The organism is Pseudomonas sp. J380 (assembly GCF_009827115.1).
GTDB lineage: Bacteria > Pseudomonadota > Gammaproteobacteria > Pseudomonadales > Pseudomonadaceae > Aquipseudomonas > Aquipseudomonas paracarnis.
Window position 1 is genome coordinate 1,141,531 of the sequence record NZ_CP043060.1, and the last position, 230,686, is coordinate 1,372,216.

The window sequence follows — 230,686 nt, forward strand, 5'->3', positions numbered from 1 at the left end:
AAACTTGCTGGTAAACATAGCTCATGGCTTGTTCGTGAATAGTGCTCATCGTTCTACTACCTGAGTTGAAATATTAGTTTCGAGCAACTACCACACAGGAGCGCTCGACCTATTACACTTGTAGGCTTGTCATCCGTTGCGCAGCACGACATGGATTCAACATTAGCACTCTGCAACAAAAGTGCAGGTACAACCAAAAGAACAGTCGATGACTATCCCAGGACGTGAACCACGTAGCTGCGCGCCTTACAGCGCCAAAGACCGCCAGCCTTAGGAAGGCTCTGACAACGTCCTACACTGCTTTAACTAAGAAATTAGAGAAGCATCCGACAAATATTAATCATCCACTCATCCTGGCTTCTTGCAAAACGACGGGGTGCACACTTTGTACTTTTCGAAAAAAAAATCAGACCATCGTTAGTTCCGCAAGCGCGAGATGTTAATGCCCGGCATTCAATCATGGCTCAATCCTTGAGATGACAAAGAAGGCTCAATTATCGGCACTCAAACAATGATTAACAGATACAGAACAGCGTCGAAAAGCAGTTCAGATGGCCTGCCAACCCAACTTAAATGACGCCCACACAACAGCGCCGCACTGGATTTCAGGGCGGCGTAGGGCAATAACGGTATTGTTTACGGGGCGCAGCGCCCGTGCGGCGGCTCAACCCCGGTGCGGGTTAAGCCCTGTCAAATGGCGCATTTGCCTCATCAGCTCAGGCGCCGGAGTATTCATTTGCGAATACTCCTACAGCTCAAACAGCTTCAACCTGCAACGCCACCCGTTCGCGGCAAGGGCATTCATCCATGTATCGGTGCGCTTCGACGAACTGACTGAACGGAAATACCGTGGTTTTCAGTGGGACAAGCACACGGTCGGCTGTCAGTTGGTTGATATCGCGCAACGCACGCTGCAACGCCACCTGGTCCTGGATAATGCCCAGCTCCGGCTTGCCGGTGAAGTTGCCGATACAGTGCACAAAGAACTGAATGTTCTTCTGGAACGCCGCACAGGCCGGGAACGGCGTCTGGTTGCCACCTTGCAGGCCATACAGCACCAGGCTGCCACGCGGCGCCAGGACGTCACCGAGCAGCGACATCTGCGGGCCACCCAGGCCATCGAACACCACGTCGACGCCACGGTTGTCCGTGAACTTGTTGATCTGCATCAGCAGGTCCTGTTCTTCGGTAACGATGACCTTTTCCGCCCCGAGGGACAGCAGGTATTCACGTTCAGCACTGTCTTTGGTGGCAGCAATCACCCGCACACCCAGGGCCTTGCCCAGCTGCACAAACGAAGGGCCGGCACAGTGGCTGGCGTCGGTCACCAGTGCAAACTGGCCGGGTTTGACCCGCGCCAGGTCCATATACGCAAAGTACGCGATGAGCAACGGCGTGTAATGCACGCTGGCTTCAATCGGGCTCAAGACATCCGGGTACCGGGTCAGGGCCGAACGGGGCAAGACGATCTGCTCGCCATACACCGGGTAATCATTGGGGCTCTCGGCCGGAAAACTGGCGACTTTATCGCCCACCGCCAAGTCATCCACGCCGTCGCCGAGGGCAACCACAACCCCGGCCATCTCATGGCCCAGGCCAGAAGGCAGGCGTGCATGAGAAGACGCCAGGTTCTGGCGCCACAGAATGTCGTACCAACTGATGCCGATCGCGTCGACACGCACCTGCACTTCGCCCGGTGCGGGCTGCGCGGCCGCATGCTCTTCGCATTTGAGCACCTCGGCCGGACCAAACTTGTGAAAACGGATCGTGCGGGACATCGCAAACCTCGTCAAAGTAACCTCTAATGCCATGAACTTTATCTGGGCTTTGGGGGTAAGACCACCGGTCACCATTAATAGTCGACATGCCTGTCATTGATTCCGCGAGCGAGGAACACACCTCAACTATCGTAGGAAAAATCAATTAGCCGGTGCAGAGTACCAGCCTTTCCCCGTAAGATTCATGCCGGTCATCCTTCTGAAGCGAACCTCAGGGGGTTGGTACGTGACCGCTCACATCAAGTTTGCTGACTCTTCCAGGACACAAGATGAACCGTAACGACCTGCGTCGTGTCGACCTTAACCTCTTGATCGTATTCGAAACCTTGATGCATGAGCGCAGTGTGACCCGCGCCGCCGAGAAATTGTTCCTCGGCCAGCCGGCCATCAGCGCAGCGTTGTCACGCCTGCGCGGGTTGTTCGATGACCCCCTGTTCGTGCGCACCGGGCGCAGCATGGAACCCTCGGCTCGCGCCGTGGAAATCTTCGCCCTGCTCTCCCCGGCCCTGGACTCGATCTCCACCGCCGTCAGCCGCGCCGCCGAATTCGACCCGGCCACCAGCACCGCCGTGTTTCGCATTGGCCTGTCCGACGACGTGGAGTTCGCCTTGCTCCCGCAGTTGCTCAAACGCCTGCGTTCCGAAGCCCCCGGCATCGTGCTGGTAGTACGCCGCGTCAACTACATCCTGATGCCCGGCCTGCTCGCCTCCGGCGAAATCTCCATCGGCGTCAGCTACACCGCCGACCTGCCCGCCAACGCCAAGCGCAAGGTACTGCGCCGCAGCCTGCCCAAACTGCTGCGCGCCGACAGCGTACCGGGCTCGCTGAGCCTGGACGACTTCTGCTCACGGCCCCACGCGCTTGTGTCCTTTGCCGGCGACTTGAGCGGGTTTATCGATGAAGAGCTGGAAAAACTCGGCCGCAAGCGCCACGTTGTGCTCGCGGTGCCACAGTTCAATGGCCTGGGCACGTTGCTGGCGGGTACGGACATTCTGGCCACCGTGCCGGATTATGCGGCGGAAGCGCTGACCTCGGCGGGTGGTTTGCGTGCCGAGGACCCGCCGTTGCCGGTGCGCTCGTTTGAGCTGCATATGGCGTGGCGGGGGTCGCAGGATAATGATCCGGGGGAGCGGTGGTTGAGGTCGCGGATTCAGATGTTTTTTGGGGACCCCGAAAGTTTATAGGGACCATGTGGCAGGCTGTTTAGCTGATCATTTCTGCCCCTTCTCATCCCTGGGAAACTCATCCACTCCATTCGACGACGCGGTGCACCGAGACCTCTTGGAAGCAGTTGACCGCACCCTGGCCTTCTCCATGTTGGACTCTCAGCGTGCAGATATTCATGAGCGCTACAAATCGCGAGAAACCCGTCAACCGCAGGGCTTTCTCCCGCAGAACCCCATCATGCGCTGGGTGTCTTGAGGCACGAAGACCAGCGGCGCCACGATCTCCCGCACGCCCGAACTGTCGGTCAGCGGCGCGGCGTTGCCCATTGTGATTTGCGACGCGGCCTTCATGACCCATGCGTCGACATTCGCGTCGCCCGAACCTGTGAGCATCGTTACTTTCGGCGTACCGCTGTCTGACGTGAAGCGATAGGACAGCCGCACGCTCTTCTTCTCGCCCGTGGCATTGACCGCTTCAAACACTTCCCGGACAGCCAGCCGCCGAGTCTGCAGCTTGAGAAAACTCGTCAGCCAGATTTGCTGATAACGTTTCATTTGGTCTTCAGTCAGCGGTTGTCCTGCCAGACGCAGACGATTCATGGCTTGCCACTCTTCGTCGCCACAGTAACGGATTGCGCCCAGATAGAGTGCCAAGGCGCCAGGCAAATCCTGCGGGCCACCCTTGCCTTCCTCCATTAAACGCCCCAGCGCCAGCACGGCATTGTTGCCAGACAGGCGATAGAACTGGCGCGCCTTGGCATAGTCCACGGGTTCACCCTCGCCGCGTTCGGCCATCTGACCCAGCAGCACATTGGTGGCCGGTTTAATCTTGGCGGACTCTACGAACAAGGCACGGGCCTTGCGAAAATCCTGATCGACGCCGTGCCCGCCTTCCTGATACAGCTTGCCCAGCATGGCCATGCAGGTGGCGTTGCCGTAACCGGCGAAGCGTTCGATATAACGCAAGTTGTCTCGGTTGAAGGGCTCTATACCAGCAAGGCCCATGCAGCGAAAGCCAACGTGGAGGGAATCGTAATCAGCAGGTCGAAGCAGGCTTTGACAGCCGGCGAGGGTGAAGAAAAACAAAAGAAGGTAGGCTGGTTTTAACATGGCGTCCGTGCGTCCTTGCGGTAAAAGCAAGGCATTATGCCAGCCTTTGAGCAGAGAATATCGCCCAAATAGTGGCTTTTGCTGGAGGAAAGACACCCGTGCAACCACCCACTGGCACTCAGGCGCACGCGGTTACAGCTGCCGTAGAAGGGGCGCTCACGGTGGCGATCACGCCGAAGCAACCTCGTCCCGCTATATCGAATCGCAATGCCGTAGCGCTGGCTGCACTCGGTGCTGCACTGAACGAATGATGCTGACCGATAAGCTCAAGACTCTCGGCCAAACCACAAAAACGATCCCTGCGAGAGAAAAACACTGAGTACCAGCCCCTGCCAGACTGGAGTCCTTCGGAAATCGCCATTGGCGATCAATCGCACACTCGATGCGAATGAGGGCAAACAAAAGCGTTATCGACCTGAAAACATTGTCCTGGAGCCCAATCAAAATGCTTTGTGGGGATCCGGATAGCCTCTTTCATTCCTGACTTTTCAGAGGCTCGCTACCCGGCACAAGCGCTCCTTCTTGCAATTCAATCGCGGCGTAAAAGCGTATTCGGTGCCACGCCAAACGCCTTGCGAAACGCATGGCTGAAATGCGAGAAATCAGAAAACCCAAAGTCCAGCGCCGCTTCGGACACACTGCGTACCTGGCCACGCTCGATTGCTTCTCGGCTGGCATTCAAGCGCTCTTTCCAGATCTCTGCAACGGGGGTTTTCTGGTAGCGTGCGAAGGCCCGAGTAACGGTGCGGGTGGACACATTGTGGGCTTTGGCGATGGCTTCAATCGACAGGTCCGGCTCGGTCAGGTGGCGTTGGATGTACTGCATGATGCGGCCGTAGAGGTCCATTTCCTGATGGCTGGTTTTCAGGTCCTGGAGTTCCAGGCTGATTACAAGCAGATCAAGCACAGCACTTGAGTAACGATTCGAGATGCGCTCATCCTGCAGCGACGCAGGCGTGCTCGCGGCCTGGTGCAGCATTTCACGCAAGGGCACGACGCCTGGGCGCCGGTCGTCGAGGACCATCGCGGTGTACTCGGCAATACGCGGCAGGCGTTCGGTGAGCAACGCTCTGGGAATACGGATCAAGTGGTTTTCGGTACCACCCAGGCTGAAGCGAAACGCCTGGGTTGCGTCATAAAGAAACAAGTTGCCCGTCGCCAGGTTGGCTTTTCTTGAGCCTTGTTCGATTTGCCAATGGCCCTTTCGAGCGAAACCCAACCATAAATCTTCGGCCGGACCGCTGCGCAGGTGCTGCTCGGAACGCTCCCAGTAATGCAGCGGCGAAGACAGCGTACAGATGTCCAGCGCGCCGACTGTATTAAGGGTGAGCGAGCCATCAAAGCGGCTCTGGGACAAGGGTTTGCTATCGGCCGCCAGGCAATGACGACAGACCACTTCTTTCCAATAATCAAACCGACGTGTTGCAGGGACGGCAAGGGTCGAATACTGAGTGTTCGGGTTCATGACGCTGACCTCGACAACGATGCAATAGGCGCTCGAGAAGTTGTAACGTGCGGCCGATTGTCAGCCATCGAAGCAATTAACACGCCAAATGCATTGGCAAGCCAGCTTCCACATTTGCACCGACGGCTGTCAGATAGAGGGAGGCGGCTGTCAGGCCGTCACGGGAGCAAGCTCCCTCGCCACAGGTCTCGCGCCTATGCCCGTTTAAGCGCACATCACATCACGCCATCAGCACGTGTGCACCAGCGCAGACCACAGGTGAACCTCCGTAGCAGGACTGTCTTTGCCAACCAAGCGGTTGTCTCGCCTAACAAAGCGCGGCCTTCTCTGCCGGCATAATTTCCACCTCGCAGCAGCTCATACCCCGCTGATGAGGCACGCCATGCATCGACACTCTGCACCACGACTGGCTGATTCCTCCTGGCTTCTGCAACGGCGCGACCTCGCGCCTGAGGAGTCGGCTTATTGGTTGATTGAATGGGGGGCCATGCAGCTACTGCACCGACGGCAGGTCGCCAAGCGCCCCCTGCCGCCGACGCGATGACGCCCACCCGTAGGCCTGAACGAAAATAACGAGGAGCTCAAGATGGAATCTGCAATCGACACACATCTGAAATGCCCACGCACCCTGTCCCGCCGTGTACCCGAAGAGTACCAACCGCCGTTCCCGATGTGGGTGGCGCGCGCCGATGAGCAACTGCAACAAGTGGTGATGGCTTATCTGGGCGTGCAATATCAAGGAGATGCCCAGCGCGAGGCGGCCTTGCAGGCTATGCGCCACATCGTCGGCAGTTTCAGCCTGGCAGAGGGCCCGCAGAACTACGATTTGACCCAGCACACCGACAGCAGCGGCTTTGATAATCTGATTGTGGTCGGGTACTGGAAAGACCCTGCCGCCCATTGCCGCTGGTTGCGCTCACCCCAGGTGAATGACTGGTGGAGTTCACCGGATCGCCTGGGTGAAGGCCTGGGTTACTTCCGCGAAATCACCGCGCCACGCGCCGAGCAGTTCGAGACGCTATACGCCTTCCAGGAAAACCTGCCCGGTGTCGGCGCAGTCATGGATGCCACCAGTGGCGAGATCGAAGAGCACGGCTATTGGGGCTCGATGCGCGACCGTTTCCCGATCTCCCAGACCGACTGGATGAAGCCCACGAGCGAGCTGCAAGTGGTCGCGGGCGACCCCGCCAAGGGCGGACGCGTCGTGGTGCTGGGGCACGACAACCTCACACTGATTCGTTCAGGCCAGGACTGGGCGGATGCCCAGGCAGAGGAGCGCTCCCTCTACCTCGACGAAATTTTACCGACGTTGCAGGACGGCATGGACTTCCTGCGTGACAACGGTCAGCCGCTGGGCTGCTACAGCAACAGGTTCGTGCGCAATATCGACCTGGACGGCAACGTTCTCGACCTGAGCTACAACATCGGTCACTGGCGCTCGGTGGAGAAACTCGAACGCTGGGCTGAATCCCACCCTACCCACCTGCGTATTTTCGTGACGTTCTTTCGCGTGGCCGCGGGTTTGAAGAAGTTGAGGCTGTACCACGAGGTGTCCGTGTCCGACGCCAAGAGCCAGGTCTTCGAGTACATCAACTGTCACTCGCAAACCGGCATGTTACGCGACGCCTTGCCGCCCACAGCCTGAGCGCCCGCGGCGTTTAACAACCCGGCTTCTACCGCCTGCCACCCTTCACGGGTGGCCCGGTCCCCTGTGCGAGGAATAAACAATGAACAAGATCCACCTGCTGACTCTCTCAACCCTGTTGCCCGCCCTCCACGCCAACGCGGGTGAAGTCGCGCCTGGCGATTACGAGCAATATCCAGTCGGCGCCACTATCGGTGCGATTTATTATCAGCACGCCACTACGGACTCGGCTTACGCCAACGGACACAAGGTCAGCTCTGACTTCAGGGTGACCTCCGACGTTGGCATCCTGCGTCTGCTCCATGTGTATGCGCTCAGCGACACAGTCACTATCGACCCGCAATTCCTCTTGCCTTTCGGGCACGTCTCCGGCGCAGGTGACGCCTCAGCACTGGGCAGTACTCGAGGCGTGGGCGACTTGATCCTCACCGCGCCGGTGAAATGGCGGTTCAACGAAGCCCGCGACACCCTCAGTATCGCCCCCTATGTGTATGTGCCTTCGGGGACGTATGACAAGGACGACGCGCTTAACCTAGGGGAGAACCGCTGGAAATTCGAACTGCAGAGCGCCTACGTCAAGCACTTCACAGAGAAATGGGCGATGGACCTGGTCGGCGGCGCGACCTGGTATGGCGACAACACCGATTACGGTGCCAATGCCGACCGCCTGAAGCAGGACGTGTCCTACGCAGCGCAGATCATGGGGCGTTACATGCCGGACGCCACCACCACCTTTGGTATTGGCTTGGGGCGTACCTGGGGTGGCGAGACAAACGTCGAGCATGTCAATCAGGACAACGAACTAGGCACCACCAACTTGCGTCTCACCGCCACCAAGTTCGTCAGCCCCACCGACCAGGTGCAACTGCAATTGGGCAAAGACCTCTCGGTGGACAACGGCACCCGCGAAGACTTCCGCATGAACCTGCGCTACGCGCACATTTTTTAACGCCAGAAACTGCGACCGCGCGCCCTTGGCGCCTGGGTGTCCGGCTCAACCAAGTCGATGTCTTTCTCAACCAAGCCGCCGGCTGGATGCGCGGACTATCTTGAGCCCCAGGCTCGCTGATATTGAGCACGCAGTGCTTTTCGGCCACTTACGATAAGGACAGCCCAACCATGGCAATCGCTCGCCCCACCCTTGAACAGCTATTGGCTATTTCGAGCAGCCTGCACATGCAACTCAGTGCAAAGCAAGCCGATGAATACCTGGCGCTTATGCAGGCAAGCTTCGACGCATATGACCTGGTTGACGAGCTGCCGGACTTCATCCCGCCGGTCCGTTATGAACGCAGCTCGGGCTATCGTCCCTCGGCCGCACACAACCCGCTCAACGCCTGGTACTTCCGCACCGAAGTCAACGGTGCGCGCGAAGGCAAGCTGGCGGGTAAAACGGTCGCCCTCAAGGACAATATTTCACTGGCTGGCGTCCCCATGATGAATGGTGCCAAGCCGCTTGAAGGCTTCGTTCCCGCCTTCGATGCCACGGTTGTCACGCGCTTGCTGGATGCCGGCGCGACCATCCTCGGCAAGGCAACGTGCGAACACTACTGCCTGTCCGGCGGCAGCCACACCTCCGATCCTGCACCGGTGCACAACCCCTTTCGCCAGGGCTTTGCCTCGGGAGGCTCGTCTTCCGGCAGCGCAGCACTGGTTGCCGCCGGCGAGGTCGACCTGGCAGTCGGCGGTGACCAGGGCGGGTCAATCCGCATCCCTTCCGCCTTCTGCGGCACTTACGGCATGAAGCCGACCCACGGACTGGTGCCCTACACCGGCATCATGGCCATCGAAGCGACTATCGATCACGCCGGCCCCATTACCGCAAACGTGCGCGACAACGCCTTGATGCTGGAAGTCATGGCCGGCGCCGATGGGCTCGATCCGCGACAAGCCGCGCCGCAGGTCGACGCTTACAGCGATTACCTGGAACGCGGTGTCAGCGGGCTGAGGATCGGCATCCTGCGCGAAGGTTTTGAACTGGCCAACCAGGACCCACGTGTGGCCTCTTGCGTACGTCAAGCCATTGCAGCGTTTTCGCGGCTGGGCGCGCAGGTCGAGGAGGTGTCGGTGCCTGAGCACAGCATTGCCGGTTCGCTATGGCACCCCATCGGCTGTGAAGGCTTGATGATGCAGATGATGCACGGCAATGGGGCCGGTTTTAACTGGCAAGGGCTGTATGACCTCGGGTTGCTGGACCAGCAAGCCGGATGGCGCGATCAGGCCAATGACCTGTCCGCCTCTCTCAAGCTGTGCATGTTCGTCGGGCAATACGGTCTGGAACGCTACAACGGACGTTTCTACGCCAAGGCACAAAACCTCAGGCGCGTGGCACGTGCCGGGTATGACGCCGCGTTGGCGCGGTATGACCTGCTGGTGATGCCCACCGTCCCGATCATCGCCCAACCCCACCCGCAGCCGGGTTGCTCGATTACCGAGTACGTGGCCCGTGCACTGGAAATGATCGGCAATGCCTCTGCCCAGGACATCACCGGGCATCCGGCCATGTCGATTCCCTGTGGTCTGGTAGACGGTTTACCTGTCGGGATGATGCTGGTCAGCAAGCACTATGCCGAAGGCACGATTTACCAGGCTGGCGCAGCGTTCGAGGCGTCGGTTGACTGGAAAAACTGTTAGCCGGTAATCCCGCGCAGCGCAAAAAGAACAAGCCGCCAGGCGCTGCCCAGAAGCTCAACGATGAGGAGTCAACTTATGAGCGCACATGAAGCAACCACATCAACACCGGGAGAACGCGCGCAAGCGCTACTGCAAGTGCTCAAACAGAAGGATCTGATCCCCGACGGTTACATCGACCACATGACACAGCTGATGGCACACCAATGGAGCCCGGAGAACGGGGCTCAAGTGGTCGCCAAAGCCTGGGTGGACCCGCAGTTTCGCGAACTGCTGCTCAAAGACGGCACCGCGGCGTGCGCCCAATTTGGCTATACCGGCCCGCAGGGTGAATACATTGTTGCGCTGCCAGACACGCCCAGCGTGAAAAACGTGATTGTGTGCAGCCTTTGCTCCTGCACCAACTGGCCTGTCCTGGGTTTGCCGCCGGAGTGGTACAAGGGCTTCGAGTTCCGCGCCCGACTGGTGCGCGAAGGGCGCACCGTCCTGCGGGAGCTGGGCACCGAGCTGCCGGCCGACGTCATCGTCAAGGTGTGGGACACGAGCGCCGAAACCCGCTATCTGGTGCTGCCAGTACGGCCCAAGGGCAGCGAATACATGGATGAAGAAGCCCTGCGAAAACTGATCACCAAGGATGTCCTTATCGGCGTGGCGCTGCCTTACGTGGCGTAAACGGTGCCCTTTGTTTTTTGCATTTTTCAGAGGTATTCACAATGGATGGCTTTCACGATCTCGGTGGGTTTCAAGGCTTTGGCAAAATCCCTCACACCATCAACAGCCTGAGCTACCAACCCGTGTTCAAGCAGGACTGGGAACACCTGGCCTACAGCCTGATGTTTGTCGGTGCCGATCACTTGAAAAAGTTCAGCGTGGACGAAGTTCGCCATGCCGTGGAGCGCCTCGACGTGCGCCAACATGTCGGCACCCAATACTACGAACGCTATGTCATCGCGACCGCCACCCTGTTGGTCGAAACCGGTGTGATCACCCAGGCGGAACTCGACCAGGCCCTGGGTTCGCACTTCAAGCTGGCGAACCCCGCGCGTGCCAGCGGGCGCCCGGCGATCAGCGGCCGCCCGCCCTTTGAAGTGGGCGACCGGGTGGTGGTGCGCAACGAGTATGTGGCCGGGCATACCCGCATGCCGGCCTACGTGCGCGGCAAAGAAGGCGTGGTTGTGCACCGCACCGCGCAAAAGTGGCCCTTCCCTGACGCTATCGGCCACGGCGATCTGAGCGCGGCGCATCAGCCGACCTACCACGTCGAGTTTCGCGTGAAAGATCTCTGGGGCGATGCAGCAGATGAGGGGTTCGTGGTGGTCGACCTGTTCGAAAGCTACCTGGACCACGCCGATGGCACGGTGAACGCATGATGGACGGTGCCTTGGCAGGCCGACTGCCGGTGGCGGTGCTTTCCGGCTTCCTCGGCGCCGGCAAAACCACCCTCCTCAACCATATCCTGCGCAATCGCGACGGCCTGCGCGTTGCGGTCATCGTCAATGATATGAGCGAGGTCAACATCGATGCCGAGCAGGTGCGGCGCGACGTAGCGCTGCACCGGGGCCGCGATGAGTTGATCGAGATGAGCAATGGCTGCATCTGCTGCACGCTGCGCGCCGATTTGCTCGAGCAGATCAGCGCCCTGGCACGCCAGCAACGTTTCGACTACTTGTTGATCGAGTCCACGGGGATTTCCGAGCCGATGCCGGTTGCCGAGACGTTCGCCTTCCTCGACGCGCAGGGCTTCAGCCTAAGCGAACTGGCGCGGCTCGATACTTTGGTGACGGTGGTCGATGGCAGTCGCTTTGAGGCATTGCTCGAATCGCCGGACATCGTGGACCGCGACGACGCACCCACGCGCCACCTGACCGACCTGCTGATCGAGCAAGTGGAATACGCCAACGTCATTCTCGTCAACAAACTGGACCTGATCGACGAGCCCGGCTACCAGGCCGTGCACGCGATCCTCGCCGGCCTTAACCCGAGCGCGCGGATCATACCGATGACTCAGGGTAACGTGGAGTTATCCGCCGTCCTCGGTACTCACCTGTTTGATTTGCCCAGCCTTGTGGCCTCGCCCGGCTGGATGAAAAAAATGCAGGCCGACGACGCACCGGCCTCTGAATCGGACACCTATGGCGTGACCTCCTGGGTGTACCGCGAGCGTGCCCCCTTTCACCCACAGCGATTACTCGATTTTCTCCAGCAGCCCTGGCGAAACGGGCGACTGTTGCGCAGCAAAGGTTACTTCTGGCTCGCCAGCAGGCACTTGGAAACCGGCCTGCTGGTGCAAAGCGGCAGGCAATTCCAATGGGACTACGTCGGGCACTGGTGGAACTTCATCGAGCAGGCGCAATGGCCGCTGGATGAATATCGGTTGCAGAACATCATGGCCAAGTGGGACAGCATTGTCGGCGATTGCCGGCAAGAGCTGGTCTTTATCGGCCAGGGCCTGGACACCCAGGCACTGCAGCACGCACTCGACAATTGCCTGCTGAGCGCTCAGGAAATCGCCGCTGGCCCCTCGGCCTGGCAAGCCCTGCCGGGGGCGACAACCTTTGACTCCCTGGCCTTATCGGCGCCGACGCCGTCCTTGTAGGCTGACCCCATTTGACCGAGGTAGAGGTGGCCGCGCAGCCCGCGTGGGCAAAGCACATATTCCAACAATAATAACCAGGTACGTTATGCGCGATTACGACTCAGCAGTCTCATCCTTCGATTATCTACAGCTGGCTGCCCGGGACTTGCACGGCGAACCCGGCGCCTTGAATGCCTGCATTGAATGCTGCGACCGGCATGCCCATGGCAATGGCGTGGCGTTGTATTGTGAAACGCGCGATGGCCACGCCACGCAGCACACCTTCAGCGAACTGCAGGCGCACGCGGCGCGCTTCGGCAACTTCCTGCGAGCCCATGGCGTGCAGCCGGGGGATCGGGTTGCCGGCCTGATGCCACGCACGGTTGAACTGGTGATTGCCATCTTGGGAACCTGGCGCATCGGGGCGGTCTACCAACCACTCTTTACCGCGTTCGGCCCCAAGGCCATTGAACAGCGACTGGACTGTTCCAACGCGCGCTGGATCGTGACCGACGCCCACAATCGTCCCAAGCTGGACGAGCTCTTCGACTGCCCCCACGTCATCGTGACCGACGCCACCTCACGGCGTCCCAGCGACTACGCGTTTTGGGATGTGCTGGAACATCAACAACCCGACTGCACACCTGAGCTGCTGGACGCCCGTGCGCCGTTCCTGCTGATGTGCACCTCGGGCACCACAGGGCCGGCCAAGCCGCTGGAGGTGCCTTTGAGCGCCATCCTTGCCTTCAAAAGTTATATGCGCGATTCAATCGACCTGCGCGAAGACGACCGTTTCTGGAACCTCGCCGACCCCGGCTGGGCCTATGGCTTGTATTACGCAGTGACCGGGCCACTGGCGTGCGGCCGGGCCACGCTGTTCCATGACGGCCCTTTCACCACGCAAAGCACCAGCCGGATTATCGCCAAGTACGGGATCAGCAACCTGGCCGGCTCGCCTACGGCCTTTCGCCTGCTGATTGACGCCGGGGCCGAGTTCGCCGACGCCGTACGTGGCCAACTGCGTGTCGTCAGCAGCGCCGGCGAACCGCTCAACCCACAAGTCATCCGTTGGTTCGCCGAACAGCTAGGCGTGGTCATTCACGATCATTACGGCCAAACCGAAATCGGCATGGTGCTGTGCAATCACCATGGGTTACGCCATCGGGTCCGCGAGGGTTCTGCCGGTTATGCGGTGCCGGGGTACCGGATTGTCGTGCTGGACGATGCGCACAGGGAGTTGCCGACAGGCCAGCCGGGCGTACTGGCGGTGGATCGCGAGCGCTCGCCCCTGTGCTGGTTCAATGGCTACCTTCACATGCCCACCAAGGCGTTTGTGGGCCGTTACTACTTGAGCGGCGATATCGTGGAGCTCAATGAAGACGCCAGTATCAGCTTTGTCGGCCGTAACGACGATGTGATCACCACGTCCGGCTACCGCGTGGGGCCTTTCGATGTGGAGAGCGCGCTCGTCGAACATCCGGCAGTCGTCGAAACCGCGGTGATCGGCAAGCCCGACCCGCAACGCACCGAACTGATCAAGGCGTTTGTCGTGCTCAATCGTGAGTACCTGCCCAGTGTCGAGTTGGCAGAAGTCTTGCGCCTGCATGTCCGACAGCGCCTGGCTGCGCATGCGTACCCACGGGAAATCGAGTTCGTCGAGCAACTGCCCAAGACCCCCAGTGGTAAGTTGCAGCGGTTCATTCTGCGCAACCAGGAAATTGCCAAGCAGCAGGCACTCGACACATGAGGACGGCTCTCGCGCTCAGCCGCTCGGAGTTTCAGCGCAGAGCCCTGGAGCTGTTCAAGGAGCGTAGTTTCAGCCAGGTCAGCATGCGCGAATTGGCAGCGCATGTTGGCATCAGCCCGGGAGCGATTTATCACCATGTAGAGAGCAAGGAAGCCATGTTGTATGAGTGGCTGATAGAGCTGTATCAGGCGCTCTTGTCGCACGTCGACCGGATCAACACCCGTAGATTGACGCCGGCACAACGTCTGACAACACTGATCGAAGGCCATCTTCAATTGCATGAACAGATGACCGGGCACTTCAAGTTAGCGGTCATGGACGCCAATTGCCTGGGCGCTCCGATGCAGGCGAGCGTTGAGCGATTGAGGCGAGCCTATGAGTCGCAACTCATGAAGGTGATCGGCCAGCAGGGCCATCAGCCCGGCGGGCCGTTGCGTGAGGGGGCGCTCACGGCGATTTTGCCCGTACTGAACAGCCTGCCCACATGGCTGAGCCCGACGATTGATAACTGTCAGCGTCGGCTTATTACAAAGACCATCGCCGATGCGGTCATAAAGGCCATTAATTCCCTACCTTGAGTGCCGCTGCCCAGCTCTGAAATGGCAACAGCAATGCAAAGCCAGGTATTTTGGGGATCCATATAGCCTCTAAACGGCCCTTGCAGGCCCAGTAGCCTCCTACACGCCTATCGCCTTGGCCAAGGCGCTTAGTCGCTCCTTCTCATGCTGCAGTGTCAGTGTTGCATGCGCGCGTGTGACGAGTTGGTCCGCCTGCCTAAGGCACGCCGTTTTGAACAGAACAGGGTTTATTTCGGCAAGGCTGATAAGGGCTTTCAACAGGCGAGCATCCACTTCGAACACACCTGCACCGTCTCTGCTGATCGGGGCGAAGAAATCCTCAAACAGATCATCGACGTTCAGCCCTCGAACAAATACCTGCTCACATTGCTGATCTGTCTGCCGGCCAGACCCGCCGGGCTTACCCCAGCATGTCAACGTTCTCACTCCCCGGCCAATCACATCAATAGCGGTACCTGGATCGTTGACGGCAGGTGACAACGCGCGCGAAGCGATTTCAGAGAGGACGCAGAGCCCGAAACGGGGATCGTGTTCGAATGTGCGACGGTTACCGATGGTCAGCGTAGACAGGATCTTTTCCCTGGTGGCCTGTGTGCCATCGTCTTGCCTGGTGCCCAGGCTGACCACGTGCAACAGTGGCATGCCTTCGTGTACGAAGGTACCCGGCACCACCTCCAGGTAAATATGCGTGCAGTCATGCTGCGCGATAGCGCCCAAGGCCAACACGTCGATATGCTGCACATAGCCCGTCTGCTCACTTTCGATGGTCATTGCGCCGGGGGCCAGAGCGTGATCGGTCGGGTAGGCTGCAGCGCCGAGGCAGGGCCATTGGGCGCGTTGGCTGATGGCCGCCCTGGCCGCTTTTTCGACGCGGTCGATGGTTTCTCCTACCCTGCCGAGCTTGGACAAATGGTCGATCCACCGCAGCAGGGTGTAGACCACCAGTACAACCACGGCGATGGTCACCGCGAACAGCAGCACGCGACCCTGCGCGCCGTAGGCGCCGGTGCTCAGGGCAATGATGCCTACCAGGCTGAAAAGAAATGAGCCAATAAACGTAGCGAGGGCGTTTTGCGTCGTAGTGTCTTCCATCACCAAAGTGGTGGCTCGCGGGGTCACACCACTACTTGCGGCACCGTACGCGGTGACCATCGTGCTCAAAGAAAAGGTCGTGACGGCCAGCATGCTGGACGCAATGATGCCCAGAATCTTGTCCACCGCATCTGCACCGATGCGCGTGGGCAGGGACTCGGGAACGAAGTCTTTGAACACAACGGCAAGCAGTGCCGTAGCGACCCCTAGAAGCGAGAACAAGGAGGCTCTGAACCACAATCGCTTGGTGAGACGATGGGTTGCCCAGCGCAAACGGTCGATCATGTGGTGCCCTCGGTGACTGCGTCGATTTGAACGGAGTGTACATGGCTGTCGATACTGGCTAAGTTGAATTAATCTTGGTCATCTCAAAAATGGAACACTGCCCATGTTCGACCTCAACGAACTCTTCCTCTACGCCAAGGTGGTCGAGTACGGCGGCTTTGCGGCGGCGGGCCGTGCGCTGAACCTGCCCAAATCGACCTTGAGCCGCAGAGTCAGCCAGCTTGAAGCCAGGCTGGGGGCGCGGCTGATACAGCGTTCGACGCGCCAGTTCCAGGTCACCGATATCGGCCAGGCCTATTACCGCCATTGCGTGGCGATGATTGCCGAAGCCGAGTCGGCCGAAGATGTGATTGCCTTCAACAAATCAGAGCCGCGGGGCGTGATCCGCTTGAGTTGCACCACTGCGCTGCTCAACTACTGGGTGGCGCCGATGCTCGCCCAATTCATGGCGCAATGCGCCAGCGTCGAACTGAACGTGAAAAGCTTCAACCGCAAGGTCGACATCATCAGCGAAGGCTATGACATGGCCTTGAACCTGTGTTTCCCGCCGCTGGAAAGCAGTGAGCTGGTCATGAAGGTACTGGCTAAAAGTCCTCAGGTACTGGTGGCGAGCGCGACTTTTTTGCAGGACGCTCCCCTGCCCTCGCTACCGGCTGACCTTGCCGGGCTGGCGACGATCCATTGGGGCAACCCGTTGCTTGCGTACCTGTGGGACCTGACCGGGCCGGACGGCGCGACGGCCCAGGTCGCGCACACGCCACGCCTGGTCAGCGATGATATGTCGACCCTGAAAAACGCAGCACTGGCGGGCGTGGGCATCGCCAACCTGCCGCAGGTAGTCGTGAAAGACGAACTGGCCGATGGCCGTTTGATTGCCGTATTGCCTGAATGGCAACCCGCTGAAGGCGTGATCACCGCCGTGTTCCCCTCCAGGCGTGGGCTGATGCCGTCGGTGCGGTCCTTGATCGACTTTCTGGGCGACGCGTTTGAGGCGCGGTGATGGTCCCACGGATTGCTGGGAAAGTTCCTTGCACCCTCAGCAACAGTCTTTTGTCATCAATCACATTGATAGCTCCCTAACAAAACCCCCATGCTAGAGGGCTGACTCCGCGCTTATATCATTCCGAATGATAGTTACCTTTGCTTCATTCGATTCGTGACCTAGCACCTCCCCGCGCATGATCCGCCCATCTCAAATACATTGGCGGATGCACCTCATGGAACAGTCACTCAAACATTTGCGCTTCCCTCTGGCGATATTGGCCGTGGTGGTGATGAGCGCGTGCGGCAAGTCCCCGGAACAAGCGGCCGCCATGCCTCCTGCCAAAGTCAGCGTGGCCAAGGTGCTGGAACAACCGGTCAACGAGTGGGACGAGTTCACCGGGCGCCTTGAAGCGCCGGAAACCGTGCAGATTCGTCCTCGGGTGTCCGGCCAGATTGACCAAGTCGCTTTTACTGAAGGCGCTTTGGTCAAGAAAGGCGACCTGTTGTTCCAGATCGACCCGCGCCCGTTCCAGGCCGAAGTACGCCGTCTGGAGGCCCAACTGGCTCAGACCAAAGCCGCCGCCACCCGCAGCGAAAACGAAGCACAACGCGGCGAACGCCTGCGCCAGAGCAATGCGATCTCCGCCGAGCTGGCCGACTCACGCACCACCGCCGCCCAGGAAGCCCGCGCCGCCATGGCCGGGATCCAGGCGCAGTTGGACCTGGCCAAGCTGAACCTGAGCTTCACCCGCGTGACCTCGCCCATCAGTGGCCGCGTCAGCCGTGCCGAAATCACCGCCGGCAATCTGGTGACCGCCGATACCACTGCGCTCACCAGCGTGGTCTCCACCGACAAGGTCTATGCCTACTTCGATGCCGATGAGCGCGTGTTCCTCAAGTACACCGAACTGGCCCGTGAAGGCCGGCGTGGCGCAACCACCCCTGTGTACCTGGGCCTGTCCAACGAAACCGGTAACCCGCACCTGGGCCAGATGAACTTCGTCGACAACCAGGTCAACCCGGCTACCGGCACCATCCGTGGCCGTGCGGTGTTCGACAACAGCAAGGGCGAATACACCCCTGGCCTGTATGCGCGCTTGAAACTGGTCGGCAGCGGCACCTATTCGGCGGTGTTGATCAACGACGAAGCCGTCGGCACTGACCTGGGCAAGAAATTCGTGCTGGTGATGGACGGCGACAAGCCGGCTTATCGCGCGGTGGAACTGGGGCCAAAAATCGAAGGCTTGCGCATCGTGCGCAGCGGCCTGACCAAGGACGACACCGTGATCGTCAAGGGCCTGCAGCGTGTACGCCCAGGCTCGCCGGTCGCACCGGAAACCATCCCGATGGCCAGCAAGGAAACCCTCGCCGCCTTGGCCCAACAACGACAAGCGCTTGAAGCCAGCAACCTGGAGCAAGTGGCGCCGGAAAAACCCGCGCCCAAGCTCGCAAGCGTCGCGACTCCACGCGGTTAAGGGATACGACTCAAGATGAATTTTTCCAAGTTCTTCATTTCACGGCCGATCTTCGCAGCGGTGCTGTCGCTGTTGATCCTGATCGCCGGCGCAATCTCGCTGTTCCAACTGCCGATCAGCGAATACCCGGAGGTGGTGCCGCCGACCGTGGTAGTGCGCGCCAACTTCCCGGGTGCCAACCCTAAAGTCATCGGTGAAACCGTGGCCGCGCCGTTGGAGCAAGCCATCACTGGTGTCGAGAACATGCTGTACATGTCCTCGCAGTCCACCGCCGACGGCAAGCTGACCCTGACCATCACCTTCGCCCTGGGCACCGACCTGGACAACGCGCAGGTGCAGGTGCAAAACCGTGTGACGCGCACCCAGCCCAAGCTGCCGGAGGAAGTGACGCGCATCGGTATTACCGTGGACAAGGCCTCCCCCGACCTGACCATGGTGGTGCACTTGACCTCCCCGGATCAGCGTTATGACATGTTGTACCTGTCCAACTACGCGATCCTCAATATCAAGGACGAACTGGCCCGCCTGGGCGGCGTCGGTGACGTGCAGTTGTTCGGCATGGGCGACTACTCCCTGCGCGTGTGGCTGGACCCGAACAAAACCGCTTCGCGCAACCTGACCGCCACCGATGTGGTCACGGCGATCCGCGAGCAGAACCGCCAGGTGGCAGCCGGTGCCCTGGGCGCCCAACCTGCGCCGAGTGACACCAGCTTCCAGTTGTCGGTCAACACCCAGGGCCGCCTGGTCACTGAGGAAGAGTTCGAGAACATTGTGATTCGTGCCGGCGCCAACGGTGAAATCACGCGCCTCAAGGACATCGCCAGGGTCGAACTGGGCTCCAGCCAATACGCGCTGCGCTCGTTGATCGATAACCAGCCGGCCGTTGCGATTCCGATTTTCCAGCGTCCCGGCTCCAATGCCATCGACATCTCCAACGATGTGCGCAGCAAGATGGCCGAGCTGAAAAAGAGCTTCCCGGCGGGCATGGATTATCGCATCGCCTATGACCCGACCATCTTTGTACGCGGCTCCATCGAAGCGGTGGTGCATACCCTGTTTGAAGCACTGATCCTCGTGGTGCTGGTGGTGATTCTGTTCCTGCAGACCTGGCGCGCCTCGATCATTCCATTGGTGGCGGTGCCGGTATCCTTGATCGGTACCTTTGCGGTGATGCACCTGTTCGGGTTCTCGCTCAACGCCCTGTCATTGTTCGGCCTGGTGCTGGCCATCGGTATCGTGGTGGACGACGCCATCGTGGTGGTGGAGAACGTCGAGCGTAATATCGAACTGGGCCTGGAGCCGTTCCCGGCGACCGAAAAAGCCATGAGCGAGGTTACCGGCCCGATCATCGCCACGGCGCTGGTGCTGTGTGCGGTGTTCATTCCAGCCGCCTTTATCAGTGGCTTGACCGGGCAGTTCTACAAGCAGTTCGCTTTGACCATCGCGATCTCAACCGTGATCTCGGCGTTCAACTCCCTGACCCTGTCCCCTGCCCTGGCCGCTGTGCTGCTGCGCGGTCACGACGCGCCGAAGGACCGTTTCTCCAAGTTCCTCGACAAGGTCTTCGGTGGCTGGCTGTTCCGTCCCTTCAACCGCTTTTTCGAAAAGGCCAGCCATGGCTATGTAGGCACCGTGCGCCGTGTGATTCGCGGCAGCGGTATTGCCTTGTTCGTCTACGCGGGTTTGATGGTGCTGACGTTCTTCGGCTTTGCCCACACGCCGACCGGTTTCGTACCGGCCCAGGACAAGCAATACCTGGTGGCCTTCGCCCAACTGCCCGACGCCGCGAGCCTGGACCGCACCGAAAACGTGATGAAGCGCATGTCGGAGATCGCCCTTAAACAACCCGGCGTGGAAGCCGCAATTGCCTTCCCGGGCCTGTCGATCAACGGGTTCACCAACAGCCCGAACAGCGGCATTGTGTTCGTGACCTTGAAGCCCTTTGATGAGCGCAAAGACCCGAGCATGTCTGCCGGTGCGATTGCCGGTGCACTGAACGGCCAATACGCCAATATCGAAGAAGCCTACATGGCGATCTTCCCGCCGCCGCCGGTACAAGGCCTGGGCACCATCGGCGGGTTCCGCCTGCAGATCGAAGACCGTGGCAACCTCGGCTATGACGAGCTGTACAAAGAAGTGCAGAACGTGATTGCCAAGAGCCACGGCGTGCCTGAACTGTTCGGCCTGTTCACCAGCTACACCGTAAACGTGCCGCAAGTCGACGCCGCCATCGACCGCGAAAAGGCCAAGACCCACGGCGTGGCGATCAGCGACATCTTCGACACGCTGCAGGTCTACCTGGGTTCGCTGTATGCCAACGACTTCAACCGCTTTGGGCGTACCTACCAGGTCAACGTGCAGGCCGAGCAACAGTTCCGTCAGGACTCCGACCAGATCGGCCAACTGAAAGTGCGTAACAACAAAGGCGAGATGATCCCGCTGGCGACCTTTATCAAGGTCAGCGACACCTCGGGCCCGGACCGCGTCATGCACTACAACGGCTTCATCACCGCAGAAATCAACGGCAACGCCGCGCCGGGCTACAGCTCCGGCCAGGCCCAGGCCGCGATTGAAAAACTGCTCAAAGATGAACTGCCCAACGGCATGACCTACGAGTGGACCGACCTGACCTATCAGCAAATCCTCTCGGGCAATACTGCGCTGTTCGTGTTCCCGCTCTGCGTACTGCTGGCGTTCCTGGTGCTCGCCGCCCAATACGAAAGCTGGAGCCTGCCGCTGGCGGTGATCCTGATCGTACCTATGACGCTGCTGTCGGCCATTACCGGGGTAATCATCTCGGGCGGCGACAACAACATCTTCACCCAGATCGGCCTGATCGTACTGGTGGGCCTGGCGTGCAAGAACGCGATTCTGATCGTCGAATTTGCCAAGGATAAACAGCAGGAAGGCCTCGATCCGCTCGCCGCGGTACTGGAAGCCTGCCGCCTGCGTCTGCGGCCGATCCTGATGACCTCGTTCGCGTTCATCATGGGTGTGGTGCCGTTGGTGCTCTCCAGCGGTGCCGGCGCCGAGATGCGCCATGCCATGGGCGTGGCGGTGTTCTCCGGGATGATCGGTGTGACCTTCTTCGGTCTGTTGCTGACACCAGTGTTCTACGTACTGATCCGTCGCTATGTCGAGCGCAGTGAAGCGCGCAAAGCGGCCAAGGCCTTGAAGCTGGAGACACAGCAATGAGTGTGAAAGTATTCCTGCCGAGCCTGTTGGTGCTGGCGCTCGCCGCCTGTGCCGTAGGCCCGGACTACAAGACCCAGCAACTGGAGGCGGCCAATATTACGGCCGCCGCCGACACCAAGAGCTACGACCACGCCAAATACGAAGGCATCTGGTGGCAGCAGTTCGACGACCCGACCCTCAACCAGCTGGTGACCCAGTCCCTGAGCGGCAACCGCGACCTGCGCGTGGCCTTCGCCCGTCTGCGGGCGGCACGGGCCATCCGTGATGATGCGGCCAACGACATCATGCCGGTGGTCACCTCCCGCGCCAGCAGCGATGTGGGCAAGGGCCAGATTCCCGGCCAGACCACCAAACGCGTCAACAGCGAGCGCTACGACCTGGGCCTGGACATGGCCTGGGAAGTGGATTTGTTCGGACGTATCCGCCGCAACCTGGAAGCCAGTGACGCCGACCAACAGGTGGCCGAAGCCGACCTGTACCAGCTGCAAGTCACCATGATTGCCGAGCTGGTGGATGCCTACGGCCAACTGCGCGGTGCGCAACTGCGCGAACGTATTGCCCTGGACAACCTGAAGAACCAGCAGGAGTCGCGTGCCATCACCGTCAGCCTGCGTGATGCTGGCGTCGGTGATCAGCTCGACGTGGAACGTGCCGATGCGCGCCTGGCAGCGGTGGAAGCCAGCGTGCCGCAACTGCAGGCCGAACAAGTGCGCGAACGCAACCGCATCGCCACCCTCCTCGGCCAGCGCCCCGACAAGCTGAGCGTGGACCTGAGCCCGAAAGACCTGCCAGCGATTGCCAAGGCGTTGCCGATTGGCGACCCAGGGCAACTGCTGCAACGGCGCCCGGACATCCTCAGCGCCGAACGCAAACTGGCCGCCGCCACCGCACGTATCGGCGTGGCCAAGGCCGACCTGTTCCCACGGGTGAGCCTCAGCGGTTTCCTCGGCTTCACCGCCGGGCGCGGTTCGCAGATCGGCTCGGCCGCCGCGAATGCCTGGTCTCTAGGGCCGAGCATCACTTGGGCCGCGTTTGACCTGGGCAGCGTACGCGCGCGTTTGCGTGGCGCGAATGCCGAAGCCGATGGCGCGCTGGCCACCTATGAACAGCAAGTGTTGCTGGCATTGGAAGAGTCTGAAAACGCCTTCAGCGACTACGGCAAGCGCCAGCAACGTTTGGTCTCGCTGATCCGCCAAAGCGAATCCAGCCGCGCCGCCGCCGACCTTGCGGCGATCCGCTACCGCGAAGGCACCGTGGACTTCCTGGTCCTGCTCGACGCCCAGCGCGAACGCCTGGCCGCCGAAGACGCCCAGGCCCAGGCCGAAGTCGACCTGTATCGCGGCATCGTTGCAATCTACAAGGCCCTTGGGGGTGGTTGGCAGCCGGATACAGTGGTGGCTAGCAGCAAGTAATGTAAAGAGCTCCTTTGGTTGGTCGCATCCAGCCAATTTTTAGCCCTGCGGTCCATTCGGTCGCGGGGCTTTTTTTTAGCCTGGCATTAGCGGATCAATCAATTTGGCCTACGTGTAATACTTATCTGAAAGAAGTTTCCCAAATATTCAAACAGGTTAAATATCTGTCGCAAGGGGTCGATAGCAGGGTGAACCTTTCATCCTATAAGGAGACGAGCATGGATATGAGAGTGGTAATGCCCAATGCGCTTTCTAAGCAGGCAGATGCTTTTGTCATCAAAAACCCAGAGAAAACGACGAACACGTTTACTTTTACTGAAGAGTCCAAAGCCGTTGATGAACTGCGAGTGTGGCAGCAAACGCATCTTGCTGACCTGAAGCAGTTTTTAAAGAGCTATGACCTGACATCTATCAGCACTGACGAGCTAAAAGTAGTCGGAAGGCGGTTGTACGAGAGCAATATCATTGATGCAAATGCTTTCGGCATATTCACATTTGGAGATGGTGCATTTGATGCCAACGGAAAACAAACAAACACACAGGTAAAATTCAACGCAATCGCCCTATTCAACGAAAAGCTGGATGATTACCTTGACTTTGTTAAAAGCAACCCAAGCGTGGGGCGCTCGCAAGGCATTCCTGAATACATAAAAGGGATGGTGGATGCTAATCGCGCTATTAATGCGTTGGCGTACTTCTCGAACTCTTCGAAAAATGATCTGTCAGTCGAAGAGCATGCTTGATCCCGACGCAGAAACCCAAATCGAAGTGTGCCAGAACCTCTGGCACACCCTATTTATCTATGGGTCAGCGGCCGTATCTAACGGTACCCGAATAGGACTTTGATTCCCCATCCGGGTTGTGAAGCCTCACTCGATAGGTACCTAAGGTTCCTACCCAGGAAGTATTGGCTGAAAGCGCGTTACCGGCGACGGCTTTCCAGGAACTGCCGACCTCTTGATCAATATAAATCTGAGGACTTCTCCCTGCACCGCCAGCGGAAACCATGGCATTTATATTTGCGCCGGAGCAACCGTTCGCACCAGTTATCGTGAAGGGACCATGGGCGACACTATCACCTCCAGGCCCGATTATCCCGGTGAAGCTCTCTGAAATATTCAAGCAAAGCGCAGACACCTGAACAGACACCACCATCAACGCACTAAAGGGTAACGCAATTAAACGCTTCATAAGTTCACCATCACATTATGGATTGAAAACTTAACGCATGAAGGTCATCACACCACGTGCTCATTCAGCTATAGCAACGCCCTAACAGTTAAGTACTGTGACCCCTCTACCCAAAAGCCTCTGTAGCGGCCGCGTAGGATCACCATTAAAACTGTGCACGATTTTTTGCTTCGGATATGCCAGCCACTTCCTAAAAACAATAAGGCAGGGTCTGTCATACTCAAGCGAAGGGCGCTGTCAGTTATTTCCTGATCCCGCCTGTAACGCCACTTTCAAGCAAGTCAGGTGCCGTCCTGGCGGCCCATTCTAAAAAGAACCTTTTTTAAAATACCAAGTGCTCTTGCACATAGGCCTTGAACGCCTGGTCACGTGCCGGCTGATGCGTGAGCGGGCGCTCGGGAAGCACTGTACCGGGAGGCTGCTGCATTAATCGGTAAACTCCGATCAGCTTCCTGGAGCCCTGGTCCATCGCGTAGATCAACCCTGGCGCGGGGGCGCGCGCAGAGCGTTTGCTGACGATTCTTATGGGTACCTGATCGGTGATCGGTAATTCCCCAAAAGCCGCCTGCGCGGCTTCAATTATCGCGCGGTTCTGCTTGAACAAGTTGGGGTCTGTCTTGAGCTGAGACAGCAGGGCAACACTGGTCATCGTGGACTCCGCGTTGAGATTGCCGGCGCGGGAGCCATACATGTTGACGCCCGTCTTGCCCACAAGGACTGGTGCATCTTCACCTGGCAGGACCAACACTGCAGGGTCGGTATGCCCGTTGGCCAGGTTGAGCAAACCTGCCGCATTTTCTTCATCTGTTCTCAACCGCGTGAGGTAGGCGAGATCAAGCGTACCTCGGCTCACAGGGCCTGGCAGGTGGTCCAATTCATGAATCAACGCGTTGCTCATAGCGCCTTCGTGGGAGCCGAAATGCTGGTAATAGCGCTTGGCACCATCGATGTTGACCTCCATGAATTTCCCCGTCTTATCGACCTTGAAATCTTCCGGGATGACCTGCGCCACCCATCGTTGGTCCCGGGAGCGCATGAACTTTATGTTTCTGGTGGTCAGCGCTTGAGCGTTGGTCTTGAGCCGTGTAAGGCGAGAGGTCATCAGTTTTCGTGCGTGATCAGGTCTAATGCCCTGGAAGCTCTTGAGCACAAAGTCCACGTCTTCAGTCAGCGCAGGGTCTGCTAGCGCTTTAAGTGCATCGTCCACCTTGGACACCATCAGCGGCTGCGAACGCTCGATGAGTTCCTTGACCTCCGCGCGTGTGGCTCTCGGCCCTGGCTTGACCTTGCCTTCGTTCGGTTGCGTCTCCACCGGGCGCTCTTCCTGCGGCTTTTCTGTGCTTTTTAGCGAGTCGCGGCGCATTTGCCGAACGCGCCCGACCCGTTGTTCTTCGAGTTGCGCTTTCCAAGCGGCGCGCACCACGCTCTGGGACTTCTCTCCAAGCCGATACAGGCGGCTTCCTACCCACTTGGCGGCTTTGAGCAGAGGTTCAGAGAGGCCGGCGAATGGATTGAGCAAACCGTTGGTGACTGTCCCCACCGCCCGGGTAGCCGCCGCCAGCCTGGAAAAGCCGGTTTGCGCCTTATCGAACGCTGCAGCCCCCTCCGCTGCACCTCCTGCGACGACAGTAATGGCTACCGCAACGTCGGTGGCGCACCCTGTCAACGCTCTCAGATCTTTTTTGACGTGCCCGGAGACAATGTCGTCGTAGCAAGCCTTGAAGGGAATCAATGTATTTACAAGTGTTTTACTGACCCGTTTGACCCGATCCTGGAAACGCTCCGAGGCCGTTTGCCCCATTGCGGTAGTGAGGAGTTGTTCGGGATCCAGCACCAGATTGCGTTGGGCTACGTAGTCAGCAATCGCATTGGCCCGCTCCGAAAAAAAACCAAGCGGTGCCAGCGTTTGTGAAGATGTCGCCGCCGGCAGTGTTTCGCGCAATGCCCTGATCTGCACCTCGGATGCCCCCGCCCGTGGACCGTCCACGTGGGACTTCATACGGGTCACCCACAACCGCGGGACTATTGCCTCGCCTTTGTCCAACATCGCCTTGAAGTCGTGCCGTTCGACATAGGTCCCGCTCATGGGAAAAAACTCATAACACTTGGCATCTTTGCCCTGCCCGACGCCGATCAGGAAGCCATAGCGCCCCCTCACCGCCTGGAGTTGCTCATCGGCATCTGTTATGGAAGTACCTGCGCCATTAATGGACTCGGCCTCGACTCGATAAAAGGTCAGTTCCTGAGTGGCCAGTGCCTGCCGGTCCGCGTAGGGCATTTTGCTGAGAATGTCTTTCAGGCCCGTGGAGACGGCCTTTTGAAAACGCTCGGTATCACCCTTGACAGCCTCGGCAAGGGACTGCCCGGAATGTTTCAACCTCGTGAAGTGCACCCGCAGGGAAGCCAGCCTGGGGTCATATTCATCTTTGAACAACGTGGCGCCAGTCATATCCACAAGCTTGGTCGAGGCAAATTCACCGTACTTGAGATTGCCGCTCATGTGCAGGTCAACCAGGCTTTCCTTAAAGCCGAGACTGCGCTGCAACCAGGGTAACCCGGGCACCATATTAGACAGCAACTGGGGAAACCGGTACGCCACGGTATGCATCGGTTCGTTCAGATCGTGCCCCGGAAGCACGCGTTCGAGGTCAGCCTGCGCTCGCGCTCGCCGGTCTTTTATCGGGGTGCTCAGTGTTATAAGCGCCTGATGAGAGCTCTCGATATAGTCGTTGTATTTTGTCGCCGCGACTTGCAGGTCTTGGGCGGTGTACTGATCGTCCGCTCGCCGAGCAATGACCCCGTGCATCGTTGCCCAATCAAGCAGCGGTTCTGTTTCGATGGCATGAAACAACACCACTTGCTCCGGCGTCAGGGCCTGGAGGATGGCGCGCTCCAGCACCTGATCATAGGTGAGGGTGCGGCTGGAGCCCTCTGCTGACTCCTCCAGCAACGCGACAGTTTTCCTGAGTACCACCCAGGCAGGAGAGCCGATGCGCAACGTATCCGGCGTGTCTGGCAGCACAAACTCTGGAGCGACACTGGCCAGCATGATATGCACAGTGGCATCCACCGCCTCGGGCCGCACGCGCCCATTGCGCACCAGATGCGCCTTCAAGTCGCCCTTGACTTCTGCCAGGGTACGCCCGGCGTTAGCCGGTGAGTACAGGTCATAACCTGCGATATGGTTTCTACGCTGCCCCAGCTCGGGGTCAATGCTCAACATCAGGGCAGTCAGCAGCAGTTGGTTGCGCTGGTCGTTTGAAAACCCGGCAGGATCACGCCCAATCGCAGCCAGCAATGTGTTCTGCCGATAGCGATTGAGCGGTGCATGGCTACTCAGATGCCGAGTGATCTGATCATCCAGGTTTTGCGTGGTCACGTTCATGCTGGTGAGGATGCCGTCGCCGACATAGGTTCTTAACGCCTCGACCAAGCGTTGGCGTTCGTCAAGGCTCAGGCTTGGGTGGCCTGGCTCGGGTGCCTGCGCAGATGCCCAGGTGTAGTTGCCCAAGGCAGGGCTCGATGGTAGCCCAAGACGCTGCCAATTGATCAGGTTACCCACCTGCGCGGCCGTTCGCGGCAGGTTTTCACCACTCAGCCCTGGAAAACGTTGTTGCAGAAACGCCAGCGCGGTGGTGTCTTTGTCGACGGCGCCAGGACGGGGTGCCAGGTTAAACCGCAGGTTCGCCAGGTCGACGAAGGCATAGTCAGCCTTATCGAGCACACTGCGCTCCAACACGGTCAACCAGGCTTGCCGGTCAATCGCGTCCGCCTCGGCTTGAGTGAATCTGTGTTGCGCGGGATCCGACCCGGCAACCCACGATGACGAGACCTCAGGGGGGGTAACAAAAGGTGGGGGACCGAAACGCGCTGAAGAGAGAAGAGGTATTGCTGCAGGAACTTTTGATAACACGTCCATGACCCAGCGTTCAATAAGGGTTTCCAGACTGAGAGAAGGTCTGCGCTGGCTCCATAGGAAAAAGACGAGGCGCAAGCCAGACCTTTCGCTACGCTAATTGCCGCCGATTCAACTCGCGTCGCGCAGAATCAGGCTGCGCAAGTGCCCCGGATTGGACCCGGACCACTTGCGGAACGCCTTGTAGAACGAACTGGTATCGGCAAACCCCAACCGCGACGCAATCTCGGCAAAACTGATCTGCGGTTCAGCCAGCCACACAATCGCCAGCTCCTTGCGTACACCGTCTTTGAGGCCCTGATAAGTCTGCCCCTCCTCTGCCAGGCGGCGGCGCAGTGTGGAAGCGGAAATGCACAAGCTGGCCGCAAGGCCCTCGGTTTCAGGCCAGGTATGGGGCGGCATCTGGCGCAGGTCGTGCTTGATACGGGTGGCGAGGCTTTCGGGATCGCGGTATTTGACCAGGATGTTGGCCGGCGCACGGGCAAGGAAGCGCTTGAGTTCTTCCGGACTGCGCTTGATCGGCAGGTCGAGACAATCGGCTGAAAAAATCATGCGTGTGCGTGGTCGGTCAAAGCGCAGGTTGTCAGAAAACATCACCCGGTAATCGTCACAGAAGTCCGGCTGCGCGCAACGCAGTTCAATGGCGAGGATCGGGATGCGCCGCCCCGCCAGCCAGCAGGCGACGCCGTGGACGATCATCCAATAGGTGAAATAGGTAAAAGCGCGTTTTGGCTCATCAGGTTCCAGCAGGACGATCTCCGCCAGACTCTGTTGGCGAACCAGTTGGGCCGGCAGATGCTCAAGCATCAACGAGAGAAACCCCAAGCCGGTTTCCAGGCCGGCCGCCAGGCTGGGTTGCGCCATGGAGGCGCGACACAGGAACGCCAGGCTACCGGACTTGAGTGTGCGTGGGTCCATGCCAAAAAACTCATCGTCCCTGCGCCGCGCCAGCAAGCGCCACAGACGTGCATAGGCCGTGGCCGCCACGCGAGCGTCGGGCCGCTCAAGCAACGCCGGGTCAATCCCGACTTTGCTCAATGCCTCAACGGTGGCCGCTCCCGGCGCGCAACTGTGCAACAGCGCTTCGCGCACAAGGTGGATGGAGATAGTGTCTTTTTCCGACATGGGGCGTTGAACTGTCCGGCTGCAGTCTGGGTGGTCTGCATCATAAAGGCGGTTGCGCTTCGCCACCACCGTTCAGCCCACGTTCAGCAAAGGTCAATATTTCTTGTTTAGCAATGAGTATCATTATGTTACAACTTAGCTCCCTAACTAGTTGTGCCCGGGTGCCCGATGCTCGTTCCTTTTTTAATCATGCTGCGCGAAGGCATTGAAGCGGCATTAATCGTTGGCATTATCGCCAGTTACCTGCAACAGACCGGGCGTGGCCAGTGGATGCCTGCAGTGTGGATCGGCGTGTTACTGGCGGCAGCGCTGGCGCTGCTGGTGGGCGGCGGCCTGGAGTTGGTCAGTGCGGAATTCCCGCAAAAGCAGCAGGAATTGTTTGAAGGTGTCGTCGGTCTGGTGGCCGTGGGCATCCTCAGTTCCATGGTGTTCTGGATGCGCAAAGTGGCGCGCTCGATTAAACACTCGCTGCATGAATCCCTCGATCATGCGCTGGCCGGCTCCAGGCATCAGGTGTTCGCCTTGATCGCCATGGTGTTCTTCGCCGTGGCCCGCGAAGGGCTGGAGACGGTGTTCTTCCTGTTGGCCGTGTTCCAGCAAAGCGAAGGTCCGGGCGCTCCGGTGGGCGCCCTGCTTGGCCTGGCGCTGGCCATTGTTGTGGGTTTACTGATTTATTCCGGCAGCATGCGCCTGAACCTCAGTGCGTTTTTCCGCTGGACCGGCCTGTTCATCCTGGTGGTCGCGGCCGGCATTCTCGCCAATTCGGTGCAAGCCCTGCATGAAGCCGGCGTGTGGAATCACTGGCAGACCGTGCTATTCGACTTCAGCGCTGCGTTGCCCATGGACAGCCCGCTCGGTTCGGTACTGGCCGGTATGTTCGGTTACCAGGAGGCGCCGACCGTGAGCACCCTGGGCGCCTATCTGATTTACCTGGTGGTGGCCCTGGTGATGTTCTTCCTGCCCGCGGCCCCTACCCAGCCCGTTGCCAATACCTCTTCAGTTTCCAGCCAGTAAGGACCGTCTCTTGTCCAACCCAACCCCTCAATCGGCCCCGCCGTCCCGCGCCCTGCGCTGGGGCGTGGCCGGCTCGGTGGTGGTGATGATCGCCGCCGGAGGCCTGTTCTACTACGCCTCGCAATTGGCCGCCGGCAAGCGCCAGACCAACCACAATGAAATCGCGGTGACCATCCACGGCCACGCCTGCGAACCCAACGCCCTGACGGTACCAGCAGGACATGCCAGCTTTCGCATCATCAACCGCTCCGACCGTGCGGTGGAGTGGGAAATCCTCGACGGCGTGCTGGTGGTCGAAGAGCGGGAAAACATCGCCCCAGGCCTGAGCCAAGTGATCAACGCCAACCTGCTGCCCGGCGACTACGCCATTACCTGTGGCCTGCTGAGCAACCCTCGCGGCACCTTGCATGTCACGCCCACGGCAGAGTCTGACGCCCAGGCCAAGGCCAAGCCGTCGATGGTGGCCTTTATCGGCCCGTTGTCGGAGTTTCGCGTGTACCTGAGCAGCCAAGGCGGTGCGCTGGTCAAGGCCGTAACGGTCCTGCAACAGGCCATCGCCGCCGGCGACCTGGCCCAGGCCCAGGCGCTGTATGTACCGGCGCGCGAGGCGTATCAGCGCCTGGCGCCGGCGTCTCAGCGTCTGGCCGAATTGGATAACGCGATCAATGCCCGCGCAGATTATTTTGAACAGCGCGAGCAGGACCCTGCCTTCAGCGGCTTCCACCGCCTCGAATACAGCCTGTTCCAGCAACACAGCCTTGATGGCCTCGCGCCGGTCGCCCAACGCCTGGTTACCGACGTCACCACGCTCAAGCAGCAATTACTGGCCCAGTCCCTGCCCCCGGAGCAACTGGTGAGCATCGTGGTCCGCAACCTCAACAGCCTGGCGGACGTGCGGGCGGCGAGCGGTGAAGAGGAACGCTACAGCCACATCGACTTGAACGGCTTTGCCGCCAATCTGCAGGTCGCGCGCAAGGTGGTCGACCTGATGCGCCCGTTGCTGGTCAAGTCCGCCGCCGACCTGTTGCCCGCTATCGACAGCGCGCTCAACGCCTTCGACAGCGAACTCGACGGGCTCAAGGTGAATGACCGCTACCCCAGCTACGACAAGGTTACAGCCGATCAGCGCAAGCAGATCGGCGACAAGGCCAAGGCACTGGCCGTTGCACTCGATGGAATCGACCCCGCCCTTGGCCTTTCCGGCCTGCAGTGAAGACGACCGCATACATGAGTGATACAGAACAGTTTGACCTCCAACGTCGCCGCGTCCTGTTGGGCATGGCGGCCACCGGCGCTGCGATTGCCGGCAGCAGCCTGACCTGCCCGGCGATGGCGGCTGAGCAAGTCACCACCGCACCACGCAGTGACAAGACCCAGGACCACCAGGCGTTTTTCGGCAAGCACCAAAGCGGCATCGTCACCCCGCGCCCGGCCTGCGGCATGGTCGTGGCGTTCGATGTACTGGCCAGCGACCGCCAAGACCTGGAACGTCTGTTCCGCACCCTCAACGAGCGCATCGCATTTCTGATGACCGGCGGCACCGTGCCCCAGGTCGACCCGAAATTGCCGCCCACCGATTCCGGCATCCTTGGCCCTGTGGTCACACCGGATAACCTGACCATTACAGTATCGGTCGGTGAGTCGTTGTTCGACGAACGCTTCGGCCTTGCCGCCGCCAAGCCCAAGCGCCTGAGTCGCATGGTCGGCTTTCCCAACGATGCACTGGAACCGGCGCAGTGTCACGGCGACCTGAGCCTGCAGTTCAGCTCCAACACGCCGGACACCAATATCCACGCGCTGCGTGACATCGTCAAAAACCTGCCCGACCTGCTGCTGGTGCGCTGGAAGCAAGAAGGCAGCGTGCCGCCCCAGGCACCGGCCAAGCCCGGCGAACCGGCACAGAGTGCGCGCAACTTCCTGGGCTTTCGCGATGGCTCGGCCAACCCCAACTCCAACGATGACAAGGCCATGGACCAGATCGTCTGGGTACAGCCCACCAGCGACGAGCCGGCCTGGGCCGCCCATGGCAGTTACCAGGCCGTGCGCATCATCCGTAACTTTGTCGAGCGCTGGGATCGCACCCCGCTGCAAGAACAGGAAAGCATCATCGGCCGTATCAAACCCACGGGCGCGCCCATGGACGGCCAGCACGAAACCCAGGTCCCGGACTACCGCAAGGACCCGCAAGGCAAGTTGACCAAGCTTGATGCTCACATCCGCCTGGCCAACCCGCGCACCCCGCAGACCCAGGCCAACCTGATCCTGCGGCGGCCGTTCAACTACTCCAACGGCGTCAACAAAAACGGTCAACTGGACATGGGCTTGTTGTTCATCTGCTACCAGGCTGACCTGGAGAAAGGCTTTATCAGCGTGCAAACCCGGCTCAACGGCGAACCGCTGGAGGAGTACCTCAAGCCAGTGGGTGGCGGGTATTTCTTTACCTTGCCGGGTGTCACCGGGCCCAAGGATTTCATCGGACGCACGCTGCTCGCCGCAACGCACCCTCACCCCCCTGCCAAGACCTAAAACACCCCACAGCGGAATGCATCCCATGAAGAAGTCGTCTATCGCGTTGTTGTTACTCAGCCTTTCGCCACTGGCAAGCTTCGCCGCTACTGCGCCGTTGGACCTGGTGGGCCCGGTGTCGGATTACAAAATCTACGTCACCGAAGAAATCGCTGAGCTGGTCACCCAGACCCAGGCGTTTACTGACGCCATCAATAAAGGCGACCTGGCCACCGCCAAGAAGCTCTACGCGCCGACTCGCGTGCACTATGAGTCCATCGAGCCGATCGCCGAGCTGTTCAGCGACCTCGACGCGTCCATCGACTCACGCGTCGACGATCACGAGAAAGGCGTCAAGGCCGAAGACTTCACCGGTTTCCACCGCATCGAGTACAGCCTGTTCTCCGAGAACACCACCCAGGGTCTCGCCGCCCTGGCCGATAAACTCAACAAGGACGTGCTGGACCTGAAAACCCGGGTTGACGGCCTGACCTTCCCGCCGGAAAAAGTCGTCGGCGGCGCCGCAGCGCTGCTTGAGGAAGTCGCCGCCACCAAGATTTCCGGTGAGGAAGACCGCTACAGCCATACCGACCTGTACGACTTTCAAGGCAACATCGACGGTGCAAAGAAAATCGTCGACCTGTTCCGTGGCCAGATCGACCACCAAGACAAGGCATTTTTGGCCAAGGTCGATAAAAACTTCGCCGCCGTGGACAAGATCCTGGCCAAATACAAGACCTCGGATGGCGGCTTCGAGACCTACGACAAAGTCAAGGAAAACGACCGTAAGGCTTTAGTGGGCCCGGTCAATACACTGGCGGAAGATTTGTCCACTTTGCGTGGGAAGTTGGGACTCAACTGATCGAAAGCGCCCCCCGTACGTCACGGCGAGGGCGCTGCCTGAAGTGTTTCAGGTCGTCATGCGGGCAGTGCTTCAAACCCATCCAGCGGCGTGCCGGTCGGCAACCCGGTCGTTGGATGGGTCGCGTACCAACGTCCATCGGTCTGTACCGCGTACACCGGTATCGAATGATTGTGTCCGTTATGAGCACCAGGCTGAACCGCCTGCTCCTGGACATTGTGCGGCGCCTGCAACTGGTTTGATACACCCAGGCAAGTGCGCAGTTTTTCTTCCACCACGCCAAGCTTTAAAAGCACTGAGGGGTTCGATGCCCTGCCTAACGCTTTAGGCAGCGCGACGAGCCCTTTCCCTCCAGCGGCCATCAAATCTGCCGCGCCATCCAATGGGTTCAAGAAGCCACTGACCACCTCAACCCCCTTTTCCAGTACGCGAAACGCCTTGACGCCGAAGGGAGCCACAGCTTTTGTGGACTTGACGAGCGGTTTCAAGGTTCCAAATGCCCCACCTGCGAATGCCCCGGCGGTGTCGATGATCAGCCCGCGCATCCCTTCAACGATGTTGCCTTTGGTCAGGTCAATGACGGCCCCGACAAACGGGATCATGCTCAACAAAATACTGTCGTTGCGTCGCAATATTTCGCGCTTTTGTTCCAGCGGCAACATGCCATGCGCGACCTTCAGCACGCTGGCACGATGATGGATAAAATTGCCCTGCATGATCCGATCGACAATTGACTGGGTGCGGGGCGACGAAAAACTGTTAGGCACCTGGTTGGATGCCTCGCCCTGTACAGAGACCGGCGTAGCGTGCAGGGTCTCGCCCAGCTTATCAATAATGACACCTGGCGAGGTCACACCGGGCCTGGGCAAGGCATTGGAGCTGTAAGCGGCAAAATCAAATGGTTCCACCGCGCCCAGCCGCACGGGGAGCTCTGACACCGCCCAAGGCCCATACGTCTTCGGCACCGTTTGAAAGGTCCCTCCGAGGGCCAAATCACGCGGCAGGTCTTCGCGCTTGACGATCAACAGCTTGTCCGGGAACACCTCGAAGTAGCTGATTACCCCGTTGTAATTACAGCGTATCAGCGTGCCCTTTCGCCCTCTGCGCTCCTCCACCTGCTCCGGTGTTACATCTATCTCAGGCACGCTATCGGTTGCCTCGCGCAAGGCAAACAGGTCCACGTCCCCCCACTCCAAGGCTTGGCGATCAGCCAACGGCAGTTGGGCGATCATGCGTCTTGTGGCGATGCTCAAACCCTGCTTGAGTTTGTCCAGGTAGGCATCGACTTCACCAGGCAATTGGGCCTGCACATCCGGTAAATGGGCGATCCTGGCGTTCAACGCTTGCACGTTGGCATCAACGGCTGCCTGGTCGGATGCGCTCAGCCGCGGTATGACAAATGGAGAGTTGCGCCGGGCTGGTTGTGGCGGCTGCTCCCCGGGCGCCAGCAGCATCCACCGGTCCCTTGTAAGGTCGCCGGTCATGTACGTCTCGATCAGCGTACGCGTTCTCGGCTCGGACAGCTTCATGTTGCGGCGTTCATCCGGGTCTGCGATGTATACCCGCATGGCTTTCAACTGTTCCGCGCTCAGGCCTGGAAATACTGTCTGCAAGTTCCTGATCGCCGAGTCTTCTCGTATAGGCAGCGGCAGGTTGAACTGCTCCAACGCATAAACGAGTTGCTCGCACTCCTCATTGAAAGCCGTGATGGCCTGCAGATGGTGCTGCTGTGTGTAGCGGCCATCCACTGGCTTTTCATAAAGCCCGCGCATCAAGCCCCAATCGAGTAACACGTCGATCCCATAATTATCCAATACCGCCGCTTCGCCCGGCGTACTGGTGCTCAGCCGGCTGAGCCCCATAATTTCGGTGTAGCTCATGCGCCGCGAGCAACCAGGCCCACCTTGCCGCTCGGCAAACGTGACCCCCAGGCGAAAGTCGGCCCATTCCACCGAGCCTATCCGCATCGTGGAAGGGATATCCCGGACCAGAAACTCGGGCGCGCTACTGGCCAACAACAGATGCGCGGCCAGCGGTACCGTCTTTGGATCGAGCAAGGTGTTCTGAGCCAGTTGGGTCTCGATTTCAGCGCGTACCGATGCCATCGTCCGTCCACTGTTGGCGGGCTGATAGATGTCATAACCGGCAACGTTTCCAGGGCGCCGAGGCATCTCGGGGTCGATCTGCAGCAGAACCGCCGTGAGTTCCCACTGCTTGGCTTCGAGGGTTGATAAGTCATAAGTACCGGACGTGCCCTGAAAATACAGACTGCGAGCAGCGGCCTTGCCCCATTCCAGAGCTAACGGTTGGTCAAGTATCCGCTCCAGTATCTTGTCGGCGTTGGCACGCACCTCCTGCGGGGTGTGCTCATCGAGTACGCCTTGAAAATCCAAGGCGCGCAATAGACTCGGTTCGCTGCGACCGATGGCATCGTCGCTCAAGAGTTGCGCTATCAAGCGTTTGTCATTTTCAGACAACATGCCCGGTACCCATGGTCGTGCAAGCAATTGCGCGTAATTACCCAGCGCGGGGGCAGGCGCCACCGCAGCTTGCAACCAGCGAATGACATTGCGCACTTCCTTCGCGGTCTTGGGTACGAGGAAGCCGTGAGAAATCAGTACATCACGCACGGCAGCCTTGTCGGCACCGTCTGTGGCAAGCACCGACGTGGCGCCGATCGGCGTCTGCGCATCGGCCAGCGACACCTCTTCGTCGTCGGGTCGATTGCGAACCAGATCAGCCAGGCAACCTGCCAGGTATTGACGCTCGTCCAGCCGGTCGATGGTTTTTCTTGCCGCAAGGCTGCTGCCCTGCAGCCGGCCTTTTGTCTCGGTTGACCAACCGGACCATTCCTCCGCCAACAGATGTCCACGCACCAACGCCAACTCATCGGTATTCGTTGGCGGGGTGATGTCATGCCACTGCAAGACAGCATTGCGAGAAAACCGGTCGGACTGCTCCGGCACATAAGCCACCCCATTACCCGCCCTATCCAGCGCCGTGGCAGCGGCGCGCAATCGGGCCCCGACCTGCCACCAGCCAGAATCGTCGTTCAGAGTGAACGTCTTTCGCGTTCCCACGCGACCGCTTAAGACCAGCCCTGTGATCGAATCCGGTTTTACCACCACGGTGTCCAGGGCCATGCCTTTGCTCATAATCCACGCCTTGACTTCATCAGTATTGAACGCACTGCGCAAAGCGGCAAAGCCTGCGTAGAAAGTGCTGTCGGTGGGGATCTGGACGAGGGAATCCCACGCGTGGCGCGTGGCTGATGTCGCCAGCTCGTTACGCAGGCGGTGATCACCCTCGCTCGACGCCAAGGGCACAGGTTGCAGCGTCCATCGTCGGGGACTATCTACAGCAGGATTTGAGGCTGCTTCGCGCTTGCTGCGAACAACGGGGTCGGGGAAGGCGTTTGCCGCCGGGCTCACAGAATGTAGCGGCGGCGTAAACGCAAGGGTGTCGCGACTAGGGCTGATACTCGACATGTCTGTTTCCTCTGAACCAATCAAGGGCAGAGTTCTCGTCCCTAAGAACCGTCGAGAAACAACGTAGCAACCAACACAAGCTATGCGAGTAGGTAAACTCCCAAGACGGTGAAAACAGTCCTACAGAATACGGTACAGCAACCGCTCGATGCGCACTCGACTGACCCGGCGCAGGAACTTGCCCACCGCGGGTGGATAATCCACCAGCGTTTGCAACTGTTGGTAGCCCTCGATACGGGTTACGTGCTGGAAGATCTGGGCCAACTCGGTACGCCGCGGCGCTAGCCACTGCCCTTGTGGATCGTCGATCAGCAAGCCGTTTTCCAAATCGAGGCGAAACGCCCGAGGGTTGAGGTTGTTGCCGGTGAGCAAGGTGTAGCGCTCATCCACCCACATGCCCTTTAGATGGTAGGTGTTATCGCCGTCGCGCCATAAGTGCAGGTTCAACTGGCCGCTGTTGATCATCGGCTGATGCCGCTTGGCAAAGCGTCGCAGGCTGATCTCGTACAGGTACGGCAACGCCGCAATCACCTTGAAAGGTTCGGTGGGCGGAATGTAGAAATCGTTGGCGGTCTTGTCGCCCACCACGATGTCGATCTTTACACCGCGTGCCAGAGCGCGGTTGATCTCACGGGTCACCGGCAATGGGAGGTTGAAATACGGCGTGCAAATAGTCAGCTGCTGCTGGGCGCTGGCGATTAATTCGAGGATCACCCGGCTCAACGGGTTGTTCTTGCCGACGCCCAGCAATGGGCTGAGCGACAGATGGCCGTTGGGCAACTGCCCGGCCGTAGTGTCGTAGGCCGCATGCTTGAGACGGCTGCGCAGGTCGCCGATATCGTTGCGCAGGCTGCGAGTGGTGGGCGGGTTCGGCAGGTCCAGGCGATGCACGGCCTTGGACGCCACCAGGCCGTGTTCCACCAGGTGCTGCATCGAATCGGCCAGGGGTTGGCTATGGATCAGATGGTAACGGTCGAAGCGGTATTTATCGAACTTGTGCAGGTACACATTGTTCAGGCTGGCGCCGCTGTACAGCACGCTGTCATCGATCACGAAACCCTTGAGGTGCAACACGCCGAACAGCTCGCGGGTTTGCACCGGCACGCCGTACACCGGTACTTCGGTGGCGTGGCGCTGAGTCATCGCCTGGTACCAGGCGCTGTTGCCCGGTTGCTTGCCCGCGCCGATCAACCCGCGCTGGGCGCGCAGCCAATCAACCATCACCACGATGTCCAGTTCGGGCCGTGCGGCCTTGGCGGCATGCAGCGCGTCGTAGATTTCCTGCCCCGCCTCATCCTGCTGCAAGTACAAGGCAACGATGTATATACGCCGCGTGGCCTGGGCGATTTTCTCCAACAAGCAGCGACGGTAGGCGTCGGCGCTGGGCAGCACTTCAATGGCCTCGTTGGACAACGGGAAACCGCGCAGCTTGGGCAACAGGGAGCGTTTGAAGAACGACGGCATAGGGCTCGCAATGGGTCGAATCCGAAGAGGCCCAAAGCTTACACCATGAGGCTGCTCAGGTCTCGCAGTGGGCAATTCAAAAACCGGTTGACCATGAAGAACGATCGTTCTACTGTGCGAAACATGAACGATATCACTCAGAATGAAACCCGCGACATCATCCTCGACGTCACCGAAAAATTGATCTATCGCCACGGCATTGCTGCCACCGGCATGGACTTACTGGTGAAAACCGCCGGGGTGTCGAGAAAGAGTATCTACCGCTACTTCGCCAAGAAGGATGAGTTGGTGATTGCTGCCCTTCAACGCCGCGACGAGCGCTGGATGCAGTGGCTGCGCAGCGAAGTGGAACACAGCGACGACAGCGGCCAGCGCCTGCTGGAGCTGTTCAGCGCGCTCAAGCGCTGGTTCGGCTCGGCGGACTTTCGCGGCTGCGCCTTTATCAACACCAGCGGTGAAACCGGCGACGCCCAGGACCCGGTGCGCCTGTTGGCCAAGGCCCATAAACGCAAACTGTTCGAGTACGCACTCGAACTGTGCCAAGCACATGGCACTCCCGCCCCGGAGCAGCAGGCCGCGCAACTGCTGATCCTGATCGATGGTGCCATTACCGTCGCCCTGGTCATGGGTGATTCAACAGCTGCCGATAATGCGCAATGCATGGCGCGGACCTTACTGCAACTTTGAACTCACAGACCAGGCAACTTTCGACCCAACCTTAATTACTTTGAGGAGCCGCCCATGCCAGCCCAAGAAGACGTCCGTCCACCCCTGCCGCCGTTTACCCGCGATTCGGCCATCGAAAAAGTCCGCCTGGCGGAAGACGGCTGGAACTCCCGCGACCCACAACGCGTGTCTATGGCCTACACCCTGGATACGAACTGGCGCAACCGCGCCGAATTTGCCCATAACCGCGAAGAAGCCAAGCAGTTCCTGAGCCGCAAATGGGCCAAGGAGCTGGATTATCGACTGATCAAGGAATTGTGGGCCTTCACCGATAACCGCATCGCCGTGCGCTATGCCTATGAATGGCACGATGATTCGGGTAACTGGTTTCGCTCGTACGGCAATGAGAACTGGGAGTTCGATGAGAACGGCTTGATGGCCAACCGCTTTGCCTGCATCAACGATATGCCGATCAAAGAGAGCGAGCGCAAGTTCCATTGGCCGCTGGGGCGGCGCCCGGATGAGCATCCGGGCCTGTCAGAACTGGGGCTATAACCCCGATTCTGCAGACCGAATGAGATCCAATGTGGGAGCTGGCTTGCCTGCGAAAGCGGTCGTGCAGTAACAGATTCAGCGCCTGACACACCGCCTTCGCAGGCAAGCCAGCTCCCACACTTGGATCGCAGGGCATCAATTGGATCAACGTCTGCTGTCAACGCCCTCCCACACGTTTAGTCCTGATTCAGCCAGACCTACGGCAACGAAAACTGGGAGTCCGACGAGAACGGCTTGATGGCCAACCGCTTTGCCTGCATCAACGATATGCCGATCAAAGAGAACGAGCGCCAGTTCCATTGGCCGCTGGGGCGGCGCCCGGATGAGCATCCCGGCCTGTCAGAGCTGGGGCTATAACCCCGACTCTGCAGACCGAATGAGATCCAATGTGGGAGCTGGCTTGCCTAAGAAAGCGGTGGTGCAGTAATAGATTCAGCGCCTGACACACCGCCTTCGCAGGCAAGCCAACTCCCACATTTGGATCGCGGGGCATCAATTGGATCTGCCTCTGCTGTCAGCCCCACGTACGTTTAGTCCTGATTCAGCCCAACCCGATACAACACGCCGTCATCCTCATCAGTCAGCACATACAGAAAGCCATCCGGCCCCTGCCGCACATCGCGAATTCGCGCTTTCAATTCGCCCAACAAGCGTTCTTCGTGGATCACCTTGTCCCCCTCGAACTGCAACCGAATCAGCTCTTGGCTGGCCAGCGCGCCGATAAACAGGTTGTGCTGCCATGCCTTGAATCGGTCGGCGTCGTAGAACGCCATGCCACTGATGCCCGGCGATTTCTCCCAGACATGATGGGGCGCTACTGTGCCCTCTGCCGTTTTGCCCTTGGCTTCCGGAATCGGCAGCAGGGAATAGTTGATGCCATGGGTTGCCAACGGCCAACCGTAGTTCTTGCCGCGCTCGATGATATTGACTTCGTCGCCGCCACGGGGCCCGTGTTCATGTTCCCAGATCGTGCCGCTCCAGGGGTTCAGGGCCAGCCCCTGAGGGTTACGCTGCCCGTAGGACCAGATTTCCGGACGCACGCCGGGTTGACCGACAAAAGGGTTGTCGTCCGGCACGCGCCCATCCGGGTAGATGCGCACCACTTTACCTTGCAGCTTGTCCAAGTCTTGGGCCGTGGGGCGGTCGTTGTTCTCCCCGAGAGTCACGAACAGGTAGCCATCACGGTCGAAGGCCAGGCGCGAGCCGAAGTGGTTGCCAGTAGACAGCTTGGGCTCCTGGCGCAGTATCACCTTGAAGTCTTCCAAGCCGCTCAAGTCGGCCGCCAAACGCCCGCGCCCTACGGCTGTACCGGCCTTGCCGCCCTCGCCACCGCCTTCGGCGTACGACAGGTAAACCAGGCGGTCTTGCTTGAAGTCTGGCGACAGCACCACATCCAGCAACCCACCCTGCCCTTTGGCCCATACCTGCGGCACGCCCTTCAAGGGCGCAGACAGCTTGCCGTCCGGGCTCACAAAACGCAGGTTTCCAGGCAGTTCGGTCACCAGGAAACCTTGCTGGTCCGGCAAAAACGCCAGTGCCCACGGATGGTCAAGGCCCTTGGCAACCGGCGTGGCGGTGATGCTGCCTTGCTCGCTGGGGAACTGTTGGCTATCGGCGGCATACGCCGCGCTCAACGGCAGTAACGCGCTGGCGCACAGGGCGGCTAGCAGGGTTTTACTTACAAACATAAGGCGAAATCCTTAGCGGCGATTGCCGTTGGCATCATAGGTGGGCGCTTTGGGTACGGTGGCTGGTCGGCTGAGGGCCGCCTCCTGCTTGGGGTAGCGGTTGCCGATGCCGCCGTTTTCCAGCGTCGGCCGCGGGTTTGCCGGGACAGGCTGGATACTGCGAACTGCCGGTGCATTGGGCTGGGTGCCCTGCATGCTATTGGGGTTGGCCCGGTGAATAGGGCCGTAGTCGCTACGCCCTGGCAGGTTTTGCGCCTGGGCCAATGGCGCAAGGGCCAGGCCCAGCGCCAATGCTGAAAGATGACGTACACAACGGTTCATGGCCAAACCTCTCTATGCCAAGTACTACGTGCTTTCGATAACACGCTACGCCGTGGGTTCGCGTTGCGACACTAAATAGTTTCTCATCAGGTGTAACACGATCTGTCCGAGCATCTATCCGCCGAAACTTTTGCCGTGCTCTGCGAGTCACCAGCACACAGGCTCTTCGTTGAGGAATAACACCTATGCCACGGGCAATCTGGAAAGGCGCCATCAGTTTCGGCTTGGTTCACATCCCGGTATCGCTGGTCTCGGCGACCTCTTCACAAGGCGTCGACTTCGACTGGCTGGACAAGCGCAGCATGGACCCGGTGGGCTATAAGCGCATCAACAAAACCACCGGCAAGGAAGTCACCAAGGACAATATCGTCAAGGGCGTGGCCTTTGAAAAAGGACGCTACGTGGTGCTCAGCGAAGACGAAATTCGCTCGGCCCACCCCAAGTCCACCCAGACCATCGAAATCATCGCCTTCGTCGCCAGCGACCAGATCCCCCTGCAAAACATCGACACGCCCTACTTTCTCGCCCCGGATAAACGCGGCGGCAAGGTCTATGCACTGCTGCGCGAAGCGCTGAAAAAAACCGGCAAGGTCGCCCTGGCCAATGTGGTGCTGCACACCAAGCAGCATCTGGCTGCGTTGATGCCGCTGGAGTCGGCGCTGGTGCTGGTCATGCTGCGCTGGCCCGCCGAAGTGCGCAGCCTGGATGAGTTGGAGTTGGGCAGCGATGTGACAAAGCCGACCCTGGCCAAAGGTGAATTGGACATGGCCAAGCGCCTGGTGGAAGACATGAGCGCCGATTGGCAGCCCGATGAATACCGTGACAGCTTCCAGGACAAGATCAGGGCGTTGGTGGCGAAGAAGGCCAAGGCCGGCAAGATCGAAGATGTGGAAACGGCCGAAGGCGGCGAAGAGCGAAAATCCGCGGATGTCATCGACCTGACGGAACTGCTCAAACGCAGCCTGGCGGGTAAACCTGCGGCGAAAAAGAGCGTCGCGAAAAAGTCCAATAACAAGGCCTCTTGAGCCTGCCATAGACGGGAGAACGACATGGCAAAGCCCCTGAGCGAGTACAACCGCAAGCGCGATTTCAAGATCACCGCCGAACCCGCCGGCAGCTCACCCGCCAGCAAACGTAACGCTTCGGCCCTGAGCTTTGTGATTCAAAAGCATGATGCGCGCAACCTGCACTATGACTTTCGCCTGGAACTGGATGGCGTGCTGCTGAGCTGGGCGGTGCCCAAGGGCCCAAGCCTGGACCCGAGCCAGAAACGCCTGGCGGTGCATGTTGAAGACCACCCACTGAGCTATGGCAGTTTCGAGGGCAGTATTCCCGCCGGCCAATACGGTGCGGGGGATGTAATCGTATGGGACCGAGGCATCTGGCAACCCCACGATGACCCGCGCAAAGCCTACGCGGCGGGTAAACTCAAATTCACCCTGGTGGGTGAGAAACTCTCCGGTGACTGGGCGCTGGTACGTACCCGCCTCAAGGGCAGCGGTGACAAGGAGCAGTGGCTGTTGATCAAGGAAAACGATCAGCAGGCGCGCCCGGCCTCTGAGTTCGATATTGTCGAGGCCGAGCCCGCCAGCGTGCTCAGCGATGCGGTCGTGGGCAAGCCAAAAGCCAAGGCCAAGGCCAAACCCAAGGCCGCGCCAAAAGCCAAAGCGCCCAAGCGCAACGCTGCGCTGCCTGACGAGTTTGCCCCCCAACTGGCAACCTTGGTCGACCGCGCCCCCGAGGGTGATTGGCGCTACGAAATCAAGTTCGACGGCTACCGCATCATGGCGCGCATTCGCGACGGTGAAGTGCGCCTGTTCACCCGCAACGGCCACGACTGGACCGAGCGCCTGCCGCGTCAGTGCAAAGCCTTGCAAGCGCTCAAGCTCAAAGACAGTTGGCTGGATGGCGAAGTGGTCAGCCTGAATGGCGACGGGCTGCCGGATTTCCAGGCGCTGCAAAACGCATTCGATATCGGCCGCAGCCTGGACATCGTCTATTACCTGTTCGATGCACCCTTTTTGAATGGCCGCGACCAGCGCGAAGACCCGGTCGAGGAGCGTCGGGCTGCGCTTAAATCCGCACTGTCCGCCAGCCGAAGCAAACTGCTGCGCTTCTCCGAAGCCTTTGCCGCCAGCCAGCGCGATATTTTCGAGAGCGCCTGTGACCTGTCGCTCGAAGGCGTGATCGGCAAGCGCGCCGGCAGCCCCTACGTGTCGCGGCGCAGTGCCGACTGGATCAAGCTCAAATGCCGCCTGCGCCAGGAGTTCGTGATTGTCGGCTACACCCGCCCCCAAGGTTCGCGCAGCGGCTTTGGGGCGCTGCTGCTGGCGGTCAACGATGACACCGGCCTGGTATATGCCGGGCGCGTGGGCACGGGCTTTGATCAGGCGGCGCTGAAAACCATCTATGCCAAGCTCACGCCGCTCGAGCGCAAGGACTCGCCACTGCAAAAGCCATTGACCAGTGCCCAGGCCCGCGGCGTGCATTGGGTTGAGCCGAGCCTGGTAGGCGAAGTGCAATTTGCCGAATGGACCCGTGAAGGCGTGGTGCGCCAGGCCGCGTTTGTGAGCCTGCGCACCGACAAGCCAGCCTCGCAGATCATTCATGAACAGCCGCGCGCGGCCAAGTCGGTCAAGGCACCGCAGGCATCGAAAGCCGGTAAAGCGCAGGCAACGGTGAAGAACGTGAAAATCACTCACCCCGAGCGCATTATCGACAAGCACAGCGGCACGCAAAAACAGCAATTGGCACAGTTCTACACCGATATCAGCGAATGGATCCTGCCCTTTCTGCGCGCACGTGCCGTGTCCCTGCTGCGCGCGCCGGAAGGGATCGAAGGTGAGCAGTTCTTCCAGAAACACTCAGAGCGCATGGCAATACCCCACATCAAGCAATTGGACCCGGCGCTGGATCCAGGCCATGCGCGCCTGATGGAAATAGACAGCGTGGAAGCCCTGGTCGGCGCGGTGCAAATGGGTACGGTCGAGTTTCACACCTGGGGCGCTACCGCAGACAAGATTGAAACGCCCGACCTGTTCGTGCTCGATCTCGATCCGGACCCGGCCTTGCCCTGGAAAGCCATGCTGGAAGCGGCCCAACTGACTCTGTCGGTACTTGATGAGCTGGGCTTGCAGGCTTTCGTCAAAACCAGCGGCGGCAAGGGCCTGCACTTGATCGTGCCATTGGCCCGGCGCGATAACTGGGACACCGTCAAGGCATTCGCCAAAGCCATTGCCCAATTCATGACCCGCCAACTGCCCGAACGCTTTACCGCCACCAGTGGCCCCAAGAACCGCGTGGGCAAGATCTTTATCGATTACCTGCGTAACGCCCGCGGCGCCAGTACCGTGACGGCGTATTCAGTGCGGGCACGCCCGGGCTTGCCAGTGTCGGTGCCGGTGAGTCGAGAGGAGTTGAAAGGATTGCGCGGCGCCCAACAGTGGACAGTGGCGAACCTGCACCAACGGTTGCAGGCCTTGAAGGACGACCCGTGGGTGGGGTATGCCAATCGGCAGAAGATCAGCAAAAAAATGTGGGACAAGTTGGGCGCGCAACCCCCTGGGTGATCCGCGCCCTGAGCCAAGTCAGATAAGAATGAAGATCAGCGCCAGACCGGCAAAGATCGCCCACTTTTCCAGGTAGTAGCGCGTGCGGTTGCGCTTTTTGAGCTCCTTGCCACGCAGGCGAATCTTGTACAGCCGGGTGAAGGCACGGTTGAGGCCGCCGGTCTTGTCACCCTCATCGTTGGGCGAACCTGCGGCCGCCATCACATTGCGGCTGAACCAGCGATTGAACGCAGCCGCCCAGCGGTACTTCATCGGCCGTTCGATATCACAGAACAGTATGATGCGGTTCTGTTGGGTGGTGTTTTCCGCGTAGTGAATGTAGGTCTCGTCGAACATCACCGGCTCGCCGTCGCGCCAGTAATAGCTTTCGCCGTCCACGTTGATGTAGCAGCCTGGATCGTTAGGCGTATCCAGCCCCAGGTGATAGCGGTACGAGCCCGCATACGGGTCGCGGTGACGCACCAGCTTGGAGCCCGGAGGCAGTTCGGCGAACATCGCGGCCTTGATCGAGCCGATGCTTTGCACCAGCTCGGTGGTGCGTGGGCACAGCTTCATCGCCGAGGGGTGACTGTCGCCGTACCACTTGAGGTAGAAACGCTTCCAGCCGGTCTTGAAAAACGAGTTGAACCCTACGTCGTTGTATTGCTCCGAGCGTTTGATCTCACCCGCCCGCATCAGATTCTGGCCTTCTTCGCGGATCTCTTCCCAGTGCTCCTGCAATGGGCTCAGGTCTGGAAAGTCGCTGGGCGAAAGGTAGGGACGGCTGGGCTGCTTGGAGAACAGGTACAGGAAACAGTTGATCGGCGCCAGGAACGTCGAGTGATCACTAAGCTGGCGACCCAGCTTGTGTCGCACCCGACCACGCAGGTGTACATACGCAATGGAAGCAACGTAGAGAGCAACAATGATGAGTTTCAAGGGATTCGTCACACGTCAGGGAGAGAACAGGCTGCTCCTGCGGGCCCACAACGGCCGAGGATGGATAAGCAGCACCTGAAATCACAATTCACATACAGGTGACACGGCCGGCGGGATAACCGCCTGCGTGCGACCATTGGCAGTTATTTAGCCACACTTTGTAACCAAAGGTTAACTAAGAATTGTGAAAAGCTGTCTATTGAGTGTGCTGGGGGTAGGAGCAGGCAGGCCCTTGAGCCTGCCTGTTTGAGGGCGTTTGAAGGGTTAAAGCGGCGAATCTTTACCCTCGCGGCGATCCCCTAATGCCGTATAGGGCACGGCCTGAGTGCGGCTGCGAACGAAGTAGCGGATCAGCGCAATCATCAGGCCCAGCAGCAGACCTCCGACAAGGCTCAACGCGATAACCAGCGGCTTTTTCGGCTTGATCGGCGACAGAGGCTCCTGGGCTCGACGGTCAATGGTCACCAGCTTGAGGTTGCTCATATCGATATTCAAACCACGCAACCTGGCGACTTCAGCGCGAAGCGGCTCGACGTCCTGCAAGAAGATGTCTTCATTGCCACGCTTGCGCAGTACCTCAACCTCGCGGTTGCTTTCCAACAGTTGCAAGTCTTTGCCGATCTCGGCAATGCGCGGGTTGGTGAAATCGTCGCTGGTACGCTGCTGCAATGCAGCGCGTTCGGCTTCCAGCGCCTCGGTCCCCATGAAATACAGCGGAATCTTCTGGTTGTTCACCTCGGTCCGCATGACCTGGCTCGAACCTGTGCGGGTGGAGTCGGCCATAGAGGACGGCGTTGTTGGTGTACGAATGCCCATGGACTTGGCGATGCTGATAGCTTCGGCCAACTCGGCGAGGCGGTTGGTGCGTTCCATCTTCATCTGCAGGCGCAGGGCGCTGAGTTCATCCTGCAGTTGGGCACGCTTGAGCCGGTCAGCTTCCAGCAGCTTGGCGATTTTCGATTCTTTATCGGTATCGTAATTGGCGCGGGCAGCGTCGATCTTGCCCTTGAGCTCGCTCAAGCGGTTATTGACGATAACCTTCAGGTCGGCACCCACCTGCTGACGCTCGGCGGCGATGGCGTAATCCACAAAACCGTTGAGGATCGCCACACCATCGACGTCGGTCGGGTATTGCAGCTCCAGACGGATATAACTGCTCAACGAATCGGACTTCTTGGGGTCAGGCAAAATCAGATTGACGGAATTGCGGTTGAACGCCTCAAAGCTCTGCTCAAGGGTTTGCCCCGGTTTCTTGAACGCCTTGAACAACTCCTCATGATCCTTGAAGAACCCCAGGCGCGCATCATAGGAATCCAACTGCGCGCCCACCTTGAGCAGCGCATCGGCAGGCGGCAACTTATATACTTCCGAACGGTTCAAGGCGTCCAACTCGTTGATAGCCGCAGGCCGTAACACACTGCTGACCTCATAGGTCTTGGGTGCCAGGAAGGCATAACCTGCGCCTAATACCCCGGCCAGAAGCGTACACCCGACCACCAGCTTTTTTTGTCGCCAGATGGCGTGAAACAATTCAAATAAATCAATTTCATCAGACGCTGCGGAAGGCGGAAGCGGGGAAGTACGATTCAAAATAAGAACACCTTAAAATAATACTAAAAGGCCATCATTCTCAGAAGTCTGAATGACTTCAAAAATCAGGGACAACGCCCTGGATACGGCAGACCAGTGGCGATGTGACCACTCAGTCCCCTGAAATATCCCACAAACTTAGGGATTATTTCGGTTTCATTTCGGTGAGTAAGCCAAATCACACAGCCATGTCAGACTGATCTGTCTGCAAGCGTAGTCAATCCAACATGAAAAAGCTTTCAAATACCTGTCTTATAAAGAAAAAAATTTCGCCTACAGGTGGAACAGTGTCAGCCTCACTACAATTGAACATTTTTTTGAACAGCAATAAGGAGTTTGCATGTCACCCCTTTCCGCTTCGGACTTTCGCGCACTGCAAGGCACTTGGGAACAAACAGCCCTTGAAGACAGTGGCGTGCTCAACCCCGTGGATGCCCACAGCGCGCCGGGAGCAACGACGACAATTGCGGGGGATCGATTCGAAGTGACCACGGTCAGTGGCGAAATATTGCTGGCGGGTCGGTTCGAGCTGGACGCCAGTACCACGCCCAAAAGCATCACCTGGACGGACGCCATCGGCGAAGATGCAGGCAAGCAACTCCCCGCCAGTTACCGGCTCGACGGCGATGATTTCGTGTTTATCGCAGCGCATGAGGGCATGCCCAGGCCCACCGTGTTCAGCACCGGCCCGGGGCAAACCATGCGCACCTTTGTGCGGCGGTCTTGATCAAATGTGGGAGCTGGCTTGCCTGCGATAGCAGTGGGTCAGTCAACTAATCTGTCACTGATACACCGCTATCGCAGGCAAGCCAGCTCCCACAGGTTGGAACGCGGGGCGTCAGGCAGATAGGCGGTGGCTGGCAGGCCGTTACGGGAGCAAGCTCCCTCGCCACAGGTGGACATATAAGACGTGGCTATCCGATTTGATCACGGCATTTTCACAAGGCCTTCACTTTTCGACCTATAAGGTCAGGCCTACCTACTCCAGTGAATCACTTGGCCCGCCCTCTCCTCGCGGGCCTTTTTTTGCGTGCGCAAACCTTGATTAGCCATTACGCCTGATCGCTGTCATGGTAAAGCACAGGGGCAGTTGCGCGGCCTGATGCTCATATTGATCGTAGAGTTCTTCCCGGTTGGAATGCGGGTATTCCTGCAAATGAGCGATCTGCATCTGCGCTGCGATAGCCCCGCTGACCACACTGCCCAGGGTATGTACATACCAATAGGAGGTCGGCCCGGGCCGCTCATCCTTCCCTTCATAGACAATTGCCTCCTGCAGCACAAAGGGTTCACGCTGGAAGTAAGAACTGGCAGGCAGCATAGGTTTGGCCCCACAGGGGTCAAACATCTCAAGAAAGGGATGGGTTTCGTACATGACCAACGTACCGCCGGGCTTCAGCACACTGGCAACCTGGCGCATGAACAACGCTACATCCGGCATCCAGCCCAGCACGCCGATGGTCACCAGGGCAATATCGAACCGTGCCTGCAAACGCTCGGGCAAATGGTGGATATCGGTCTCAATGAACTCAGGGCTGTGTGGCGAGGCCTCGGCCAACTCCCGCGCCTGTTCAAGAAACGCCCGGGATTGATCAACCCCCACCACCGAACGGGCGCCCAAGCCATACAACGAAAGGCTTTCGCGCCCGTTGTTGCAGCACAATTGCACCACGTCCTTGCCCACCACGCCGACCTCTTGCAGCAAGGTGGTGATGGTCGGGTCAAGGCAGGAAAAATCAGGCTCGGCTACCGAGTCCAGCAGTGCCGCCCAGGTCGCGGTGTCTTTATGCAACCCGGCGGATTCGTCCCAGGCATTTCTATTGCTGGCGATCGCCTCTTGCGCTGAGGGCATGTCCATTGCTTCTCCAGAAATTCATTCCAGTGGGCTTCGGAAAGTAAATTAAATGCGCGCAGGAGGAAACCCTGGCCCACCGCGAAACTTATCGCCCAGCCCACCGGTCATTATCCCAACGCGCGCTCAGCCCCTGAACGCCGCTCTTGAAGGTCGCACCGTGGCCCGTCATTCAGACCTGCGCATCGCTTTATCCCTGGACAGCCTGAACTTCTTTCTTGCCGATGTGCGCGACGGTCTCGGACCGTACCTGGCGATCTATCTGTTGGCCGTCCATCAATGGGAGCCGGCCAGCATTGGCGTGGTCATGACCCTCGCAGGCATCGCTGCCTTGCTGACCCAAGGCCCCGCGGGTGCGCTGATCGACCGCACTCGCAGCAAACGCGCGGTGGTTGCCATTGCCGCGCTATTGGTGACGGGCAGTTGCCTGATGCTGCCTTTCGTCAGTTCATTTGGCTGGGTGGCGCTGACCCAAGCTGCCAGCGCCGTAGCTGCCTCTGTCTTTGCTCCGGCAATTTCCGCCATTTCGCTGGGGATCACCGGGCCGCGTGCCTTCACCCGGCGTACCGGGCGCAACGAGACTTTCAACCATGCCGGCAATGCCGTGGCCGCATTGCTGGCCGGCGGGCTGGCCTACCTGTTCGGGCCGGTGGTGGTGTTCTACCTGATGGCGTTTATGGCCGTCGCCAGTGTCATTGCGGTCAGTTGCGTGCCGGCCGAGGCGATTGACCATGAGGTCGCCCGTGGTTTTGATCCGGCCCATCACACCGACCACGAACAGCCCTCGGGGCTTAACGCGCTGCTCACCAACCAACCGCTGCTACTGTTCGCCATCTGCTGCGCACTGTTTCACCTGGCCAATGCCGCGATGCTGCCGTTGGTCAGTCAGAAACTGGCGCAGATCAATCTGCAGATGGCTACCCCGCTGACTTCAGCCTGCATTGTCGCCGCACAGTTGGTGATGGTGCCGATGGCCTGGCTGGTCGGGCTCAAGGCCGATATCTGGGGGCGCAAGCCACTGCTGCTTGCCGGTTTCCTGATACTGCCGTTGCGTGGCGTGCTCTATACCCTATCCAGCGACCCATATTGGTTGGTAGCCGTGCAGATGCTCGACGGTATCGGCGCTGGTATTTTCGGCGCCCTGTTCCCGGTAATCGTCAAGGACCTTACCCAAGGCACTGGCCGCTTCAACGTCAGCCTGGGCGCCCTCTCCACCGTATTCGGCCTGGGCGCGGCACTCAGTAACAGCCTGGCCGGCTTCGTGGTGCAGCAGGCTGGCTACAACGCGGCCTTCCTGACGTTGGCAGCGGTTGCAGCCGCTGCCTTGATGCTGTTGTGGCTGGCTATGCCTGAGACATTGGCAAAACCATCCTTCGCTCGCCATACAACTGTCGCCTGACATATGCGACAATGCGCGCCAAATTCCAACACACATCCCCAATTTTGTGTTCAGCGACCGGGTTTCGCGCCTTGATGTCGCTGTTGACGCATGCCTGAAGGCACCTGCCGTCACGCTCGCAACCCATTGATAGGTAAAGTAATTGATCTCCACAGCTAACATCACCATGCAGTTCGGCGCCAAGCCGCTCTTCGAGAACGTCTCGGTCAAGTTCGGCGCCGGCAACCGCTATGGTCTGATCGGTGCCAACGGTTGCGGCAAGTCGACCTTCATGAAAATCCTCGGTGGCGACCTCGACCCGTCCGGCGGCCAGGTCATGCTGGAGCCGAATGTGCGCTTGGGTAAACTGCGCCAGGACCAGTTCGCCTACGAAGAATTCACCGTGCTCGACACCGTGATCATGGGCCACGAGGAGCTGTGGAAGGTCAAGGCCGAACGCGACCGCATCTACTCGCTGCCGGAAATGAGCGAAGAAGACGGCATGGCCGTGGCCGAGCTGGAAACCGAGTTCGCCGAGATGGACGGCTACACCGCCGAATCCCGCGCCGGCGAGCTGCTGCTGGGCCTGGGTATTCCCCTGGAACAGCATTTCGGCCCGATGAGCGAAGTGTCCCCAGGCTGGAAGCTGCGCGTACTGCTGGCCCAGGCGCTGTTCTCCGACCCGGAAGTGCTGTTGCTCGACGAACCGACCAACCACTTGGACATCAACACCATCCGCTGGCTGGAAAACATCCTGACCCAGCGCTCCAGCCTGATGATCATCATCTCTCACGACCGTCACTTCCTGAACAGCGTGTGCACCCACATGGCTGACCTGGACTACGGCGAGCTGCGCCTGTTCCCGGGCAACTACGACGAGTACATGACCGTGGCGACCCAGTCCCGCGAGCAATTGCTGTCGGACAACGCCAAGAAGAAAGCGCAGATCTCCGAACTGCAATCCTTCGTCAGCCGCTTCTCGGCCAACGCCTCGAAAGCCAAGCAGGCGACCTCCCGTGCCAAGGCGATCGACAAGATCCAGCTGGCCGAAGTCAAGCCGTCGAGCCGTGTGAGCCCGTTCATCCGTTTCGAGCAGAACAAAAAGTTGCACCGCCAGGCGGTCATGGTCGAAAAGATGGCCAAAGGTTTTGACGGCAAGCCACTGTTCAAGGATTTCAGCTTCCAGGTTGAAGCCGGCGAGCGCGTGGCGATCATCGGCCCCAACGGTATCGGCAAGACCACCCTGCTGCGTACCCTGGTCAACGAACTGACCCCGGACGCCGGCAGCATCAAGTGGACCGACGCCGCCGAACTGGGCTACTACGCCCAGGACCACGCCCACGACTTCGAAGACGACGTGAGCCTGTTCGACTGGATGGGCCAGTGGACCCAAGGCGAGCAAATGATTCGTGGCACCCTGGGCCGCATGTTGTTCTCCAACGACGAAATCCAGAAGTCGGTCAAAGTGATCTCCGGTGGTGAACAAGGTCGCATGCTGTTCGGCAAGCTGATTCTGCAAAAGCCCAACGTGCTGATCATGGACGAACCAACCAACCACTTGGACATGGAATCCATCGAGGCGCTCAACCTGGCGCTGGAGAACTACCCGGGCACGCTGATCTTCGTCAGCCACGACCGCGAGTTCGTATCGTCCCTGGCCACCCGCATCATCGAGTTGAGCCCAAGCGGCGTGATCGACTTCAGCGGCACCTATGACGACTACCTGCGTAGCCAGGGTGTGGTGTTCTAAGAACAGCACTTAGCTGCAAGCAAAAGCCCTGTCCCTGTGACAGGGCTTTTTGCATACGCTCTACTACTGTAGGAGCGAGCTTGCTCGCGAAAAACCTGAGGACGCCGCGCAGAATCAGGCAACCCGCGTTATCGTTGACGTTCTTCGCGAGCAAGCTCGCTCCTACAGTAATGCGGGATATGCCATGATGCTTTACCGCCCGCCAGCGATTGAGTATTCATGCCTGCCGCCCCCTCCTCCCTGTCGATCACCCTGCAGATCGTTTCCATCGTTTTCTACACCTTCATTGCCTTTATCTGCATCGGCCTGCCGATAGCGGTGATTCCAGGCTATGTGCACGAGCAACTGGGTTTCAGCGCCGTGGTGGCCGGGGTGACCATCGGTTCGCAGTACCTTGCCACACTGCTCAGCCGTCCGATGGCCGGGCGGATGTCGGATAACGTCGGTACCAAACGCGCGATCGTGCTAGGCCTGGCCGGCATTCTGATCAGCGGTGTACTGACCTTTATCGCCACGCTGCTGGAAAGTCTGCCGAGCTTGAGCCTGGGTATTCTGATCGCCGGTCGCCTGTTACTCGGCGTGGCCCAGGGCCTGATTGGCGTGGGGACCATCAGTTGGTGCATGGGCGCGGTGGGCGCCGAGCACACCGCACGCTCGATTTCCTGGAATGGCATCGCCTCCTACGGCGCGATTGCGATTGGTGCGCCACTTGGCGTGGTGATGGTGGCTGATTACGGCTACACCAGCCTCGGTCTTGCCCTGGCGGTGTTGGCGTCGTTGGGACTGGTGCTGATCCGCAATAAACCGTCGGTGCCGGTGGTACGTGGCGAGCGGCTGCCGTTCTGGGCGGTGTTCGGGCGTATCTCACCGTTCGGCGCCAGCCTGTGCCTGGCTTCGATTGGCTACGGCACGTTGACGACCTTTATCACCCTGTATTACCTGAATCGTGGCTGGGCCGGTGCGGCGTATTGCCTGACGGTATTTGGTGTGTGCTTTATTCTCTCGCGCCTGGTGTTTATCTCCGCCATCAGCCGGTTTGGCGGGTTCACCGCCGCCATCGCCTGCATGATCATCGAAACCCTGGGCCTGACGCTGCTGTGGCTGGCACCGTCTACCAGCGTGGCCTTGATCGGCGCAGGGTTGACCGGTTTTGGTTTGTCACTGGTTTACCCGGCGCTCGGCGTGGAAGCTATCAAGCAAGTGCCGGACAGCAGCCGCGGCGCGGGGCTGAGTGCGTATGCGGTATTTTTCGACCTGGCCCTGGCGATTGCCGGGCCGTTGATGGGCGCCGTGGCGTTGAATCTTGGCTACGGCTGGATATTCTTCTGCGCCGCGTTGCTGTCGGTCAGCGCGCTCGCGCTGACCGTACTGCTCAGGCGCCGCGCCTACTGATCAGCCGTCTGCAGGCCGGCACGCGTTGCCTCACCGAGGGTGCGACTGAAAAAGCGCCCGGCCTCGGAGACCATATCGCGGTGAATCCCTTCGCGGTCGATACCATCGGCATCGGTGCAGATGCCTGGCATTGTCGCCAGTTGATCACTGTCGCACGGGGCCATGAATACAAAGTGCCCTGCCCCGGCCAACAGCTTGAAGTCCGGCGGCTCTGGCAGTTTGCGCGCCAGGGCGGCGGCGTTTTTGTCCACTGCCACCAACTGGTCGCCATCGCCACTGTAGAGCAGCACTGGCACATGCACGTCCGCCAGGGTATGGCGGCCAAACATCAAGCTCAGCGGCGCCATCAGCATCAACGCATGGATGCGCGGGTCAGCCTGGGGTTGCAAGTCGTCGCGATCAACCACCAACTCGCCCTTGGTGGTGCACGCGTCGCGGTCTTCGGGGCGTTCCTGGCAGTAGCGGCGCAGACGTTCGAAATCCGGTTTGGCGCCCGCCAGGATCAATGCCGTTTCGCCACCGGCGGAATAACCGATGACGCCGATCTGATCGACATCGACAAAGGGCGACAGCATCGGATCGGCCAGGGTGGCGGTGATCGCCTGGGATATCTGGATCGGCCGGCCATACAGATTACTTACGGTGCCCAGGCGGCTGTGGTCCTTATAGTTGTCGCCGGGATGCAGGACCGCCACCACTACGAATCCCTTACGCACCAGTGACGTAGCCAGATCGTGCAGGGCCAGGGGCGTGCCGGTGTTGCCGTGGGACAGCATCAGCATCGGAAAACGGCCGATAGCAACCTTGGCATCTTCACTGGCCGCGACCTGATAGGCGCCCAGCGGCGTGGTGCGTTCGGTATCGGTGGAAGGGTAAAACGCGATGGCCTTCATCGGCTGCGAATCCAGCGGGTCGAGCACACTCATGCGATGAAACCCCACACTCCAATGGGGGTGCGGTGCCGGCGCGGCGAGCACTGAAACCAGGCCGCCCAACAGCGAAAGTACCAAAACAGCACAAAGACGCATCATGGGGACGTCCACCTTTGCTGCACAAGAACCGGCCTGTCGAATAAAAAGTCCAGGGTATCGAAGGGATGTGTGCATAACCTGGGCCACAACGAAAAAACTCCGTACTCCGCTCGCGTTCAGGCGATCAGAATACAGAGTTTAGGCGCTCGGTTTCAGAATGAAACCGAGGACAGGGCAAATTTACATAAGCCTTACGCAGCGGCGAACAGTTGCTCGTTGATGCGCACGTTGGCGTCGCTCATGGCTTTGCTGCGCACTTCATCACCGTAGGCCAGGCCTTCAGCGCGCACGATCTCAATGTCGGTGATGCCCAGGAAGCCGAACAGCAGCTTCAAGTAGCCTTCGTGGGCAGCGCCCGAAGCCTGGTCGGCATGCAGGCCGCCGGCGGTGGAGACAATAATGACTTTTTTGTTGCCGCACAGGCCTTCAGGGCCGGCTTCGGAGTAACGGAAGGTCTGGCCGGCCACTGCGATGCGGTCGATCCAGGCTTTCAATTGGGTTGGGATGGTGAAGTTGTACATCGGCGCACCGACTACCACCGCATCGGCGGCGAGAAACTCAGCCAGCGACGATGCACTCAGTTCAGCCTCGTGCTTTTGCGCCGCATCGCGCAGTTCCGCAGCAGTGCCCAATGCGCCCAAGGTAGCGCCGGAGAAATGGTTGATGCCTTCGCTGGCGAGGTCGCGGTAGGTCACTTCCACACCCGGCTGCGCGGCTTGCCATGCCTTGACCACACCGGCGCTGAGCTGACGGGAGGCCGAGTTGTCGCCGAGGATGCTGGAATCGATGTGCAACAGTTTCATGATGGATCTCCGAGGTGGGATCGACAGTGGCGATCAGATGGTGGTGATGCTACGCATGAAACCAATGGTCGATAAGCCAGCTGAAATGCGATAGTTTGTCCCACTGACAGGACAATAGGCCCACCATGCAAGACCTCAACGACCTCTACTATTTCGCCAAAGTCGTCGAAGCCGGCGGTTTTGCTGCGGCTGGCCGGCTGCTCGGCATTCCCAAATCCAGGCTTTCACGGCGCATTGCCGAACTGGAAGACCGCCTGGGTGCACGCTTGCTGCAACGCACCACCCGGCAACTGACGCTCACCGCCGTCGGCGAACGCTACCTGCGCCACTGCCAGGCCATGCTGCTTGAAGCGGAAATGGCCGACGAGGCCGTGGCCAGTATGTCCAGCGAACCACGGGGGCGCTTGCGGGTCAGTTGCCCGGTGGGCCTGGCCCAGCAGATCCTGCCGGAGCTGGTAGCCGGTTTTTTGGCCGCGCACCCGTTGGTGCAGTTGGACATGACCCTGGTGAATCGCCGCGTCGACCTGGTGGCCGAAGGCATTGATGTAGCGCTGCGCGTACGCGAACTGGGCGACGAAGACCCGTTGCTGGTCACCAAACGCCTGCGCCAGGCGCATACCGTGCTGGTGGCCAGCCCCGTTTTCATGCGTGAGCGGCGGGTCGAAACCCTGGAAGACCTCAAGCAGTTGCCAATCCTTGGCGCACTCGAGGCGGACCGAATGGTGCACCAACGCATCATCGACCCCCAGGGCAATATGCACGAGCTAGTGATGGAGGCGCGCCTGGGCATCGAAGACTTTATCGTGCGCAAGGCCAGCGCAATGATGGGTGTGGGCTTTACGGTGCTGCCAATGATGTACTGCGAAGAAGAACTGGCCAGCGGCCGGCTGGTGCAACTGCTGCCGCAATGGTCATTGCCAGGCGGCTGGCTGCAGGCGGTCTACCCGCACCGGCGCGGCGTGCTGCCGGCCATCCGGGCCTGGATCGACTATCTGGAAGAAGGCTTCAAAGGCTGTGGAGATCGGCTGTTATGAGCATGACGGAAGAACAAGTCGCACGTTTCTGCCTGAGCCTGCCAGGCGCACGGGAAGACTATAAATGGGGTGGCGTGCGGGTGTTCTCGGTTGCTGGCAACAAGATGTTCGCCTTGCAGAACCTGCGCGGTGAGTCGCTGGCCTTCAAGGTCGACAAAGAACTGTTCCTGGGTCACGTCGACCGCCCGGGCATTCACCCGGCGCCTTACCTGGCGAGGGCGCAGTGGGTCATCATGAACACGCCCTACCCTTTGGGCGCAGAGGAACTGCGTGGCCTGTTGCAGCGCTCCCACCAGTTGGTGGTGAGCAAGCTGCCCAAGCGCACACAGATTGGCTTGCGGCTAGAGGATTGACAGCAAGGTGCCGTCGAGGAACAGCTGGTCCAGCCAGAACACCTGGTGCAACAGCACAATCACCCAGAACAACACCTGGTAAGACACCTTGCGCGTCTTGTGCCGGAACACCTGTTGGGCGATCAACGCCCCTGGCCAACCGCCCGCCAACTCCACCGCATGCAGGATGTTTTCCGGGGTGCGCCAGCCTTCGGTCTGCGCCTTGCGCTTATCGCTCCAGTACAAGAAGAACGCCACCACGCTGACCACGCCATAGGCCATCAACGGAATTACCGTTTCGCCGCGGTACCACAGCAACGCAGAGCCCAGCAGCGGCGCGGCACACAGCAGTACAAAGATCAGCGCCTTCAGGCGTGGGTGCTGGATAGTCATGGCTTGACCGCAGTCCAGTCGATCCAGCCGAACTGCCAGGTCGCCAGGATCACCAGGCCGAACGCAATGCGGTACCAGGCAAACGCCGCGTAGCTGTGGCTGGCGATGAACTTGAGCAGGGCCTTGACCGCAATCATGGCGAAGATGAACGAGGTGACAAAGCCAATGGCGAACACCGGCAGGTCCGCGGGCTGGAACAGGTCACGGTATTTATAGCCCGAGTACACCGCCGCACCGACCATGGTCGGCATCGCCAGGAAGAACGAGAACTCGGTAGCTGTCTTGCGCGACAGGCCGAACAACAGGCCGCCGATGATCGTTGCACCGGAGCGCGAAGTGCCCGGGATCATCGCCAGACACTGGGCCAGGCCGACCTTGAGGGCGTCTTTCCAGGTGATGTCGTCGACGGTTTCAGCCCGCACTGCATGTTGGCGGCGCTCGGCCCACAACATGATCACGCCACCCACTACCAGGGCAGTCGCTACAGTGATCGGGTTAAACAGGTAGTGCTTGATCAGGTCGGCAAAAATCACCCCCAATACCACCGCCGGCAACACGGCGATGATCAGGTTGACGGTAAAGCGCCGGGCCTTGGGCTGGGTCGGCAGGCCAATGACCACGTCAAAGATCTTGCGTCGAAACTCCCAGACTACCGCCAGGATCGCGCCCAGCTGGATGATGATATTGAAGGCTTCGAAACGCTCGCCGCCAAAATTGATCAGGTCGGCGACGATGATCTGGTGGCCAGTGCTGGAGATCGGCAAGAACTCCGTAAGCCCCTCGACGATGCCGAGAATCAATGCCTGTATGGCGGTCCAAAAATCCATGCTGTCTCCAAAGGTCATGCGCGTGGCATGCCTCATAGTCTTTTTTAAGTTCACTGACGACGAGCGCACACAAGCGCCCGCGGTTGATTCTCAACGCCGGTCTGCAAAAATTCCGTGAAAAATCAGGCAGTACTCAGGTTTTTCGATTCCGGGCCGAAAGCCTATCAGACACGCCGGAAATCTCGAAGCAGCACCACAATTATAAAGAGCAGGGAGTGACAGGACGATGAACAGTTTGCGCAGCATGTCGATCAGCCGCCGCCTTTGGCTGATCCTGATAGTCGCCGTGTTGATGCTGCTGGCCTTGGGGCTGTTGATGCTCAACCAGATCCACGGCGACCTCTACCAGGCCAAGCGCCAGCAGACCCAGCACGTGGTACAGACCGCCAGTGGCGTACTCAGCTATTACCAGAACCTGGAGAAAACCGGCGTACTGACCCGTGACGCCGCGCAACAACAGGCCCTGAGCGCGGTGCGCGGCCTGCGTTATGACCACGATGATTACTTCTGGATCAACGACCTCACCCCCGTGATGATCATGCACGCGGCCAACCCCAAGCTCGACGGCCAGAACCTCTCGGCGATTCGCGACCCGGACGGTTTCGCCGTGTTCAACGAATTCGTGAGCCTGGCCAAGGCCAAGGGAGCCGGCATCGTCAACTACCGCTGGCCGAAGCCCGGCGCCGAAGCGCCGGTAGAGAAAACCTCGTACATCCAACTGTTCGAGCCCTGGGGCTGGATTATCGGCTCCGGGGTCTACGTGGACGATGTGCAGGCTGAATTCAGGGGCCAGGTGTGGAAAGCCTCGGCCATTGGCCTGGGCATTGCGTTGATGATGGCCGTGCTGGTGGTGTTGATCGCTCGCAGCATCGTGCAGCCGTTGCAGGCGGCGGTGAATGCCATGGGTAATATCGCCAGCGGCGAAAGCGACCTGACCCACAGCCTCGACACCCACGGTCGTGACGAACTGACCGCACTGGCCCAGCACTTCAATAGCTTCACCGCCAAGCTGCGCCAGGTTGTCGGCCAGTTGCAGGTGTGCGCGAACGCCCTGGGCCAGTCGTCCACCGAGCTGGGCCACAACGCCAGCCAGGCCCATGACCGCAGCCAGCAGCAATCGCAGCAGATGGAACTGGTGGCCACCGCCATCAATGAAGTCACTTACGGCGTGCAGGACGTAGCGAAGAATGCCGAACACGCCGCCAGCGAAATGCGCGATGCCCAGGCTCAGGCACAACAGGGCCAGGTCAACATCGACGGCAGCTTGCAGCAGATCGACCAGCTCTCCACCACCATCAACCAGGCTGTAGAGGTGATCCGCACACTCTCCAGCGAAAGCACGCAGATCGGCGGGGTACTGGAGGTGATCCGCTCCATCGCCGACCAGACCAACCTGCTCGCCCTCAACGCCGCCATCGAAGCCGCCCGCGCCGGGGAGCAAGGCCGTGGGTTTGCGGTGGTCGCCGATGAGGTGCGGCTGCTGGCCCAGCGCACGCAGAAATCCACCGCCGAGATCCAGGTAATGATCGAGCGCCTGCAAGGTCACTCGGAAGCGGCGGTCAAGGTCATCAGCGACAGCCACAGCGCCTCGCAACTGACCATCGAGCAAGCCGGCCAGGCCGGTGCAAGCCTCACCGCCATCGGCCAGGCACTGCACAACCTCAACGGTCTGAACGCCTCGATTGCCAGCGCCACCCTGCAGCAGGCCCATGTGGTGGAAGACATCAACCAGAACGTCACCCAAGCGGCCGGGCTGTCCCACAGCACGGCGCTGGCGGCGGAGCAATCGAGCGTGGCGAGTGCGCAGTTGCGTGGTTTGAGTGAGCAGCTTGATGGGTTGCTGCGCCAATTCCGAATCTAGCGCTGATTGGCCTTTTGTAGGAGCGAGCTTGCTCGCGAAAAACCCATAGGCACCGCGGTTATTCAGACAATACGCGGTAACCTTGACGATCTTCGCGAGCAAGCTCGCTCCTACAAAGGGCAATGACGCATTGCTGTGTTTGATGATCGGTGAGCTCTGGGTACAATCACCGCCCTCTCCCACTCTCCCAAGGATCCACCATGTCCGGGCTTGAACTGTTCGCCGCCGCCCTGGGGGTGATCGCTGTCTGGCTGACGGTCAAACAAAACCCCTGGTGCTGGCCCATCGGCCTGGTGATGGTGTTGCTCTACACCTGGGTGTTTTTCGAGGTCAAGCTCTACTCGGACATGCTGCTGCAAGTGGTCTACGCGGCGCTGCAAGTTTACGGTTGGTGGCAGTGGACCCGCGCTGGCGAGGTCAAGCAAGGCCGCCAGGTCACCAGCCTGAAAGCGCCGGCAATCATGGCCAGCCTGGCTGTGGGCGCCGTCGGCAGTCTGCTGCTGGGCGCCGCCATGGCCCACTGGACTGACGCCGCCCAGCCCTGGCTCGACGCCGCCCTCACCGGCTTCAGCCTGGTCGCGCAGATGTGGATGGCGCAAAAACGCGTGCAGTGCTGGCCGTTGTGGATTGTGGTGGATGTGATCTTCGTCGGTCTGTTCCTCTACAAAGGCCTCTATCTCACGGCTGCACTCTATGCATTGTTTACCGTGATTGCCGTGCAAGGCTGGCGCGAGTGGCGCGCCGACCCGGCGTTACGCGCATGAAAGTGGTGGTATTGGCGGGCCCCGAATCCAGCGGCAAGAGCTGGCTGGCGGCGCAGTTGCACGCGCGCTTCGGCGGGTTGATGGTGGGGGAATATGTGCGGTACTTCATCGATCAGCATCAGCGCGACACCACCCTGGCGGATATCCCGGCCATTGCCCAGGGCCAGTTGGCCTGGGAGGATGCCGCCCGCGCCAAACGCCCCGCCTTGCTGATCCTCGACACCCACCTGCTGACCAACAAGCTCTGGAGCCAGACCCTGTTCGGCGACTATCCCGGCTGGCTTGATGACGAACTTCTGGCGCGGCATTACGACCTGCACCTGCTGCTCTCACCCGAGGATGTGGAATGGAGTGCCGACGGCCAGCGCTGCCAGCCGGAACTGGCGGATCGCCGGGCGTTTTTTCAGGCCAGCCTGGAGTGGATGCAGGAGCATCGACAGCCGCTGGTGGTGATTGGCGGGGATTGGGAACAAAGGCGCCAGGCGGCATTTGCCGCAGTAACCCAGCTGCTCAAGCCCTGACACTCTTCCCTGTGGGAGCGGGCTTGCTCGCGAATGCTCTGTATCAGCTAGCACAGGCATAGACTGACCCACCGCTTTCGCGGGCAAGCCCGCTCCCACATTTCTTACCGTACCAGGCGTTAGTAGCCCAACGACAACCCCGTATTGCGTCGCGGGTCATTGGCCCCATAGAAGCGGTTGTTACCCACCGGCTTGCCATCCAAAGAAGGCGCACCGACCAGGATCGCCGCCAAATGGTTGGCATCTTGCGGACCTGCAAACTTATGGCCCCAGCTCTCGAGAATCTTCTGGGTATCCGGGCTCACGGCAAACGTCTCAAGGTTGGTGGTCTCAGGCATCCACTGCTGGTGGAAGCGCGGCGCGTCCACGGCTTCCTGGATATTCATCTTGTAGTCGATGACATTCAGGATGGTCAGCAAGGTGGCGGTGATGATGCGGCTGCCCCCCGGTGTACCGACCACCATCACCGCCTTGCCGTCCTTGGTGACGATGGTCGGGCTCATCGACGACAGCGGCGCCTTGCCCGGTGCGATGGCGTTGGCTTCGCCCTGTACCAGCCCGTACATGTTCGGCACGCCGACCTTGACGGTGAAGTCGTCCATTTCATCGTTGAGAATCACCCCGGTCTTGCTCGCCATCACCCCGGCACCAAACCAGTCGTTGAGGGTATAGGTCACCGAGACCGCGTTGCCCCATTTGTCGACGATGGAATAGTGGGTGGTGTTATTGCCTTCATGGGGCGATACACCCGGTTTGATTGCCTGGGAATCACCGGCCTTTTGCGGTTCGATCGCCGCACGTAGCTTGGCCGCGTAGTTCTTGTCCAGCAGATGCTCGATGGGGTTCTTCACGAAGTCCGGGTCACCGAGATAGCTGTTGCGGTCCACGTAGGCGTGGCGCATCGCTTCGATCTGGTAGTGCAGGCCCTGGGCCGAGTGATAGCCCAGATCGGCCATCGGGTAGCCTTCGAGGATATTCATGATCTGGCAGATCACCACCCCGCCGGAGCTGGGTGGCGGCGCCGAGACCACATGGTAGCCACGGTAGTCGCACTCGATGGGGGCCAGTTCGCGGGTTTTGTAGGCGTCGAGGTCGGCCTGGGTGATGATGCCTTTGCCGGCCTGGCTGGAATCCACTACAGCCTTGGCGACCCAGCCTTTATAGAAACCGTCGGTGCCCTTGGCCGAGATTTCCTTGAGGGTCTTGGCCAGGTCCTTCTGCACCAGCTTCTGGCCTACCTGCATCGGCTCGCCGTTATGCAGGAAGATGCCACGCATATCCTGGTCTTTTTCGAACTCACCGGTGGCGGTGTGCAACAGGTCGATATCGCCCTGCTCCAGCTCAAATCCGTTTTCCGCCAGCTGGATCGCCGGGGCAATCACTTGGGCGCGCTTGAGGGTGCCGTATTTGCTCAGGGCCAGCTCCATGCCGGACACCGTGCCCGGTACGCCGACCGCCAAATGGCCTTTGGCGCTGAGGCCCTCGACCACATTGCCGGCCTTGTCGAGGTACATATCGGCCGTCGCCGCCAACGGGGCTTTTTCGCGGAAGTCGAGGAAGGTCTTGCGCCCGTCCGCCAGTTGCACCGTCATGAAACCGCCACCGCCCAGGTTGCCCGCCGCCGGGTACACCACCGCCAGTGCGTAACCCACTGCCACCGCCGCATCGACCGCGTTGCCGCCGGCCTTGAGCACATCGACCCCCACATGGGTTGCCAGGTGCTGGGCCGTGACCACCATGCCATTTTCACCCGCAACCGGGGCTTGGGAAGCTGCATGCACCCCGTTGACCGTTAATACCAGCGCGGTAGCAATCAAGGTGTGACTCAAGGGTTGGTATTTCATCCATGGCTACTCTGATTATTGAGATGCACCAAAATAGCCCCTCGCTGATTCAATCCCCAGCGCAATGGCGTTTTTATTACAGAACTTGTCGGTCATGGAACGCACACCGCTGTGCAAGGCGGCAATCAGCTCTGGCCTATAAAATTAATGGCGCTAGAATCGGCGCCATTCTTTCGCCGCCGCCCTGATACGAGCCTGTCCATGAGCTTTGATTTCGACACGATCCACCCACGCTTCGATACCGGCAGTACCAAGTGGAGCCGTTACCCGCAAGATGTTCTGCCGATGTGGATCGCCGACATGGACATCGCCGCGCCGCCCGCCATTTTGCGCGCCCTGCACGCGCGCCTGGACCAGCAGATTCTCGGCTACAGCGTGGCCGGCCCGGACGTGCGCGACGCCATCGTCGCTGACCTGTGGGCCAAGTACGCCTGGCGCGTGCAGCCCGAAGAACTGTTGTTCCTGCCCGGCGTCGAGCCTGGCTTCAATATGGCCCTGCACGCATTCGTCCAGCCCGGCCAGGCGGTGGTGCTGCAAACCCCCAACTACCGGCCGATTCGCCTGGCGCCGGGCAACTGGAATCTGCCACGCATCGAAATGCCGTTCGAGTTGATCAACGGCGAATACGTCACGCCTATGCCTGCGATGCGCCAGGCATTGAGCGGTGCCGGTGCGTTGCTGCTGAGTAATCCGCACAACCCCATCGGCAAGGTATTTCCCCGGGAGGAACTGACGGCGGTAGCCAATGCCTGCCTGGAAGCTGGCGCGCTGATCATCAGCGACGAGATCCACGCCGAGCTGTGCTTCGACGGCCGTCGCCACATCCCCACCGCCAGCCTCAGCCCCGAGATTGCCCAGCGCACCATCACCCTGATGTCGGCGAGCAAGGCTTATAACGTGGCCGGCTTGAAGACCTGCTTTGCGGTGGTCCAGAACGCGGCAGTGCGCGAGCGTTTCAATAACGCGCGCTGCGGCATGGTCGACAGCGTCAGCCCCCTGGGCCTGGAAGCCACCCGTGCCGCCTACAGCGAATGCGCCGACTGGCTCAGCGCGCTGGTGCCGTACCTGCAAGCCAACCGCGACTACCTGCTCGATGCCGTAAAGACCCGCTTGCCTGGTGTGGTGATGCATGCACCACAGGGCACCTTCCTGGCGTGGCTCGATTGCAGCGCTCTTGGCCTGGATGACCCGCAGCAGTTTTTCCTTGAGCAGGCCAAGGTCGGCATGAGCGCGGGGATCGAATTCGGTGATGACAGCCAACAGTTCGTGCGCCTGAATTTCGGTTGCCCACGGGCGATGCTGGAGGAAGGGATACAGCGCATGGAACGAGCCTTGCGCCAGCGCTAACCTCCCGGTGGAGCATTCGTGGGAGGGCAGGCAATCCCCTCCCACATTATTCATTCACAACTTGGCGATGGACACTTCAGTCGATTTCACGAAGGCAATCACTTCACTGCCCACCTTCAATTCCAGATCACGCACCGAACGTGTGGTAATCACCGACGTCACAATGCCAGACGCGGTTTGTACGTCGATTTCCGACACCACTTCCCCCAATAGAATCTCCTTGATCACGCCTTTGAACTGGTTGCGCACGTTGATCGCTTTGATGGTCATGTCGGCTTTCCTTTTGGCTGTTGGGTCAATCCGCACGAATGCGCAGGCCCTCAAATTGCGCCTCGATAGAAAAGATTAAAAGGAATAAATATCTATTTATCTATTCCATAAAGACATATGAAGTAAATATTCTTCGTCCCCCATCTGCCCGGCGCCCAACGTTCGGCAGCGACTTATAACCGCACATCTTGTGCGTTGACCAACCTTGTTACACACCATATAGTGTGCCCACAAACAAAACAGACCACTACATAGTGTGCAGAATCGGTATTTACCGACCACACTCAGCGCAGTATTTCAATGCCTGGTAGCCTGCAAATCGCACATTTTTTGGACGGGTTGAACACCGTCAGAACGGATCAGAAGGGAGTATTTCAATGCTGAGTTGGGATGAAGTCGATAACGAAGACACCGGTGCAGCGGTGATCAAAGGCGCCAACGCCGGCCACGCCACCGAAGCCAACATGGACCGCCTCGACGGTGCCGGCGCCGCTGCCGCCGTGGAAGCCCGCGCCGTCACCGCCAACGACTCCGCCGCCATCGTGCGCGCAAAGGCCGCCCTGGACAAACTCGACGTCGCCGAAGGCCTCGCCGAACTCGAAGGCGCCTCCGCCCGCGTCGCCGTTGACGAAAAGCGCATGATCAACTGCCGCGCCGACCTCAACCAACTCGTGCCATTCAAGTACGACTGGGCCTGGCAGAAGTACCTCGACGGCTGCGCCAACCACTGGATGCCGCAAGAGGTCAACATGACCGCCGACATCGCCCTGTGGAAAAACCCCGAAGGCCTGACCGACGACGAACGCCGTATCGTCATGCGCAACCTGGGCTTCTTCTCCACCGCCGACTCCCTGGTGGCCAACAACCTGGTGCTGGCCGTGTACCGCCTGATCACCAACCCGGAGTGCCGCCAGTACATCCTGCGCCAGGCCTTCGAAGAAGCGATCCACACCCACGCCTACCAGTACTGCATCGAATCGCTGGCCATGGATGAAGGCGAGATCTTCAACATGTACCACGAGATTCCATCGGTCGCCAAAAAGGCCGCCTGGGGCCTGAAGTACACCCGCTCGATCTCCGATCCGAAGTTCGAAACCGGCACCGTCGACACCGACAAAGAACTGCTGCGCAACCTGGTCGCCTACTACTGCGTGCTGGAAGGCATCTTCTTCTACTGCGGCTTCACCCAGATCCTGTCCATGGGCCGCCGCAACAAAATGACCGGCGTGGCCGAGCAGTTCCAGTACATCCTGCGCGATGAGTCGATGCACCTGAACTTCGGTATCGACGTGATCAACCAAATCAAAATCGAAAACCCACACCTGTGGGATGCCGAGATGAAAGAAGAAGCGACCCAGATGATCCTGCAAGGTACGCAGCTGGAGATCGAATATGCGCGGGATACCATGCCGCGTGGGGTGTTGGGCATGAATGCGGCGATGATGGAAGACTATCTGAAGTTCATCGCAAACCGTCGCCTGTCGCAGATCGGCTTGAAGGAAGAGTACCCAGGCACGACTAACCCGTTCCCGTGGATGAGCGAGATCATGGACTTGAAGAAAGAGAAGAACTTCTTCGAGACCCGTGTGATCGAGTATCAGACCGGCGGCGCGTTGAGCTGGGACTGAATCAACACGAACCAATAAATGTGGGAGCGGGCTTGCCCGCGATAGCGCTGTATCAGTCACGGATGTACCCACTGACACACAGCTATCGCGGGCAAGCCCGCTCCCACATTGGCTATTGATGATCCATAGACTTTGCAAGCAAGCCTTTATGCCCAACCAAACCATCAAAACCCCTTGCGTCGGCCTGTGCTCCACCGTCTACGGTGACTTGGTCTGTCGGGGCTGCAAGCGCTATCACCACGAGGTGATCCAGTGGAATGGCTATAACGCCGAGGAAAAACAGGCGGTGTGGCTGCGTCTGGAACAACTGCTGGTACAGGTAATGGCCAGCAAGCTGGAAGTGTTCGACCCGCACTGCCTGCGACAGCAGTTGGAAGCGCGCAAGATTCGTTTTATGCCGCACCAGTCGCCGTATTGCTGGGCATACCAGTTGATTGCACGGGGTGCGCGGGTGATTTCCAGGCTGGATGCCTATGGTTTGACGCTGTTACCGGAGTTTCGTGAACGCCACCTGGCGGATTTGCGCGATGCGATAGATCGAGAGTTCTTTTTGCTGTCCGAGGCACATTACGAACGCTATATCGCCCCGGTTTTTTTGAAAGAGTCATTCGGGCCGGCGCTGATTGCCACGCGCTGACCCAAATCGCAAACACTGCGGGAACGCGGTACAACGCTGGACCTGTGGCGAGGGAGCTTGCTCCCGTGACGGCCCTGACAGCCGACGATGATCCAACTCACGCTCCGCGATCCAAAGTAGATAAGCGTCGACTATCAGCCCGTCATCGCAGGCAAGCCAGCTCCCACAGTTGGATGCCGGGGCTTCAGGTATATATGGGTCGGCTGTCAGGCCGCCATCACGGGCAAGCCAGTTCCCACCCAATTGTGTTTAAAATGCCGCCCGCCCGATGACTGACGCTTAACGATGAACCCAGACGCACTCGCTACCCTGCACGCCCACTTGCTCACTGCCCTGGCTGACCCGCCTGCGGAAACCCGGCGCCTGTTCCATGGCCGTGGCCGTTGCTGGCCGGGCTTGGAACAACTGACGGTGGACTGGCTGCAAGGGGTGGTGCTGGTTGCTTTGTTCAAAGAAACCGAGCACCTGGATGCCCTGAAGCACACGCTGTTGCAGATCGAGTGGAGCCGTTTCGGCGTGCATACCGTGGCCCTGCAACACCGCTACTTGCCGCAAAGCACCACCGAATGGCTGGTGGGCGACGCCATCGACGAGCTGACCATCACCGAGGGCGGCCTGCGCTACCTGATCGACCTGGGTAAAAAACAGAACAGCGGGCTGTTCCTCGACATGCGTTACGGGCGCAACTGGGTGCGCGAACAAGCCCAGGGCCAGCGTGTGCTGAATTTGTTTGCCTATACCTGCGGTTTTTCCGTAGCCGCCATCGAAGGCGGCGCCGACCATGTGGTGAACCTGGACATGGCCCGTGGGGCCCTAAGCCGTGGCCGCGACAACCATCGCCTGAATGGGCACGACCTGAGCCGGGTGAGCTTCCTGGGCCACGATCTGTTCAAGTCCTGGGCCAAGGTGACGAACAACGGCCCTTACGACCTGGTGATCATCGACCCGCCCTCCTTCCAGAAAGGCAGTTTCCTGCTGACCAAGGATTACCAGCGCGTGCTGCGCCGCCTGCCGGACTTGCTCAGTGCCCACGGCACCGTGCTGGCATGCATGAACGATCCGGCCTTCGGCGAGGACTTCCTGATCGACGGCGTGACCCGCGAAGCACCGGGCCTGCGGTTTGTACAGCGGCTGGAAAACCCACCGGAATTTCCCGACATTGACCCGCAGAGTGGGCTGAAGGCCCTGGTGTTCCGTCAGGGTTGATGCCGAAACATCCTACGCTTGCTACGCTAACGGATACGCCGGGCGGTGAACCTTATCCTCCCCTTCCCGGTCGATACCTGATTCCCTGGCCAGACTCGACGGCGCTACGTTGTCGGCTGCCCCGTTTGACCTTTTGGAGAACCGCCCGTGATATCGACCCTGCATGTAGCCAGACTCAAAGCCTGGGGCGCCCACGGCTTTACCGCCACCGGTGTGGTACTGGCCTTTTTGGCCACCCTGGCGCTGCTGGAAAACTCCCCCAAGGCGTGCCTGTTGTGGCTGGGCCTGGCATTGGTGGTGGATGGCGTCGACGGCTCGCTGGCGCGACGGGTGAATGTCAGCACGGTGCTGCCCAGCTTTGACGGTTCGGTGCTGGACCTGGTGATCGACTACCTCACCTACGTGTTCATTCCTGCCCTGTTTATCTACCGCTACATCGACCTGCCTGATTTCACCCACCTGTTTGCGGTGTCGGTGATCCTGGTGTCGTCGCTGTTCTGCTTTTGCAACGTGAACATGAAGAGCAAGGACAACTACTTCGTCGGCTTCCCTGCCGCCTGGAACGTCGTTGCCCTGTGCGTCTATATCATCCAGCCGGATGCGTGGGTCACCTTGCTGACCGTGATCGGCCTGGCGCTGTTGACCGTCACGCCGATGAAGTTCCTGCACCCGTTCCGGGTCAAGCGCTTCATGCCGATCAACATCGCCGTGACCACCATCTGGCTGCTGTGCAGCTTCCTGATGGTGGTGGATTACCCGAACACCAACCCTTGGACATTTGGCTTATGGTCGCTGATGTCGGCGTACTTCCTGGGTATCTGCATCTGGCGCACGGCCGTGGAATGGCTGGGCGCGCACAAATAACCAGGCGGGCCCGGTAAAAAATGCGGGAGAGGCCTGCCCCCTCCCACATTTGAGTCACATCGCAGTAAGATGCTGGCCTTCTGCGGCCCTCCAACAATAAGCCCTGCCCATGCCTTTCGAACTCAGCGTTGACCTCACCACTCTGGCCATCCTGGCCGTTGTCGCTTTTATCGCCGGTTTTATCGACGCCATCGCCGGCGGTGGCGGTTTGTTGACCACGCCCGCCCTGCTCACCGCTGGTATGCCGCCGCACCTGGTGCTGGGCACCAACAAGCTCAGCTCCACCTTCGGCTCGGCCACCGCCAGTTTTACCTTCTACCGGCGCAAGCTGTTCCACCCACGCCAATGGGTGCACGCCATCGTCGGTACCTTGATCGGCGCACTGACCGGCGCGGTCGTCGCGCATTACTTGCCTGCCGAAACCCTGAACAAGATGCTCCCGGTGATCGTCTTCGCCTGCGGTGTGTACCTGCTGTTCGGTGGCACGCCCAAGGCGCCACTGGACGCGGAGGCACCGATCAAAAAGAAATGGCAAGCCACCCAGGGCTTTGGCCTGGGTTTCTACGACGGCGTGGCCGGGCCCGGCACGGGGGCGTTCTGGACGGTCAGCACGATGCTGCTGCACCCCATCGACCTGGTGAAGGCCAGCGGCGTGGCGCGCAGCATGAACTTCGTCAGCAACGCGGCGGCGCTGACGGTGTTTATCATCAATGGTTCGGTGGACTGGATTGTCGGCCTGGCGATGGGGGTATCGGTGATGTGTGGCGCGTTCTTTGGCGCACGCAGCGCGATCAGCGGCGGCGCCAAATTCATTCGCCCGGTGTTTATCACCGTGGTCCTGGGCCTGACCGTGCGTCTAGCCTGGCAGCACTGGTTCAGCGTGGCCTAAACGGCGGGCCACGTAGAGGTCGATGAGGTAACGCGCAATCGAGCGTGACGCCGGTAACGGCGGCAGCTCGTGGATATTGAACCACTGCGCGTCCTCGATCTCGTCGGCCTGGGGCACGATATCGCCACCGGCGTATTCGGCGTGAAAGCCCAGCATCATCGAGTGAGGGAACGGCCAGCATTGGCTGCCCATGTACTGGATGTTCTTGACCTCCAGCTGCACCTCTTCACGCACTTCACGGATCAGGCAGTCTTCGGCGGACTCACCCGGCTCGGCAAAACCGGCCAGGGTGCTGTAGACCCCCGTCACAAAACGCGGAGAGCGCGCCAGCAGGATCTCATCGCCACGGGTCACCAGCACAATCATGCTCGGCGAGATGCGTGGGTAGCTGCGCAGGTCGCAGGCCTGGCAATACATCGCCCGCTCCCTCGGCACCTGCACCATCGCCTGGCCACAACTGCCACAAAAACGGTGCTCCCGCGCCCAGGTACCGATCTGCGCGGCGTAGCCCAGCACCTTGTACAGGGTGTGATCACCTTGCAGCATAAAGCCACGCAAGCCCTGCCAACTGCACCCTGGCACATCAGCCGGCGAGTCGAGTTCCAACAGGTACATCGGCTCGCCGTCGAGGTGGCCGATGCCGTGTTCGGCAAACACCGGCAGGTCCTGGCGCTTGAGCCATTCGCGCGGGAACAGCGGGCCGTTGGTGTCGTGTAAGAAGCCTTCGCGGCTGCGGGCGACGGCCCAGCCGCCGGGGGCGTCGTTGTCCAGCAGCGTTGTGGTAATCCAGCCTGGGGTCATGTCGGTCAATCCACGAATTCGGGTTTCTGCTTACTCATGTGGGCCGCGATGGCCACGCGCAGGTCGTTGGATTGCAACATAGCCGAGTTCCAGGTGGCAACGTATTCCAGGCCGTCATTGACTGTGTGGTCACGCATGTAGCTGATCATGGCCTTGGTGCCGGTCACGGCAATCGGCGACTTGGCGGCGATTTGATGGGCCAGGTCCATGACACCCGCCAGCAGGCTTTCATGATCGGCAAACACGCGATTGACCAGGCCGATGCTGCGCGCTTCTTCGGCACCGAATTGACGACCGGTGTAGGCCAGCTCACGCAGCATGCCATCGCCGATAATGCGCGGCAGGCGTTGCAAGGTGCCGACGTCAGCGGCCATGCCGATGTCGATTTCCTTGATCGAGAATTGCGCGTCCTCGGCTGCATAGCGCATGTCGCACGCGCTGATCAGGTCGATGGCGCCGCCAATGCAGTAGCCCTGGATCGCCGCCAGCACGGGCTTGCGGCAAGTGTCCACGGCGTTGAACGAAGCTTGCAGCTCGAGAATCTTGCGGCGCAGCAGGCGCGCATTGCGACCCACGTCCTTGCCAAAATCATTGGCGATCGAGGCCAGCATCATCAGGTCGATGCCCGAGGAAAAATGCTTGCCCGCGCCGCTGAGCACCACGGCACGCACGGCGTCGGTCTCGTCGACCCATTGGAAGATGTCGATGATTTCGGTCCAGAACGCCGCGTTCATGGCGTTGATCTTTTCCGGGCGATTGATCTGCACATGGGCAACGTTGCCGCTGAGTTCGACAACGAAGGCTTGGTATTCGGACATGGCAGTGATCCCTGACTGGCGATTGAGAAAGGCCAGACTATATCAAGGGTGCGCCACGGCGCATCGGCCAAAAACGGGACTGACCACGGTGAGGGAAAAGACGCTGGATAAAACCCGATGCACAGGCCATCCTTTGCGCTTTAAGCCGCGCTGTGCGCGGCGCTCGACGTTTTAAGGAAATGCCATGCACGCCCAACCTCTCGCTCCCGCCGATTTCGAATTCATTGACGCCACCTTGCTCAAATACGGCGAAGACCACTCGGTGCTGAACATGGCCGAACTCGACGGTTATTTCACCGCCCTGGTTTCCAGCCCGGCCAAGGTGGATGTGGCCGAGTGGTTCCCGGCGATCTGGGGCGGGCAAAACCCTGAATGGGACAACATGGACGAGGCCCAGGCTTTTCTCGAGCTGTGTGTACGCCATATGAATACGCTGGCCGCGCAATTGGCCACTGACTCCCAGGCATTCAAAGCCCGTTTCGATGAAACCGAACATCAAGGCCAGGCGGTGACCCTTGCCGAGGAATGGTGCTTTGGTTATGTGCGCGGTGTGGCGATAGCCAACTGGCCGCCATTGCCCGCTGTACAAGCCGGGCAACTGGAGCGGATTTCCTGCTGCGCCGAACAGGACAATTTCGAACTGCCGGCAGATCTGGATGTAAACGCCCATCAACTGCAGGTCAGCGAAATCGAACCGGCTGCGCGGGCGCTGCATGACTACTGGCTGAGCCAGCGCTAAGGCAGTAGGAGCGAGCTTGCTCGCGAAAAACTTCCAGGCGCCGCGTTCATTCAGGAAGCACGCTTATCGTTGACGTTTTCGCGAGCAAGCTCGCTCCTACATTAGGGACGCAGCGCATGCCAATAAATCACGCAGATCACCCACTCACTCGACAAGCATGGCGTGTTTGCCTGATGATTCGGGTCCGCACGTCGGCCACTCCACGCCACCTTGCCTTGACCAGGAGCCTTGTACCTTGAGTTCGCAGAAAACCGTGACCGTTACACCGCCCAACTTTCCCCTCACTGGCAAGGTCGCGCCCCCCGGCTCCAAATCCATTACCAACCGTGCGCTGTTGCTCGCGGCACTGGCCAAGGGCACCAGCCGTTTGAGCGGTGCGCTCAAAAGCGATGACACGCGCCACATGTCGGTCGCCCTGCGGCAGATGGGCGTCACCATCGACGAGCCGGACGACACCACCTTTGTCGTCACCAGCCAAGGCTCGCTGCAATTGCCGGCCCAGCCGTTGTTCCTCGGCAACGCCGGCACCGCCATGCGCTTTCTCACGGCTGCCGTCGCCACCGTGCAAGGCACCGTGGTACTGGACGGTGACGAGTACATGCAAAAACGCCCGATCGGCCCGCTGCTGGCCACCCTGGGCCAGAACGGCATCCAGGTCGACAGCCCCACCGGTTGCCCACCGGTAACGGTGCATGGCGCGGGCAAGGTCCAGGCCAGGCGTTTTGAGATTGACGGAGGCTTGTCCAGCCAGTACGTATCGGCCCTGCTGATGCTGGCGGCGTGCGGCGAAGCGCCGATTGAAGTGGCGCTGACCGGCAAGGACATCGGCGCCCGTGGCTATGTGGACCTGACCCTCGATTGCATGCGTGCGTTCGGGGCCCAAGTAGACATCGTGGACGACACCACCTGGCGCGTGGCCCCCACGGGCTATACCGCCCATGATTACCTGATCGAACCCGACGCTTCCGCCGCCACTTACCTGTGGGCCGCAGAAGTACTGACCGGTGGCCGTATCGATATTGGTGTAGCCGCGCACGACTTCACCCAGCCCGACGCCAAGGCACAGGCCGTGATCGCGCAATTCCCGAACATGCAGGCCACGGTGGTGGGTTCACAAATGCAGGATGCGATCCCGACCCTGGCGGTGCTCGCCGCATTCAACAATACCCCGGTGCGCTTTACTGAACTGGCGAACCTGCGCGTCAAGGAATGTGACCGCGTGCAGGCGCTGCACGATGGCCTCAACGAAATTCGTCCGGGCCTGGCGACCATCGAGGGTGATGACCTGCTGGTCGCCAGCGACCCCGCTTTGGCTGGTATCACCTGCACCGCACTGATCGACACCCACGCCGACCATCGCATCGCCATGTGCTTTGCCCTGGCCGGGCTGAAAGTCTCGGGCATTCGCATCCAAGACCCTGATTGCGTAGCCAAGACCTACCCTGACTACTGGAAAGCGCTGGCCAGCCTGGGCGTTCACTTAAGCTACTGACACACAAACCTGTAGGAGCGAGCTTGCTCGCGAAAAACGTTAACCAAAACGCGTGTTTGCTGAATGAATGCGGCGCCTGTGAGTTTTTCGCGAGCAAGCTCGCTCCTACAACTGAACCTTGCCGGGAGCGTCAATGACCCTTCGCCAACCCTGCCCACCCGGCGCCTGTGTCTGCAACCGTGAACAACTGCTGGAAGCTCCCGGCGCTGATCTGCGCATTCTGCAACTGACGCGACAGCAGGAAAAAATCCTGCTGGAGCGCCTGGAAAACCTCAAGAGCCTGCAAGACCTCGAACACCTGCAACAGCGGATGTACGACCAACTCGGCATCCGCGTACACATCGCGCCCGGGCATACCGAGGTCAAGAGCATGCGCGGGATCCAGATCGTCATCGACGAACTGCCGGGCATGTGCCGCAAGACCCGCCAGTCGATCCCCGCCTCCATTCGCCGTGGCCTGGAGAAAAACCCAGAGATTGCCTACCGCTTGCTCGACGCCCACGACCTGTTTCGCGACGCTTGAATTATCCCGCGATGGCCTCACGCTCAAACAACCCCTGCCCCACGGTCCGGGCCTTGTGCAAATGCGCCTGGGCCGTGCCACTTTCCGAGTCCAACAATAACTCGGAAGTGAGTACCCGCGCCCCGCAATAATCAAAGATGCCGTAGTCGATCTGGGTATTCATGGCCTTGGCATAACCGTGTCGATCGAAGGCGCTTCCGTCAGCCGCCCCCAGGGCCAGCACATGCACGTGCAAATGCCTGAGTTTCTTCTGCACCGGTGTATCGGGGCCGTAATCAATCGCCCAGCCATTGACGAATACGCGGTCGACCCAACCCTTGAGCAACGCTGGCATTGACCACCAGTAGATGGGGAACGCCAGCACCAGCGCGTCGGCGCGGTCTATGCGGGCCTGTTCGGCCTGCACGTCGGCTGGCGGCGTCGCCCGAGTACGGTGCACCCGATGGTCGGCGACGGTGTAGCGTGGATCGAACCCTTCAGCGGCAAGGTCGGCTATTTCAAAGGTGTGGCCAGAGGCGCTCAAGCCCGCGCCCACCTCGGCGGCCACACTGTGGGTGAGAGATTGCGGGTCGTGATGAGCAACTACGATCAGTGCGTGCATGACTTTGACTCCATTTGAGCTTAATCTACTTTTAGTAAGTTACGTCGAATAAGTTACTTTTGGTATATAAGCATGTCAAGCAGTGAATCCCCTGCCCCACGTCGTCGTTTGTCCCGTGAAGATCGCCTGCGCCAGTTACTCGACGTGGCCTGGCAATTAGTGCGTGACGAAGGCACCGACGCCCTGACTCTGGGCCGCCTGGCCGAGCTGGCGGGCGTCACCAAACCAGTGGTGTACGACCACTTCGCTACACGCGCGGGGTTGCTGGCCGCGCTGTATGCAGACTTCGACGAACGCCAGGACCAGGTGTTTGCCAATGCCATCGCCACCAGCAACGCGACCCTTGAGGAGCGTGCGTGGGTCATCGCGTCGTCGTATGTCGATTGTGTGTTGTTGCAAGGTCGGGAAATACCCGGGGTGATTGCCGCCTTGAGCGGTTCGCCGGAGTTGGAAGCATCCAAGCGCGAATACGAGGCGATCTTTCTCGATAAATGCCGAGATGCGCTGTCGCCCTTCACCCACGGCGGCAGCATCTCCCAGGCCGGGTTGCGCGCCATGCTCGGCGCGGCGGAAGCCCTGTCCCATGCGGCGGCCAATGGCGAGATCAGCCGCGAGGAAGCTCAGCAGGAACTGCTGGAGACTATCCTCGCGATGGTCATGCGCGTCAGGCCGTAGGCAGACGGCCCTGGACGAACAGTTGCGCCTTGCGCGTCAACTGGTCCAGGTGCCGATCACGCTGTTTCTCTGCATCGACCATGGCGCGCTTGCCGTGTTTTTGCAGCAGGTAGGTGTGGATCTGCCGCACTTCCAGCGAGCTGTAGATTGAAGCCACATCCAACACGCCCATCAGCCCATCGGTGCCGTAGTTGCGGGTGTTCATCACGACCTGGGTGCCACGCGCACCGCGTACCTGGAAACCCATGGCTTCGAACACCGCAACCTTCTCTACCGCACAGGCCAGTTCGGCGTGGGGATAACGCGCCAACACCTCGTCCATCAGGCTGCGTGCCACACCCTGGCGACGAAAGCGGGCGTGTACCGCCATAAACGCGATGCCACACGCGTGCGGATCATCCTTCACCAGCAGGTACAGGCAAAAGCCCACCACCGTCTCGTCTTCCATTGCCACGACCAACTCGACGGCGATGCCCTTTTCGCCATTCAACGCCTCAAGGTACAGGTGTACCTCAAACCCGATGGCGTACTGGTAGATGTTGTAGAGCAGGTTGCTCGGTGCCAGCGCTACGCTGCTGATATCGGTGAGGTTGTCCACCACCATCTGCAGGATCTGGCTGTTGACCGGTTCGGGGCACGGCGTGGTGTAGCGGGTAAGGCTGAACATGCAAATTCCTGGGGTTTCGCGTCAAGGCAGCGGCGATTGTACCTGTTGCGCGCCGCTCATGGCCCGCACACCTCGCGCAAACATGCGCGCAGCCAGCGATGGGCCAGGTCGGCGTCCTGTCGCGGGTGCCACAGCATCGCCACGGTAAATGGCGGCAATGTCACCGGTAGCTCAAAGCAATACAAGCCTCGAGGCGGCACTGTGATATAGCGCTCAGGCACGCTGGCGATCAGGTCGGTATCACGCGCCAGGGCGATGGCCGTGTTGAAACCGGCGACCACGATGCTGACCTGCCGGACCAGACCTTGCGCCTCAAGGGCCTCATCGATCTGGCCACGGTCCTGGCCGCGCCGCGACACGTAGACATGTTGTCCCTGGGCGAAACGCGCTGCGCTAAGAGGGTCGCGGCTCAGAGCATGGCCCTCACGCACCACGCCCACCAAGCGATCACGGAACAGCGCCTGGGTCAGCACCTCCGGGCTGGCGCCCACGTCGACCACACCGGTTTCCAGATCAACGCCACCGTCGCGCAACAACGTACTGTGCTTGTCGCTCTTGTGCACAAAACGCAAGCGCACACCGGGCGCCTCCTGGGCGATACGAGCCAGCAAGGCGGGGCCGAAGCGTTCGACGAACTCCTCGCTGGTGCGCAGGGTGAAGGTGCGCACCACCTCACCCACGTCCAAGGTGTGCGCCGGGCGTAATACGGCGTGGGCGTCCTGCACCAGTTGGCTGACCTGTTCACGCAATTGCAACGCCCGGGGCGTCGGCACCAGGCCGCGCCCGGCACGTACCAGCAGCGGATCGCCAGTGGCTGCACGCAAACGCGCCAGGGCCCGGCTCATGGCCGAAGGGCTCAGGCGCAGGCGCTGGGCGGCGCGAGCGACGCTGCCTTCGGCAAGCAACACGTCCAGGGTGATGAGTAAATTGAGGTCGGGCATGGGGACTCCTTATCAGGCGTTGGACGCAGCTATAACCTGCAACCCCTGCGTCTTCCGCCATCTTAGGCGACGCCGTAGATTTGCGACAGGTGCATTCACTCAAGGAAACACGCATGCAAACCTCCACACGCGGCGGCCTGGTGGCCTTGTCGCTGTCCATGTTGCTGGCCGCCCTGGGCACCAGCATCGCGAATGTCGGCCTGCCCAGCCTGGCGCACGCCTTCGGTGCCTCGTTTCATGCCGTGCAGTGGGTGGTGCTCGCCTACCTGCTGGCCATCACCGCCGTGATTGTCAGCGCCGGGCGCCTGGGTGACCGTCTGGGGCGCCGGCGCTTGCTGCTGGCCGGGTTGCTGGTGTTTGCCCTGGCCTGCGCCGGGTGTGCCGCCGCGCCAACCCTGCCCTGGCTGATCGGCGCACGGGCATTCCAGGGCCTGGGCGCGGCGATCATGATGGCGATGACCCTGGGCATGGTCGGTGACACGGTCACGAAAGCGAATACCGGCCGAGTCATGGGCCTGCTCGGCACTATGTCGGCACTCGGCACGGCCATGGGGCCGAGTGTCGGCGGAGTATTGCTCAGCCTGTGGAGCTGGCGCGCGCTGTTTCTGATCGGCCTCCCCTTGGCGGGTGTGGCTGCCGCCCTCGCCTACCGTTATTTGCCGGCGGATGCTAACGCCCGCGAAGCTTCGCCAGGCGATACACTCTGGGCGCCCCTGCGCGATGCGCCGTTGCGCGCCGGCCTGGTCATGAGTGTTCTGGTGTCGGCGGTGATCATGGCGACGTTTGTGGTGGGCCCGTTCTACCTGTCCCGTGGCCTGGGCCTCGATCCCGCCTGGATGGGCTTGGCCATGGCCGTCGGGCCAACGGTCGCGGCGGTTACCGGTGTACCGGCGGGTTACCTGACCGATCGCCTCGGCAGCCAACGCCTGACCCTCGTGGGGCTGAGCGTGATGCTGTGCGGGGCCCTGTTGCTGTCGCAGGCGTCCGGGCTTGGTGTTTATCTCGCGGCGCTGATCGTGTTGACAGCCGGCTACAGCCTGTTCCAGGCGGCCAACAACACGGCGGTAATGAGCGATATACAGGCGACACGCCGAGGCACAGTGTCCGGCCTGCTGAATCTGTCGCGCAACCTGGGCCTGATTTTCGGCGCCTCAGCCCTCGGCGCGGTGTTCGCCCGCGCCACCCCGGATGTCAGCCATGCAGCGCCCCAGGCGGTGGAAGTCGGCTTGCACGCGACCTTCGCCATGGCGGTAGGTTTGCTGTTACTGGCTGTGCTGATCGCCTGGAGACGCGCACATTCCCTGGCCAGCGCGAAGCAGACAAACGTTGACAAGCTAAAATCGTAACGACTATTGTCTGACAACCTGATCACCAAGGTTTTCCCATGCTTGAGCTCCAGCGCCCCGATTCGCTTGTCGTACGGGTTGTCAGCGCCATTCGCGCAGAAATCGAATCCGGCCAACTGGCCCCGGAGTCGCGCCTGCCGACCGAACAGCAACTGGCCGAACAACTCAACGTCAGCCGCTCCGTGGTGCGTGAAGCCATTGCCCAGCTCAAGGCCGACGGTGTGCTCACCGCCCGCCGTGGCCTGGGCTCGTTTATTTCGCAGACCCCTGCAGGCACGGTGTTTCGGTTTCCACAGCCCAATGGTCGGCGACCTGACCTGGCGCAAATGTTCGAAGTGCGCTTGTGGATCGAAACCCAGGCCGCTTCGATTGCCGCCCAGCGCCGCGACACCGCCGACCTGCAGCGCATGAAAAGCGCGTTGCAGGCCATGCAGGACAACCGCGACGACTTTGAAGCCGCAGCCCTGGCCGATGTGGAATTCCACCGTGCCATTGCCGACGCCAGCAAGAATGACTACTTCGTGGCCTTCCATGACTTCCTCAGGAGCCAGTTGGCCAGTGCGCGTAAAACCGCGTGGGAAAACTCGGCCTCGCGCTTTGCCACCGGTTCGGCCGACGCGACCCTGGAACATCAACAGCTCTACCAGGCCATTGCCGACGGCGACGCCCAGCGCGCCGCTGCCAGTGCCGAGGCGCACCTGCGTGCCGCGGCGCGACGCCTGCAACTGGAATTACCCACCACGAATTGATCCACCTTGTTTGCAGCGTGTCCGTGGACACGCCATTTTTTTAACAAAAACATTAGTCTGACAACCTGATAAGCAGACTGAAATGTACAGCCTAGGTACCCAGCAATGATTCATGACTTTTGCATTATCGGCGGCGGCATTGTCGGCCTGGCCACCGCCATGGAGCTGCTCAAGCGCCAACCCGGCGCGTCGCTGGTGATCCTGGAAAAAGAGTCGGTACTGGCCAGGCACCAGACCGGCCACAACAGCGGCGTGATCCATGCCGGCATCTACTACGCACCCGGCAGCCTCAAGGCCGATTTGTGCAAGCGCGGCGCCGAAGCCACCAAGCAGTTCTGCCGCGAACACGGGATCAAATTCGAGGTGTGCGGCAAGCTGCTGGTGGCCTCAAGCCCGCTGGAAATGCAACGCATGGAAGCGCTGTACGCCCGTGCCCAGCTCAATGGCATGCAGGTCGAGCGCCTGAATGCCGAACAACTGCGCCAGCGTGAACCGAACATCGTCGGCCTCGGCGGCTTGTTTCTCGATGCCACCGGGATTGTGGATTACCGCCAGGTGTGCGAGACCATGGCCCAGGTGATTCGTCGCAACGGTGGGCAGATCTGCCTGGAACGCACCGTCACTGCCATCCACGAAAACACCGATACGGTCACCGTCAACACCGAGGGCGAGACCTGGCAGGCCCGCCACCTGGTGGTGTGCGCCGGCTTGCAGTCGGACCGCCTGGCCCGGCTGGCCGGCATCCGCATCGACCATCAGATCATCCCGTTTCGGGGCGAGTACTTCCGCCTGCCCGCCGCCAAGAACAACATCGTCAACCATCTGATCTACCCGATCCCTGACCCGGAGCTGCCCTTCCTCGGCGTGCACCTGACCCGCATGATCGACGGCAGCGTCACCGTCGGCCCGAATGCCGTGCTGGGCCTGGGCCGCGAGAACTACCGCAAGTTTTCGGTGAACTGGCGCGACGTGGCGCAGTACGCCAGCTTCCCGGGTTTCTGGAAAACCCTCTGGCAAAACCTCGGTTCGGGCACCACCGAGATGAAGAACTCCTTGTTCAAGTCCGGCTACCTGGAGCAGTGCCGCAAGTACTGTCCGTCCCTGACCCTCGATGACCTGCTGCCCTACGAGGCCGGTATCCGTGCCCAGGCAGTGATGCGCGACGGCAGCCTGGTGCACGACTTTCTGTTCGCCCAAACCTCACGAATGCTGCATGTGTGCAATGCGCCCTCGCCGGCCGCCACCTCGGCCATGCCCATCGGCGCGATGATCGCCGACCGCCTGTTCCACCCCCAGTAACACCGCACCGCCCGCTCACCCAACAATAACTACAAAGACCCAGAAGGAAGTCCAGCATGTCGGCATCCGCCTCCATCCCCGGTACCGAAACGCCCGAACAAACCCGCAAGCGCCTGCGCAAAGTCGCCGCGGCCACCATCTTCGGCTCGATGCTGGAGTGGTACGACTTTTACCTGTACGCCACCATGGCGGCGATTGTGTTTTCGAAGATCTTCTTCGATAACAGCGACCCGAAGACTGCCACGCTGATGGCCTTTTCGACCTTTGCCATCGGCTTTATCGCCCGCCCTTTCGGCGGCATCCTGTTTGGCTACCTGGGCGACAAGTTCGGGCGCAAGCAAGTGCTGGTGCTGACCTTCTGCCTGATGGGCGTGTGCACCACCTTGATCGGCTTGATCCCCAGCTACGCCTCCATCGGCATCTGGGCCCCGATCCTGCTGGTGTTTATCCGCATCATCCAGGGCCTGGGCGCGGGTGCCGAGTTGTCGGGGGCGGCGGTCACGTCCTACGAGCATGCCTCCCAAGGCAAGCGTGGCAGCCAGGGCGCCTGGCCGGCACTGGGCCTGAACCTGGGCCTGTTGCTGTCCTCGCTGACCATTTACCTGCTGACCATCAACGGCAACGAGTTCCTGTTGGCCGGCGGCTGGCGCATTCCGTTTATCTGCAGCATCGTGCTGGTGGGCGTCGGCCTGTGGGTGCGCAACAGCATTCCGGAAACCCCACAGTTCGAAGCGCTGAGCAAGGAAAAAGCCAGAGCCAAGCCATCGCCCCTCAAGGCCTTGTTCAAGAACGACCTCAAGGGCCTCGCCGTGGTGTTTTTTGTCGCGATTGGCTACAACGCCCTGAGCTACATCTTCAAGACCTTCTCCCTGGCGTACCTGACCCAATTCAAAGGCGTGGACGTGCATGTCACCTCGCTGTCGGTGACCATCGCCAGCCTGGTAGCCATCGTCGCCGTGCCCTGCTTCGGCTGGCTGTGTGACAAGTGGAGCAGCAAGGCCGTGTTGATGCTCGGCGGGCTGTGCTCGCTGTTGTTCGCCTACCCGTTCCTGGCCCTGCTCAACAGTGGTGAAAGCCTGATGATTTACCTCGCAATCGGTGTGGGCACCGGTATCCTCGCGCCGATGATGTTTGCGCCCCAGGGCTCGTTCCTGAGCCGGCAGTTCCCGACGCAAACGCGCTCTTCGGGTTTTGGCACCGGGCGGGAAATCGGCACCGCCATTGCCGGTGGCCTGGCACCGCTGGGCGCGCTATCTATGGTAGCGGCCTCGGCCACCCACTCCACCGATGGCGTGGTGGTGATCCTTGCGATTTCTGCCTTGTTGGTGGTGGTGTTTGCCCTTTGCGATCAGGGCGCGAAACACTCGGCATTCAAGAACTGAGCAAAAAAGTTCGGACCAACGGGTGCATGGATGCACCTGGATCGCGCATCATGGGCACTTTCAAGCTCAAGGGTAACGTCCATGCGCGTTCTGTCATTGATGATGGGTCTTACGACGCTGGCCGCCACTACGGTGTTCTGCGCCAGCGCGATGGCGAATGAAGAAAGTCAGTTAGTCCAACAGATCAACCAATACCGCAGCCAGGTGCAACGCTGCGGTGACCAGGGTTCCCAGGAGCTGCCGCCGCTGACCAGCGATACACGGCTGGTGTTGCCGGCCTCCAATGTCGGCGATTTGCAGCAGTCGCTGGCGCGGGCTGCGTACCCGATGGTGAACGTGCAGGCCATCAGTCTGTCCGGTCCCAAGGATGCCGAGGCTGCGATGAAAGCGGTGCGCGAGAGCTTTTGCCGCGTAGTGCTCGATCCGCAATTTGTCGACATCGGGGTCAGCAACAGCGGCCAGGACTGGCGCATCGTGCTGGCTCGCCCGTTGGTGACCAGCGGCCTGGGCGATTGGCAGACCGAAGGCAGAAAACTGCTCGACCTGATCAACACCGCCCGTGCCGAGCCGCGCCAGTGTGGCACCCAGGCGTTCACCGCCACGGCGCCCCTGTCGTGGAACGACACCCTGGCCGGCGCAGCCAACAGCCATACCCGCAACATGGCCAACGGCAATTTCTTCGACCACCTGGACCCCGACGGCCGTACGCCCGGCGACCGCGCCGAGTTGGCGGGGTATATCGCGAAGAATATTGGTGAAAACATCGCCGCCGGCCTCGACACGCCGCGCAAGGTCGTAGACGGTTGGCTCGCCAGCCCCGGCCACTGCGCCAACCTGATGAACCCGCAATTTCGCGAATTGGGTGCCGCCTACGCCATGGACCCCAAGAGTGACGCGGGCATCTATTGGACGGGCTTATTCGGCACGCAATAAGGTTGAGCGCCGGCCCAACCCGGCCAATAATGACGGCGTGCAAATAGACAATGAAATCAAAGTGCTATCAGGGAGATAATTGCGCTGAACTGAATGCGGTCATTCCGGTCTGTTGCTAGTCGGCCTGACTCTTCAAAGCTAAACAATACGTAGCAAGCAAGGTGTGAACCCCATGATGAATTGGCTGCAAGGCAGCAGCGAAATGGCAGAGCGGGTTCGTCAGCACGATTGGGCCAATACGCCCCTGGGGCCACTTGAACACTGGCCCGATGTGTTGAAGACAACCGTTGCGCTGTGCTTCGCGTCGAGTTTCCCCCAGGCCATCGTCTGGGGGCCTCAGTTGATTACTCTCTACAACGACGCGTTCACGCCGATCCTGGGTAGCAAACCCGACGCCTTGGGCCGCCCGTTCAACGAGATCTGGCACGAGGTGTGGGACGATATCAGCCCTATCGCCGACGCCGCGTTCGATGGGCACGCCACCTATATCGAAAACTTCCCGCTGTTGATCCAACGCAACGAAGCGCCGGAACAAGCCTATTTCACCTTTTGCTACAGCCCGATTCGCAATGCCCAAGGCGTGGTGGTCGGTTTGCTCGACACGGTGACCGAAACAACCGCCACGGTATTCCTGGCCCGTCGCCTGGCAGTGCTGGACGCCATCGGCAACAGCGTGGTCAATGCCACCGACGCCGAAACCATCCTGACGTCTACGACCCGCCTGCTGGCCGAACATCTGCAGGTATCCATCTGTGCCTACGCCGACATGGACGAGGATGAAGATGGCTTTACCATTCGCGGCGACTGGTCGGCGCATGGCTCGCCGAGCATCATCGGGCATTACAGCCTCGCGGCGTTCGGGGAATGCGCGGTCAACTGCCTGCGTGCCGGCGAGCCACTGGTGATACGCAATAATCTGATCGAGTTGCCGCCCCATGACGCCGCGAGCTTCCAGGCACTGGGGGTGACAGCCACTATTTGCATGCCGTTGATCAAAGACGGGCGGCTCACCGCGCTGATGGCCGTGCACGACAAACTGCCGCGCTTTTGGTCATCCTATGACATGGCGCTGGTGGGCGAAGTCACCGAGCGTTCCTGGGCGCATATCGAGCGCGTACGCGCCGATGCCGCCGTGCGCGAGGGCCTGGCCGCCTATACAGAGCTCAATGCCAGCCTGGAACAGCGCGTGAATGAGCGTACCCATGCGCTGGCCGAGGCCGAAGCCGCACTGCGCCAGTCACAGAAGCTGGAGGCCATCGGCCAACTGACCGGCGGCGTCGCCCATGACTTCAACAACCTGCTGACCATTATTCGCTCGTCGGTGGACTTCCTGCGCCAGCCCGGCCTGTCCGAGGAGCGTCGGCAACGCTACATGTGCGCGGTGTCCGACACCGTCGAGCGGGCCAGCAAGCTCACCAGCCAACTGCTCGCCTTTGCCCGGCGCCAACCACTGAACCCGCAGGTGTTCGATGTCGGCCAGCGCGTGCAAAATATCGGCGAGATGCTCGAGAGCGTTACCGGTGCACGCATTCATGTGCAGGTTAAATTGCCCGATCAGCCCTGCTATGCGCGCATCGACCCCAGCCAGTTCGAAACCGCACTGATCAACATCGCCCTCAACGCCCGCGATGCGATGGACGGCCAGGGTACCCTGACCCTCAAAGTCGCCAGCGAGCAAACGCTGCCACGTATTCGTGGGGATGCCGAGTCGTGCATGCCCTACATCACCATTTCCCTGGCCGACACCGGCAGCGGGATTCCCAGCGACACCTTCGAGCGCATCTTCGAGCCGTTCTTCACCACCAAGGCCGTGGGCAAAGGCACCGGCCTGGGCCTGTCGCAGGTATTCGGCTTTGCCAAGCAGTCAGGCGGCAATATCGATGTGGCCAGCACCCTCGGCCAAGGCACGGTGTTTACCTTGTATCTGCCGCAAGTCGAAGGCGAAGCGGCGCCGGATCAACACACCCCTGCAGATCTGCCAGCGCCGCAGGAGGCTGCTCATCAACATGTGCTGATCGTTGAGGACAACTTAGAGGTGGGACGCTTCGCCAGCCAGATCCTCAAGGACCTGGGTTACCAGACCACCTGGGCGACCAATGCCGAACAGGCGCTGAACCTCGCTGGCAATGACGTCCAGGGGTTCGACGCGATTTTCTCCGACGTGGTGATGCCCGGCATGACCGGCGTGGCCATGGCCAGGTTGCTGCGCCAGCGCCGCCCCGACCTGCCCGTGGTACTCGTCTCTGGCTACAGTGAGGAACTGGCAGACAGCGGCTACGAAGGCTTTGAGTTCCTCGCCAAGCCCTACTCCGCCGACCAAGTTGCGCGGGTGCTGGCAAAGGCGATGTGCAAGGATCAGTCGACGACCGCTACCTGATTGCGACCCGATGCCTTGGCCTGGTACAGGGCCTTGTCGGCGCTGTTCATCAAGGCGTTCAAATCCAGAGGCTGAGTGCAGGTCGATGCTACGCCCAGGCTTGCGCTCACCCCTTGTACCGGGTCGGCGGGCAAATCATGAATCGTCTGGATCAACTCCTCGGCGATGCTGCGTGCGGTCTCCAACGAGGTATTGGGCAGCAATACCGCAAACTCTTCGCCCCCCAGGCGACCGTAGATATCGGTCTGGCGAAAGGACGCACTGATCACCGCGCCAATCTGGCGCAACACCTGGTCGCCGGCCTGGTGGCCGTAGGTGTCATTGATGGCTTTGAAGTGGTCCATGTCCATCATCAATGCACACAGCGGCTGCTGCTCGCGAAGGCACTGGGCATACAGCAATTGGGCCTGTTCGTAGAACGCCCGACGGTTCATCAGCCCGGTTAACTCATCGGTCTGGGCGGCACGGGTGGAAATATGATGAGCGCGCTCCATTTGCCTCGTCAGACGGAAGGCTTTTTCCAGGGCATCGGACAGCTTGCGCGTCGCACCGACCACAAACGAAGCAAACACCAGCACCGCCAGCGCCACGCCAACCTGCATCGGCGAAGGCTGAAACAGCATCCATACCGTACAGGGAAGCAACACCAGCGCCATCGAGCCCAGCGTCATGTAGCGATAGGCTGAATAACAGGACACCGCGCTGACCGACATGCCCACGGTAAACAGCATCACCAGCACCTGGGACAAGCGGTCATCGACCGGCATCACCGCCAGCGCCCCGCCGCCCCAGATACCCGCCGACAGCATCAGCGTGACCCAGTAGTGGCGCTCCCAACGTGCGGGTGTGCGCCCCGCGTCAGGGCAGCGAAACCATTGCACAAACAGATGCAGGCGCACCAATGACGAGCCCGCCAGCAGTACCAACCACACCAGAATGACCTGCTGATCGAATCGATCCCAGCACAGCCAGCAGAGCATGACGGCGCCCAGGTAGCTGCCGAAGATCGCCGAGAATGATTGACGAAAGAGCTGGTGCAAACGGTCGGTTCGCACCTGCTCTTCGATGGAGTGACCCTGATCTTGCCCGAGGCTATGCATGGGGTTGGCCTGTTTGACCGGCGACGGCAAAGGCGCCATTGTGGCACCTTGCCAGCAAGCCGAACAGCGGCATACGCTGCGCTAGAGCGTTTCAGGCTCTTGAGGTCGCAAAATGAGCACGCCCAGGGGCGGCAGGTTCAACGACAGCGACACCGGTTGCCCATGGCGCGGCTCATCCTGGGTAAACACGGCCCCGCCATTCCCGTAATTGGAGCCCGCGTAGGTATCGGCATCACTGTTGATCACCTCACTCCACCGCCCGCCAAACGGCACACCGACTGCGTAGCCTTCACGGGGCACCGGGGTGAAGTTGGCAACCACCAACACCGGCTTGCCATCCTTGCTCCAGCGCAGCCAGGCGTAGACGCTATTGATCGCGTCATCACCGATCAGCCATTGGAAGCCCTGGGGCGCATCGTCCTGTTCGTGCAGCGCCGGCTCTTCGCGGTACAGGCGGTTCAAATCGCCTACCAGCTTCTGCACCCCACGGTGCTCGGGGTACTGCAGCAAATACCAATCCAGTTGCTGATCGTGGTTCCACTCGCGCCATTGGCCAAATTCGCAGCCCATGAACAGCAACTTCTTGCCGGGGTGCATCCACATGAAACTGAGGTAGGCGCGCAGGTTGGCAAATTTCTGCCAGCGGTCGCCGGGCATCTTGTCGATCAGCGAGTGCTTGCCGTGCACCACCTCATCATGGGAAATCGGCAGGATAAAGCGCTCCGACCAGGCGTACACCAGCCCGAAACTCAGCTCGTTGTGATGATGGGCGCGATACACCGGGTCTTGCTGGATGTAATGCAGGGAGTCGTGCATCCAGCCCATGTTCCATTTGTAATTGAACCCCAGGCCACCCTGTTGGGTAGGCTGGCTGACGCCAGGCCAGGCCGTGGACTCTTCGGCAATCACCAAGGCGCCCGGGGCTTCAAGGGCAACCACGTCGTTCAGGTGCCGCAAGAAGTCGATGGCTTCCAGGTTCTCGCGACCGCCATGGCGGTTGGGCACCCATTCACCGGCCTTGCGCGAATAATCGCGATACAGCATGGAGGCCACTGCGTCCACGCGCAGGCCATCGACGTGGAAATGCTTGAGCCAGTGCAAGGCCGACGCGAGCATGAAACCGTGGACCTCGGTGCGGCCCAGGTTGTAGATCAGCGTGTCCCAGTCCTGGTGAAAGCCTTCCAGGGGGTTGGCGTATTCGTACAGAGCGGTACCGTCAAATTGCGCCAGGCCGTGGGTATCGGTGGGGAAATGCGCGGGTACCCAATCAAGGATCACGCCGATATCGGCCTGATGGCAGGCATTGACGAACCAGGCAAAGTCTTCCGGCGAGCCAAAGCGAGCACTGGGGGCAAACTGGGATAACGCCTGATAGCCCCAGGAGCCACCAAAGGGGTGTTCCATGATCGGCATCAGCTCGATATGGGTGAAGCCCAATTGTTGAACGTAAGGAATCAGCCGCTCAGCCAGTTCGCGCCAGCCATATTGACGGGCAACTTCACCGGCCTCGTCCAGCTCGCACTGCCAGGACCCCACATGCAGCTCGTAGATCGACAACGGCGCAGTGGTTTTCTGCTTGTCTCCCCGCGATTGCATCCACTCATGGTCCTGCCAATCCACTTGCAAAGGTGCGGCGACCTTCGAGGCGGTGTCCGGCGGCAGTTGGGTGGCCAACGCCACAGGGTCGGCCTTGAGCGGCAAAATGCCGTGGGCACCGAGAATTTCATACTTGTAGGCCGCGCCCGGCTGCAAGCGTGGGATGAAGATTTCCCACACGCCCGATGGATGGCGCAGGCGCATCGGGTGGCGGCGCCCGTCCCAGATATTGAAGTCGCCCACCACCGAAACCCGCCGTGCGTTCGGCGCCCAGACGGCAAAGCGCACGCCTTGCACGCCGTCGACGCTGACCACCTGAGCCCCCAGGCAGTTGCCCAGGTCACGGTGATTGCCTTCGGCAAACAGGTACAGGTCCATTTCCCCCAGCAGCAATTGGCTGAAGCTGTAGGGATCTTCGGTGATCTGCTCACCGCCGGCCCACTGGATTTTCAGCAGGTAGGGCTGGCGAGTGCTGAAGTGCCCAATAAACAGGCCTGGCACCTGGGTGGCATCGAGGCTGCCAAACGGCTCACCTGTGTCACGCGCCAGTACCTGGACACTCAGGGCCTCGGGCAGGAACGCACGGATAAACTGGCCGCCCTGCTCGTCATCATGGGGCCCCAGGATCGAAAAAGGATCGGGGTGCTCGGCGCGCACCAGCGCATCGACGTCCTTGGACGCCGGCATTGCAGTCAACTTGGGCTGCAGCGGTTCTCTCTGTGTAAAACTCATGACGTCTCCCCACCGCGTACAGGTTTAGATATAGGTGTCAGCCCGCTCAGCAAGCCGTGCAGCCCTTGCAGGGGCACCGGCAGCCAGGTCGGGCGGTTTTCTGCTTCGTAGGCCACTTCGTACGCGGCCTTTTCCAGGCTGAACAAGGTCAGCGCTGCGTCTTGGCCGTTGGCATCCTGCCAGTCATGCGCCAGTGTAGACGCAGCGGCCTGGTAAGCCTGGGTAAATGCTACGCGGGCTTCATTCAGGTAGCGGTCGGTCACGCGTTTACGCGCAGCGTTCGCTTCTGGCGTGTGATCCACCCCCTGCACATTCAGCGCCATCGCCGCGGCATAATCGAAGGAACGCAGCACACCGCTCACATCTTTATAAGGGCTGTGTTTGCCGCGCCGCTCATGCAGCTGTCGCGCCGGTTCGCCCTCGAAGTCGATCAAGTAGGCATCACCCTTGACCACCAATACCTGGCCCAGGTGCAAGTCACCGTGGACGCGAATGCGCAACCCGCCCGCCGTGGCTTTGGCCAACGCCTGGACATGCGCCGCGATGGCTTTTTTCTGCGCCAGTAATTCACTGACCAACGCCTGGTCGGCGGGGTTCAACTGGCTTTGATTAAGCTTGAGCAACTGCAAGGCGCGGTCGATCTGGGCGCCGACATCCTGGGCCCAGGCTTGGGTGTCTTTGGCTGTGGTGGGTTCGGGTTTGAAAGCCTTGTCGGCGGTTGGCGCACCCAACACCAGGTGCATTTCACCCAGGCGCTGACCGAGCAAACCGGCAAAATCCGCCAGTTCGCCGAGGGCGTTGTAATGCTGTTCCTGTTCAGAGATCGCGTCGGCCAGCTCATCGCGGATCGCCCGCTCCAGGTTGTTCTGGGTCCAGCTCCAGGCATCGCCCTGATTGCTCAGGTAACCCTGGGCAATCATCAGCAGGTTGTCCTGCCCCTGCCCGTCGCGGCGGCTCATAAAGCCCAACAGCGGCGAGATATTCGGGTAGCCGGCGGCGGTCAGGTAGGCACTCATTTCCAGCTCCGGGTGCACACCGGCGCTGACTTTACGAATCAGCTTGAGCACCAGGCTGTCACCGACCACCACCGAGCTGTTGGACTGCTCGGCAGACAAATAACGCACCGGCGATTCACGGGTCAGTTGCAGTGCAGCCAAGTGCTCAGTCGCCTCGAACCGCAGATCGCCGTCAGGGGTATTGAGCACGGTGCCGGCCTGCATGGCCTGGATCACCTCAAGGATAAAATGCTCAAGGCTGAAGGCATCGGTCACCAAACCTACCTGACGGGTACGTCTCACTCGGGCCAAAGCCAATTGCTGGGGCAAGGCGCTGGAGAACTGGTCTTCGCCAAGGAAGCCCAAGGGCAGTTGGTAGCGGCTGACCTGGCCAGCACTGGTCACTTCGATCTCACTGAGCAACACCGGATGCTGCGGGTCGCCAAAACGCACGCCATAAGCGATGTGCACCGTGTCGATTGCCGTATCTTTGCCGGCAAACCAGCGACGCTTGGGCAGCCAGGCGGGCAGTGAAGTCTGTTCCAGGCTGGTGCGGCAAGGTTCTTCCAGTAACTCTTCCATGCGTTTTTTCAGTACCAAAGTGGTGAAGTCGGGCATGCTTTGCGCCGGTTCCACATGCCAGCTGGGCATCTGGTTTTCCGCTGCCAGCACGAACCAATAGAAACCATAGGGCGCCAGGGTCAGCAGGAAATTCAGCTGACCGATCGGCGGGAAGGCATTACCGCCGAGCATCTCCACCGGCAACATGCCGGCAAAGGCCGACAGGTCCAGCTCCGCCGCCTGGGCGCTGCGCGACACATTGGCTACGCACAGGATGATCTCGGTGTGGCCGTCTTCGCCGGTGTATTCACGGGTGTAAGCCAGGATGCGCCGGTTAGTCGGCGAGAGCATCTTCAGGCTGCCACGGCCAAACGCCTTGGACTGCTTGCGCACTGCGAGCATGCGCCGGGTCCAGTTGAGCAATGAATGCGGGTCCTGGGCCTGGGTCTCGACGTTGACCGACTGGTAGCCGTATTGCGGGTCCATGATCGGCGGCAACACCAGGCTGGCCGGGTCGGCACGGGAAAACCCGCCATTGCGGTCGATAGACCATTGCATGGGCGTGCGCACGCCGTCACGGTCGCCCAGGTAGATGTTGTCGCCCATGCCGATTTCATCGCCGTAGTACAAGGTTGGCGTGCCCGGCATCGACAGCAACAGGCTGTTGAGCAATTCCACCCGCCGACGATCACGCTCCACCAGCGGCGCCAGGCGTCGCCGAATGCCCAGGTTGATACGGGCGCGGCGGTCTGCGGCGTAGTAGTTCCAAAGGTAGTCGCGCTCTTTGTCGGTGACCATTTCCAGGGTCAGCTCATCATGATTGCGCAGGAAAATTGCCCACTGGCAATTGGCGGGAATCTCCGGGGTCTGGCGCAGAATGTCGGTAATGGGGAAGCGATCTTCCTGGGCCAACGCCATGTACATGCGCGGCATCAGCGGGAAGTGGAACGCCATGTGGCATTCATCGCCGTCATCACCCTTTCTGTCACCAAAGTACAGCTGCGTGTCTTCGGGCCACTGGTTGGCTTCGGCCAGCAGCATGCGGTCGGGGTAATGGGCGTCGATCTCGGCGCGGATCTGCTTGAGGACGTCGTGGGTTTCCGCCAGGTTTTCGTTGTTGGTGCCGTCCCGTTCGATCAGGTAGGGAATGGCGTCCAGGCGCAGGCCGTCGATGCCCAGGTCGAGCCAATAGCGCATCACCGACAGCACCGCTTTCATGACCTGCGGGTTATCAAAGTTGAGGTCGGGTTGGTGCGAGTAAAAGCGGTGCCAGAAGTACTGGCCGGCCACCGGGTCCCAGGTCCAGTTGGACTTTTCGGTGTCGAGGAAAATAATGCGTGTGCCGTCGTATTTCTGGTCATCATCCGACCACACGTAGAAGTCCCGTGCGGCCGAGCCTGGCTTGGCCTTGCGCGCGCGCTGGAACCAGGGGTGCTGGTCGGAGGTGTGGTTGATCACCAGTTCAGTGATCACGCGCAGCCCGCGTTGGTGGGCTTGGGCAATAAAGCGCTTGGCGTCGGCCATCGTCCCGTAGTCGCTGTGCACGCCGCGGTATTCGGCAATGTCGTAGCCGTCATCACGGCGGGGAGACGGGTAGAACGGCAGCAGCCAGATGGTGTTCACGCCGAGGTCGGCGATGTAGTCGAGCTTGGCGATCAGCCCGGCAAAGTCACCAATGCCGTCGTTGTTGGAGTCGAAATAGGATTTGACGTGAACCTGGTAGATCACCGCGTCTTTGTACCAGAGCGGGTCTTTGATAAAGGTGGCTGCCTTGGGTTTCTTGGCCATTGCAAACTCCTGAAAATACAAAGTTCTCGAGGATCGTTCCCACGCAGAGCGTCAAGTGAGACGTTCCCACGCAGAGCGTCAAGTGAGACGTTCCCACGCAGAGCGTCAAGTGAGGCGTTCCCACGCAGAGCGTGGGAACGAGCACTCAGGATGTGCTGATGCGCCAGATCCCGAACGGCATCTGCGGCTCCAACCGGGTCCATTGGGTCTTGCCGTACCAGGTCCAGCGGTGGCCGTTCATCAAGTCTTCGCCCTGGGTCTGGGCATCGTCGGGCAAGCCCATCTCCCACAGCGGCAATTCAAAGTGGGCTTCCTGGACGTTGTGCGGGTCGAGATTGACGGCGACCAGAATGAAATTGCTGCCGTCTTCGCTGCGCTTGCCGAAATACAGAATGTTGTCGTTCCAGGCGTTGTAGAGCTTGAGCCCCAGGTGCGTGTGCAACGCCGGGTTCTGGCGGCGGATGCGGTTGAGCTGGGCGATCTCGGCGATGATGTTGCCCGGCGCGGTGAAGTCCCGAGGTCGGATTTCGTACTTCTCCGAGTCCAGGTATTCCTCTTTGCCCGGCACCGGCGCGGCTTCGCATAACTCAAAACCCGAATACATTCCCCACAGGCCCGAGCCCATCGTGGCCAGCGCAGCGCGGATCAGGAAGCCTGCGCGCCCGGACTCATGCAGGAAACCCGGGTTGATGTCCGGCGTATTGACGAAGAAGTTCGGGCGGTAGCACTCACGCCAGGGCGACTGGTTCAGTTGGGCAAGGTACTCGCTCAGCTCAGCCTTGGTGTTGCGCCAGGTGAAGTAGGTATAGCTCTGGGAATAGCCGACCTTGCCCAGGCGCGCCATCATCGCCGGGGTGGTGAAAGCTTCGGCGAGAAAGATCACCTCCGGGGACTTGGCACGCACGTCGCTGATCAGCCATTGCCAGAACGGCAACGGCTTGGTGTGCGGGTTGTCGACGCGAAAAGTCTTCACGCCCTCTTCCACCCAGCCCACCACGATGTCACGCAGCTCGGTCCACAGGCTGGGGATGGCATCGGCCGCATAGAAATCGACGTTGACGATGTCCTGGTACTTTTTCGGCGGATTTTCCGCGTATTTGATCGTGCCGTCCGGGCGCCAGTTGAACCAACCCGGATGCTGTTTGAGCCACGGGTGGTCCTGGGAGCACTGGATGGCGAAATCCAGGGCGATTTCCAGGCCGTGGTCGGCAGCAGCCTTGACCAACCGGCGGAAATCATCGCGAGTGCCCAACTGAGGGTGAATAGCCTCGTGACCGCCCTCCTCACTGCCAATGGCGTAGGGGCTGCCCGGATCATCAGGGCCGGCGGTGAGCGAGTTGTTCTTGCCCTTGCGGTGGCTACGGCCGATGGGGTGGATCGGCGGGAAGTACAGCACGTCGAAGCCCATGTCGTGGATCATCGGCAAGCGTGCATGCACGTCATTAAAGGTGCCGTGCCGCGCCGGATCGTCGGTGATCGAGCGGGGAAACAGCTCGTACCAGCTGGCAAATTGTGCGGTTTCACGTTCCACGTCAATCGGGTACGCGGGGCTGACGCTCAAATAGGCGCGATGGTCGGCCTGGGTCATCAGGTGTGCACTGTCTTCGTGCAGGAACAACGCCACCTGCTCGGTTTCCAACAGGCCGGAAAGCTCATGGTGCAACAGCATCAAGCGGCCACGCAGTTCGTTGTCACTGCGTTCGGCGGCCTGCAGCACCAGGCTACGGCCCTCCTGCAACTCCAGGCTGACGGGCACGCCAGCTTCATGCTTCTTGCGCAGTTCGTAACAGAAGCTGGCAAAGGTATCGATCCAGGCTTCGATGCAGTACTCATGGCGGCCTTGGTGGGCCACGGTAAACGCGCCCTCCCAACCGTTGTTGCCGATATCAAGCATGACTACGCTGTGCCAGCTTTCGTCTCCCAGGGCGCGCCAGCGGATCAACACCGCCAGTTTATCGTGGCCATCGGCGAACACTTTGCTGGTGACATGAACCCGCTGGCCCACCACCGCCTTGACGGCAAACTCCCCGTTGTCGATGACCGGCATGGTGCTTTCGATCGCGATCCTGGGTAGCAGCAGCGCCTGCGACAACGGCAGCACGGAGTCTTCTGGAACCAGTGTTTCGGCAGTCATCGAGCAGCTTCCCCTTACGCCCTTTGGACGCTCTTTGCTTGATACGAATTCAGGTACGGCGACGCTATCCTTGAGCTGGGCCGTTTAAAGTCCGAGCCTGGGCGCTGCCCAAAAGTTCAGGTGGATATACCACCCTTGGGCGGGAATCATTTCCAGCAGGCAATGGTCCACCGATAGAGCAAAGCACAAACGAGGCCATACCCATGAGCATCCCGACACCTCCTGAAACCGAAGATCCGAATATCGACGCCCCCCCATTGCCTCCGCCCGAACCGGAACGCGATCCTGAACAGGAGCCGCCTGAAAACCAGCCGCCACCGGTGCAGGAACCGCCCACGACGATGCCGCCGGTTATTGCCTGACTCACAGACACGCAAGCACTTGCCCGTGAAAGTATCGCGGGCAAGCGCTACTGAGCTTTCCTACTTCAATCACCGACAATACCGAGATCCCGCTCTTGATGAACAAGATAGATTCAGTCTCCCGTACGCTGCCTCGCCCCCTTGCCGGCCGCAGACTATCTTGTCCGTTAAGCGAGTACCTTCTATGCGCACCTCACTACTGCCCCCGTTCTCGGATGTTCACGGCATCCAACAACCGCCAGTCAACGATCATCGGGAAAAACTGAACGATCTGTTCAGGGCCGGCCCAAGCGCAATCATGCGCAGGAAAGAGCCTGACACGCCCGCCTCCGCCCCTTCCAGGGCGCCGCAAACCTTTATCTTGCCCAACCCTGCCCACCCCGCGAACGTAGAGCCGAAGACGGCCGGTGCCGACGCCACCCAGCTTGCCCAACTTCGTGCGCTGACCAGCCAGCAGAACATTACCAATATGCTGCGCGCGCCCAACTCACACGAGACCTCCGGGCAGGTGACCACGATCCGAAGCCTGTTAAGCAGGGAAAACGTCAAATCCTTGCTGCACGGCCCGGATGCAGACGAAGCGCGCAAACTGATTACCGATGTGAAGGAGCGTTTAGGTCAATCAAGCCTGCAGATGATTCATGACCGATCCTCACATATCGAGGACCCGGGCTTGAGCCTTGAAGAAATTCGCGAGCGCACCTCCACTCTTGATCCCGAGGCAGGTTTCAACTGCGCTATGCAAATCGAGCGTGATCTACGCATTGAGAAGCTGTCTGCCATACAGCGAATGCGGCAAAGTACACCTCTGGCTTCAGCCCTCTTCGATATCGGCAAAGAGGCGGACCTCGGCAACCCGCCCCCTCAACCGGATAATCCACCGCCCCCGGCAGAAAGCCTCACACACAACAACAATGCCAGGAATGACAATGGTCAGACCTTCACCTTCCATAATACCCGTGAATCAAGTTTCGACGCACCTGAGCAAGTGATGGATTTTGACCACCACAGAGACAAACTCGATGTATCGGCAATTAGAAATCAACTCGGCAACACGCCATTGAAATTGGTAGGAGACTTCTCGGGAGCCAGTAGCGAGGTACAGATTCACTATAGCCCGGCTCACAATACGAGCGTGGTGATGATTTCCGGCAATCCGGGAGAGTCGCCCTTTGTGGTGAAAGCCTTAGGTGAGGTGAGATACGGCAACCTCATCACGTAACCCGCGTCACTCATCCTTCTCCAGCAGCTTGACGATCCGCGGCATCACACTGAATACCGCCAGGGCCAGCAGCGTACTGAGCACCGCCGTCGATTCACGCCCCATTCCCGCCGCAACCCCAATGGCGGCGGTCATCCACAACCCGGCCGCGGTGGTCAGGCCCTTTACATGCTGGCCCTCTTCGTCTTCCTTGCCCTTGAGGATGGTGCCAGCGCCGAGGAAGCCAATGCCCGCGATGACCCCTTGAACCACACGGCTCATGGCATCCGCCTGGCTGCCGGACATCTGCGGCACCAGCACAAATAGCGCGGCGCCCAGCGCCACCAGCATATGGGTGCGCACTCCGGCCGCCTTGCCCTTGTGTTCACGCTCAAACCCCAGGATGCCGCCGAGGATCGCCGCGATCAGCAGGCGCACGGTCACTTGGGTAAGTTGCCGGGCATCGCCAATGTCTGCGAATTCGGCTTGCAGGGTTTGCCACGCCAGATGCCACCAGGCCTCCATGGATGCGCTCCTTTTTATTATGGATAGATAAAGGATGGACAGCGCAGACCGCCAGTCAGTTGCCTGGAACCCGTGCGCATGGCGGCCGCCTAACGCTGCATAGCCCACAAAACGGAGATTGTCATGACCGTACGCATCGAAAATCATCTGTGCTACTTCACGCTCGACGACAATGGCCAGGAACAAAGCCTGCCAGCCACCCGGGTGACCATCCTGACCGATCACGCCAAAGCCATGTCTTATCTGGAACTGGCAGGTTCGCGCATCTACATCACCGAAGCCGAGGCGGACGCGCTGACGGTTGAAGGCGCAACCGATGGCCGTGAGCATGTAAAGGCGGACCAAACTGGTTCGGTGATTTGATTGATCTGCATCATCAGACCCGCTCAACCCCTGCACCCCTATGCCCACGGGGTGCAGCAGATTGACGCACAAGAACGCTTCAAGCTGATCTGATCCGCTTTTTATCACGCCACCTGAGTCTGTTATGCAAACAGTCTGTCGCCCATAGTTCGTCGGCCTGATGGAGGCTGATGAGCGAATGACCATGAGCGAACGAATCCCAACCGTGGAAACCTTTGAGCCCATTCACCCCAAGAAAGTGAAGGCCAAATCCAGCGACAACCTGATCCATACCCGCAGCTTTACCGGCTTGTTTCGCACCCTGCGAGTGGGCGGTGCCGGCCTGCTGTTCCTGGCTTTTTTCGGCACCGTGTGGCTGAACTGGGGTGGGCGCCAAGCCGTACTGTGGGACCTGGCCGAGAGCAAGTTCCACATTTTTGGTGCGACGTTCTGGCCCCAGGACTTCATCCTGCTCTCGGCGCTGTTGATCATCTGCGCCTTCGGCCTCTTCGCGATCACGGTGTTTGCCGGCCGCGTATGGTGCGGCTACACCTGCCCGCAAAGCTCGTTCACCTGGCTGTTCATGTGGTGCGAGAAGGTGACCGAAGGTGAGCGCAACCAGCGCATCAAACTTCAGGCCGCCCCCTGGAGCCTGAATAAGCTGGCGAGGCGCTCGGCCAAGCACACATTGTGGCTGGGTATCAGTGTGTTGACCGGGCTGACGTTTGTGGGCTACTTCACCCCGATCCGCCCCTTGGCCGCCGAACTGTTAACGTGGCAGATCGGTGGGGTGAGCCTGTTCTGGGTGCTGTTTTTCACGGGCGCCACCTACATCAATGCCGGCTGGCTACGCGAAGCGGTGTGCATGCACATGTGCCCCTATGCACGGTTCCAGAGCGTAATGTTTGATAAGGACACCCTGACCATTTCCTACGACACCACCCGCGGCGAGCATCGGGGCCCGCGTAAACGTGACGTGCAGCCAGCCGAGGTTGGCCTTGGCGATTGCATCGATTGCCAGCTGTGCGTTCAGGTTTGCCCCACGGGCATCGACATCCGCGACGGCCTGCAAATGGAATGCATTGGTTGTGCGGCCTGCATCGACGCCTGTGATTCGATCATGGACAAAATGGGCTATGCCCGTGGCTTGGTCAGTTACACCAGTGAGCATCAACTGCAAGGTGGCAAGACCCACCTGCTCAGGCCGCGCCTGATCGGCTACAGTGCCGTGCTGCTGGTGATGATCGCGGCGTTGGTGGTGGCGCTGATTGAACGGCCGATGGTGTCGCTGGATGTGACCAAAGACCGAGGCATGTTCCGTGAAAACAGCCAGGGCTTGATCGAAAACATCTACAGCCTCAAGGTGATCAACAAGACCCAGCAGCGCCAGGACTACCGCCTGGAACTGGTGGATGCCGAGGGGTTCCAGCTGCAAGGCAAGACCCATGTCAGTCTGGCTGCCGGGGAAATTGTCGATATACCGGTGTCGGTAGCGTTGCTGGCGGACACACCGGCCAGCAGCTCTCAAACCCTGCGTTTTAAAGTCACTGATGTGGATGAGCCTTGGATTTATACCGCTGCTGACAGCCGCTTCGTTGCGCCCTTGAATCGCTGAACAACGATAGAGATCAACTGTAGGAGCGAGCTTGCTCGCGAAAAACTCACCGTCGCCGCGTTCATTCAGGAAACACACGTTATCGTTGACGTTTTTCGCGAGCAAGCTCGCTCCTACAGTTCGCCCTGCGTACACATTCAAAAAGCTAATCAGGCCGCCATGAAACGCTACGAAAAATTTGCCGACGACATCGCAGAACTGATCCGCTCCGGCGTCCTCGGCCCCGGCCAGCGCGTGCCATCGGTACGCTATGCCAGCCAGGCCTACGGCGTCAGCCCGTCCACGGTGTTCCAGGCTTATTACTTGCTGGAGCGTCGTGGCCTGATCAGGGCGCGCCCGCGTTCTGGCTACTTCGTCAACACCCACGCGCCGAGCCCGTTTTCCGAGCCGGTGGTGAGTGAGCAGGTGCATGAGTCCACCGATGTGGGCGTCAGTGAGCTGGTGTTCTCGGTACTGGACTCGATCAAAGACCCCAACACCGTTCCCTTCGGCTCGGCCTTCCCCAGCCCCATGCTGTTCCCGCTGCCGCGCCTGGCGCGCTCCCTGGCCAGTGCCAGCCGCGACATGGACCCACGCCTGGTGGTCACCGACATGTCGCCAGGCAACCCGCAACTGCGCCGCCAGATTGCCCTGCGCTATATGGTCGGCGGCCTGATGCTGCCGATGGAGGAGTTGCTGATCACCAACGGCGCCCTGGAAGCACTCAACCTGTGCCTGCAGGCCGTGACCGAACCGGGCGACCTGGTCGCCATCGAAGCGCCGGCGTTCTACGCCTGTTTGCAAGTGCTTGAACGCCTGAAGCTCAAGGCTGTGGAGATCCCGGTGCACCCGCGCGACGGTATTGACCTGAACGCCCTGGCCCAAAGCCTTGAGCGCTATCCGATCAAGGCCTGCTGGACGATGACCAGCTTCCAGAACCCCATGGGCGCCACGTTGCCTGAAGAGAAAAAACAGGCGCTGGTGGAACTGCTGCGCAGCCATCAAGTGCCGCTGATCGAAGATGACGTCTACGCCGAATTGTATTACGGACAACAGGCCCCGAAACCGGCCAAGGCCTTCGACACCGAAGGGCTGGTGATGCACTGTGGCTCCTTTGCCAAGAGCCTGGCACCGGGTTACCGCGTGGGCTGGGTCGCCGCCGGGCGCTTCGCACAGAAGGTCGAGCGGCTGAAACTGATGACCTCACTGTGCCCGTCGATGCCGGCGCAGGCGGCGATTGCCGACTACCTGCAACACGGCGGCTATGACCGGCACCTGCGCAAACTGCGCTACGCCCTGGAAGAACAGCAAAGCGCCATGCTGGCGGCCATCGCTCGTTATTTTCCGGCGCAAACACGGGTCAGCCAGCCGGCGGGAGGCTATTTTTTGTGGTTGGAACTGCCGGAGCAGACCGACTCGCTGAAATTGTTCCAGATGGCTCTGGCCCAGGGCATCAGCACTGCGCCGGGGCCGATCTTTTCCGCCACTCAGCGGTTCAGAAACTGCATTCGCCTGAATTACGGAAGCCCTTGGAACGAGGCGTCGGAAAAGGCCATGGAGACACTAGGGCGGATCGTGCGCTCGTTTTAACGGCCGCCGCCCAAGTCGATAAACGTTCCGGTGGAATACGATGCCTTGTCCGACAGTAACCAGATAATCGCCTCTGCCACTTCATCCGGGCGCCCGCCACGCGCCATCGGGATACCGGATTCCAGCTTGCTGACCCGGTCCGGGTCGCCGCTCAGGGCATGGAAATCGGTAAAGATATAGCCAGGGCGCACGGCGTTGACGCGAATGCCCTCGCCCGCCACCTCCTTGGACAGCCCCAGGGTAAAGGTGTCCAGCGCCCCCTTGGAGGCCGCGTAGTCGACATACTCTCCCGGCGAGCCCAGCCGCGCCGCCACCGACGACACGTTGACGATACTGCCTCCCTGCCCTCCATGCCGGGGCGACATGCGCAATACCGCGTGTTTGGCACACAGGATCGGGCCCAGCACATTGGTCTTGAGGATTTTGAGGATACGAAACTCGGACATCTCATCGACCCGCGACTTATGCCCCACGGTGCCGGCGTTATTCACCAGCGCGGTGACCCGGCCCAGTTCCGTATCAACGCGATTGAACAGAGCGATCACTTCATCCTCGCTGCTGACATCGGCCCGCACGGCAATCGCCTGGGCACCCAGCGCGCGAACCTGATCCAGTACACCCAGGGCAGCGTCTTCATCAGACTGGTAGTTGATGCAGATGCGATAGCCTTGGCGAGCGGCGAGCAATGCCGTTTGGGCGCCAATGCCACGACTGCCCCCCGTGATGATGACGACTTTGTCCATGGCTGCGGCCTCCCGATTCAACCGGATGTTTAGGGTTGGATCCAAGAATACCCGTCACTGACTGCTTTTGTCAGGCGCCGGCTGTTCGGCGCCCCGGATATTCGCCATGAAGCTATCGGCCGGCAATGGATGCCCCAATAAGTAGCCTTGCAAGGAGTCACACCCCAGGCGGGTGAGGAAGTGCTGCTGCACATCGGTTTCCACCCCCTCGGCGACGATCCGCAGGCCCAGGGCCTGGCCGAGGGCCACGATGGCCGAGACGATGGCCGCGTCATCGCTGTCGTGTTCCAGGTCACGCACAAAACCGCGATCGATCTTCAGCTCGTTGGCCGGCAGGCGCTTGAGGTACATCAGGCTGGAGTAACCGGTGCCAAAGTCATCGATGGACAGGTCAACCCCCATGTCCGACAGTTGCTGCAATACCGTCATGCTCGCATCGGCATCGCTCATGGCGGTGGTCTCGGTGATTTCCAGCGTGAGGCTGTTGGCCGGCAATTGGTACCGTTCCAGTGCAGCCGCTACGCTGTTGACCAACCCGGCGTGGCAGAACTGCAACGCCGAGAGGTTCACGGCAATGCGCCAGTGCTCATAACCCTGTGCGTACCACTGACTCATCTGGCGACAAGCTTCATCGAGCACCCATTCGCCGATGGGAATGATCAGCCCGGTTTTCTCCGCCAGTGCAATAAACGTAGCGGGCATCAGCAAGCCCTGATGCGGATGCTCCCAGCGCAACAGCGCCTCGGCCCCCACGGCAAGACCACTGACGGCGTCGAACTTGGGTTGGTAATGCAAACGAAATTGCCCCTGCTCAAGGGCAATGCGCAGGTCCTGCAGCAATTGCAGTTGTTTGCGCGCATTGGTGTTCATCGACACATCGAAGAAGCTGTAGCCATTCTTGCCCATGCCCTTGGCGTGATACATCGCCGCGTCGGCGTTCATCAGCAGTTCCTGGGGGTTGCTACCGTTGCCCGGGAACATGGCGATGCCGATGCTGGCCGAGATCTGCAACTCATGCTCGGCCACCGTGAACGTGCGGTTGATCAGGCCCACCTGGCGCTCGGCCAAGCCCATCGCATCATCGGGCTGGGTGAGTTGCACCAGCAACACGAACTCATCGCCGCCGATGCGGGCCAAGGTATCCTGGCTGCGCAAGTCCTCGCGCAGGCGCAAGCCAACTTCGCGCAGCAACTGGTCGCCCAGGTGATGACCAAAGGCATCGTTGACCGGTTTGAAACCATCCAGGTCGATAAACATCAAGGCAAAGCAACCGCCCCGCTCGTGCACCGCCTGGATGCCTTGTTGTATGCGATCTGCCAGCAAGGTGCGATTGGGCAGGCCGGTGAGCATGTCATGCAGGGCCAGGTGGGTGAGTTCCTGGTTGGCCAGGGTCAGGGAATCGGCGAGTACGGCGGTGCGCGCTTCCAGGCGCGCATCCAGCACCGACGTCAACAGCGCAATGACCAATACCGCCAGCGAAGTGACCAAGACCAGGTTATCCAGGCCCTTGCCGCTCAGGCCCGTCAGTGCGGCACCGCAGAAGCTGTCATCGGCAAAGCGCGCCGCAGCCATCCCGGTGTAGTGCATCCCAACGATGGCCACGCCCATCACCACGGCTGCGCCGCCCCGAGCCAGACGCACATAAGGTGTGTTGCGCCGCAGGTTGAAGGCGATCCACAGCGCGGCGCCGGAAGCCACCACCGCGATCAACAACGAAGCGCCGAACAAGGCCGGGTCGTAGTCGATGCCCGGCGTCATGCGCATCGCGGCCATGCCGGTGTAATGCATGCTGGCGATACCGGCCCCCATCACCAGTGCGCCAAACGCCAGTTGCCAGGCCGGCAAGCGTGGCTGGCTGACCAGCCATAACGCGAAGCCACTGGATAGCACGGCGATCAACAGCGACAACAGGGTAATGCCTACCTCAAACCCAAGGGCAAACGGCAGGCGCAGGGCCAACATCCCGATAAAGTGCATGGACCAGATGCCGACGCCCATCGCCACTGCGCCACCCGTGATCCACAGGTAAACGGCACGCCCCTTGGCGGTCGCGATACGCCCGGCCAGGTCCAAGGCGGTGTAGGACGCCAGGATGGCCACGCACAGGGAAATCACGACAAGGGAGGTTGAATAGCTACCGATCAGCATGGGACGTCTCGCAGGCGACCGGCGCAAAAGCCCGTGCCGGGTGGCAAATCGGGCGATTGTAGCGAGTATGAATACAGGACAGGTGATTAATTAATCCATTGGCCATCACGCAATTTCTGGCGTCAATCGGCTGGCTTTATCTGGCTGTTTTCAACCACATCATGGACATCAAAATGTGCGGGGCTTGCGCAGATTTCCTGTGGGAGCGGGCTTGCCCGCGAAGGCGGTGTGTCAGTCACCGCATATGCTACTGCACTAACGCTTTCGCAGGCAGGCCAGCTCCCCACAGGGTGCTGTGCTTGACTGACTGGCATTGGGGCAAGCCCACACATTTGATCTTGCTCCCACAGGATGCGCGGCGTATCCGGTTACTCCTTTTCGGCCAGGGAGGTCTGGCCATCCCAGCCTCCGCCCAATGCTGCGATCAACTGCACACTGGCCACCAGCCGCGACTGCAGCAAGGTCAATACCGTGCGCTCGTTGCTCAATGCCGTCGCCTGCACCGTGACCACATCCAGATAGGCAATCAACCCGGCCTTGTACTGGTTTTCGGTCAAGCGCAAGGATTCACGCGCGGCTTCCAGTGCTTCATTGCTGACCACCGCCTCATCGGCGAGCACCTTGAGCTGGACCATGTAGTTTTCCACCTCACGGAAACCGTCCAGTACGGTCTGGCGGTATTTGGCCACGGTCTCGTCATAGCTGGCCACGGTGCGGTCGACTTCCGCCGAGCGTTGGCCGCCATCGAACAGGGTCATCGCCAGTTTCGGCCCTACCGACCAGAAGCGGTTTGGCAGGCTGATCCAATCTTCATAGGTGCTGCTGGAGTAGCCCCCCGCCAAGCTCAAGGTCAGGTCGGGGTAATAGGCAGCCTTGGCCACGCCAATATTGGCGTTGGCGGCGATGACCGAGCGCTCGGCCGAGGCGATATCGGGGCGACGCTCCAGCATCTGGGACGGCAGGCTCACCGGTATCTGCGGCAGGGCCGGGATGTCTTTACTCACCGCCAAGTTGAAGTTGGCTGGCGCCTCACCGATCAGTACGGCGATGGCGTTTTCCAATTGGGCACGCTGCCAGATCAGATCGATCAGGCTGGCCTGAGTGGTCTTGAGCTGGGTTTGCGCCTGGGCGATGGCATCCTTGCCAGCCACACCGGCACGGTATTGGTTTTCGGTCATTTTCAATGAGCGCTGGTACGTGTCCAGCGTGGCTTGCAGCAAACGCGTCTGCTCGTCCATGACCCGCAGTTGCAGGTAGCTTTGCACCAGTTCGGACTGTTGGCTCAGGCGCATCGCGGCCAGGTCGGCCGAGCTCGCCTCGGCGCTGGCTTCGTTGGCCTCCAGGCCTCGGCGCAACTTGCCCCAGATATCGGCTTCCCAACTCACGCCCAACTGGGCGTTGAGGGTGTCGCGGATACCACTGCTGGAACTACTGAGGCTGGCACTGCTGCTGCCGGTGCCCTGGCTGGCGCGGGTCTTGCCGACGCTCAGGTCAACGCTGGGGTAAAAGCCCCCCCGTGAGCTGCGTACCAGCGCCTGTGCCTGGCGAAAACGCGCCTCGGCCTGGGCGACGGTCTGGTTGGACGTGTTAAGGCGCACCACCAGGTCATTGAGTTGTCGGTCACCGTACAGCTCCCACCAGGCGCCACGCGCCAGGGAGTCGCTCGGGTTAGCCTGGCGCCAGCCTTGGGCCTCCTTGAACTGCACCGGCTCGATGACGTCCGGGCGTTTGTAGTCAGGGCCGATGGCGCAGGCGCTGAGCAACACACCACACATCATCACGGCCAATAACTTCATGCCATTTCCGGCAGCTTTATTGTGGCGAGGGAGCTTGCTCCCGCTGGAGGGCGAAGCACTCCCAGGCTTTTTGGGGGCCGCTTCGCAGCCCAGCGCGAGCAAGCTCCCTCGCCACAGCAGGCCCGCAGCTACGAGGGATTGGGTTGAGTCGGTCATAGCGCAGTGTCCAGGGCAGCATCGGTACGCACGCCGCGCCAGGCGTTGAAGCGATGGCGCGCGCGGTCCAGGTAAAGGTAAACCACCGGGGTGGTGTAAAGGGTCAGAACCTGGCTGAACACCAGGCCGCCAATAATGGTCAGGCCCAACGGGTGGCGCATCTCCGCACCATCACCACTGCCGAGCAGCAACGGCAAGGCACCGAGGATCGCGGCCAGGGTGGTCATCAGAATCGGCCGCAGGCGCAACAGACAGGCGCTGCGGATCGACTCCAGCGGGCTCATGCCATCGTTGCGCTCCAATTGCAGCGCCAGGTCGATCATCAGGATCGCGTTCTTCTTCACCACGCCGATCAACAGGAACAAACCCAGCAGCGAGATCAGGCTGAACTCGCCCCCGAGCAGGTAGATCGCCAACAACGCACCGACACCGGCCGACGGCAGCGTAGACAGGATGGTCAGCGGGTGGATGTAGCTTTCATACAAGATACCCAGCACCAGGTACACCGCCACCAGCGCGCCGAGAATCATGAACGGCTGGCCTTTCTGGGTCGCGGCGAACGCATCGGCAGTGCCGGCCATCTTGGCGATCACATCCTCGGGCAACCCGACTTTGGCAATCGCACGCTCGATAGCCGCCGTGCCCTGCTCCACCGTGACCCCGGGCGCCATGTCGAAGGCGATATTCTCCGAAGCGAACTGGCCTTCATGGCTGACGCGGTCGTCGGCCAGGCTGTTCTCATAGTGGGCAATGGTCGACAACGGCACCCGTGCGCCGTCGGCCGTGATCACCTGCACCTGGTTGAGGGTGATCGGGTCTTGGGCGTATTTTGGGTTGACCTCCATCACCACCTGGTACTGGTTGAGGCTGTCGTAAATGGTGGAAATCTGCCGTTGGCTGTAGGCGTTGTTGAGCACCGCCGTGACCATGTCCATGTCGATGCCCAGGCGCTTGGCCTGGTCGCGGTCGACAATCAACGTCACTTGGGCCGCACCGCGGCCTTCGCGGGCGTCGATGGCGGTCAGCTCCGGCAACTCACGCATCGCCGCCACCACTTTCGGGTACCACAGGCGCAACGCGGCCAGGTCGCCGCTTTGCAGGATGTAGGAATATTGCGCGCTGGTCTGGTCGCGGCCGCCCCCGAACTGCAGGTCCTGGTCGGCCATGAGGAACAAGCGCCCGCCCGGCACCAGCGGCACCTCCTTGCGCAGGCGCTCGATCACCGCCTGGGCGGAGATCTTGCGTTCGCCAAGCGGCTTGAGGCGCACCAGCATCACTGCGTTGTTAGTGCCTTGGTTGCCACCGATAAAGCCGGCCACACTGAGCACCGCCGGGTCCTTGAGCACCGCCTGGCGAAAGATCTCCATCTTCGGCTGCATGACGCTGAACGACAGGCCATCGTCACCGCGCACAAAGCCGATCAACTGGCCGGTGTCCTGCTGGGGCATGAAGGTTTTGGGCACCACCACGTACAGCGCGATATTCACGCCCACGGTGACGAACAGGCTGAGCAAGGTCAGGCGCCGATGGCGCAGCACCCAATCCAGGCTGGTGGCGTAGCCGGCGACCATGCGGTCGTTGACCTTCTGGCTCCAGCGTTGCAAACCGGTCTGCCGGTCCTTCGCATGCGGCTTGAGCCAGCGGGCGCACAGCATGGGCGTCAAGGTCAGCGAGACAATCAGCGAAACGATGATCGCCGCCGACAAGGTGATCGAAAACTCACGGAACAGGTTAGTGACGATCCCGCCCATGAACAGGATGGACAGGAACACCGCCACCAGCGACACGTTCATCGAGAGCAAGGTAAAACCGACTTCCTGAGCGCCCAGGTACGCGGCTTTCATCGGTGGCACGCCGTCGTCGATGTGCCGGGAAATGTTCTCCAGCACCACGATGGCATCGTCCACGACCAAACCGGTGGCGAGGATCAGCGCCATCAGCGAAAAGTTATTCAGCGAAAAGCCATACAGGTACATCACCGCAAAGGTGCCCACCAGCGACACCGGCACCGCCAGGGTCGGGATCAGCGAAGCACGGAAGTTACCCAAGAACAGGTACACCACCAGGATCACCAGCCCCACGGCAATCAGCAGGGTCATTTCCGCCTCATGCAGGGTGGCAGTGATCACTGGCGAGCGGTCCATGGCCAGGCTGAGCTTGACGCTGGACGGCAACACCGCCTGCAACGCCGGCAACTGCGCCTTGATCTGCCGCACGGTTTCGATGATGTTGGCGCCGGACTGGCGGTTGATCACCAGCAACACCGCCGAATCATTGTTGAAGAAACCGCTGTTGTAGCGGTCTTCCACCCCATCGGTGATCTTCGCCACGTCCTTGAGACGCAGGGCTGCGCCATCCTGATAGCGAATCAGCAGGGGCTCATAATCCTTGGCTTTCTCCAGCTGATCGTTGGCCTGGATCTGCCAATTGCGCTCGCTGTCTTCCAGCGAGCCTTTGGGCCGGCGCTGGTTGGCATTGGCGATGGTGTTGCGCACATCGTCCAGGGCGACGCCGTACTGATCGAGGGCCTTGGGTTCCAGTTCGATGCGCACCGCCGGCAGCGAACTGCCGCCGATCTGCACTTCGCCCACACCCGGCACCTGGGACAGGCTCTGGGACAGAATGGTCGAGGCCAGGTCGTACAACTGGCCTTTCTGCAACACGTCGGAGGTCAGCGACAGCACCATGATCGGCGCCTGGGACGGGTTGATCTTCTTGTAGGTGGGCATGCTGCGCATGCCACTGGGCAGCAGGTTGCGCGACGCGTTGATGGCCGCCTGCACTTCCCGCGCCGCCCCGTTGATGTCGCGGTCGGAATCGAACGCCAGAATCACCCGGGTAGAGCCCTGGCTCGACGAGCTGCTCATGGTGGTGATACCGGCAATCGCGCCGAATGAGCGCTCCAGCGGCGTGGCCACCGTAGACGCCATCACCTCGGGGCTGGCGCCGGGCAAGCTGGCCGACACCACGATCACCGGAAAGTCGATCTGCGGCAATGGCGACACCGGCAACAAATTGAAGCTGACGCCACCGAGCAACATGATCGCCAGGCTCAGCAGCATGGTCGCGACCGGCCGGCGGATGAAAGGTCCGGACAGATTCATGGCTCAACCGGCTCCAGGCGTTGTGGCTCTTTGCGCCAGCGCCGGCCAAGACGATCGAAGTACAGGTAGATCACCGGCGTGGTGAACAGCGTCAACACCTGGCTCACCAGCAACCCGCCGACCATCACCAGGCCCAGGGGCTGGCGCAGTTCGGCGCCGGAGCCGCTCGCTAGCATCAAAGGCACCGCGCCGAACAAGGCAGCCAGGGTGGTCATCAGGATTGGCCGGAAGCGCAACAGCGCGGCCTGGTAGATCGCGGTCTGCGGGTCCAGGCCCTGGTTGCGTTCGGCGTCGAGGGCGAAGTCGATCATCATGATCGCGTTCTTTTTCACGATACCGATCAGCAGGATGATGCCGATGATCGCGATCATGCCCAGGTCATTGCCACTGAGCAGCAACGCCAGCAAGGCCCCCACCGCCGCCGACGGCAAGGTCGATAGGATAGTGATCGGGTGGATGTAGCTCTCATAGAGCACACCGAGCACGATGTACATGGTGACCACCGCCGCCAGGATCAACAGCAAGGTGCTCGACAACGAGGCTTCGAACGCCTGGGCCGCGCCCTGGAACTGGGTTTGCACGCCCACCGGCATGCCGATGTCCTTCTGGGTCTGGTTGATCAGTTCCACGCCTTTGCCCAACGCTACGCCGGGCGCCAGGTTGAACGACATCATCACCGCCGGGAACTGGCCGATATGGGCAATTGCCAATTGCGCCTGGCGCTGTTCCACATGGGCCAGGCTCGACAGCCGTACCTGACCACCGTCAGTGGTTTTCACATGGATCTGGTTGAGGGCCGCCGGGCCGAGGGTTTCGCCGGACTGGGCCTGCAACACCACTCGATACTGGCTGGCCTGGGTGTAGATGGTGGAGATCTGGCGCTGGCCGAAGGCGTCATACAGCGCATCGGTGATGGTCGAGACACTTACGCCCAGGCGCGAGGCCGCGTCGCGGTCGATCACCAGGTACACCTGCAAGCCTTTGTCCTGCAGGTCACTGGCCACGTCGGTGAGTTCCGGCAACTGGCTGAGGGCGTGTACCAGCTTGCCGCTCCATAACGCCAACAACTCGGCGTCCGGGGAGGACATGCTGAACTGGTACTGGGTACGGCTGACCCTGTCCTCGATGGTGAGGTCCTGCACCGGTTGCATGAACAGGCGGATACCCACCAGCTTGTCAATCTGCGGTTGCAGGCGGGTGATGACCTCGGCTGCGCTCAAGTCGCGCTGGCCGTGAGCCTTGAGGTTGATGAGCAAGCGGCCGCTGTTGAGGGTGGCGTTATCGCCATCCACGCCAATGTAGGACGACAGGCTCTCGACCGCAGGGTCGGCGAGAATGATCTTCGCCAGTTCCTGCTGGCGCTGGCTCATGGCCGCAAAGGAAATCGACTGCGGCGCCTCGGAAATACCCTGGATCACCCCGGTGTCCTGCACCGGGAAAAAACCCTTGGGCACCACCAGGTACAGCACCACCGTAAGCCCCAGGGTGGCGATCGCCACCAGCAACGTCAGCGGCTGGTGCTTGAGCACCCACTGCAACTTGCGGCCGTAGGCTTCGATCAGCCAATCAATCCAGGCGCCGCTGGCTTTGTAGAAGCGGCCCTGCTCTTCTTCCTTGGGTTCGCGCTTGAGCAGGCGCGCGCACATCATGGGCGTGAGGGTCAGGGACACTACCAGGGAAATCAGGATCGCCACTGCCAGGGTGATGGCGAACTCACGGAACAGCCGCCCGACCACGTCGGCCATGAACAGCAACGGGATCAATACCGCGATCAACGACAGCGTCAGGGACACCAGGGTGAAACCGATCTGCTTGGCGCCCTTGAGCGCGGCCGCCATCGGCGTCTCGCCTTCCTCGATATAGCGCGAAATGTTCTCCAGCATCACGATGGCGTCGTCCACCACAAACCCGGTGGCGATGGTCAAGGCCATCAGCGTCAGGTTATTGATGGAGAATCCGGCCAGGTACATCACACCAAAGGTGCCCACCAGGGACAGCGGCACGGCGATGGACGGAATGATCGTGGCGCTGACCCGGCGCAGGAACAGGAACGTCACCATGACCACCAGGGCAATGGCGATCAGAAGCTCGTGCTGTACGTCTTTGACCGAGGCGCGGATGGTCTGGGTGCGGTCGGTGAGCACCGTCACGTCCAGGCCGGCCGGCAGGTTGTCGGTGATGCTCGGCAGCAGGGCCTTGATACGGTCTACCACCTCGATCACGTTGGCGCCCGGCTGGCGCTGGATATTGAGCAACACGGCCTGGTTCTCGTTGGCCCAGGCGGCAAGGCGCTCGTTTTCGGCGCCGTCGACGATCTGCGCGACATCCTTGAGCCGCAGCGGAGCGCCATTGTTGTAGGCCAGGATCAGTTCGGCGTATTGCTCGGGCGAGACCAGTTGGTCGTTGGCGTCGAGCATCGAAACGCGGGTGGGGCCGTCAAAGTTACCTTTGGGCTGGTTGACGTTGGAGGCGGCGATCAGGGCGCGTACGTCCGAGAGGTTCAAGCCATTGGCCGCCAGGGCCTCGGGGTTGACCTTGATACGCACGGCCTGGCGCTGGCCACCGGCGATGCTGACCATGCCGACACCGCTGATCTGCGCGATTTTCTGCGCCATGCGTGTGTCGACCAAATCATTGAGCTTGGGCAGCAACATGGTCTTGGAGGTGATTGCCAGGGTCAGCACCGGGGTATCCGCCGGGTTGACCTTGTTGTACACCGGCGGCGCCGGCAGATCCTTGGGCAACAGGTTGGTGGCGGCGTTGATCGCGGCCTGCACCTGTTGCTCGGCCACATCCATATTGATGTCGAGGTTGAAACGCAGGGTCAGCACCGAGGCGCCGCCGGAACTGGTAGAGGCCATCTGGGTCAGCCCGGGCATCTGCCCGAACTGGCGCTCCAGCGGTGCGGTGACCGCGCTGGTCATCACATCGGGGCTGGCGCCGGGGTACAGGGTCATCACCCGGATAGTCGGGTAATCCACCTGGGGCAACGCCGACACCGGCAGCAGGCGGTACGAAATGATGCCGGCCAGGACAATGGCCAGCATGCTCAGCGTGGTGGCGACCGGGCGAAGGATGAACAGGCGCGACAGGTTCATGAACCGACCTTTTGCGCCTTGCCGGCGTCAGCCCCGGTCTCCCCTTTCGCTGCGGGCTTGCCTTGCAGGTGCTCGGTCGGCGTGGTCGGCACCTCGCTGCTGGCGTTGACCACTTCGATCTCGCTGCCGTCCTTGAGGCGGTCGGTGCCTTCCAGCACCACGCGGTCGCCAGCGACCAGGCCTTCCTTGATCACGGTGTTTTCGCCATCGGTGTCACCTACCACCAAGGGCTGGACCTTGACCTTCTTGTCGCCGTCGAGCTTGTAGACAAAGGTGCCATTGTTGCCGAACTGGATCGCCGCAGATGGCGCCAGCACCACGTTCTTCAAGGTATCAGCCAGCAGGTGCACATTGACGAACTGGTTGGGGAACAGCGCCTGGTCCTTGTTATCGAAACGCGCCTTGAACTTCAGCGTGCCGGTGGTGACGTCAATCTGGTTGTCCAGGCTTTGCAGTACACCGACCGCCTGCTTTTTCACGTCGCCACGGTCCCAGGCTTCCACGGGCAACTTGTTACCGGCGTGGTAACGAGCCAGCACGGTTTCCAGGGTATTTTCCGGCAGGGTGAAGGCCACGCTGATTGGCTGGGTCTGGGTGATTACCGCCAGGGCGGTGGTGTCGTTGGCGGCGACGAGGTTGCCGACGTCAAGCTGGCGCAAACCGACCCGGCCGCTGATGGGCGCGCGGATTTTGGTGAATTCCAGGTTGAGCTTTGCGTCGTCCACCGCGCCCTGGTTGGTCTTGACCGTGCCCTGGTACTGCAACACCAGCGCTTCGGCGGTGTCCAGGGTTTGCTTGGCGATACTGTCCTGGGCGTACAGGTCGCGATAACGCTGTACATCGACCTGGGCGTTCTTCAACTGGGCCTGGTTCTGCAGCAAGGTGCCCTGGGCCTGGAGCAAGGCGTTCTGGTAGCTGCGCGGGTCGATTTCTGCCAGCAGGTCACCGGCCTTGACCATTTGCCCTTCCTCGAAGGCGATCTTGACCAGCTCGCCGCCCACCCGGCTGCGCACATTAATGGTGTTCAGCGCCGTGACCGTACCCAGCGCCTTGTAGTACACCGGGAACTCACCCAGCACTGCAGGGGCCACGCGCACCGGCACTGGGCCAGTGGACCCGCCGAAGCCCGGGCGTGCCATGCCGGTTTTACCCGTGTGCCCGGCCGGAGCGTCTTTATGGGCCGCGCCGCTGGGCCAGAATTTCCAGCACAGGCCGGCGATAACCAGCAGCACGAGCAGGCCAAACAGCCAGCGGCGGGAGTTGCGGGGGGAGGATTGCATGGAGTGATCAACCATTGGGCGCGAGAGCTTCTACTTTGGGAGGCTGAAAGATAAGCACTGGGGGGGCCTTAAGAAAAGCACCTTTACCGGCTATTTACTTTGGGCTTACAACGTTTAACTTCTGATCTTAGTCCACCGGCTATTTCGCTAAACCGCTGACGCTCAAATAAAAACGGCCTGGACTAGGCCAGGCCGCAATCATGCATCATACGTGTTACTGCCAAACGACAGTCATACGTAGAAACAGTTACTTCAACACAGCCAGGGCGGCGTCGTAGTTTGGCTCTTCAGCAATTTCCTTGACCAACTCGCTGTGCAGCACGTTGTCGTTTTCATCCAGCACCACGACAGCGCGAGCGGTCAGGCCCTGCAGCGGGCCGTCAGCGATGGAAACACCATAGTCAACGGCGAAGTCGGCATTGCGGAAATCCGACAGGTTCTTAACGTTTTCCAGGCCTTCGGAGCCACAGAAACGCGCTTGGGCGAATGGCAGGTCGGAGGAGATGCACAGGACCACGGTGTTGGCCACATCGTTGGCCTGGGCATTGAACTTGCGCACGGAAGTGGCGCAGGTTGGGGTATCAACGCTTGGGAAGATGTTCAGCACTTTGCGCTTGCCGGCAAAGGTAGCCAGGGTGGCGTTGGACAGGTCGCCGGCGGTCAGGGTGAAGCCTGCAGCTTTGGCGCCGACTTTCGGCAGTTCGCCTTCAACCTGGACCGGGTTGCCTTTAAGGGTGACTTGAGCCATGAACGGAATCCTTATGCTGGTTTTTGGTTAAACAAATTCGAGAGGCGGAAGTTAACCACAAAGTGCCGACGCTACCTACCGCCAGACACAAATTGTCATGTCGTCAGGTTGTGGTTTAATTGCGCGCTTTTCGCCCGCCCTTCAAGGAAACCGTCGTCGATGAATCAGCCCGTCACCAAAGTCCTGGTCATTGGTTACGTCTGGCCGGAGCCCCGCTCCTCGGCCGCGGGCGGGCATATGATGCAAATCCTTGAGAGTTTTCTTACGCAAGGTTGGGACATTACCTTCAGCAGCCCGGCCACCATTGGCGAGCACAAGGCCGACTTGCCGGCACTCGGGATCGCCGAACGCACCATCGAACTGAATAACAGCAGTTTCGACGACTTTATTCGCGAACTGGCCCCGGATATCGTGCTGTTCGACCGTTTCATGATGGAGGAGCAATTCGGCTGGCGCGTAGAACAATGCTGCCCCGACGCCCTGCGCGTGCTGGAAACCTCCGACCTGCAAAGCCTGCGCGACGCCCGTCACCAGCGGCTCAAAGAGCAGGTGAAAGCCCAACCCGACAGCGACGACTTCAGCGCCCTGTTCGCGCCGGCGCTGGAAGACGAGTTCCAACGCATGGCCGACACCGACCTGGCCAAACGCGAAATCGCCGCCATTTACCGCTGTGACATCAGCTTGATGATCTCCGACGTGGAAATCCGCCTGCTCACCGAACAGTTCAAGGTGCCTGCCGCCCTGCTCCACTGGTGCCCCTTGATGCTGCAACCGCCCACCGACGCATTTGCGCCCTTTGAAGACCGTGCGCATTTCCTCAGCATCGGTAACTTCCGCCACGCGCCCAATTGGGATGCGGTGCTGTGGATGAAGCACCGCCTGTGGCCACTGATCCGCCAACAACTGCCAGGCGCCCAATTGCATATCTACGGCGCCTACACCCCGCCCAAGGCCACCGCCCTGCACAATCAGGCCCAGGGCTTCCATGTAATGAACTGGGCCGAAGATGCGCTGCAAGTCATGACCGCCGCGCGCATCTGCCTGGCACCGTTGCGCTTTGGCGCGGGCATCAAGGGCAAGTTGGTCGACGCCATGCTGTGCGGCACGCCCAGTGTCACGACCCCAATCGGCGCCGAGGCCATGGGCGATGACCAGCCCTGGCCCGGCGTGATTGCACAGGATGCGCCGGCCCTGGCTGCCGCTGCCGTGGCCCTTTATCAGGACCGTGAGCGCTGGACCCGGGCCCAGGAACACGGGCGCCAACTGCTGGCCCGGCGCTATGACCAGGACATCCACGGGGCCGCCTTGGTGGAATGCCTGGAACGCTGTCGCCGCGACCTCGCTACCCATCGCCGGGACAACTTCACCGGCAGCATGCTGCGCCACCACGCGCATAAAAGTACCCAATACATGTCCCAGTGGATCGAGGCGAAAAACCGCACCCTGTAAACACTGCTGCTGGCGAGGACGTGCGTGACGGGGCATTATCCTACGCAGCGATCACAATAAAGCGACGGCAGCATGACCCGAGCAACGCGCATTACTGACCCTTCCTACGAGTTGATGGACGACCACAACGGCCTGTCCATCATCTATCGCCAACACGGCTTCCCCTGCCCGCTGGTGCGCTGGCACTTCCACAAGGAATATGAGCTGCACCTGATCGTCGCCAGCTCCGGCAAGGTGTTTATCGGTGACTACATCGGCAACTTCTACCCCGAAAGCCTGTTCCTCACCGGCCCCAACCTGCCCCATAACTGGATCAGCCAGGTGGAAGAAGACGAAGTGGTGCCCAAGCGTGACATGCTGGTGAACTTCACCGATGACCTGTTCGAGAGCGGCAGCCATATTTTTGCTGAACTCAAGAACCTCGCACCGCTGCTGGAGCGCGCGCAGTACGGCATCGAATTTCGCTGCAAAAAAACCATCACCCAGGCCATGACCTTGATGCAATACATCGAGGACGCCAAGGGCATGGCGCGCCTGGGGCAGTTTTTTATCTTGCTGGACGTGTTGAGCGTGTGCGAGGACTACCAATTGCTCTCCGGCGTAACCACGCCGCAATTGGCCGACGAGCACAGCATAGACCGCACCAACCGGGCAGTGGATTACATCTTTGCACATTACGCCCGCGAGCTACCGCTGGAAGAAGTGGCGCAATACCTGGGGATGAAGCCGACCTACTTCTCGCGGGTGTTCAAGCAGGCGACCGGTCGCACCTTTATCGAATTCGTCAACCGGCTGCGCATCAGCAAGTCCTGTGAATTACTCGCGGACGGTGACAAGGCCGTCACGGATGTGTGCTTTGAGTCAGGCTTCAACAATATTTCCAACTTCAACCGACGCTTTCAGCAACTCAAGGGCATGACCCCTTCCCACTACCGACGGTTGGCGATGCAGCGGTTGACGGAGCAGAACCTGATGCCGGTAGACGCCTCGCACTTCAGTTAAAAACCGCAAGCTGGCCATCTGGCGAACGCTCTCACGCCTGTCCCGATCACATCCCGTAATAGCTGGGGCGGAACGCCTCCCTGTGTATGACCAAAAAGTGACAAGTCAGTTGCTGACCACGCGCTTTCTTATCGTACCCATGAGGCCCCCATGAGCATTATTGCAACGTACTCGCCCTTACCCACCCCGCCCCGAAATTTGCCTCCATCCCCTGCAACAGTGGACGCGCAAACCAGCTTGATTCGGACCCCACGCAGCCCATCGGCCGGTGTAGTGACCCTGGAAGGCCGAAACACAGCCGAGCCGTTGGTGAGTCAGGCTGACGCGGACATGGCAGATAAACTCGCCACCGCCCTGATGGAGGAGGTCAATGTACACGCTACCAGCCGTTACATGCCGTCTTCCTTCGGCACAGTCCATGACATTCCAACTCACTCAACATTCGGGCAGCTTTGGTCACAGCTGACGCACGCACTCAAAAACGAGCCGTTCGCGACGTTTGCGAAGAATAACAACATCAACATTTCAAACCTGAAACTAACGCCTTCCGGATTTCTGGATGGCACCATTAACGGCAAACGCAGCAGTTTTTCCAAATACGACGATGGCTTCGAGGAAGCCGCTGTCAACGTCTTCGAGGTTGTGCGCAAACTCTCTACGAACAACGTCCCGATTGTGTATATCGGCGAACACACCGCCACCACCCATGCCGTCGGTGCTTTTTACGCCATGAGGGTTCCGACGACGAAGGCCGAGGCACTCGAGCAAATCCGGGTGTTGCAGGATATCAAGACATTCCCATCGCTACTTGCTCCTGAAGGCAATGCTGCGCGGCCCCACCGACAGGACGTTCAGCACGTCAGGCATATGCGGGATGAAGCCATACAGAACCTTGCGCTGCAGGTCATGCTTGAGCCTGGCAAGTTCCCCCAGGCACAACGCCCGGACGTCGTGCAGCCGCCGGCGCCGCCCGGCAGCGCAGAACCGGCCACCACACCGATCGGAACCTCGAGCGCCACCACTGACCCCGTCGCAGATATTGCCCGTCGCCAGTTTGCCGGTGAGCCCAACGTTTACTCGGTGGTCGCTCGAGTGCTCAGCGACAGGCTGAAGGAAGCCTCTCCAGGGCTGGATTTCGACATCAACCAGATTGCCATTGAAACGCCCGATCCGGACAATCCCTCCAAACCCAAGCGCACACAATTGATGGCACTTGCCTTCGACTACCTGACTGGCGGTGACGCCCCAGACTTCCTCGATTCCGCCAGGGCGTTTGACACGCGTCCCGATCGACTGGCACGCACGGGCACCGCTGCCGACACTCCGCTAGACCTCGACTTTTCAGCTCTGAGCGGCGTCATGGGTGCGCTGCCGGACCGACTGAACCAGGCCTATGAGGCAAATTTGCGTGAGTACTGGGCCAAACCTGCGTTCAACACGGGCATTGATACCGGTGCCGTTTTCAGCGGCAGTCACCGGACGTTGGTAAGCCGCATTCTGAAAAGCAACCTGCAGCTGGCCAGCCTTAAACAATCCGGCCTGGATGATGAACAGCGCAAGACCATCGACATGGTCGTGAGGCATCCCGAAGGCGCCACGCGCCCCGCCCCACTTGACCCCAACTCATCGGGCGCCACCGTCTACAGCCTGGCCGACTCCGCACCGAACATGGTGGTTCATCGCTACCTGGCGCAAGCCAATCGCGACATCCTGCTGCTGGTGGAGCCCAACGGCAAAATCACTCCCTTCAACAGTTGGGATGAGCTCGAAAGCCTGGGCGGTTCAAAGGAAGAGATGACCGGCAATCTGTTCGATGGCCAGGCCGACGTCCTCATCAATCGGCATCTCGGCAGCAGTCTGATTTCCCCTGCCTCCCCACGTGGCCCGGACAGTTCGGTGCAGGAGCCGCCCACACTGCCCGACTGGATGAGCAACGCAGGCGAGGCCGAGCGTTTCATCATGCATGAACTCAGCCTGGGACTGGCCAGCTTCAACCAACTGAACGAAGGCCGCAGCTACAACAGCGATATCAAGGACATCCACACGTTCGCCCAGCAGCAATTCGACTTTTTGCCCAGAAGCAAAAAACTCACGGCGCACCCCGCGGCTAAACTCGAGGTGGTCTTCAAAGTCGCTTATGGGGCACAGGGTACCGCCGGGGAAATCGTCCGCCAGACCATGAGCCTGACAGACATGCTCCTCAATAACTTGTCAGGATTACCCAGCGGCCAGATTGAGGTCTTTTACAATACAGGGCTCAAGTATAAAGGCTCTGACTTCAAAGTCAGGGTGCCGGAGCTGGAGAAAGAAGGCGTACTCAAGCAGTTGGTCGACGACCTTGATATCGGCAAAACCTACCCTGACTTGCTGAGGAAAAAACTGCTTGACGACCCAACCGAAAAAGCCCGGCGCCAGGCACTGTTCGCTCAGCAAGTACCGCTGGAGCTGCAGTTCAAGGCGCTGGAACTGAGCATCAAGGCAGAGTCCGGTTTCAACACCACGGGTTTTCGCTACGTTCAGGAGCTATTCAAGCCAGGCCCTGGCCCCAGGATCGTTGATGGCCAGGAAATCGTGATCCGACCGCTGGCGTTCGATAACCGGGCCAATGGGAAAACCGATGTGGTCGAAGGCGCCTATCTGATCAAACCCAAGGACAGCACGAACGGCCCGCACATCCTGTACCGCCCCCTGATGGGCGATGCGTCGTTGATGCAGTTTCCAACCCGCCAGGCGCTGCTGGAAGCCATACAGAACAAAGGCAAGCTGCAAAACGACATCCTCGCCTGGTTGCCTGACGAACAGACCCGCAACACCTACAGTGGCAACGGTTTCAAACATCCAAACCTGGTGATATTCGGTTTAAACCTGGGCTCTGTCCCGATGAACAAAACTATTCCCTTGGCCATGGATACCCGCCTGCAACAGACGCTGCAGGCGGGAACATTGATGAACCACCTGTACGAAGCCAACGCCCGCAGCTTGATCACCTTGGCCGGACAGCAATCGACATCCGACGCACAAAGCCGCTGGGCGAGCCTCAAGGAAGGTGGCTTCCTGTTGCTCAATTCTGTCCTGCCAGTATTGCGCGGGCCCGGTGCCATGCTCGGCTTGATGATGCAGTCCCAGGGCATAATCAATGACCTGGGCGTCCTGCTCGATGATGACGCGCAAAATAAAGAGGCGGCCCTGACGGACCTGCTGGTCAACCTGACGACGTTGCTCGCCCAGTTCAAGGAGCGCTCATTGTCGGAGCCTTCAGCCGTCACCTCAAACAGGCCGGCAACCAACACCAGCGTATTGATCGACGGCGATGCACGCCTTACCCCGCCGCCACAACGCTTTCGAATGGGAGGCCCGCTGGAAAAGATCACACCTGTGGACGGTGAGATCCAGACCAATGTAGATACTTACAATCGTAAAGGTGAGGAAGTTAAACGCTTGAATATCGTCGGTCACGCGGCCAAGCCTGAAGGCGAGCAAGGAGCGATGATTGTCGGGGAGGATGAAAAACTCCTTACTGCTGAAGACGTTTATAATGAACTTGTCGCCCGTGGCATTGATATCAGGGACTATCCGGAAGTGCGTTTGCTGGTCTGTTACTCCGCCAAGGGCGGTGATAACTCACTGGCATCACAACTGCACGCGCTTACTGGCGTGCCGGTCAAGGGTTATGAAGGCTCGGTAGTCGTGGGCTACAAATCCAATGCGGACATAGATCCTGAGGATATCTACAAAACTGCCCTTGCAAAATACAAGGCAAAGTACCCAAGATTTTCTAAAGCCGACATTATCGAATTGGCAGAGATGGAGTTAAACAAACAACTGAAAGACGTTGATATATTTACCCACGTGGAAAAACAGAGTGGCAAAAAAGTAAATGTTAACTGGGGCACTATTAAAAAACCTCTTTGGGAGGAGATCGAAGTCGATTACCGGCCCAAGCGCTTCGGCTCGTCCAAGAAACGAACAAGTGCGGCCCCTGCCGAAATTCAAAGCCCCTCGAAAGAACTCAACGCCCTGGGTGAGTACAAGGATTTCAAGGATCTACCCGAGCCTGAAAAAATCAAAAACAGTATTGCCTTTACCCCCTCTGAAGACGGCCAGTATGAGTACTTCCTGGATCGACCAGCGGGCAGTAATGAAATCCGATTAAACATCATTGGGCATGGCGACAAAGGTGGAGTGACCTTCAAAAGCGAATTGAAAAATGCGCAGTCTTATTCACCCGAAGCGTTCGTTGGACTGATCGCGCCCATGCTGGAAAAAACCAGCGCTACCCAAATCAGAATGATCAGTAGTAAATCCGGCAGTACAGGTTTCGCTGAAGAGTTATCCAAACGCTTGAACGTTCCCGTGAAGGCCCCCGTCGGTACTGTCACACAGTTCGAAGTCATGAAGGACAGGTATTGGATTTTGGAAAAGCTCCCCAACCCACGTCGACCCCATGACCATGAGTGGAAAATCTTTACTCCCCCCGCCTCCGCCAGCTCGCGAGCTTTGAGGTTATGAGCCCGCGCGCAGGGCGGCGCACCCGTTGACTGAGCAGAGCCTGGCTTGAGCAAGCGCCCACCCGTCTGAACTGGTAGATGTGACAGTTCCCTGGATCACGGCGATTGTGAACTCTGGCTCTGTGAATAGTCCATTGGAGCCCCGTCATGAAGAAAACAGCCACCCCTCGTGCAATCAATGAGTTCAGCCGCTTTGAAATACCCGGAGAGACCTTCGGCTGGACCGGCGAAGGCCAGATACATATCGACAATTACGACAAACAAAGTCGCTGGTTCTCGACATCGGTCAATAGAGACTGGGGCAAAGCGCTGACCGGGGCCGCCGACGTTGAAGTGGTCATCAGGCTGCGCGGCGAACAAGCCGGTGAAACACTCATCGCCGCTCATCCGGAAGGAACAGGACGGCTCAACGACATATCAGTCGAAAAGCCAAGCCTTTATCGGTTCTACATCAGGTCCACGGCGACTGGCGAGGTGTGGGTAAGCTTCAAATTTGACTCCAACCGGAAAATGGTGATCGAGAGCATCAGCGTGCTGGGGCCCGTTCGAAAAAAAACCACTAAAGCACCCATACACCCCTGACGGTCTGTTCACCACGCAAACTGGGCGAGCAATTTGCTCAGCAGGCCAATATGGCGCAAGGCATTCTGCGCTCCGGAGCCAACGAGCCGGTCGAACTCAATGCGGTATGCCAGAACGGTAGCTGGTATGCCTATGACGCGAAAGCACAGGCAGGTTATGGGCCTGTGCTGGAAGGCTTTGTATCGGATACATCGTCAGCCGTTTGGCTGGGGAGTGCCTATAAATAGCAAATAGGCATTACCCCTCTTCGGGTGCCTGATCCGCGCTCGAAGATTCTCAGTGCAAAAAAGTATCAGTCCCAGTGCTCCCAAGGATTTGTCACCGCCGCTTTTGAAGGCTGTAATCAACGCACACTCTTCCTGACTCCTTGTAGGAAGACACAACAACAATAACCGTCCTTCTGTAGCCCCCTGGGCGCGGAAATGGAGTGCGCGATGAAGTTCACAGTAAAAACCCTGCTTGCCTGTTCTTGCATGACTGCATGCATGACCCTCAGCGCCGTCAGCCTTGGCGCGCAAACCCTGACCATTGCCACCGTCAACAACAGCGACATGATCCGCATGCAGAAGCTCTCGAAAACCTTCGAGGCCGAGCACCCGGAGATCAAGCTGAACTGGGTGGTGCTCGAAGAAAACGTGTTGCGCCAACGGCTGACTACCGACATCGCTACCCAGGGCGGGCAGTTCGATGTATTGACCATCGGCATGTACGAAGCCGCACTGTGGGGCGCCAAGGGTTGGCTGGAGCCGATGAAAGACCTGCCGGCTTCCTATGACCTTGATGACGTGTTCCCTTCGGTGCGTGACGGTTTGTCCGTCAAAGGCTCCTTGTATGCCCTGCCGTTCTACGCCGAAAGCTCGATCACCTATTACCGCACCGACCTGTTCAAGGACGCCGGGCTGAGCATGCCTGAGCACCCGACCTGGAGCCAGATCGGCGAATTCGCCGCCAAGCTCACCGACAAGTCCAAAGAACAATATGGCCTGTGCCTGCGCGGCAAAGCCGGTTGGGGTGAGAACATGGCGCTGATCACCACACTGGCCAACGGCTTCGGCGCGCGCTGGTTCGATGAGAAGTGGCAGCCGGAATTCAACGGCCCCGAGTGGAAGAACGCGCTGAATTTCTACGTCGACAACATGAAGAAATCCGGCCCGCCGGGTGCTTCCAGCAACGGCTTCAACGAGAACCTGGCACTGTTCAACAGCGGCAAGTGCGCGATCTGGGTGGATGCCAGCGTGGCGGGCTCGTTTGTTACCGACAAGAGCCAGAGCAAGGTCGCCGAGCATGTCGGCTTCACGTTTGCGCCCCACGAGAAGACCGACAAGGGCACGTCATGGCTGTATTCCTGGAGCCTGGCGATCCCGACCAGCTCCAAAGCCAAGGATGCCGCCAAGGTATTCACCAGTTGGGCCACCTCCAAGGAATACGGCCAACTTGTGGCCAAGACCGATGGCATCGCCAACGTACCACCGGGCACACGCACCTCGACCTACAGCGAGGAGTACATGAAGGCCGCGCCGTTCGCCAAGGTGACGCTGGAATCGCTGAAAGTGGCCGACCCCACCAAGCCGACCGAGAAACCGGTGCCGTATATCGGTATCCAGTTGGTGACCATTCCGGAATTCCAGGCGATTGGTACCCAGGTGGGCAAGTTCTTCTCGGGTGCGCTGACCGGTCAGCAGACCGTCGAGGCTGCATTGACCGCCGCGCAGACCACCACCGAGCGGGAAATGAAGCGGGCTGGTTACCCCAAGTAACCCCATAGCCTGTAGGAGCGAGCTTGCTCGCGAAGGTATTCCAAGCACATCGCGGTGTCGGATGTACCTTTTTCGCGAGCAAGCTCGCTCCTACAGGGCTTTTGCGCACCTGTCTCTATCTGGCCTTGATTATCATGAATACACCCACCAAAAACCGCCTGGCCAACCCCGGCTGGTTTCTCGTCAGCCCCTCGGTGGCCTTGCTGCTGCTGTGGATGATCGTGCCGCTGGGCATGACCCTGTACTTTTCGCTGATCCGCTACAACCTGCTCTACCCCGGCGAAAACCAGTTCGTGGGGCTGGAAAACTTCAGCTACTTCATCACCGACTCGGGGTTCCTGCCTGGCGCCACCAATACCCTATTGCTGGTAGGCAGCGTATTGCTGATCAGCGTGGTGTTCGGCGTGTTGATCAGTGCGTTGCTGGAGGCCAGTGAGTTCCTGGGGCGCGGCATCGTGAGGGTGATGCTGATTTCGCCGTTCTTCATCATGCCCACCGTCGGCGCGTTGATTTGGAAGAACCTGATTTTCCACCCGGTGTCGGGGATTCTCGCCGCCGTGTGGAAGTTCTTCGGCGCCGAACCGGTGGACTGGCTGGCGCATTACCCGCTGCTGTCGATCATCATCATTGTGTCGTGGCAATGGCTGCCCTTTGCGATCCTGCTGCTGATGACCGCGATGCAGTCGCTAGACCAAGAGCAAAAGGAAGCGGCACGCCTGGACGGTGCCGGCGCCATTGCGATTTTCTGGCACCTGACCCTGCCCCACCTGGCCCGCCCGATTGCCGTGGTGGTGATGATCGAAACCATCTTCCTGCTCTCGGTGTTCGCCGAAATCTTCACCACCACCAACGGTGGCCCCGGCTACGCCTCGACCAACCTCGCCTACCTGATCTACAACCAGGCGCTGGTGCAGTTCGACGTGGGCATGGCCTCCGCCGGCGGCTTGATTGCCGTGGTCATCGCCAATATCGCGGCGATCATCCTGGTGCGGATGATCGGCAAAAACCTGACTGACAAGCCTTGAGGGCCGCGCCATGACGCTTCAACAATCCCGCCGCCTGCAAAGCCTGTTGCTCGGCACGCTGGCCTGGGCCATTGCGATCCTGATTTTCTTCCCGATCTTCTGGATGGTGCTGACCAGTTTCAAGACCGAAATCGACGCCTTCGCCACGCCGCCGCAGTTCATCTTCACGCCGACGCTGGAGAACTACCTGCACATCAACGAGCGCAGCAACTACTTTGCCTACGCCTGGAACTCGGTGGTGATTTCGTTCAGCGCCACCGCCCTGTGCCTGCTGATTTCGGTACCGGCCGCCTACTCTATGGCGTTCTACGAAACCCAGCGCACCAAGGGCACGCTGCTGTGGATGCTGTCCACCAAGATGCTGCCGCCGGTGGGCGTACTGATGCCGATCTACCTGCTGGCCAAGAGCTTTGGCCTGTTGGATACGCGCATTGCGCTGATCATCATCTACACCCTGATCAACCTGCCGATTGTGGTGTGGATGGTGTACACCTACTTCAAGGACATCCCCAAGGACATCCTCGAAGCCGCCCGCCTGGACGGCGCCACCCTGTGGCAGGAAATGGTGCGCGTGCTGCTGCCAATCGCCAAGGGTGGCCTGGCGTCCACGGTACTGCTGTCGTTGATCCTGTGTTGGAACGAGGCGTTCTGGTCGCTGAACCTGACCTCCTCCAGCGCCGCGCCGTTGACCGCCTTGATCGCCTCCTACTCCAGCCCCGAAGGCTTGTTCTGGGCCAAGCTGTCCGCCGTCTCGACCCTGGCCTGCGCGCCGATCCTGATCTTTGGCTGGATCAGCCAGAAGCAGTTGGTACGCGGTTTGTCCTTTGGCGCCGTCAAATAATAATTCGAAAAGGAGGCCCATCATGGCCAACCTGAAAATCAAGAATCTGCAAAAAGGCTTCGAAGGTTTTTCCATCATCAAGGGCATCGACCTGGAAGTGAACGACAAGGAATTCGTGGTGTTCGTCGGCCCGTCGGGCTGTGGCAAATCCACCCTGCTGCGCCTGATCGCCGGCCTGGAAGAGGTCAGCGACGGCACCATCGAACTCGATGGCCGCGACATCACCGAAGTCACCCCGGCCAAGCGCGACCTGGCCATGGTGTTCCAGACCTACGCGCTGTACCCGCACATGAGCGTGCGCAAGAACATGTCGTTTGCCCTGGACCTGGCGGGTGTCGACAAGAAGCTGGTCGAGAGCAAAGTCAGCGAAGCTGCACGCATCCTTGAGCTGGGGCCTTTGCTGGAGCGCAAGCCCAAGCAACTCTCGGGTGGCCAGCGCCAGCGCGTGGCGATTGGCCGAGCGATTGTGCGTAACCCGAAGATCTTCCTGTTCGACGAACCGCTGTCCAACCTCGACGCGGCGCTGCGCGTGCAGATGCGCCTGGAGCTGGCGCGCCTGCATAAAGAACTGCAAGCGACCATGATCTACGTGACCCACGACCAGGTCGAAGCCATGACCCTGGCCGACAAGGTGGTGGTGCTCAACAGTGGGCGCATCGAACAGGTCGGCTCGCCGCTGGAGCTGTACCACCAGCCAGCCAACCTGTTTGTGGCCGGTTTTCTCGGCACGCCGAAGATGGGTTTCCTCAAGGGCCAGGTCACCCGCGTCGACAGCCAAGGCTGCGAGGTGCAACTGGACGCCGGCACCCTGATCAGCCTGCCGTTGAGCGGCGCCACCCTGAGCGTGGGCAGCGCGGTAACCCTGGGCATTCGCCCGGAACATCTGGAAATCGCCGCGCCAGGGCAAACCACCCTGACCGTGACCGCTGACGTTGGCGAGCGCCTGGGCAGCGACACCTTCTGCCACGTCATCACCCGCAACGGCGAACCGCTGACCATGCGTATCCGTGGCGACATGGCCAGCCAATACGGCGAAACGCTGCAGTTGCACCTGGACCCGGCGCACTGCCATCTGTTCGACACCGATGGCGTAGCCGTGGCCCGTCCACTGCGCGCTGCCGCCTGATTCCGTGAGTATTTCCAGATGAAATTGAATAAAACCAACCTTACCCAACTGGCGCCCGAAGTGCAGGTGCCGACCTACGCGCTTGCCGACACCCGCCAGGGCATCGCGCACATCGGCGTCGGCGGTTTCCACCGTGCGCACCAGGCGTTCTACACCGATGCCCTGATGAACACCGGCGAGGGCCTGGGCTGGGGCATCTGCGGCGTCGGCCTGCGCAGTGAAGACCGCAAGGCCCGCGATGACCTGGCCGGCCAGGATTATTTGTTCACCCTGTATGAACTGGGCGACACCGACGACACGCAAGTGCGCGTGATCGGCTCGATCAGCGACATGCTGCTGGCCGAAGACGGCGCCCAGGCGCTGATCGATAAACTTGCCAGCCCCCAGATCCGCATCGTCTCGCTGACCATCACCGAAGGCGGTTACTGCATCGACGACAGCAACGGCGAGTTCATGGCCCACCTGCCGCAGATCCAGCATGACCTGGCGCACCCGAGGGCACCGAAAACCGTGTTCGGCTTTATCTGCGCTGCGCTCACCCAGCGCCGCGCCGCTGGCACCCCGGCCTTTACGGTGATGTCCTGCGATAACCTGCCTCACAACGGCGCCGTCACCCGCAACGCCTTGCTGGCCTTCGCCGCCCTGCACGACGCGGCCCTGCATGACTGGATCAAGGCCAACGTGAGCTTCCCGAATGCCATGGTTGACCGCATCACGCCAATGACCAGCACCGCCCACCGCCTGCAACTGCATGACCAGCACGGGATCGACGATGCCTGGCCGGTGGTGTGCGAGCCGTTTGTGCAGTGGGTGCTGGAAGACAAATTCGTCAACGGCCGCCCGGCCTGGGAAAAGGTCGGCGTGCAGTTCACCGATGACGTCACGCCTTATGAAGAAATGAAGATCGGCCTGCTCAACGGCAGCCACCTGGCCCTCACGTACCTGGGGTTCCTCAAGGGCTACCGGTTCGTTCACGAGACCATGAACGACCCCCTGTTCGTGGCGTATATGCGCGCCTACATGGACTTGGACGTCACGCCGAACCTGGCGCCGGTACCTGGTATCGACCTGACCGAATACAAGCAGACCCTGGTGGATCGCTTTTCCAACCAGGCGATTGCCGACCAGTTGGAGCGCGTATGCTCCGATGGTTCATCGAAGTTTCCCAAGTTCACCGTGCCGACCATAAACCGCCTGATTGCCGACGGCCGCGACACGGACCGTGCCGCCCTGGTGGTGGCGGCCTGGGCGCTGTATTTGAAAGGCGTGGATGAAAATGGCGCGCGCTACAGCATCCCGGACCCACGGGCAGCGTTCTGCCAGGAGCTGGTGAGCGATGACGCGCTGATCAGCCAGCGGTTGCTGGGGGTGGAAGAGATTTTTGGCACGGCTATTCCCAAGTCGGCGGCGTTTGTGGCAGCGTTCCAGCGTTGCTACGAAAGCCTGCGCGACAAAGGCGTCACAGCCACACTGCAAAACCTCCTGAACGAAGCGGATTAAACATGTGGGAGCTGGCTTGCCTGCGATAGCGGTGGTCCAGTCAACCCTGCGGTGACTGCCAGACCGCTATCGCAGGCAAGCCAGCTCCCACATTGACCGTATTTTCAATCCAACAATAAGACTGCTGAGCACTCCATCATGACCCAGCAAAACCTCTACCTCGGCATCGACTGCGGCACCCAGGGCACCAAGGCCATCGTCCTCGATGCGTCCAGCGGCAAGGTGCTGGGCCTGGGCGCCGCGGCGCACACCTTGATCAGCGGCGCCAATGGCCGTCGTGAACAACACACCCAGGAATGGCTGGACGCCCTCACCGCTGCCACCCATCGCGCCCTGCAACAGGCCGGCGTGGATGGCCAGGACATCCTCGGCATCGGCGTATCCGGCCAGCAACACGGCCTGGTGTTGCTGGATGATCATGGCCAAGTGCTGCGCCCGGCCAAGCTGTGGTGCGACACCGAAACCACGCCGGAGAACGACCGGCTGCTGCAGCATCTGGGTGGCGAACGCGGCTCTCTGGAGCGCCTGGGCGTGGCCATCGCACCAGGCTACACGGTGTCCAAGCTGCTCTGGACCCGTGAACAGCACCCGGAAGTCTTCGCGCGCATTGCCCATATCCTGCTGCCCCACGACTACCTCAACTACTGGCTCACCGGCCGCGCCTGCGCCGAGTATGGCGATGCGTCGGGTACCGGTTACTTCAACGTGCGCCGCCGGGAATGGGATGTGGCGTTGCTCCAGCACATCGACCCCAGTGGCCGCCTGCAAGCCGCTTTGCCGACACTGATCGAGGCCGACCAAGCGGTGGGCACGATCCTGCCGGCCATTGCCGAGCGCCTGGGCATCAACCCCGACGCGGTGGTGTCCAGTGGTGGCGGCGACAATATGATGGGCGCCATTGGCACCGGCAATATCGCCCCCGGCGTGATCACCATGAGCCTGGGCTCGTCGGGCACCGTGTATGCCTTTGCCGACCAGCCAAACATCAGCCCCCAAGCCTCGGTGGCGACCTTCTGCTCCTCCAGCGGCGGTTGGCTGCCGCTGATCTGCACCATGAACCTGACTAACGCCACCGGGGTGATTCGCGAGCTGTTCGAACTGGACCTCGACACCTTCAACGCCCTGGTCGAACAGGCACCCATCGGCGCCGATGGCGTGAGCATGCTGCCGTTTCTCAACGGCGAACGCGTACCCGCCCTGCCCCACGCCACCGGCAGCCTGCAGGGCCTGACCATGACCAACCTGACCCGCGCCAACCTGTGCCGCGCGGTGGTCGAAGGCACCACCTTCGGCCTGCGTTATGGCCTGGACCTGCTGCGCCAGACCGGCCTGCAAAGCCAGAGCATCCGCCTGATCGGTGGCGGCTCGAAAAGCCCGCTGTGGCGGCAGATGGTCGCCGATATCATGCACACCGAAGTGGTGTGTACCGAACAGAGCGAGGCCGCCGCCCTGGGCGCGGCGATCCAGGCGGCGTGGTGCCAGAGCGGCGAACCGCTGGCCAGCCTGTGCGACAAATGCGTGAGCGTTGACCCGTCCAGCCGCACCTTACCCGTGGCCGCCAATGTCAGTGCCTATCAACAGGCGTATCAGCGTTATCAACAGCACGTGGCAACCCTTTAAGAGCGAGCAACTATGTATCTGGTGTGTGGTGAAGCGCTGTTTGATTTCTTCAGCGAGGAGGATGCCAGCGGGCAGGCCGCCAAGCTCAATTACAAGGCGATTGCCGGTGGCTCGCCGTTCAACGTCGCGGTGGGTTTGCGCCGCCTGGGGATCGAGTCGGGGTTCTTCGCCGGCCTGTCCACCGATTACCTTGGACGGCGCTTGCAGCAAGTACTGAAAGACGAAGGTATCAGCGAACGCTTTCTGGTTGAGTTCGACGCGCCGACCACCCTGGCGATGGTAGCCGTGGGCGCCAATGGCTCGCCGCAGTACAGCTTTCGCGGCGAAGGGTGCGCCGACCGGCAATTGCAACTGACCCACTTGCCACCTTTGGGCGACGAGATTCGCGGGCTGCATGTGGGCTCGTTTTCGCTGGTGGTGCAACCGATTGGTGACACACTGCTCAGCCTGGTCAAGCGTGAAAGCGGCAAGCGCTTGATCAGCCTCGACCCCAACGTGCGCCTTAACCCGCAGCCCGATATTCACCTGTGGCGCGCACGCGTCGCAGAGCTGGTGCAACACGCCGACCTGATCAAGGTCAGCGACGAAGACCTTCACCTGCTCTACCCCGACCAGACACCGGAAAGCGTGCTGCAAGGTTGGCTACACCACCGCTGCCAACTGGTGTTCCTCACCCGTGGTGGCGACGGTGCATCGGTGTTCAGCCGCCAACATGGCACCTGGTCGCAACCTGCGGTCAAGGTGGTGATGGCCGATACGGTGGGCGCTGGTGATACCTTCCAGGCGGCGCTGATTGCGTGGCTCACGGAACAGCAGTTGGATTCGGTTGAGGGGCTGCAAAGCCTCAGTCGCGAGCAGATCGACGCCATGCTGGGCTTCGCGATTCGGGCTGCCGCACTGACCTGCGGCAAGACCGGCCCAGACCTGCCCTATCGTCAACAACTGGCTTGAGCTGAGCGGCCAAAACTCAAAGTGCCATCACGCAGGCCACGTATTCCGTGGCCTGCGCGCCATGCATAAAAAATTGCGCTACTGGAAAACTGTGCTAAACCCAAAAACAGGAGCAGTTATTACAACAAACCCAGGACACACCCATGCAAAAGCCCAGTGGTTTCTCGACCCGGGCCGTTTTAGCTGTCGGCCTCATCTCACTGCAGTACATGATCCCTCAACCCTCTCATGCCGCCTGCGTTCTCACCCCGGGAACCGGTAACGATACCTATACGTGCGACAGCGGCAGCAGTCCCGGCCTTACCGACCTTTCCGGGGATAACCATCTGACCCTCCCCGCAGGCGGCACCGGCACCATCAACGGTAATGTCACCTTTGGCCCTGGCGTGGATACGGTGCGCATAGAGTCCGGGCAGATCACCGGCGCGGTGCAACAAGGGGCTGGCATCGATGACTTCGTCATGCTCGGAGGGCAAATACAGGCGCTGTTCCAGGGCGATGGGCTCGACACCTTCAGGATGGAGGGAGGCACCATCGTCGATGCCTTTGAGGACGGCGATGTGGCCTACCAGAGCGGTGGCACGATTGGCCGAGTGAATATGAAGCTGGACAAGAACCTCTATGACATGTCCGGAGGCGCCATCCTGGGCAACCTGGTCACCGGTTTTGATACTGACACCATCATCATTTCCGCTGGCAGCATCGGCGGCAATATCAGCACCAGCGGTGGTGACGATAGCATTACCGTGAGTGGCGGCGTGATCAGTGGTGAGATCCGTGCCAGCGTCGGCAACGACACTTTCCGGTGGCTTGACGGTGGGCAGATCAAGTCCTCGGTGTTGATGGGCGATGGTGACGACACCGCCCTGCTGCGCGGCTTGAATGAAAGCCTGCTGGCCACCACACCCTCCGTCGATGGTGGCCTGGGCAACGATCAATTGACCTTCGACACAACGACATCCAGCACTGCGGCCCGCTATATCGGCTGGGAGACCGTCAACCTCACCAACCACTCACGCCTGAATCTGGCCGGGGATTTTTTCCTCGGTGACAGTGGCAGCAATACCGGCACGTTCAACATCGACGGCAGCAGTGCCCTGGCCGTGACCCAAGGCAGCATCCGCCCCTACACCGCCGGGCAACTGGCGACGCTCAACAACGCCGGCACTGTCGACATGACCACCGACAACAGCGCGACCAGCGTATTGACGGTGCATGGCAACTACATGGGCAACAACGGCCAGTTGCACCTGCAGACCGTACTGGGCGACGAAAACTCTGCCACCGACAAGCTGTTAGTGTCCGACGGCAACATCAGCGGTCACACCCAATTGAGCGTCAGCAACCTCGGCGGTATCGGCGGGCTGACCCAGAACAACGGTATTGAAGTGGTCCAGGCACTCAACGGCGCCGTCAGCACCAACGATGCGTTCGCCTTGAAGGGCTCGGTCTCCGCCGGAGCTTATGAATACCTGCTGTTCAAGGGCGGCACCACCGCCAATACAGAAAACAGCTGGTTCCTTCGTTCCTCGGTGGTGGCCGTGCAACCGCCCGCGGTCCCACCCGTACCGCCGACACCGCCCGTGGTGGTGCCGGTGCCGCCGGTCCCCGCCACTCCCCCTGTAGTGGATTCGGATGAACCCTCCGTGGAACCGCCCACTGCGCAACCGAAGCCCCCGATCGAGCCTGCCGCGCCACCGCCCAGCCAAGTCGCCGCGGCCACGTCGCCGCAATCGGCGGCGAGTAACCCTGTGCTTCCTACCGCCGTGGCAGGTGCCGCGCCGATTCCACTGTATCGCCTGGAAGTTCCGGTCTACTCCGTAGACATCCCCGCTGCGCAACTGATGACGTTGCAGGCTCTGGGCACCTTCCATGAACGCCAGGGCGAGCAAAGCCTGCTGACCGAGACCGGTGCAGTGCCGGCAGGTTGGGTCCGCGCCTATGGCAGTGATTTCAACAAAAGCTGGTCGGGCACCGTGGCGCCAAGTTTTGACGGCACGGTCAAGGGCTATCAGGTTGGCCATGACCTTTACGCCGCCGAAACCAGCGGCGGGCAGACGCAACGCCTTGGCCTCTTTATCGGCCAGAGCCGCCTGCGCGGCGACGTGAAGGGCTTTGCAATGGGCTGGCAGAACCATCGCTCCGGGCGGGTCAAACTCGACGGCGACAACTTCGGCGCTTACTGGACACTCACCGATCCGACCGGCTGGTACGTCGACCTGGTGGCCATGGGTACCCGCCTGGATGGCGACAACAAGTCCGACCGAGGGGTGAAGATGGATACCAAGGGCCACGCCTTGGCGTTATCCGCCGAGGCCGGCTACCCGTTCAGGCTGTCCGAGCATTGGGAGATGGAACCTCAGGCCCAAGTCATCGGCCAGAAGATCGATCTGGACAGTCAGCACGATGGCATTTCCAAGGTCTCTTTCGACTCCCAGGAGTATTGGACCGGCCGCATCGGCGCACGCCTCAAGGGCCGCTATCTGGTCAGCAACACACCCGTGGAGCCGTACCTACGGGCGAATGTCTGGCACACCTTCGGCGGTAGCGACACGGTGACGTTCGACAAGGTGGACCGGATCAAGAGCGATCACAAGTCCTCCACGGCTGATATTGGTGTCGGTGTTGTAGCTCAATTGTCATCCGCGTTCAGCGTTTATATGGAGGGTAACTATGGCACCCAACTGGACGACAACAACTTTGAGGGTGTCAGTGGCAATCTCGGCGTAAGAGTGCGCTGGTAAACAGGAAGGACGTCAACATTGGGCCTGGCAACTACCAGGCCCATGGGGTCAACTTACACTCAAGCATCCGCTAGTAATAACCGCGCGCGCCGGCTCGTTGCAGTACCGGTGCGTGGCTTTGCTTGAGGTCCTCACGCAACCCGGTGATCAGGTTGCAAATCGCTCGACTGCTGTCGAGCTTGTCAGGGTGTATACCTTTGACTTCCAAATCCACCCGGTCCCGGTCGCGGTCGTCGTAGACCTTGATCGTCAACGAGGCATCTTCGGCTTTGGTGCATTCGCACCGTTTAGGCAGGAAACTTCCTTCAATGATGCTGCGAAGCTCTAGTTCTGAAAGCATGGCTAACCTCTCCTTTTTTGAGACTGCCAACAGTTATATGTATCCGACAGGCACTTGCCTGCCACGTCTTGCCAACCCTGGAAGACGCTTTCAATCAGTAAGCCTACTCGGCAAAAACTGTGGTGGTTGTAACCTTTCCTCATAAGCAAGCCGCTTGCTCATATTAAAGAAAACAACCTGTTTTGCATCATCGTCGAACTACATCGATTAAACGTTTAACCCGCAGCGTGGCGACCGGCGTTTATGTGGAAATCCTTTTTTCGGCAACATATCGCAACCAATCAACCATCACCGTTCCGCCGAAGGCGGTTTGCGATAAACATACGAAACATATACGATTCGTATATCAATTAAACACAGTGAACCTTATGGGCATCGTCAAGATCACCGATCAGCTGCACGAACAACTGCGCCTGGCCAGCGCCGCCATGGACCGCTCCATCAACGCCCAGGCCGAGTTCTGGATCAAGATCGGCCTGCTCGCCGAACTCAACCCGCACCTGCCCTACAACGAGCTGATCAACAAGCTGTTGCTGGACAAACCCGACCTGATCCGAGGGCGCAGCTGATGATCAAGACTCCCGCACAGTTGGTCGTAATGCGTGAAGCCGGGCGCCTGTTGGCGCAAGTCTTCGACATGCTCGACGGTTTCGTCGCCGCCGGCCGCTCTACCCTGGAGCTGGACAGCGCCGTCGAAGCCTTCATCCGCAATGACCTCAAGGCCCGCCCTGCCAGCCTTGGGCAGTACGACTACCCCTTCTGCATCAACACCTCGATCAACGAAGTGGTGTGCCACGGCATGCCCAGCGCCAAGCAATTGCTCAAGGACGGCTACATCATCAACATCGACATCACCCTGGAAAAAGGCGGCTTCATTGCCGACTCCAGCAAGATGTACATGATCGGCAACGTGACGCCCAAGGCCAGGCGCCTGGTGGACATGACCTTCGAGGCGATGTGGGCCGGTATACGCCAGGTCAAGCCCGGGGCGCGCCTGGGCGATATCGGCCATGCTATCCAGAGCCATGCGCAAGCCAACGGCTACAGCGTGGTGCGCGAATACTGCGGCCACGGCATCGGCCGACAAATGCACGAAGAACCGCAAATTCTGCACTTCGGCCGGCCTGGCACCGGCCTGGAACTGCGCGAAGGCATGGTGTTTACCATCGAACCGATGCTTAACCAGGGCAGCGCCAAAACCCGCAGCCTGAAAGACGGCTGGACGGTGGTCACCAAGGACAACAGCCTCTCGGCGCAATGGGAACATACCGTGGCGGTGACGGCGGACGGGTTTGAGGTGTTGACCTTGCAAGCCACTCAAAACCTTCACACCCTGTAGGAGCGAGCTTGCTCGCGAAGGCCTCAAGGACTGCGCGTTAAACCAGGCTACCCACTTCTTCGTTGACGTTTTTCGCGAGCAAGCTCGCTCCTACAGTGGCCTTGGCTTCAAGCTCGCGCACCAGCGGCAATACGCGTTTGCCGAAATATTCCACTTCTTCCTGGAAGTGCAGAAAGCCTGCAAGCACCAAGTCCACACCCACGGCCTTGAGTGCCACGATGCGCTCGGCGATCTGCTGCGGGGTGCCAATCAGGTTGGTCTTGAAGCCATCGTTGTATTGCACCAGGTCCTCAAAGCTGGACTTGGCCCAGTTCCCCTCGCCCTCCGGCGACGCCTTGCCCGCTTGCCTGGCCGCGTCACCAAAGGCGTTGACCGCCTCCGGGTCGGCTTGGTCGATAATCTGCGCCAGCACCGCCCGTGCCTCCTCCTCCGTGTCGCGGGCGATCACGAAGGCGTTCACGCCCACCTTCACCGAATGCTGGTTGGCAGCGGCCTTGGCGCGGATATCATCGACCTGGGCCTTGACCCCTTCAGGCGTGTTGCCATTGGTGAAATACCAATCCGACACCCGCGCCGCCATGTCCCGAGCCGCCCGCGAACTGCCACCCTGGAAGATTTCCGGCTGGCCCAGGGGTTTGGGCTTGAGGGTGTATTGGTTGAACCGATAGAAATCGCCCTTGAAGATGAAATCGTCCTGGGTCCAGATGCCTTTGAGAGCACGGATAAACTCTTCGGAACGCCGATAGCGCTCATCATGCTCCAACCAATGCTCGCCAATGGCCTGGAACTCGCCCTTGAACCAGCCACTGACGATATTCACCGCAATACGGCCATTGGTCAGTTGGTCGATGGTCGCCAATTGCTTGGCCGCCAACGCCGGTTGCCACGGCCCGGGCAGGATCGCCGCGATGACCTTGAGGGTGGTGGTCGCCGCCAGCAACGCATGGCTGAACGCCACAGACTCATGCTGGTTCTCGGCGCCGTAGCCTGCGGTGAAGCGAATTTGCGTCAAGCCATATTCAAAGCCCGCCGCCTCCGCCAGTTGCGCCAGTTTGCGGTTGTAATCAATACCCCAGTGGGTGCGTTGTTCAATCTTGCTGACGACCAACCCACCGCTGACGTTGGGCACCCAATAGGCAAATTTCACGGCTTGCTGACTCATCGGACGGTACCTCGTACAGGGGATTTACAAGGGCTTACGCAGCAAGCGTGCCAGGGGCAGGCAAATGCCCGTAGCCTGGGGGTTGCGGAAAAAAGGGGGATTGAAGCGATGGCTTGCCAGTGTCTGGGATCGCAGCAGTTTGTGGATCTGCTGTTGCTGGAGCAACAGTGGCGACCGGCGCCGTCAAACGTATCCACGATGCGAAGCGAGTCGCTCTTGCTCTTGCTCTTGCTCTGCTTTTGATCTTGATCTTAGGCGCCCCATCAAACCACGCTGGCCGGAATTCGACAGGGATTTGGGGGGTAAACCGGCAGGGATGCCGGTTTAGCCGCCCCGCGCCATGGATGGCGCGTGGCGGCGGCCCCCCAAATCACTGGCGGATTACGGGCACACCGAGCCTAGGCGAGGTGCCGAGTGGTGGGGCAAGAGCCCTTTGGTTACTTTGGGGCTTTTCCAAAGTGACCCGCCGTCAGGGCGGAACCCTAAGTGGCCGTTACCGCAGGAATGGATATGTACACAATCCAGCTGCGTTGACTGTGAGGCCGCCTTCGCAGGCAAGCCAGCTCCCACAGTTGGAGCGTGGGGTGTCAGGTTAGCAGGCGTTGACTGTGAGGCCGTCATCGCAGGCAAGGCAGCTTCCACAGTTGGAGCGTGGGGTGTCAGGCCACGTGCTCAGAACGCCAACTTATAACCCACCGCCATCAACATCACCGCCAGGCACGGCCGCAGTACCCCGTCGGGAATCTTGCCAGTCATGTGGCTGCCCACATAGATCCCCGGCAGCGACCCCATCAGCAAAAAGCCCAGCAGATGCCAGTCCATGTTCCCCATGCTGGCATGGCCCAGGCCCGCCACCAAGGTCAGGGGCACGGCATGGGCGATCTCGGTGCCAACCAGGCGCCGCGTGGCCAGGAACGGGTACAGGATAAACAGCGCCACCGTGCCGAGGGCGCCGGCGCCGATCGAGGTCAGGGCCACCATGGTGCCAAGGATCGCACCTGTCACAACAGTGAGCGCATTCAGATTGCGCGGGCGCAGATGGTAGGAGTCGCCAGCATGACGCTGGGCAAAGGCCAACAGGCTTTTCTTGAACAGGATCGCCAGGGCCGTCAGCAGCAATACCACGCCAAGGGCCTGCTTGATCACCGCGTTCATCGCGCTGGGGTCGGTGTGCAGGCTGGCCAGGAACCATAACGTCAGCAACACCGCCGGCACGCTGCCCAGGGTGAGCCAGCCGGTGATGGTCCAGTCGATGTTCTTGTTCTTGCTGTGTACCAGCACACCACCGGACTTGGTGATCGCGGCGTACAGCAGGTCGGTGCCCACCGCAGTGGCTGGGTTGATGCCAAACCACAGCAGGATCGGGGTCATCAGCGAACCGCCGCCCACCCCCGTCATGCCCACGATAAAACCCACGATCAGGCCGGCAACCACGAAACCAATATTACCTACATCCATTCCAGCTACCCGAGGCCTTATAAATTTCTGGCCGCAGGATAGCGATTTTTCTTATAACCACTTATACCGATGCGATCTGAGTTTATGCTTTTTTGGAAATCTTCACTTTTTTCGCAAAGCCCTGCATCCAATGGGCGGGCCTGGGCCGTAGTCATCAACGTAACCCTGCTGTTCTACCCAATGGAGAAACACCATGAACGCTAAAACACTGCTGTGCCTGTCCAGCTTGCTCCTCGCCGCACCGTCGGCGTTTGCCCAGGCGGGCCTGCCGGACAGCATCAAGGTGCCGGATGGCCACAAGGTGGCGATGCAAACCACCGGGGTCGGCGAAATCACCTATGAATGCCGCGACAAGGCCAGCGCTGCCGGCCAGACCGAGTGGACCTTCGTCGGCCCCAAAGCCGTGTTGAACGACCGTAATGGCCAGCAGGTCGGCACCTACTTCGGCCCACCTGCCACGTGGCAGGCCAAGGACGGCTCGACCATCACCGGCACGCAATTGGCCGTGGCGCCGTCGAGCCCCGGTAACCTGCCCTATCAACTGGTCAAGGCCAACCCGGCCGAGGGCAAAGGTGCGATGAGTGGCGTGGCGTATATCCAGCGGGTTGCGCTCAAGGGCGGAGTCGCTCCCGCTACGCCATGCACCACGGCGAACAAAGGCGCCAAGGAAGTGGTGAAATACCAGGCGGACTACATCTTCTGGGCCGCCAACTGAGCAAACTCAGCTACGCTGGCCAGGTAGGCGCGAGCAACCTCGCGCCTACCACGCGTAGACGTCTCCTCAGTGGCAGGAATTCTGGTTTGGCTGAAATCATCTTTGATTATGAAGTGTGCCTGTTAGCCTGCGCCCGCGGCGATCATCGCGCCCTGCACCAACTCTATGAGCAGGACAGCAGCCGCTTGCTCGGTGTGGCGCTGCGCATTACCCGCAACAAGGCACTGGCCGAGGACATCGTGCATGACGCCTTTATCAAGATCTGGCACGGCGCGCGCAGTTTCGACCCCTTGCGAGGTTCCGCACGGGGTTGGGTGTTCAGCGTGACTCGCCACCTGGCCCTGGACGTTGTACGCAGCGCCGGGCGTGACGTGCCACTGGACGACCAGTATGAACCGATGGCAGAGCCTGCCCAGACCGTTGAGTTTGCGGCACGCTCCGGGCAGATCCACCAGTGCCTGGAGCAGCTCGACCCGACACGCCGCACCTGCATCCTGCACGCCTATGTGGACGGTTACTCCCACAGCGAAATTGCGCAAAAACTCAGTACCCCTCTGGGTACCGTCAAAGCCTGGATCAAACGCAGCCTCGCCGCCTTGCGGGAGTGCATGGCATGAACGACAGCCTGGATGAACTGGCCAGTGAATACGTGCTGGGGACACTGCCCGCCGAACAGCGCGCAGAGGTGCAACAACGCCTGGCCCATGATGCGGCACTGCGTGCAGCGGTGGATGCCTGGGAGCAGCGTCTGTTGCCTCTGGTCGCGCTGGCACAACCGGTGCCGCCTTCGGCACAGCTGTGGCGGCGCATTGAACGCGGAATCAAAGCCCCCGAAACGAGCGTGGCGTGGTGGAACCTGCTGGCGTTCTGGCGCGGGCTTTCTGCCGCGGGCCTGATGGCAAGCGTGGTGCTGGCGGCTTTATTACTGACGCGCCCGCCCATCACCACACCCAGCTTCGTGGTGGTGCTGATGGCGCCGCAAAGCCAGGCACCGGGCTGGGTGGTGCAGGCCAGTGATAATCAGCAGATCCAGTTGATTCCACTGGGGGTGATCGAGATTCCTGCCGACAAAGCCCTGGAGTTCTGGACCAAGGGCGATGGCTGGCAGGGGCCCGTATCCCTGGGGCTGGTCAAACCGGGGCAGACCTTGTCGGTGCCGCTGGACAAGCTGCCGCCACTGGCGCCGAACCAGTTGTTTGAACTGACGCTGGAAGGGCCCAATGGCTCGCCCACCGGCAAACCCACCGGGCCGATTCACGGGATCGGCCGCGCAGTCAAAGTGCTTTGATCACGAAAGGTTAGGTAGCCACACACGAAACCGCGCCCCGCCCAAGGGAGACGCCAAGGCCGTCAAAGTGCCGCCCTGGGCCTCCAGGGCGCGCCGGCTGATCGCCAGGCCCAGGCCAAAGCCACCGGTTGCGCGATCGCGGCTACGGTCCAGGCGGTAGAACGGCTCGAAGATGCGCTCGCGCTGCTCCGCCGGTATGCCGATGCCATCGTCGTCCACCCAGATTTCACAGCCTTTGGGGCATACCCGCACGCCCACCTGGATGCGTTTGTCGCAGTAGCGCGTCGCATTGCGCAGCAGGTTCTGCAAGGCCCTGGCAGTCAGGCGCGGGTCGAGGCTGAAGCGCTCCACGGCACAATCGAGGACCACATCGATGACGATATCGGGGTTCTCCAGCTCATCGTCGACGCTGCCCAACACGCTGTCGATAAACTCGTCGAGCGCCACCTCTACCCGCTCGGGCAATTGCGCCGGGTTTTGCAGGCGGCTGTAAGACAGCAATTCCAGCACCAGCTCATCCAGCTCCCGAATATGCGCCACCAGGCTTTGCAGGCGCTCGCGGCTGGCCGGGGGCAAGTCTTCGGAAAGCGCCAGGGCCAGCCCGAAATCCAGGCGGGTGAGCGGTGTGCGCAGTTCATGGGAGACCGCATTGAGCAAATCGCGCTGCTGGTTCAAGAGGCGCTCGATATCGTCGGCCATGGTGTCGAATACCGCCGCCAGGCCGCCGATGCTGGAGCTGGGTGCGAGCCCCGTACGCGCCTCCAGATGGCCCTTGCCCAATAACGCGGCGGTACTTTTCAAACGCTCCAGGTCACGCCAGTGCGGACGCAGCCACACCAGCAGGCACGCCAGCAAGGCGGCACCGACCAGCACGTTCATCGACCAGTACAGCAGGTTCATGTCCAACGGGTCTGGTGGTACGGTCAGCTTGACCGCGAACTGCTGGTTGATCGGCGAACTGATTTCCTCCATCCAGCCCCATTCGCCCAGGCGGATCACTGGCTTGCCTTGCTCCAGCAGCTGTTCTTCCTCAGGGGTGTAGCGGGCGTCCTGGCGAAGCAACAGTTGCACTTTCAAGGGTGCAAAATCGTGGCTCAACTGGTCGGTCACCTGGGACCAGCGCTCCACCGGTGCGCGCTGGTACTGCTTGACCATGAGTTTTTGCAGGCCGCGGGACTGTTCGATGTTGTAGTCCATGTAGCGGTGTTCGAACAACTGGATCACCAGCTTGGGAATCAGGTAAATCGCCGCACTGTAGGTGACGATGGTGATCAGGTAGAGGCGCAGCAGTACGCGAAACATGATTCAGCATTCCCACTCGGAACGGCTGAACAGATACCCCTTGCCCCACACTGTCTTGATCTTGCGCGCCTCGCCCGCATGGTCGTCGAACTTGCGTCGCAGCTTGGAGATGGCCACGTCCACCGAACGGTCGGTACCGTTGAACTCGATACCGCGCAGGCGTTGCAGGATCTGATCGCGGCTGAGCACTTCGCCGGCATGCCGGGCCAGCACCACCAGCAGGTTGTATTCACCACTGGACAGCTCGACCGCCTGTTCGCGCCAGGTCACGGTGCGTTCGGACAGATCAATGCAGAGGTTGCCCATGACGATCTGGTCGCTGGCCACCTGGGGTTCGGACAGGCTGCTGCGACGCAGCAATGTGCGCACCCGGGCCAGTAATACGCGCGGCTCGCAGGGTTTGGTCACGTAGTCGTCGGCGCCCATCTCAAGCCCCAGAACCTGATCGTGGCTGTCATCGCGGGCGGTCAGCATCAGGATCGGCAGCCCCGCCGAGTCGGCGCGCAGCAAACGGCACACCTGCAGGCCGTCGAGGCCCGGCAGCATCAGGTCGAGGATCACCAGGTCCGGCGGGCTAAGGCGTGCACGTTCGCGTACATGATCGCCGCGGCTGAGCACGCTGACGTGGTAGCCATTGCGTTCCAGGTAGCTGGCAATCAGCTCGGAGAGTGCGGCGTCGTCTTCCACCAGGAGGATGTTGGGCATGGTGTTTCCAAATAATGCTGTTTGTTGGTGTGTTGCAGGATTGTGCAAGGATATACGCCCCCGACGCCCTGCGCGCCGTACCTTACACTTCTTCACAGACCCGCTACACAGCTTCACAGCACCACGGCGCAGGTGCCCCTAGGATGCGCCAGTCAATATTGGGATAAGAGCATGTCGAAGAATCTGTTTGCGCCGTTTTGCCTGTTGGCCCTCACACTGGCGCTGAGCGCGTGTGGTCAGTCGGCAGACGAGGCGCCACAAATGCCCCTGGCCAAAGTGCGGATCGAAACCCTGCAGGCCAAGCCCCTCTCAATTACCAGCGAACTGAGCGGGCGCATCGCCGCACCGCGTATCGCCGAAGTACGCGCCCGGGTCGCCGGGGTGGTGATGCAGCGGGTGTTCAACGAAGGCCACGACGTCAAGCAAGGCGACGTGTTGTTCCGTATTGACCCGGCGCCGTTCAAGGCCGACCTGGACAGTGCCCAGGCCAACCTGAGCAAGGCCGAGGCCAATGCGTTCCAGTCGCGCCTGCAAGAACAGCGCTACAGCCAACTGGTCGAAGGCAACGCCATCAGCGGCCAGGAGTACGACAACGCCCGCGCCGCCCTGCGCCAAACCAACGCCGAAGTGGCCGCCAACAAGGCCGCCGTCGAGCGTGCCAGGCTGAACCTGGGCTATGCCACCGTGACCGCACCGATTTCCGGGCGCATTGGCCGCGCCCTGGTGACCGAAGGCGCGCTGGTCGGCCAGAACGAAGCCACGCCGCTGGCGATTATCCAGCAACTGGACCCGATCCACGCCGACCTCACCCAGTCCACCCGTGAGCTGAACGACCTGCGCCGCGCCTTTCGTGCCGGCAGCTTGAAGCAGGTCGGCCAGGACCAGGCCAAGGCCACCTTGATCCAGGACGACGGCAGCCTCTACCCGTTGCCAGGCAAATTGCTCTTCGCTGACATCAGCGTCGACCCGGGCACCGGGCAGATCATCCTGCGCAGCGAGTTCCCCAACCCGGACCTCGACCTGTTGCCCGGCAGCTTTGTGCGGGTGCGCGTGGAACAGGCCGTGGACAAACAAGGTATCAGCGTGCCGCAACGCGCAATCACCCGTGACAGCGCTGGTATCCCGATGGTGTTGCTGCTGGACGCCGAACAGACCGTCAGCCAGCAACCGGTGGAGTTGGGTGCGGTGATCGACAACCGCTGGATCGTCACCAGCGGCCTCAAGCCCGGCGACCGCATTATCGTCGAGGGCGTGCAACACGCACGCCCCGGTGAAAAAGTTGAAGTGGACGACAGCCCGCTCGTAAAGGAATAACCCGTCATGCCGCAGTTCTTTATTGACCGCCCGATCTTCGCCTGGGTGGTGGCCCTTTTTATCCTGCTGGCGGGCTTCCTGGCGATCCCGCAATTGCCGGTGGCGCAGTACCCCAACGTCGCGCCACCCAAGGTGGAAATCTACGCGGTGTACCCCGGTGCCTCGGCCCAGACCCTGGATGAGAGCGTGGTCAGCCTGATCGAGCAAGAGCTCAACGGCGCCGACCACCTGCTGTATTTCGAATCCCAGAGCAGCCTGGGCTCGGCGACCATTACCGCCACGTTCCAGCCGGGCACCGACCCGGAAATGGCCCAGGTGGATGTGCAGAACCGCCTCAAGGTCGTCGAGCCGCGCCTGCCCCAGGCCGTGACTCAGCAAGGCTTGCAGGTGGAAAAAGTCTCCGCCGGTTTCCTGCTGTTGGTCACATTGACGTCCAACGACGGCAAGCTTGACGACGTGGCGCTCAGTGATTACCTGGCGCGCAACGTGATGAACGAGCTCAAGCGCCTGGACGGGGTCGGCAAGGCCCAGTTGTATGGCGCCGAGCGAGCGATGCGTATTTGGATCGACCCGCAGAAGCTGATCGGTTTCAACCTCACGCCGGCCGACGTCAACGCCGCGATCAGCGCCCAGAACGCCCAGGTCTCAGCGGGCAGCATCGGTGACTTGCCGGGCACCCACACCCAGGAGATCACCGCGGCGGTGCTGGTCAAGGGGCAACTGTCCACTCCGGCGGAGTTTGCCGACATCGTGCTCAAGGCCAACCCCGACGGCTCCACCGTGCGCATCGGCGATGTGGCACGGGTGGAAGTCGGCAGCCAGGAATACCAGTTCTCCACCCGCCTGAACGGCAAGCCGTCCACCGCCGTCAGCGTGCAACTGTCGCCCGGCGCTAATGCATTGAGTACCGCAACGCTGGTGCGGGCGAAAATGGACGAGTTGTCGCGCTACTTCCCTGCCAATGTGGAATACAAGATTCCCTACGACACTTCGCCCTTTGTCAAAGTCTCGATCACCAAGGTGGTCTACACCTTGCTGGAGGCGATGGCGCTGGTATTCGCGGTGATGTTCCTGTTCCTGCAGAACGTGCGCTACACCTTGATTCCCACGCTGGTGGTGCCGATCGCGCTGATGGGCACCTTCGCCACCATGTTGCTGCTGGGCTTCTCGATCAACGTGCTGACCATGTTCGGCATGGTATTGGCTATCGGCATCCTGGTAGACGATGCCATCGTGGTGGTGGAAAACGTCGAGCGCATCATGGCCACCGAAGGCCTGTCGCCCAAAGAGGCGACGAAGAAAGCCATGGGCCAGATCACCGGGGCCATCATCGGTATCACCCTGGTGCTGGTGGCGGTGTTCCTGCCGATGGCCTTCATGCCGGGTTCGGTGGGCGTGATCTACCAGCAGTTCTCACTGTCGATGGCCACCTCGATCCTGTTCTCCGCTTTCCTGGCCCTGACCTTGACCCCGGCACTGTGCGCCACCTTGCTCAAGCCGATTGCCAAGGGCGAGCACCATGCCAAGGGTGGTTTCTTCGGCTGGTTCAACCAGCGCTTTGACCAACTCACCAACCGTTACGAAGGTTGGGTGGCCTATGCCCTCAAGCGCAGCGGCCGCTACCTGCTGATCTACCTGGTATTACTGGTGGGCATGGGCCTGTTGTTCAGCCGCCTGCCCTCCTCGTTCCTGCCGGTGGAAGACCAGGGCTACACCATCACTGATATCCAGTTGCCGCCGGGCGCCAGCAAGAACCGTACGGTGCAGGTGGCCGAACAGATCGAGGCGCATAACGCCGGCGAGCCTGGGGTGGGTGATACCACCATGATCATGGGCTTCAGCTTCTCCGGTTCCGGGCAAAACGCCGCGCTGGCGTTTACCACGCTAAAGGACTGGTCAGAACGTGGCAGCGATGACTCCGCTTCCTCGATTGCCGATCGCGCGAACATAGCCTTCAGCGAGCTCAAGGACGCGATTGCCTATGCAATCCTGCCGCCACCGGTAGACGGCCTGGGCACTTCCAGTGGTTTCGAGTTCCGTTTGCAGGACCGCGGTGGCGTCGGCCACGCCGGTTTGATGGCCGCACGTACCGAATTGCTGGACGCTGCAGCGAAAAGCCCGATCCTGGCCAACGTGCGTGAAAGCGCCTTGGCTGAAGCACCACAAGTGCAGCTGGAAGTGGACCGCAAGCAAGCCAACGCCCTGGGTGTGTCGTTTGCCGACGTAGGCAACGTGCTGTCGTCGGCGATAGGCTCGGCGTATATCAACGACTTCCCCAACCAGGGCCGTATGCAGCGCGTGGTGGTGCAAGCCGAAGGCGACCAGCGCAGCCAGGTGGCCGACCTGATGAAAATCCACGTGCGCAACAACGCCGGGAAGATGGTGCCGCTGTCAGCCTTCGTCGAAGCCAAGTGGACCCAGGGCCCCACGCAGTTGACCCGTTACAACGGCTACCCGGCCATCGCCATCAGCGGCGAAGCGGCGCCGGGGCACAGCACTGGCGAGGCCATGAACGAAATCCAGCGTCTGGTCAGCCAACTGCCCGCCGGGCTGGGCCAGGAATGGACGGGCTTGTCGTTGCAGGAGCGCTTGTCCGGTTCCCAGGCCCCGCTGCTGTTGGGCCTGTCGCTGCTGATCGTGTTCCTGTGTCTGGCCGCGCTGTATGAAAGCTGGTCGATTCCCACCTCGGTGTTGCTGGTGGTGCCGCTGGGGGTACTGGGTGCGGTGTTGGCCGTGTCGCTACGCGGGATGCCCAACGACGTATTTTTCAAAGTCGGCTTGATCACCATCATCGGCCTGTCGGCGAAGAACGCGATCCTGATCATCGAGTTCGCCAAGGACCTGTATGACCAGGGCGAGGATTTGATCGACGCCACCTTGAAAGCGGCACGGTTGCGACTGCGGCCGATCATCATGACGTCCCTGGCATTCATCCTCGGCGTGGTGCCATTGGCGATTGCTACGGGGGCCAGCTCGGCCAGCCAGCAGGCGATTGGCACCGGTGTGATTGGCGGAATGATCACGGCGACATTGGCGGTGGTGTTTGTGCCGGTATTCTTCGTGGTGGTGATGAAGCTGGTGCGCAAGCGCCATAAACCAGACTGATCAGTGGGCGCTGGCTTGCCTGCCATGACCGCGGCACAGGCGACATAAGTGTTGCCTGAACCAACGTTATCGCAGGCAAGCCAGCTCCCACAGGGTTATTGATTGCATTCATGATCAGGTACACCCGAATAAGCTATGGTGCTCACAAATAGTTATCTGTGAGCCACCATGCCCTTCCTCGCCCGCACCCACCCTCGCCTCTCATCCGCCGCCGTACTGGGCCTTGCAGTCGGCCTCCTGGTGCCGGCCGACACCCTTGCCAGCAAAATCCTGATCGGCTGGAACGCCGGGGTCTGGACCTACCTGATACTGATGCTCTGGTTGACCATTCGCGCCAAGGCCGAAGACGTCAAGCGCATCGCCGAAGTCGAAGACGAGAACGCCGGCCTGGTGCTCTTCATGGTGTGCATCGCCGCCATCGCCAGCCTGGCCACCATCACCTTCGAACTGGTGGGCAGCAAGGACCTGGCCACTTCCGAACGTCTGCTGCATTACGCTTTTACCGGGCTGACAGTGATCGGCTCCTGGCTGCTGATCGGGGTGATTTTCAGCGTGCACTACGCCAGGCTCTATTACACCTGGCAAGGCAAGGAGCCGGCGCTGCGCTTTGCCGAGGGCTTGCTCACCCCCAATTATTGGGACTTCCTGTATTTCTCCTTCACCATCGGCGTGGCCGTGCAGACATCGGACGTGGGTGTTGCCACCCGTAGCTTGCGTAAAGTGGTGCTGGGGCAATCGTTGATCGGGTTTCTGTTCAATACCGCGATCCTGGGGTTCTCAATCAATATTGCGGCAGGGTTGTTTGGCTAGGCCTGGCTAAGCGTATGGGTAAAGAAAACCGACGAATGGACCGGCAAACCTGTTAGTTCTGACAGTTGTGCAGCGCGTGCTTATGGCGCTGAATTGAATCGCTCACAACCAACCCATCCAAGGGCACGGGGCTGATCCATGTCAACACAACCAATGAACAGTAACTTGGTGCTCAATGGCAACTTCGCCCATCGTGAACGCTATTGGAACGTTACTGCCACCGCTCCAGGCCGAGTTGATTTTTCCCGCCAGCATTGCGTGATCACGGGGCGAGGCCGGGCGGAACAAGACATATCGGTTTCCGATACCGCCTCCTACTCCTTCAGCCTGTACACGTTGATTACCTATAACGGCGCCGGGTCAGCCCGACTGGTATGGCAGCCCTCGGGGGCGACTGAAACAATCACGCTAACAGGGAACCATGGCTGGACCCATCATGTGAGCACCTTTCGCCCACCTACCGGCACCACCGGCCTGACGCTACAACTGATGGGTAATGCTGGCGACGTCTGGTTCGATAGCCTCCAACTGGTGGAAGACGGCGGCGTGGTCATCCCTGTCGAGTTGATCCGTAACGGTGATTTCGCCGACAACAGCGATCATTGGATAGCCAACCGGCCAGTGGGCTCCTCCGTGACATTTTCCGACAACGAGTGCCAGGCAAACCTCGGGGGGTCCATCGAACAAGAGATCGCGGTCACACCCGGCCAGACCTATGATTTTTCCATCGATGCCATGACGCCAACCGAAGGGCACGGTTTCGCGATGTTCCATATTGCACCCGGTAACACGCCACAGATAGAACTTCGGGGGGGTGGCGGCTGGGATAATTACACGTCGTCGCTGACCATCCCTGCAGGCGTGACTGAGATCACCTTAGAAGTGATAGGCACCACCTTCCTCGTGGTTGACAACCTGTCCCTGAAATCAGCCCCCGTGCCAACGATTAATCAAAACCGCCCTCATCGCACACACACGTACCGCCCATCGCAGGAGAACCGTACCATGAGCAATGCCAATGCCCGAAAAGCTGCCCGCCAGGAATCCGCAGAACGTTTTTTTCAAGGTTCGATCGGAAGCGAGAACTTCAAGGCGGACTTTCGCAAACATGAATTGAAAAACAACTTCTGGCTGGCGGAAGGCGCCATGAAGATACCGCCCACAGAAACGTCAAGACAGGTGGTCATTTTCAAGTACCCCACTACCACGGACTCCGGCCGTTATCAGTTGGAGAAAGACAGTGACGAACATCAGTTAGCCGTCATCCTGATGACCATTAATGAAACGCCCCTCCCGGCTTATCAAGCACATCGAGGCACCGTCGAATTCTTTCATAATTCCGACGACCATACGGTCACAGGCGCACTCGACGTCTATCTTATGGACGTCAACAACCAAGAACTGCGTGTGCAAATGCTGTTCAGCCTCGATAGAACCACGCGGCGCAGACCTACCCGTGTCAATACCGTTCAACCTCGATAAACCCCGGCATGAAAGTCAACGCCCCGAACCTCGGGGCGTTTTCAAGCATCGTTGAAATCCAGTGGCACTGCCTGATTACCAGCTATATCGCACGCCGAAATTTGCCCCCCATGGCTGATCCACGTGCTTGCCTTGGCCGTAGTCAAAATCTGCATGCAATTGCATATTTTGGGACAGGGTCAGGGCGACACCCACGCCGACCTCGACACGAGACCCCGACAGATTATTGTCAAATGTCTGGTTATTGACCGACACCTTGTTGCTCTTGGCAAATTCGTGGGCAACGCCACCACGCAAGTAAGGCTGAAGCATACTGCCGTCATCCAACATAAAGTCGCGGCCTACTGTCACCCCCAACTTGCCCTGCACGGAGTCGGTGTGGCTACCCTTGGCTTTGAGACCATTGTCCAGGCTATAGCTCTTGCCTTGTACTGTAACCACGGACGCTTGGGCGAAAGGCTCGATAAAGAAATCATTATCCAGCTTGATATGACGGCCCGCTTCCACAGACGCACCCAAGGCATTTGTACTGTATTTGCCCTTCGCTTGCCTGCCGTCGCTCAAACCGACAGTGGAATCATTGTTCAAGCGGTTGGCTTTGATGACGCCGTCAAAATAGTAACCACTCTCCTCATCCAACCAAGTGGCATACAGACCTGCGTAGTAACTCTGCACACTACCCGAAGTACCCCGACTGAGATCCAGATCAGAAGTACTATGGCCCGCCATTACCCCCAGCAGCCATTGGCCTTCTCCCAAGGGGGTATCCGCCCCCAAGGAGAACCCGCGCTGGCTTTGTTCATAGGCACCCGCATCACCACCACTGACCTCATATTTATTGCCATAGGCACGCAACCAACCACCGGCTGCGGCGCCGTTATGCCGAATCTCTCCCATGCGGCTACGCAAAGATGTCATCTCGCCATACCACACGGTTGGTGCCGTGTTGAACAAGGCCAATACCGACCGGGTGCCTGGGCTGACAGTGCGATTATTCGGGTCAAGGAACCAATCATTACCGTCTTGCCGGAGGCCATAGGACCAGGCCCCAACATCCACATTACCGCCTACCAGCGCAAACTGTGCGTCACCGCCACCCGTGTGAACGATATGCACATCACCTGGGTTTACCGGTTCTGTACCGCTGCTGGTAAGCAACAGGTCGTGATGGCCGGTTGCGTCACCCGTAATATTCAGGAAGTCCGTCAGGCCCTGAGCGAAATCAGTGCCCATGACAAAAGTGCCTTGGCCCGACAAGCTCTTGAGGTCAAGTTGATAGAACGCATCGCTATCCCCAAACTTGACCGTGCTATCGGCAAGGCGCAAATCACCCACCTGGCTATTGCCGGTCATGACCCACATGGATTGCTCGCCAAGACTCAACGACGAAACGTTTTCCAGGCGGCCAGTCAATGAGGCGAGATCAGTGAGCTGAAGGTGAGCCTGGCTACCACTGCTGACAACGACATCGCCCTTGAGCTGGCTATTGGCGATATTCATATTCGCCGTCGAGCCGCCTTTGACTTCCAGCAAGTTGCCATTACCACCGGTGAGCGTCGAACCGTTGCGTACCTCGATATTCGCCACCGCACCCTGGCCCCGAGCACCGTCTACGAGCAACGCAGCACCTGTGGTACCGGTGACATGAGAATCGTCCAGGATAAGGGTATTAGGCCCGGGCGCATGCCGGTCAAACGACATTTCAATACCGTTACGTCCGCCTGAAATATTGCTCCCAGACGCCCGTGCCGCCGAGCTCTCCAACCTCAACCCAAAGCTGTCGGCGCCCGTGCCGATTGACTGACTGCGCACCAACTCCAACGCACTGCCACCAGTAACAACTGCACCACCGGTTGCTCCCACCAGGACACTGCCATTGACCGTCGCGGTGGAAATGTCGGTTGAGTTTGTAAATTTGCTCACCAGTAAACCATGGTAATCGGCACTGGAAATCATACTGTCGTTGATCTGCGCAGTGCTGCTGAGCAGCGTTACGCCAGTTTCGTAAGCCCCGGAAGCAGTGATACGACTGTTATCGACAGCCACATTAGAGCCGTTCTGAGCGACAACCGTCCCCAGGATCGTACTGTCCGCGCTGACATTCAGGTTCGAGGCATTAGCATAAATGGCCTGCGTCCAGCCCCGTATGACGTTAAGCGTGGCATTTTGCAATTCAAAGGTATCGATATAATCATCGTGCCGGATGGTTTCGGTGCCATTTTCGATCAACCGAGCATGAGCATTTGGCGCCAGAAGCAACAAGGTCACAACAGATGGCACCTGCATCATTGCAACCAAGGGTTTTAATTTAAAGTACGAATTGATCTTCACAAGACACCACTCATTTAACAGGCATTCCAGAACGGAACTGTTCGGCCTATTTCCAGAGGGGTGGAGCCAGGCCATTCAAGGCCGCAAAGTTACAGATCAGGCTTACCCTAATATGTAGGATTAATCCGAACATAAGGGTAGAGATGGGGAGATTAGCTGTGTGAAAGTGCAAAGCGCGTGCAGTGCAACCGAAGGGTGCCGAAGGGTGCCGAAGCACCCCGCAGTCCGCAGTCCGCAGTCTATTGTTCTACCAGGCCGTCTTCCAATGCAGTGGGTGGTTGCTCCTCGCAAAAAAACCCGTTCAAGTCGGTGAACCGTGTACGGGTCCAGGCTCTTACCGAAGGCTGCTCTCCTTCTCCCGGGATCGGCACAAAATAGTGAAAGTCCACCGAATTGCGCGCCGCTGGCCGAAGGGCCGTATAGGGGATCTTTATGTCGAAACCGTTGGAAACCATATCGGGCGTCAGCGGCAACGAGCTTAGGGCCAGTGTATTGCCCAACTGAGTGTCTCCGGTAATGTCACTGAATACGCGGAATTCGCATCGAACGACCATGTGCTCTTGGAAATACACTGTATTACCAGGAACCCTGACCGTCGCCTCGCGAGTCGCTCGATTGAGGTCGGTACACGCCAAAAATGCGGTCGCCTTGACGAACCTTGGCTCTTCCAATACGACTTTGTTGGCCGCCACAACTACATTCTGCGCAAGTGAGCGCTGGGTATTGTCATTAGTCGGCCATCCCAGCGTATAGAACACTGGGAGCGTTCTATTGCCGACTTCACGAATGATTGACCAAGGCACCGTTCGCGTAAGAGTGTCACCGCCCCCTTCGTTCGTCAGTGTCAACTCATCAAACTGGTGGGCCAGATCCCCCCAATACCATTTGATTATCGTACCCGGCGCGGGAAGAGGGGTGCTCCAAAGCACGGTCTCGATAGTCGCGTCCCTATTGAAGTCAGCGTCTGTGAGCTCATTTTCCTTAGTCGGGTCAACGCCGAAGACCCGCACGCGCGCGAGCAAACTGTTTTCCGGATCTTCACCCGGAGCAGGGCCAGGCGCAGAAAAATCGACATCAATAGTGTGAGTAGGCGCATCGGTTGATGTCCCATTGCGATCAACAAAATAGTCGATGGTCATGGGAATCTCGCCAGCACCTCCACCATAATGGGCCAAAAGAGTATCACTGCCGACAGGCAGCATTAACGGAAAAGGCAGATAAAGCTTAACGTCAAAACGTTCCGGAGCCTGCGTGCCGATGGTCAATTCGATCACGTCAATGTCGGTTAAATTATTTTCATATTCTGGAATAGCAATGAAAACCCCGTTCGGCTCATAAAGGTCTTGTAAATCAAGCAGCCCGTCACCAGGAAGAAGCGCCAACGGCACATAGGCTTCCTGCGGATCAGGGGCTGGTGTCAGGTTCAACTCAATTCGCGCAGGTACCGAGTCTTTGCTGACATTCCCTGCAAGATCCCACAGGCGGTAGAACAAGTAGTTCTGCCCTCCTTTATTACCAGTAATCAGGTTCCACGGCAGCGTAAAACTCAACGAGTCGTCCACAGGAAAGGTGTCAATAGGCTCAGACAGCTGTGAAGAAAATTCCGATGAAAAAAAGACTTCGATATCATCACCGGCGCGCCGAGAGATGGGATAGTCGCGAAATGTACATTCCATCCCGGCTGGGTGATCCTCCACATCCTGCTCAGTAATTTCACCTTTCGACTCCAAATAAGCAGGGAACAAGGGCGCTGCCGGGTGCCTGGGGTCTTCTGGCGGGGTAAGGTCGACCTCCAGGGGAGCACCTCTTAACAATCCCGTCTGCGAGTTACCTTCATGAATGACATAGCCGACCTCATGCTCCCCTTCCACCAAACGGGCCGCCGGAATATCACGGGTGAACGGTTGATCAATAGGCTCGTGGACAGGAGAAGCTGTATTGAAGTCTACCATGTGCATCGGCGCACCCCAGTTCGTTGCGCCTTTACCGCGCATATGCACTGCGAGTCTGGTGATTGCCGGGTCAATGCCTTCGTCATCTGCAAACTGCCCAATATCGAAGGTTACAGTAAGCGGTTTCTTCGACGCCTCCTTGGTAATCAACCCATCATTATTCAACGCATCAAACGTGGGCAGGGGCATCGCCAGCACACCCGCCCTGCGCTGGCACAGCAGTTCTTTATTGGCCTTGCGCGATGCAATGGCGGCCTTTTGTTTCTTACTCAACGTTGCCATCTGTATTCTCCTTTTGCACTGAGTAACACCAAGACAATCGAACAAACACATGCCTTCGAAAAAAGACACGTTTCAAATAGAACAACTGTTGCGCTGCCACTGCCAAACGCTGCAACTTACATCGACGACCAACTACTCAAGTCGGCTTATACCTCTAGTCTTCAGGGCCATCACCATTCGGCCCGCAATAGATATTGCCCACTCTTTTACGATCAATTTTTGCATAGCGTAATCTTGAGGAACCTATCACTCTGTTTTTGCGCCACAACGTATAGATAACCGACACCGAACTTCCCGGGCTCTGGGGATCTGGTGACTTGATGGGTTTAATCTTCTCGTCATAGTTGCGTTGTTCGAAGGTATAACCTTTTTTCGCCTCTTCTTCAGTCAGCCGATGCGTCAGGGTATCCGCAGTTGATGTAATCGCCTGTCCCCCTCCCGCAAACTCTTCATAGCCCTGCCACTCCACGACAAGATCGTCATCTTTGCGAAAGACCGTTTCCGGAAGAATCTGGACAGGTATGTGATCCCACATAGCCGGGTTAGCGTCACAGCCTATAAACATATTGCTATTGGCACTTGGAAACTCAACACGCCTTAATACCTGTGGAGGTACAACATCGACCATGACTTCAGTAAAATTGGAAAGCTGCTCATTAACGCCGTTGAATGTCGAGTAGTACACTCGTAGTTTTTCATCATTCCCTGCATCGACAATCACCTGCCAGGGAATATCACTGAACGTCACGCGTACGCCTTCAGCATCGCCACTACCGGTATCCACAATATAACTTGCCACCGGCTTATCCATACTGGGGAAGCCCCCCCAGAACAACTCCAACACCTCACCATCACGAGGCTGGTGATAAAGCAGGACGCTGGCATATACGCGCTGATCCTTATCACGTATATCAATATGGTTGTCCGTCTTCGAGCCCTCGCCAAACACAGTCACTGTTGGCAAGTCGAGGTTAAGCAACGCGGGGGCGTTGATATGGTCTTGCCCTGCCACCCTGAAGTCCCAACGGATTAACGTAGGGGGGCTGGGCAACGTCGGCGTATTGCTGCCGTACCGTGTAATGGTGTAGGTGGCCGAACCTTCTGCAAACCCCATGCCCATCGATATCAACTTCGACCACGGGATACCGGCGCCGAACGGCATCTCGGTAACCTCCTGCGCATCAAGCAGGGTACTGCCCCACCGAATGGTGACAAGATCGCGAGCATTCCAGTTGTCATACTGAACGTTGGCCACCACACCAATCCGTGCATCGTGCCGATTGATCAAGCCACTTGCCATGGCAGGGATGACAAGAGGTTTGAGGTCTGAGGGTGCTTCCTTTAATCGGACTTCAACGGGCGACTGGTCGGACCTGGGGCCTCGATTACCGGAGCGATCTTGAAGGCGCAGGTGAACGTATTGAGTTCCGTTGTGGTACAGGCGAAACAAATCCACAAGAATGGGAATAACAAGTGGGCTATTTTCGTCGGGAAACTCTACATAGCCACTCGGAGCACTATCAGGTGGAGGACTTTGGTCCGAAATATAATAATAAACCCTGTCATAAGCCCGCCGGCCGAGGTAAGCAGACAATACCAAATCGACTGTGCGATGCCGGGCCGCGTAGTCCTCATCTATCGTACCCACCGGGAAGGCAGGCGTTGGCGGCGTAACGTTATTGTTTGGCGGCGTCCGGTCAATTACCAGGGTACGGAAGTCCGAGGTTGTGGGTATACCGGTTTCGTCGGTGATCCGATAAGCCAGCCGGACGGTACCGTCATTTTCCAGATAGTCGCGCGGCACGGTGACGGAAAAAGGGAAAGGCTTGGTAATGGGGCCATCCCACCGCTCCTTGAAAGGAGGGACACCTTCGCCTCCGCTGCGTGACCAAACGATTTCGACAATATTGAATTCACCGGCCTGCGCAGCGTCATCCCACAGTTGCGGAATGCGCACAACAAGATCGGTATCAAGATATTGATGAGGTATATAACCCTCAGGAATCGGCGGATTAGCATCATCCAGGATGGGCACCTCTATATCGACCAATCGGAAAATGCCGTTGCGTGAAAGTCTACTTCCAGTGGTTTTTTGAGCGCTCATCAGACTCTCCCGTCAGACCGCTTGTACCTACACCCCAAAGGCGTGCCTGTGACCAATTAAACGCGCAATCTGCGGTATCGAATACTGTCAGAACTAACAGGTAGGCACTGCCATTCGTCGCTTGGTAGCTGATTCCACCCACATCGGATGCTTGACGAAACGGTTGACTTGAGGTTTCCTGAAACCGGTTTCAGCCTGGGTATTCCCGACTGAGGCCCAGAAAACTCCAATAAGAAAGGCCCGCGACCGTGACTCCTTTTTCCGCCGCCCAGCGCACCCGTGTCACCATGCTCGACGTCGCTCAACGCGCCGGCGTGTCCAAAGCCAGCGTGTCGCGTTTTATCGGCGATGACCGCGCCCTGCTCTCCGACGCGATCGCGCTGCGCATCGAGCAAGCCATCGAACAGCTTGGCTACCGCCCCAACCAGATGGCCCGTGGTTTGAAACGTGGCCGCACGCGCCTGATCGGCATGCTGGTGGCCGATATCCGCAACCCCTATTCCATCGCCGTGATGCACGGCGTCGAAACCGCCTGCCGTCAGCATGGCTACAGCCTGGTGGTGTGCAACACCGACCGTGATGACGAGCAGGAGCGCCAACACCTGGCGGCGCTGCGCTCGTACAACATCGAAGGCTTGATCGTGAACACCCTGGGCCATCACCTCGACCAACTGCTGGAGCTGCAACAGGAAATGCCCCTGGTGCTGGTGGACCGCAAGGTCGCGCCGCTGCACAGCGACCTGGTGGGCCTGGATAACCCGGCGGCGGTGCGCATGGCGGTGGGACACCTGGAGCTGCAGGGTTACCGCGACGTGCTGCTCGTAAGCGAGACCACCGACGGCACCAGTTCACGTTTGGAGCGCCTGGAGAGTTTCAATCACGAAATTGCCAAGCGCCCGGCGTTGACAGGCGCCGTGGTTGAACTGGATGGCAACCTGGAAAAGCGTCTGCAAGCCTTTCTCGCCAAACCCGGCCCCAAGGCACTGTTTTGCGCCAACGGCGTGGCCGCACTGGCCTGCACCCGGGTGCTCAAGGCGCTGGGCTGCGACCTGTTCGGCGAGGTGGGCTTGATCGCCCTGGATGACCTGGACTGGTACCCGCTGGTGGGCAACGGCATCACCGCCCTCGCCCAACCGACGCAAGCGATTGGCGCCAGCGCCTTCGACTGTTTGCTCAAGCGCCTGCGCGGCGATACCGCCCCCACCCGCACCCTGGATTTTTTACCCGAGCTGATTATCCGCGGCTCGACGCCCCCTTATGACCCTGGCTTTACTGTGGCGAGGGAGCTTGCTCCCGCTGCGGTGCGAAGCGCCGCCAAGAGCCGGTGACTGCTGCGCAGTCAAACGGGAGCAAGCTCCCTCGCCACAAGCAGTCAGTGTGTTCTTGTCGATAAAAATGAAACCGGTTTCAGAGGTAAACAACAATGCATAAATACCCCGTCTCCATCAGCCTTTCCAGCTACGGCGCCGACCTGGTTCGCCAGCAGGGCCAATTGAGTTTTGTCGCATTGCTTAGCGCTGCCGGTGCCCAGCGCATTGAATGGCGTGAGGAGCTGCTGACCGACGAACACCCCGCCACCCTGGCCCAGGCCGCTGCCGCGCAAGGCCTGGACAGCGTGTTTTCCTCGCCCCTGGAACTCTGGGTCGCCGGCCGAGCCCAGCCCAATGCCGAGCTGGCCGCTACCCTGGACCGCGCCCAGGCCTTTGGCTCGGGTTGGCTGAAGGTGTCCCTCGGTTACTTCACCGACACAAACGACTTGGAAAGCCTGCACGCCTTGCTCAATCGCCACCCGGTCAAGCTGCTGGTGGAAAACGACCAGACCCTGCACGGTGGGCGCATTGAACCGATGCAACGGTTTTTTACCGAAGTCGAACGCCTGGGCCTGCCGGTGAAAATGACCTTCGATATCGGTAACTGGCAGTGGCAAGACCAGTCCGCGCTCACTGCTGCGCGGTTGCTGGGCCGGCATGTGGATTACCTGCACTGCAAGGCCGTGGCCCGTCGCGCCGATGGCAAGCTCGTCGCCTTGCCGCCGGGCGCCACCGACCTGCATCTGTGGGAACAACTGCTTAAACACATGACTCAAGGTATTACCCGGGCAGTGGAATTTCCGTTGCAGGGCGATGACCTGACCGAAGTCACCGCGCAACAGGTCGCGACCCTGGCCCGCCTTGGCCAACCCCATGTGGAGAACGCCCATGTCTGAGCTCGATATCCTGTCGTTTGGCGAAACCATGGCGATGTTTGTCGCCGAACAGACCGGCGACCTGGCGCAGGTCGGGCAGTTTCACAAACGCATTGCCGGCGCCGACAGCAACGTCGCCATCGGCCTGTCGCGCCTGGGGTTCAACGTGGCCTGGCTGAGCCGCGTGGGTAACGACTCCCTCGGGCGTTTTGTGGTCGATACCCTGACTAAAGAAGGACTCGATTGCCACCATGTGGCCGTCGACCCGCTGAACCCCACCGGCTTTCAACTCAAATCCCGGGAAGAGGCCGGCGCCGACCCTCAAGTGGAGTACTTTCGCAGAGGCTCGGCGGCCAGCCACTTGTCCATCGATGCCATCCATCCGACGCTGCTGCAAGCCCGCCATCTGCACGCCACCGGCATTCCGCCAGCGCTGTCCGATGCCACTCGCGCACTGTCGTTCGAGCTGATGACCCAAATGCGCAAGGCCGGACGCAGTGTGTCGTTCGACCCGAACCTGCGCCCGTCCCTGTGGGCCAGCCAGGCGCAGATGATCCGCGAAATCAATGCGCTGGCTGCTTTGGCCGACTGGGTCCTGCCGGGCCTGGGCGAAGGTCGCCTGCTGACCGGTTTTGACGACCCGGAAGACATCGCCGCGTTCTATCTCGACCAGGGCGCCGAAGCCGTGGCGATCAAGCTCGGCGCCGAGGGCGCCTATTACCGCACCCATATGGACCAGGGTTTTGTCGCCGCCGTACCGGTGGCCAAGGTCGTGGATACCGTGGGCGCCGGCGATGGCTTTGCCGTGGGCATGATCAGCGCCCTGCTGGAAAACTTGAGCTTCCCCGAGGCCGTACAGCGAGGTAACTGGATCGGCAGCCGCGCCGTGCAGAGCCGTGGCGATATGGAAGGTTTGCCGACCCGCGCTGAATTACCCACTCGATCCGTTGCGTGACCCATTACCTGTTGCCACAACTACAACAAGCTCAGGAGCAACCCCATGGAAACCGTGAAACTCGCCACCCGTCGCTGGTGGTACATCATGCCTATCGTGTTTATCACCTACAGCCTGGCCTACCTCGACCGCGCCAACTACGGCTTCGCCGCCGCGTCCGGCATGGCCGAAGACCTGATGATCACGCCAGGCATGTCTTCGCTGCTCGGTGCGCTGTTTTTCCTTGGCTACTTTTTCTTCCAGGTGCCGGGGGCGATCTACGCGCAAAAGCGCAGCGTCAAGAAACTGATCTTCGTCAGCCTGATCCTCTGGGGCGGCTTGGCGACACTGACTGGCGTGGTGTCCAACGCCTACATGCTGATCGTCATCCGCTTCATGCTCGGGGTGGTCGAGGCCGCCGTGATGCCGGCCATGCTGGTGTACCTGTGCCACTGGTTCACCCGTGCCGAACGCTCACGGGCCAACACGTTCCTGATCCTCGGCAACCCGGTCACCATGCTGTGGATGTCGGTGGTGTCGGGCTACCTGGTGCAGCATTTCAGCTGGCGCTGGATGTTCATCATCGAGGGCCTGCCGGCGGTGTTGTGGGCGTTTATCTGGTGGAAGCTGGCCGATGAGCGCCCCAAGGATGCCAAGTGGCTGAGCGACGCCGAAAAGCACAGCCTGGAAACCGCCCTCGCCGCCGAGCAGGTGGGGATCAAGGCCGTGAAAAACTACGCCGAGGCGTTCCGTTCGCCCAAGGTGATCATTCTTGCGTTGCAGTTTTTCTGCTGGAGCATTGGCGTGTACGGCTTCGTGCTGTGGTTGCCATCAATCCTCAAGGCCGGTTTGCAGATGGACATGGTCGAAGCCGGCTGGCTCTCGGCCCTGCCCTATCTGGCGGCGGTGATTGGCATGCTCGTGGTGTCCTGGGGTTCGGACAAGCTGCAGAAACGTAAGCGTTTTGTCTGGCCGCCGCTATTGATTGCGTCGATTGCCTTCTACGCGTCCTACGTGCTGGGCGCCGAACACTTCTGGTGGTCCTACACCCTGCTGGTGATCGCCGGGGCCTGCATGTATGCACCCTACGGCCCGTTTTTCGCCATCGTCCCGGAAATCCTCCCGGCCAACGTCGCCGGTGGCGCCATGGCGCTGATCAACAGCATGGGCGCCCTGGGCTCGTTCGGTGGCTCGTACCTGGTGGGCTACCTCAACAGCAGCACCGGCTCGCCCAGCGCTTCGTACCTGCTGATGAGCGGCGCGCTGCTGCTTTCCGTGGTGCTGACGATTTTCCTCAAGCCCGGCGCCAGTGACCGCTCGCCGACGCCAACCCTGGAGTTGAAGGTAAAAACCTCATGAAAAAATCTGTCGTGCTGTACAAAAAACTGTCCACGCCGCTCATGGCTCGTCTGCACGAGCAGGTCGATGTCACGCTGATTGACGCTCTGGATGAAACCGGCCTGGCCAACCTGCGCGATGCCCTCCCTAACGCCCACGGCCTGCTGGGGGCAAGCCTGCGCCTGGATGCCCAGTTGCTCGACCTGGCACCCAAGCTGGAAGCAGTGGCCAGCGTCTCGGTGGGCGTCGACAACTACGATATCGATTACCTGACCCAACGCGGCATCCTGCTCAGCAACACTCCAGACGTGCTCACCGAAACCACCGCCGACACCGGCTTTGCGCTGATCCTGGCCACCGCCCGGCGCGTGGTCGAGCTGGCCGACATGGTGCGCGCCGGCCAATGGAACAAAAATATCGGCCCGGCGCATTTTGGCAGCGATGTACATGGCAAGACCCTGGGCATTATCGGCATGGGCCGCATCGGCGAAGCCCTGGCCCAACGCGGGCATTGTGGCTTCGGCATGCCAGTGATCTACCACAGCCACTCACCCAAGCCGGCGGTTGAAGCGCGCTTTGGCGCGCAGTACCGCAGCTTGCAGGACTTGCTCAAAGAGGCTGATTTTGTCTGCCTGACCCTGCCGTTGACCGCTGAGACCGAGAAGTTGATTGGCGCCGAGGAATTCGCGCTGATGGGGCCGGAGACGATTTTTATCAATATCTCCCGAGGCAAGGTGGTGGACGAGGCGGCCCTGGTGCAAGCGTTGCAGCAACGCACCATCCGCGCGGCGGGGTTGGATGTGTTTGAGAAGGAGCCGCTGGATCACGCGTCGCCGTTGTTGCGGTTGAACAATGTGGTAGCCACGCCGCATATTGGTTCGGCCACCCATGAGACGCGGGAGGCGATGGCCAAGTGTGCGGTGGAGAATCTCCTGGCGGCATTGGCTGGCGAAAAGCCGGTAAACCTGGCGAATCCAGGGGCATGGCGGCACTGACACAACACAAGAGCAAAGAGCTGGCTTGCCTGCGATAGCCATAGGTATCTACACAACTCTGAAGCGATCGACGGTAACCACGATGCTAAGCGAGCCGCTCTTGATCTGGCTTTTGATCTGAAGCGCCCCGTCAAACCACGCTGGCCGAACGCAGGCGAGGTGCCGAGTGGTGGGGCGAAGGCCTTTTGGTTACTTTTGGGCCTTTCCAAAAGTGCCCCGCTGTAAGAGCGGAACCATAGGTGGCCGTTACCGCAGGAACGGATATGTACGCGGTCAGATCCAACATCCTGGTCGGCTGTAAGGCTGCCATCGCAGGCAAGCCAGCTCCCACATTTGGATTGCGGCGCGTCAGTTAGATCAGCGTCGGCTGTCAGTCCGTCACGGGAGCAAGCGCCCTCGCCACAGGTCCAGCACCGGCCCAAGTTGTGTAGATCCCTATACTGCGATAGCGGTAAGCCAACCCATGATGTGCTGACTGTAAGATTGCCATCGCAGGCAAGCCAGCTCCCACAGGGTGTTGTGGCAGCAGTTAGACGACGAACCTGGCCACCATCCCATTCAAATCCACCGCCAGCCTCGACAGTTCATGGCTGGCCGCGCTGGTCTGGTTGGCGCCCGCCGCCGACTGGGTGGCCAGGTCGCGGATGTTGACCAGGTTGCGGTCCACCTCGCGGGAGACCTGGGCCTGTTCTTCCGAAGCGCTGGCAATCACCAGGTTGCGTTCGTTGATCAGGCTGATAGACGCAGTGATCTGCTCCAGTGAGGCGCCGGCTGCACGTGCCATTTCCAGGGTGCTCTGGCTGCGCTGGTTGCTCTGTTGCATGGACTGCACCGCCTCCCCGGTACCGTTCTGGATGCCGGCGACCATTTTCTCGATTTCCTGGGTCGACTGCGCGGTGCGATGGGCCAGGGCGCGCACTTCATCGGCGACCACCGCAAAGCCCCTTCCGGCCTCGCCGGCACGGGCGGCTTCAATCGCTGCGTTGAGCGCCAGCAGGTTGGTTTGCTCGGCAATCGCGCGGATCACATCCAGCACCTTGCCGATATCCCGGCCCTGAGCGGCCAGGCCCTCGATCATCGCGGAGGTGTTCTGCACGTCCTGAGTCATGGTCTGGATCGCGCCGACAGTTTCCATCACCCGATCACGGCCTTCCCGCGCCGCCTGGTTGGACTGCCCGGACGCCTCGGAGGTGGAAACCGCGTTACGCGCCACCTCCTCCACTGCTGCCGTCATCTCATTGACGGCCGTGGCGGCCTGGTCGATTTCATTGTTCTGCTGTTGCAGGCCACGGGAGGCCTCCTCGGTGACCGCGCTCAACTCTTCCGCCGCCGAAGCCAGTTGCGTGGCCGAACCCGCGATGTGCTGGATAGTCTGGCGCAGGCTGGCTTGCATGGTCGACAGCGCACTGAGCAACCGCGCCGGTTCGTCCTTGCCATCGTCCTCGATGGTTTTGCTGAGGTTGCCGGCGGCGATGGTCTCGGCTACTTCCACGGCCTTGCGCAGCGGGGTCACGATGCTGCGGGTCAACAACCAGGCCAGCAGCACGGTGAGCAATGCCGCCACCACGGAGACCGCCACCACACCGGTGATCGCGCCCTCGTAGCTTTGCCCGGCATCCTCGTCGGCCTGCTTGGCGTCGGCCGCATTGATGGCGATCAGCTTGTTCAGTTGCTCGCCCATCTGGTCAGTGCCGTCCTTGATACGGCTGTTGATCAGGGCGCGCATCTCATCGACCTTGCCCTGCTTGGACAATGCCACCATCTCGGCCTGGGCTTTGAGGTAGTTGTCCAGGGTGACGCCGAAGGCTTTGTACAGCGCAGCCTCCTCCGCGCCTGCAGGCAGCGTGGCGTATTTGGCCTGGGCGGTCTTGACCTTGTCAGCCAGCACGCCAATGCGCGTCTCGGCTTCCTGCAGGGCGGCAGGCTCGCGGTTGACCAGCACGCGAAACGACAGGATGCGCATGCGCAGCACGTTTTCGGTGATGGTGCCCAGGTGAGTCATGCTGGGCAGCTGGTTCGCGCTCATGTCCTGGGAGGATTGGCGCATTTGCGTCATACGGTTGACCGCAAACACGCCCAACAGCACCACTAGAACCGCAATGAAGGCAAAACCGATAAACGCGCGAGGGGCAATATTCAGGTGACGGAGGGACATAGGGCTGCTCTCAGAAGTAGTGTTTGCGTGCATCCTTGCCGCGAAACGATCCGTCAGCGTCAACGCGCTGCCCAGACCTTGGTCACCACTGTTGTCGTTGTAGTGTGGGCCTATGCTTGATATCGGCTGGGCCACGGCTTTAGCGCAGGGTTTTTATAAATATTTTTTTACACTTCAGACGCCTGGCACTTTCTGGCATCCTGCGCCTCCATTTTCTGACCCGAGCCATCATTTTGTCTGACGCTCAAGCCCGCCGCCCGCGCTATAAATCCGACCTCATGTACGGCCTCGAAGACCGCCCGCACTTCACCGCCGCGATTTTTGCCGCGTTGCAGCATGTGTTGGCGAGTTTTGTCGGCATCATCACGCCCACCCTGATCGTCGGCGGCGTATTGGGGCTGGAAAGCGAAGTGCCGTACCTGGTGAGCATGGCGCTGTTTGTCTCGGGGCTTGGCACCTTTGTGCAGGCGCGCACTTTCGGGCCGGTGGGTTCAGGGCTGTTGTGCCTGCAAGGCACCAGTTTTTCCTTTATCAGCGTGATTTTGAGCGCTGGGTTCATGGTCAAGGCCCGGGGCGGCGGCACCGATGAAATCCTCTCGACGATCTTTGGCATCTGCTTTTTCGCGGCGTTTATCGAAGTGGTGCTCAGCCAGTTCATCGGCAAACTGCGCAAACTGATCACCCCGGTGGTGACCGGCACCATCATCACTTTGATGGGCTTGTCACTGATCAAGGTGGCCGTCACCGACATGGCTGGCGGCTATGGCGCCAGCGACCTGGGCGCCGCAGGCAACATGGGCCTGGCGGCCTTGGTGCTGCTGACCATCGTGGTACTCAACCGCTTCAACAACCCGTTCCTGCGCCTGGGTTCGATCGTGATCGGCCTGACCCTGGGCTTCGTAGTGGCGTGGCTGCTGGGTCGCGTCGACATGGCCGCCCTGCCCCAGGTGCCGCTGATCAGCGTGCCGGTGCCGTTCAAGTATGGTTTCTCGTTCGACTGGGTGGCGTTTATCCCGGTGGCGGTGATCTTCCTGATTTCGCCCCTGGAAGCCGCCGGCGACCTGACCGCCAACTCGATGATTTCCCAGCAACCGGTCAAGGGCCCGCTGTATATCAAACGCATCAAGTCCGGCCTGCTGGCCGACGGCTTGAACTCCGCGATGGCCGCCACCTTCAACAGCCTGCCGATGGTGACCTTTGCCCAGAACAACGGCGTGATCCAATTGACCGGGGTGGCCAGCCGCTACGTGGCGTACTTCATTGCTGGCCTGCTGGTGCTGCTGGGGTTGTTCCCGATGATCGGCGCGGTGCTGCAACTGATGCCCAAGCCCGTATTGGGCGGCGCGACCCTGATCATGTTCGGCACCGTGGCCGTGGCCGGCATCAAGATACTCGCTGAAGCGGGCCTGCATCGGCGTAATGTGCTGATCGTGGCGATTTCCCTAGGCATGGGCCTGGGCGTCGCCGCGGTGCCGGAAGTGCTGCGCGAGCTGCCCAAGGCGCTGCACAACATCTTCGAATCGCCGATCACCGTGGGTGCATTCTGTGCAATCCTGCTGAACATTTTCCTGCCCGAAGAGTTCATAGAGCTGGAAGAAGATGAATTCGAGCCGGAGTCCTCTACCCTCAAGGTCATGCAGGACCCGGACGTCACCCAAAAGTAGGAGCATTTCTTTATGCGCAAGCTCATGGTTCTATCGCTGTTGCTGCTGACCTTGAGCGCCTGCGCACTGTTCCCCAACCGCGACCCGGTGAACATCAATGTGGTGGGCATCGAGCCGCTGCAAAGCCAGGACCTGGAAGTGCGCTTTGCCGTGAAGCTGCGGGTGCAAAACCCCAATGAAGCGGCAATCGACTACAACGGCGTGGCCCTGGACCTGGAGGTCAATGGCCGGCCACTCGCTTCTGGCGTCAGCGATCAGGCTGGCAGCATCCCACGCTTTTCTGAAACCGTACTGATGGTGCCGGTCAGCGTTTCGGCGTTTTCGGTGTTGCGCCAGACGCTGGGCCTGAGCCAGACCCAAAGCCTGAACAACCTGCCCTACGTGCTGCGCGGCAAACTGGCGGGAGGCCTGTTTGGCACCATGCGCTTTGTAGAGCGTGGCACCCTGGACTTGCCGAACACCGCCACCTGGTAAGTGGCTGAAAACCAAATGTGGGAGCTGGCTTGCCTGCGATGGCGGTGCGTCAGTAACTGATGAATTGAATGACACGCCGCTATCGCAGGCAAGTCAGCTCCCACAGGTTGATTGCGTTTAGTCAGTGATACAGCGAACGCCTGGCTTGGCGCGCTCGTCCACCACTAATTCAAAAATATCCGGCCGGGCGTAATGCCCCACTACGTCGTAGTCGTAGCGGGCCCGCACCAACTGGTCAGTATCGATCTGCGCCGTCAACAACCCCGCCTCGCCCACTAACGGCCCCGCCAAAATATCGCCCATGGGCCCGACGATCACGCTGCCGCCGGCAATCAACGGACGGTCCACCGGCCAGTTGGCAACCTCCACACCCAAGGCCTCGGGCGATGCCTGCACCTGGCAGGCGCTGACCACAAAGCAACGCCCTTCATGGGCAATATGGCGCATGCTCACCTGCCACATGTCGCGCTCGTCCACGGTGGGTGCACACCACACCTGAACGCCCTTGGCATACATCGCGGTGCGCAGCAACGGCATCATGTTTTCCCAGCACACCGCGCCGCCGATACGCCCCACCGCGGTGTCGATCACCGGCAGGGTCGAGCCGTCGCCCTTGCCCCAGATAAGCCGCTCGGTGCCGGTCGGCATCAGCTTGCGGTGCTTGGCCACCAGGCCGCCCGAGGGTTCGAAATACAACACCGTGCAGTACAGCGTGCTGCCACTGCGTTCGATCACGCCCAGCACCAGGCTGGCACCGGTACGCGCCGACATCCCGGCCAGCGCCTCGGTTTCTGGCCCCGGCACGTCAATGGCATTGGCAAAATACCGTGCAAAGGCTTCCCGGCCCTCGGGCAGGCGATAACCCAATTGCGTGCCAAAGCTTTCGCCCTTGGGATAGCCGCCCAGCAGCGCCTCGGGCATGACCACCAAGTGCGCGCCACTGCGCTGGATTTGATCCTCATAGGCCAGGATCTGCGCCAGGGTTTCAGCCTTGCCGCCAGGCAAGGCGCCGATTTGCAGGGCTGCGACAGTCGATACGGGCATCAGGCTCACTCCGATAGATAGGGGTTGCCCATTCTCCGGCCAGACTCGATCATGAATAAAGCCCACCTCAGTGCTAAATGATATGAGCCAAATGAATATCGCCCAGGTTGACCTGAACCTGCTCAAAACCTTCGAAGCCCTGCACGACGAGTCCAGTGCCAGCCGTGCGGCGCTGCGTTTGGGCGTGACGCAGTCGGCGATCAGCGCGGGCTTGCGGCGTTTGCGCGAGCTGTATGGTGACCCTTTGTTCGTGCGCACCGGACGCGGCCTGGCGCCCACATTGCGTGCCAACCAGTTGAAACCGGTGATCAGTGAGGCATTGGATCGCTGCCGCCAGAGCCTGGCGATGATCAGCCCGCAAAACCTGCACTACGAGGGCCGCTCGGTGGTGCTGGGGCTGTCGGATGACTTCGAGATTGCCTATGGCCGAAGCCTGATGGAGGCCATCGCACTGCGCCTGCCCAAGCTACGGGTGATCTTTCGCCAGACCTACAGCCAGATCGTCGCCGCCGCCCTGCTCGACCGCACGCTGGACCTGGCCATTACCGCCGGCGGTTTTACCGAGCGCAGGCTGAGCCGACAGGTGCTGGGGGAAGGTGACTATCGTTGCCTGGTAGACCCCCATAGCCTGGCGCCGGGCGAGGAGACTATCGACCTGCAAGGGTTTGTCACACGGGAACATGTATTGGTGTCGTCAGGCGGTTTTATCGGCATTACCGATGAAGGCTTGGCGGCGCACGGGCTGCGCCGCCACGTGTGCGCGTCCACCAGCCACTTTGCCGCGTTGCCGTATCTGCTCAAAGGCAGCACCGCAGTAGCAACCATTCCCGGGCATGCGGCCCACGCCATTGCGCAAATGACCGGCCTGCGCGTGCTGCCCTGCCCGCTGGCGCTACCGCATTACCCGGTGGAGTTGGGCTGGCGCACCCAGGCTCAGTTGGACCCGCTGTTGCTCAAGGTGCGCGAAGCGATTGTGGCGTGCTTTACTTTGCCGCCGCCATCAGCTTGTTGACTTCACTGCGCACCATGTTGGAAAACTCCGGCGGCGACATGCCATCGAGTTCGGCACGTACCCATTCGGCCCACTTGCCCTTGCGTTTGGCGCGCTCACCGAACAAGCGCGCGGCTTCGCCCTTGGCCTTGCCCAGGTTGGTTTGCCACAGGTCGTAGAGGCGCGACTTTTCATCTTCCAGCTCGGCGCGTTCGGCGAGGGTCTTGTTGGCGAGATTGAAGCTCATGTTGAATTACCTGCTGCACAAATAGGTGACATCTTACACTGTAGGCCCAAAGTTCCCGATCCGGATTTTGCCTCGGATGAGCGCGCCGGCAAAAAAACTGCAACTTTTGCCACCGACCGATACTCCATTGTTCACTGCCACATCCACCTGCAAGGAGTCACTCAATGGCCCGCAAAACCGCCGCCCAAGCTGTCGAAGATCAAATCAAGGACCAAGCGTTCAGCGAACTGAGCGCATTGATCGAAGAGTCGGACAAACTGCTCAAAAGCAGCGCATCCCTGGTGGGCGAGGAAGGTGAAACCCTGCGCGAGCAGGTTGCCATCAAACTCAAGCAAGCCCTGGAATCGGTGTCCAACGTGCGTGAACGCAGCAAGCCGGTTGTGGATGCCACCGAGACTTACATCGGTGGGCACCCATGGCAGACCGTGGCCATTTCCGCTGGCTTTGGCCTGGTGGTCGGCCTGTTGCTGGGTCGCCGTAACTGATCCATTCAGGCTGCGCATCGCGCAGCCTGTTTCATCCCGCCGCCAAGGCCCTCAACTCGCGCAACGCCTGCGCATCCAGTTCGATCCCGGTTTCCTGCGACTTCGCCCGCGTGCGATGGCGTCGGTCCCCCGGCAATCGACGCAGCCCCGCCGCATGCATCTGCCGCACCAGCTCCTGGCTGCGTTGGGCGAAGCTTTGCCCTGCGGTTTTACTCGGGTCGATCAAGATCAGGAGCTGGCCTGTCCACGGCGTACGCGCGCCGGGGTGGTCCGTCCAATCGAATTCAAAAGAGAAGTTGCCGCCCGTCAACGCTGCCGCCAGCAACTCGACCATCATCGACAGTGCCGACCCCTTGTGCCCGCCAAATGGCAACAGTGCGCCGCCTTCCAGAATGGCTTTAGGGTCCTGGGTCGGCTGACCGAGGCTATCGACGCCCATGCCCGGTGGCAACCGCTCGCCTTTGCGTGCGGCGATTTGCACGTCGCCATGGGCCATGGCGCTGGTGGCCAGGTCAAACACAATCGGCGCACCGTCGGCCCGTGGTGCCGCAAACGCGATAGGGTTGGTGCCGAACAACGGGCGATCCGCGCCGTGGGGCACCACACAGGTCATGCTGTTGACCACGCTGAGTGCCACCAGCCCGTCCTCGGCAAACGGCTCGACGTCCGGCCACAGGGCTGCAAAGTGATGGGAGTTATGGATCGCCAGCAACGCGATGCCGGCGCTGCGTGCCTTCTCCACCAGCAACGGGCGCGCCGCTGCCAGGGCCGGCTGGGCAAAACCATTGCCCGCGTCGACGCGCACAAAGCCTGAGGCCACATCGGTCACGCTGGGGACGGCGGTGCCGTTGACCCATCCACTGGCCAGCGTCGAAAGGTAACCGGGGATGCGAAAAATACCGTGACTGTGGGCACCGTCACGCTCGGCACTTGCGCAGTTGTGCGCAAGAATCGCAGCAACCTGCGGCGATGTGCCGTGCCGGACGAAGACCTGTTGAAGTAACTCCACCAGTTCAGCGAAGCGGATCGAGGCACAAGCGGTGGCAACTGTCGACTGCGCAGACATTTGAAGCTCCGTTTTTATGATTGGAAGGGGCAACGAATGGGACATCCAGACCCTCGATTAAACACCACGCACTCTCTGCGTTGTCAACGTGCGCAGCGCTGAATATTTACCGCCTTGCACCACGGGCGCCTGCCTACCCTGTGCTTTTCCTGGCACGCCGGAGACAGGCTGTGGTTCGCTTAACCCCCCCGTATTTCTTCCCTGAGTTTCTCAAACCCCAAGGCAAAGCCTCGCCCACCGCTCGTGAACGCACGCTAGGGCTCACCGCCAAAGACCTTGATTGGCTGTACAACCTTTACCTGGCTACCGACGAGTCTCGGCAGGACACAAGCCGGCACGATCACCCCATGCGCGTTGAAAAGGTCCTGATCAACATTTCCGGCAAGCCCCCCATCCCCCTTGCCGGCGCGTTCGCGATCAGCCCGACACCCGACGCAGCCAAGGCGTTGCTCTACACCCCGGATAACGGCATACAGGTCTATGACAGCCACGCTGCCCTGCTGAGCGAGTTGATCGAGCAATTGGAAGACCCACTGCAGAGCGCCCCTTTGCTGAGCTACCTGTCGATGGACCAACGCAATGCGCTGGGCGCTGACACGCCCATGGTGTTGACCACTCAGCTCATCGAGGGTGAAGTCATGCCGGAGCAAGCACGCATGCTCCAGGCCTGCCAGCTGGATAACGTCAAGGCCATGCTCGACCACCTGCAAAAAACCCCGACCTTGCCTGACATGCTCGACACGCTGCTGAGCGTCATGGCCCGCCCCCATTTCAAACACCTGGATCAACGGGACACACGGGTCAATGTCTTCACCCACGAAGCTGAGCAAGCAACGCCACGTTGGGTCAACTCGCTGACCTTGAGCGAAGCGCTGCTGCAATTTTATGTGCGCCATGGGTGGCCCAAAGGGCAGACACGCGAATACTCGAACCCAAAACATGACACCACTGGCTTCACCGCCTCCGAACGGGAAGAAGATCACCAGCGTTGGGAAGCCTTGATCGAACAAAGCTCCAGTACTTTCTCGAAGCTGTTGGAAAGCCTGCTGCAGACCTACTGGAATGAAGATATCGACAGCGGCACCTCGCGCGTGGATTTTTTTGCCCAGGTCGTGGCGCAGAAGTTTCGCCTCGATGTGTTGCTCAAGCGCCAGGCCGAGATAATTACCGCCGAGGAAAGCCACGCATTTCAGGCCCTGCTCCTCAGCGACCAAAGCGCCCGCAGCGCCCATGCCGAAAACCTCAGCGTGGAAAAGGTGCGCCTTTATGCCCCCCATCAACATTACGTTGAACCGGCGAGCACCTTGATGATCACCGAGCACCACGCGTACCTCTACACCCAATCGCGCGGGTTACAGGTGCTGGAAAACCTCGACGACCTCAAAGACCTGTTATTGAGCATGCTCAAGGCCGAAGGCTACGAGGACGAATGGCTCAACTTCCTCTCATTGGATGAGCGCGACACGCTGCTCGGCCTGGACCCGATCGCCGTCGCGGCAAGGCCGATACCCGGCAATGTGTTCGTGACCTTGGTACAAGACATTGCGCGCAAGCAAACGGAGAACCTTAACCACGCCCTGGAAATCTACCGGCGCAGCGATGGCCAAGTGGACCTCGCAGCCCTGCTCGACAGTGCCCTGGACGTACGTGCCTTGCTGGACAATCAACTGGCCACACTGGAGACCAACGGGCGCTGGACCTTGCATCCGGTCACCCGCGGTAATGGCCGCCCTTCGACCGTCAAGGCCGAGCGCGCCCGGCTGCAGCTTCAGAACCTGCGGGCGATTGAGCGTGCGCTGGCGATGGAGCGCGCGCATCACCCGACCTTACGTAGCATCGTCGCTGACACGCTCAACGCTGAACTGCAACTGCAGCAACAGCCAGTCAAAGCCGAGGAGGTGTATATCAATACCTACGCCACGCGTGCCCAGGAGCGTGAAGAGCGTCCGGCAGTGCAGTCATTGAGCATGCTTGAGCACTTCATTGAACGCCTGGCCCAAGAGGCGCCTGCGGTGCCCTTCTCGTCCAGGACGAAGTTCTATACACGGGGCGAAGGCAATGTCTTCATGCAATTGCCAAGCATGACGCTCAAGACGTTCAACACCGTCATCGAGCGCGTCCTGCTGCTGTTTTCCAAGCACGCCATGCGCCAGCAACCCCATGAGTTTCTCGTCAAGACTCACGCCAAACACGCCCACTCGATGCTGGTGGGGTTACGCAGCGAAGCCGAGCTGAGGTCGCTGGATAAAACCCTGGCGCCCACAAGCCAGGCCATTCTCGACACGCTATTTCAGCCCGACAGTCTGTCGCGCTTGACACGCCATGGCCTTAACGGATTTTTGCCGGATGCCTATGGCTTGACGTTGGACTTGAACGCCGTCGATACGCCACAACCGCTGGCCAATACGTTCGTGATCACTGAGCGCGGCGGTATCGACCCGCAGCGCTCGGGCCAGGCGCTGCTCTGGACCCCGCGCCTGGGCTACGAAGTCTTTGCCTCGATCAACGCCCTGCGCGATGAAATCACCCAGCGCCTGGCGCACCCACTCAACAGCTTGAGCCTGCTGGAGAACCTGCCGTTCTGCTTGCGCGAGCCCCATCAGGCATTTAGCCAGGGCCCGCTGCAACGTATTGATCAGGACCTGTTGAATGACCGAGTAGACAGCTACAACGACGCGGTCATGGAAGGCGTGGATCACCTGCAATCCATGGGCCTGCGCGCCCGTGCCTTGCAGGACCGGTTGGACGCCGTCATCGAACAGCCTCCACCCACCAACCTTGGCAGGGCAATCACACTGGCCGATACCATGGTCAACCAGCAGGCACTGCCACTGTGGCTGGGGATGGCGCCGGCCCAGGACCAAATCCACCAGGCCGAGCTTCTGGAGCAATACTGCAACAACGCCGACGATGAACACGACTACCTGCATGACATCCAACCCCTGCGTGCTTATGCCTTCACCACGCTGATGGCGCTGCTTGAGGCGCGCTTTCCCGGCCAGGCGCTCAACCCCGATCACATTCTGATCCCCACCGATGCAGTGCTCGATGTGAATGTCGACAACCTGACCGACTTTGCGTTGCGGCACTGGCCAGATCTGACCGTTCAACACATCCGCCCGCGTTCACGCACGGCAAAGCCATTACCGCAAGCCCTGGACGCAAGTGCCGTGATACAAATGGTGCGCCAGCTGGATCTCAAAAGCGCTTATCAGCAACAGGTGCGAAGCCACCTTGAGGCGCAAACCGATGATGCATGCCAACGCAGACGTCTGTTTTGCCGTCAGTTGCCGTGGCAAGCGCTGCAACACGCCCACGAGCAAAGGTTGCAGGAGCGGCTTTCCACGCGAGCCTTGAGCCTGGTCCAGCAGATTTTCGATATGCCGGACGCCGTGGCCCGAGCTTCACTCAGCGGGGCCACGGCGACGATTCGACCGCTGGAGCTGATCGCCACCGAAGGCGCCAGTACCGCCAAGGTGTTGGGCGTGTACCTGATCGGCCCGCAGCTTCCCGGCGAGGGTCCATGGGTGCTCTACGCGCCCTACAGCGAACAGCATGTGTTCAAGGAGTACGCGGATGAAACGGCCTTGCTGGATGAGATACAAGGGCCAGGCGCCCTGCAGGACTGGGTGCTTATGCACCTGGAAGATCCGCATCAGGCCACTTACCGCCACTTGCTGAAAAACAACCAGCATAGCCCGCCCGATATCCGCCTAGCCGCTTCGGCAGTGACGGGCAATGTGCTGCATTACCTGTTCAGTGAAAACACATTGATGTTGCTCAAGGTGCTGGGCAGCCAATTCGAAGAAGGCGCCAAGACCCTGTGGGATCACGCAACGCGTCTGTTCGGCAAGGACATCCCGACGGCGGTGCAGTTCATGGCCGGCAAACTCGCCTATCCGCTGGTGGTATGGCGCAGCTACACCTTGTTCAAGCGCTCGGCCGAAGCCTTGCAGCTACACCAGTGGAAGGCTGCATTCAAGGATTTCGTCAGGGGCGTGGCGCAAATGGCCGCCCTGCGCAGTGCGCTGGACGGCACCGTCATTGCCCCACCCACTGAAAAGGAGCGCTCGCTGGCCGAGCTGACAGATGAGTCACTGCCCGCAGCCACCACCCTCGCCACCTGGCATGTCACCTGCCCTTCGCGCACCCGGCTGCAGCCGTTCGAGGCACAGGACGTGGCGTTGCAAGACCTGAAAAAGAGCACGCTCAGCCAGGTGTATGAAGACCAGGAAAACTCGAAATACTACGTGCCGCTGGCCGGCAAGGTGTATAGCGTCAAGAAAGCCGCACAACACTGGCGCCTCGCCAACGACGAGCAGGAGGGGCCGTACATCGGCCGCAATGCACAGAGCATATGGGTACTGGAGCTGGGCGGCCAGGAGCCGCGCTTCGGCAGGGCTCAGTCGTACCTCAAGACGTGGCGCAATGAAGTACGGGATATCAACATTGAAGCGGTCGGCATCCGCGATATTGGCGCGTTGACCTATTGGAAAGCCCAAGCCATCACTGAAGCGTTGAACTTTGCGACTTATTACGCGCTGAACTGCCGCCGTAACGTTACGCAATTTGCTGTACAACGCGACCCTGACAGCCGGGTTGGGCGATTTTTAGGAGAAATGTTTGGTGTCGTCACACTGACCCCGGACCAGGTCTTGAGAGTCACAAAAATAATCGACGAGATCATCGATGAACTCACCGACCCCAGCTTGACCGGTCCGAACTCCATGCGCTTTGTCGCGGGCACCAGCCGACAGGATCCGGCGTCGGATTATGCATTCATGATTCCCGCCGACAGAGAACGCAAGCTGTATCTGCTGAGCCGATTCTTCGACCCCAATCTGGACGTCTACCAGAACCGTCTGCTGGAGAATGTGGCGTTCAACATATCGACGCACGCCAGGGCCAGCACGCTGATTCACGAATTATCGCACTTGAAGCTCGACACCGTGGACATTGCCTACCTGGACAGCATGCGACCCTTCCCAGACTTGATCAATGTCGCAAGGCCCGGCGCCGAAGTGCTTAAAACCACCTTGGAAGATTTGCGCAGCACCGCGTTATCGACGATGACGCCTGCAACGATGCTGTTCAAGACTCAAGACAGCCTCACCGAATTGTGGGAAGACTTTAAGCCTGGTTCTGCAATTGAAAAGAAAATTTTCAAGGCTACTGGCGCCAAGACCCTGCAGGACGCGAGGATCATTTTCATGTCAGTCCCTGATAAGCGTATTGACACCATCCTGGCCAACGCCGACTCGGTGACGTACCTGATCACCCATCTTGGCCGCCAGTTGGAGCCGGGGGCCTGAACGGCCCCCGGCGAGTGCATCAGTCTTTCTGGTCACGCAGCACGTTACCGGAAGCGCCGTCGATGCGCGCCTCATACACGATGCCATCGGACTTGCGACCTTTGACTTCCCAATAGCCATTGTCATCCGCTTCAGCGGCGTAGACCTCAATGTAGCCGGCCTTGGTTTTCGCCACCTCGATGGCTTTCTCAATGGTGATCCAGCCTGCACCCGGCTTGTCGGCCATGGCGGCGCCAGCGCTCAACAGCGCGGAAGTAGCACACAGGGCGATCAAGGTTTTCTTCAACATTTTCGTACTCCATAGTGGACGACAGGTTAATTCCTGATTTTTTAGGCGCACACAAACAAGAATAAGTTCCAATTGATGTGCAATCGCCATGATGCGGTTCTCGCCGTCTACCTTGGGAGGTTAGAATGTGGGAAATCAGGATGAGTTAATGAGCGAAAAGCCCCTTTCAGAAACCGAATATGACGCCATCACCGACGCCGCCGCGCATTGGTGCATGCGCCTGCATGCTGCAGATTGCACGGCGGACGAACGTCAGGCTTTTACCCAGTGGCACGATGGCCATCCGCTGCACGCCTTCGAATATGCAGCCATGCTCGAAATCTGGGACGTGGCCGACCACCTGCCCCGCGACAAGCCTGAGGCGGTGGTGGTCCCAATCAAGAAGCCGGCCCGCCGCTTGCGCACCTACGCGGTGGCCGCAGCGGTGTGCCTGGCGGCATTGCCGCTTGCCGCCTTCACCGGCTGGGAAGCGGGCTGGTTGCCCAGCTCATATGAACGGTTCGAAGCAGCCAATGGCTTGAAAAAAGTCACCCTGGGCGATGGCAGCCAAGTGGAGTTGAACCTGGGTACCGAATTGGTCTACAGCCATTACAAGGACCAGCGCCGTGTCACCCTGAAAAAGGGCGAAGCGTTCTTCAACGTCACGCACGACAGCAACCACCCGTTTATCGTGCGGGCCGGCGAAGGCCAGGTGCGAGTGACCGGCACGCAGTTCAATGTCTGGGAATATGAAGATCAGGTGCGGGTGATGTTACTGGAGGGCTCGGTGCAGATCTCCAGCGACGGCGAGCATGCCAGTGTGCCGCTTAGCCCAGGCATGCAAGCCAGTTTCCGCCAGGGTGACGCCACCCCGCAGGTCGCCGCTATCAATCCCGATGACACCGCGCTGGCATGGCGCCAGGGCAAGCTGGTGCTCGACAACCTGACCCTCACGGACGCCTTGCCCCTGATCAACCGCTACCTGAAAAAGCCGGTGATGCTTGCAGACGCCAGTACCGGTGCGATTCGCGTCGGCGGTATCTATAACATCAACGAGGTCAACAACCTCGTGCCCTCCCTGCCCAAGGTGTTGCCGGTCTACCTGACCCAAAACCAGGACGGCAACCCCGTGCTCAATTCCATTCCGCGTAAAACCCCCAAGGGCTGAGCCCGCTCGCGCCAAGCGGTACGTTTGGGCCGCGGGTGTCCATTTTTGAAACACCTCCCTCACCTGCATCGCCCGCCGTATGCGGATTCATGGTTCTGTCACAGGCAGTGTTACATGGCTGAGACGGCGTGAGGCGAGCACAGGCATATCTCAAGCGCTCAGGACTGTTTCAACGCTGAAACAGAGTTGCCATCACTTTGCCCCGACTTAATCCCAACCCCTTGAATATCAACATCTAATAAAAAGCGGCACGCCTTCTGCTCTTTCCCTGACAACGCTGTTTAGGGTCAGCGTTAAGAATAAGGACTGCCGCCGTGAACACACTCACACACACCTCGTCGATAAACGTACTGCTGATCGGTTGCGTGCTCAGTGCAGGTGTCAGCCTGACGAGCCAGGCGGGTGACGGTGTGATCGTGACCGGGCGTACGGTGCAGGGCCACATGTACGGGCGCACCTCCCTGCCCGACCCCTACCCCAATACCGCCAACGCCAACCCCAGCAAAGAGATCAACAGCGCCCTGACCGGCGAACTCAGTGACAGGGACATCGGCGGCATCAGCAGTGGTTCCAGCCTCGCCCGCTCCCTTCAGCCCAATGGCAGCTTGTCGGGCCTGGGTGCCACCCAAAACAGCATGTCGACACTTGGCGCTGGCGCAGCGGCCGGCCACGGTGCGGGCAGCGGCGGCAGCATGGGCGGGCAGATCAGCGACTCGGTCCAGCGTGGCATGGCGCCGCTCAACAACCTCGGCAGCATGATGGGGGGCAAGTGATGAAGCGCGCCCTGTTGATATTCGCCCTGCTGGGCAGCGCCTCGGCAATGGCCGATAACAGCGCGGTGATCAACCACAGCGGCCAGCAGTACGACGGTGTGCTGTCGATCAACCAGGCCGCCGGCACGGGGCAGCAAATGTCCAACAGCCGCGCCATCGCGCTCGGTGGCCAGGCCACCAACCTCGACATCCAGCGCGTCGACGGCAAGGTCGACCCGTCCCTGAACGCCAAGGCCGCGATCCAGGGCAACTCATTCAGCAGTGGCAACGGTGTGCTGGGCATCAACCAGTCTGCCGGGGCCAATAATCAATCCATCAACGCAGTGCGGATCAGCCTCAACCCTGGCCCGCAGAGCATCGATGACAGCGTCCTGTTGCAACAGAACACGACGACGCTGGCAACCGACTCAGGGCTCACCCCCACCACTGGCAGCCGCCAGGTCGTGACCAGCGACCAGGCCTTCACCGGCAGCCGAGGAGTAACACAGGTGAACCAGAGTGCCGGGGTGGGGAACCGAGTGGCTAACACCCTGGGCATCACTATCAAGTAACCGCTTGGTAGACGTTCGTTAGACCGTACCAACACTTAACCAACTAATTAGAAGCAAGGAGAAACACCATGAAACCTCAAATGGCTCTGAAACCAATGGTTTTCGCTCTCGCCGCACTCATGGCTGCTGCTGCTCAAGCGGGTGGCTGGCATCCAACCCCACAACCCACCGGTACCGTGGCCGCTGTCGTCACCGATGTGCAAAAAAGCGAACACAACAAATTCGATGACACCAACACCGAGAACAATGCATCAGCCGACAACTCGGTAAATAGCAACAGCGGTAATGTCGGGGTCAACGCACAATCAGGTTCCGGAAACCAGGCTGACAACGCCGGCGCCATCTCCAGTGCCAAAGGCGACTTCGCCACCGTGTTTGCCGTGATTGATGTCGACCAAGGCAGCTCGCATAACAACTTCGTCAACAAAGGCACGCAAAATAACGCCTCTCTGGACGGCTCCATCACCGGCAACTCCGGCAACGTGGGTTACAACGGCCAGGCCGGCCAGGGCAACCAGGGTAAAAACAACCTGGCCATCACCACCGCTGACGGCAAGAACATCGCAGCGGCCTCCAACACCGAGCAGAACTCGCTCAACAACAGCTACCTGAACACGGCCGCCAGCAGCCATGGTTATGGCAAGCCTCAGTACGTGTCCAACAACGCAAGCCTCGACAACTCGGTTAACCGCAACTCCGGCAACGTAGGTGTCAACCTGCAATCCGGTGCGGGCAACCAAGGCAGCAACAGCCTGTCGATCGGCCAAGGTTGCAGCGTCTGCGCCAGCGGCGTGCGCTTCTGATCCAACGGGGCCTTGGCGACAAGGCCCTTTTTATTCCAGTGTCCAACAGGTCATTCGATCATGCGTATCGCGACCCTCACCCTCCTGATGTTACTCACCGGCACGACCTGGGCAGGCACCATGGCAATCTCCGCCATGCCCGGCGGTGCGGTGATTTTCAAGAAGGTGGAGAGCATTCGCGAGCGCCGGTTCGCCAATCTGGTGGAACAGAAAACCGATTTCAGCTGCGGTGCCGCGGCACTCGCCACCATCCTGCGCCAGGCCTATTGGCTGGACGTCGACGAAGCACACATCATCAAAGGCATGCTGGTCACTGCCGACCAGGATCTGGTACGAACCCAGGGCTTTTCCATGCTGGACATGAAGCGCTACCTCGAAAGCATCGGCATGCGTGCCCGGGGCTACAAGATCGCGCCCGAGACCCTGCTGACCGTGAAAATCCCCGTGGTGGTGCTGCTGGAAATCCGCGGCTACAAGCACTTCGTGGTGTTGCAACGGGCCGACAAGGACTGGGTGTACATCGGCGACCCCGTATTGGGCCACAAGCGCTATTCCCATGACGATTTCGTCAAAGGCTGGAATGGCATTGTCTTCGCCGTACTGGGCGAGGGCTACGACAAGGCCAACGTCTTGCTCGACCCGCCCCTGCCGCTGACCGCCAAGAGCCAGATGAATGAGTTCCGGCCTGTGGGCGATGCCGAGCTGATGGATTTCGGTTTTATCCAGAGCGACTTCTTCTAGAAGCGCAATAAGGGGCAGGACGCCCCAGGAGCAGCAGATGAACACTTCCCGTTGGCTGACGGTCTTGTGTCTGGCCGCCTCAATGCCTGCTTATGCGTCCTCGGGGTTCAAGCCCATCGAACTCAAGGACGCCGAAATGGCCGAACTGCGTGGTCGTTACGTGATGCCGGGGCGCATCATCAGCTTTGGCATTGTCATGAGCAGCACCTGGACCAATGCCGTCGGTGACAACATCACCGGCACAGCCAACATGCACATCGACAAGACCACCATTACCCCACAGTTCTACGTGCAAACCACCGGCTCGACCGGTACCGGCACGCGCCCCAACACGGGCACCGGAAATGTGGTCGGTGGTGCCGGCCTCGGCAGCGGCCAGGGCGTGACCCAAAGTGTACGCGCCGCCGGCGATGGCAACGCCGCCTACAACAATGTGGGCATCAACGTCGAAAATGGGGTTAGCCCCGCCAATAACCTGCAGTCCGGCCAGGTGCTGGTGGCGGGCGGCACAGTGACCGGGGACAGCGCCGCGGGCCGTGTCAGCGTATCGGCCAACAGTGGCGGCGTGCAGATGGCCATCCAGGCCAATCACAACCAGGGCAACAGCCTGCAACAGATCGGCGCGGGCAATGTGCTGCAGGGCACGGTATTGACCGGCGATAGCAACCTTGTCAGAAACATCACCCAGATCAATGTCGTGATGAACAATAACGGGCTGAACAACGCCGCGTTGAACTGCAACCTGGATCAACTCAAAGGCCTACGCACGCTCGGTTATTGAACTACGCTGACCCTCGACACTTTCGCATTAGAAAAGGACGGCTTATTTCATGCATCGATCGTTATCGCTACGTGCGGTGGTTTGTTTGAGTACGCTCTTGCCCGCATCCGTGCTGTATGCCGCGCCAGACGCTGACATCGAAACCCTGAAGAAGGAACTCCTGGAACTCAAGCAACGCTACGACGTGCAGCAAAAAGCCTTGGCTGTGCTGGAACAACGTGTGCGTCAGGTCGAGGACCAACCGGCAACGCCCGCCCCCAGGCGCCTGGCCAAATCACCGGCTGACTTCAAGAACGGCGCTAACACTGTCGCGGCTAGTGGTACGGGCGCAGCCGCGGCATCCGGTGGCGCTGGCGGGGGTGGCAGCTCCTACGGCCAGTCCCTCAAGGACGACTCGGCCCCTGCGCAAAGTGTGAGCAACCTGTACAACGAAGCCAGCGGCTTTTTCGGCAATGGCAAGTTCAGCGTGGAAACCGGCATCACCTATGCCCGTTATGACGCGCGCCAGTTGACGCTCAATGGTTTCCTGGCGCTGGACTCGATTTTCCTCGGCAACATCAACCTGGACCGGATCAAATCCGACAGCTGGACCCTGGACCTTACCGGGCGCTACAACGTCGACAACCGCTGGCAGTTCGACCTGAACGTGCCGGTGGTGTACCGCGAGTCCACCTACCAGTCGGGCGGCGCCGGCAACGACGCCACCGCCACCTCCGAAGGTTCCGTGACCCGTGACCCGACCATCGGCGATGTCAACTTTGGCGTGGCGTACAAGTTCCTCGACGAAACCTCGACCTTGCCGGACGCGGTGGTATCCGTGCGCGTCAAGGCACCGACGGGCAAGGAGCCTTTTGGTATCAAACTGGTCCAGCAACCGAACAACGACAACCTCTACGTGCCCGAAAGCCTGCCCACGGGCAACGGGGTCTGGTCGGTCACACCGGGCATTTCCCTGGTCAAGACCTTCGACCCGGCCGTGCTGTTCGGTTCGTTGTCGTACACCCACAACTTTGAAGACTCGTTCGATGACATCAGCAGTCAAGTCAATCAGAAGGTGGGAGGCAAGGTGCGCCTGGGCGACAGCTTCCAATTCGGGGTCGGCGTCGCCTTTGCCCTGAACGAGAAGATGAGCATGTCGTTCTCGGTTTCCGACCTGGTGCAGCGCAAGAGCAAGCTCAAGCCGGATGGCGGCGACTGGCAATCGGTGGTGTCCAGCGATGCCAACGCGGGCTACTTCAACGTGGGTATGACGATTGCCGCCTCGGATAACCTGACCATCGTGCCGAACCTGGCGATTGGCATGACCGATGATGCACCGGACTTTACGTTCAGCCTGAAATTCCCGTATTACTTCTAGCAATAAGAGGGACGCGGGGCGTCCGGTGATGCATTCCCACGCGGAGCGTGGGAACGATCATTGCCCGAAGGCGGTGTGTCAGTTGCTGTGTCTGTGAATGCACTACCGCTTTCGCAGGCAAGCCAGCTCCCACATTGGCTTTATATTGCCCACAACATCAACGCCTGGCACAAGTCCCCTGTGGGAGCGGGCTTGCCCGCGATAGCGGTGTGCCAGTCACCCAATCTTCAACTGAACCACCGCTTTCGCAGGCAAGCCAGTTCCCACATTGGGTTTACCCGCCCTAGCGGATCTGGTGTTTGTGCAGCAACCGGTAGAACGTCGGCCGGGAAATCCCCAGCACGCGCGCCGCAACACTGAGGTTGTCGCTGTGCCGGTTGAGCACATCGCACAGCGCCTGACGTTCGGCACGGTGCTTGTAGTCTTCCAATGTCGCCATCGGCGCCGAAATGACTTGCTGGCCTTGCAGCCCCAGGTCAACCGCTTCGATCTGCCGCCCTTCGGCCAGCACCAGGCCGCGCCGCACGCGGTTGGCCAGTTCACGCACATTGCCCGGCCACGGGTGTTGCCCCATCGCCACCAAAGCCTCTTCGCTGAAACTGCGCGGGCGCCGTCCGGTTTCCTGGCTGTAGAAACGTGAAAAGTGGTTGGCCAGCATCGCCACGTCGCCATGGCGTTCGCGCAACGGCGCGGTGACCACTTGCAGCACATTCAGGCGGTAATACAGGTCTTCGCGAAAAGCGCCCTTCTCCACCGCGGCCTCGAGGTTGACGTGGGTGGCAGCCAACACGCGTACATCCACCGGGATCGGCTGGCTGCCGCCAACGCGTTCGATGTGTTTTTCCTGAAGAAAGCGCAACAAGTTGGCTTGCAGCTCCATCGGCAGATCGCCAATTTCATCGAGGAACAGGGTGCCGCCATTGGCCGCTTCAATACGTCCGATCTTGCGCTGGTGGGCGCCGGTGAACGCGCCTTTTTCGTGGCCGAACAACTCGGACTGGATCAGGTGTTCAGGGATGGCGCCGCAATTGATCGCGACGAACGGCTTGGCGTGCCGCTGGGATTGGCGGTGCAAAGTCTTGGCCACTAACTCTTTGCCCGTACCGCTGTCACCGCGGATCAACACCGGGGACTCAGTAGGCGCGAACTTGGACAACAATTTGCGCAACTCTCGGATGGGACGGCTTTCGCCCAGCAATTCATGGGGCTCATCCACCGGGGCGTAGCCCTTGCCACGCAGGCGCGCCATGCCGAACGCACGGCCCAGGGTCACCTGCACCCGGGATACATCGAAGGGCAAGGTGTGAAAGTCGAAAAACCATTCGCAGACAAAATCGCCGACGTTCTGCAAACGCAGTACATCCTGGCTGAGCACGGCGATCCACTCGGTGCCGCTGCGACCAATCAACTCCTTGACTGCTTCAGGGCGTTCCAGGTGATCGCGTTGCAAACGCAGCAGGCCCACATCGCAGGAGCGCTCACCTACCGCCTCCAAGGCACAGCTGTCCACTTCCCAGCCGGCGGTGCGTAAGCCGGGTAATAACCCGTGGCAATCGTCACAGGGGTCGACCACCAGTAAGCGGCGTTGGGCGGGTGTCGCAACCATGACTGTTCCTTGGCGCCAATATTGTTAAAGTTATTTAGAAACAACAGTTTGTGTCGACTGTTGGTAACCCTAGCAAGATCTTGACGCTTACCTTGTACCCTTTCGCTATAAGCGTGGGCAAAAAGCCATGCCTGTTTCGTAGCGCGCCAGAAGTTGCTCGCCAGTCAAAGGTTTATTGCGCTTTCAAAACAGCCGCTTACATGACGTCAATCAGGGAACGTTAAAATTTCTTGCCCTAGCATGTGACCCGCACCCCACCATCGTGCATCAGTACAAGTAACCCACCGCACGGTCCGCCCAACCGCCGGTACTCACTTGAATGGGCATACAGAGAGAAGACCCAAATGAACGCTCCGCTGCGCATCAACGAAGCTCTTTTGATTGCAGACCGTGCCTTCCAGCCTTTTCAATGCGTGGCCTGGCACGATGGCGTTGGCGCCCTCAGCCTGAGCGTCATCGACCGCACCAACACCCGTATCGGCAGCAAACAGTTGCCGTCGACTGCCTATACCGACCCGGCCCAACTTGAAAACCTGCTATTGCAGGCCCGTGCCGAGCTCGATAAAGATGGCCACCAGTTGCAACACTGGGCGATGCCAAAGTAATGCAATGCAGCAACTTCCAGCCCAAGTAAAACTTGAGCTGGAAGTTGTACAGTCATACTTGCACGCTTAACGTGCGGCGAGAATAAAGCGTTCGAACGCCTCGGCAGCGCCGTCTTCGACATTGCTGCCCGTGACCACATTGGCCTGGCGCTTGACGGTTTCTTCGGCCTGGCCCATGGCGATCGACAACCCCGCCACATGAAACATCGCCGGGTCATTGCCACCGTCTCCAATCGCAGCCGTTTGTGCAAGCGGTACGCCCAGGTGTTCAGCCAGGGTTTTCAAGGCTTCGCCTTTGTTGGCCAGCATCGCGGTCACGTCCAGATACACCGGCTGCGAACGCGACACCTGGGCCAACCCCTGCACTTTCGGCTGCAATTGCGCTTCCAGCTCCACCAACAACTGGGTGTTGTTGCTGGCGGCGACGATCTTGTCGACCCTGTCCAGGTAAGGCTCGAAACTCTCCACCACTACCGGCCCATAGCCCAAGCCATCGGCTTCGCGCTGCACCATGGGCCCGGGCGGATCACGGCGCAGCCAGTCGCCATCGGCAAACACCCAGACTTCCACGTCCGGCTCGGCGGAAAACAGCGCCAGGGTGATGAGTGCAGCTTCCGCCGGCAGATGATGAGCAACCAGGATGCTGCCATCCGGGTTGACCAACGTACCGCCATTAAAGCCAGCCACCGGCACATCGATGCCAAAGGTCTCGATCAAATGCCGCATGGCCTTGGGCGGACGCCCGCTGGCCAGGCTGAAAATCACCCCAGCCTCGCGCATAGCGCGAATGGCATCGGCGGTGCGTTGGCTGAGGCTGTGGTCGGGATGCAATAGCGTCCCGTCCACATCACTGAGGACAAACCGGACGGGATGAATCGTCACGTCACTCATCCGAGGCTATGCCAGGCGCGGCCATCGCGGGCCAGCAAGGCATCGGCCGCCGCCGGGCCATCTTCACCGGCCTTGTAGGCCTGGATACCATCATCTTGCTTCCACGCATCCAGGAACGGCTGCACCGCACGCCAACCGTTCTCGATGTTGTCGGCGCGCTGGAACAGGGTCTGATCGCCGGTCATGCAGTCGTAGATCAGGGTTTCGTAACCCGTCGACGGCTGCATCTCGAAGAAGTCCTTGTAGTCAAAGCCCAATTCGATATTGGCCATCTCCAGGGTCGGCCCAGGCTGCTTGGCCAACAGGTCGAACCACATGCCTTCGTTAGGCTGGATCTGGATTTTCAGGTAAGTGGGCTTGAGTTCATCGACTTCGGTATCGCGAAATTGTGCATAAGGCGCCTGCTTGAAGCAGATCACGATCTCGGTGTCGCGGATGCTCATGCGCTTGCCGGTACGCAGGTAAAACGGCACACCGACCCAACGCCAGTTATCAATCATCACTTTTAGCGCGACGAACGTCTCGGTGCTGCTGTCCGGCGCGACGTTGGCTTCTTCGCGATAGCCGGGCAATAGCTTGCCGGCGATTTCTCCGGCGGTGTATTGGCCGCGCACGGAGTTGGCCCGCGCATCTTCCAGCGACCAGGGGCGGATCGCACCGACCACTTTGGCCTTCTCACCCCTAACCGCGTCGGCACCAAAGGCTGCCGGCGGCTCCATGGCGACCATTGCCAGCAGTTGGAACAGATGGTTGGGCACCATGTCCCGCAGTGTGCCGGTCTTCTCGAAGAAGTTGCCCCGGGTTTCAACGCCGACGGTTTCAGCGGCAGTAATTTGCACGTGATCGATGTAGTGGTTGTTCCAGAACGCTTCGAACAGCACGTTGGAGAAACGGCTGACCAGGATGTTCTGCACCGTCTCCTTGCCCAGGTAATGGTCAATGCGGTAGATCTGCTTCTCGCTCATCACTTTGAGCAGGCAGGCGTTGAGCGCCTCGGCGGTGGCCAGGTCGGAGCCGAACGGCTTCTCGATAACCACGCGCCGAAAGCCCTCGTCCGTTTCATTCAACAAACCGGCACTGCCCAGGCGCTGCACCACTTCACTGAAGAAGCGCGGTGCAGTGGCGAGATAGAACACCGCATTGCCGGTGCCGCTGTCAGCGATCTTGCTGGCGATATCGGCATAGGTGCTGTCGTCGAGGAAATCGCCCTCGACGTAGCTGATGCCCTTGGCCAGTTGCGCCCACAACGCGGGGTCGAGGGCGTTCTCGGCATTGCCCCTGACTTTGCTGGAGGCTTCGGTACGAATGAAGTCCTCGAGTTTCTTGGCAAAGTCCGCATCGCTGATGGCGTTGTGATCAACGCCGACGATACGCAGGCCATCACCGAGCAACCCGTCACGGCTGAGGTTGTACAGCGCCGGCATGAGCAAGCGCTTGACCAGGTCGCCATGGGCGCCAAACAGAAACAATGTGGTGGGTGGAGCAGGTTCGGCCTTGGGTTTCTTGCCGTTGGCGGTCATTTTTTGGAAGTCTCCACATGGCCGCCAAAGCCGAAGCGCATGGCAGACAGCATTTTGTCACCGTAGGTGCTCTGCTGGCGGGAACGGAAACGCGCGAACAGCGAGGTCGACAACACCGGAACCGGCACCGCCTGCTCCATGGCTGCTTCGATGGTCCAACGGCCTTCACCGCTGTCGGCCACGGAGCCCGAGTAGCCGTCGAGTTTCGGGTCGGTGGCCAGGGCGTCGGCGGTCAGGTCCAACAGCCAGGACGACACCACGCTGCCACGACGCCAGACTTCGGCGATGTCGCCAACGTTGAGGTCAAAGCGCTGGTCTTCCGGCAGGTTTTCCGAGTTCTTGGTCTTGAGGATGTCAAAACCTTCGGCAAACGCCTGCATCATCCCGTACTCGATGCCGTTGTGGATCATCTTGACGAAGTGCCCGGAACCCGCTGGGCCGGCGTGAATGTAGCCCTGCTCGGCACGTGGGTCGGCAGAGGCCGAACGGTCCTTGGTGCGCGGAATGTTACCCAGGCCCGGCGCGAGGCTTTTGAAGATCGGGTCGAGGCGATTCACGGTCTCGGTGTCGCCACCGATCATCATGCAATAGCCCCGTTCCAGGCCCCAGACGCCGCCCGAGGTGCCCACGTCCACATAGTGCAGGCCCTTTTCAGCCAGGGCCTTGCCGCGACGCACGTCGTCCTTGTAGTTGGTGTTGCCGCCGTCGATGATCACATCGCCGTCTTCCAGCAATTCGCTCAGTGCGTTGATGGTGTCTTCGGTGGGCGCGCCCGCTGGCAACATGACCCAGACAGCACGGGGCTTTTGCAGGCCGGCCACCAGCGCTTTCAAGTCGGCGACGCCGGTGGCGCCCTCCTCGCTCAAGGCTTTGACGAAGGCTTCGTTACGGTCGTATACAACGGTGGTATGCCCATTGAGCATCAGGCGCCGCGCAATGTTACCGCCCATGCGGCCTAGTCCGATAATCCCCAGTTGCATGTGCTGATGCTCCTAACTTCTAAAAAATGTGTGACATAGTTTATAGCGCAATGAGGCTAATGAGGGTTAGTCCAGAGCGGATCCGTGTAGTTTCATGGCAAAAAAGTTGCCATCGTTTCACCATCACCCCGGCAAAAGTCACACGACCACCAAAAATAAAAAAGTTCCCTTGCTGCGAAAAAGAATTCAAACTTGCTTCCGACTGTTGCCAGAAACCTGTTTTGGCACCGCGATCTACCGGCTATTTGCGAGGTAAGCAATGAGCACAGCACAGATGACCCGTCCGCCACAGACCCTCTACGTCACCCTCCGTCGCGATGAACTGCGCCAGTTGAAAGACGAGCGCGATCAGTTGCAACAGGAAGTCCTGCGCCTGCGCTTGCACCTTCAAGCCCATCTCGATCAGCCGTCGGATGCCAAGCCAGCCCTGTGCTGATGCCCGTGCCGAACGCGTTGTAAGGCAATACCTACAGAAAACTCACAAAGTTTTCACATTCCCCTCTTGATACTCCCGTTCCGCGATGCCGCTCACTTCCTGGGCGGCCCGATGTTGCGCGCCTGCGCGCGACAATCTTTTTCTGATGGGGCGCTGGATGGCGATGTTCAAACGCAGCACGACGACTGCGAAAGGCTTTGATTGGGCCGGCCTTGGCTGGTTATTCCTGTTTTTCTGGTATTTCTCGGGTATTACCCAACTTCTTATCCAGCTGACCGGCACCTCCGGCTTCAGTGGCTTCCGCCAGGCCTTCTTCATGAGTGCGCTGTGGCTGGCGCCGATGCTGCTGTTTCCGCGTCGTACGCGCCTGCTCGCCGCCTTGATCGGCGTGGTGCTGTGGGCTTGCTCCATGGCGAGCCTGGGTTATTTCTTCATTTACCAGCAGGAATTCTCCCAGAGCGTCATCTTCATCATGTTCGAGTCGAACATCTCTGAAGCCGGCGAATACGCCACCCAATACTTTGCCTGGTGGATCGTGCTGGCGTTCATTGCCCACACCGCCTTCGCCATCTTCCTGTGGACGCGCTTGCGCCCGGTGTATCTGCCTCGCGGCCAGTCCATCGTGGCAGCCATTGCCATCGTCCTGGCGGTGGTGGGCTACCCACTGGTCAAGCAGATCGCCACCAGCGAAACCATGGAATTGGCCATCGATCGTTTCGAAACCCGCATCGAGCCTGCCGTGCCTTGGCAGATGATCGTCGCCTATCGTCGCTACACCGAGCAGTTGGACAACATGCAAGGCATGCTCACCAGTGCAAGCAAGATCCCGCCCTTGAACAACCTCAAGGACAGCATGGCCGGCCAGCCGTCCACACTTGTCTTGGTCATCGGCGAGTCGACCAACCGCCAGCGCATGAGCCTCTACGGCTACCCGCGCAACACCACGCCGGAGCTGGACAAGCTGCGCGACCAACTGGCCGTGTTCGATAACGTCATCACCCCGCGCCCCTACACCATTGAAGCGCTGCAACAGGTGCTGACCTTCGCTGACGAAGAAAACCCGGACCTGTACCTCAAGACACCGTCGATTGTCAGCGTGATGAAACAGGCTGGCTACAAGACCTTCTGGATCACCAACCAGCAGACCATGACCAAACGCAACACCATGCTCACGACCTTTTCCGAACAGGCCGACGAGCAGGTGTACCTGAACAACAACCGCAACCAGAACGCCCGTCAGTACGACGGCGATGTACTGGCGCCGTTTTCCAAGGCCCTGGCCGATACCGCCGAACGCAAGTTCATCGTGGTGCACCTGCTGGGCACCCACATGAGCTACCAGTACCGCTACCCGCAGACCTTCGACAAGTTCACCGACCGCCAGGGCGTGCCGGCGGGTGTCAGCGATGCGCAGTTGCCGACCTATAACAGCTATGACAACGCGGTGCTGTACAACGACTTCGTAGTCTCCAGCCTGATCAAGGACTACGCAAAGACCGACCCCAACGGCTTTTTGCTGTACCTCTCGGACCACGGCGAAGACGTGTTCGACTCGGCCGGCCACGACACTTTGGGCCGTAACGAAGGCAAGCCGACCGCGCCGATGTACACCATCCCGTTCATGGCCTACGCCTCGCCAAAATGGCGCGAAAGTCACGACTGGAGCTTCGCCGGCGACTTGCAGCGGCCTTACAGCAGTTCGCAGTTGATCCACACCTGGGCCGACATGGCAGGCTTGAGTTTCGATGAGCTGGACCACAGCAAGAGCCTGGTGAGCGACAGCTTCAAGCCACGCCCCCTGTTGATCGGCAACCCTTACGAGACCAAGCAGAAGGCGCTGATCGACTTCAGCCTGATCAAGCCCAAGAAGGCCGACGGCGCCGAAGTGGTGGCCAAGTAAGCCAGGGCCTTGTAACAGAAAGATAACAATCATTCTCGTTTGAGCCTAAAGTTCCGCAGTTCCTTTCGTCTTTGAACCAAGCCCTCCCCGCCTGGGGAGGTATCAAAGACGACAAGGAGTCTGCAGCGATGTTTGCGCCCTTCACCCGTTCCATGACCTTCACCCTCGGCCTGTTCAGCCTGGCGCTGAGCCCGGATTCGCGGGCCGACACCGACCCCGATACAGCCCCCGCCAAAGCCCTGGAACTGGGCGCGACCACCATCAGCGCCGACGGCCTGGGCGCCACCACCGAGCACACCGGTGCCTACACTACTGGCTCGATGAGCACCGCCACGCGGCTGAACCTCTCCGTCAAGGAAACCCCGCAATCGATCTCGGTGATCACACGCCAGCAGATGGACGACTTCAATCTCAATACCCTGACGGATGTGTTGCGCCAGACCACGGGCGTCAACGTTCAGCATTACGACTCCGATCGTGTCTACTACTCCGCCCGAGGCTATGGCATCAGCAACTTCCAGATTGACGGGATGCTCAACACTTTCGGCTACATGAAGACCGACGCCGACACCATCATCTACGACCGCATCGAAGTAGTGCGCGGCGCGACGGGCTTGACCACGGGCGCAGGCGACCCTTCGGCCACCGTCAACATGGTGCGCAAGCGCCCTACCGCCCAGTGGCAGGCCAAGACCGGCATCAGTGGCGCCAGCCATGACAACTACTACAGCTACGTTGACGTGGGCGGCCCGCTGGCGTTCGACGGCAAACTGCGCGGGCGTAGCGTGCTGGCTTACCGCGACAGCAAGTCTTTTCGTGACAACTATGGGCTGCAGCGGGCGGTGGGCTACGGCATTCTCGAGGCTGACCTTTCCGACGATACCGTGCTGGCCGTCGGCTTTGATTACCAGGACAAACAGGTACAAGGCACCTCCTGGGGCACCGTGCCCTACTGGAACAGCCAGGGCGGCAAGGCCAGGCTGCCCCGCTCCACCAACATGGCGGCGCACTGGAGTTCCTGGCCGCTGACCGACAAGACCACCTTCGCCACCCTCGACCATCGGCTCGGCGGCGACTGGCACCTGAAGGCAGCCTATACCCATCGCCAGAGCGACACCGATGGCAAGGTGTATTACGGCGGCGCCGGTTTCCCCAACCCCGACCGCAGCGGCATGACGGCTTGGGCCAGCCATATGCGCGGTACCTCACGCATGGAGGCCATCGACCTCAACCTGGCCGGCAGCTACACGCTGCTGGGCCGCGAACACGCGCTGATGATGGGCTATGGCGAAGCCGCTCAACGGGATGTCTCGCCCTTCATGCGCAGCGACCTGCCAGCCAGCTACTACCCCATTCAGGACTGGAAGCACATGGGCAGCATCGGCAAGTTCACCGACCAGGTGACCGACCTGAAGGGCGAGCACAGCAAGAAACAACAGAAAGCCGGTTACCTGGCCACAAGGCTGAGCCTCACAGACCGCTTGCACGCTGTACTGGGCAGCCGTTACGGCAGTTGGGAGCTGGAAAGCGCAGAGCCCAAATACAATGCCAACGACCAACTGACCGCTTCGGGCAAAACCAGCCAGACCCACAATGATATGTGGACGCCCTACGCCGGCCTGCTCTACGACATCACGCCGCAGTACACCGTCTACGCCAGCTATACCGACATCTTCAAACCCCAGGACTACCGTGATGCCAACAAGAAGTACCTGGAGCCCGTGGTCGGCAGTAACTACGAAGTGGGCCTCAAGGGCAGTGTGCTGAACGAGCGTTTGAACCTGGCCGCCGCGTACTTCTGGAGTACCCAGGACAACGTCGCCGAGCGGGATGACTCAGTCCCGCCCAACCCAGTCACGGGAGAGGAGTACTACAAATCCGGCGGCAAAGGTAACAAGGTCAACGGCTTCGAGCTGGAAGCCGCCGGTGAAATCACGCCGGACTGGAACCTGTCCGCCGGCTACACCTACACCCATTCGGTCAATGGCTCTGACAAACGCAACAACACCAGCCAACCCTTGAACCTGGTGAAGATCTCCAGCGCCTATCGCCTGCCGGGCGCCTGGCGCAAACTGACGGTGGGCGGCGCCGTGAACTGGCAGAGCGAAACCTACGACTTCAGCAACCGCCCGACCGGGCAGCGCAACAGCGAAGGCCGGCCAATAACCACCCGGGCGAAAATCACGCAACAGGGCTACACCGTGGTCAACCTGATGTCGCGCTACCAGTTCGACGAACAGGTTTCGGCGTCGGTCAACGTGAATAATCTCTTTGATAAGAAATATTACGAGCGCGTGGGTTTTTATAACGGGGTGTATTAGGGCGAGCCGCGTTCCGTCACGCTGGCGTTGGATTGGAAGTTATAGCCTCGCACATTGAAGTTAACAAAACTGTTAACTTCAACGGCATCTCCCGTTAATTCCCACTTAATAAGATAACGCCATAGTCGCCCCATGATCTGATCACGAAGCGACCAGACACCTATCACTTTAATGGGGATACCACTATGAAACTCTCGACCTTGATGCTGGCCAGCCTGATGACCCTGACCTCTGCCGCTGCCTTTGCAGAGGGCGGCGCAGAGCGCTCCAAGGAGTTCTACAACAACTTCAGCTTCATTCAGGAAAAAACCCACGGCAAGGCTGAGCAACAAGTTGCCAGCGCCGATGGCAAGTCGGTCAAGGCCGACACGGTTGAACAGGCGCAACCGAACAGCTGAGTTAATGCTTACTTAATCCGTAGCACCCTGCGCCATTCTGCTCCGTTGGCAAACGGTTTATTGGGCGCCATTTAATGGCGCCTTTTTTTTGCCGGTTATTTATTACAACGGTTTATTCCAGAACAACATCCGCCCATGGGCCGGATCAAACACTGAGTCGTCAAAACCAAACTTGCGGTACGCCGCCTGCGCCAGAGTATTGCCTTCCAGCACTTCGAGGGTAATCTTGCAGCAACCGCGCTGCCGGGCGATTTCCTCGACCTTTTGCAGCATCTTCTGGCTCAACCCCAACCCCCGAAACTGCTCTTTCACCACCACATCATGGACATTGACCAAGGGCCGGCAGGCGAAGGTCGAAAAGCCCTCGAAACAATTGACCAATCCCGCTGGCTCCCCCCGACGAACGCCAGCACACTGAACGCGTGTGGGCGCTTGGCCAGTTCGGCTGGCAACTGCTGCAAGAGATCGGCTGGCAGGCTGTGGCCGCCGCCCATCGGATCTTCAGCGTAATGGTTGAGCAACAGGCCAATGGCGTCGGCGTGCACGGCGTTGGTATAGCTGGCTTGCAGCACCAGGATGTCTGGGGTGTCCATTTCCTTCCTCGATAGCGACAACCAGGGAATCGTTTCCCTTTGAGAGCTGCGATTGTAAGCGTGGAGTCGGCAGTAGATGAAGGAGATAAGCGACAAATCGCTGACAGAAAATGCGAAGGTTGCGCGCATCAAAGCGTGCAAAGAGCTTTGGAGCGGCGATTTTTCCTAGGTGGCGAAGCGTTCCAACTGCATCTCTTGCAGACGGCTCAGGGTGCGGCGGAAAGGAAACTCCAGGTAGCCTTCGGTGTACAGGCTGTGCAACGGCACCTCGGCGTCGATAAAGAGTGGCACTTTGCGGTCGTAGCATTCGTCCACTAACGCGATAAAACGCCGTACGCTGTCGTCATGCACCGACAACTGTGGCAACTCTCGATCCCCGGCCACCACGCGCTCGGCACCGTCTTCGGTGCCACGGGCAATCCGGCCCGGGCGTTTCTGTGCACTGAGGTTGGGGACGTCTCCTAGCAGGATGGCGTGGAAGCGATCACATAACAGCATGAAATCCATCGCGGCCAGGGGCTGCTCACACAGGTCGGCATAGCGACACCAAAGCACGGTGTCACTGGCCTGCACCGTCATGATGGTGCGGTACCCTACGCTTACCGCCACACTGTTCACGGCTTGACCTTGGCTCAACTGTCGGAACACCGCCGCCAGTGCCTCGGGTTGATTCACCCAATAACGCTGCATGCCCACGCCGGGATGCAAGCGATGATCCTCGCCACCGTCCACGGCCACCACCTGCATATGCTGCTTGAGCGCGTCGATACCCGGCAGGAAACGCTCACGGTTGAAGCCACCGGCATACAACTGGTCGGGCGGCTGGTTGGACGTGCACACCATCACCACACCCTCTTCGAACATCACTTGGAACAGGCGGCCGAGAATGATCGCGTCACCGATATCATTCACAAACAATTCATCGAAGCACAGCACGCGCACCGCCTGGCTCAGCTCCCTGGCCAACGCCTGCAAGGGGTCCTGGGTGCCCGTGAGCTGGAATAAGCGCTGGTGCACCCAGGTCATGAAGTGGTGAAAATGCTGGCGCCGCGCAGGCACGCGCAAGCTTTGGTAAAACTGGTCCATCAACCAGGTCTTGCCACGCCCCACCGGGCCCCACAGGTAAACGCCGGCAATCGACGAACGCCCTTGATGCAAGGCCTCGTGACAGGCTTGCAAGGCTTGTACCGCCCGGCGCTGGGCGTCGTCGGCGACGAAACCTGGGTGGGCGATGGCATGTTGATAAGCGGCGAGAGGCGAGTCGAAAGTCATGCTTGCCAGTATGACGGACGCAGAGCTGTCCAGGCGCGAAATCTTGCCTGCCAACGGTAACCACGATGCGAAGCGAGTCGCTCTTGATCTGCTTTTGATCTTAGGCGCCCCGTTAAACCACGCTGGCCGGAATTCGACAGGGATTTGGGGGGTAAACCGGCAGGGATGCCGGTTTAGCCGCCCCGCGCCATGGATGGCGCGTGGCGGCGGCCCCCCAAATCACTGGCGGATTACGGGCACACCGAGCCTAAGCGAGGTGCCGAGTGGTGGGGCAAGAGCCTTTTGCTTACTTTTGGGCTCTTTTCAAAAGTGAGCCGCCGTCAGGGCGGAACCCTAAGTGGGCGTTACCGCAGGAATGGATATGTACGCAATCCAGCTGTGTTGACTGCCAGGCCGCCTTCGCGAGCAAGCCAGCTCCCACAGTTGGATCGTTGGGGTGTCGGGTAGATAGGCGTCGGCTGGCGGGCCGCCTTCGCAGGCAAGCCAGCTCCCACAGGTCCACGTTAGCGCAACACCGTAGCCCCCTGGCACGCCTGCCCCGCCCTCTCACAGATCTCCCACCCACCACCCAGCGCCTTATAGATCCCCACCACCGCCAAGCGCTGTTCCGTGCGCGCCGCCGTCAATGCCCGGCGGCTGGTGAAGTCCGCGCGTTCGGCCTCAAGCACATCCAGGTATACGCCCTCGCCTTGCGCAAACCGCTCGCGCGCAAAGCTGGCTGCCTCACGGTTGGCCGCCGCCTCCAACAGCCGCAAGCCCAGAGCGTTGCCGGCCGCACGGTTAGCCTGGAACGCATCATCGGTTTCCTGCAGGGCCCGCAACACGGTCTGGTCATAGGCGATCAACGCGGCTTGGGTACGTGCTTCGCTGGCGGCAATCCGCGCTCGTACGCGCCCGGTGTCCAGCAACGACCAGCGAATCACCGGCGCGATAAAGTTCGACTGCATGCCCGCATCGCCCAGGGCGCTGAGACTTCCGGCCAGTAAACCGATAGAGCCCTGCACCTGGATGTCCGGATACAAGCCAGCGGTTTCCACGCCAATCTGCGCGGTCGCAGCCGCCAGCGTGCGTTCGGCCGTGGCAATATCGGCGCGGCGCGCCAACAAGCCGGCCGGGTCTCCCACCTGCAACGTGCGCAGGTTCAAGGTTTCACGCCCAGGCCGGGCCAGCGGTGGCTTGAACCCCTGGGGCGCTTGCCCCAGCAGCACCGCCAGCGCGTTGGTTGACTTGGCGCGACGTCGCTCCAGGTCAGGCGCTACCGCCTCGACATTGCGCAACAAGGCCTCGGCCCGCAGCCGGTCGAATTCGGTGGCGGCGCCGACGCTGACCATCTGCCCCACCAGGCCCAGGCTGTCGCGCTGACTCTGGCTGATATCCGCGACCACCGCCTGTTCGGCTTCGATCCCTTGTAACTCGAACCAGGTTGCCGCGACCGTCGCCGCGACGCTCGCTTGCACGCTGCGCAGCAATGCCTGACGCGACCCCGCCTGGGCCTGGGCCGCCTCCACCGAGCGACGCACGCGCCCAAACAAGTCGATTTCCCAGGCTGCATCCACCGCCGCGCGGGTGGTTTCAATAGAGCGCTGCTCGCCGAACGGGGTCTCTACCTCGCTACGCTGGCGGTGCTCGTAGCCCAGGGCAGCGCCGCCGCTGGGCAGGAACCCTTGGCGGCTTTCGCGCAACAGCGCCTTGGCTTCGTCCAGGCGTGCGACGGCGATGCCGATGTCGTGGTTGGCAGCCAGTGCCTGTTGGATCAATTGGCTCAATGCCGGCTCGTCGAACACTTGCCACCACTGCACTTCGACCTCGCCCGGACCAAGCCCGGCGATGGGCGCGCCGAAGCTCGTCGCCCGCTGCGCAGCAGGCAGCACCGGCGCGGAGTAATCAGGCCCAACCGAGCCGCAACCGGCCAGCAGGGTCAACGACAACAGAAAAGCTGGATACGCCTGTTTCATGATGCGCTCTCCTTTAGCTGCACCGTCGGACTCGCCCCCTGACGCTGCACGCGCAGCGCCAGGCTGCGCATCACCACATAGAACACGGGCGTCAGGAACAGGCCGAACAGCGTCACGCCCAACATCCCGGCAAACACCGCAACCCCCATGGCATGGCGCATCTCGGCGCCGGCGCCACTGGCAAATACCAGCGGGACTACGCCGGCGATAAACGCCAGGGACGTCATCAGGATCGGGCGCAGGCGCAATTGACAGGCGTGGATCACCGCTTCCAATGGGCTGGCGCCTTCGGCTTCGAGGCTGCGGGCAAACTCGACGATCAGGATGGCGTTTTTCGCCGCCAAGCCCACCAGCACCACCAACCCGATCTGCACGAACACGTTGTTGTCGCCCTCCACCAGCCACACGCCGAGGATTGCGCTGAGCAGGCACATGGGCACGATCAGCAACACCGCCAACGGCAGCAGCCAACTGTTGTACTGCGCGGCAAGGATCAGATAAGCCAGCAGCACACACAGCGGGAAAATAAACAGGGCCGATGAGCCGGCGAGCTTTTGCTGGTAGGTCAGGTCTGTCCATTCATAGGTCACGCCCTCGGGCAGTACCTCCTGGGCCAGGCGCTCCATGAGCGCAACCGCCTGCCCGGAGCTGACCCCTGGCATCGCGCCGCCAGAGATATCCGCCGAGGGATAGCCGTTGTAGTGAATCACCCGGTCAGGCCCGGAGCTCGGCGTGACCGTGACAAACGCTGATAACGGCAGCATGTCCCCGGCGGCATTGCGCACCTGCAGGCGGCCAATGGCTTCGGCCTGCATGCGATGGTCCGCGTCGGCCTGGGCCGTGACTTTGTAGGTGCGGCCAAACCGGTTGAAATCGTTGACGTACAGCGACCCCAGATAGACCTGCAGCGACTCGAACACATCCGCCAGTCGCACGCCCTGGCTCTTGACCTGGGTGCGGTCGATGTCGACATTCAGTTGCGGCGCATTGACGTCCAGGCTGGTCATCAGTCCGGCCACCTGGCCTGACTCAGTGGCTTTGGTCATCAGTACCTGGGTCTGCTGCACCAGCGCCTCCAGCCCGACGCCGCCACGGTCCTCGACCTGCAGCTTGAAGCCCCCGGTGACCCCGAGCCCCGGTACCGGCGGCGGTGGGAACACCCCGAGGAAGCCGTCGGGGATGCTCGCGAACTTGGCTTGCAGGCGCCCGGCGATGGCGACCGCTGTCATATCCGGCGAGGTGCGTTCTTTGAACGGATCAAGCATCACGAACATCACCGCCGCATTCGGGACGTTGACGAAGCCGTTGACCGACAGCCCCGGGAACGCCACGACGCTCTCGACCCCCGGCTCATCCAGGGCGATTTTCGACATTTGCCGCACCACCGCATCGGTACGCTCCAACGAGGCCGCGTTCGGCAGTTGGGCGATGCCGACCAGGTAGTATTTGTCTTGCATCGGCACGAAGCCGGCCGGTACCGCGTTGAAGCCGAACCAGGTCAACGCGAGCAAACCGCCGTAGGCCAACAGCGCCACGCCGCGACGGCCGACGACCTTGCGCACGGTATTGCCATAGGCTTGTGGCGCTCGCTGAAACGGCCGGCCCAGCACCTCAAGCAGCCGCGTGGCGCGACCACGCAGGCTGCGCGGGTCATGCACCAAGGCCGCATGCCGTGGCCGCAGCAACAGGCCAGCCAGCGCCGGGCTGAGGGTCAACGAGTTGACCGCCGAGAGGATAGTGGAAATCGCGATGGTCAGCGCAAATTGCCGATAGAACTCGCCTTGCAGGCCACTGAGAAACGCGGTGGGAATGAACACGGCCGCCAGCACCGAGGTGATCGCAATGATAGGGCCGGTGACCTCGCCCATCGCCCGTCGCGCAGCCTGCATCGGCTCCTCGCCGTTCTCGATATGCCGCTCGACGTTCTCCACCACCACGATTGCATCGTCGACCACGATGCCAATCGACAGCACCAGGCCAAACAGCGACAAGGTATTGAGGGAAAAGCCCATCAGGTGCATGACCGCAAAGGTGCCAATGATCGACACCGGCACGGCCATCAAAGGAATCAGCGACGCACGCCAGTTGCGCAGGAACACCACCACCACGATCACCACCAGCAGGATCGCTTCCATCAGCGTGATGGCCACCGACTCCAGCGAAGCGCGCACAAACACGGTGGGGTCATAGGCAATCCGCGACACCAGCCCCTCGGGGAAGTTGGTTTGCAGACGCTGCATGGTCTCGCGCACCGACTGCGCCACATCGAGGGCATTGGCCCCTGGGCTCTGGATGATCTGCAAGGCCACCGCCGGCTCGCCGTCCAACAGGCTGCGCAGCGCGTAGGCATCGGCGCCCATCTCGATACGGGCCACATCACGCAGGCGCGTGACCTGGCCGTTATCGCCGGTGCGGATGATGATATCGCCGAACTGCTCTTCGTCCGTCAGGCGCCCGAGGGTATTGACCGTGACTTGGAACGCCGCAGTAGAGTCCGGCGCCTGGCCGACCGAGCCGGCGGCCACTTGCACGTTCTGCTCGCGCACGGCAGCAATCACATCACCGGCGGTCAAGCCACGGGCGGCGATCAGGTCCGGGTCGAGCCACAGGCGCATGCTGTATTCACCCGCGCCCCACACCAGCACATCGTTGATCCCCGGCAGGCGCGACAACTCATCGCGCACCTGCAGGTAGGCATAGTTGGAGATATAGAGCGGATCATAACGTTGGTCGGGGGACAGCAGGTGGACCACCATGAGGATGTCCGGCGAGGTTTTCTGCGTGACCACGCCCAGGCGCTGCACCTCTTCGGGCAAGCGCGGCAAAGCTCGCGAAACACGGTTCTGCACCTGGATCTGCGCCATGTCCGCGTTGGTGCCCTGGGCGAAGGTCGCGGTCAGGATCATGCGGCCATCGGTGGCCGACTGCGAGGTCATGTAAAGCATGCCTTCCACCCCGGTGATCACCTGTTCCAGCGGCGCCGCCACCGTCTCGGCAATTACCTGCGGGTTGGCCCCCGGATACGACGCCGTCACTTGCACCGTGGGCGGCGTGACGGCGGGATATTCGCTCAACGGTAGATGGAAGAAGGCTACGATGCCGCCGATCATCATCAACACCGACAGGACAATGGCGAAGATCGGTCGGTCAATGAAAAAGCGTGGGAAGCTCATTGCACGCCCCCCACCGCCAGCGGAGCCTCAAGCGGCTTGCCCTCAATACTGGCAGCCAGCGGTGTCACCTGCATGCCGGGGCGCACCAGCCCTTTGACGACAATGCGCTCGCCCGGTTGCAGCCCCTGTTCGATGACCCGCAGGCCGTCGACCACTGGGCCCAGTTCCACCGGGCGGTATTCGGTTTTATCACCTTCACCGACTACCAGCACATAGCGACGGCCCTGGTCGGTGCCGATGGATTGGTCGGCAATCAACACCCGGGGTTGCGCCGCGCCGGTATCCAGCTTGACCTTGGCGAACAGCCCCGGCGTCAAGCGCCCATCCGGGTTCTCCACTACCGCACGCACGCGCACCGTGCCAGTCTTGCGGTCAGCCGAGTTGGCCAGAAAATCCACGCGACCGGCCCGTGCATAGGTGGTGTCGTTGAGCATCGCCACCATGACCTTGGCGGCTTGGTCGCCCTTGGACCCGGCGTGTTGCCGCGTCGCTGCCAACGAATGCAGGTAGGTGCGTTCATCCACATCGAAATACACATGCAAGGGGTCGATGGAAACAATCGTGGTCAGCGCTGTTTCCCCACGGGTGACATAGTTGCCTTCCGTCACCAGGGCGCGGTCGATACGCCCGCTGATAGGTGCGGTGACGCGGGTGTAACTCAGGTCAAGTTGGGCTGTATCCAACGCAGCCTTGGCGGCCTCCACCTGCGCTCTGCCGGCGTTCAACGAAGCAACGGCGGTGTCGAGACGATCACGTGCCACCACCTTCTTGGCATATAACTGCTCGGCACGGCCATGCTCGGCCTGGGCCAGCAACGCATTGGCCTCGGCCTCGCGCAGACGTGCCTTGGCTGCGTTCACTGCCGCCTGGAACATACGCGGATCGATCACAAACAGTGGACTGCCCTTGGCCACGAACTGCCCTTCGGGCACGCTGACACTTTGCAGATAGCCACTGACTCGCGGTCGCAATTGAACCTGGTCGATGGCGGTCAACGAACCGGTGTACTCCACAAACGGCGTCACCGCACGCGCCACCACCTGGGCGACCGGCACGCCGGGTGGCTTGGCTGCTGCAGCTGGCGGCGCATTGTCCGAGCATCCGCCGAGCATCAATGCTACGGCCAACGCCCCGGTAATGAGGCTTACTGGTTTGGTGTACATCGTTCACCCTCCTTGGAATTTTCAAGACAAACCGACACTTGGGGTTTTTATCCGGCTTGCCATACTGGGAAGGTCAAGCGCTATAAAACCGGGGGGTGTGTTTTTGTCTGGGAAATACTTGGAGGTGAATCAAATGGCGGCCACAGGGGCTTGGTGGCGCTCGGGCTTACCTGTCGAGCGTGGTTGAAGGTGGGAGCTGGCTTGCCTGCGAAGGGATCAACCCGGTTTGGCTGGTAGACCGAGGTGTCTGCATCGCAGGCAAGCCAGCCCCCACATTTGGATTGCGCGGTGTCAGCCAGGTATCTGTGGGCTCAGGCTCAGCTCCACGCCACCACCAGCAAGCCGGCGCCCAACACCAGGCACAACGGCGAATAGAAATAGGTATCCAGGCGAGCAAACCTCGACCCGCCGACCTTCTTGAAAAACCCCACCAGCTCCGAATCCCCAATCGCTCGGGCAAACATCAGCACGGCAATCGCGCTGATACCCCACTGCAACGCCCCGTGGGACACCGGCGAGAAATACAGCCCGGCGCGCAGACACACGAGCAAGGCAATCGCCACCAGCCCCATCGCCACCAGAAAAGTACCCAGCGCCGACGGTTTGAACGCCGGTCGCGGCCCGCTGGCAAACTCTCCGGGCAGTTGCGGGATAGCGGCCAGGCTGCCGAGCTTGCCACCCGCAGCCCAATACAGATGCACCATGCTGATGAAGGTAAATACCCCGACGATCCATCGCGCAATCACAAAGCTCATGGTCGGCGCTCCACAAAAATGTGCGAATGAGGATAGCCGCCCTGAGTTTTTTTGCAGGCATTTCGTCGGTCGCTGATGATAAAGTGCTGCCCCATGAAACTCGCCCGTGCCGACCGCTCACTCATTGCCTGGACGCTCTACTGCTGCGTCCTGTTCAATGTGTTCGCCTGCAGCATTGGTCATGGGCAGATGGTGGGGATGCAGCTCAACGGCATCAGCGGCCAGTTCTGTACGGTGGACCCACGTACCCAGGCGCCCCTGCCCAGCAATTCTACGGATGAGAGCCTGCCAACGCTGTCGAAGGCGTTTGGTTGCCCGCTGTGTTCTACCGGCGGCATGGGCCCGGCGCTCAACTCCCACCTGAATGTGGCAGTCCTGCCGCAACCCCATGCGCCACCCGCAGCGGTGGTGCTCGCCGCCGACATTCCCGCCCGCTTCACCTGGCCTGCGGCTAATCCGCGCGCGCCACCTGCCTTCGCCTGATCCCTGCGCGTTCTGATCTGCACCGCTTCGTTTCCGTAAGGTGTACGGGGAGCAGTGCGTTGTTTTCGAGCCAAGTTTTCAGGATTCAACCATGAAACATTTACCCCTGTTGGCGGGCCTGTTCGGCTGCCTGCCTGTTTGCGCCTCGGCCCTTGAGTTGGCGCCAACCACCATCGACGGCGAGCAAAGTGCCGAGCCTGGGCTGGCCCTGGACCAATCCAGCGGCATGGCCTCGCGCCTGGGCCTGAGCGTGCGGGAAACGCCGGCGTCGGTGGCCATTGCTAACCGCAACGATATCGAGCGCCACGGCGCCAAGACCTTCCGCGATGCGGCCAATACCCTGCCCGGCGTCAACGCCAGCGCGCCGCCTGGGTTTGGCGGGTTTGTCTCGTACCGAGGGTTTACCAGCAGCCAGATCACCCAGATGTTCAACGGCATCAATGTCGCCACGGGCCTGGCGCGACCGGTGGATGCGTGGATCTATGACCGCGTCGAACTGGTAGGCGGCCCCTCCTCCCTGATCAACGGCGCAGGCTCAGTGGGTGGCTCGCTGAACTACGTGACCAAGCTGGCAAGCCGCGAGGAACAGGCCATCGAGGGCCAACTGAGCTATGGCAGTTACGACACCGCCGGTATGGCGTTCGGCCTCAACCATGCGCTGACCGAACCCGGCACCGAGGTGCAGCACTACGCCCGCCTGGATGTGAGCCGCAACACCAATCACAGCTACATCGACCGCGACCAGCGCGATGCCTGGAGCGTGGCGTTTTCCCTGCTCAGCGACCTCACCACGAACCTGTCCCACACCCTGGCCCTGGAGTATCAGGACGAACATGAAGACAGCCCGTACTGGGGCACGCCGGTGCTCAACCCCAAGGCCGGTGAGCTGAAGATCGACAAGCACAACCGCTTCAATAACTACAACGTAGCCGACGGCCGTTATGAGCAACGCACGATCTGGGCACGCTCGATCATCGACTACCGGATCAACGACAGCACCACACTGAAAAATACCCTCTACCACCTCGACAGCCAGCGCGACTACCGCAACCTGGAGACCTACCAATACAACGCCGACAACAGCGCGGTGAACCGCTCGACGGCCTATCAGGTGCGGCATCAGGGCGAGCAGAACGGCAACCAGTTCGAACTGCGCCATGACACGAGCGTCTTCGGCCTCGCCACCACTTGGTCCGGCGGTTTTGAGTACAAGATCAACAGCACCACTAACAGCCCGTTGAACGTGCCGGGCAAAAGTACCGTAGACCCGAACCACTACGACCCGGGGCACTTCTATGATATTCCCGGTACCCGGCCAGGTTTCGTCAAGGACAAGACCAACCAGGTGACGACCAAGGCACTGTTCGTGGAAAACCGTCTGGGACTGACGGATAAGCTCTCGCTGCTGACTGGCCTGCGCTATGACGCCATCGATCTGGACGTGACCAACCATCGTACGATCACCGCCACCAACCCGCGACACTTCAAGCGCAGTTGGGAGCCGGTAACGGGCCGGGTGGGCCTGACCTATCAGTTCATCCCCTCCGCCAACGTCTATGTGCAATACAGCACCGCCGTCGAACAGCCCAACACCACTACCCAGGTGTTCGACGTGTCCACCGGCAAGCAATGGGAAATCGGCAGCAAGTTCGATTACCTGGAGGGCCGCGGTTCCGCCACGGTCGCCGCGTACAGGATCGAACGCAAGGACTTCGCCGTCACCGACCCGCTGGACCCGACCAGCAGCATCCCGGTGGGCGCGCAGTCGTCCAAGGGCATCGAACTGGCCAGTTCGTTGCGCATCACGCCGAGGCTATTGGCCGAAGGCAACTTCGCCTGGGTGGACGCGCAGTACGATGAGTTCAACGAGAAAATCGCCAGCGGCGCCGTGGTGTCGCGCAAGGGCAATACGCCAACCAACGTGCCCAAGCGCGTGGGCAACCTGTGGTTGACCTATGACTTTGCCGAGAATTGGCAAGGTGGGGTGGATGCGCGCTATGTCGCCCAGGTGTATGCAGACAATGCCAACACCCAGACCGTACCGGCCTATACGCTGTTCGGCACCTTCCTGCGCTATAAGGTGGATGCGCATACCTCGATAACCGGGCGCGTACGCAACCTGACTAACGAGGTGTATGCCGAGTTTGCCCATGTGTCGCCGGCGTATTATCTGGGATCACCGAGGACCTTTGAGCTGGCCGTACAGACCAAGTTCTAACGCTGCAACGACCGTTGACTTGAAATGCAATTGAATGTGGGAGCTGGCTTGCCTGCGATAGCGGTGGGTCAGCATAAAAATATGTTGTCTGACACTCAGTCAACGCAGGCAAGCCAACTCCCACATCTTGATCTTCACTCGATACAAAGACCGCCGGTTACTTGAGGCTCGCCTCGACCTTCTGCGCCACATCTTCCGTCAACCAGGCCTTCCACACCTGCGGATGTTCCTTGAGAAACGCCTGGGCCACCTCCCGAGGCGGCGTGTGGTGCTCGCTCATCGTCGCCAAGGCTTTGTTAAGCGGCTCGATGGGAAACTCGACCTTCTCGAAGAACTGGGCAATCTGTGGATGTTCCTGCTGGAACGGCGTCGACACGCCAATGCTCAGCTTGGAAGCCAATGAGCGTGTCGGCTTCGGGTTCGGGTTGTCTGCGTCAGTCAGGGTCTTCCACGCAGCTGCATCAAATGGCGGTTCTTCCAGCTGGATCAATTTATAGCGCCCCATCAACGGGGTCGGCGACCAGTAATAGAACAGCACGGGCTTGCCCCGGCGAATCGACGAGGCAATCTCCGCATCCAGCGCCGCCCCCGAACCGCTGCGGAAGTTCACGTAGCTGTCGTCCAGGCCATAAGCCTTGAGTTTCTGTTTGTTGACCACTTCGGAGGTCCAGCCAATGGGGCTGTTCAGAAAGCGCCCCTTGCCCGGAGACTCAGGGTCTTTGAACACGTCCTTGTAGCGCGCCAGGTCCTGTACGCTTTTGAGGTCTGGAGCCAGGGGTTTTAGCCCTTTGGAGGGGTCACCCTTGACCACGTATTCCGGCACCCACCAGCCTTCGGTCGCACCTTTGACGATATCGCCCAGGCCCGCCACCTTGCCTTCGGCTTCAGCCTTGACCCACACCGGGCTGCGGCCTGCCCATTCCTCGCCGATCACCTGGATGTCATTCTTGGCCAGGGCGGTTTCCAGGGTAATGGTGGTACCAGGCAAGGTGTCGGTGGGCAGGTCATAGCCCTTCTCGACGATAAAACGCAATACTTCAGTGATCAGGCTGCCGCTTTCCCAGTTCAGGTCGGCAAAATGCACCGGTGCCTGGGCGGCCGATACCGGCAATGACAAACTCAGGGTCGTCAGGCCCGCCGCCAGCAGTGACTTCAATCCTTTCATGCCTGTGCACCTCGCGTTTTCGCAGTCATGGCGAACGGCTTTGCTGCGAATGCGCGAAGCCTCTGAATAGCTAAGTCAACTCAACTGTAGTAGAGGTTCCAAAAGACAAAGATGCACAGCGTATTTATCGCTTACTCGCTGGCCTTGAAGGTCACCAGTTCACCCTTGCGCCATTTGGCGGCTTTGCCAGTCACGGCCTTCAGGGTCTTGGTCAACCCTTCCTGCAATTGCTCATGGGCGGCGAATACCAGCATCACGCTGTGGCCTTCCTTGAACACAATACCCTGGCCTTCGTTCGACGACACAAAGGCATAGTCGCCGAGGCCGTAGACGGTCAACTTGATATCGCGAAACCTCAATTCGAACTTGCCACCTTCGCGGCTGGGCAATACCGCTGCGCGAAAATGGTCACCTACTTTGAGTTCCAGACGTGGCTTGTCATCCACGACCAGCGCCGTTTCGGTATCGATTTCGGCGATATAAATACCTTCCGGCGTCTGTTCGGTGACGTAGACAAACCGAGATTGAAACTGCTTGACCAACTTTGCGCGCAAATCACCCAGCACGAATAACGCGTGCATATCCAGATTACTGACTGCCAAGGAAACGCCCCCACATCAAAAAAGCACTGGCCGCCAAAGCGAACAGCACAAAAAATGGCCGTTACGACACGATACAGAGTCATTAAAAAACTGAAGAGAACTCGTAAGGCTAGTACAAACCTCAACGGCGGACCTCATGGGAAGTCAACCGTGATACAGCAAATCACAGGTTCAACGACCCGAGAATACGGGTCTGCCGACTTCAGAGAATAACCCAATCAAAAATGCAGTTTTCCGACACCCCAACACAAAAAAACATCTGGGCATGGAACCAGTCACGAACTACCGACGACAATACTAGAACAGCAACCAGGGTGAAAACCACCCGAAACAACGCAGACAAGCTAACCGGATCGATCGACAGGAGCTGAGCATGCAACGACGTCAACACGACGCTACGTCTTTCCACACTCGTTCACCATGTCCCGACGAACAGCAATACTACTGCCTGCTGAACCTGAATGGGTACTCCAATTCGGTGCTTTACCAAGTTGTACCCGCAGGAAAGAACTTTTTTCATATTCTTGAAGTGCCCAGCGGCAAGATCAAGGGGTTTCGCAGCGATCACATCAAAGCCTGCGAACTGGCCAAGTCCCTTGAAGCCAAGCTATACGCCTCAGGCGGCGGAATCGTTTCGTCGCCTGGATGACTTTACCGCGCCACTGCCCCTCAACAACTGCCATACTGGCCTGTCCATGGAAGTTTGCCCCCCGCGGGTCAGGTTTCATCAACGCGGTTACCTTGAAGGGAAAGCCATACGTGACGGAATTTGATATTGGCGAATTTATTATCCACGGCGATGCGAGGGAAGTAGACGGTGAGTTTCAAGCGGTCATCATCATGCGAGCCAAACCACCGCTGAACAAGGTCACCGCGCACCAGGTGGAGAAAGACCGCTGGTTCAAAACCGCCGACGCAGCGGCCGTGGCTGGCAAAGAGGCGGCCAAGGCACTGAAAACCGCCGTGGATTGCGGCGCGCTCAATACCTGACAATCCGATAGAACTCTGGCGTGCCCTGCCCCTCACATGCATGACGATAAGCCCGCATGGAGAACGCTATGGACACCACCACCCCAACTCTTGAAACCCTGTTCGAACAACTGGGGCTGGATTCCAGCCAGGAAGCCATCGAACGTTTTACCGCCGAACATCGACTGCCCGATGATGTAAAACTCATCGACGCGCCATTCTGGAGCGAACAGCAGGCGAACTTCCTCAGGGAACAATTGCAGGTCGACGCAGAATGGGCTCCCGCAGTGGATGACCTCAATGCGCTGCTGCATGAGCCTCACCGCGCTTGATCAATGCAGGCTGTCTGACGCTTCCCTGCGCAATAGCGCTTGCCAGGCAGCCTGGCATTCCTGCGCCTCGTCCCGGCTGGCGAATGCAGTGCCGCGCTGCTCACCGTTGAGCAACACCACCCAGCAAGCTCGCTGGCCCAAGGCACGCAGGGTTTGGGGTACGCCACTGCCGATCATTACGGCCACATCGACTTTGTTTTGCATGGAGCTTCTCCGCAGCATTAGTTAGCTGGCTAACAATGTTGGCCATGCTACGGCTTTATTCCAGTTGGAAAAAGCTATCCACGGAATAGCTTCATTGCATAAACAGCAACAATGCCGATCCAGGGCGGCCAGCTAGAGAGCCGCCCCCTTCACCGCATCAGGCTTGACGCTGGTGCTTGTCGATCTGCTCGTGGCGCTCTTGCGCTTCGATGCAGTACTTGGTGGTAGGACTGATCAGCAGGCGCTTGAGGCCGATAGGCTCGCCGCTGTCGTCACACCAGCCAAAGGAATCTTCCTTGATGCGTTCCAGAGCACGCTCAAGTTGCGGCAGCATGCGCTGGTCGCGGTCAATGGCGTTTACCAGCCAGGTGCGCTCTTCTTCGACAGAAGCCGCGTCAGCCGGGTCGGCCGGGGTGTCCAGGCTCTCAATGGCGATACGGTTCTGCTCAATGCGCTCGTGGTGCTCCACCTTCATGTCTTGCAGCAACTTCTCGAAAAAAGCGTGCTGTTCGGCATTCATGTAGTCATCCGCCGGCATGGCCAGCAACTTTTCCTTTGTCATTGATTTCTCTATAAAAAATACGTGCATTAAGGCGAATTAGGGAGCGTTCCGGCCGACCTGTGCAGGTCTCGGAAGGGCGCCATCCATTCCAAGCGCCACCCGGCACTCAATTTACGAGGGGCGGCAGTCTAAGGCCGACTTGAGGGCGCAGCAACTGAAAAGAAAGGCATTTTTTCCCGATCAACCCCCAAAAGCACCAGGACGGGCTTGGCGAACGGTCATCGGAGTGCGTTTATAGCAAGAAATTCAGTGTTGTGGAGCTATATAGAAGACAAACGGTTGAAAGTGCCTGATCCCCTGTAGGCGCGAGCTTGCTGTGGCGAGGGAGCTTGCTCCCGCCGACTGCGCAGCAGTCTCCGGCTTTTTGGGGGGGCTTCGCCCGCCGCAAGCAAGCTTGCTCGCCACACAAGCTCGCGCCTACAAGGGCAGGTACTCAGCGCTTGAGCTTGCGCTTGTTGCGGTATTGATCGATCACCACCGCCACCACAATGATCAGGCCCTTGATGATGTCCTGGATATACGCATCCACCCCGACAAAGGTAAACCCGCTGGCCATGACGCCGAGGATCAGCGCGCCGATCACCGTGCCGGTGATGCGCCCTACTCCACCGGCCAGGCTGGTACCGCCGATCACTGCGGCGGCAATCGCGTCCAGCTCGTAGGACATGCCCATGCCGGCCTGCCCCGTCGCTGCACGTGCCGAGGCCACCACGCCGGCCAGGCCCGCCAGAAGACCGGCGATGCTATAGACGATGATCAGGTGACGCTTGACGTTAATCCCCGAAGTACGCGCCGCCTGCATATTGCCGCCGATGGCATAGGTGTACTTGCCATACTTGGTGTAACGCAGGGCAATGTGGAAGATTACCGCCACCACCAGGAAGATAATCACCGGCATCGCGCCATGGCCGATCGCTGTGTAGGAGTCCGAGAGCATGCTCACCGGCTGGCCTTCGGTGTAATAGCGTGCCAGGCCACGGGCCGAGACCATCATGCCCAGGGTTGCGATAAACGGCGGGATGCCGGTGACCGCGATAATGCTGCCGTTGATTGCCCCCGCTAAAAGCCCTACGCCCAAACCCATCGCCACCGGGATCCACACCGGCAAGTCGGTGAGGGACGGAAACACTGCCCGGGAAAAGTCGGAGGTCTGCGCCAGGCTGGCGGCGATCATCGCTGACAAGGCCAGCACCGAGCCGGACGACAAGTCGATGCCCGTGGTGATGATCACCTGGGTCACACCGATGGCCAGCAGGCCGATGATCGACACCTGCAGGATCATCAGTACCAGACGCTGGGAGTTCATCAGAAAGCTCTGGTCGCGCACGATCCAGCCGAACAATTCAAACACCAGGCCGATACCGATCAGCACCAGGAAGATACTCAGCTCGGTGGGCATGCGTCGACGGTTCTTGACCGGCGCGGTTGCCGGCTTGTTGTCTGTTATTGCGTTCATAACCCATCACCTTCTTATTCTGTAGATCAGTGGACTGCGGTCATCCCGGAAGCCAACTGCATGACTTTTTCCTGGGTCGCCTCGGCGCGATCCAGGGTGCCCATCAGCTCACCTTCGTGCATCACCATCACCCGGTCGCTCATGCCGAGCACTTCGGGCAGTTCGGAAGAAATCATGATCACCGCCATGCCCTCGCTGGCGAGGAAGGCGATCAAGCGATAGATCTCAGCCTTGGCGCCCACATCGATACCACGCGTCGGCTCATCCAGGATCAGCAAGCGTGGGTTGGTCATCAGCCAGCGCGCCAGCAAGGCCTTTTGCTGATTACCGCCGGACAAGGTGTCGATGCATTGCTCCAGTGACGGGGTTTTCACCCGCAGCTTCTTGCACATGTCTTCACACAGGGCACGCAAGGCTTTCTGCTGGATAAAACCGTTGCCCGAATAGTGCGGCAACACCGCCATCTCCATGTTCTCCAGCACCGACAGACACGGGAACAGGCCGCTGAGCTTGCGGTCTTCGGTCAACAGCGCAAAGCCTTTCTCAATGGCCATATGCGGGTCGGTAATGCGCACCGCCTTGCCGTCCAGGGTGATTTGCCCGCTGGAACTTGGGGTGATACCAAAAATGGTTTCCGCCACGTTGGTGCGCCCGGAGCCCATCAGCCCGGCGATACCGAGGATCTCGCCGGCGTGCAGGTCGAACGATACATCCTTGAATACGCCGTCCAGGCTCAGGTCGCGCACCGACAGTAACAGCTCACCAATAGGCGTTTCGCGCACCGGGAACAGCTGGCTCAATTCACGCCCGACCATCATCGAGATGAGGCTGTCGCTGTTCATGCTGTCGGCCCGTTGCAAGCCGATGTATTGGCCGTCGCGGAACACCGCCACTTCATCGGCGATGGCGAACACTTCGTTCATCTTGTGGGTGATATAGACGATGCCTTTGCCCTGGGACTTGAGGTCGGCAATGATCGAAAACAGGTGGGCCACTTCCTTGTCGGTAATGGCCGAGGTGGGTTCATCCATGATCAGGATGTCGGAGTCGTAGGACACTGCCTTGGCAATCTCGACCATCTGCCGTTCGGCAATGCTCAGGTTGCCGACCTGTTCTTCGGGGTCGAGGTTGATGCGCAGGCGCGCCAGCAACTCGGCGGTGCAGCGGTGCATTTCGCGGTGGTTGACCATGTGCAGGCTGTTGAGCTGTTCGCGGCCTATCCAGATGTTCTCGGCGATGCTCATATGGGGCATCAGGTTGAGTTCCTGGTGGATCATCGCGATCCCGGCCTTTTGCGCGGCCAGCGGCGTTTCAAAGGTGATCGGCTTGCCACGCAGGCGAATTTCGCCGGCGTCGGGCTGGTAGATGCCGGCGATGATCTTCATCAGCGTCGACTTGCCCGCACCGTTCTCGCCCATCAACGCCAGCACCGTGCCGGGGCGCACCCGCAGCTGCACATCGTCCAGGGCCACGACACCGGGAAAGCCTTTGCTGATGTTGAGGATTTCCAGCAGGTAGGGTTCGTCCAGCGCCAGCGCCGGGTGGGCGACGGGCTGAGACGTGGCGGCTTGAGCAAGCATAGGGAGGTACTCCATCTGCAGGGCGGCCGTGGCCGCCCTGCCAGCTTTTGTTGTTATGTTGGGGCTACTTGAAATCTTTGACGTTGTCCGGGGTGATCAACTGGAACGGGATCACCACGTTCTGCTCGACCGGCTCCTTCTTGGCCATTTTGCGCGCTGCCTCCACCGAACCTACCGCCTGGCCCTTGGCGTCCTGGAAGGCCGACACGGTCATGTCGCCCTTGGTGATCGCGTTCAAGCCATCGGGCGTGCCGTCGACACCGGCAATCAACACGCTGCCTTTTTCCTTGCCGGCCGATCTCAGGGCCATGGACGCCCCGATCGCCATCTCATCGTTGTTGGCCAGCACCGCATTGAACTCCCGGCCCTGGGTCAGCCAGTCGTTGACCAGGGTCATGCCCCTGTCACGCAACCAAATGCCGGTCTGTTCCTGCTCGATCTTGATGTCCGGGTACTTGGCCAGCACTTCCTTCACGCCCTTGGTGCGATTGGTGGTGGAGTTGTTCGCCAGGTCACCCAAAAGGATCACGACCTTGCCCTTGCCGCCGAGTTTTTCGGCGATGTATTGCATTTGCAGGCGGCCGGCCTCGACGTCATCGGAGGTCACGGCCACCACGTCCTTGGGCAAGTCTTTCTGGTCGGGGCGGCGGTTGACGAACACCAGCGGTATACCCGCCTTGGTGGCGGCACTGATGATGTTCTTGGTCGACGCGGTATCGACCGGGTTGACGATAATCGCGTCGACCTTCTGGCTGATGAAGTTCTCGACCTGGCTCAATTGCTTGACCACATCGGCGCGGGCATCTTCGAATTGCAGTTGCACGCCATCACCTTTTGGATAGGACTTGGCTTGCTTATCCATATCCTCGCGCAGGTAGGTGAGGAAGGTGTCATCGAACGCGGACATCGTCACGCCCACCTTGAGATCGGCGGCGCCGACAACGCCACTGGCCAGCAGCATGGACAAGGCCAGGGCGGTAAAACGGATCGGGGTCTTCATGAACGGTCTGTCTCCACTTTCTTGTTGGTTTTTTTCGACGTTGCGTTGATCAGGACTCGGCTGTCAGTCGCACCACCGGCGCGCCTGGAATGCAGCACACCAGCGCGCCCTGGTTTTCGACGCACAGCACATTCAGGAAGGAGAAGTAGAACGGCCGGGCGCGGGGCAGTCCGCGTGGCGCTTGGAGGGGGCGTAAAACTCGCAGTACAGCGTTGAAGATTTTCATCTGACGGTACCTGGTTGTTTTTGATCTTGTTTTTGTTGAGTCGCCCGTAGGTTCCGGGACGTACTTTATGCAACCTGGAAAAGACTGTATTAGAAAATAATTTCCATATCAACCTGTTTTAGAATTTTATTCTATTTTCGTCGAAACCACCTGCTGACGCTCGGCACTCAGGCGCGCGGCGTCCAATATACGGGTGGTTTCCAGGGCGTCATAGGCATTGACCGGCAGCGGTCCCTGCCCCACCACGGCCGCTTGCAACTGCCGATAGAATTGGGGCCAGCAGCCCTTCTCCGACGGCACCCGCTCACGCTCCGGCCCTTGCTCAAACCAGCCCCAGCGTCGATGCTCCTCGGCGCCCCAGTGTTCACCTTCGGTTTTCGGTGACTTGCCGGCCAGCAGCGCTTCTTCCTGGCCATCCAATCCGTCGACGGTGTAGCAGCCCAGGCTGCCACTGACGCGAAATCGCGGCGCCTGGCTGTTCTGCAACGCGTTGCCCCACAGGTGCGAAATCACGCCATTGGCATGGGTGAGGGAGACAAAGAAGCCGTGGTCCACCGTGGGATGTTCTGGTGTGTAGTGCAATTGAGCGAACACCCGCTCCACCGGGCCGAACAGTTGCAACGCCTGGTCCACCAGATGGCTGCCCAGGTCACGCAGCCATCCTCCACCGCTGGCATTGCCCACGGCCTGCGGACTGTAACGTTCCACGCGGGATTCAAAGCGGGTGATGGTGCCAAGGGCGCCAGCGTCGATCAGTTTGCGCAGGGTCAGGTAATCCGAATCCCAGCGCCGATTCTGGTAGACGCTGAGCAGCGAGCCCTGGCGCTCGGCAGCGGTAATCAGGGCCTGGGCTTGTTCGGCATTGGCGGCAAAGGGTTTATCGCTGACCACCGCCACCCCGTGCTCGATGGCTTCCAGCACCAGGGCCGGGCGACCTTTGAGGGTGGTGGAAATCACCAGGGCATCGACGCCGGCTTCGACGATCTGGCCGATGGAGTCGAAGGCTTTGACACCCGGAAGATCAGTACTCAGTTGCTGGCGACGTTCGGGTGAACGCGTCACCACGCCGACAAAGGTGGCGCCAGGCAGGGTGGCGATCAACGGCGCATGAAAAAAGCGCCCGCCGTGGCCGTAGCCCACTAGTCCGATTCGCATGCTCAACTCCAGAATTGATTTGGAAACCCAATCAACTGTGGGAGCTGGCTTGCCTGCGATAGCAGTGAGTCAGGCAATCAATCTGTCACTGATAGACCGCCATCGCAGGCAAGCCAGCTCCCACAGTGTCAACCACTTTTCTGCAGTGAGTTAGCCGTAGAAGCGCGGGCGATCCGGCAGGCTGACTTTCACAATCTGCCCACTGCCCTGGGCTTCAATACACGCATCTGCCGCCACCGCCGCCGCAAACCCATCCCAGGCCGAAGGCCCGCCGACCTGCCCGGCCAGCACGCTGTCGATAAACGCCTGCAACTCCACGTCATAGGCACCGATAAACCTATCCTTCCAATCCATCAGGATCGCGTTGGACAGCTTCGCGTCGCTGCGCAGTTGCACCTGAGATGGTTCCGGCAACCTGGCGATGCCGCTCTCCCCCACCACTTCGCACTGGATGTCGTAGCCGTATTGGCAGTTCACAAACACTTCCACGTCGATACGCGTGCCTTTGGCAGTTTCCAGTAGCACGATCTGCGGGTCGCGCAGGTGCGCCAGCGCCTTGCTGGTCTTGCGCGGGAACACCACCTGCACGGACACATAGTCGTCGTTGAGCAGCCAACGCAGCACGTCCAACTCATGGATCAGGGTGTCGGTGATCGCCATGCCGGTGTTGTAGTTCTCGCCCACCGTGGGGTTACGGTGCGCGCAGTGCAGCATTAACGGCTCGCCAATCTGGCCGCTGTCGATCACCGACTTGAGGGCACGATAGCCTTGGTCGTACGGGCGCATGAAACCCACCTGGACCAGGCGCTTACCGTGTGCCACTTCGGCCTCGACAATGTTGCGGCAGCCCTCGGCCGTCACCGCCAGCGGTTTTTCACAGAACACCGGTTTGCCGGCAGCAATCGCGGCCAGCACAAACTCTTCGTGGCTCGGCCCCCAGGACGTCACCAGTACCGCTTCGACCTCTGGCGAGTTGATCAACGCATGGCCGTCCGGGTACACCTCGGCGTCCAGCTTCAAGTCCGCCACCACCTGGGCCGCCTGCTCAAGGTTGATGTCGGTGACAGCCACCACCTGGCTGTTGAGCAAGGCCTGGCTGCAACGACGAATATGGTCCCGGCCAATGGCGCCCGTACCAATCACTCCAAGTTTCAAAGACATGCAAACACTCCTCTTGTTGTTAGTACTGCCGGGCCTTGGCCAGGTGTTCATTGAGTTTTTTTGCCGCTGCATTCGTGCGTTCACTGGTGGACACTTGCGCCACACCCACCCGCCACCACGACAGGTAGCCGTGGATCATGGTCTTGGGCAGTACCTTGATATCGATCAGCGTGGAGACGCTTTGCGTGCGGGCATCCGCCAACGCCGCTTCCAGCTGTTCCAGCGTGCTGACCTTGTAGGTCTTGCAACCGTAGGCCGCTGCGCTCATGGCGAAGTCCACCGGCACCAGGCCACCGTCGAGCTTGCCGCTCTCGGGGTTGCGGTAGCGGAACTCGGTGCCGAAGCTGTCCATGCCATTGCCAATCTGCAGGTTGTTGATGCAACCGAACGCCATGTTGTCCAACAGCACCACGTTGATCTTGCGGCGCTCCTGGATCGAAGTGGCCAGCTCCGAGTGCAGCATCATGTAGGAGCCATCGCCGACCAGGGCGTACACCTCCTTGCTCGGCTCGGCCAGCTTCACGCCCAGGGCGGCATTGATCTCGTAGCCCATGCATGAATAACCATACTCGACGTGGTAGGTGTTGACGCCCTTGCTGCGCCAGGCACGCTGCAAATCGCCGGGCAGGCTGCCGGCGGCGGCCACGATGATTGCGTCATCGGCCAGGCGTGCATTGAGCACGCCGAGCACAGCGCTCTGGGTCAGGCACGAACCGGTCAGCTCGATGAATTCCCGCAGCACGGCACGGTCCAGGTGGTCGTCGACTTCGGGGACAAACTCATCGCCCTGGTAGTGCACCTGATGCACGCGGTCCACTTCAGCGTCGAATTGCGCCTTGGCGTCGGCGATCTGCTCGCCCCAGCCCGAACGGTAATCGCCCAGGGCATCGGCCAGTGCTTCAAGGGCGACTTTTGCATCGGCCAGCACTTGCACGCCGTCCAGCTTCAACGCATCGCAGGGGCTTATATTGAGGTTGAGAAACTTCACCTCGGGGTGCTTGAACAGCGATTTTGAGGAGGTGGTGAAGTCGGTATAACGGGTGCCGACACCGATGATCAAGTCCGCCTCAGGCGCCAGCAGGTTAGCCGCCAGGCAGCCGGTTTCGCCGATGCCGCCGACGTTCAGCGGATGGCTGGACACCACGGCGCTCTTGCCCGCCTGGGTTTCCGCGAAAGGAATATCGAAACGCTCGGCAAAGGCTTGCAGTGCCTGGTTGGCGGCGGAGTATTTGACCCCGCCGCCGCAAATGATCAGCGGCTTGCGCTTGCCGCGAAACGCAGCCAGCGCGTCGCCGATCATGGCGCTGGTGGCCGGGCGTCGGTCGATGCGGTGCACGCGTTTTTGCAGGAAATAGTCGGGATAGTCCCATGCTTCGGCTTGTACATCCTGGGGCAAGGCCAGGGTCACTGCGCCGGTTTCGGCCGGGTCGGTCAGCACGCGCATGGCATGGATCGCCGCGGTCATCAGTTGCTCGGGGCGGTTGATGCGGTCCCAGTATTTGCTCACGGAGCGGAAGGCATCGTTGGTGCTGATGCTCAGGTCGTGGAACTGCTCGATCTGCTGCAACACCGGGTCGGGCTGACGGCTGGCATAGACATCGCCGGGCAAGAGCAGCAACGGGATGCGGTTGGCGGTGGCAGTCGCTGCGGCGGTGAGCATATTGGCCGCGCCCGGCCCGACCGAGGCCGTGCACGCATAGATCTTGCGGCGCAGGTGCTGCTTGGCGAACCCGATGGCGGCGTGGGCCATGCCTTGCTCATTGCGGCCCTGATGCACCACCAGGTCGCCGCTGTCGTGCTCCAGGGCCTGGCCAAGGCCCAACACATTGCCATGCCCGAAAATAGTGAACACCCCGGCGACAAACTTGCTCTGTACGCCGTCGACTTCGATGTATTGGTTGTCCAGGAACTTCACCAGGGCCTGGGCCATGGTCAATCTTGTTGTGGTCATCACTTGCACCTTGTGTGACTGCAATTGAAGTGTTCAACACCGATGCAGTGTGGGAGCTGGCTTGCCTGCTCCCACATTCTGATCGCGTTATGGCAAGGGCTTTTGCAAATACGCCATGCTGCTGCCCAACGCCTGCCGGATATCCGCCAACCCGTGCACGCTTTCGGCAAACGGTTCGAACGACAGATAGCCGCTGTAGCCGGTGCTCAGCAAGGTGTCGATCTGCGCCGCATTCCCGAGGATATCGTCCTCGCCCACCAGCACGCGGTGGCCGTCGCGGATCGACTCCAGCGGCGCCTCGCGGTCTTCCACCCCGGAGATGTGCACCAGCCCGGTCAGTTCCGGGAAGAACTCATGCTCGCCGGCCAGGTGATGGTGAAAGGTGTCGTGCACCACCCGGAATACATCCAGGCCGCCGATGGCCTTGATTGCATCCACTGCCACGCGCTTGCGGCGCAGGGCGGATACGGTGAAGCCCAGGGGCTCGATAAAACCCAGAATCCCGTACTCGCGCAGGATCAACGCCAGTTCGCTCAACGCCGTGCGCAAACCAGCCGCGCGCTGCGCGTCGTTGCGCGTATCGCCAGGCTGATTGAACGGGCACATCACCAAGCCTTCGGCCTCGCACTCACGGGCGTAGGTGGCCAGTTCGATTGCCTGGGCACGGCGTTCGTCATTCCACACATCAAAGGGGTACAGCGCGTTGATCGACAACACCTTGATGCCCTGCGCTGCGCACAATTCACGCACGCGGCTGGCGGGTGTGCCGTATTCGATTTCACGGTTCTTGAGGTCGTTGCGGATCTCAATGGCCTCGCAGTTGAGAGCCGCCGCCAACTGGATGAAATCCGGCAGGGACAGGTTGGGGGCGACCATGCGGTTGAGGGCAAAACGTAGCGGCGACTTCATTGTTTTTGTTCTCCGTCCAACACCGTTTACAGGTCCAGCAGCCAGCTGTGCTGCGGGTCGTTATGGAAATGCCAGGCGCGCTTGGGGCCGGCCATCACGTTCAGGTAATAAGACTCGTAGCCATACGGCACGCTGACCGGGTGATAGCCCTTGGGCACCACCACCAGGTCACTGTTTTCCACGGCCATGGCCTGGTCGATGCTGCGATCATCGGTGTACACGCGCTGGAACACGAAGCCCTGGGGCGGGTTGACCTGGTGGTAGTAGGTCTCTTCCAGAAAGCTCTGGTGCGGCAGGTCGTCGGTGTCGTGCTTGTGCGGCGGGTAGCTGGAGGAATGCCCCGACGGCGTGCGCACTTCCACCACCAGCAGCGAATGGGCCGGCTCGCTGTCAGGCAGGATGTCGCAGACGTAGCGAGTGTTGGCGCCTTTGCCGCGCACACTGCGCTTGCACTGCTCGGGGCGGATCAAGCGCGGGGCAAAACCCGTAGCACCCGGCGCTGCACAGACGGCAATTTGCACATCGCTCAGGGCCGTGACTCGGGCGCCAGTGCCCGGCGGCAAATAGGCGGCGAACGGTGACTTGTCTTCGAACACCGACTGGCGATCCCCCAGGTTCTGCCAATTGAAGCCTTCGCCTTCAATATTCACCCGACCGCTGAGCAGCACCAGGCACAGTTCCTGATCGCCCGCACTGACCGGCAGGGTTTCACCCAGACTCAGGCGGTACGCGGCAAAGCCTACGTACTCCAGGCGACCCGCCTCCAGGGCAACCATGGTTTGCCCGCGTTTGCTGCTTTTGACCAACAAGCTCATCACTCAAGTCCTCTGGTTGAGAAGCGCACGCAGGGTGTCGTAACCCTTCTTCGCGTAGATATAGCTGGGCGCCACGGCCGGGTCCTGCTCGGCTTCTACCACCAGCCAGCCCTTGTAGTTCGCCGCGAGCAACATATCCAGCAACGGTGCGAAGTCGATATCACCATCGCCGGGCACGGTAAAAGTGCCGTTGACGATGCAGTCCGGGAAGCTCCACATCTGGTTACGCGCCAGTTGCACCACGGGTTTGCGTACATCCTTGAAATGCACATGGCAGACGCGGTCGATATGCTTGCGCAGCACCTCGATGGGTTCGCCGCCGCCCATGTAGCAGTGGCCCGAATCGAACAGCAAGCCGACTTCCGGGCCCGTGCGTTTCATCAACTGGTCGATGTCCTCGGGGGATTCGACGTACGCGCCCATATGGTGGTGATAGGCCAGGCGCACGCCCTGGGACAAGGTGAAACGCGCCAGCTCGGTAAGCTTGTCGGCGTAAGCCTGCCAGGCCTGTTCACTGTGAAAACGCGGGCGCTCGATCAGGCGGATACGCGAGCCCTGGATCGAGTCGGCCACTTCGCCGTATACCAGTACCGAGGCGCCGTTGTGTTTGAGCAGTTCGACATGGGCGGCAATCGCCTCGATTTCTTCAGCCACCGAACGACGGGCCAGACGGCTGGAGTACCAACCGGACACCAGCGCCAGGTCATAAGGACGCAGCACGTCAGCGACGCCATTGGCATCCTTGGGGAATTTGCCGTTGAGTTCAAAACCTTCGTAGCCGATGTCCTTGCCTTCGCTCAGGGCCGTGCTCAGCGGGGTCTCACCGCCGAGGGCCGGGAGGTCGTCGTTGCTCCAGGAGATCGGGTTGATGCCAATTCGGATTGCGGGCATGGCTGCACCTTTTGTTTTTATCTTCAGAATTCACTGGGATCTGCTTTGTGTGGGAGCTGGCTTGCCTGCGATAGCAGTGTGTCAGGCAGTACATTTGCAACTGATAGATTGCTATCGCAGGCAAGCCAGCTCCCACATTTGATCGTATTTACCGTCGGGCGCTGAGCCAGGCATTGATGAGCTGTTCGAAGGTCGCCTGCACCTGCTGGATCAGCGTTTCATCATCAATCTCCCCCGCCATCCACGCCCGGCTCGGCTCGTGGAAGATCGTGCGGCCCACGGCAAAGCCACGGCAGGTGCTGCTCTGGCTGGCTTGCTTGAAGCCATCGGCGAGAAACTCGGGGGAAGCATTCAGGCCCAGCAACACCACGCCACGGCAGTAGGGGTCGCGCTCCTGGATCAGTTCGTCGAGCTTTTTCCAGTCTGCGGCCGATTGGGTTTCGATCTTCCACCAGGCCGGGTAAATGCCCAGGTTGTACAGGCGCTTGAGGCTACGGTAGAGCACGTCCGGGTAGGTGGACGGGTGATCCTTGGGTGGGATGACTTCCAGCAGCAGTTCGTGGCCACTGACCAGCGACGCCTCGTACACCGCCTTGAGTTGCGCTTCCTGTTCCAGGCGCAGCATCGGCTCGTCATCGGGGTGAAATTGCACCAGGCACTTGATGATCTGTTCCTGGGGCCAGGCAATCAGGTTGCTGCCGATCGAACGCCCGTGCTCGAACGCGAGGGGCCGCGAGTTCTGCACTTCCACAGGGCGAGCGATCCACCAGCCGCGACCGCTGGCGGCGTTGAGTGCATCCTGGCCAAAGCGTTGGTCGGCGAGCAGGCCCACATCCGCCTCGACGCCCTGCTCGGTGAGTTTTCGCTCGACGCGTTCGATGGCCTGGATAAACAACTGCTTGATGTCGCTGATACGCTCAGGGGCCTGGCCGCCTTTTTGCGCCAGCTCCACCAATTGCCAGCGGTGGTCGAAGGCAAAGACGAACAGTTGCTTCCAGGCTTTGCGCGGCACCGTGACACGGTGCAGGCGTTGCAGGGTCACGTCCTGGTCCGGCCGGGTGATGGGCACGGGGCTGTTGAACAGGTAATCGAGTTCGGCGGGGGTCGGCATCGCCGGCGCACAGGCGTGGCGCGATACCACCAGGCCGCCACAGGCATTGGCCAACTGGCTGCAACGCTCATCGCTGGCGTCATTGATCCAGCCGCTGAGGAAGCCCGACATAAAAGCATCACCGGCGCCCAACACGTTGAGCACTTCAACCCGCACGCCAGGATAGATGGCCCCGTCTTCCAGGCGCGCCGGAATTGCGCCGTGAATCACCGTGCAGCCCTGGGGGCCGAGCTTGACCACCAGGGTGGCCGGGGTCAGTTCACGCACGGTGCGCAGGGCGGTGAGCAGGTCTTCACTGCCGCCGGCAATCAGGAACTCCTCCTCGGTGCCGACGATCAGGTCGAAACGCGGCAGGATCTTCTGCACATGCTGGCTCACATTCTGGTCGGCGACGAAACGGGTTTCACCATCGGCCTTGCCTGCCAAGCCCCACAACACAGGGCGGTAGTCGATGTCCAGCACGCGCTTGACGTTGTGCCTGGCCGCGTAATCCAGGGCCTGGAGGCTGGCTTTGTACACGCCGTCGGTGGAGAAATGCGTACCGGTGATCAACAGCGCTTTGCTGGAGGCAATGAAGGCTTCGCTAATGTCTTCGGCGCGCAGGGCCATGTCGGCGCAGTTTTCGCGGTAGAACACCAGAGGGAAGGTTTCGCGGTCCTTGAGGCCCAGCAGCACCAGGGCGGTGAGGCGCTCCGGGTCGACCTTGATGCCGCTGACATCACAGCCTTCACGGGCCAGGGATTCCACCAGGAAACGGCCCATATGGTCATCACCCACCCGGCTCAACATCGCCGACTTGAGCCCAAGCCTGGCCGTGCCGAAAGCGATATTGGCGGAAGAACCGCCCAGATACTTGGCGAAGCTGGACACATCCTCAAGCCGCGCACCGACTTGCTGCGCATAAAGATCGACGCCCAGGCGCCCGAGGCAAATCAGATCCAATTGACGCCCACTGGCAAAACGAGTCTGGCCCATGCTGGCTCCTGTTATTTTTATCAGCCTGCGTTGTGCCGCCGTGGCGACGGCAAACGCTCTTGGTGGGAGCAGACTAGAACGTCCGCTGGCAGCAATCAATATTTATTCCATAATTATTTTTAGTGGAATATTTTTTCCAATACCTCAGGATAGTGGCACGCCAGCGCCCATGCATCGTTTCAGCAGGCCACGCGGGCCGTGATGCCGGGGTATTTTTTTGCGCCTACCCTGTAGACTTGCGCCACCTATCAGCGCATCAGACGAACACGCCAGAAGGATTGCCCATGTCCCGCACCGATCCCGAGACCACACTGGAAGAAACTATCGCCAGCCCTCCGATCAATGCCGAACGCCTGTTGCAGCTGATCACCGACGAATACGAGAGCCTGCCGCGCCAGCTCAAGCGTATCGCCAGCTACATGAGTCAGCAGAGTGACCGGATCATGGTCGACCGGATCAGCGACATCGCCCGGGAATGCGAAGTGCACCCTTCGGCCATCGTGCGGTTTTCCCAGCGCTTCGGTTTCAGCGGGTTCAGTGAGATGCAGGCGCTGTTTCGCGAGGCGTATACGCACAAGACCACGCCGGTGCAGAACTACCAGCAGCGCATCCGCAGCATGATCGCCAACAAGTCCCAGAAGGCCAGCGGCGGCGACTTGGCGCGCGAGTGCGTCAACGCCACCCTGTCGGGCATCGAACGTTTGGGGCTGGAGTTGGACGACGCTGCCTTCGAGAAAGCCGTGGACCTGGTGGTCAATGCCGACAACATCTACGTGGTCGGCGTGCGCCGCTCCTTTGCGGTGGCCGACTACCTGGTCTACAACCTGCAGCACACCAACAAGCGCATCCACCTGATCTCGGGGCTAGGCGGCAGTTATCGCGAGCAGATGCGCAGCGTGCGCGCCAATGACCTGGTGATAGCCATCAGCTTCACGCCCTACGGCAAAGAGACCCAGCACTGCCTGCGCATCGCGCAGCATCACCAGGCCAAGACCCTGATCATCACCGACAGCAACCTGTCGCCCCTGGCCAAGCGGGCGAATGCGGTGTTGTTGGTCAATGAAGGTTCCTCGTTTGCTTTCCGCTCGCTGAGCACCACGCTGTGCCTGTGCCAGGCGCTGTTTATTGCGGTGGCGTATCGGTTGGAACTCAAGGTGGATGAGATTCACGAACAGGTTGGGTTCGACGACTGAACCTCCAACTGTAGGAGCGAGCTTGCTCGCGAAAAACGCAAGAACGCCGCGGCCATTTTGAATGAACGCGGCGCCCAGCAGTTCTTCGCGAGCAAGCTCGCTCCTACAATTAGTGCATGAAAATCGCGATCAGGATGATCACCGGAATCGGCACGCCGAGGAACCACAGCAGTAATGAGCGCATCATGTTCTCCTTGAATTAACGAACGTAGTTTTCGGTTTCGACATACACCACGGCATCCCGGCGGCGACCGCCGAAGGTGGCGGCGAAGCTGGCGAAGAACGCACCGATGAGCAGGGCCACGAAGGTCCACAGCGAGGTGTAGGCCGCTACTTTCGCAGCGGTGTCAGCGGCTTGTTTGGCTTTGAGCTTGGCGTCTTCAACGGCCTTGCGCGCGTCGCCATAGACCTTGTCGATACGGGCTTCGGCATCGGCCTGGCTAAGGTTGGTGCGCTGGCTGATCAGTTGGGCCAGGTAGGCGCGATCTTCCGCTGCCAGTTGGCCGTCGTTGCTCAACGTACGCGTCAGGATACGACCGACCACGGCGTGGGCTGCATCATCGCTGACCGCCGCTGGGCGATCATCGCGGAACAGGCTGTCGACGTAGTAACCGAAGTCACCACTGTCGGCACCCTTTGCCGCGCTGCCCGCAGCTTGGGTGAGGCCGCTGGCGGCGCCCGATGCCACGCTGGCGCCAGCTTTCACGCCGCCGCTGACCACACTGCTGACCGAGCCGACCACCAGCATCGCCGTGATCAATGTGGCCACTGCCCACGCCAGGAAGCCATGGGCGGTGTCGCGAAAGTACACCTCGTCCCCGTGCATATTGGCCCACTTCACCCGCAAACGACCGGCGATATAACCGCCCAGGCCCGACGCAACGATCTGGGTGAACGCCAGCCAGACAATTGTGGAAATGCCAAGGCCCTTGACGCTGATACCGCTGTCAGCCCAAGGCGACACCGCCGAAAAGCCCAGGCCGAAGCCCAGCAATACCAGGATCAATGACAGTGCAGCCGCCGCAGCGGCACCGGCGAAAATCGCCCCCCAGGAAACCCCTGAGAGCGTGCTTGACTCTTGCAGCGTGGATGAGGATGTGATCATTGTTGTTTTGCTCCAGGCACGAAAAATGATGTTACAAGTCTCAAAACGGACAGTGCAGGCAGCGTGCCAGCGGCGGTTAAAATTAAATTCCTTTAATTTCAATGATTTATTTAAATTGAACTTAGCCAGATCATGCAGGTTGCAATAAACGGCGATATTAGGCGGGCGTAATGCACTCCCCTGTGGGAGCTGGCTTGCCTGCGATAGCGGCATGACCGCCAACGAATATGCCAGCAGGTAAGCCGCCATCGCAGGCAAGCCAGCTCCCAAAGGGCGATGTCGGTTTGAAGAAGATGAAGTTTTATTTAGGAAACATTCAGCAACTTCTTGGCAAAATGTCGCCACTTCTAGTGTGAACGCTCACCAGGTAATCCTATGACCCGCATTTTGACCATCGAGGATGACGCCGTAACGGCCCGCGAGATTGTCGCCGAGCTGAGTAGCCATGGACTGGACGTAGATTGGGTGGACAACGGCCGCGAGGGCCTGGTCCGTGCCGTGAGTGGGGATTACGACCTGATCACCCTCGACCGCATGCTGCCCGAGCTGGATGGCCTGGCCATCGTCACCACGTTGCGCACCATTGGGGTGTCTACGCCGATCCTGATGATCAGCGCCCTCTCCGATGTCGACGAGCGCGTGCGCGGCCTGCGTGCCGGCGGCGATGACTACCTGACCAAGCCGTTCGCCTCGGATGAAATGGCCGCCCGTGTCGAGGTGCTGCTGCGGCGTAAAAGCACCGTCCAGGAATTCGAAACCGCTCTGCGCGTGGCCGACCTGGAACTGAACCTGATCAGCCGCGAAGCCAGCCGGGCCGACCAGCCGCTGACCCTGCTGCCCACTGAATACAAACTGCTTGAATTCCTGATGCGCAACACCGGGCAGATCCTGTCGCGGATGATGATTTTCGAGGAAGTCTGGGGTTATCACTTCGACCCCGGCACCAACCTGATCGACGTGCACATCGGCCGTCTGCGCAAGAAAATCGACCCACCGGGCCTCACGCCGCTGATCCGCACGGTACGAGGCTCGGGCTATGTCATTGCTGAACCCCTCTAAAGGCTGGCGCTCTTCCAGCAGCCGCTTGCTGGCGCTGTACAGTTCGTTGTTCGTGGCGTGGAGTTGCATCCTCATGGGGGTGCTGTACTACGAGGTCTCAGGCTACCTCAGCGACTTGTCGCGCCATTCCCTGTTGCAGCGCCAGCATCTTTTCCAGCGTTTCGACGGCGAAGAACTGGTGGAAGCGCTGACCACCAGCATGACCTTCGACATGAAGGGCGTGGACGCCTATGGCCTGTTCGATGAGCAATTTCGCCCCTTGAGCGGGCCGATCCGTGCCGTACCACCCGACTTGCCGCTGGATGGCAAGATCTACGCCCTGACCAATTGCGTGCAATCCGATGACCCCAAACTGCCCAAGGACAGCTGCGACGCCGTGGCCACCCACACCGAAGACGGCCGCTGGCTGGTGTTGGTACGCGCCAACGGCTCGTTGTTCGGGGTAACGCGGATTATCTGGCACGCCCTGCTGTGGGCGCTGTCCTTGACCATCATTCCTGGCGCTGCCGGCTGGCACCTGCTGCGCCGCCGCCCGTTGCGGCGCATTCGCGGGATCCAGGCCAGCGCCGAGGCCATCGTCGCCGGCGACCTGACGCACCGGTTGCCGCTGTCCAACCGGCGCGACGAGCTGGACATGCTCGCCGCCATCGTCAATGCCATGCTCGACCGCATCGAAAAACTGATGAACGAGGTCAAGGGCGTGTGCGACAACATCGCCCACGACCTGCGCACCCCGCTCACTCGCTTGCGCGCCCAGCTTTACCGCATCAAGCAACAAGCCGAGGAAGACTCGGCCCACGCGGTAAAACTCGATGACGCCATCGCCGAAACCGACACGCTGATGGCGCGTTTTCGCGGGCTGCTGCGCATCTCGGAACTGGAAGACCATCAGCGTCGCTCAGGCTTCCTGGTGCTGGACCCGCTGCCGTTGCTGCGCGAACTGCATGATTTCTACCTGCCCCTGGCCGAAGAAGGCGAACTGGAGTTGGTGCTGCAGGCGCCTGACTCACTGCCGTGGATTACCGGTGACCGTGCGCTGTTGTTTGAAGCCCTGGCCAACCTGCTGAGTAACTCGATCAAGTTCACCCCGCCCAATGGCAAGGTGATCCTGCGAGCAGTCAACGACCTTGGGAGTACGCGCATCGAAGTGCTCGACTCCGGGCCAGGCATTCCAGCCGCCGAGCGCGCGTCGGTGTTCCAGCGTTTCTATCGGGTCGATGAGAGTGATCAGCAAGGCGGCTTTGGGCTGGGCCTGTCGATTGTGGCGGCGATCATCAACTTGCATGGCTTCAAGCTGGAGGTCGGCACCAGTGAGTTGGGCGGCGCCCGCCTGGTGCTGGAATGCCGCCAGCAACTGATGCCGGAATAGAACGTAGGAGCGAGCTTGCTCGCGAAAAACTCACAGACGCCGCGTTCATTCAGGAAGCACGCGTTATCGTTGGCGTTTTTCGCGAGCAAGCTCGCTCCTACATTCATATCAAGCCATCTGACGCTATAACACGCTGCCCATGGCCTTGATCAACACCGGGTCACGCGCATAAATATCCGGCGCGTACACCAACTCGCCCTGGCGATCCACTTCTACCGTCCAATACCCCAACAGCACCGGTACCGGCGTGGCGAGCCTGAATTCATGGGTTTCGCCGGTCGCCAGCAGCTCATCGGTGCGGGTGCGTTCGGCGGGCGTTACGAGCAGATCGCGCAATAACAACGGTTGCTCGACCCGCACGCATCCCGAACTGAACGCCCGTGGGCCCTTGGTGAACAAGGGCTGGCTGGGGGTGTCATGCAGGTACACCGAATACGGATTGGGAAAGCGCATCACAATCTTGCCCAGCGGGTTACGCGGGCCGGCCTGCTGGCGCAGCAGGATATTGCCGGGGCGTGCCCAGTCGACTTGGTCGGGGGTCAATGGGTGACCTTCGGCGTCGAGCACCTGCAGGTTCTGCTGGCGCAGGTATTCAGGGTTGAGACGGATGGCGGGCAGCTTGTCCTCACGCATGATGGTCGGCGGGATGGTCCAGGTGGGGTTGAGGGTCAGCCGAGTGATGCGCGACTTGAGCAGTGGTGTCTGGCGTTCGGCACGGCCTACTTGCAGGCGGGTTTGCCACACCGGGATGCCGCTCTGATACACGCTCAGTTGTGCGGCGGCCACATTGACCACGACACCTTCAGGCTCCAGGTCCTGGGCCAGCCAGCGGAAGCGCTCCAGGTTGATGCGCAGCTGTTCACGACGCACCGCCGGGCTGATATTGAGTTCGGCCACGGTGCCGGCGCCGACCACGCCGTCGGCCTGCAACGAGTGGCTGAGCTGAAACGCTTTCACCGCTTTGACCAGTTCGCCCTGGTATTGCTTGCCGTTGCCACTGGGCAACTGAGCCAGGTAGCCACCGCTGTGCAGGCGCCGCGCCAGTTCCGGCACGCGGGGGTCGTTCATCCCCGGGCGCAACAACGCGCCCTCGGCGACCGGGTCCCAATGGGGCAGCGGTTGCTGGCGCACGCCGGCGTAGGCATTGCGCAGGCTGCGATACAAATCAGCGCTGGGCCGCGCCTGATCGAAGGCTTGGGCCATGTCTTGCAGGCCGGTGGCGGCGAACGCCAGTACCTCGGCATTAGGATCGCCACTGGGCGGCTGTGAATGCCATAGAGGCTCAAAGCGCGATTGCTGCAGGCGCCCGTAATGCAAATCCTGCAGGGCTTGCAGGTACTGCTGGCTGTTGGCGATATCGCTGCACAGCACGTTGGCCGTGGCATCCGCCGCAGGCAAGCTATAGTGGGTGGGGTCCAGGCCATCGTCGGCAAGCATCAGCAACTGGCTGTGCAAGGCTTGCCGGCGTTCGTCAGCCGACCATAGCGGGGCATCGCCCTGCTGCAGGTAAAAGGCTTGCAGGCGCACCAACGCGGCGGCATCGATACGCGGCGCAAGGTGCGGGCAGACACTGGTCAACTGGGCCAACGCCTGTTGCAGTGGCGCCAGCGCGACCGGTGCAGGGGTGGTGACGGGCAATGGCTCCACCGGCAGCGTTTCGGCTGTAGCGACCAATGGTGCAACGAGCAGGCAAATGCTCAAGTAACATGCGTGTTTTTTGAACAATTGACTTAGCTCCACTCCACAGCGGGGACTCGACTGTAGATGCTGACTTTTATACGCCTGCTCAGGCTAACCAGCCTGGGCTTGATCACTGGGTGCCTGGCTTTATTGAGCAATGTTGCGCTCGCCGCCAATGGCACCTCTCCTTCCCTGTACAGCAGCCTGGCGCGCTCGGCTCCAGAACTCAATCCCACCGTGCTGAAAAGCGCCCTGAGCGCCGTACAGTGCGCGGTCAATAACGGCGAGGAACGTTCCGATCGCCTAGCGGTTATTGACTACTCACAGCCCTCGACCGCCCGTCGCCTGTGGATCTTCGACCTGCGCAAAAAGACCCTGGTATTGCGCGACCTGGTGGCCCACGGCGCCAAGTCAGGGGAAAACTTCGCTACCCAGTTCTCCAACCTCGAGGGCAGCCACCAGTCGAGCCTGGGGTTGTTCCGCACCCAGGAAAGCTACCTGGGCGCCCATGGCTACTCGCTGCGCATGGACGGTCTGGAACCCGGTTTCAATGACCAGGCCCGCGACCGCGCCATCGTGATTCATGCCGCCGACTACGTCAGCCCCTTATGGAGCAAGCGCGAAGGCCGCATCGGCCGCAGCCAGGGTTGCCCGGCCGTGCGCCCGCAAGTTGCCCGTCAAGTGGTGGACAAGCTCAAGGACGGGCAGTTCATGTTTTCGTGGTACCCCGACCAGCGCTGGCTGAAGTCGTCGACCTACCTCAATTGCAAACCCCAACAGGTGGCGAGTAGTCGTACAATCCGTGGCGGATAGCCTGTCCCCATAGATAAAAGAGAGCGTCGCATGCTTCTACACACCTCCACCTGGATCGAAATCGGGCAGTTCCTGGAACGCAGCCGCACGGTGGTGATTCCCATCGGTTCCAACGAGCAACATGGCCCCACCGGCCTGCTGGGCACGGATTGGATGTGCCCGGAGATCATCGCCCACCACGCCCAGAAGCACGCCGATATCCTGGTCGGCCCGACCTTCAATATCGGCATGGCTCAACACCACCTGGGCTTTCCCGGCACCATCTCCCTGCGCCCTTCCACCTTTATCGCCGCAATTGGCGACTGGGTGCGCTCGTTGGCCGGGCATGGTTTCGAAAAGATCCTGTTCCTGAACGGCCACGGCGGCAACATCGCCACGATTGAAGCGGCGTTCTCCGAGCTGTACGCCGAAGCCAGCTTCGCCCGCCGCCCGGCCGGGTTCGCGCTGAAGCTCGTGAACTGGTGGGACCTGGAAGGCGTCACTGACCTGGCCCAGCGTCAATTCCCGGTCGGGCATGGCAGCCACGCCACGCCGTCGGAAATTGCTGTGACGCAGTGGGCGTATCCGGACGCGATCAAGTCTGCCGACTACTCACCACGAATCGCCAACACCGGCCCGATCCGCGAGGCCCTGGACTTCCGGGCGCGCTTCCCTGACGGCCGCATGGGCTCGGACCCGGCGTTGGCTACTGTGGAGAAAGGCGGTGAGTTGGTGGCGTTGGCGGCGCAGGGATTGGTCAAGACTGTCGACAGCTTCAGCAACGAAGCCAAACCCTGATCCAAATGGGGCCAATACCCTGTAGGAGCGAGCTTGCTCGCGAAAAAATCATAGGCGCCGCGTTTATTCAGGGAGCGCGCGTTACCGTTGACGTCTTTCGCGAGCAAGCTCGCTCCTACAGGGTGTCAGAAGTTGCCCCCGCCCACCTTTGGATTTGCGTTGTGCCTGGTTTTATCTGCAATCCTGTGCGGCCTGCTCCAGCCGCGATGGCTTGATCGCCGAAGCCAGCGGCTTGCGCTCGTACAGGAAGACCTTGGTGCCGTCCTGGGACTTGTAGGCCTCCAGCACATCATCGGCGGCAATCTTGCTGGTCAACAGCACCTTGGCGTGGCGCGAGTTCTGGGTGACGGTCGAGGTGATGCCGTGCTTTTCCAGCTTGGGCAATACGCATTGCACATAGCCGTCGGGGGTCTTGTTGGTTTGCAGGGTCAGTGATGGGGCATTGGGCGCCGTGATACAGCCGGTCAGCAATAACGAAGCACAAGCCAGGGCCGGGGCGAAGAAAGAGCGCATAAACATTCCTGAAAATAACCAAATAGGGTTCACAACCATTCGCGGGTCAACCTGCGCGAACCAGGGCCTTGAGCGACGCATCGAACTGCTTCAGGGCATCTTGCTGTACATCGCGTTGTTGCTCGATCAGTGCAGCAATCTCCGGCGCCGCCTTGTCGTGCACCCACACTGACGGCACGTGCTTGTCCACCGAGCCTTCGGCCTTGGCGATAAACTGCAGGTTCGCGTCGTAGAAACGTGCGACAAAGCGTGCTTCGACCCGGTCATTACGCTGGGTCAGCAATTGGTTATGGGTATCGAGCACCACCACCACATCCGGGTGCGCCTGCACCAGGGCATCCAGGCTGCTATAAACCGTCACCGAGAAAAAAGTGCCCTGCAACGAGTGCATCAACCAGTCGATCGCCAGTTCCGGGTCGGAGCTGTTGACGAACGCCTCGCGAATCCGCCCATCCAGGGCATCCTTGGCGCCGTTCAGCGCCATGGCGTGGTAGCGTTCAAGGTAGCTGAGGTTGTCGCGGGTGTTTTCGCTGAACAACACCCCCACCGACTGGGCACGCTGCAGAGAGTCTACGCTACCCATCAGTGGCAGCAAATGGCCTGTACGCACGTCATCGGCCATCGCCGGGGTGGTCATGACCGCGGTGCCCAGCATCAGGGCCATCAAAGCCAACTGGATAATCGTCCTCATCGCGCATTTTCCTTGGGCTGCGTCTCGATGTACAGATTCTGCGCGTTTGGCGAAAAAACAGAACTTGTGATCCTTGATGGTGACTATCATTTGAACCGATAGTGTCAGGCCGCCCATAAAATCTATAAGGACCCCGCCATGAAGCCCTACCAGAAAATCTTCGATCGTATCCGCGAGGCAGTCCTGCCAGAGTTTCGCGAGCGAGTCGCCGACTACCTGGTCGAGTACGAAACCGTGCTGCTGGACTCACACGCCGACGCCGCAAAAGGGAGCGCCAGCGCCGAGCAACTGCGCGGCTACTTGCGTGGTTTGAACACCATGCGCGTGTTGGGCATGGCCGATTGGGAAGACCTCGACCGGCGCGTTGCCCAGCAGGCAGAGCTAGAGCGCGGGCCGTCGCAGCTCGACCCACTCGCGCACTGACGGCCGCTGCCACTGGCGTTGCGCGTAGGCCACCAGTTGCGCTGGCACCGGGTCGCCATTGAGGATCAGGCGATTGAGCATCACCGCCAGGTCCACATCGGCAATCGACCACTGCCCGCACAGGTACTCACGGTTATCCGCCAGCAAGGCTTGCGCCGCGCTGATCAACTTGGTCGCGGCGGCTTGAGCCTCTGCTGACAACGGCGGCCTCTTCTGCCCGCAGAACACCACCAGCGTCGAGCGCTCCTGGCGAATCGGCAGCAGGTCGCTGCGCAACCACGCTTGAACCTGTCGCGCCCTCGCCCGCGGCTGCACATCCGCCGGGTACACGCGGGTCTCGGGGTAGGCCTGGTCCAGGTACTCGGTGATGGCCGAAGACTCCGACAGCGCAAAATCACCGTCTACCAGGGTCGGCACTCGCTGGGTCAGGGAGCGTTGGACGTAATCTGCCGCCTGGTTCTGCCCGGCATCGAGGTCCAGGGTGAGGGTCTCGAACGCCAGGCCTTTTTCGCGCAAGGCGACAAACACCGACATGGCATAGGGGCTGGTGAACAGCGAATCAACGTAGAGGTGCAGCGGGCCTTGGCTCATGGGCAATCTCCTGGTGTGAGCCATCACGCTACGAGATCCGGGCCGATAAAGACAATGCAGGGTTTTTATGGGGGCATTCCTGGCAGGAATAGCGCGGCTAGTGGCAATATTATGGCTCCCGCTGATTTTCAAGGAAGGAACAGCACATGAAACAAGCAGTTGTGGTTATCCACGGCATCGGCGAACAGCGCCCAATGGACACCTTGCGCGGCTTTGTCGAAGCGATGATCCCTACGGACACCCCCGATGGCAAACCTCTGTACTGGAGCAAGCCGGATCGGCTGTCGCGCAACTTCGACCTGCGCGTACTGAAGGCCTCGGGCCGTACCTCGACGGATTTCTATGAGTACTACTGGGCCCACAAGATGCAGGGCACCAAGTTCGGCCATCTGCTGGGCTGGCTGTGGGACATCTTCAAGCGCCCGCGTCGCGACATTCCCGAGGCCATCGTGCCGATCTGGCGCAGCACGCGCTGGACGGTGCTGGTGTTATTGCTGCTGGTTGCCAGCGGTACATTGGCCACGGCCTGGGGCCAATTGCCCCTTAGCGACAACCCCTTCGCGCTGATTCCCCTGCTGCTCGCGGCAATGGGACTGGCGCTGCGCTATTCGGCGCTGGCCTACCTGGGAGACGCCGCACGCTACCTCAGCCCCAACCCGCAAAACGTGATGGTGCGCGAGCAGATCCGTGCTGATGGTGTCGACCTGCTGCGCGCTCTGCACAATCAGGGTGACTACGAGCGCATCATCGTCGTCGGCCACAGTTTGGGCAGCGTGATTGCCTACGACATCGTCGGCTACCTCTGGCATGAGTACCACGACAAACTGACCCAACTGACCCCCAGCAACCGTGAGCTGGCAGCCCGTTATGCCAACCGCGAACCGCTGCAACCGGTGGTCAAGGATGCCCTGCCGGCCGCCGGCGCCTTGCTGGACGGCAGCCTAAGCAACCTGTTGAATTTTCGTCAGCAACAGACCGAAGCTTTTGCCGAACAGCGCGGCCTGGGCAACCCCTGGCGCATCACCGACCTAGTCACGGTCGGCAGCCCGATGGCCCACGCCAGCCTGTTGCTGGGCCGCAGCGTCAGTGATTTCAAACAGCGCATGGAACGCCGCGAAGCCCCGGCCTGCCCGCCGACCGAAGACACCCAAGGCTACGGCTACAACGCCCGCCAACCGCTGATGCTCGGCCAAAAGCCCTTCACCCCGCACTACCTGCACCACGCCGCAGCCTTTGCCGTCACGCGCTGGACCAACCTGTACTTCCCTGCCCCCTTCGGCCTGTTCGGCGACATCGTCAGCGGCCCGGTCAAGCCCGTGATGGGCGGCGGCGTGCTGGACTTGCCGGTGACCGTGGGCAACGGCAAAGGCTGGCTGGCCAAGTCCTGGCTCAGCCATACTCACTATTGGAGCGAACGCGGCGGTGCCCAGGGTTACCTCGACGC

Annotated in this window: 187 protein-coding genes and 2 pseudogenes (2 of these 189 running past the window's edge); 108 read left to right on the forward strand and 81 right to left on the reverse strand. The window is 60.2% G+C overall.

Features of this window, described 5'->3' with window-relative positions:
• Together FXO12_RS05280 and FXO12_RS05285 are read right to left on the reverse strand one after the other, a co-directional pair.
• A protein-coding gene (locus FXO12_RS05280; RefSeq protein WP_173647479.1) for a hypothetical protein crosses the window boundary here: on the reverse strand, positions 1-49 show its 5' end (the start). Its footprint begins 1,376 nt before the window's first position; the window shows 49 of its 1,425 coding nt (coding positions 1-49); the start codon lies at positions 47-49; its stop codon lies off the left edge, out of view.
• A 706-nt stretch (positions 50-755) separates the two neighbouring features.
• Positions 756-1,778, reverse strand: coding sequence for a zinc-dependent alcohol dehydrogenase family protein (locus FXO12_RS05285; RefSeq protein WP_032891964.1), 1,023 nt, complete (start codon positions 1,776-1,778; stop codon positions 756-758).
• A gap of 269 nt (positions 1,779-2,047) precedes the next feature.
• On the opposite strand from FXO12_RS05285, the gene FXO12_RS05290 reads away from it, so the two are divergent.
• Positions 2,048-2,962, forward strand: coding sequence for a LysR substrate-binding domain-containing protein (locus FXO12_RS05290; RefSeq protein WP_034127379.1), 915 nt, complete (start codon positions 2,048-2,050; stop codon positions 2,960-2,962).
• Positions 2,963-3,148: 186 nt separating this feature from the next.
• Here FXO12_RS05290 and FXO12_RS05295 read toward each other — a convergent pair whose 3' ends face one another.
• Both FXO12_RS05295 and FXO12_RS05305 read right to left on the reverse strand, forming a co-directional pair.
• Positions 3,149-4,054, reverse strand: coding sequence for a tetratricopeptide repeat protein (locus FXO12_RS05295; protein ID WP_057977319.1), 906 nt, complete (start codon positions 4,052-4,054; stop codon positions 3,149-3,151).
• Between the two features lie 529 nt (positions 4,055-4,583).
• Positions 4,584-5,519 (reverse strand): helix-turn-helix domain-containing protein, encoded by a 936-nt coding sequence (locus FXO12_RS05305; protein WP_160049584.1) that lies wholly within the window; start codon positions 5,517-5,519, stop codon positions 4,584-4,586.
• A 586-nt stretch (positions 5,520-6,105) separates the two neighbouring features.
• On the opposite strand from FXO12_RS05305, the gene FXO12_RS05310 reads away from it, so the two are divergent.
• From FXO12_RS05310 to FXO12_RS05345, 8 genes are all read left to right on the forward strand, one after another.
• Positions 6,106-7,164 carry a phenylacetaldoxime dehydratase family protein gene (locus tag FXO12_RS05310; protein WP_057977317.1) on the forward strand — a complete coding sequence of 353 codons (1,059 nt, stop codon included), beginning with the start codon at positions 6,106-6,108 and terminating at the stop codon, positions 7,162-7,164.
• A gap of 82 nt (positions 7,165-7,246) precedes the next feature.
• Positions 7,247-8,113 carry a transporter gene (locus FXO12_RS05315; RefSeq protein WP_057977315.1) on the forward strand — a complete coding sequence of 289 codons (867 nt, stop codon included), beginning with the start codon at positions 7,247-7,249 and terminating at the stop codon, positions 8,111-8,113.
• Between the two features lie 170 nt (positions 8,114-8,283).
• Positions 8,284-9,798, forward strand: coding sequence for an amidase (locus tag FXO12_RS05320; RefSeq protein ID WP_057977313.1), 1,515 nt, complete (start codon positions 8,284-8,286; stop codon positions 9,796-9,798).
• Positions 9,799-9,873: 75 nt separating this feature from the next.
• Positions 9,874-10,467 carry a nitrile hydratase subunit alpha gene (gene nthA, locus FXO12_RS05325; protein ID WP_054921897.1) on the forward strand — a complete coding sequence of 198 codons (594 nt, stop codon included), beginning with the start codon at positions 9,874-9,876 and terminating at the stop codon, positions 10,465-10,467.
• Between the two features lie 41 nt (positions 10,468-10,508).
• Positions 10,509-11,165: a nitrile hydratase subunit beta gene (gene nthB, locus FXO12_RS05330; RefSeq protein WP_054921899.1), complete on the forward strand. Its 657-nt coding sequence runs from the start codon at positions 10,509-10,511 to the stop codon at positions 11,163-11,165.
• Complete coding sequence (locus FXO12_RS05335) at positions 11,162-12,391, forward strand: GTP-binding protein (RefSeq protein ID WP_057977311.1); 1,230 nt, start codon at positions 11,162-11,164, stop codon at positions 12,389-12,391. The genes nthB and FXO12_RS05335 overlap by 4 nt, the downstream gene beginning before the upstream one ends.
• An 85-nt stretch (positions 12,392-12,476) precedes the next feature.
• Entirely contained in the window at positions 12,477-14,117 is a 1,641-nt protein-coding gene (locus tag FXO12_RS05340; RefSeq protein WP_057977309.1) for an AMP-binding protein, read from the forward strand.
• Complete coding sequence (locus tag FXO12_RS05345) at positions 14,114-14,695, forward strand: TetR/AcrR family transcriptional regulator (protein WP_034127369.1); 582 nt, start codon at positions 14,114-14,116, stop codon at positions 14,693-14,695. Before FXO12_RS05340 ends, FXO12_RS05345 begins: the two co-directional genes overlap by 4 nt.
• Positions 14,696-14,794: 99 nt before the next feature.
• Here FXO12_RS05345 and FXO12_RS05350 read toward each other — a convergent pair whose 3' ends face one another.
• Positions 14,795-16,072, reverse strand: coding sequence for a DUF2254 domain-containing protein (locus tag FXO12_RS05350; protein ID WP_160049585.1), 1,278 nt, complete (start codon positions 16,070-16,072; stop codon positions 14,795-14,797).
• Positions 16,073-16,175: 103 nt separating this feature from the next.
• On the opposite strand from FXO12_RS05350, the gene FXO12_RS05355 reads away from it, so the two are divergent.
• The 5 genes from FXO12_RS05355 (at position 16,176) to FXO12_RS05375 (ending at position 23,881) form a co-directional block, all read left to right on the forward strand.
• Positions 16,176-17,072, forward strand: a complete 897-nt coding sequence (locus FXO12_RS05355) for a LysR substrate-binding domain-containing protein (protein ID WP_057977305.1) — start codon at positions 16,176-16,178, stop codon at positions 17,070-17,072.
• Positions 17,073-17,289: 217 nt separating this feature from the next.
• A complete protein-coding gene (gene mexE / locus FXO12_RS05360; protein WP_034135660.1) occupies positions 17,290-18,531 on the forward strand; it encodes a multidrug efflux RND transporter periplasmic adaptor subunit MexE in 1,242 nt (413 codons plus the stop codon).
• Positions 18,532-18,546: 15 nt separating this feature from the next.
• Entirely contained in the window at positions 18,547-21,726 is a 3,180-nt protein-coding gene (locus FXO12_RS05365; RefSeq protein WP_034127367.1) for an efflux RND transporter permease subunit, read from the forward strand.
• The gene (locus FXO12_RS05370; protein WP_034127366.1) at positions 21,723-23,138 is read left to right on the forward strand and encodes an efflux transporter outer membrane subunit; all 1,416 of its coding nucleotides are present in this window, start codon (positions 21,723-21,725) and stop codon (positions 23,136-23,138) included. The genes FXO12_RS05365 and FXO12_RS05370 overlap by 4 nt, the downstream gene beginning before the upstream one ends.
• Before the next feature lie 218 nt (positions 23,139-23,356).
• On the forward strand, positions 23,357-23,881 hold the full coding sequence (locus FXO12_RS05375; RefSeq protein WP_057977303.1) for a hypothetical protein: 525 nt from the start codon (positions 23,357-23,359) through the stop codon (positions 23,879-23,881).
• 64 nt (positions 23,882-23,945) lie between these two features.
• Here the strand turns inward: FXO12_RS05375 and FXO12_RS05380 are convergent, their stop codons facing one another.
• From FXO12_RS05380 to FXO12_RS05390, 3 genes are all read right to left on the reverse strand, one after another.
• Entirely contained in the window at positions 23,946-24,329 is a 384-nt protein-coding gene (locus FXO12_RS05380; RefSeq protein ID WP_125919876.1) for a hypothetical protein, read from the reverse strand.
• 322 nt (positions 24,330-24,651) lie between these two features.
• Positions 24,652-28,053: a hypothetical protein gene (locus FXO12_RS05385; protein WP_087716066.1), complete on the reverse strand. Its 3,402-nt coding sequence runs from the start codon at positions 28,051-28,053 to the stop codon at positions 24,652-24,654.
• A gap of 303 nt (positions 28,054-28,356) precedes the next feature.
• Positions 28,357-29,370, reverse strand: coding sequence for an AraC family transcriptional regulator (locus tag FXO12_RS05390; protein WP_057977299.1), 1,014 nt, complete (start codon positions 29,368-29,370; stop codon positions 28,357-28,359).
• Positions 29,371-29,538: 168 nt separating this feature from the next.
• Here FXO12_RS05390 and efeU point away from each other — a divergent pair, with 168 nt between their 5' ends.
• From efeU to efeO (FXO12_RS05410), 4 genes are read left to right on the forward strand one after another with little or no spacing between them, the layout of a single operon-like run.
• Positions 29,539-30,384: an iron uptake transporter permease EfeU gene (efeU, locus tag FXO12_RS05395; RefSeq protein WP_057977298.1), complete on the forward strand. Its 846-nt coding sequence runs from the start codon at positions 29,539-29,541 to the stop codon at positions 30,382-30,384.
• Positions 30,385-30,394: 10 nt separating this feature from the next.
• On the forward strand, positions 30,395-31,597 hold the full coding sequence (gene efeO / locus FXO12_RS05400) for an iron uptake system protein EfeO (protein WP_057977296.1): 1,203 nt from the start codon (positions 30,395-30,397) through the stop codon (positions 31,595-31,597).
• A gap of 14 nt (positions 31,598-31,611) precedes the next feature.
• Positions 31,612-32,910: an iron uptake transporter deferrochelatase/peroxidase subunit gene (gene efeB / locus FXO12_RS05405; RefSeq protein WP_057977358.1), complete on the forward strand. Its 1,299-nt coding sequence runs from the start codon at positions 31,612-31,614 to the stop codon at positions 32,908-32,910.
• A 25-nt stretch (positions 32,911-32,935) separates the two neighbouring features.
• Entirely contained in the window at positions 32,936-33,751 is an 816-nt protein-coding gene (efeO, locus tag FXO12_RS05410) for an iron uptake system protein EfeO (protein WP_034127360.1), read from the forward strand.
• Between the two features lie 56 nt (positions 33,752-33,807).
• Here the strand turns inward: efeO (FXO12_RS05410) and FXO12_RS05415 are convergent, their stop codons facing one another.
• Together FXO12_RS05415 and pssA are read right to left on the reverse strand one after the other, a co-directional pair.
• Entirely contained in the window at positions 33,808-37,239 is a 3,432-nt protein-coding gene (locus FXO12_RS05415; RefSeq protein ID WP_125919875.1) for a hypothetical protein, read from the reverse strand.
• A 120-nt stretch (positions 37,240-37,359) separates the two neighbouring features.
• Positions 37,360-38,703, reverse strand: a complete 1,344-nt coding sequence (gene pssA / locus FXO12_RS05420; protein ID WP_057977292.1) for a CDP-diacylglycerol--serine O-phosphatidyltransferase — start codon at positions 38,701-38,703, stop codon at positions 37,360-37,362.
• Between the two features lie 123 nt (positions 38,704-38,826).
• Between pssA and FXO12_RS05425 the strand changes: the two genes are divergently transcribed.
• From FXO12_RS05425 to FXO12_RS05435, 3 genes and pseudogenes are all read left to right on the forward strand, one after another.
• Positions 38,827-39,390, forward strand: a complete 564-nt coding sequence (locus FXO12_RS05425; RefSeq protein WP_057977291.1) for a TetR/AcrR family transcriptional regulator — start codon at positions 38,827-38,829, stop codon at positions 39,388-39,390.
• Between the two features lie 54 nt (positions 39,391-39,444).
• Positions 39,445-39,924: a nuclear transport factor 2 family protein gene (locus FXO12_RS05430; RefSeq protein WP_057977288.1), complete on the forward strand. Its 480-nt coding sequence runs from the start codon at positions 39,445-39,447 to the stop codon at positions 39,922-39,924.
• A 192-nt stretch (positions 39,925-40,116) separates the two neighbouring features.
• Positions 40,117-40,281: pseudogene (locus tag FXO12_RS05435) on the forward strand (DUF1348 family protein); the annotation flags it as partial.
• 173 nt (positions 40,282-40,454) lie between these two features.
• Here FXO12_RS05435 and FXO12_RS05440 read toward each other — a convergent pair.
• Together FXO12_RS05440 and FXO12_RS05445 are read right to left on the reverse strand one after the other, a co-directional pair.
• Positions 40,455-41,612, reverse strand: a complete 1,158-nt coding sequence (locus FXO12_RS05440) for a PQQ-dependent sugar dehydrogenase (protein WP_057977286.1) — start codon at positions 41,610-41,612, stop codon at positions 40,455-40,457.
• Between the two features lie 12 nt (positions 41,613-41,624).
• Entirely contained in the window at positions 41,625-41,933 is a 309-nt protein-coding gene (locus tag FXO12_RS05445) for a hypothetical protein (RefSeq protein WP_057977284.1), read from the reverse strand.
• Between the two features lie 185 nt (positions 41,934-42,118).
• Here FXO12_RS05445 and FXO12_RS05450 point away from each other — a divergent pair, with 185 nt between their 5' ends.
• Both FXO12_RS05450 and ligD read left to right on the forward strand, forming a co-directional pair.
• Complete coding sequence (locus tag FXO12_RS05450; RefSeq protein ID WP_057977282.1) at positions 42,119-42,958, forward strand: Ku protein; 840 nt, start codon at positions 42,119-42,121, stop codon at positions 42,956-42,958.
• 24 nt (positions 42,959-42,982) lie between these two features.
• Positions 42,983-45,502, forward strand: coding sequence for a DNA ligase D (gene ligD / locus FXO12_RS05455; protein WP_057977280.1), 2,520 nt, complete (start codon positions 42,983-42,985; stop codon positions 45,500-45,502).
• 18 nt (positions 45,503-45,520) lie between these two features.
• Here ligD and lpxO read toward each other — a convergent pair whose 3' ends face one another.
• Both lpxO and FXO12_RS05465 read right to left on the reverse strand, forming a co-directional pair.
• Positions 45,521-46,420 (reverse strand): lipid A hydroxylase LpxO, encoded by a 900-nt coding sequence (gene lpxO / locus FXO12_RS05460; RefSeq protein ID WP_014718362.1) that lies wholly within the window; start codon positions 46,418-46,420, stop codon positions 45,521-45,523.
• A 264-nt stretch (positions 46,421-46,684) separates the two neighbouring features.
• Entirely contained in the window at positions 46,685-48,010 is a 1,326-nt protein-coding gene (locus tag FXO12_RS05465) for a Wzz/FepE/Etk N-terminal domain-containing protein (RefSeq protein ID WP_054895931.1), read from the reverse strand.
• Positions 48,011-48,350: 340 nt separating this feature from the next.
• Between FXO12_RS05465 and FXO12_RS05470 the strand changes: the two genes are divergently transcribed.
• Positions 48,351-48,737 carry a TIGR03067 domain-containing protein gene (locus FXO12_RS05470; protein ID WP_057977276.1) on the forward strand — a complete coding sequence of 129 codons (387 nt, stop codon included), beginning with the start codon at positions 48,351-48,353 and terminating at the stop codon, positions 48,735-48,737.
• A gap of 318 nt (positions 48,738-49,055) precedes the next feature.
• Here FXO12_RS05470 and FXO12_RS05475 read toward each other — a convergent pair whose 3' ends face one another.
• Positions 49,056-49,868, reverse strand: coding sequence for a bifunctional 2-polyprenyl-6-hydroxyphenol methylase/3-demethylubiquinol 3-O-methyltransferase UbiG (locus FXO12_RS05475; RefSeq protein ID WP_057977274.1), 813 nt, complete (start codon positions 49,866-49,868; stop codon positions 49,056-49,058).
• Positions 49,869-50,022: 154 nt separating this feature from the next.
• Between FXO12_RS05475 and FXO12_RS05480 the strand changes: the two genes are divergently transcribed.
• From FXO12_RS05480 to FXO12_RS05490, 3 genes are all read left to right on the forward strand, one after another.
• The gene (locus tag FXO12_RS05480) at positions 50,023-51,261 is read left to right on the forward strand and encodes an MFS transporter (protein WP_057977272.1); all 1,239 of its coding nucleotides are present in this window, start codon (positions 50,023-50,025) and stop codon (positions 51,259-51,261) included.
• 142 nt (positions 51,262-51,403) lie between these two features.
• Positions 51,404-52,990, forward strand: coding sequence for an ABC-F family ATPase (locus tag FXO12_RS05485; protein ID WP_003191057.1), 1,587 nt, complete (start codon positions 51,404-51,406; stop codon positions 52,988-52,990).
• Positions 52,991-53,209: 219 nt separating this feature from the next.
• A complete protein-coding gene (locus FXO12_RS05490; protein WP_057977270.1) occupies positions 53,210-54,382 on the forward strand; it encodes an MFS transporter in 1,173 nt (390 codons plus the stop codon).
• Here FXO12_RS05490 and FXO12_RS05495 read toward each other — a convergent pair.
• Together FXO12_RS05495 and FXO12_RS05500 are read right to left on the reverse strand one after the other, a co-directional pair.
• Entirely contained in the window at positions 54,376-55,413 is a 1,038-nt protein-coding gene (locus FXO12_RS05495; protein ID WP_160049586.1) for a dienelactone hydrolase, read from the reverse strand. The genes FXO12_RS05490 and FXO12_RS05495 overlap by 7 nt on opposite strands.
• A gap of 191 nt (positions 55,414-55,604) precedes the next feature.
• On the reverse strand, positions 55,605-56,216 hold the full coding sequence (locus FXO12_RS05500) for an FMN-dependent NADH-azoreductase (RefSeq protein ID WP_034127345.1): 612 nt from the start codon (positions 56,214-56,216) through the stop codon (positions 55,605-55,607).
• A gap of 125 nt (positions 56,217-56,341) precedes the next feature.
• Between FXO12_RS05500 and FXO12_RS05505 the strand changes: the two genes are divergently transcribed.
• Both FXO12_RS05505 and FXO12_RS05510 read left to right on the forward strand, forming a co-directional pair.
• Complete coding sequence (locus FXO12_RS05505; RefSeq protein ID WP_014718355.1) at positions 56,342-57,250, forward strand: LysR substrate-binding domain-containing protein; 909 nt, start codon at positions 56,342-56,344, stop codon at positions 57,248-57,250.
• The gene (locus FXO12_RS05510) at positions 57,247-57,603 is read left to right on the forward strand and encodes an MmcQ/YjbR family DNA-binding protein (protein WP_054895937.1); all 357 of its coding nucleotides are present in this window, start codon (positions 57,247-57,249) and stop codon (positions 57,601-57,603) included. The genes FXO12_RS05505 and FXO12_RS05510 overlap by 4 nt, the downstream gene beginning before the upstream one ends.
• Here the strand turns inward: FXO12_RS05510 and FXO12_RS05515 are convergent.
• Both FXO12_RS05515 and FXO12_RS05520 read right to left on the reverse strand, forming a co-directional pair.
• Positions 57,592-57,975 (reverse strand): DUF1294 domain-containing protein, encoded by a 384-nt coding sequence (locus tag FXO12_RS05515; RefSeq protein ID WP_057977267.1) that lies wholly within the window; start codon positions 57,973-57,975, stop codon positions 57,592-57,594. The genes FXO12_RS05510 and FXO12_RS05515 overlap by 12 nt on opposite strands.
• A complete protein-coding gene (locus FXO12_RS05520) occupies positions 57,972-58,802 on the reverse strand; it encodes an undecaprenyl-diphosphate phosphatase (RefSeq protein ID WP_044273643.1) in 831 nt (276 codons plus the stop codon). The genes FXO12_RS05515 and FXO12_RS05520 overlap by 4 nt, the downstream gene beginning before the upstream one ends.
• A gap of 226 nt (positions 58,803-59,028) precedes the next feature.
• Here FXO12_RS05520 and FXO12_RS05525 point away from each other — a divergent pair, with 226 nt between their 5' ends.
• The 3 genes from FXO12_RS05525 (at position 59,029) to FXO12_RS05535 (ending at position 61,948) form a co-directional block, all read left to right on the forward strand.
• The gene (locus tag FXO12_RS05525; protein WP_054921941.1) at positions 59,029-60,663 is read left to right on the forward strand and encodes a methyl-accepting chemotaxis protein; all 1,635 of its coding nucleotides are present in this window, start codon (positions 59,029-59,031) and stop codon (positions 60,661-60,663) included.
• 200 nt (positions 60,664-60,863) lie between these two features.
• Positions 60,864-61,427: a nicotinamide riboside transporter PnuC gene (gene pnuC / locus FXO12_RS05530; protein ID WP_034127339.1), complete on the forward strand. Its 564-nt coding sequence runs from the start codon at positions 60,864-60,866 to the stop codon at positions 61,425-61,427.
• Entirely contained in the window at positions 61,424-61,948 is a 525-nt protein-coding gene (locus FXO12_RS05535; RefSeq protein WP_057977265.1) for an AAA family ATPase, read from the forward strand. The genes pnuC and FXO12_RS05535 overlap by 4 nt, the downstream gene beginning before the upstream one ends.
• 119 nt (positions 61,949-62,067) lie before the next feature.
• Here the strand turns inward: FXO12_RS05535 and ggt are convergent, their stop codons facing one another.
• Positions 62,068-63,792 carry a gamma-glutamyltransferase gene (gene ggt, locus FXO12_RS05540; RefSeq protein WP_057977263.1) on the reverse strand — a complete coding sequence of 575 codons (1,725 nt, stop codon included), beginning with the start codon at positions 63,790-63,792 and terminating at the stop codon, positions 62,068-62,070.
• A gap of 201 nt (positions 63,793-63,993) precedes the next feature.
• Between ggt and FXO12_RS05545 the strand changes: the two genes are divergently transcribed.
• Positions 63,994-65,139, forward strand: a complete 1,146-nt coding sequence (locus FXO12_RS05545) for a MalY/PatB family protein (RefSeq protein ID WP_057977261.1) — start codon at positions 63,994-63,996, stop codon at positions 65,137-65,139.
• Positions 65,140-65,193: 54 nt separating this feature from the next.
• Here the strand turns inward: FXO12_RS05545 and FXO12_RS05550 are convergent, their stop codons facing one another.
• Entirely contained in the window at positions 65,194-65,409 is a 216-nt protein-coding gene (locus tag FXO12_RS05550) for a molybdopterin-binding protein (protein WP_003173733.1), read from the reverse strand.
• A gap of 377 nt (positions 65,410-65,786) precedes the next feature.
• On the opposite strand from FXO12_RS05550, the gene FXO12_RS05555 reads away from it, so the two are divergent.
• The 5 genes from FXO12_RS05555 (at position 65,787) to FXO12_RS05575 (ending at position 70,633) form a co-directional block, all read left to right on the forward strand.
• The gene (locus FXO12_RS05555; protein WP_032892020.1) at positions 65,787-67,037 is read left to right on the forward strand and encodes a ribonucleotide-diphosphate reductase subunit beta; all 1,251 of its coding nucleotides are present in this window, start codon (positions 65,787-65,789) and stop codon (positions 67,035-67,037) included.
• Between the two features lie 148 nt (positions 67,038-67,185).
• Positions 67,186-67,674: a DUF1289 domain-containing protein gene (locus FXO12_RS05560; RefSeq protein ID WP_054895944.1), complete on the forward strand. Its 489-nt coding sequence runs from the start codon at positions 67,186-67,188 to the stop codon at positions 67,672-67,674.
• A 285-nt stretch (positions 67,675-67,959) separates the two neighbouring features.
• On the forward strand, positions 67,960-68,880 hold the full coding sequence (locus FXO12_RS05565) for a class I SAM-dependent methyltransferase (protein WP_057977259.1): 921 nt from the start codon (positions 67,960-67,962) through the stop codon (positions 68,878-68,880).
• Between the two features lie 147 nt (positions 68,881-69,027).
• Positions 69,028-69,744 carry a phosphatidylcholine synthase gene (gene pcsA / locus FXO12_RS05570; RefSeq protein ID WP_003191017.1) on the forward strand — a complete coding sequence of 239 codons (717 nt, stop codon included), beginning with the start codon at positions 69,028-69,030 and terminating at the stop codon, positions 69,742-69,744.
• Between the two features lie 109 nt (positions 69,745-69,853).
• Complete coding sequence (locus tag FXO12_RS05575) at positions 69,854-70,633, forward strand: TSUP family transporter (RefSeq protein ID WP_003191011.1); 780 nt, start codon at positions 69,854-69,856, stop codon at positions 70,631-70,633.
• Here FXO12_RS05575 and nudC read toward each other — a convergent pair.
• Both nudC and FXO12_RS05585 read right to left on the reverse strand, forming a co-directional pair.
• Positions 70,601-71,434 carry an NAD(+) diphosphatase gene (nudC, locus tag FXO12_RS05580; protein ID WP_057977257.1) on the reverse strand — a complete coding sequence of 278 codons (834 nt, stop codon included), beginning with the start codon at positions 71,432-71,434 and terminating at the stop codon, positions 70,601-70,603. The two genes, FXO12_RS05575 and nudC, sit on opposite strands and share 33 nt — an antisense overlap.
• A 5-nt stretch (positions 71,435-71,439) precedes the next feature.
• The gene (locus FXO12_RS05585; protein ID WP_034127622.1) at positions 71,440-72,252 is read right to left on the reverse strand and encodes a crotonase/enoyl-CoA hydratase family protein; all 813 of its coding nucleotides are present in this window, start codon (positions 72,250-72,252) and stop codon (positions 71,440-71,442) included.
• A 184-nt stretch (positions 72,253-72,436) separates the two neighbouring features.
• Here FXO12_RS05585 and FXO12_RS05590 point away from each other — a divergent pair, with 184 nt between their 5' ends.
• From FXO12_RS05590 to FXO12_RS05600, 3 genes are all read left to right on the forward strand, one after another.
• The gene (locus tag FXO12_RS05590) at positions 72,437-72,991 is read left to right on the forward strand and encodes a UPF0149 family protein (protein WP_057977255.1); all 555 of its coding nucleotides are present in this window, start codon (positions 72,437-72,439) and stop codon (positions 72,989-72,991) included.
• Between the two features lie 235 nt (positions 72,992-73,226).
• On the forward strand, positions 73,227-74,483 hold the full coding sequence (gene aroA, locus FXO12_RS05595) for a 3-phosphoshikimate 1-carboxyvinyltransferase (RefSeq protein ID WP_057977253.1): 1,257 nt from the start codon (positions 73,227-73,229) through the stop codon (positions 74,481-74,483).
• Between the two features lie 133 nt (positions 74,484-74,616).
• Positions 74,617-75,006, forward strand: coding sequence for a hypothetical protein (locus FXO12_RS05600; RefSeq protein ID WP_034127625.1), 390 nt, complete (start codon positions 74,617-74,619; stop codon positions 75,004-75,006).
• 1 nt (position 75,007) lies between these two features.
• Here FXO12_RS05600 and FXO12_RS05605 read toward each other — a convergent pair whose 3' ends face one another.
• The gene (locus tag FXO12_RS05605) at positions 75,008-75,607 is read right to left on the reverse strand and encodes an NAD(P)H-dependent oxidoreductase (protein WP_057977249.1); all 600 of its coding nucleotides are present in this window, start codon (positions 75,605-75,607) and stop codon (positions 75,008-75,010) included.
• A gap of 72 nt (positions 75,608-75,679) precedes the next feature.
• Between FXO12_RS05605 and FXO12_RS05610 the strand changes: the two genes are divergently transcribed.
• On the forward strand, positions 75,680-76,282 hold the full coding sequence (locus tag FXO12_RS05610; protein ID WP_057977247.1) for a TetR/AcrR family transcriptional regulator: 603 nt from the start codon (positions 75,680-75,682) through the stop codon (positions 76,280-76,282).
• Here FXO12_RS05610 and FXO12_RS05615 read toward each other — a convergent pair.
• Together FXO12_RS05615 and FXO12_RS05620 are read right to left on the reverse strand one after the other, a co-directional pair.
• Complete coding sequence (locus tag FXO12_RS05615; protein ID WP_057977245.1) at positions 76,272-76,949, reverse strand: GNAT family N-acetyltransferase; 678 nt, start codon at positions 76,947-76,949, stop codon at positions 76,272-76,274. The two genes, FXO12_RS05610 and FXO12_RS05615, sit on opposite strands and share 11 nt — an antisense overlap.
• Positions 76,950-77,005: 56 nt before the next feature.
• A complete protein-coding gene (locus FXO12_RS05620; RefSeq protein WP_057977243.1) occupies positions 77,006-77,890 on the reverse strand; it encodes a LysR family transcriptional regulator in 885 nt (294 codons plus the stop codon).
• A 113-nt stretch (positions 77,891-78,003) separates the two neighbouring features.
• Here FXO12_RS05620 and FXO12_RS05625 point away from each other — a divergent pair, with 113 nt between their 5' ends.
• From FXO12_RS05625 to FXO12_RS05650, 6 genes are all read left to right on the forward strand, one after another.
• Complete coding sequence (locus FXO12_RS05625; RefSeq protein WP_057977241.1) at positions 78,004-79,236, forward strand: MFS transporter; 1,233 nt, start codon at positions 78,004-78,006, stop codon at positions 79,234-79,236.
• A 38-nt stretch (positions 79,237-79,274) separates the two neighbouring features.
• Positions 79,275-79,985 carry a FadR/GntR family transcriptional regulator gene (locus FXO12_RS05630; protein ID WP_054898701.1) on the forward strand — a complete coding sequence of 237 codons (711 nt, stop codon included), beginning with the start codon at positions 79,275-79,277 and terminating at the stop codon, positions 79,983-79,985.
• Positions 79,986-80,090: 105 nt separating this feature from the next.
• Positions 80,091-81,284, forward strand: coding sequence for an L-2-hydroxyglutarate oxidase (lhgO, locus tag FXO12_RS05635; protein ID WP_054898702.1), 1,194 nt, complete (start codon positions 80,091-80,093; stop codon positions 81,282-81,284).
• 56 nt (positions 81,285-81,340) lie between these two features.
• The gene (locus FXO12_RS05640; RefSeq protein WP_054898703.1) at positions 81,341-82,666 is read left to right on the forward strand and encodes an MFS transporter; all 1,326 of its coding nucleotides are present in this window, start codon (positions 81,341-81,343) and stop codon (positions 82,664-82,666) included.
• Positions 82,667-82,747: 81 nt separating this feature from the next.
• The gene (locus FXO12_RS05645; protein WP_014718680.1) at positions 82,748-83,599 is read left to right on the forward strand and encodes a CAP domain-containing protein; all 852 of its coding nucleotides are present in this window, start codon (positions 82,748-82,750) and stop codon (positions 83,597-83,599) included.
• Positions 83,600-83,771: 172 nt separating this feature from the next.
• Complete coding sequence (locus tag FXO12_RS05650) at positions 83,772-85,976, forward strand: ATP-binding protein (protein ID WP_054921412.1); 2,205 nt, start codon at positions 83,772-83,774, stop codon at positions 85,974-85,976.
• Here the strand turns inward: FXO12_RS05650 and FXO12_RS05655 are convergent.
• The 4 genes from FXO12_RS05655 to FXO12_RS05670 form a co-directional block, all read right to left on the reverse strand.
• Positions 85,955-87,115, reverse strand: coding sequence for a diguanylate cyclase (locus FXO12_RS05655; protein WP_057977238.1), 1,161 nt, complete (start codon positions 87,113-87,115; stop codon positions 85,955-85,957). The genes FXO12_RS05650 and FXO12_RS05655 overlap by 22 nt on opposite strands.
• 42 nt (positions 87,116-87,157) lie before the next feature.
• Entirely contained in the window at positions 87,158-89,404 is a 2,247-nt protein-coding gene (gene glgB, locus FXO12_RS05660; RefSeq protein ID WP_057977237.1) for a 1,4-alpha-glucan branching protein GlgB, read from the reverse strand.
• Positions 89,401-92,748, reverse strand: a complete 3,348-nt coding sequence (treS, locus tag FXO12_RS05665) for a maltose alpha-D-glucosyltransferase (protein WP_160049587.1) — start codon at positions 92,746-92,748, stop codon at positions 89,401-89,403. The genes glgB and treS overlap by 4 nt, the downstream gene beginning before the upstream one ends.
• A gap of 145 nt (positions 92,749-92,893) precedes the next feature.
• Positions 92,894-94,882 (reverse strand): alpha-1,4-glucan--maltose-1-phosphate maltosyltransferase, encoded by a 1,989-nt coding sequence (locus FXO12_RS05670; RefSeq protein WP_057977233.1) that lies wholly within the window; start codon positions 94,880-94,882, stop codon positions 92,894-92,896.
• A gap of 203 nt (positions 94,883-95,085) precedes the next feature.
• On the opposite strand from FXO12_RS05670, the gene FXO12_RS28720 reads away from it, so the two are divergent.
• Both FXO12_RS28720 and FXO12_RS05675 read left to right on the forward strand, forming a co-directional pair.
• On the forward strand, positions 95,086-95,244 hold the full coding sequence (locus tag FXO12_RS28720; protein ID WP_164919357.1) for a hypothetical protein: 159 nt from the start codon (positions 95,086-95,088) through the stop codon (positions 95,242-95,244).
• A 184-nt stretch (positions 95,245-95,428) separates the two neighbouring features.
• Positions 95,429-96,466, forward strand: coding sequence for a M10 family metallopeptidase C-terminal domain-containing protein (locus FXO12_RS05675; protein WP_057977231.1), 1,038 nt, complete (start codon positions 95,429-95,431; stop codon positions 96,464-96,466).
• 6 nt (positions 96,467-96,472) lie between these two features.
• Here FXO12_RS05675 and FXO12_RS05680 read toward each other — a convergent pair whose 3' ends face one another.
• Positions 96,473-96,970: an MgtC/SapB family protein gene (locus FXO12_RS05680; RefSeq protein ID WP_034127637.1), complete on the reverse strand. Its 498-nt coding sequence runs from the start codon at positions 96,968-96,970 to the stop codon at positions 96,473-96,475.
• Positions 96,971-97,093: 123 nt separating this feature from the next.
• On the opposite strand from FXO12_RS05680, the gene FXO12_RS05685 reads away from it, so the two are divergent.
• From FXO12_RS05685 to mapR, 3 genes are all read left to right on the forward strand, one after another.
• On the forward strand, positions 97,094-97,333 hold the full coding sequence (locus FXO12_RS05685) for a DUF3203 family protein (protein WP_057977229.1): 240 nt from the start codon (positions 97,094-97,096) through the stop codon (positions 97,331-97,333).
• Between the two features lie 184 nt (positions 97,334-97,517).
• Complete coding sequence (gene ccoG / locus FXO12_RS05690) at positions 97,518-98,927, forward strand: cytochrome c oxidase accessory protein CcoG (RefSeq protein WP_057977356.1); 1,410 nt, start codon at positions 97,518-97,520, stop codon at positions 98,925-98,927.
• Positions 98,928-99,086: 159 nt separating this feature from the next.
• On the forward strand, positions 99,087-100,496 hold the full coding sequence (mapR, locus tag FXO12_RS05695; RefSeq protein ID WP_057977227.1) for a GntR family transcriptional regulator MpaR: 1,410 nt from the start codon (positions 99,087-99,089) through the stop codon (positions 100,494-100,496).
• Here the strand turns inward: mapR and FXO12_RS05700 are convergent.
• From FXO12_RS05700 to tpx, 7 genes are all read right to left on the reverse strand, one after another.
• Entirely contained in the window at positions 100,493-101,239 is a 747-nt protein-coding gene (locus FXO12_RS05700; RefSeq protein ID WP_057977225.1) for an SDR family oxidoreductase, read from the reverse strand. The genes mapR and FXO12_RS05700 overlap by 4 nt on opposite strands.
• A 54-nt stretch (positions 101,240-101,293) precedes the next feature.
• Positions 101,294-103,387, reverse strand: a complete 2,094-nt coding sequence (locus tag FXO12_RS05705; RefSeq protein ID WP_054898711.1) for a bifunctional diguanylate cyclase/phosphodiesterase — start codon at positions 103,385-103,387, stop codon at positions 101,294-101,296.
• Positions 103,388-103,755: 368 nt separating this feature from the next.
• Positions 103,756-105,183 carry an efflux transporter outer membrane subunit gene (locus tag FXO12_RS05710; protein ID WP_160049588.1) on the reverse strand — a complete coding sequence of 476 codons (1,428 nt, stop codon included), beginning with the start codon at positions 105,181-105,183 and terminating at the stop codon, positions 103,756-103,758.
• 152 nt (positions 105,184-105,335) lie between these two features.
• Complete coding sequence (locus FXO12_RS05715; protein WP_057977222.1) at positions 105,336-108,443, reverse strand: efflux RND transporter permease subunit; 3,108 nt, start codon at positions 108,441-108,443, stop codon at positions 105,336-105,338.
• Positions 108,440-111,541 (reverse strand): MdtB/MuxB family multidrug efflux RND transporter permease subunit, encoded by a 3,102-nt coding sequence (locus FXO12_RS05720; RefSeq protein WP_014718694.1) that lies wholly within the window; start codon positions 111,539-111,541, stop codon positions 108,440-108,442. The genes FXO12_RS05715 and FXO12_RS05720 overlap by 4 nt, the downstream gene beginning before the upstream one ends.
• Complete coding sequence (locus FXO12_RS05725; protein WP_054921437.1) at positions 111,538-112,836, reverse strand: MdtA/MuxA family multidrug efflux RND transporter periplasmic adaptor subunit; 1,299 nt, start codon at positions 112,834-112,836, stop codon at positions 111,538-111,540. Before FXO12_RS05725 ends, FXO12_RS05720 begins: the two co-directional genes overlap by 4 nt.
• Positions 112,837-113,068: 232 nt before the next feature.
• Entirely contained in the window at positions 113,069-113,569 is a 501-nt protein-coding gene (gene tpx, locus FXO12_RS05730; RefSeq protein WP_057977221.1) for a thiol peroxidase, read from the reverse strand.
• Positions 113,570-113,728: 159 nt separating this feature from the next.
• Here tpx and FXO12_RS05735 point away from each other — a divergent pair, with 159 nt between their 5' ends.
• The 12 genes from FXO12_RS05735 to FXO12_RS05790 all read left to right on the forward strand — a co-directional run bounded on the left by FXO12_RS05735 (position 113,729) and on the right by FXO12_RS05790 (position 132,674).
• Positions 113,729-115,018 (forward strand): glycosyltransferase, encoded by a 1,290-nt coding sequence (locus tag FXO12_RS05735; RefSeq protein WP_057977220.1) that lies wholly within the window; start codon positions 113,729-113,731, stop codon positions 115,016-115,018.
• A 72-nt stretch (positions 115,019-115,090) separates the two neighbouring features.
• Positions 115,091-116,020 carry an AraC family transcriptional regulator gene (locus FXO12_RS05740; protein ID WP_057977219.1) on the forward strand — a complete coding sequence of 310 codons (930 nt, stop codon included), beginning with the start codon at positions 115,091-115,093 and terminating at the stop codon, positions 116,018-116,020.
• Between the two features lie 330 nt (positions 116,021-116,350).
• A complete protein-coding gene (locus FXO12_RS05745) occupies positions 116,351-120,529 on the forward strand; it encodes a dermonecrotic toxin domain-containing protein (RefSeq protein ID WP_125919873.1) in 4,179 nt (1,392 codons plus the stop codon).
• A 146-nt stretch (positions 120,530-120,675) separates the two neighbouring features.
• Positions 120,676-121,110 carry a hypothetical protein gene (locus tag FXO12_RS05750; RefSeq protein WP_034127648.1) on the forward strand — a complete coding sequence of 145 codons (435 nt, stop codon included), beginning with the start codon at positions 120,676-120,678 and terminating at the stop codon, positions 121,108-121,110.
• 434 nt (positions 121,111-121,544) lie between these two features.
• A complete protein-coding gene (locus tag FXO12_RS05755; protein ID WP_054897451.1) occupies positions 121,545-122,867 on the forward strand; it encodes a sugar ABC transporter substrate-binding protein in 1,323 nt (440 codons plus the stop codon).
• A gap of 134 nt (positions 122,868-123,001) precedes the next feature.
• Complete coding sequence (locus FXO12_RS05760) at positions 123,002-123,892, forward strand: carbohydrate ABC transporter permease (protein WP_014718700.1); 891 nt, start codon at positions 123,002-123,004, stop codon at positions 123,890-123,892.
• Between the two features lie 10 nt (positions 123,893-123,902).
• Positions 123,903-124,733: a carbohydrate ABC transporter permease gene (locus tag FXO12_RS05765; protein WP_005788583.1), complete on the forward strand. Its 831-nt coding sequence runs from the start codon at positions 123,903-123,905 to the stop codon at positions 124,731-124,733.
• A gap of 22 nt (positions 124,734-124,755) precedes the next feature.
• On the forward strand, positions 124,756-125,859 hold the full coding sequence (locus FXO12_RS05770) for an ABC transporter ATP-binding protein (RefSeq protein ID WP_057977216.1): 1,104 nt from the start codon (positions 124,756-124,758) through the stop codon (positions 125,857-125,859).
• 18 nt (positions 125,860-125,877) lie between these two features.
• Positions 125,878-127,359 carry a mannitol dehydrogenase family protein gene (locus FXO12_RS05775; protein ID WP_160049589.1) on the forward strand — a complete coding sequence of 494 codons (1,482 nt, stop codon included), beginning with the start codon at positions 125,878-125,880 and terminating at the stop codon, positions 127,357-127,359.
• Positions 127,360-127,497: 138 nt separating this feature from the next.
• A complete protein-coding gene (xylB, locus tag FXO12_RS05780) occupies positions 127,498-128,979 on the forward strand; it encodes a xylulokinase (protein ID WP_057977213.1) in 1,482 nt (493 codons plus the stop codon).
• A gap of 12 nt (positions 128,980-128,991) precedes the next feature.
• A complete protein-coding gene (locus FXO12_RS05785; protein ID WP_057977211.1) occupies positions 128,992-129,930 on the forward strand; it encodes a carbohydrate kinase in 939 nt (312 codons plus the stop codon).
• A gap of 143 nt (positions 129,931-130,073) precedes the next feature.
• Positions 130,074-132,674 (forward strand): autotransporter outer membrane beta-barrel domain-containing protein, encoded by a 2,601-nt coding sequence (locus FXO12_RS05790; protein WP_057977208.1) that lies wholly within the window; start codon positions 130,074-130,076, stop codon positions 132,672-132,674.
• A gap of 70 nt (positions 132,675-132,744) precedes the next feature.
• On the opposite strand, the gene FXO12_RS05795 is transcribed toward FXO12_RS05790, so the two are convergent.
• The gene (locus FXO12_RS05795; protein WP_054897458.1) at positions 132,745-133,014 is read right to left on the reverse strand and encodes a DUF1652 domain-containing protein; all 270 of its coding nucleotides are present in this window, start codon (positions 133,012-133,014) and stop codon (positions 132,745-132,747) included.
• Between the two features lie 368 nt (positions 133,015-133,382).
• Here FXO12_RS05795 and FXO12_RS05800 point away from each other — a divergent pair, with 368 nt between their 5' ends.
• Positions 133,383-133,583, forward strand: coding sequence for a ParD-like family protein (locus FXO12_RS05800; protein ID WP_003190946.1), 201 nt, complete (start codon positions 133,383-133,385; stop codon positions 133,581-133,583).
• Positions 133,583-134,353 (forward strand): type I methionyl aminopeptidase, encoded by a 771-nt coding sequence (gene map / locus FXO12_RS05805; RefSeq protein ID WP_057977206.1) that lies wholly within the window; start codon positions 133,583-133,585, stop codon positions 134,351-134,353. Before FXO12_RS05800 ends, map begins: the two co-directional genes overlap by 1 nt.
• 37 nt (positions 134,354-134,390) lie before the next feature.
• Here the strand turns inward: map and sfnG are convergent, their stop codons facing one another.
• Complete coding sequence (gene sfnG / locus FXO12_RS05810) at positions 134,391-135,515, reverse strand: dimethylsulfone monooxygenase SfnG (RefSeq protein WP_057977204.1); 1,125 nt, start codon at positions 135,513-135,515, stop codon at positions 134,391-134,393.
• 672 nt (positions 135,516-136,187) lie between these two features.
• Complete coding sequence (locus tag FXO12_RS05815) at positions 136,188-136,973, reverse strand: sulfite exporter TauE/SafE family protein (RefSeq protein ID WP_054897461.1); 786 nt, start codon at positions 136,971-136,973, stop codon at positions 136,188-136,190.
• 193 nt (positions 136,974-137,166) lie between these two features.
• On the opposite strand from FXO12_RS05815, the gene FXO12_RS05820 reads away from it, so the two are divergent.
• From FXO12_RS05820 to FXO12_RS05830, 3 genes are all read left to right on the forward strand, one after another.
• Positions 137,167-137,688, forward strand: a complete 522-nt coding sequence (locus FXO12_RS05820; protein ID WP_054897462.1) for a DUF3455 domain-containing protein — start codon at positions 137,167-137,169, stop codon at positions 137,686-137,688.
• An 86-nt stretch (positions 137,689-137,774) separates the two neighbouring features.
• Entirely contained in the window at positions 137,775-138,305 is a 531-nt protein-coding gene (locus FXO12_RS05825; protein WP_034127671.1) for a sigma-70 family RNA polymerase sigma factor, read from the forward strand.
• Complete coding sequence (locus FXO12_RS05830) at positions 138,302-138,976, forward strand: anti-sigma factor domain-containing protein (RefSeq protein ID WP_057977202.1); 675 nt, start codon at positions 138,302-138,304, stop codon at positions 138,974-138,976. The genes FXO12_RS05825 and FXO12_RS05830 overlap by 4 nt, the downstream gene beginning before the upstream one ends.
• Here the strand turns inward: FXO12_RS05830 and FXO12_RS05835 are convergent, their stop codons facing one another.
• A complete protein-coding gene (locus tag FXO12_RS05835; protein WP_054921468.1) occupies positions 138,977-140,278 on the reverse strand; it encodes an ATP-binding protein in 1,302 nt (433 codons plus the stop codon). It abuts the gene before it with no gap.
• Between the two features lie 3 nt (positions 140,279-140,281).
• Positions 140,282-140,983, reverse strand: a complete 702-nt coding sequence (locus tag FXO12_RS05840) for a response regulator transcription factor (protein WP_054897465.1) — start codon at positions 140,981-140,983, stop codon at positions 140,282-140,284.
• 171 nt (positions 140,984-141,154) lie between these two features.
• Between FXO12_RS05840 and FXO12_RS05845 the strand changes: the two genes are divergently transcribed.
• From FXO12_RS05845 to FXO12_RS05860, 4 genes are all read left to right on the forward strand, one after another.
• Positions 141,155-142,297 carry an efflux RND transporter periplasmic adaptor subunit gene (locus tag FXO12_RS05845; protein WP_057977200.1) on the forward strand — a complete coding sequence of 381 codons (1,143 nt, stop codon included), beginning with the start codon at positions 141,155-141,157 and terminating at the stop codon, positions 142,295-142,297.
• Positions 142,298-142,303: 6 nt separating this feature from the next.
• Positions 142,304-145,402 (forward strand): efflux RND transporter permease subunit, encoded by a 3,099-nt coding sequence (locus tag FXO12_RS05850; RefSeq protein ID WP_057977198.1) that lies wholly within the window; start codon positions 142,304-142,306, stop codon positions 145,400-145,402.
• Positions 145,403-145,570: 168 nt separating this feature from the next.
• Positions 145,571-146,212 (forward strand): DUF1345 domain-containing protein, encoded by a 642-nt coding sequence (locus FXO12_RS05855; protein WP_054897468.1) that lies wholly within the window; start codon positions 145,571-145,573, stop codon positions 146,210-146,212.
• A 138-nt stretch (positions 146,213-146,350) separates the two neighbouring features.
• Positions 146,351-147,694, forward strand: coding sequence for a hypothetical protein (locus FXO12_RS05860; protein ID WP_125919872.1), 1,344 nt, complete (start codon positions 146,351-146,353; stop codon positions 147,692-147,694).
• Positions 147,695-147,769: 75 nt separating this feature from the next.
• Here FXO12_RS05860 and FXO12_RS05865 read toward each other — a convergent pair whose 3' ends face one another.
• The 3 genes from FXO12_RS05865 to FXO12_RS05875 form a co-directional block, all read right to left on the reverse strand.
• A complete protein-coding gene (locus tag FXO12_RS05865; RefSeq protein ID WP_306109891.1) occupies positions 147,770-150,025 on the reverse strand; it encodes an autotransporter outer membrane beta-barrel domain-containing protein in 2,256 nt (751 codons plus the stop codon).
• 239 nt (positions 150,026-150,264) lie between these two features.
• Entirely contained in the window at positions 150,265-152,259 is a 1,995-nt protein-coding gene (locus FXO12_RS05870) for a hypothetical protein (RefSeq protein WP_057977195.1), read from the reverse strand.
• Between the two features lie 154 nt (positions 152,260-152,413).
• Positions 152,414-154,363, reverse strand: a complete 1,950-nt coding sequence (locus FXO12_RS05875; RefSeq protein WP_160049590.1) for a hypothetical protein — start codon at positions 154,361-154,363, stop codon at positions 152,414-152,416.
• Positions 154,364-154,611: 248 nt separating this feature from the next.
• Here FXO12_RS05875 and FXO12_RS05880 point away from each other — a divergent pair, with 248 nt between their 5' ends.
• From FXO12_RS05880 to FXO12_RS05900, 5 genes are all read left to right on the forward strand, one after another.
• A complete protein-coding gene (locus FXO12_RS05880) occupies positions 154,612-155,691 on the forward strand; it encodes a LacI family DNA-binding transcriptional regulator (RefSeq protein ID WP_275668964.1) in 1,080 nt (359 codons plus the stop codon).
• A gap of 95 nt (positions 155,692-155,786) precedes the next feature.
• Entirely contained in the window at positions 155,787-156,569 is a 783-nt protein-coding gene (locus FXO12_RS05885; protein WP_054897472.1) for a sugar phosphate isomerase/epimerase, read from the forward strand.
• A complete protein-coding gene (locus tag FXO12_RS05890; RefSeq protein ID WP_054897473.1) occupies positions 156,562-157,503 on the forward strand; it encodes a sugar kinase in 942 nt (313 codons plus the stop codon). The genes FXO12_RS05885 and FXO12_RS05890 overlap by 8 nt, the downstream gene beginning before the upstream one ends.
• A 45-nt stretch (positions 157,504-157,548) precedes the next feature.
• Positions 157,549-158,841 carry an MFS transporter gene (locus FXO12_RS05895; RefSeq protein ID WP_160049591.1) on the forward strand — a complete coding sequence of 431 codons (1,293 nt, stop codon included), beginning with the start codon at positions 157,549-157,551 and terminating at the stop codon, positions 158,839-158,841.
• Complete coding sequence (locus FXO12_RS05900; RefSeq protein WP_057977529.1) at positions 158,838-159,815, forward strand: D-glycerate dehydrogenase; 978 nt, start codon at positions 158,838-158,840, stop codon at positions 159,813-159,815. Before FXO12_RS05895 ends, FXO12_RS05900 begins: the two co-directional genes overlap by 4 nt.
• A gap of 529 nt (positions 159,816-160,344) precedes the next feature.
• Here the strand turns inward: FXO12_RS05900 and FXO12_RS05905 are convergent.
• Positions 160,345-162,003: a methyl-accepting chemotaxis protein gene (locus FXO12_RS05905; protein ID WP_372241975.1), complete on the reverse strand. Its 1,659-nt coding sequence runs from the start codon at positions 162,001-162,003 to the stop codon at positions 160,345-160,347.
• A gap of 200 nt (positions 162,004-162,203) precedes the next feature.
• Between FXO12_RS05905 and FXO12_RS05910 the strand changes: the two genes are divergently transcribed.
• Together FXO12_RS05910 and FXO12_RS05915 are read left to right on the forward strand one after the other, a co-directional pair.
• Positions 162,204-163,634, forward strand: a complete 1,431-nt coding sequence (locus FXO12_RS05910; protein WP_054897476.1) for a nucleobase:cation symporter-2 family protein — start codon at positions 162,204-162,206, stop codon at positions 163,632-163,634.
• A 12-nt stretch (positions 163,635-163,646) separates the two neighbouring features.
• Positions 163,647-164,108: an LEA type 2 family protein gene (locus tag FXO12_RS05915; RefSeq protein WP_003190908.1), complete on the forward strand. Its 462-nt coding sequence runs from the start codon at positions 163,647-163,649 to the stop codon at positions 164,106-164,108.
• Positions 164,109-164,225: 117 nt separating this feature from the next.
• Here the strand turns inward: FXO12_RS05915 and FXO12_RS05920 are convergent, their stop codons facing one another.
• Complete coding sequence (locus FXO12_RS05920; protein WP_057977527.1) at positions 164,226-165,152, reverse strand: carbon-nitrogen hydrolase family protein; 927 nt, start codon at positions 165,150-165,152, stop codon at positions 164,226-164,228.
• A 91-nt stretch (positions 165,153-165,243) separates the two neighbouring features.
• Between FXO12_RS05920 and FXO12_RS05925 the strand changes: the two genes are divergently transcribed.
• A complete protein-coding gene (locus tag FXO12_RS05925; protein WP_054897478.1) occupies positions 165,244-166,164 on the forward strand; it encodes a LysR family transcriptional regulator in 921 nt (306 codons plus the stop codon).
• On the opposite strand, the gene FXO12_RS05930 is transcribed toward FXO12_RS05925, so the two are convergent.
• On the reverse strand, positions 166,136-166,390 hold the full coding sequence (locus tag FXO12_RS05930) for a hypothetical protein (RefSeq protein WP_003190904.1): 255 nt from the start codon (positions 166,388-166,390) through the stop codon (positions 166,136-166,138). The two genes, FXO12_RS05925 and FXO12_RS05930, sit on opposite strands and share 29 nt — an antisense overlap.
• A gap of 164 nt (positions 166,391-166,554) precedes the next feature.
• Between FXO12_RS05930 and FXO12_RS05935 the strand changes: the two genes are divergently transcribed.
• On the forward strand, positions 166,555-166,875 hold the full coding sequence (locus tag FXO12_RS05935; RefSeq protein ID WP_019817806.1) for a YqjD family protein: 321 nt from the start codon (positions 166,555-166,557) through the stop codon (positions 166,873-166,875).
• Positions 166,876-166,906: 31 nt separating this feature from the next.
• Here FXO12_RS05935 and FXO12_RS05940 read toward each other — a convergent pair whose 3' ends face one another.
• Positions 166,907-167,941, reverse strand: a complete 1,035-nt coding sequence (locus FXO12_RS05940) for an Ldh family oxidoreductase (RefSeq protein WP_057977525.1) — start codon at positions 167,939-167,941, stop codon at positions 166,907-166,909.
• 170 nt (positions 167,942-168,111) lie between these two features.
• Here FXO12_RS05940 and FXO12_RS05945 point away from each other — a divergent pair, with 170 nt between their 5' ends.
• Positions 168,112-173,253, forward strand: a complete 5,142-nt coding sequence (locus FXO12_RS05945; protein WP_060772952.1) for a dermonecrotic toxin domain-containing protein — start codon at positions 168,112-168,114, stop codon at positions 173,251-173,253.
• Positions 173,254-173,272: 19 nt separating this feature from the next.
• Here FXO12_RS05945 and FXO12_RS05950 read toward each other — a convergent pair whose 3' ends face one another.
• Complete coding sequence (locus FXO12_RS05950) at positions 173,273-173,542, reverse strand: PepSY domain-containing protein (RefSeq protein WP_014718736.1); 270 nt, start codon at positions 173,540-173,542, stop codon at positions 173,273-173,275.
• A gap of 148 nt (positions 173,543-173,690) precedes the next feature.
• Between FXO12_RS05950 and FXO12_RS05955 the strand changes: the two genes are divergently transcribed.
• The 7 genes from FXO12_RS05955 (at position 173,691) to FXO12_RS05985 (ending at position 179,695) form a co-directional block, all read left to right on the forward strand.
• A complete protein-coding gene (locus tag FXO12_RS05955) occupies positions 173,691-174,689 on the forward strand; it encodes a FecR family protein (RefSeq protein WP_054897481.1) in 999 nt (332 codons plus the stop codon).
• A 314-nt stretch (positions 174,690-175,003) separates the two neighbouring features.
• Positions 175,004-175,462: a hypothetical protein gene (locus FXO12_RS05960; protein ID WP_054897482.1), complete on the forward strand. Its 459-nt coding sequence runs from the start codon at positions 175,004-175,006 to the stop codon at positions 175,460-175,462.
• Positions 175,462-176,013, forward strand: coding sequence for a hypothetical protein (locus FXO12_RS05965; protein WP_054897483.1), 552 nt, complete (start codon positions 175,462-175,464; stop codon positions 176,011-176,013). Before FXO12_RS05960 ends, FXO12_RS05965 begins: the two co-directional genes overlap by 1 nt.
• Before the next feature lie 68 nt (positions 176,014-176,081).
• On the forward strand, positions 176,082-176,816 hold the full coding sequence (locus FXO12_RS05970) for a hypothetical protein (protein ID WP_003190893.1): 735 nt from the start codon (positions 176,082-176,084) through the stop codon (positions 176,814-176,816).
• Positions 176,817-176,876: 60 nt separating this feature from the next.
• Positions 176,877-177,557 (forward strand): C39 family peptidase, encoded by a 681-nt coding sequence (locus FXO12_RS05975; protein ID WP_019817800.1) that lies wholly within the window; start codon positions 176,877-176,879, stop codon positions 177,555-177,557.
• A gap of 37 nt (positions 177,558-177,594) precedes the next feature.
• Complete coding sequence (locus FXO12_RS05980; RefSeq protein ID WP_034127715.1) at positions 177,595-178,338, forward strand: hypothetical protein; 744 nt, start codon at positions 177,595-177,597, stop codon at positions 178,336-178,338.
• Positions 178,339-178,387: 49 nt separating this feature from the next.
• A complete protein-coding gene (locus tag FXO12_RS05985; protein ID WP_034127716.1) occupies positions 178,388-179,695 on the forward strand; it encodes a hypothetical protein in 1,308 nt (435 codons plus the stop codon).
• A 283-nt stretch (positions 179,696-179,978) separates the two neighbouring features.
• On the opposite strand, the gene FXO12_RS05990 is transcribed toward FXO12_RS05985, so the two are convergent.
• On the reverse strand, positions 179,979-181,301 hold the full coding sequence (locus FXO12_RS05990) for a sigma-54 dependent transcriptional regulator (protein ID WP_057977521.1): 1,323 nt from the start codon (positions 181,299-181,301) through the stop codon (positions 179,979-179,981).
• A 344-nt stretch (positions 181,302-181,645) separates the two neighbouring features.
• Here FXO12_RS05990 and FXO12_RS05995 point away from each other — a divergent pair, with 344 nt between their 5' ends.
• Complete coding sequence (locus FXO12_RS05995) at positions 181,646-181,906, forward strand: hypothetical protein (RefSeq protein WP_034127718.1); 261 nt, start codon at positions 181,646-181,648, stop codon at positions 181,904-181,906.
• A 66-nt stretch (positions 181,907-181,972) separates the two neighbouring features.
• Here FXO12_RS05995 and FXO12_RS06000 read toward each other — a convergent pair whose 3' ends face one another.
• From FXO12_RS06000 to gnd, 3 genes are read right to left on the reverse strand one after another with little or no spacing between them, the layout of a single operon-like run.
• The gene (locus tag FXO12_RS06000; RefSeq protein WP_057977519.1) at positions 181,973-182,797 is read right to left on the reverse strand and encodes a Cof-type HAD-IIB family hydrolase; all 825 of its coding nucleotides are present in this window, start codon (positions 182,795-182,797) and stop codon (positions 181,973-181,975) included.
• On the reverse strand, positions 182,794-184,317 hold the full coding sequence (gene zwf, locus FXO12_RS06005) for a glucose-6-phosphate dehydrogenase (RefSeq protein WP_057977517.1): 1,524 nt from the start codon (positions 184,315-184,317) through the stop codon (positions 182,794-182,796). The genes FXO12_RS06000 and zwf overlap by 4 nt, the downstream gene beginning before the upstream one ends.
• A complete protein-coding gene (gene gnd / locus FXO12_RS06010) occupies positions 184,314-185,297 on the reverse strand; it encodes a phosphogluconate dehydrogenase (NAD(+)-dependent, decarboxylating) (protein WP_019817573.1) in 984 nt (327 codons plus the stop codon). The genes zwf and gnd overlap by 4 nt, the downstream gene beginning before the upstream one ends.
• A gap of 274 nt (positions 185,298-185,571) precedes the next feature.
• Here gnd and FXO12_RS28725 point away from each other — a divergent pair, with 274 nt between their 5' ends.
• The 4 genes from FXO12_RS28725 (at position 185,572) to FXO12_RS06025 (ending at position 190,352) form a co-directional block, all read left to right on the forward strand.
• Positions 185,572-185,733, forward strand: a complete 162-nt coding sequence (locus tag FXO12_RS28725; protein WP_164919359.1) for a DUF6026 family protein — start codon at positions 185,572-185,574, stop codon at positions 185,731-185,733.
• A gap of 157 nt (positions 185,734-185,890) precedes the next feature.
• Positions 185,891-187,633, forward strand: a complete 1,743-nt coding sequence (locus FXO12_RS06015; protein ID WP_032892095.1) for a phosphoethanolamine transferase CptA — start codon at positions 185,891-185,893, stop codon at positions 187,631-187,633.
• A 128-nt stretch (positions 187,634-187,761) separates the two neighbouring features.
• Positions 187,762-189,954, forward strand: coding sequence for a TonB-dependent siderophore receptor (locus FXO12_RS06020; RefSeq protein WP_160049592.1), 2,193 nt, complete (start codon positions 187,762-187,764; stop codon positions 189,952-189,954).
• A 185-nt stretch (positions 189,955-190,139) separates the two neighbouring features.
• Positions 190,140-190,352 carry a hypothetical protein gene (locus FXO12_RS06025; protein WP_034127722.1) on the forward strand — a complete coding sequence of 71 codons (213 nt, stop codon included), beginning with the start codon at positions 190,140-190,142 and terminating at the stop codon, positions 190,350-190,352.
• A gap of 102 nt (positions 190,353-190,454) precedes the next feature.
• Here the strand turns inward: FXO12_RS06025 and FXO12_RS06030 are convergent.
• The 6 genes and pseudogenes from FXO12_RS06030 to FXO12_RS06055 all read right to left on the reverse strand — a co-directional run bounded on the left by FXO12_RS06030 (position 190,455) and on the right by FXO12_RS06055 (position 199,263).
• Positions 190,455-190,945 (reverse strand): annotated as a pseudogene (locus tag FXO12_RS06030) (GNAT family N-acetyltransferase).
• Between the two features lie 165 nt (positions 190,946-191,110).
• A complete protein-coding gene (gene zapE / locus FXO12_RS06035) occupies positions 191,111-192,217 on the reverse strand; it encodes a cell division protein ZapE (protein WP_057977535.1) in 1,107 nt (368 codons plus the stop codon).
• A 503-nt stretch (positions 192,218-192,720) separates the two neighbouring features.
• The gene (locus FXO12_RS06040; protein WP_057977513.1) at positions 192,721-194,172 is read right to left on the reverse strand and encodes an efflux transporter outer membrane subunit; all 1,452 of its coding nucleotides are present in this window, start codon (positions 194,170-194,172) and stop codon (positions 192,721-192,723) included.
• Positions 194,169-197,345, reverse strand: a complete 3,177-nt coding sequence (locus FXO12_RS06045; RefSeq protein WP_057977512.1) for an efflux RND transporter permease subunit — start codon at positions 197,343-197,345, stop codon at positions 194,169-194,171. Before FXO12_RS06045 ends, FXO12_RS06040 begins: the two co-directional genes overlap by 4 nt.
• Positions 197,342-198,508, reverse strand: coding sequence for an efflux RND transporter periplasmic adaptor subunit (locus FXO12_RS06050; protein ID WP_057977510.1), 1,167 nt, complete (start codon positions 198,506-198,508; stop codon positions 197,342-197,344). Before FXO12_RS06050 ends, FXO12_RS06045 begins: the two co-directional genes overlap by 4 nt.
• 317 nt (positions 198,509-198,825) lie before the next feature.
• On the reverse strand, positions 198,826-199,263 hold the full coding sequence (locus FXO12_RS06055) for a DUF3995 domain-containing protein (RefSeq protein ID WP_034125683.1): 438 nt from the start codon (positions 199,261-199,263) through the stop codon (positions 198,826-198,828).
• A 93-nt stretch (positions 199,264-199,356) separates the two neighbouring features.
• On the opposite strand from FXO12_RS06055, the gene FXO12_RS06060 reads away from it, so the two are divergent.
• Together FXO12_RS06060 and FXO12_RS06065 are read left to right on the forward strand one after the other, a co-directional pair.
• The gene (locus tag FXO12_RS06060) at positions 199,357-199,746 is read left to right on the forward strand and encodes a DUF2946 domain-containing protein (RefSeq protein ID WP_034125684.1); all 390 of its coding nucleotides are present in this window, start codon (positions 199,357-199,359) and stop codon (positions 199,744-199,746) included.
• Positions 199,747-199,837: 91 nt separating this feature from the next.
• Positions 199,838-201,964, forward strand: coding sequence for a TonB-dependent siderophore receptor (locus tag FXO12_RS06065; RefSeq protein WP_057977508.1), 2,127 nt, complete (start codon positions 199,838-199,840; stop codon positions 201,962-201,964).
• 157 nt (positions 201,965-202,121) lie between these two features.
• Here FXO12_RS06065 and FXO12_RS06070 read toward each other — a convergent pair whose 3' ends face one another.
• Entirely contained in the window at positions 202,122-203,129 is a 1,008-nt protein-coding gene (locus FXO12_RS06070) for an ABC transporter substrate-binding protein (RefSeq protein WP_054897786.1), read from the reverse strand.
• Positions 203,130-203,260: 131 nt separating this feature from the next.
• A complete protein-coding gene (locus FXO12_RS06075; RefSeq protein WP_052199932.1) occupies positions 203,261-203,710 on the reverse strand; it encodes a hypothetical protein in 450 nt (149 codons plus the stop codon).
• Between the two features lie 394 nt (positions 203,711-204,104).
• Between FXO12_RS06075 and FXO12_RS06080 the strand changes: the two genes are divergently transcribed.
• The 3 genes from FXO12_RS06080 to FXO12_RS06090 all read left to right on the forward strand — a co-directional run bounded on the left by FXO12_RS06080 (position 204,105) and on the right by FXO12_RS06090 (position 205,032).
• Positions 204,105-204,380: a hypothetical protein gene (locus FXO12_RS06080; protein WP_032872432.1), complete on the forward strand. Its 276-nt coding sequence runs from the start codon at positions 204,105-204,107 to the stop codon at positions 204,378-204,380.
• A 110-nt stretch (positions 204,381-204,490) separates the two neighbouring features.
• Positions 204,491-204,721, forward strand: coding sequence for a hypothetical protein (locus tag FXO12_RS06085; protein WP_034125688.1), 231 nt, complete (start codon positions 204,491-204,493; stop codon positions 204,719-204,721).
• Positions 204,722-204,789: 68 nt separating this feature from the next.
• A complete protein-coding gene (locus FXO12_RS06090; protein WP_057977506.1) occupies positions 204,790-205,032 on the forward strand; it encodes a DUF2789 domain-containing protein in 243 nt (80 codons plus the stop codon).
• Here FXO12_RS06090 and FXO12_RS06095 read toward each other — a convergent pair whose 3' ends face one another.
• The 13 genes from FXO12_RS06095 to iolC form a co-directional block, all read right to left on the reverse strand.
• Positions 205,033-205,236, reverse strand: coding sequence for a hypothetical protein (locus FXO12_RS06095; protein ID WP_034125690.1), 204 nt, complete (start codon positions 205,234-205,236; stop codon positions 205,033-205,035).
• 157 nt (positions 205,237-205,393) lie between these two features.
• Positions 205,394-205,798, reverse strand: coding sequence for a TraR/DksA C4-type zinc finger protein (locus tag FXO12_RS06100; RefSeq protein ID WP_003191666.1), 405 nt, complete (start codon positions 205,796-205,798; stop codon positions 205,394-205,396).
• Positions 205,799-206,231: 433 nt separating this feature from the next.
• Entirely contained in the window at positions 206,232-207,254 is a 1,023-nt protein-coding gene (locus tag FXO12_RS06105) for an ABC transporter permease (RefSeq protein ID WP_003191668.1), read from the reverse strand.
• Between the two features lie 26 nt (positions 207,255-207,280).
• On the reverse strand, positions 207,281-208,834 hold the full coding sequence (locus FXO12_RS06110; protein WP_057977505.1) for a sugar ABC transporter ATP-binding protein: 1,554 nt from the start codon (positions 208,832-208,834) through the stop codon (positions 207,281-207,283).
• Between the two features lie 64 nt (positions 208,835-208,898).
• Complete coding sequence (locus FXO12_RS06115) at positions 208,899-209,834, reverse strand: sugar ABC transporter substrate-binding protein (protein ID WP_057977503.1); 936 nt, start codon at positions 209,832-209,834, stop codon at positions 208,899-208,901.
• Positions 209,835-209,883: 49 nt separating this feature from the next.
• Complete coding sequence (locus tag FXO12_RS28730) at positions 209,884-210,060, reverse strand: hypothetical protein (protein WP_003191673.1); 177 nt, start codon at positions 210,058-210,060, stop codon at positions 209,884-209,886.
• Positions 210,061-210,186: 126 nt separating this feature from the next.
• Positions 210,187-211,215 (reverse strand): Gfo/Idh/MocA family oxidoreductase, encoded by a 1,029-nt coding sequence (locus FXO12_RS06120; RefSeq protein ID WP_057977501.1) that lies wholly within the window; start codon positions 211,213-211,215, stop codon positions 210,187-210,189.
• Positions 211,216-211,365: 150 nt separating this feature from the next.
• Positions 211,366-212,376, reverse strand: a complete 1,011-nt coding sequence (locus FXO12_RS06125; protein ID WP_054897783.1) for a Gfo/Idh/MocA family protein — start codon at positions 212,374-212,376, stop codon at positions 211,366-211,368.
• 19 nt (positions 212,377-212,395) lie between these two features.
• The gene (gene iolD, locus FXO12_RS06130) at positions 212,396-214,327 is read right to left on the reverse strand and encodes a 3D-(3,5/4)-trihydroxycyclohexane-1,2-dione acylhydrolase (decyclizing) (protein ID WP_057977499.1); all 1,932 of its coding nucleotides are present in this window, start codon (positions 214,325-214,327) and stop codon (positions 212,396-212,398) included.
• Between the two features lie 87 nt (positions 214,328-214,414).
• Positions 214,415-215,236, reverse strand: coding sequence for a TIM barrel protein (locus FXO12_RS06135; RefSeq protein ID WP_057977496.1), 822 nt, complete (start codon positions 215,234-215,236; stop codon positions 214,415-214,417).
• 26 nt (positions 215,237-215,262) lie between these two features.
• A complete protein-coding gene (iolB, locus tag FXO12_RS06140) occupies positions 215,263-216,051 on the reverse strand; it encodes a 5-deoxy-glucuronate isomerase (protein ID WP_057977494.1) in 789 nt (262 codons plus the stop codon).
• 3 nt (positions 216,052-216,054) lie between these two features.
• Entirely contained in the window at positions 216,055-216,942 is an 888-nt protein-coding gene (gene iolE / locus FXO12_RS06145) for a myo-inosose-2 dehydratase (protein WP_057977492.1), read from the reverse strand.
• Between the two features lie 148 nt (positions 216,943-217,090).
• Positions 217,091-219,028, reverse strand: coding sequence for a 5-dehydro-2-deoxygluconokinase (gene iolC, locus FXO12_RS06150; RefSeq protein ID WP_057977491.1), 1,938 nt, complete (start codon positions 219,026-219,028; stop codon positions 217,091-217,093).
• A gap of 284 nt (positions 219,029-219,312) precedes the next feature.
• On the opposite strand from iolC, the gene FXO12_RS06155 reads away from it, so the two are divergent.
• Positions 219,313-220,221 (forward strand): MurR/RpiR family transcriptional regulator, encoded by a 909-nt coding sequence (locus FXO12_RS06155; RefSeq protein WP_160049593.1) that lies wholly within the window; start codon positions 219,313-219,315, stop codon positions 220,219-220,221.
• A gap of 199 nt (positions 220,222-220,420) precedes the next feature.
• Here FXO12_RS06155 and FXO12_RS06160 read toward each other — a convergent pair whose 3' ends face one another.
• Complete coding sequence (locus FXO12_RS06160; protein ID WP_057977489.1) at positions 220,421-221,326, reverse strand: hypothetical protein; 906 nt, start codon at positions 221,324-221,326, stop codon at positions 220,421-220,423.
• Between the two features lie 375 nt (positions 221,327-221,701).
• Here FXO12_RS06160 and FXO12_RS06165 point away from each other — a divergent pair, with 375 nt between their 5' ends.
• Both FXO12_RS06165 and FXO12_RS06170 read left to right on the forward strand, forming a co-directional pair.
• Positions 221,702-222,385: a response regulator transcription factor gene (locus FXO12_RS06165; RefSeq protein ID WP_003191687.1), complete on the forward strand. Its 684-nt coding sequence runs from the start codon at positions 221,702-221,704 to the stop codon at positions 222,383-222,385.
• Positions 222,363-223,754, forward strand: a complete 1,392-nt coding sequence (locus FXO12_RS06170; RefSeq protein ID WP_034125702.1) for a HAMP domain-containing sensor histidine kinase — start codon at positions 222,363-222,365, stop codon at positions 223,752-223,754. The genes FXO12_RS06165 and FXO12_RS06170 overlap by 23 nt, the downstream gene beginning before the upstream one ends.
• Before the next feature lie 123 nt (positions 223,755-223,877).
• On the opposite strand, the gene FXO12_RS06175 is transcribed toward FXO12_RS06170, so the two are convergent.
• A complete protein-coding gene (locus FXO12_RS06175) occupies positions 223,878-225,479 on the reverse strand; it encodes a murein L,D-transpeptidase (RefSeq protein WP_054918523.1) in 1,602 nt (533 codons plus the stop codon).
• Positions 225,480-225,518: 39 nt separating this feature from the next.
• On the opposite strand from FXO12_RS06175, the gene FXO12_RS06180 reads away from it, so the two are divergent.
• Together FXO12_RS06180 and FXO12_RS06185 are read left to right on the forward strand one after the other, a co-directional pair.
• Complete coding sequence (locus FXO12_RS06180) at positions 225,519-226,247, forward strand: murein L,D-transpeptidase catalytic domain family protein (protein WP_019817186.1); 729 nt, start codon at positions 225,519-225,521, stop codon at positions 226,245-226,247.
• A 30-nt stretch (positions 226,248-226,277) separates the two neighbouring features.
• Positions 226,278-227,024 carry a creatininase family protein gene (locus FXO12_RS06185; RefSeq protein WP_020301789.1) on the forward strand — a complete coding sequence of 249 codons (747 nt, stop codon included), beginning with the start codon at positions 226,278-226,280 and terminating at the stop codon, positions 227,022-227,024.
• Between the two features lie 171 nt (positions 227,025-227,195).
• Here the strand turns inward: FXO12_RS06185 and FXO12_RS06190 are convergent, their stop codons facing one another.
• Both FXO12_RS06190 and FXO12_RS06195 read right to left on the reverse strand, forming a co-directional pair.
• A complete protein-coding gene (locus FXO12_RS06190; protein WP_034125705.1) occupies positions 227,196-227,537 on the reverse strand; it encodes a hypothetical protein in 342 nt (113 codons plus the stop codon).
• Positions 227,538-227,583: 46 nt separating this feature from the next.
• Entirely contained in the window at positions 227,584-228,228 is a 645-nt protein-coding gene (locus FXO12_RS06195; protein ID WP_057977486.1) for a hypothetical protein, read from the reverse strand.
• Positions 228,229-228,366: 138 nt separating this feature from the next.
• Between FXO12_RS06195 and FXO12_RS06200 the strand changes: the two genes are divergently transcribed.
• Entirely contained in the window at positions 228,367-228,651 is a 285-nt protein-coding gene (locus FXO12_RS06200; protein ID WP_034125707.1) for a hypothetical protein, read from the forward strand.
• Here FXO12_RS06200 and yfcF read toward each other — a convergent pair.
• Positions 228,610-229,242, reverse strand: a complete 633-nt coding sequence (yfcF, locus tag FXO12_RS06205; RefSeq protein ID WP_057977483.1) for a glutathione transferase — start codon at positions 229,240-229,242, stop codon at positions 228,610-228,612. The two genes, FXO12_RS06200 and yfcF, sit on opposite strands and share 42 nt — an antisense overlap.
• A 146-nt stretch (positions 229,243-229,388) precedes the next feature.
• Here yfcF and FXO12_RS06210 point away from each other — a divergent pair, with 146 nt between their 5' ends.
• Positions 229,389-230,686: the 5' portion of a hypothetical protein gene (locus FXO12_RS06210; protein WP_057977481.1), read on the forward strand. It continues 142 nt past the right edge of the window; only the first 1,298 of its 1,440 coding nucleotides appear in the window; its start codon is at positions 229,389-229,391; its stop codon lies beyond the right edge, outside the window.

What these genes read in the sequence shown, in the direction of transcription:
- FXO12_RS05285 (WP_032891964.1), bottom strand. Translation starts at nt 1,778, where the DNA reads ATGTCCCGCACGATCCGTTTTCACAAGTTTGGTCCGGCCGAGGTGCTC.
- FXO12_RS05290 (WP_034127379.1), top strand. Translation starts at nt 2,048, where the DNA reads ATGAACCGTAACGACCTGCGTCGTGTCGACCTTAACCTCTTGATCGTA.
- FXO12_RS05295 (WP_057977319.1), bottom strand. Translation starts at nt 4,054, where the DNA reads ATGTTAAAACCAGCCTACCTTCTTTTGTTTTTCTTCACCCTCGCCGGC.
- FXO12_RS05305 (WP_160049584.1), bottom strand. Translation starts at nt 5,519, where the DNA reads ATGAACCCGAACACTCAGTATTCGACCCTTGCCGTCCCTGCAACACGT.
- FXO12_RS05310 (WP_057977317.1), top strand. Translation starts at nt 6,106, where the DNA reads ATGGAATCTGCAATCGACACACATCTGAAATGCCCACGCACCCTGTCC.
- FXO12_RS05315 (WP_057977315.1), top strand. Translation starts at nt 7,247, where the DNA reads ATGAACAAGATCCACCTGCTGACTCTCTCAACCCTGTTGCCCGCCCTC.
- FXO12_RS05320 (WP_057977313.1), top strand. Translation starts at nt 8,284, where the DNA reads ATGGCAATCGCTCGCCCCACCCTTGAACAGCTATTGGCTATTTCGAGC.
- nthA (WP_054921897.1), top strand. Translation starts at nt 9,874, where the DNA reads ATGAGCGCACATGAAGCAACCACATCAACACCGGGAGAACGCGCGCAA.
- nthB (WP_054921899.1), top strand. Translation starts at nt 10,509, where the DNA reads ATGGATGGCTTTCACGATCTCGGTGGGTTTCAAGGCTTTGGCAAAATC.
- FXO12_RS05335 (WP_057977311.1), top strand. Translation starts at nt 11,162, where the DNA reads ATGATGGACGGTGCCTTGGCAGGCCGACTGCCGGTGGCGGTGCTTTCC.
- FXO12_RS05340 (WP_057977309.1), top strand. Translation starts at nt 12,477, where the DNA reads ATGCGCGATTACGACTCAGCAGTCTCATCCTTCGATTATCTACAGCTG.
- FXO12_RS05345 (WP_034127369.1), top strand. Translation starts at nt 14,114, where the DNA reads ATGAGGACGGCTCTCGCGCTCAGCCGCTCGGAGTTTCAGCGCAGAGCC.
- FXO12_RS05350 (WP_160049585.1), bottom strand. Translation starts at nt 16,072, where the DNA reads ATGATCGACCGTTTGCGCTGGGCAACCCATCGTCTCACCAAGCGATTG.
- FXO12_RS05355 (WP_057977305.1), top strand. Translation starts at nt 16,176, where the DNA reads ATGTTCGACCTCAACGAACTCTTCCTCTACGCCAAGGTGGTCGAGTAC.
- mexE (WP_034135660.1), top strand. Translation starts at nt 17,290, where the DNA reads ATGGAACAGTCACTCAAACATTTGCGCTTCCCTCTGGCGATATTGGCC.
- FXO12_RS05365 (WP_034127367.1), top strand. Translation starts at nt 18,547, where the DNA reads ATGAATTTTTCCAAGTTCTTCATTTCACGGCCGATCTTCGCAGCGGTG.
- FXO12_RS05370 (WP_034127366.1), top strand. Translation starts at nt 21,723, where the DNA reads ATGAGTGTGAAAGTATTCCTGCCGAGCCTGTTGGTGCTGGCGCTCGCC.
- FXO12_RS05375 (WP_057977303.1), top strand. Translation starts at nt 23,357, where the DNA reads ATGGATATGAGAGTGGTAATGCCCAATGCGCTTTCTAAGCAGGCAGAT.
- FXO12_RS05380 (WP_125919876.1), bottom strand. Translation starts at nt 24,329, where the DNA reads ATGAAGCGTTTAATTGCGTTACCCTTTAGTGCGTTGATGGTGGTGTCT.
- FXO12_RS05390 (WP_057977299.1), bottom strand. Translation starts at nt 29,370, where the DNA reads ATGTCGGAAAAAGACACTATCTCCATCCACCTTGTGCGCGAAGCGCTG.
- efeU (WP_057977298.1), top strand. Translation starts at nt 29,539, where the DNA reads ATGCTCGTTCCTTTTTTAATCATGCTGCGCGAAGGCATTGAAGCGGCA.
- efeB (WP_057977358.1), top strand. Translation starts at nt 31,612, where the DNA reads ATGAGTGATACAGAACAGTTTGACCTCCAACGTCGCCGCGTCCTGTTG.
- efeO (WP_034127360.1), top strand. Translation starts at nt 32,936, where the DNA reads ATGAAGAAGTCGTCTATCGCGTTGTTGTTACTCAGCCTTTCGCCACTG.
- FXO12_RS05415 (WP_125919875.1), bottom strand. Translation starts at nt 37,239, where the DNA reads ATGTCGAGTATCAGCCCTAGTCGCGACACCCTTGCGTTTACGCCGCCG.
- pssA (WP_057977292.1), bottom strand. Translation starts at nt 38,703, where the DNA reads ATGCCGTCGTTCTTCAAACGCTCCCTGTTGCCCAAGCTGCGCGGTTTC.
- FXO12_RS05425 (WP_057977291.1), top strand. Translation starts at nt 38,827, where the DNA reads ATGAACGATATCACTCAGAATGAAACCCGCGACATCATCCTCGACGTC.
- FXO12_RS05430 (WP_057977288.1), top strand. Translation starts at nt 39,445, where the DNA reads ATGCCAGCCCAAGAAGACGTCCGTCCACCCCTGCCGCCGTTTACCCGC.
- FXO12_RS05440 (WP_057977286.1), bottom strand. Translation starts at nt 41,612, where the DNA reads ATGTTTGTAAGTAAAACCCTGCTAGCCGCCCTGTGCGCCAGCGCGTTA.
- FXO12_RS05445 (WP_057977284.1), bottom strand. Translation starts at nt 41,933, where the DNA reads ATGAACCGTTGTGTACGTCATCTTTCAGCATTGGCGCTGGGCCTGGCC.
- FXO12_RS05450 (WP_057977282.1), top strand. Translation starts at nt 42,119, where the DNA reads ATGCCACGGGCAATCTGGAAAGGCGCCATCAGTTTCGGCTTGGTTCAC.
- ligD (WP_057977280.1), top strand. Translation starts at nt 42,983, where the DNA reads ATGGCAAAGCCCCTGAGCGAGTACAACCGCAAGCGCGATTTCAAGATC.
- FXO12_RS05470 (WP_057977276.1), top strand. Translation starts at nt 48,351, where the DNA reads ATGTCACCCCTTTCCGCTTCGGACTTTCGCGCACTGCAAGGCACTTGG.
- FXO12_RS05475 (WP_057977274.1), bottom strand. Translation starts at nt 49,868, where the DNA reads ATGGACATGCCCTCAGCGCAAGAGGCGATCGCCAGCAATAGAAATGCC.
- FXO12_RS05490 (WP_057977270.1), top strand. Translation starts at nt 53,210, where the DNA reads ATGCCTGCCGCCCCCTCCTCCCTGTCGATCACCCTGCAGATCGTTTCC.
- FXO12_RS05495 (WP_160049586.1), bottom strand. Translation starts at nt 55,413, where the DNA reads ATGATGCGTCTTTGTGCTGTTTTGGTACTTTCGCTGTTGGGCGGCCTG.
- FXO12_RS05500 (WP_034127345.1), bottom strand. Translation starts at nt 56,216, where the DNA reads ATGAAACTGTTGCACATCGATTCCAGCATCCTCGGCGACAACTCGGCC.
- FXO12_RS05505 (WP_014718355.1), top strand. Translation starts at nt 56,342, where the DNA reads ATGCAAGACCTCAACGACCTCTACTATTTCGCCAAAGTCGTCGAAGCC.
- FXO12_RS05510 (WP_054895937.1), top strand. Translation starts at nt 57,247, where the DNA reads ATGAGCATGACGGAAGAACAAGTCGCACGTTTCTGCCTGAGCCTGCCA.
- FXO12_RS05515 (WP_057977267.1), bottom strand. Translation starts at nt 57,975, where the DNA reads ATGACTATCCAGCACCCACGCCTGAAGGCGCTGATCTTTGTACTGCTG.
- FXO12_RS05520 (WP_044273643.1), bottom strand. Translation starts at nt 58,802, where the DNA reads ATGGATTTTTGGACCGCCATACAGGCATTGATTCTCGGCATCGTCGAG.
- FXO12_RS05525 (WP_054921941.1), top strand. Translation starts at nt 59,029, where the DNA reads ATGAACAGTTTGCGCAGCATGTCGATCAGCCGCCGCCTTTGGCTGATC.
- pnuC (WP_034127339.1), top strand. Translation starts at nt 60,864, where the DNA reads ATGTCCGGGCTTGAACTGTTCGCCGCCGCCCTGGGGGTGATCGCTGTC.
- FXO12_RS05535 (WP_057977265.1), top strand. Translation starts at nt 61,424, where the DNA reads ATGAAAGTGGTGGTATTGGCGGGCCCCGAATCCAGCGGCAAGAGCTGG.
- ggt (WP_057977263.1), bottom strand. Translation starts at nt 63,792, where the DNA reads ATGAAATACCAACCCTTGAGTCACACCTTGATTGCTACCGCGCTGGTA.
- FXO12_RS05545 (WP_057977261.1), top strand. Translation starts at nt 63,994, where the DNA reads ATGAGCTTTGATTTCGACACGATCCACCCACGCTTCGATACCGGCAGT.
- FXO12_RS05550 (WP_003173733.1), bottom strand. Translation starts at nt 65,409, where the DNA reads ATGACCATCAAAGCGATCAACGTGCGCAACCAGTTCAAAGGCGTGATC.
- FXO12_RS05555 (WP_032892020.1), top strand. Translation starts at nt 65,787, where the DNA reads ATGCTGAGTTGGGATGAAGTCGATAACGAAGACACCGGTGCAGCGGTG.
- FXO12_RS05560 (WP_054895944.1), top strand. Translation starts at nt 67,186, where the DNA reads ATGCCCAACCAAACCATCAAAACCCCTTGCGTCGGCCTGTGCTCCACC.
- FXO12_RS05565 (WP_057977259.1), top strand. Translation starts at nt 67,960, where the DNA reads ATGAACCCAGACGCACTCGCTACCCTGCACGCCCACTTGCTCACTGCC.
- FXO12_RS05575 (WP_003191011.1), top strand. Translation starts at nt 69,854, where the DNA reads ATGCCTTTCGAACTCAGCGTTGACCTCACCACTCTGGCCATCCTGGCC.
- nudC (WP_057977257.1), bottom strand. Translation starts at nt 71,434, where the DNA reads ATGACCCCAGGCTGGATTACCACAACGCTGCTGGACAACGACGCCCCC.
- FXO12_RS05585 (WP_034127622.1), bottom strand. Translation starts at nt 72,252, where the DNA reads ATGTCCGAATACCAAGCCTTCGTTGTCGAACTCAGCGGCAACGTTGCC.
- FXO12_RS05590 (WP_057977255.1), top strand. Translation starts at nt 72,437, where the DNA reads ATGCACGCCCAACCTCTCGCTCCCGCCGATTTCGAATTCATTGACGCC.
- FXO12_RS05600 (WP_034127625.1), top strand. Translation starts at nt 74,617, where the DNA reads ATGACCCTTCGCCAACCCTGCCCACCCGGCGCCTGTGTCTGCAACCGT.
- FXO12_RS05605 (WP_057977249.1), bottom strand. Translation starts at nt 75,607, where the DNA reads ATGCACGCACTGATCGTAGTTGCTCATCACGACCCGCAATCTCTCACC.
- FXO12_RS05610 (WP_057977247.1), top strand. Translation starts at nt 75,680, where the DNA reads ATGTCAAGCAGTGAATCCCCTGCCCCACGTCGTCGTTTGTCCCGTGAA.
- FXO12_RS05615 (WP_057977245.1), bottom strand. Translation starts at nt 76,949, where the DNA reads ATGTTCAGCCTTACCCGCTACACCACGCCGTGCCCCGAACCGGTCAAC.
- FXO12_RS05620 (WP_057977243.1), bottom strand. Translation starts at nt 77,890, where the DNA reads ATGCCCGACCTCAATTTACTCATCACCCTGGACGTGTTGCTTGCCGAA.
- FXO12_RS05625 (WP_057977241.1), top strand. Translation starts at nt 78,004, where the DNA reads ATGCAAACCTCCACACGCGGCGGCCTGGTGGCCTTGTCGCTGTCCATG.
- FXO12_RS05630 (WP_054898701.1), top strand. Translation starts at nt 79,275, where the DNA reads ATGCTTGAGCTCCAGCGCCCCGATTCGCTTGTCGTACGGGTTGTCAGC.
- lhgO (WP_054898702.1), top strand. Translation starts at nt 80,091, where the DNA reads ATGATTCATGACTTTTGCATTATCGGCGGCGGCATTGTCGGCCTGGCC.
- FXO12_RS05640 (WP_054898703.1), top strand. Translation starts at nt 81,341, where the DNA reads ATGTCGGCATCCGCCTCCATCCCCGGTACCGAAACGCCCGAACAAACC.
- FXO12_RS05645 (WP_014718680.1), top strand. Translation starts at nt 82,748, where the DNA reads ATGCGCGTTCTGTCATTGATGATGGGTCTTACGACGCTGGCCGCCACT.
- FXO12_RS05650 (WP_054921412.1), top strand. Translation starts at nt 83,772, where the DNA reads ATGATGAATTGGCTGCAAGGCAGCAGCGAAATGGCAGAGCGGGTTCGT.
- FXO12_RS05655 (WP_057977238.1), bottom strand. Translation starts at nt 87,115, where the DNA reads ATGGCGCCTTTGCCGTCGCCGGTCAAACAGGCCAACCCCATGCATAGC.
- glgB (WP_057977237.1), bottom strand. Translation starts at nt 89,404, where the DNA reads ATGAGTTTTACACAGAGAGAACCGCTGCAGCCCAAGTTGACTGCAATG.
- treS (WP_160049587.1), bottom strand. Translation starts at nt 92,748, where the DNA reads ATGGCCAAGAAACCCAAGGCAGCCACCTTTATCAAAGACCCGCTCTGG.
- FXO12_RS05670 (WP_057977233.1), bottom strand. Translation starts at nt 94,882, where the DNA reads ATGACTGCCGAAACACTGGTTCCAGAAGACTCCGTGCTGCCGTTGTCG.
- FXO12_RS28720 (WP_164919357.1), top strand. Translation starts at nt 95,086, where the DNA reads ATGAGCATCCCGACACCTCCTGAAACCGAAGATCCGAATATCGACGCC.
- FXO12_RS05675 (WP_057977231.1), top strand. Translation starts at nt 95,429, where the DNA reads ATGCGCACCTCACTACTGCCCCCGTTCTCGGATGTTCACGGCATCCAA.
- FXO12_RS05680 (WP_034127637.1), bottom strand. Translation starts at nt 96,970, where the DNA reads ATGGAGGCCTGGTGGCATCTGGCGTGGCAAACCCTGCAAGCCGAATTC.
- FXO12_RS05685 (WP_057977229.1), top strand. Translation starts at nt 97,094, where the DNA reads ATGACCGTACGCATCGAAAATCATCTGTGCTACTTCACGCTCGACGAC.
- ccoG (WP_057977356.1), top strand. Translation starts at nt 97,518, where the DNA reads ATGAGCGAACGAATCCCAACCGTGGAAACCTTTGAGCCCATTCACCCC.
- mapR (WP_057977227.1), top strand. Translation starts at nt 99,087, where the DNA reads ATGAAACGCTACGAAAAATTTGCCGACGACATCGCAGAACTGATCCGC.
- FXO12_RS05700 (WP_057977225.1), bottom strand. Translation starts at nt 101,239, where the DNA reads ATGGACAAAGTCGTCATCATCACGGGGGGCAGTCGTGGCATTGGCGCC.
- FXO12_RS05705 (WP_054898711.1), bottom strand. Translation starts at nt 103,387, where the DNA reads ATGCTGATCGGTAGCTATTCAACCTCCCTTGTCGTGATTTCCCTGTGC.
- FXO12_RS05710 (WP_160049588.1), bottom strand. Translation starts at nt 105,183, where the DNA reads ATGAAGTTATTGGCCGTGATGATGTGTGGTGTGTTGCTCAGCGCCTGC.
- FXO12_RS05715 (WP_057977222.1), bottom strand. Translation starts at nt 108,443, where the DNA reads ATGAATCTGTCCGGACCTTTCATCCGCCGGCCGGTCGCGACCATGCTG.
- FXO12_RS05720 (WP_014718694.1), bottom strand. Translation starts at nt 111,541, where the DNA reads ATGAACCTGTCGCGCCTGTTCATCCTTCGCCCGGTCGCCACCACGCTG.
- FXO12_RS05725 (WP_054921437.1), bottom strand. Translation starts at nt 112,836, where the DNA reads ATGGTTGATCACTCCATGCAATCCTCCCCCCGCAACTCCCGCCGCTGG.
- tpx (WP_057977221.1), bottom strand. Translation starts at nt 113,569, where the DNA reads ATGGCTCAAGTCACCCTTAAAGGCAACCCGGTCCAGGTTGAAGGCGAA.
- FXO12_RS05735 (WP_057977220.1), top strand. Translation starts at nt 113,729, where the DNA reads ATGAATCAGCCCGTCACCAAAGTCCTGGTCATTGGTTACGTCTGGCCG.
- FXO12_RS05740 (WP_057977219.1), top strand. Translation starts at nt 115,091, where the DNA reads ATGACCCGAGCAACGCGCATTACTGACCCTTCCTACGAGTTGATGGAC.
- FXO12_RS05745 (WP_125919873.1), top strand. Translation starts at nt 116,351, where the DNA reads ATGGCAGATAAACTCGCCACCGCCCTGATGGAGGAGGTCAATGTACAC.
- FXO12_RS05750 (WP_034127648.1), top strand. Translation starts at nt 120,676, where the DNA reads ATGAAGAAAACAGCCACCCCTCGTGCAATCAATGAGTTCAGCCGCTTT.
- FXO12_RS05755 (WP_054897451.1), top strand. Translation starts at nt 121,545, where the DNA reads ATGAAGTTCACAGTAAAAACCCTGCTTGCCTGTTCTTGCATGACTGCA.
- FXO12_RS05760 (WP_014718700.1), top strand. Translation starts at nt 123,002, where the DNA reads ATGAATACACCCACCAAAAACCGCCTGGCCAACCCCGGCTGGTTTCTC.
- FXO12_RS05765 (WP_005788583.1), top strand. Translation starts at nt 123,903, where the DNA reads ATGACGCTTCAACAATCCCGCCGCCTGCAAAGCCTGTTGCTCGGCACG.
- FXO12_RS05770 (WP_057977216.1), top strand. Translation starts at nt 124,756, where the DNA reads ATGGCCAACCTGAAAATCAAGAATCTGCAAAAAGGCTTCGAAGGTTTT.
- FXO12_RS05775 (WP_160049589.1), top strand. Translation starts at nt 125,878, where the DNA reads ATGAAATTGAATAAAACCAACCTTACCCAACTGGCGCCCGAAGTGCAG.
- xylB (WP_057977213.1), top strand. Translation starts at nt 127,498, where the DNA reads ATGACCCAGCAAAACCTCTACCTCGGCATCGACTGCGGCACCCAGGGC.
- FXO12_RS05785 (WP_057977211.1), top strand. Translation starts at nt 128,992, where the DNA reads ATGTATCTGGTGTGTGGTGAAGCGCTGTTTGATTTCTTCAGCGAGGAG.
- FXO12_RS05790 (WP_057977208.1), top strand. Translation starts at nt 130,074, where the DNA reads ATGCAAAAGCCCAGTGGTTTCTCGACCCGGGCCGTTTTAGCTGTCGGC.
- FXO12_RS05795 (WP_054897458.1), bottom strand. Translation starts at nt 133,014, where the DNA reads ATGCTTTCAGAACTAGAGCTTCGCAGCATCATTGAAGGAAGTTTCCTG.
- FXO12_RS05800 (WP_003190946.1), top strand. Translation starts at nt 133,383, where the DNA reads ATGGGCATCGTCAAGATCACCGATCAGCTGCACGAACAACTGCGCCTG.
- map (WP_057977206.1), top strand. Translation starts at nt 133,583, where the DNA reads ATGATCAAGACTCCCGCACAGTTGGTCGTAATGCGTGAAGCCGGGCGC.
- sfnG (WP_057977204.1), bottom strand. Translation starts at nt 135,515, where the DNA reads ATGAGTCAGCAAGCCGTGAAATTTGCCTATTGGGTGCCCAACGTCAGC.
- FXO12_RS05815 (WP_054897461.1), bottom strand. Translation starts at nt 136,973, where the DNA reads ATGGATGTAGGTAATATTGGTTTCGTGGTTGCCGGCCTGATCGTGGGT.
- FXO12_RS05820 (WP_054897462.1), top strand. Translation starts at nt 137,167, where the DNA reads ATGAACGCTAAAACACTGCTGTGCCTGTCCAGCTTGCTCCTCGCCGCA.
- FXO12_RS05830 (WP_057977202.1), top strand. Translation starts at nt 138,302, where the DNA reads ATGAACGACAGCCTGGATGAACTGGCCAGTGAATACGTGCTGGGGACA.
- FXO12_RS05835 (WP_054921468.1), bottom strand. Translation starts at nt 140,278, where the DNA reads ATGTTTCGCGTACTGCTGCGCCTCTACCTGATCACCATCGTCACCTAC.
- FXO12_RS05840 (WP_054897465.1), bottom strand. Translation starts at nt 140,983, where the DNA reads ATGCCCAACATCCTCCTGGTGGAAGACGACGCCGCACTCTCCGAGCTG.
- FXO12_RS05845 (WP_057977200.1), top strand. Translation starts at nt 141,155, where the DNA reads ATGTCGAAGAATCTGTTTGCGCCGTTTTGCCTGTTGGCCCTCACACTG.
- FXO12_RS05850 (WP_057977198.1), top strand. Translation starts at nt 142,304, where the DNA reads ATGCCGCAGTTCTTTATTGACCGCCCGATCTTCGCCTGGGTGGTGGCC.
- FXO12_RS05855 (WP_054897468.1), top strand. Translation starts at nt 145,571, where the DNA reads ATGCCCTTCCTCGCCCGCACCCACCCTCGCCTCTCATCCGCCGCCGTA.
- FXO12_RS05860 (WP_125919872.1), top strand. Translation starts at nt 146,351, where the DNA reads ATGTCAACACAACCAATGAACAGTAACTTGGTGCTCAATGGCAACTTC.
- FXO12_RS05870 (WP_057977195.1), bottom strand. Translation starts at nt 152,259, where the DNA reads ATGGCAACGTTGAGTAAGAAACAAAAGGCCGCCATTGCATCGCGCAAG.
- FXO12_RS05875 (WP_160049590.1), bottom strand. Translation starts at nt 154,363, where the DNA reads ATGAGCGCTCAAAAAACCACTGGAAGTAGACTTTCACGCAACGGCATT.
- FXO12_RS05885 (WP_054897472.1), top strand. Translation starts at nt 155,787, where the DNA reads ATGCATAAATACCCCGTCTCCATCAGCCTTTCCAGCTACGGCGCCGAC.
- FXO12_RS05890 (WP_054897473.1), top strand. Translation starts at nt 156,562, where the DNA reads ATGTCTGAGCTCGATATCCTGTCGTTTGGCGAAACCATGGCGATGTTT.
- FXO12_RS05895 (WP_160049591.1), top strand. Translation starts at nt 157,549, where the DNA reads ATGGAAACCGTGAAACTCGCCACCCGTCGCTGGTGGTACATCATGCCT.
- FXO12_RS05900 (WP_057977529.1), top strand. Translation starts at nt 158,838, where the DNA reads ATGAAAAAATCTGTCGTGCTGTACAAAAAACTGTCCACGCCGCTCATG.
- FXO12_RS05905 (WP_372241975.1), bottom strand. Translation starts at nt 162,003, where the DNA reads ATGCACGCAAACACTACTTCTGAGAGCAGCCCTATGTCCCTCCGTCAC.
- FXO12_RS05915 (WP_003190908.1), top strand. Translation starts at nt 163,647, where the DNA reads ATGCGCAAGCTCATGGTTCTATCGCTGTTGCTGCTGACCTTGAGCGCC.
- FXO12_RS05920 (WP_057977527.1), bottom strand. Translation starts at nt 165,152, where the DNA reads ATGCCCGTATCGACTGTCGCAGCCCTGCAAATCGGCGCCTTGCCTGGC.
- FXO12_RS05925 (WP_054897478.1), top strand. Translation starts at nt 165,244, where the DNA reads ATGAATATCGCCCAGGTTGACCTGAACCTGCTCAAAACCTTCGAAGCC.
- FXO12_RS05930 (WP_003190904.1), bottom strand. Translation starts at nt 166,390, where the DNA reads ATGAGCTTCAATCTCGCCAACAAGACCCTCGCCGAACGCGCCGAGCTG.
- FXO12_RS05935 (WP_019817806.1), top strand. Translation starts at nt 166,555, where the DNA reads ATGGCCCGCAAAACCGCCGCCCAAGCTGTCGAAGATCAAATCAAGGAC.
- FXO12_RS05940 (WP_057977525.1), bottom strand. Translation starts at nt 167,941, where the DNA reads ATGTCTGCGCAGTCGACAGTTGCCACCGCTTGTGCCTCGATCCGCTTC.
- FXO12_RS05950 (WP_014718736.1), bottom strand. Translation starts at nt 173,542, where the DNA reads ATGTTGAAGAAAACCTTGATCGCCCTGTGTGCTACTTCCGCGCTGTTG.
- FXO12_RS05955 (WP_054897481.1), top strand. Translation starts at nt 173,691, where the DNA reads ATGAGCGAAAAGCCCCTTTCAGAAACCGAATATGACGCCATCACCGAC.
- FXO12_RS05965 (WP_054897483.1), top strand. Translation starts at nt 175,462, where the DNA reads ATGAAGCGCGCCCTGTTGATATTCGCCCTGCTGGGCAGCGCCTCGGCA.
- FXO12_RS05970 (WP_003190893.1), top strand. Translation starts at nt 176,082, where the DNA reads ATGAAACCTCAAATGGCTCTGAAACCAATGGTTTTCGCTCTCGCCGCA.
- FXO12_RS05975 (WP_019817800.1), top strand. Translation starts at nt 176,877, where the DNA reads ATGCGTATCGCGACCCTCACCCTCCTGATGTTACTCACCGGCACGACC.
- FXO12_RS05980 (WP_034127715.1), top strand. Translation starts at nt 177,595, where the DNA reads ATGAACACTTCCCGTTGGCTGACGGTCTTGTGTCTGGCCGCCTCAATG.
- FXO12_RS05985 (WP_034127716.1), top strand. Translation starts at nt 178,388, where the DNA reads ATGCATCGATCGTTATCGCTACGTGCGGTGGTTTGTTTGAGTACGCTC.
- FXO12_RS05990 (WP_057977521.1), bottom strand. Translation starts at nt 181,301, where the DNA reads ATGGTTGCGACACCCGCCCAACGCCGCTTACTGGTGGTCGACCCCTGT.
- FXO12_RS05995 (WP_034127718.1), top strand. Translation starts at nt 181,646, where the DNA reads ATGAACGCTCCGCTGCGCATCAACGAAGCTCTTTTGATTGCAGACCGT.
- FXO12_RS06000 (WP_057977519.1), bottom strand. Translation starts at nt 182,797, where the DNA reads ATGAGTGACGTGACGATTCATCCCGTCCGGTTTGTCCTCAGTGATGTG.
- zwf (WP_057977517.1), bottom strand. Translation starts at nt 184,317, where the DNA reads ATGACCGCCAACGGCAAGAAACCCAAGGCCGAACCTGCTCCACCCACC.
- gnd (WP_019817573.1), bottom strand. Translation starts at nt 185,297, where the DNA reads ATGCAACTGGGGATTATCGGACTAGGCCGCATGGGCGGTAACATTGCG.
- FXO12_RS28725 (WP_164919359.1), top strand. Translation starts at nt 185,572, where the DNA reads ATGACCCGTCCGCCACAGACCCTCTACGTCACCCTCCGTCGCGATGAA.
- FXO12_RS06015 (WP_032892095.1), top strand. Translation starts at nt 185,891, where the DNA reads ATGGCGATGTTCAAACGCAGCACGACGACTGCGAAAGGCTTTGATTGG.
- FXO12_RS06020 (WP_160049592.1), top strand. Translation starts at nt 187,762, where the DNA reads ATGTTTGCGCCCTTCACCCGTTCCATGACCTTCACCCTCGGCCTGTTC.
- FXO12_RS06025 (WP_034127722.1), top strand. Translation starts at nt 190,140, where the DNA reads ATGAAACTCTCGACCTTGATGCTGGCCAGCCTGATGACCCTGACCTCT.
- zapE (WP_057977535.1), bottom strand. Translation starts at nt 192,217, where the DNA reads ATGACTTTCGACTCGCCTCTCGCCGCTTATCAACATGCCATCGCCCAC.
- FXO12_RS06040 (WP_057977513.1), bottom strand. Translation starts at nt 194,172, where the DNA reads ATGAAACAGGCGTATCCAGCTTTTCTGTTGTCGTTGACCCTGCTGGCC.
- FXO12_RS06045 (WP_057977512.1), bottom strand. Translation starts at nt 197,345, where the DNA reads ATGAGCTTCCCACGCTTTTTCATTGACCGACCGATCTTCGCCATTGTC.
- FXO12_RS06050 (WP_057977510.1), bottom strand. Translation starts at nt 198,508, where the DNA reads ATGTACACCAAACCAGTAAGCCTCATTACCGGGGCGTTGGCCGTAGCA.
- FXO12_RS06055 (WP_034125683.1), bottom strand. Translation starts at nt 199,263, where the DNA reads ATGAGCTTTGTGATTGCGCGATGGATCGTCGGGGTATTTACCTTCATC.
- FXO12_RS06060 (WP_034125684.1), top strand. Translation starts at nt 199,357, where the DNA reads ATGAAACTCGCCCGTGCCGACCGCTCACTCATTGCCTGGACGCTCTAC.
- FXO12_RS06065 (WP_057977508.1), top strand. Translation starts at nt 199,838, where the DNA reads ATGAAACATTTACCCCTGTTGGCGGGCCTGTTCGGCTGCCTGCCTGTT.
- FXO12_RS06070 (WP_054897786.1), bottom strand. Translation starts at nt 203,129, where the DNA reads ATGAAAGGATTGAAGTCACTGCTGGCGGCGGGCCTGACGACCCTGAGT.
- FXO12_RS06075 (WP_052199932.1), bottom strand. Translation starts at nt 203,710, where the DNA reads ATGCACGCGTTATTCGTGCTGGGTGATTTGCGCGCAAAGTTGGTCAAG.
- FXO12_RS06080 (WP_032872432.1), top strand. Translation starts at nt 204,105, where the DNA reads ATGCAACGACGTCAACACGACGCTACGTCTTTCCACACTCGTTCACCA.
- FXO12_RS06090 (WP_057977506.1), top strand. Translation starts at nt 204,790, where the DNA reads ATGGACACCACCACCCCAACTCTTGAAACCCTGTTCGAACAACTGGGG.
- FXO12_RS06095 (WP_034125690.1), bottom strand. Translation starts at nt 205,236, where the DNA reads ATGCAAAACAAAGTCGATGTGGCCGTAATGATCGGCAGTGGCGTACCC.
- FXO12_RS06100 (WP_003191666.1), bottom strand. Translation starts at nt 205,798, where the DNA reads ATGACAAAGGAAAAGTTGCTGGCCATGCCGGCGGATGACTACATGAAT.
- FXO12_RS06105 (WP_003191668.1), bottom strand. Translation starts at nt 207,254, where the DNA reads ATGAACGCAATAACAGACAACAAGCCGGCAACCGCGCCGGTCAAGAAC.
- FXO12_RS06110 (WP_057977505.1), bottom strand. Translation starts at nt 208,834, where the DNA reads ATGCTTGCTCAAGCCGCCACGTCTCAGCCCGTCGCCCACCCGGCGCTG.
- FXO12_RS06115 (WP_057977503.1), bottom strand. Translation starts at nt 209,834, where the DNA reads ATGAAGACCCCGATCCGTTTTACCGCCCTGGCCTTGTCCATGCTGCTG.
- FXO12_RS28730 (WP_003191673.1), bottom strand. Translation starts at nt 210,060, where the DNA reads ATGAAAATCTTCAACGCTGTACTGCGAGTTTTACGCCCCCTCCAAGCG.
- FXO12_RS06120 (WP_057977501.1), bottom strand. Translation starts at nt 211,215, where the DNA reads ATGCGAATCGGACTAGTGGGCTACGGCCACGGCGGGCGCTTTTTTCAT.
- FXO12_RS06125 (WP_054897783.1), bottom strand. Translation starts at nt 212,376, where the DNA reads ATGTCTTTGAAACTTGGAGTGATTGGTACGGGCGCCATTGGCCGGGAC.
- iolD (WP_057977499.1), bottom strand. Translation starts at nt 214,327, where the DNA reads ATGACCACAACAAGATTGACCATGGCCCAGGCCCTGGTGAAGTTCCTG.
- FXO12_RS06135 (WP_057977496.1), bottom strand. Translation starts at nt 215,236, where the DNA reads ATGAAGTCGCCGCTACGTTTTGCCCTCAACCGCATGGTCGCCCCCAAC.
- iolB (WP_057977494.1), bottom strand. Translation starts at nt 216,051, where the DNA reads ATGAGCTTGTTGGTCAAAAGCAGCAAACGCGGGCAAACCATGGTTGCC.
- iolE (WP_057977492.1), bottom strand. Translation starts at nt 216,942, where the DNA reads ATGCCCGCAATCCGAATTGGCATCAACCCGATCTCCTGGAGCAACGAC.
- iolC (WP_057977491.1), bottom strand. Translation starts at nt 219,028, where the DNA reads ATGGGCCAGACTCGTTTTGCCAGTGGGCGTCAATTGGATCTGATTTGC.
- FXO12_RS06155 (WP_160049593.1), top strand. Translation starts at nt 219,313, where the DNA reads ATGTCCCGCACCGATCCCGAGACCACACTGGAAGAAACTATCGCCAGC.
- FXO12_RS06160 (WP_057977489.1), bottom strand. Translation starts at nt 221,326, where the DNA reads ATGATCACATCCTCATCCACGCTGCAAGAGTCAAGCACGCTCTCAGGG.
- FXO12_RS06165 (WP_003191687.1), top strand. Translation starts at nt 221,702, where the DNA reads ATGACCCGCATTTTGACCATCGAGGATGACGCCGTAACGGCCCGCGAG.
- FXO12_RS06170 (WP_034125702.1), top strand. Translation starts at nt 222,363, where the DNA reads ATGTCATTGCTGAACCCCTCTAAAGGCTGGCGCTCTTCCAGCAGCCGC.
- FXO12_RS06180 (WP_019817186.1), top strand. Translation starts at nt 225,519, where the DNA reads ATGCTGACTTTTATACGCCTGCTCAGGCTAACCAGCCTGGGCTTGATC.
- FXO12_RS06185 (WP_020301789.1), top strand. Translation starts at nt 226,278, where the DNA reads ATGCTTCTACACACCTCCACCTGGATCGAAATCGGGCAGTTCCTGGAA.
- FXO12_RS06190 (WP_034125705.1), bottom strand. Translation starts at nt 227,537, where the DNA reads ATGCGCTCTTTCTTCGCCCCGGCCCTGGCTTGTGCTTCGTTATTGCTG.
- FXO12_RS06195 (WP_057977486.1), bottom strand. Translation starts at nt 228,228, where the DNA reads ATGAGGACGATTATCCAGTTGGCTTTGATGGCCCTGATGCTGGGCACC.
- FXO12_RS06200 (WP_034125707.1), top strand. Translation starts at nt 228,367, where the DNA reads ATGAAGCCCTACCAGAAAATCTTCGATCGTATCCGCGAGGCAGTCCTG.
- yfcF (WP_057977483.1), bottom strand. Translation starts at nt 229,242, where the DNA reads ATGAGCCAAGGCCCGCTGCACCTCTACGTTGATTCGCTGTTCACCAGC.